Origin of the sequence: Rhodococcus sp. 05-2254-2 (assembly GCF_002259095.1) — a bacterium.
Classification (GTDB): domain Bacteria; phylum Actinomycetota; class Actinomycetes; order Mycobacteriales; family Mycobacteriaceae; genus Rhodococcoides.
In genome coordinates this window covers 57,028-286,977 of sequence record NZ_NOZJ01000019.1, presented here as the reverse complement: position 1 = coordinate 286,977, position 229,950 = coordinate 57,028, and the positions used below count along the sequence as shown (strand labels likewise).

General features: G+C 65.4%; 221 protein-coding genes and 1 pseudogene (2 of these 222 cut by a window edge). 138 read left to right on the top strand and 84 right to left on the bottom strand.

Annotated elements, in window-relative coordinates; genetic code table 11:
* The 5 genes from CH283_RS21045 to CH283_RS21025 all read left to right on the top strand — a co-directional run.
* Window positions 1-344, top strand: the final stretch of a protein-coding gene (locus CH283_RS21045) for a YifB family Mg chelatase-like AAA ATPase (RefSeq protein ID WP_068049610.1). The gene continues 1,162 nt to the left of window position 1, outside the view; 344 of the gene's 1,506 nt are visible here — the last part of the coding sequence; the start codon falls outside the window, past its left edge; it ends in the stop codon at window positions 342-344.
* On the top strand, window positions 341-1,462 hold the full coding sequence (gene dprA, locus CH283_RS21040) for a DNA-processing protein DprA (RefSeq protein WP_068282569.1): 1,122 nt from the start codon (window positions 341-343) through the stop codon (window positions 1,460-1,462). Before CH283_RS21045 ends, dprA begins: the two co-directional genes overlap by 4 nt.
* A 95-nt stretch (window positions 1,463-1,557) precedes the next feature.
* Window positions 1,558-2,340 carry a siderophore-interacting protein gene (locus CH283_RS21035; protein ID WP_094642203.1) on the top strand — a complete coding sequence of 261 codons (783 nt, stop codon included), beginning with the start codon at window positions 1,558-1,560 and terminating at the stop codon, window positions 2,338-2,340.
* Window positions 2,341-2,409: 69 nt separating this feature from the next.
* Entirely contained in the window at window positions 2,410-3,336 is a 927-nt protein-coding gene (locus CH283_RS21030) for a tyrosine recombinase XerC (RefSeq protein WP_094642201.1), read from the top strand.
* 208 nt (window positions 3,337-3,544) lie between these two features.
* Window positions 3,545-4,723 (top strand): MinD/ParA family ATP-binding protein, encoded by a 1,179-nt coding sequence (locus CH283_RS21025; protein WP_306437467.1) that lies wholly within the window; start codon window positions 3,545-3,547, stop codon window positions 4,721-4,723.
* Window positions 4,724-4,736: 13 nt separating this feature from the next.
* Here CH283_RS21025 and CH283_RS21020 read toward each other — a convergent pair whose 3' ends face one another.
* Complete coding sequence (locus tag CH283_RS21020; protein WP_068050292.1) at window positions 4,737-5,234, bottom strand: M23 family metallopeptidase; 498 nt, start codon at window positions 5,232-5,234, stop codon at window positions 4,737-4,739.
* 346 nt (window positions 5,235-5,580) lie between these two features.
* Between CH283_RS21020 and rpsB the strand changes: the two genes are divergently transcribed.
* The 6 genes from rpsB to CH283_RS20990 all read left to right on the top strand — a co-directional run bounded on the left by rpsB (window position 5,581) and on the right by CH283_RS20990 (window position 10,659).
* Complete coding sequence (rpsB, locus tag CH283_RS21015) at window positions 5,581-6,468, top strand: 30S ribosomal protein S2 (protein ID WP_068050290.1); 888 nt, start codon at window positions 5,581-5,583, stop codon at window positions 6,466-6,468.
* A 160-nt stretch (window positions 6,469-6,628) separates the two neighbouring features.
* Window positions 6,629-7,453, top strand: a complete 825-nt coding sequence (gene tsf / locus CH283_RS21010) for a translation elongation factor Ts (protein ID WP_068050288.1) — start codon at window positions 6,629-6,631, stop codon at window positions 7,451-7,453.
* A gap of 176 nt (window positions 7,454-7,629) precedes the next feature.
* Window positions 7,630-8,358, top strand: a complete 729-nt coding sequence (gene pyrH, locus CH283_RS21005) for a UMP kinase (protein ID WP_032397808.1) — start codon at window positions 7,630-7,632, stop codon at window positions 8,356-8,358.
* 55 nt (window positions 8,359-8,413) lie between these two features.
* A complete protein-coding gene (gene frr, locus CH283_RS21000; RefSeq protein WP_094642199.1) occupies window positions 8,414-8,971 on the top strand; it encodes a ribosome recycling factor in 558 nt (185 codons plus the stop codon).
* Window positions 8,972-9,007: 36 nt separating this feature from the next.
* Window positions 9,008-9,922: a phosphatidate cytidylyltransferase gene (locus tag CH283_RS20995; RefSeq protein ID WP_068050284.1), complete on the top strand. Its 915-nt coding sequence runs from the start codon at window positions 9,008-9,010 to the stop codon at window positions 9,920-9,922.
* 38 nt (window positions 9,923-9,960) lie between these two features.
* Window positions 9,961-10,659: a class I SAM-dependent methyltransferase gene (locus tag CH283_RS20990; RefSeq protein ID WP_255183297.1), complete on the top strand. Its 699-nt coding sequence runs from the start codon at window positions 9,961-9,963 to the stop codon at window positions 10,657-10,659.
* Between the two features lie 46 nt (window positions 10,660-10,705).
* On the opposite strand, the gene CH283_RS20985 is transcribed toward CH283_RS20990, so the two are convergent.
* The gene (locus tag CH283_RS20985; RefSeq protein ID WP_094642195.1) at window positions 10,706-11,548 is read right to left on the bottom strand and encodes an HpcH/HpaI aldolase/citrate lyase family protein; all 843 of its coding nucleotides are present in this window, start codon (window positions 11,546-11,548) and stop codon (window positions 10,706-10,708) included.
* A gap of 102 nt (window positions 11,549-11,650) precedes the next feature.
* Window positions 11,651-12,070 (bottom strand): LapA family protein, encoded by a 420-nt coding sequence (locus CH283_RS20980; protein ID WP_094642422.1) that lies wholly within the window; start codon window positions 12,068-12,070, stop codon window positions 11,651-11,653.
* Between the two features lie 159 nt (window positions 12,071-12,229).
* Here CH283_RS20980 and rlmN point away from each other — a divergent pair, with 159 nt between their 5' ends.
* Complete coding sequence (gene rlmN, locus CH283_RS20975; RefSeq protein WP_094642194.1) at window positions 12,230-13,381, top strand: 23S rRNA (adenine(2503)-C(2))-methyltransferase RlmN; 1,152 nt, start codon at window positions 12,230-12,232, stop codon at window positions 13,379-13,381.
* Between the two features lie 8 nt (window positions 13,382-13,389).
* On the opposite strand, the gene CH283_RS20970 is transcribed toward rlmN, so the two are convergent.
* Window positions 13,390-13,659, bottom strand: coding sequence for a DUF2631 domain-containing protein (locus tag CH283_RS20970; protein ID WP_068050271.1), 270 nt, complete (start codon window positions 13,657-13,659; stop codon window positions 13,390-13,392).
* A gap of 216 nt (window positions 13,660-13,875) precedes the next feature.
* Here CH283_RS20970 and puuE point away from each other — a divergent pair, with 216 nt between their 5' ends.
* Window positions 13,876-14,775, top strand: a complete 900-nt coding sequence (gene puuE / locus CH283_RS20965) for an allantoinase PuuE (protein WP_176460507.1) — start codon at window positions 13,876-13,878, stop codon at window positions 14,773-14,775.
* 1 nt (window position 14,776) lies between these two features.
* Here the strand turns inward: puuE and CH283_RS20960 are convergent, their stop codons facing one another.
* The gene (locus tag CH283_RS20960) at window positions 14,777-15,298 is read right to left on the bottom strand and encodes a DUF1990 family protein (protein ID WP_068050280.1); all 522 of its coding nucleotides are present in this window, start codon (window positions 15,296-15,298) and stop codon (window positions 14,777-14,779) included.
* Between CH283_RS20960 and dxr the strand changes: the two genes are divergently transcribed.
* The 5 genes from dxr (at window position 15,297) to CH283_RS20935 (ending at window position 21,832) form a co-directional block, all read left to right on the top strand.
* Window positions 15,297-16,559, top strand: coding sequence for a 1-deoxy-D-xylulose-5-phosphate reductoisomerase (dxr, locus tag CH283_RS20955; protein ID WP_306437466.1), 1,263 nt, complete (start codon window positions 15,297-15,299; stop codon window positions 16,557-16,559). The two genes, CH283_RS20960 and dxr, sit on opposite strands and share 2 nt — an antisense overlap.
* Window positions 16,560-16,564: 5 nt before the next feature.
* Entirely contained in the window at window positions 16,565-17,776 is a 1,212-nt protein-coding gene (locus tag CH283_RS20950; protein WP_068050266.1) for a M50 family metallopeptidase, read from the top strand.
* Between the two features lie 61 nt (window positions 17,777-17,837).
* Entirely contained in the window at window positions 17,838-18,977 is a 1,140-nt protein-coding gene (gene ispG / locus CH283_RS20945) for a flavodoxin-dependent (E)-4-hydroxy-3-methylbut-2-enyl-diphosphate synthase (protein ID WP_068050276.1), read from the top strand.
* A 121-nt stretch (window positions 18,978-19,098) separates the two neighbouring features.
* On the top strand, window positions 19,099-19,935 hold the full coding sequence (locus CH283_RS20940) for a GNAT family N-acetyltransferase (protein ID WP_068050264.1): 837 nt from the start codon (window positions 19,099-19,101) through the stop codon (window positions 19,933-19,935).
* Between the two features lie 82 nt (window positions 19,936-20,017).
* Window positions 20,018-21,832 (top strand): penicillin-binding transpeptidase domain-containing protein, encoded by a 1,815-nt coding sequence (locus tag CH283_RS20935; RefSeq protein ID WP_176460477.1) that lies wholly within the window; start codon window positions 20,018-20,020, stop codon window positions 21,830-21,832.
* A gap of 36 nt (window positions 21,833-21,868) precedes the next feature.
* Here the strand turns inward: CH283_RS20935 and CH283_RS20930 are convergent, their stop codons facing one another.
* A complete protein-coding gene (locus CH283_RS20930) occupies window positions 21,869-22,741 on the bottom strand; it encodes a helix-turn-helix transcriptional regulator (RefSeq protein ID WP_255183280.1) in 873 nt (290 codons plus the stop codon).
* 139 nt (window positions 22,742-22,880) lie between these two features.
* Here CH283_RS20930 and map point away from each other — a divergent pair, with 139 nt between their 5' ends.
* Together map and CH283_RS20920 are read left to right on the top strand one after the other, a co-directional pair.
* A complete protein-coding gene (map, locus tag CH283_RS20925) occupies window positions 22,881-23,756 on the top strand; it encodes a type I methionyl aminopeptidase (RefSeq protein ID WP_094642190.1) in 876 nt (291 codons plus the stop codon).
* A 34-nt stretch (window positions 23,757-23,790) separates the two neighbouring features.
* Window positions 23,791-25,326, top strand: a complete 1,536-nt coding sequence (locus tag CH283_RS20920; protein ID WP_094642188.1) for a cobyric acid synthase — start codon at window positions 23,791-23,793, stop codon at window positions 25,324-25,326.
* Here the strand turns inward: CH283_RS20920 and CH283_RS20915 are convergent.
* From CH283_RS20915 to CH283_RS20905, 3 genes are read right to left on the bottom strand one after another with little or no spacing between them, the layout of a single operon-like run.
* Window positions 25,310-26,005 carry an ABC transporter permease gene (locus CH283_RS20915; RefSeq protein ID WP_094642186.1) on the bottom strand — a complete coding sequence of 232 codons (696 nt, stop codon included), beginning with the start codon at window positions 26,003-26,005 and terminating at the stop codon, window positions 25,310-25,312. The two genes, CH283_RS20920 and CH283_RS20915, sit on opposite strands and share 17 nt — an antisense overlap.
* On the bottom strand, window positions 26,002-26,919 hold the full coding sequence (locus CH283_RS20910; RefSeq protein ID WP_094642184.1) for an ABC transporter ATP-binding protein: 918 nt from the start codon (window positions 26,917-26,919) through the stop codon (window positions 26,002-26,004). Before CH283_RS20910 ends, CH283_RS20915 begins: the two co-directional genes overlap by 4 nt.
* The gene (locus CH283_RS20905) at window positions 26,916-27,278 is read right to left on the bottom strand and encodes a GntR family transcriptional regulator (protein WP_176460506.1); all 363 of its coding nucleotides are present in this window, start codon (window positions 27,276-27,278) and stop codon (window positions 26,916-26,918) included. Before CH283_RS20905 ends, CH283_RS20910 begins: the two co-directional genes overlap by 4 nt.
* A 106-nt stretch (window positions 27,279-27,384) precedes the next feature.
* Between CH283_RS20905 and CH283_RS20900 the strand changes: the two genes are divergently transcribed.
* The gene (locus CH283_RS20900; RefSeq protein ID WP_094642180.1) at window positions 27,385-27,951 is read left to right on the top strand and encodes an alpha/beta fold hydrolase; all 567 of its coding nucleotides are present in this window, start codon (window positions 27,385-27,387) and stop codon (window positions 27,949-27,951) included.
* A gap of 6 nt (window positions 27,952-27,957) precedes the next feature.
* On the opposite strand, the gene mtr is transcribed toward CH283_RS20900, so the two are convergent.
* Window positions 27,958-29,343: a mycothione reductase gene (mtr, locus tag CH283_RS20895; RefSeq protein WP_094642178.1), complete on the bottom strand. Its 1,386-nt coding sequence runs from the start codon at window positions 29,341-29,343 to the stop codon at window positions 27,958-27,960.
* Window positions 29,340-30,380 carry an alpha/beta hydrolase gene (locus tag CH283_RS20890; protein WP_068050242.1) on the bottom strand — a complete coding sequence of 347 codons (1,041 nt, stop codon included), beginning with the start codon at window positions 30,378-30,380 and terminating at the stop codon, window positions 29,340-29,342. Before CH283_RS20890 ends, mtr begins: the two co-directional genes overlap by 4 nt.
* Before the next feature lie 192 nt (window positions 30,381-30,572).
* On the opposite strand from CH283_RS20890, the gene mqo reads away from it, so the two are divergent.
* From mqo to CH283_RS20835, 11 genes are all read left to right on the top strand, one after another.
* A complete protein-coding gene (mqo, locus tag CH283_RS20885) occupies window positions 30,573-32,093 on the top strand; it encodes a malate dehydrogenase (quinone) (RefSeq protein WP_094642176.1) in 1,521 nt (506 codons plus the stop codon).
* 11 nt (window positions 32,094-32,104) lie between these two features.
* Window positions 32,105-32,581: a GNAT family N-acetyltransferase gene (locus CH283_RS20880; protein ID WP_068050238.1), complete on the top strand. Its 477-nt coding sequence runs from the start codon at window positions 32,105-32,107 to the stop codon at window positions 32,579-32,581.
* Between the two features lie 243 nt (window positions 32,582-32,824).
* Entirely contained in the window at window positions 32,825-34,765 is a 1,941-nt protein-coding gene (locus tag CH283_RS20875; protein ID WP_176460476.1) for a magnesium chelatase subunit D family protein, read from the top strand.
* Window positions 34,766-34,777: 12 nt separating this feature from the next.
* On the top strand, window positions 34,778-35,398 hold the full coding sequence (gene cobO, locus CH283_RS20870) for a cob(I)yrinic acid a,c-diamide adenosyltransferase (RefSeq protein ID WP_094642174.1): 621 nt from the start codon (window positions 34,778-34,780) through the stop codon (window positions 35,396-35,398).
* Window positions 35,392-36,786 carry a cobyrinate a,c-diamide synthase gene (locus tag CH283_RS20865; protein ID WP_176460475.1) on the top strand — a complete coding sequence of 465 codons (1,395 nt, stop codon included), beginning with the start codon at window positions 35,392-35,394 and terminating at the stop codon, window positions 36,784-36,786. Before cobO ends, CH283_RS20865 begins: the two co-directional genes overlap by 7 nt.
* A 13-nt stretch (window positions 36,787-36,799) precedes the next feature.
* Window positions 36,800-37,186: a cobalamin biosynthesis protein gene (locus CH283_RS20860; protein WP_094642170.1), complete on the top strand. Its 387-nt coding sequence runs from the start codon at window positions 36,800-36,802 to the stop codon at window positions 37,184-37,186.
* A 2-nt stretch (window positions 37,187-37,188) separates the two neighbouring features.
* A complete protein-coding gene (locus tag CH283_RS20855) occupies window positions 37,189-38,205 on the top strand; it encodes a zinc-binding alcohol dehydrogenase family protein (RefSeq protein ID WP_094642168.1) in 1,017 nt (338 codons plus the stop codon).
* A gap of 57 nt (window positions 38,206-38,262) precedes the next feature.
* Window positions 38,263-39,930 (top strand): DUF7800 domain-containing protein, encoded by a 1,668-nt coding sequence (locus tag CH283_RS20850; protein WP_176460474.1) that lies wholly within the window; start codon window positions 38,263-38,265, stop codon window positions 39,928-39,930.
* Window positions 39,931-39,982: 52 nt separating this feature from the next.
* A complete protein-coding gene (locus CH283_RS20845) occupies window positions 39,983-41,665 on the top strand; it encodes an ATP-binding cassette domain-containing protein (RefSeq protein WP_094642165.1) in 1,683 nt (560 codons plus the stop codon).
* 11 nt (window positions 41,666-41,676) lie between these two features.
* Window positions 41,677-42,912 carry a uroporphyrinogen-III C-methyltransferase gene (gene cobA / locus CH283_RS20840; RefSeq protein WP_373455155.1) on the top strand — a complete coding sequence of 412 codons (1,236 nt, stop codon included), beginning with the start codon at window positions 41,677-41,679 and terminating at the stop codon, window positions 42,910-42,912.
* 7 nt (window positions 42,913-42,919) lie between these two features.
* On the top strand, window positions 42,920-44,407 hold the full coding sequence (locus CH283_RS20835) for an MFS transporter (RefSeq protein WP_094642161.1): 1,488 nt from the start codon (window positions 42,920-42,922) through the stop codon (window positions 44,405-44,407).
* A gap of 13 nt (window positions 44,408-44,420) precedes the next feature.
* Here CH283_RS20835 and mgtE read toward each other — a convergent pair whose 3' ends face one another.
* The 3 genes from mgtE to yaaA are packed head-to-tail and all read right to left on the bottom strand — an operon-like array spanning window position 44,421 to window position 47,761.
* Window positions 44,421-45,767, bottom strand: a complete 1,347-nt coding sequence (mgtE, locus tag CH283_RS20830) for a magnesium transporter (protein ID WP_094642159.1) — start codon at window positions 45,765-45,767, stop codon at window positions 44,421-44,423.
* Between the two features lie 42 nt (window positions 45,768-45,809).
* Window positions 45,810-47,021: a DUF2786 domain-containing protein gene (locus CH283_RS20825; protein WP_094642157.1), complete on the bottom strand. Its 1,212-nt coding sequence runs from the start codon at window positions 47,019-47,021 to the stop codon at window positions 45,810-45,812.
* The gene (gene yaaA / locus CH283_RS20820) at window positions 47,018-47,761 is read right to left on the bottom strand and encodes a peroxide stress protein YaaA (protein ID WP_094642155.1); all 744 of its coding nucleotides are present in this window, start codon (window positions 47,759-47,761) and stop codon (window positions 47,018-47,020) included. The genes CH283_RS20825 and yaaA overlap by 4 nt, the downstream gene beginning before the upstream one ends.
* A gap of 69 nt (window positions 47,762-47,830) precedes the next feature.
* Here yaaA and CH283_RS20815 point away from each other — a divergent pair, with 69 nt between their 5' ends.
* Together CH283_RS20815 and CH283_RS20810 are read left to right on the top strand one after the other, a co-directional pair.
* The gene (locus tag CH283_RS20815; protein ID WP_094642153.1) at window positions 47,831-49,582 is read left to right on the top strand and encodes a proline--tRNA ligase; all 1,752 of its coding nucleotides are present in this window, start codon (window positions 47,831-47,833) and stop codon (window positions 49,580-49,582) included.
* A gap of 75 nt (window positions 49,583-49,657) precedes the next feature.
* Entirely contained in the window at window positions 49,658-51,382 is a 1,725-nt protein-coding gene (locus CH283_RS20810; RefSeq protein WP_094642151.1) for an acyl-CoA dehydrogenase family protein, read from the top strand.
* Between the two features lie 9 nt (window positions 51,383-51,391).
* On the opposite strand, the gene CH283_RS20805 is transcribed toward CH283_RS20810, so the two are convergent.
* Window positions 51,392-52,000, bottom strand: coding sequence for a TetR/AcrR family transcriptional regulator (locus CH283_RS20805; protein WP_255183279.1), 609 nt, complete (start codon window positions 51,998-52,000; stop codon window positions 51,392-51,394).
* A gap of 82 nt (window positions 52,001-52,082) precedes the next feature.
* Here CH283_RS20805 and CH283_RS20800 point away from each other — a divergent pair, with 82 nt between their 5' ends.
* Window positions 52,083-53,537 (top strand): MFS transporter, encoded by a 1,455-nt coding sequence (locus tag CH283_RS20800; protein ID WP_094642147.1) that lies wholly within the window; start codon window positions 52,083-52,085, stop codon window positions 53,535-53,537.
* On the opposite strand, the gene CH283_RS20795 is transcribed toward CH283_RS20800, so the two are convergent.
* The gene (locus CH283_RS20795; protein WP_094642145.1) at window positions 53,500-53,940 is read right to left on the bottom strand and encodes a ferritin-like domain-containing protein; all 441 of its coding nucleotides are present in this window, start codon (window positions 53,938-53,940) and stop codon (window positions 53,500-53,502) included. The genes CH283_RS20800 and CH283_RS20795 overlap by 38 nt on opposite strands.
* Window positions 53,937-54,440: a hypothetical protein gene (locus tag CH283_RS20790; protein WP_094642143.1), complete on the bottom strand. Its 504-nt coding sequence runs from the start codon at window positions 54,438-54,440 to the stop codon at window positions 53,937-53,939. The genes CH283_RS20795 and CH283_RS20790 overlap by 4 nt, the downstream gene beginning before the upstream one ends.
* 168 nt (window positions 54,441-54,608) lie before the next feature.
* Between CH283_RS20790 and rimP the strand changes: the two genes are divergently transcribed.
* The 8 genes from rimP (at window position 54,609) to CH283_RS20750 (ending at window position 62,992) form a co-directional block, all read left to right on the top strand.
* Complete coding sequence (gene rimP, locus CH283_RS20785; RefSeq protein ID WP_094642141.1) at window positions 54,609-55,184, top strand: ribosome maturation factor RimP; 576 nt, start codon at window positions 54,609-54,611, stop codon at window positions 55,182-55,184.
* Window positions 55,181-56,188, top strand: coding sequence for a transcription termination factor NusA (nusA, locus tag CH283_RS20780; RefSeq protein ID WP_068050201.1), 1,008 nt, complete (start codon window positions 55,181-55,183; stop codon window positions 56,186-56,188). The genes rimP and nusA overlap by 4 nt, the downstream gene beginning before the upstream one ends.
* Before the next feature lie 96 nt (window positions 56,189-56,284).
* The gene (locus CH283_RS20775; RefSeq protein WP_068050199.1) at window positions 56,285-56,617 is read left to right on the top strand and encodes a YlxR family protein; all 333 of its coding nucleotides are present in this window, start codon (window positions 56,285-56,287) and stop codon (window positions 56,615-56,617) included.
* 97 nt (window positions 56,618-56,714) lie between these two features.
* Window positions 56,715-59,618: a translation initiation factor IF-2 gene (gene infB, locus CH283_RS20770; RefSeq protein WP_082898773.1), complete on the top strand. Its 2,904-nt coding sequence runs from the start codon at window positions 56,715-56,717 to the stop codon at window positions 59,616-59,618.
* Between the two features lie 154 nt (window positions 59,619-59,772).
* Entirely contained in the window at window positions 59,773-60,063 is a 291-nt protein-coding gene (locus CH283_RS20765) for a DUF503 domain-containing protein (protein ID WP_068050194.1), read from the top strand.
* Window positions 60,064-60,166: 103 nt separating this feature from the next.
* Window positions 60,167-60,667, top strand: a complete 501-nt coding sequence (gene rbfA, locus CH283_RS20760; RefSeq protein ID WP_094642414.1) for a 30S ribosome-binding factor RbfA — start codon at window positions 60,167-60,169, stop codon at window positions 60,665-60,667.
* A 1-nt stretch (window position 60,668) separates the two neighbouring features.
* Window positions 60,669-61,667, top strand: coding sequence for a DHH family phosphoesterase (locus CH283_RS20755; protein WP_068050192.1), 999 nt, complete (start codon window positions 60,669-60,671; stop codon window positions 61,665-61,667).
* Window positions 61,664-62,992: an MATE family efflux transporter gene (locus CH283_RS20750; RefSeq protein WP_094642139.1), complete on the top strand. Its 1,329-nt coding sequence runs from the start codon at window positions 61,664-61,666 to the stop codon at window positions 62,990-62,992. The genes CH283_RS20755 and CH283_RS20750 overlap by 4 nt, the downstream gene beginning before the upstream one ends.
* Window positions 62,993-62,995: 3 nt before the next feature.
* Here the strand turns inward: CH283_RS20750 and CH283_RS20745 are convergent, their stop codons facing one another.
* From CH283_RS20745 to CH283_RS20730, 4 genes are read right to left on the bottom strand one after another with little or no spacing between them, the layout of a single operon-like run.
* Window positions 62,996-64,090 carry a sulfate/molybdate ABC transporter ATP-binding protein gene (locus tag CH283_RS20745; protein WP_094642137.1) on the bottom strand — a complete coding sequence of 365 codons (1,095 nt, stop codon included), beginning with the start codon at window positions 64,088-64,090 and terminating at the stop codon, window positions 62,996-62,998.
* Complete coding sequence (locus CH283_RS20740) at window positions 64,087-64,899, bottom strand: ABC transporter permease (RefSeq protein WP_094642135.1); 813 nt, start codon at window positions 64,897-64,899, stop codon at window positions 64,087-64,089. Before CH283_RS20740 ends, CH283_RS20745 begins: the two co-directional genes overlap by 4 nt.
* Window positions 64,896-65,678: a molybdate ABC transporter substrate-binding protein gene (gene modA, locus CH283_RS20735; RefSeq protein ID WP_373557669.1), complete on the bottom strand. Its 783-nt coding sequence runs from the start codon at window positions 65,676-65,678 to the stop codon at window positions 64,896-64,898. The genes CH283_RS20740 and modA overlap by 4 nt, the downstream gene beginning before the upstream one ends.
* Before the next feature lie 25 nt (window positions 65,679-65,703).
* Entirely contained in the window at window positions 65,704-66,102 is a 399-nt protein-coding gene (locus tag CH283_RS20730; protein WP_094642131.1) for a TOBE domain-containing protein, read from the bottom strand.
* 241 nt (window positions 66,103-66,343) lie between these two features.
* On the opposite strand from CH283_RS20730, the gene CH283_RS20725 reads away from it, so the two are divergent.
* Genes CH283_RS20725 through truB form a run of 3 tightly spaced genes read left to right on the top strand, consistent with a single transcriptional unit; the run spans window position 66,344 to window position 68,897 of the window.
* The gene (locus CH283_RS20725; protein ID WP_032397841.1) at window positions 66,344-67,267 is read left to right on the top strand and encodes a metallophosphoesterase family protein; all 924 of its coding nucleotides are present in this window, start codon (window positions 66,344-66,346) and stop codon (window positions 67,265-67,267) included.
* Window positions 67,264-67,929, top strand: a complete 666-nt coding sequence (locus tag CH283_RS20720; protein ID WP_094642129.1) for a 4'-phosphopantetheinyl transferase family protein — start codon at window positions 67,264-67,266, stop codon at window positions 67,927-67,929. The genes CH283_RS20725 and CH283_RS20720 overlap by 4 nt, the downstream gene beginning before the upstream one ends.
* A 35-nt stretch (window positions 67,930-67,964) precedes the next feature.
* On the top strand, window positions 67,965-68,897 hold the full coding sequence (gene truB / locus CH283_RS20715; protein ID WP_094642127.1) for a tRNA pseudouridine(55) synthase TruB: 933 nt from the start codon (window positions 67,965-67,967) through the stop codon (window positions 68,895-68,897).
* A 34-nt stretch (window positions 68,898-68,931) separates the two neighbouring features.
* Here the strand turns inward: truB and CH283_RS20710 are convergent, their stop codons facing one another.
* Genes CH283_RS20710 through CH283_RS20695 form a run of 4 tightly spaced genes read right to left on the bottom strand, consistent with a single transcriptional unit; the run spans window position 68,932 to window position 72,348 of the window.
* Complete coding sequence (locus CH283_RS20710) at window positions 68,932-69,684, bottom strand: metal-dependent transcriptional regulator (protein ID WP_373455154.1); 753 nt, start codon at window positions 69,682-69,684, stop codon at window positions 68,932-68,934.
* Window position 69,685: 1 nt separating this feature from the next.
* Window positions 69,686-70,558 (bottom strand): metal ABC transporter permease, encoded by an 873-nt coding sequence (locus tag CH283_RS20705; protein ID WP_068050757.1) that lies wholly within the window; start codon window positions 70,556-70,558, stop codon window positions 69,686-69,688.
* Window positions 70,559-70,561: 3 nt separating this feature from the next.
* Window positions 70,562-71,389 carry a metal ABC transporter ATP-binding protein gene (locus CH283_RS20700; RefSeq protein ID WP_068050756.1) on the bottom strand — a complete coding sequence of 276 codons (828 nt, stop codon included), beginning with the start codon at window positions 71,387-71,389 and terminating at the stop codon, window positions 70,562-70,564.
* Window positions 71,386-72,348, bottom strand: coding sequence for a metal ABC transporter substrate-binding protein (locus CH283_RS20695; protein ID WP_373454829.1), 963 nt, complete (start codon window positions 72,346-72,348; stop codon window positions 71,386-71,388). Before CH283_RS20695 ends, CH283_RS20700 begins: the two co-directional genes overlap by 4 nt.
* Before the next feature lie 103 nt (window positions 72,349-72,451).
* On the opposite strand from CH283_RS20695, the gene CH283_RS20690 reads away from it, so the two are divergent.
* The 5 genes from CH283_RS20690 (at window position 72,452) to CH283_RS20670 (ending at window position 78,740) form a co-directional block, all read left to right on the top strand.
* Entirely contained in the window at window positions 72,452-73,420 is a 969-nt protein-coding gene (locus tag CH283_RS20690) for a bifunctional riboflavin kinase/FAD synthetase (protein ID WP_094669994.1), read from the top strand.
* Between the two features lie 121 nt (window positions 73,421-73,541).
* On the top strand, window positions 73,542-73,811 hold the full coding sequence (gene rpsO, locus CH283_RS20685) for a 30S ribosomal protein S15 (protein ID WP_032397847.1): 270 nt from the start codon (window positions 73,542-73,544) through the stop codon (window positions 73,809-73,811).
* 392 nt (window positions 73,812-74,203) lie between these two features.
* Window positions 74,204-76,465 (top strand): polyribonucleotide nucleotidyltransferase, encoded by a 2,262-nt coding sequence (locus CH283_RS20680; RefSeq protein WP_094642123.1) that lies wholly within the window; start codon window positions 74,204-74,206, stop codon window positions 76,463-76,465.
* A gap of 67 nt (window positions 76,466-76,532) precedes the next feature.
* Window positions 76,533-77,819: a M16 family metallopeptidase gene (locus CH283_RS20675; protein WP_094642121.1), complete on the top strand. Its 1,287-nt coding sequence runs from the start codon at window positions 76,533-76,535 to the stop codon at window positions 77,817-77,819.
* Window positions 77,820-77,954: 135 nt separating this feature from the next.
* Window positions 77,955-78,740, top strand: a complete 786-nt coding sequence (locus tag CH283_RS20670; RefSeq protein WP_094642119.1) for an SDR family oxidoreductase — start codon at window positions 77,955-77,957, stop codon at window positions 78,738-78,740.
* 8 nt (window positions 78,741-78,748) lie between these two features.
* On the opposite strand, the gene CH283_RS20665 is transcribed toward CH283_RS20670, so the two are convergent.
* Together CH283_RS20665 and CH283_RS20660 are read right to left on the bottom strand one after the other, a co-directional pair.
* The gene (locus CH283_RS20665; protein WP_068050753.1) at window positions 78,749-79,492 is read right to left on the bottom strand and encodes a polyprenol monophosphomannose synthase; all 744 of its coding nucleotides are present in this window, start codon (window positions 79,490-79,492) and stop codon (window positions 78,749-78,751) included.
* A gap of 97 nt (window positions 79,493-79,589) precedes the next feature.
* Complete coding sequence (locus CH283_RS20660) at window positions 79,590-80,354, bottom strand: 2-phosphosulfolactate phosphatase (RefSeq protein WP_094642117.1); 765 nt, start codon at window positions 80,352-80,354, stop codon at window positions 79,590-79,592.
* 66 nt (window positions 80,355-80,420) lie between these two features.
* Here CH283_RS20660 and CH283_RS20655 point away from each other — a divergent pair, with 66 nt between their 5' ends.
* Window positions 80,421-80,852, top strand: coding sequence for a hypothetical protein (locus CH283_RS20655; RefSeq protein ID WP_068050748.1), 432 nt, complete (start codon window positions 80,421-80,423; stop codon window positions 80,850-80,852).
* Window positions 80,853-80,861: 9 nt separating this feature from the next.
* Here CH283_RS20655 and CH283_RS20650 read toward each other — a convergent pair whose 3' ends face one another.
* The gene (locus CH283_RS20650) at window positions 80,862-81,137 is read right to left on the bottom strand and encodes a hypothetical protein (protein WP_068050747.1); all 276 of its coding nucleotides are present in this window, start codon (window positions 81,135-81,137) and stop codon (window positions 80,862-80,864) included.
* A 100-nt stretch (window positions 81,138-81,237) separates the two neighbouring features.
* On the opposite strand from CH283_RS20650, the gene CH283_RS20645 reads away from it, so the two are divergent.
* Together CH283_RS20645 and CH283_RS20640 are read left to right on the top strand one after the other, a co-directional pair.
* The gene (locus CH283_RS20645; protein WP_094642115.1) at window positions 81,238-81,879 is read left to right on the top strand and encodes an AMIN-like domain-containing (lipo)protein; all 642 of its coding nucleotides are present in this window, start codon (window positions 81,238-81,240) and stop codon (window positions 81,877-81,879) included.
* Window positions 81,880-81,958: 79 nt separating this feature from the next.
* Window positions 81,959-82,408 carry a hypothetical protein gene (locus tag CH283_RS20640; RefSeq protein ID WP_094642113.1) on the top strand — a complete coding sequence of 150 codons (450 nt, stop codon included), beginning with the start codon at window positions 81,959-81,961 and terminating at the stop codon, window positions 82,406-82,408.
* A 1-nt stretch (window position 82,409) separates the two neighbouring features.
* Here the strand turns inward: CH283_RS20640 and CH283_RS20635 are convergent, their stop codons facing one another.
* Window positions 82,410-83,123 (bottom strand): aquaporin, encoded by a 714-nt coding sequence (locus CH283_RS20635; protein ID WP_094642111.1) that lies wholly within the window; start codon window positions 83,121-83,123, stop codon window positions 82,410-82,412.
* Window positions 83,124-83,412: 289 nt separating this feature from the next.
* Between CH283_RS20635 and CH283_RS20630 the strand changes: the two genes are divergently transcribed.
* The 14 genes from CH283_RS20630 (at window position 83,413) to nuoN (ending at window position 98,958) form a co-directional block, all read left to right on the top strand.
* A complete protein-coding gene (locus tag CH283_RS20630; RefSeq protein WP_032397854.1) occupies window positions 83,413-83,772 on the top strand; it encodes an NADH-quinone oxidoreductase subunit A in 360 nt (119 codons plus the stop codon).
* A gap of 72 nt (window positions 83,773-83,844) precedes the next feature.
* Window positions 83,845-84,399, top strand: coding sequence for a NuoB/complex I 20 kDa subunit family protein (locus CH283_RS20625; protein WP_068050739.1), 555 nt, complete (start codon window positions 83,845-83,847; stop codon window positions 84,397-84,399).
* On the top strand, window positions 84,396-85,058 hold the full coding sequence (locus CH283_RS20620) for an NADH-quinone oxidoreductase subunit C (RefSeq protein WP_094642109.1): 663 nt from the start codon (window positions 84,396-84,398) through the stop codon (window positions 85,056-85,058). The genes CH283_RS20625 and CH283_RS20620 overlap by 4 nt, the downstream gene beginning before the upstream one ends.
* Window positions 85,058-86,356 (top strand): NADH dehydrogenase (quinone) subunit D, encoded by a 1,299-nt coding sequence (nuoD, locus tag CH283_RS20615; RefSeq protein WP_094642107.1) that lies wholly within the window; start codon window positions 85,058-85,060, stop codon window positions 86,354-86,356. The genes CH283_RS20620 and nuoD overlap by 1 nt, the downstream gene beginning before the upstream one ends.
* On the top strand, window positions 86,353-87,246 hold the full coding sequence (gene nuoE / locus CH283_RS20610; protein ID WP_094642105.1) for an NADH-quinone oxidoreductase subunit NuoE: 894 nt from the start codon (window positions 86,353-86,355) through the stop codon (window positions 87,244-87,246). The genes nuoD and nuoE overlap by 4 nt, the downstream gene beginning before the upstream one ends.
* A gap of 1 nt (window position 87,247) precedes the next feature.
* The gene (gene nuoF, locus CH283_RS20605) at window positions 87,248-88,549 is read left to right on the top strand and encodes an NADH-quinone oxidoreductase subunit NuoF (protein WP_094642103.1); all 1,302 of its coding nucleotides are present in this window, start codon (window positions 87,248-87,250) and stop codon (window positions 88,547-88,549) included.
* On the top strand, window positions 88,546-91,047 hold the full coding sequence (locus CH283_RS20600) for an NADH-quinone oxidoreductase subunit G (protein WP_094642101.1): 2,502 nt from the start codon (window positions 88,546-88,548) through the stop codon (window positions 91,045-91,047). Before nuoF ends, CH283_RS20600 begins: the two co-directional genes overlap by 4 nt.
* Complete coding sequence (gene nuoH / locus CH283_RS20595; RefSeq protein ID WP_094642099.1) at window positions 91,044-92,354, top strand: NADH-quinone oxidoreductase subunit NuoH; 1,311 nt, start codon at window positions 91,044-91,046, stop codon at window positions 92,352-92,354. The genes CH283_RS20600 and nuoH overlap by 4 nt, the downstream gene beginning before the upstream one ends.
* On the top strand, window positions 92,347-92,928 hold the full coding sequence (nuoI, locus tag CH283_RS20590) for an NADH-quinone oxidoreductase subunit NuoI (protein WP_094642097.1): 582 nt from the start codon (window positions 92,347-92,349) through the stop codon (window positions 92,926-92,928). Before nuoH ends, nuoI begins: the two co-directional genes overlap by 8 nt.
* Entirely contained in the window at window positions 92,925-93,686 is a 762-nt protein-coding gene (locus CH283_RS20585) for an NADH-quinone oxidoreductase subunit J (RefSeq protein ID WP_094642095.1), read from the top strand. Before nuoI ends, CH283_RS20585 begins: the two co-directional genes overlap by 4 nt.
* Complete coding sequence (gene nuoK / locus CH283_RS20580) at window positions 93,683-93,982, top strand: NADH-quinone oxidoreductase subunit NuoK (RefSeq protein WP_008717020.1); 300 nt, start codon at window positions 93,683-93,685, stop codon at window positions 93,980-93,982. Before CH283_RS20585 ends, nuoK begins: the two co-directional genes overlap by 4 nt.
* A gap of 13 nt (window positions 93,983-93,995) precedes the next feature.
* Window positions 93,996-95,864: an NADH-quinone oxidoreductase subunit L gene (nuoL, locus tag CH283_RS20575; protein ID WP_094642093.1), complete on the top strand. Its 1,869-nt coding sequence runs from the start codon at window positions 93,996-93,998 to the stop codon at window positions 95,862-95,864.
* A 35-nt stretch (window positions 95,865-95,899) separates the two neighbouring features.
* Window positions 95,900-97,399: an NADH-quinone oxidoreductase subunit M gene (locus CH283_RS20570; protein WP_373557668.1), complete on the top strand. Its 1,500-nt coding sequence runs from the start codon at window positions 95,900-95,902 to the stop codon at window positions 97,397-97,399.
* Window positions 97,396-98,958 (top strand): NADH-quinone oxidoreductase subunit NuoN, encoded by a 1,563-nt coding sequence (gene nuoN / locus CH283_RS20565; RefSeq protein WP_094642089.1) that lies wholly within the window; start codon window positions 97,396-97,398, stop codon window positions 98,956-98,958. Before CH283_RS20570 ends, nuoN begins: the two co-directional genes overlap by 4 nt.
* A gap of 11 nt (window positions 98,959-98,969) precedes the next feature.
* Here nuoN and CH283_RS20560 read toward each other — a convergent pair whose 3' ends face one another.
* A complete protein-coding gene (locus CH283_RS20560; RefSeq protein WP_094642087.1) occupies window positions 98,970-99,449 on the bottom strand; it encodes a DUF4188 domain-containing protein in 480 nt (159 codons plus the stop codon).
* A 76-nt stretch (window positions 99,450-99,525) separates the two neighbouring features.
* Here CH283_RS20560 and CH283_RS20555 point away from each other — a divergent pair, with 76 nt between their 5' ends.
* Window positions 99,526-100,119 (top strand): TetR/AcrR family transcriptional regulator, encoded by a 594-nt coding sequence (locus CH283_RS20555; RefSeq protein WP_068050726.1) that lies wholly within the window; start codon window positions 99,526-99,528, stop codon window positions 100,117-100,119.
* Here CH283_RS20555 and CH283_RS20550 read toward each other — a convergent pair.
* Window positions 100,113-101,033, bottom strand: a complete 921-nt coding sequence (locus tag CH283_RS20550; RefSeq protein ID WP_094642085.1) for a YdcF family protein — start codon at window positions 101,031-101,033, stop codon at window positions 100,113-100,115. The two genes, CH283_RS20555 and CH283_RS20550, sit on opposite strands and share 7 nt — an antisense overlap.
* A 126-nt stretch (window positions 101,034-101,159) precedes the next feature.
* Entirely contained in the window at window positions 101,160-101,414 is a 255-nt protein-coding gene (locus CH283_RS20545) for a hypothetical protein (protein WP_068050740.1), read from the bottom strand.
* A gap of 279 nt (window positions 101,415-101,693) precedes the next feature.
* On the opposite strand from CH283_RS20545, the gene CH283_RS20540 reads away from it, so the two are divergent.
* The 6 genes from CH283_RS20540 (at window position 101,694) to CH283_RS20515 (ending at window position 112,086) form a co-directional block, all read left to right on the top strand.
* On the top strand, window positions 101,694-103,184 hold the full coding sequence (locus tag CH283_RS20540; RefSeq protein ID WP_373454832.1) for an aldehyde dehydrogenase family protein: 1,491 nt from the start codon (window positions 101,694-101,696) through the stop codon (window positions 103,182-103,184).
* A 25-nt stretch (window positions 103,185-103,209) separates the two neighbouring features.
* Window positions 103,210-104,721 carry an APC family permease gene (locus CH283_RS20535; RefSeq protein WP_068050724.1) on the top strand — a complete coding sequence of 504 codons (1,512 nt, stop codon included), beginning with the start codon at window positions 103,210-103,212 and terminating at the stop codon, window positions 104,719-104,721.
* Between the two features lie 12 nt (window positions 104,722-104,733).
* Window positions 104,734-106,281, top strand: coding sequence for a GMC family oxidoreductase (locus CH283_RS20530; RefSeq protein WP_094642082.1), 1,548 nt, complete (start codon window positions 104,734-104,736; stop codon window positions 106,279-106,281).
* Window positions 106,271-108,193 carry a putative nucleotidyltransferase substrate binding domain-containing protein gene (locus tag CH283_RS20525; protein ID WP_094642080.1) on the top strand — a complete coding sequence of 641 codons (1,923 nt, stop codon included), beginning with the start codon at window positions 106,271-106,273 and terminating at the stop codon, window positions 108,191-108,193. The genes CH283_RS20530 and CH283_RS20525 overlap by 11 nt, the downstream gene beginning before the upstream one ends.
* Before the next feature lie 24 nt (window positions 108,194-108,217).
* Window positions 108,218-110,896: an MGH1-like glycoside hydrolase domain-containing protein gene (locus CH283_RS20520; RefSeq protein WP_255183278.1), complete on the top strand. Its 2,679-nt coding sequence runs from the start codon at window positions 108,218-108,220 to the stop codon at window positions 110,894-110,896.
* A gap of 83 nt (window positions 110,897-110,979) precedes the next feature.
* Window positions 110,980-112,086 carry an alcohol dehydrogenase catalytic domain-containing protein gene (locus CH283_RS20515; protein WP_094642078.1) on the top strand — a complete coding sequence of 369 codons (1,107 nt, stop codon included), beginning with the start codon at window positions 110,980-110,982 and terminating at the stop codon, window positions 112,084-112,086.
* A gap of 3 nt (window positions 112,087-112,089) precedes the next feature.
* Here CH283_RS20515 and CH283_RS20510 read toward each other — a convergent pair whose 3' ends face one another.
* A complete protein-coding gene (locus CH283_RS20510; RefSeq protein WP_068050717.1) occupies window positions 112,090-112,878 on the bottom strand; it encodes an ABC transporter ATP-binding protein in 789 nt (262 codons plus the stop codon).
* A 91-nt stretch (window positions 112,879-112,969) separates the two neighbouring features.
* Between CH283_RS20510 and dapB the strand changes: the two genes are divergently transcribed.
* The 3 genes from dapB to CH283_RS20495 are packed head-to-tail and all read left to right on the top strand — an operon-like array spanning window position 112,970 to window position 114,657.
* On the top strand, window positions 112,970-113,728 hold the full coding sequence (gene dapB / locus CH283_RS20505; protein ID WP_094642410.1) for a 4-hydroxy-tetrahydrodipicolinate reductase: 759 nt from the start codon (window positions 112,970-112,972) through the stop codon (window positions 113,726-113,728).
* A gap of 50 nt (window positions 113,729-113,778) precedes the next feature.
* Window positions 113,779-114,198 (top strand): hypothetical protein, encoded by a 420-nt coding sequence (locus CH283_RS20500; protein WP_176460505.1) that lies wholly within the window; start codon window positions 113,779-113,781, stop codon window positions 114,196-114,198.
* A 6-nt stretch (window positions 114,199-114,204) separates the two neighbouring features.
* Complete coding sequence (locus CH283_RS20495; RefSeq protein ID WP_094642074.1) at window positions 114,205-114,657, top strand: flavodoxin family protein; 453 nt, start codon at window positions 114,205-114,207, stop codon at window positions 114,655-114,657.
* A gap of 95 nt (window positions 114,658-114,752) precedes the next feature.
* Here the strand turns inward: CH283_RS20495 and CH283_RS20490 are convergent, their stop codons facing one another.
* Window positions 114,753-115,196 carry a hypothetical protein gene (locus CH283_RS20490; protein WP_255183277.1) on the bottom strand — a complete coding sequence of 148 codons (444 nt, stop codon included), beginning with the start codon at window positions 115,194-115,196 and terminating at the stop codon, window positions 114,753-114,755.
* Window positions 115,197-115,332: 136 nt separating this feature from the next.
* On the opposite strand from CH283_RS20490, the gene CH283_RS20485 reads away from it, so the two are divergent.
* The 4 genes from CH283_RS20485 to zwf all read left to right on the top strand — a co-directional run bounded on the left by CH283_RS20485 (window position 115,333) and on the right by zwf (window position 119,570).
* Window positions 115,333-116,694 (top strand): OFA family MFS transporter, encoded by a 1,362-nt coding sequence (locus CH283_RS20485; RefSeq protein WP_094642072.1) that lies wholly within the window; start codon window positions 115,333-115,335, stop codon window positions 116,692-116,694.
* The gene (locus CH283_RS29140) at window positions 116,691-116,807 is read left to right on the top strand and encodes an MFS transporter small subunit (protein WP_441344172.1); all 117 of its coding nucleotides are present in this window, start codon (window positions 116,691-116,693) and stop codon (window positions 116,805-116,807) included. The genes CH283_RS20485 and CH283_RS29140 overlap by 4 nt, the downstream gene beginning before the upstream one ends.
* Window positions 116,808-116,842: 35 nt before the next feature.
* Window positions 116,843-118,051 carry a winged helix-turn-helix domain-containing protein gene (locus CH283_RS20480; RefSeq protein ID WP_094642070.1) on the top strand — a complete coding sequence of 403 codons (1,209 nt, stop codon included), beginning with the start codon at window positions 116,843-116,845 and terminating at the stop codon, window positions 118,049-118,051.
* A 64-nt stretch (window positions 118,052-118,115) separates the two neighbouring features.
* A complete protein-coding gene (zwf, locus tag CH283_RS20475) occupies window positions 118,116-119,570 on the top strand; it encodes a glucose-6-phosphate dehydrogenase (RefSeq protein ID WP_094642407.1) in 1,455 nt (484 codons plus the stop codon).
* A 5-nt stretch (window positions 119,571-119,575) separates the two neighbouring features.
* Here the strand turns inward: zwf and CH283_RS20470 are convergent, their stop codons facing one another.
* Window positions 119,576-120,055 carry a hypothetical protein gene (locus CH283_RS20470; RefSeq protein WP_094642068.1) on the bottom strand — a complete coding sequence of 160 codons (480 nt, stop codon included), beginning with the start codon at window positions 120,053-120,055 and terminating at the stop codon, window positions 119,576-119,578.
* 140 nt (window positions 120,056-120,195) lie between these two features.
* Between CH283_RS20470 and thyX the strand changes: the two genes are divergently transcribed.
* The 3 genes from thyX to CH283_RS20455 all read left to right on the top strand — a co-directional run bounded on the left by thyX (window position 120,196) and on the right by CH283_RS20455 (window position 123,819).
* Window positions 120,196-120,948, top strand: coding sequence for an FAD-dependent thymidylate synthase (thyX, locus tag CH283_RS20465; protein WP_094642066.1), 753 nt, complete (start codon window positions 120,196-120,198; stop codon window positions 120,946-120,948).
* A 100-nt stretch (window positions 120,949-121,048) separates the two neighbouring features.
* Window positions 121,049-121,957 carry a 4-hydroxy-tetrahydrodipicolinate synthase gene (gene dapA, locus CH283_RS20460; RefSeq protein WP_032377140.1) on the top strand — a complete coding sequence of 303 codons (909 nt, stop codon included), beginning with the start codon at window positions 121,049-121,051 and terminating at the stop codon, window positions 121,955-121,957.
* Between the two features lie 107 nt (window positions 121,958-122,064).
* Entirely contained in the window at window positions 122,065-123,819 is a 1,755-nt protein-coding gene (locus tag CH283_RS20455; RefSeq protein WP_037189531.1) for a ribonuclease J, read from the top strand.
* Window positions 123,820-123,850: 31 nt separating this feature from the next.
* Here the strand turns inward: CH283_RS20455 and CH283_RS20450 are convergent, their stop codons facing one another.
* Entirely contained in the window at window positions 123,851-124,630 is a 780-nt protein-coding gene (locus tag CH283_RS20450) for a sulfite exporter TauE/SafE family protein (RefSeq protein ID WP_094614466.1), read from the bottom strand.
* A 95-nt stretch (window positions 124,631-124,725) separates the two neighbouring features.
* Here CH283_RS20450 and CH283_RS20445 point away from each other — a divergent pair, with 95 nt between their 5' ends.
* Window positions 124,726-125,355 carry a TIGR03085 family metal-binding protein gene (locus CH283_RS20445; protein WP_176460473.1) on the top strand — a complete coding sequence of 210 codons (630 nt, stop codon included), beginning with the start codon at window positions 124,726-124,728 and terminating at the stop codon, window positions 125,353-125,355.
* Between the two features lie 69 nt (window positions 125,356-125,424).
* Window positions 125,425-128,112 carry a DNA translocase FtsK gene (locus CH283_RS20440; protein WP_176460472.1) on the top strand — a complete coding sequence of 896 codons (2,688 nt, stop codon included), beginning with the start codon at window positions 125,425-125,427 and terminating at the stop codon, window positions 128,110-128,112.
* A gap of 88 nt (window positions 128,113-128,200) precedes the next feature.
* On the opposite strand, the gene CH283_RS20435 is transcribed toward CH283_RS20440, so the two are convergent.
* Together CH283_RS20435 and CH283_RS20430 are read right to left on the bottom strand one after the other, a co-directional pair.
* On the bottom strand, window positions 128,201-128,485 hold the full coding sequence (locus CH283_RS20435; protein ID WP_068050703.1) for a YciI family protein: 285 nt from the start codon (window positions 128,483-128,485) through the stop codon (window positions 128,201-128,203).
* A 41-nt stretch (window positions 128,486-128,526) separates the two neighbouring features.
* Entirely contained in the window at window positions 128,527-129,114 is a 588-nt protein-coding gene (locus CH283_RS20430) for an amino-acid N-acetyltransferase (RefSeq protein WP_082899029.1), read from the bottom strand.
* Between the two features lie 140 nt (window positions 129,115-129,254).
* On the opposite strand from CH283_RS20430, the gene pgsA reads away from it, so the two are divergent.
* From pgsA to CH283_RS28410, 5 genes are all read left to right on the top strand, one after another.
* Window positions 129,255-129,959 (top strand): CDP-diacylglycerol--glycerol-3-phosphate 3-phosphatidyltransferase, encoded by a 705-nt coding sequence (gene pgsA, locus CH283_RS20425; RefSeq protein WP_231893994.1) that lies wholly within the window; start codon window positions 129,255-129,257, stop codon window positions 129,957-129,959.
* Between the two features lie 198 nt (window positions 129,960-130,157).
* Entirely contained in the window at window positions 130,158-130,499 is a 342-nt protein-coding gene (locus CH283_RS20420) for a helix-turn-helix domain-containing protein (RefSeq protein WP_032397883.1), read from the top strand.
* Window positions 130,500-130,643: 144 nt separating this feature from the next.
* Entirely contained in the window at window positions 130,644-131,453 is an 810-nt protein-coding gene (locus CH283_RS20415; protein WP_094642063.1) for a PspA/IM30 family protein, read from the top strand.
* A 43-nt stretch (window positions 131,454-131,496) separates the two neighbouring features.
* The gene (gene pspM / locus CH283_RS20410; RefSeq protein WP_255183276.1) at window positions 131,497-132,366 is read left to right on the top strand and encodes a phage shock envelope stress response protein PspM; all 870 of its coding nucleotides are present in this window, start codon (window positions 131,497-131,499) and stop codon (window positions 132,364-132,366) included.
* Window positions 132,367-132,464: 98 nt separating this feature from the next.
* Window positions 132,465-132,638: a hypothetical protein gene (locus tag CH283_RS28410; protein WP_176460471.1), complete on the top strand. Its 174-nt coding sequence runs from the start codon at window positions 132,465-132,467 to the stop codon at window positions 132,636-132,638.
* Window positions 132,639-132,651: 13 nt separating this feature from the next.
* On the opposite strand, the gene CH283_RS20400 is transcribed toward CH283_RS28410, so the two are convergent.
* On the bottom strand, window positions 132,652-133,548 hold the full coding sequence (locus tag CH283_RS20400; protein ID WP_094642059.1) for a diacylglycerol kinase: 897 nt from the start codon (window positions 133,546-133,548) through the stop codon (window positions 132,652-132,654).
* Window positions 133,549-133,771: 223 nt separating this feature from the next.
* Between CH283_RS20400 and CH283_RS20395 the strand changes: the two genes are divergently transcribed.
* The 5 genes from CH283_RS20395 to CH283_RS20375 all read left to right on the top strand — a co-directional run bounded on the left by CH283_RS20395 (window position 133,772) and on the right by CH283_RS20375 (window position 137,673).
* Window positions 133,772-134,410, top strand: coding sequence for a TetR/AcrR family transcriptional regulator (locus CH283_RS20395; protein WP_231893992.1), 639 nt, complete (start codon window positions 133,772-133,774; stop codon window positions 134,408-134,410).
* A 90-nt stretch (window positions 134,411-134,500) separates the two neighbouring features.
* Complete coding sequence (locus tag CH283_RS20390; RefSeq protein WP_141215333.1) at window positions 134,501-135,673, top strand: glycosyltransferase; 1,173 nt, start codon at window positions 134,501-134,503, stop codon at window positions 135,671-135,673.
* 10 nt (window positions 135,674-135,683) lie between these two features.
* On the top strand, window positions 135,684-135,875 hold the full coding sequence (locus CH283_RS20385) for a DUF3046 domain-containing protein (protein ID WP_027496833.1): 192 nt from the start codon (window positions 135,684-135,686) through the stop codon (window positions 135,873-135,875).
* 196 nt (window positions 135,876-136,071) lie between these two features.
* Window positions 136,072-137,109 carry a recombinase RecA gene (gene recA / locus CH283_RS20380; protein WP_008716921.1) on the top strand — a complete coding sequence of 346 codons (1,038 nt, stop codon included), beginning with the start codon at window positions 136,072-136,074 and terminating at the stop codon, window positions 137,107-137,109.
* Between the two features lie 12 nt (window positions 137,110-137,121).
* Window positions 137,122-137,673, top strand: coding sequence for a regulatory protein RecX (locus CH283_RS20375; RefSeq protein ID WP_094642057.1), 552 nt, complete (start codon window positions 137,122-137,124; stop codon window positions 137,671-137,673).
* Between the two features lie 107 nt (window positions 137,674-137,780).
* Here CH283_RS20375 and CH283_RS20370 read toward each other — a convergent pair whose 3' ends face one another.
* From CH283_RS20370 to CH283_RS20355, 4 genes are all read right to left on the bottom strand, one after another.
* The gene (locus CH283_RS20370) at window positions 137,781-138,653 is read right to left on the bottom strand and encodes an amino acid ABC transporter permease (RefSeq protein ID WP_068050696.1); all 873 of its coding nucleotides are present in this window, start codon (window positions 138,651-138,653) and stop codon (window positions 137,781-137,783) included.
* On the bottom strand, window positions 138,653-139,330 hold the full coding sequence (locus tag CH283_RS20365; protein ID WP_068284151.1) for an amino acid ABC transporter permease: 678 nt from the start codon (window positions 139,328-139,330) through the stop codon (window positions 138,653-138,655). Before CH283_RS20365 ends, CH283_RS20370 begins: the two co-directional genes overlap by 1 nt.
* Before the next feature lie 89 nt (window positions 139,331-139,419).
* Window positions 139,420-140,250 (bottom strand): glutamate ABC transporter substrate-binding protein, encoded by an 831-nt coding sequence (locus CH283_RS20360; protein WP_068050691.1) that lies wholly within the window; start codon window positions 140,248-140,250, stop codon window positions 139,420-139,422.
* A 53-nt stretch (window positions 140,251-140,303) separates the two neighbouring features.
* A complete protein-coding gene (locus CH283_RS20355) occupies window positions 140,304-141,032 on the bottom strand; it encodes an amino acid ABC transporter ATP-binding protein (RefSeq protein WP_170944851.1) in 729 nt (242 codons plus the stop codon).
* A 249-nt stretch (window positions 141,033-141,281) separates the two neighbouring features.
* Here CH283_RS20355 and miaB point away from each other — a divergent pair, with 249 nt between their 5' ends.
* The gene (gene miaB / locus CH283_RS20350; protein WP_094642401.1) at window positions 141,282-142,832 is read left to right on the top strand and encodes a tRNA (N6-isopentenyl adenosine(37)-C2)-methylthiotransferase MiaB; all 1,551 of its coding nucleotides are present in this window, start codon (window positions 141,282-141,284) and stop codon (window positions 142,830-142,832) included.
* Window positions 142,829-143,416, top strand: coding sequence for an Rv2732c family membrane protein (locus CH283_RS20345; RefSeq protein WP_068050689.1), 588 nt, complete (start codon window positions 142,829-142,831; stop codon window positions 143,414-143,416). The genes miaB and CH283_RS20345 overlap by 4 nt, the downstream gene beginning before the upstream one ends.
* Before the next feature lie 43 nt (window positions 143,417-143,459).
* Here the strand turns inward: CH283_RS20345 and CH283_RS20340 are convergent, their stop codons facing one another.
* Window positions 143,460-144,947 (bottom strand): DUF349 domain-containing protein, encoded by a 1,488-nt coding sequence (locus CH283_RS20340; protein ID WP_094642053.1) that lies wholly within the window; start codon window positions 144,945-144,947, stop codon window positions 143,460-143,462.
* Window positions 144,948-145,098: 151 nt separating this feature from the next.
* On the opposite strand from CH283_RS20340, the gene CH283_RS20335 reads away from it, so the two are divergent.
* The 5 genes from CH283_RS20335 to CH283_RS20315 all read left to right on the top strand — a co-directional run bounded on the left by CH283_RS20335 (window position 145,099) and on the right by CH283_RS20315 (window position 150,376).
* Window positions 145,099-145,821 carry a class III extradiol dioxygenase subunit B-like domain-containing protein gene (locus CH283_RS20335; RefSeq protein WP_094642400.1) on the top strand — a complete coding sequence of 241 codons (723 nt, stop codon included), beginning with the start codon at window positions 145,099-145,101 and terminating at the stop codon, window positions 145,819-145,821.
* Entirely contained in the window at window positions 145,814-146,743 is a 930-nt protein-coding gene (miaA, locus tag CH283_RS20330) for a tRNA (adenosine(37)-N6)-dimethylallyltransferase MiaA (RefSeq protein WP_094642051.1), read from the top strand. Before CH283_RS20335 ends, miaA begins: the two co-directional genes overlap by 8 nt.
* Window positions 146,744-146,767: 24 nt before the next feature.
* The gene (gene dapF, locus CH283_RS20325) at window positions 146,768-147,637 is read left to right on the top strand and encodes a diaminopimelate epimerase (protein ID WP_094642049.1); all 870 of its coding nucleotides are present in this window, start codon (window positions 146,768-146,770) and stop codon (window positions 147,635-147,637) included.
* A 79-nt stretch (window positions 147,638-147,716) separates the two neighbouring features.
* Entirely contained in the window at window positions 147,717-149,267 is a 1,551-nt protein-coding gene (hflX, locus tag CH283_RS20320) for a GTPase HflX (RefSeq protein WP_094642047.1), read from the top strand.
* Between the two features lie 5 nt (window positions 149,268-149,272).
* A complete protein-coding gene (locus CH283_RS20315) occupies window positions 149,273-150,376 on the top strand; it encodes a hypothetical protein (RefSeq protein WP_094642045.1) in 1,104 nt (367 codons plus the stop codon).
* A 98-nt stretch (window positions 150,377-150,474) separates the two neighbouring features.
* Here the strand turns inward: CH283_RS20315 and CH283_RS20310 are convergent, their stop codons facing one another.
* Genes CH283_RS20310 through CH283_RS20295 form a run of 4 tightly spaced genes read right to left on the bottom strand, consistent with a single transcriptional unit; the run spans window position 150,475 to window position 154,603 of the window.
* Entirely contained in the window at window positions 150,475-150,732 is a 258-nt protein-coding gene (locus tag CH283_RS20310; RefSeq protein WP_068050678.1) for an HPr family phosphocarrier protein, read from the bottom strand.
* Between the two features lie 41 nt (window positions 150,733-150,773).
* Window positions 150,774-152,819: a PTS fructose transporter subunit IIABC gene (locus CH283_RS20305; protein WP_094642043.1), complete on the bottom strand. Its 2,046-nt coding sequence runs from the start codon at window positions 152,817-152,819 to the stop codon at window positions 150,774-150,776.
* A gap of 9 nt (window positions 152,820-152,828) precedes the next feature.
* Entirely contained in the window at window positions 152,829-153,839 is a 1,011-nt protein-coding gene (locus CH283_RS20300) for a 1-phosphofructokinase family hexose kinase (protein WP_094642041.1), read from the bottom strand.
* Window positions 153,836-154,603 (bottom strand): DeoR/GlpR family DNA-binding transcription regulator, encoded by a 768-nt coding sequence (locus tag CH283_RS20295; RefSeq protein ID WP_094642039.1) that lies wholly within the window; start codon window positions 154,601-154,603, stop codon window positions 153,836-153,838. Before CH283_RS20295 ends, CH283_RS20300 begins: the two co-directional genes overlap by 4 nt.
* 171 nt (window positions 154,604-154,774) lie before the next feature.
* On the opposite strand from CH283_RS20295, the gene ptsP reads away from it, so the two are divergent.
* The 3 genes from ptsP to CH283_RS20280 all read left to right on the top strand — a co-directional run bounded on the left by ptsP (window position 154,775) and on the right by CH283_RS20280 (window position 159,091).
* Window positions 154,775-156,505 (top strand): phosphoenolpyruvate--protein phosphotransferase, encoded by a 1,731-nt coding sequence (gene ptsP / locus CH283_RS20290; protein ID WP_255183275.1) that lies wholly within the window; start codon window positions 154,775-154,777, stop codon window positions 156,503-156,505.
* 22 nt (window positions 156,506-156,527) lie between these two features.
* The gene (locus CH283_RS20285; protein WP_176460470.1) at window positions 156,528-157,799 is read left to right on the top strand and encodes a uracil-xanthine permease family protein; all 1,272 of its coding nucleotides are present in this window, start codon (window positions 156,528-156,530) and stop codon (window positions 157,797-157,799) included.
* A gap of 149 nt (window positions 157,800-157,948) precedes the next feature.
* Window positions 157,949-159,091 carry an acyl-CoA dehydrogenase family protein gene (locus tag CH283_RS20280; RefSeq protein ID WP_068050674.1) on the top strand — a complete coding sequence of 381 codons (1,143 nt, stop codon included), beginning with the start codon at window positions 157,949-157,951 and terminating at the stop codon, window positions 159,089-159,091.
* Window positions 159,092-159,166: 75 nt separating this feature from the next.
* Here the strand turns inward: CH283_RS20280 and lexA are convergent, their stop codons facing one another.
* Entirely contained in the window at window positions 159,167-159,850 is a 684-nt protein-coding gene (gene lexA, locus CH283_RS20275) for a transcriptional repressor LexA (protein WP_037189497.1), read from the bottom strand.
* A gap of 385 nt (window positions 159,851-160,235) precedes the next feature.
* On the opposite strand from lexA, the gene CH283_RS20270 reads away from it, so the two are divergent.
* Together CH283_RS20270 and nrdR are read left to right on the top strand one after the other, a co-directional pair.
* Window positions 160,236-160,649: a hypothetical protein gene (locus CH283_RS20270; protein ID WP_068050673.1), complete on the top strand. Its 414-nt coding sequence runs from the start codon at window positions 160,236-160,238 to the stop codon at window positions 160,647-160,649.
* Between the two features lie 100 nt (window positions 160,650-160,749).
* A complete protein-coding gene (nrdR, locus tag CH283_RS20265) occupies window positions 160,750-161,214 on the top strand; it encodes a transcriptional regulator NrdR (protein WP_008716872.1) in 465 nt (154 codons plus the stop codon).
* A gap of 12 nt (window positions 161,215-161,226) precedes the next feature.
* On the opposite strand, the gene hrpA is transcribed toward nrdR, so the two are convergent.
* The gene (gene hrpA, locus CH283_RS20260; RefSeq protein WP_094642037.1) at window positions 161,227-165,123 is read right to left on the bottom strand and encodes an ATP-dependent RNA helicase HrpA; all 3,897 of its coding nucleotides are present in this window, start codon (window positions 165,121-165,123) and stop codon (window positions 161,227-161,229) included.
* Between the two features lie 135 nt (window positions 165,124-165,258).
* On the opposite strand from hrpA, the pseudogene CH283_RS20255 reads away from it, so the two are divergent.
* Window positions 165,259-165,693: pseudogene (locus tag CH283_RS20255) on the top strand (Pr6Pr family membrane protein); the annotation flags it as partial.
* Window positions 165,694-165,696: 3 nt separating this feature from the next.
* Entirely contained in the window at window positions 165,697-166,956 is a 1,260-nt protein-coding gene (locus tag CH283_RS20250; protein ID WP_068050671.1) for an aminotransferase family protein, read from the top strand.
* Here CH283_RS20250 and CH283_RS20245 read toward each other — a convergent pair.
* Window positions 166,940-167,170: a hypothetical protein gene (locus CH283_RS20245; protein WP_068050670.1), complete on the bottom strand. Its 231-nt coding sequence runs from the start codon at window positions 167,168-167,170 to the stop codon at window positions 166,940-166,942. The genes CH283_RS20250 and CH283_RS20245 overlap by 17 nt on opposite strands.
* Window positions 167,171-167,208: 38 nt before the next feature.
* Here CH283_RS20245 and CH283_RS20240 point away from each other — a divergent pair, with 38 nt between their 5' ends.
* Window positions 167,209-167,883, top strand: coding sequence for a hypothetical protein (locus tag CH283_RS20240; protein ID WP_068050669.1), 675 nt, complete (start codon window positions 167,209-167,211; stop codon window positions 167,881-167,883).
* Here CH283_RS20240 and CH283_RS20235 read toward each other — a convergent pair.
* The 3 genes from CH283_RS20235 to CH283_RS20225 form a co-directional block, all read right to left on the bottom strand.
* Window positions 167,873-168,544, bottom strand: coding sequence for a PhzF family phenazine biosynthesis protein (locus CH283_RS20235; protein WP_068050668.1), 672 nt, complete (start codon window positions 168,542-168,544; stop codon window positions 167,873-167,875). The genes CH283_RS20240 and CH283_RS20235 overlap by 11 nt on opposite strands.
* A 77-nt stretch (window positions 168,545-168,621) precedes the next feature.
* Window positions 168,622-169,161 (bottom strand): carboxymuconolactone decarboxylase family protein, encoded by a 540-nt coding sequence (locus CH283_RS20230; RefSeq protein ID WP_094642035.1) that lies wholly within the window; start codon window positions 169,159-169,161, stop codon window positions 168,622-168,624.
* Window position 169,162: 1 nt separating this feature from the next.
* Window positions 169,163-169,750, bottom strand: a complete 588-nt coding sequence (locus CH283_RS20225; protein WP_032397906.1) for a peroxiredoxin — start codon at window positions 169,748-169,750, stop codon at window positions 169,163-169,165.
* Window positions 169,751-169,904: 154 nt separating this feature from the next.
* Here CH283_RS20225 and CH283_RS20220 point away from each other — a divergent pair, with 154 nt between their 5' ends.
* Window positions 169,905-170,843, top strand: a complete 939-nt coding sequence (locus CH283_RS20220; protein WP_068050665.1) for a hydrogen peroxide-inducible genes activator — start codon at window positions 169,905-169,907, stop codon at window positions 170,841-170,843.
* Here CH283_RS20220 and CH283_RS20215 read toward each other — a convergent pair.
* From CH283_RS20215 to sthA, 4 genes are all read right to left on the bottom strand, one after another.
* On the bottom strand, window positions 170,830-173,346 hold the full coding sequence (locus CH283_RS20215; RefSeq protein ID WP_068050664.1) for a DEAD/DEAH box helicase: 2,517 nt from the start codon (window positions 173,344-173,346) through the stop codon (window positions 170,830-170,832). The genes CH283_RS20220 and CH283_RS20215 overlap by 14 nt on opposite strands.
* A 64-nt stretch (window positions 173,347-173,410) precedes the next feature.
* Window positions 173,411-174,451 carry an alpha/beta fold hydrolase gene (locus CH283_RS20210; protein ID WP_094642397.1) on the bottom strand — a complete coding sequence of 347 codons (1,041 nt, stop codon included), beginning with the start codon at window positions 174,449-174,451 and terminating at the stop codon, window positions 173,411-173,413.
* Between the two features lie 228 nt (window positions 174,452-174,679).
* Entirely contained in the window at window positions 174,680-175,624 is a 945-nt protein-coding gene (locus CH283_RS20205; RefSeq protein WP_094642033.1) for a proteasome assembly chaperone family protein, read from the bottom strand.
* A 198-nt stretch (window positions 175,625-175,822) separates the two neighbouring features.
* Window positions 175,823-177,238, bottom strand: a complete 1,416-nt coding sequence (gene sthA / locus CH283_RS20200; RefSeq protein WP_068050662.1) for a Si-specific NAD(P)(+) transhydrogenase — start codon at window positions 177,236-177,238, stop codon at window positions 175,823-175,825.
* A gap of 164 nt (window positions 177,239-177,402) precedes the next feature.
* Between sthA and CH283_RS20195 the strand changes: the two genes are divergently transcribed.
* The 4 genes from CH283_RS20195 to CH283_RS20180 all read left to right on the top strand — a co-directional run bounded on the left by CH283_RS20195 (window position 177,403) and on the right by CH283_RS20180 (window position 181,206).
* A complete protein-coding gene (locus CH283_RS20195; RefSeq protein ID WP_068050661.1) occupies window positions 177,403-178,488 on the top strand; it encodes an S-(hydroxymethyl)mycothiol dehydrogenase in 1,086 nt (361 codons plus the stop codon).
* Window positions 178,485-179,117, top strand: coding sequence for an MBL fold metallo-hydrolase (locus CH283_RS20190; protein WP_068050660.1), 633 nt, complete (start codon window positions 178,485-178,487; stop codon window positions 179,115-179,117). The genes CH283_RS20195 and CH283_RS20190 overlap by 4 nt, the downstream gene beginning before the upstream one ends.
* 111 nt (window positions 179,118-179,228) lie before the next feature.
* Window positions 179,229-179,939: a DUF5642 family protein gene (locus CH283_RS20185; protein ID WP_094642031.1), complete on the top strand. Its 711-nt coding sequence runs from the start codon at window positions 179,229-179,231 to the stop codon at window positions 179,937-179,939.
* A gap of 151 nt (window positions 179,940-180,090) precedes the next feature.
* On the top strand, window positions 180,091-181,206 hold the full coding sequence (locus CH283_RS20180; RefSeq protein ID WP_068050659.1) for a DUF4192 domain-containing protein: 1,116 nt from the start codon (window positions 180,091-180,093) through the stop codon (window positions 181,204-181,206).
* Between the two features lie 38 nt (window positions 181,207-181,244).
* On the opposite strand, the gene galE is transcribed toward CH283_RS20180, so the two are convergent.
* Window positions 181,245-182,225, bottom strand: coding sequence for a UDP-glucose 4-epimerase GalE (gene galE, locus CH283_RS20175; protein WP_094642029.1), 981 nt, complete (start codon window positions 182,223-182,225; stop codon window positions 181,245-181,247).
* Window positions 182,226-182,271: 46 nt separating this feature from the next.
* A complete protein-coding gene (locus CH283_RS20170) occupies window positions 182,272-182,958 on the bottom strand; it encodes a metal-dependent transcriptional regulator (RefSeq protein ID WP_068050657.1) in 687 nt (228 codons plus the stop codon).
* Window positions 182,959-183,143: 185 nt separating this feature from the next.
* Between CH283_RS20170 and CH283_RS20165 the strand changes: the two genes are divergently transcribed.
* Both CH283_RS20165 and CH283_RS20160 read left to right on the top strand, forming a co-directional pair.
* Entirely contained in the window at window positions 183,144-184,412 is a 1,269-nt protein-coding gene (locus tag CH283_RS20165) for an acetoin utilization protein AcuC (protein WP_068050656.1), read from the top strand.
* A gap of 109 nt (window positions 184,413-184,521) precedes the next feature.
* Window positions 184,522-187,179, top strand: coding sequence for a bifunctional acetate--CoA ligase family protein/GNAT family N-acetyltransferase (locus CH283_RS20160; protein WP_094642396.1), 2,658 nt, complete (start codon window positions 184,522-184,524; stop codon window positions 187,177-187,179).
* A gap of 127 nt (window positions 187,180-187,306) precedes the next feature.
* On the opposite strand, the gene CH283_RS20155 is transcribed toward CH283_RS20160, so the two are convergent.
* From CH283_RS20155 to CH283_RS20145, 3 genes are all read right to left on the bottom strand, one after another.
* On the bottom strand, window positions 187,307-188,278 hold the full coding sequence (locus CH283_RS20155; RefSeq protein WP_032377730.1) for a sigma-70 family RNA polymerase sigma factor: 972 nt from the start codon (window positions 188,276-188,278) through the stop codon (window positions 187,307-187,309).
* 178 nt (window positions 188,279-188,456) lie between these two features.
* A complete protein-coding gene (locus tag CH283_RS20150; RefSeq protein ID WP_094642027.1) occupies window positions 188,457-189,950 on the bottom strand; it encodes a DUF7782 domain-containing protein in 1,494 nt (497 codons plus the stop codon).
* Window positions 189,951-189,983: 33 nt separating this feature from the next.
* On the bottom strand, window positions 189,984-190,352 hold the full coding sequence (locus tag CH283_RS20145; protein ID WP_068050653.1) for a DUF3099 domain-containing protein: 369 nt from the start codon (window positions 190,350-190,352) through the stop codon (window positions 189,984-189,986).
* Window positions 190,353-190,446: 94 nt separating this feature from the next.
* Here CH283_RS20145 and CH283_RS20140 point away from each other — a divergent pair, with 94 nt between their 5' ends.
* Complete coding sequence (locus tag CH283_RS20140) at window positions 190,447-190,683, top strand: DUF3039 domain-containing protein (RefSeq protein WP_068050652.1); 237 nt, start codon at window positions 190,447-190,449, stop codon at window positions 190,681-190,683.
* Here the strand turns inward: CH283_RS20140 and CH283_RS20135 are convergent.
* A complete protein-coding gene (locus CH283_RS20135; RefSeq protein ID WP_255183274.1) occupies window positions 190,656-191,768 on the bottom strand; it encodes a YihY/virulence factor BrkB family protein in 1,113 nt (370 codons plus the stop codon). The two genes, CH283_RS20140 and CH283_RS20135, sit on opposite strands and share 28 nt — an antisense overlap.
* Window positions 191,769-191,958: 190 nt before the next feature.
* On the opposite strand from CH283_RS20135, the gene CH283_RS20130 reads away from it, so the two are divergent.
* Window positions 191,959-193,698, top strand: a complete 1,740-nt coding sequence (locus tag CH283_RS20130; RefSeq protein WP_094642023.1) for a DEAD/DEAH box helicase — start codon at window positions 191,959-191,961, stop codon at window positions 193,696-193,698.
* Window positions 193,699-193,806: 108 nt separating this feature from the next.
* Here CH283_RS20130 and CH283_RS28845 read toward each other — a convergent pair whose 3' ends face one another.
* Window positions 193,807-194,001 carry a DUF7455 domain-containing protein gene (locus CH283_RS28845; RefSeq protein ID WP_027496884.1) on the bottom strand — a complete coding sequence of 65 codons (195 nt, stop codon included), beginning with the start codon at window positions 193,999-194,001 and terminating at the stop codon, window positions 193,807-193,809.
* Between the two features lie 233 nt (window positions 194,002-194,234).
* Here CH283_RS28845 and CH283_RS20120 point away from each other — a divergent pair, with 233 nt between their 5' ends.
* Window positions 194,235-195,164, top strand: a complete 930-nt coding sequence (locus CH283_RS20120; protein WP_094642021.1) for an EamA family transporter — start codon at window positions 194,235-194,237, stop codon at window positions 195,162-195,164.
* Between the two features lie 28 nt (window positions 195,165-195,192).
* Window positions 195,193-195,552 carry a DUF952 domain-containing protein gene (locus tag CH283_RS20115; protein ID WP_068050648.1) on the top strand — a complete coding sequence of 120 codons (360 nt, stop codon included), beginning with the start codon at window positions 195,193-195,195 and terminating at the stop codon, window positions 195,550-195,552.
* Window positions 195,553-195,629: 77 nt separating this feature from the next.
* Here CH283_RS20115 and CH283_RS20110 read toward each other — a convergent pair whose 3' ends face one another.
* Together CH283_RS20110 and ppgK are read right to left on the bottom strand one after the other, a co-directional pair.
* Entirely contained in the window at window positions 195,630-196,958 is a 1,329-nt protein-coding gene (locus tag CH283_RS20110; protein WP_068050647.1) for an RNA polymerase sigma factor, read from the bottom strand.
* 159 nt (window positions 196,959-197,117) lie between these two features.
* On the bottom strand, window positions 197,118-197,939 hold the full coding sequence (gene ppgK, locus CH283_RS20105; protein ID WP_068050646.1) for a polyphosphate--glucose phosphotransferase: 822 nt from the start codon (window positions 197,937-197,939) through the stop codon (window positions 197,118-197,120).
* A 187-nt stretch (window positions 197,940-198,126) separates the two neighbouring features.
* Between ppgK and CH283_RS20100 the strand changes: the two genes are divergently transcribed.
* Window positions 198,127-199,014 (top strand): inositol monophosphatase family protein, encoded by an 888-nt coding sequence (locus CH283_RS20100; protein WP_373454780.1) that lies wholly within the window; start codon window positions 198,127-198,129, stop codon window positions 199,012-199,014.
* 15 nt (window positions 199,015-199,029) lie between these two features.
* Here CH283_RS20100 and cei read toward each other — a convergent pair whose 3' ends face one another.
* Window positions 199,030-199,710 (bottom strand): envelope integrity protein Cei, encoded by a 681-nt coding sequence (gene cei, locus CH283_RS20095; protein WP_068050645.1) that lies wholly within the window; start codon window positions 199,708-199,710, stop codon window positions 199,030-199,032.
* A gap of 544 nt (window positions 199,711-200,254) precedes the next feature.
* Between cei and CH283_RS20085 the strand changes: the two genes are divergently transcribed.
* On the top strand, window positions 200,255-200,557 hold the full coding sequence (locus tag CH283_RS20085) for a DUF4193 domain-containing protein (protein ID WP_027496891.1): 303 nt from the start codon (window positions 200,255-200,257) through the stop codon (window positions 200,555-200,557).
* Between the two features lie 72 nt (window positions 200,558-200,629).
* Here CH283_RS20085 and CH283_RS20080 read toward each other — a convergent pair whose 3' ends face one another.
* On the bottom strand, window positions 200,630-201,094 hold the full coding sequence (locus tag CH283_RS20080; protein WP_068050644.1) for a DUF3093 domain-containing protein: 465 nt from the start codon (window positions 201,092-201,094) through the stop codon (window positions 200,630-200,632).
* A 220-nt stretch (window positions 201,095-201,314) separates the two neighbouring features.
* Here CH283_RS20080 and dut point away from each other — a divergent pair, with 220 nt between their 5' ends.
* Window positions 201,315-201,767 (top strand): dUTP diphosphatase, encoded by a 453-nt coding sequence (gene dut / locus CH283_RS20075; RefSeq protein WP_094642394.1) that lies wholly within the window; start codon window positions 201,315-201,317, stop codon window positions 201,765-201,767.
* Between the two features lie 64 nt (window positions 201,768-201,831).
* The gene (locus CH283_RS20070) at window positions 201,832-202,674 is read left to right on the top strand and encodes a DUF3710 domain-containing protein (RefSeq protein ID WP_068050638.1); all 843 of its coding nucleotides are present in this window, start codon (window positions 201,832-201,834) and stop codon (window positions 202,672-202,674) included.
* Here CH283_RS20070 and CH283_RS20065 read toward each other — a convergent pair.
* On the bottom strand, window positions 202,656-203,378 hold the full coding sequence (locus CH283_RS20065) for an alpha/beta fold hydrolase (RefSeq protein WP_255183273.1): 723 nt from the start codon (window positions 203,376-203,378) through the stop codon (window positions 202,656-202,658). The two genes, CH283_RS20070 and CH283_RS20065, sit on opposite strands and share 19 nt — an antisense overlap.
* Window positions 203,379-203,500: 122 nt before the next feature.
* Here CH283_RS20065 and CH283_RS20060 point away from each other — a divergent pair, with 122 nt between their 5' ends.
* Both CH283_RS20060 and CH283_RS20055 read left to right on the top strand, forming a co-directional pair.
* Window positions 203,501-203,878, top strand: a complete 378-nt coding sequence (locus CH283_RS20060) for an OB-fold nucleic acid binding domain-containing protein (RefSeq protein ID WP_068050637.1) — start codon at window positions 203,501-203,503, stop codon at window positions 203,876-203,878.
* Between the two features lie 121 nt (window positions 203,879-203,999).
* Complete coding sequence (locus CH283_RS20055) at window positions 204,000-204,653, top strand: DUF3159 domain-containing protein (RefSeq protein ID WP_068050641.1); 654 nt, start codon at window positions 204,000-204,002, stop codon at window positions 204,651-204,653.
* Here CH283_RS20055 and CH283_RS20050 read toward each other — a convergent pair.
* Entirely contained in the window at window positions 204,627-205,286 is a 660-nt protein-coding gene (locus CH283_RS20050) for a potassium channel family protein (protein ID WP_068050636.1), read from the bottom strand. The two genes, CH283_RS20055 and CH283_RS20050, sit on opposite strands and share 27 nt — an antisense overlap.
* A gap of 49 nt (window positions 205,287-205,335) precedes the next feature.
* Window positions 205,336-206,001, bottom strand: coding sequence for a potassium channel family protein (locus tag CH283_RS20045; RefSeq protein WP_037190085.1), 666 nt, complete (start codon window positions 205,999-206,001; stop codon window positions 205,336-205,338).
* 176 nt (window positions 206,002-206,177) lie between these two features.
* Between CH283_RS20045 and CH283_RS20040 the strand changes: the two genes are divergently transcribed.
* Together CH283_RS20040 and CH283_RS20035 are read left to right on the top strand one after the other, a co-directional pair.
* Window positions 206,178-208,175, top strand: a complete 1,998-nt coding sequence (locus tag CH283_RS20040; RefSeq protein ID WP_094642019.1) for an APC family permease — start codon at window positions 206,178-206,180, stop codon at window positions 208,173-208,175.
* Window positions 208,172-209,443, top strand: a complete 1,272-nt coding sequence (locus tag CH283_RS20035) for a class I SAM-dependent RNA methyltransferase (RefSeq protein ID WP_094642017.1) — start codon at window positions 208,172-208,174, stop codon at window positions 209,441-209,443. Before CH283_RS20040 ends, CH283_RS20035 begins: the two co-directional genes overlap by 4 nt.
* Window positions 209,444-209,456: 13 nt before the next feature.
* On the opposite strand, the gene CH283_RS28405 is transcribed toward CH283_RS20035, so the two are convergent.
* A complete protein-coding gene (locus tag CH283_RS28405) occupies window positions 209,457-209,618 on the bottom strand; it encodes a hypothetical protein (RefSeq protein WP_176460468.1) in 162 nt (53 codons plus the stop codon).
* A gap of 25 nt (window positions 209,619-209,643) precedes the next feature.
* On the opposite strand from CH283_RS28405, the gene CH283_RS20030 reads away from it, so the two are divergent.
* On the top strand, window positions 209,644-210,165 hold the full coding sequence (locus tag CH283_RS20030) for a CGNR zinc finger domain-containing protein (protein WP_176460467.1): 522 nt from the start codon (window positions 209,644-209,646) through the stop codon (window positions 210,163-210,165).
* 24 nt (window positions 210,166-210,189) lie between these two features.
* On the opposite strand, the gene CH283_RS20025 is transcribed toward CH283_RS20030, so the two are convergent.
* On the bottom strand, window positions 210,190-211,029 hold the full coding sequence (locus CH283_RS20025) for an ABC transporter permease (RefSeq protein WP_068050632.1): 840 nt from the start codon (window positions 211,027-211,029) through the stop codon (window positions 210,190-210,192).
* Window positions 211,026-212,060: an ATP-binding cassette domain-containing protein gene (locus tag CH283_RS20020; protein ID WP_094642015.1), complete on the bottom strand. Its 1,035-nt coding sequence runs from the start codon at window positions 212,058-212,060 to the stop codon at window positions 211,026-211,028. Before CH283_RS20020 ends, CH283_RS20025 begins: the two co-directional genes overlap by 4 nt.
* Window positions 212,061-212,241: 181 nt before the next feature.
* On the opposite strand from CH283_RS20020, the gene CH283_RS20015 reads away from it, so the two are divergent.
* On the top strand, window positions 212,242-212,997 hold the full coding sequence (locus CH283_RS20015; RefSeq protein WP_094642013.1) for a sigma-70 family RNA polymerase sigma factor: 756 nt from the start codon (window positions 212,242-212,244) through the stop codon (window positions 212,995-212,997).
* On the top strand, window positions 212,994-213,752 hold the full coding sequence (locus CH283_RS20010) for an anti-sigma factor (protein WP_094642011.1): 759 nt from the start codon (window positions 212,994-212,996) through the stop codon (window positions 213,750-213,752). The genes CH283_RS20015 and CH283_RS20010 overlap by 4 nt, the downstream gene beginning before the upstream one ends.
* A gap of 42 nt (window positions 213,753-213,794) precedes the next feature.
* On the opposite strand, the gene glsA is transcribed toward CH283_RS20010, so the two are convergent.
* The gene (gene glsA, locus CH283_RS20005) at window positions 213,795-215,621 is read right to left on the bottom strand and encodes a glutaminase A (RefSeq protein ID WP_094642009.1); all 1,827 of its coding nucleotides are present in this window, start codon (window positions 215,619-215,621) and stop codon (window positions 213,795-213,797) included.
* A gap of 179 nt (window positions 215,622-215,800) precedes the next feature.
* Here glsA and dxs point away from each other — a divergent pair, with 179 nt between their 5' ends.
* Complete coding sequence (gene dxs / locus CH283_RS20000; RefSeq protein ID WP_094642007.1) at window positions 215,801-217,681, top strand: 1-deoxy-D-xylulose-5-phosphate synthase; 1,881 nt, start codon at window positions 215,801-215,803, stop codon at window positions 217,679-217,681.
* A gap of 214 nt (window positions 217,682-217,895) precedes the next feature.
* Complete coding sequence (locus CH283_RS19995) at window positions 217,896-219,263, top strand: glycosyltransferase 87 family protein (RefSeq protein WP_094642005.1); 1,368 nt, start codon at window positions 217,896-217,898, stop codon at window positions 219,261-219,263.
* On the opposite strand, the gene CH283_RS19990 is transcribed toward CH283_RS19995, so the two are convergent.
* From CH283_RS19990 to CH283_RS19955, 8 genes are all read right to left on the bottom strand, one after another.
* Window positions 219,233-219,502, bottom strand: coding sequence for a YciI family protein (locus CH283_RS19990; protein ID WP_094642003.1), 270 nt, complete (start codon window positions 219,500-219,502; stop codon window positions 219,233-219,235). The genes CH283_RS19995 and CH283_RS19990 overlap by 31 nt on opposite strands.
* A gap of 1 nt (window position 219,503) precedes the next feature.
* Window positions 219,504-220,901: a sugar porter family MFS transporter gene (locus CH283_RS19985; protein ID WP_094642001.1), complete on the bottom strand. Its 1,398-nt coding sequence runs from the start codon at window positions 220,899-220,901 to the stop codon at window positions 219,504-219,506.
* Window positions 220,902-221,123: 222 nt separating this feature from the next.
* Window positions 221,124-221,870 carry an SDR family oxidoreductase gene (locus tag CH283_RS19980; RefSeq protein ID WP_094641999.1) on the bottom strand — a complete coding sequence of 249 codons (747 nt, stop codon included), beginning with the start codon at window positions 221,868-221,870 and terminating at the stop codon, window positions 221,124-221,126.
* A gap of 93 nt (window positions 221,871-221,963) precedes the next feature.
* Window positions 221,964-222,824, bottom strand: coding sequence for an RNA polymerase sigma factor SigJ (gene sigJ / locus CH283_RS19975; protein WP_068050624.1), 861 nt, complete (start codon window positions 222,822-222,824; stop codon window positions 221,964-221,966).
* 97 nt (window positions 222,825-222,921) lie between these two features.
* Entirely contained in the window at window positions 222,922-225,027 is a 2,106-nt protein-coding gene (locus CH283_RS19970) for a 3-hydroxyacyl-CoA dehydrogenase NAD-binding domain-containing protein (protein WP_094641997.1), read from the bottom strand.
* Window positions 225,024-226,250 carry a thiolase family protein gene (locus CH283_RS19965; protein WP_068050622.1) on the bottom strand — a complete coding sequence of 409 codons (1,227 nt, stop codon included), beginning with the start codon at window positions 226,248-226,250 and terminating at the stop codon, window positions 225,024-225,026. Before CH283_RS19965 ends, CH283_RS19970 begins: the two co-directional genes overlap by 4 nt.
* 72 nt (window positions 226,251-226,322) lie before the next feature.
* On the bottom strand, window positions 226,323-227,603 hold the full coding sequence (locus tag CH283_RS19960; RefSeq protein WP_094641995.1) for an HRDC domain-containing protein: 1,281 nt from the start codon (window positions 227,601-227,603) through the stop codon (window positions 226,323-226,325).
* A gap of 40 nt (window positions 227,604-227,643) precedes the next feature.
* Window positions 227,644-228,243: a DUF3000 domain-containing protein gene (locus CH283_RS19955; protein ID WP_068050617.1), complete on the bottom strand. Its 600-nt coding sequence runs from the start codon at window positions 228,241-228,243 to the stop codon at window positions 227,644-227,646.
* Window positions 228,244-228,368: 125 nt separating this feature from the next.
* Between CH283_RS19955 and hemE the strand changes: the two genes are divergently transcribed.
* Window positions 228,369-229,442 carry a uroporphyrinogen decarboxylase gene (hemE, locus tag CH283_RS19950; RefSeq protein WP_176460500.1) on the top strand — a complete coding sequence of 358 codons (1,074 nt, stop codon included), beginning with the start codon at window positions 228,369-228,371 and terminating at the stop codon, window positions 229,440-229,442.
* On the top strand, window positions 229,439-229,950 hold the 5' portion of the coding sequence (locus tag CH283_RS19945; protein ID WP_094641993.1) for a protoporphyrinogen oxidase. The gene runs 844 nt beyond the window's last position; the window shows 512 of its 1,356 coding nt (coding positions 1-512); the start codon lies at window positions 229,439-229,441; its stop codon lies off the right edge, out of view. Before hemE ends, CH283_RS19945 begins: the two co-directional genes overlap by 4 nt.

Sequence of the window (229,950 nt, the reverse complement as noted above, 5' to 3'; positions counted from 1 at the left end):
TGGGTGTCGCGACAGGTGCACTGGTCGACGAGGTGGGGGAGGGTACGAGCGAAATTCGCGCACGCGTGACGGGGGCCAGGGACGCCGCCGCGCAGCGGTGGCGAGAGTTCGGCTGGAGGACCAATGCGGAGGTTCCCGGACCCGCTCTGCGCCAACGATTTCGATTGGCACGCTCGACGCTCGCTCCGGTCGAGCGTGCGTTGCGCAACGGATCGCTGACCGCGCGCGGCGCAGACCGAGCCATTCGGGTGGCGTGGACGCTGAACGATCTCGCCGGTGGTTCGGTCCCCGGTGCCGACGAGGTCGGAGCCGCGTTGGATTTCCGTGACAGGGGAGTGGCATGACGCACGACGCGCGTCGACTCGCCTGGGCGTATCTCTCTCGCGTGGCGCAGGGTCCGCATCGGCCGGTGGTCGATCATGCTGCAGCGCACGGTCCCGAAGCGACGGCAGAAGCCGTGCGGGCGGGCAGGTTGGGGGAGCGGCTCGCGGTCCGCGCCCACATCGACACCGCGGCAGCAGATCTCGATCACATCGCTGCGCTCGGTGGTCGGTTGATCACGCCGGACGACGACGAGTGGCCGGCGTGGCGATTTCTCGGATTCGACGGACCGGGTATGACCGCAGGGGTGGATACCTGCCCACCGATTGCGTTGTGGGCACTGGGAACTCGGCCGGTCGCAACGATCACCGAGCGTTCGGTGTCCATCGTCGGGACACGCGCCTCGAGTCCCTACGGTGATCATGTGACGGCGGAGATATCCGCCGATCTGGCGCTCGACGGGTGGACCGTCATTTCGGGAGCCGCTTTCGGTATCGACGCCGCGGCGCACCGGGCGGCTCTCGGAGTCGAGGGTACGACGATGGCGGTACTCGCCTGTGGCGTCGATCGTGCGTATCCAGCGGGCCATTCGCGGTTACTGCGGCAGATCGCTGCCAGTGGCCTGGTTCTCAGTGAATACGCGCCGGGTACGACACCGGCGAAGCATCGTTTCCTCGCTCGCAACAGGCTCGTCGCGGCACTCGGATCGGCTGTGGTGGTCGTCGAGGCCGGGTGGCGCAGCGGTGCTCGCAACACAGCGGCGTGGGCGGCGAAATTGGGTAGGCCCGTGCTCGCGGTCCCTGGGCCGGTCACCTCGCCGACGTCCACGGGCTGCCACCGCATGATCCGGGACGGCGAGGCCGTGCTGGTGTCGAGCTCGCACGATGTGGTCGCCGAGGCGGGTGCACTCGGGTCCCCGGAGGAGCCTCGACCCGACCTCTTTCGGGAGACCGATGCGCTGTCGGACACCGCCCTGCTGATCTACGACGCGTTGCCGGCAACCGGTTCGGTATCGAGTAGAGAGCTGTCCGAGCACTCCGGTGTTCCGCTGAACAAGGTGCGCGCATCCCTGCCGGTACTGGAGATGGACGGTTTCGTCGCCAGCGACGAGACCGGATGGTTCCGCGTCGTGCGTGGGTGAGCGCACCACGATTCGAGAGCCTAACGGTAGGGTGTTAGGTAATGCTTAGTCGACGCATCGGCTGTCGGCGTCGTTCACTCGAAGAGGGGTCAGAAGTGCCACGCAAGAAAACCACCCTGTCCGTCCTGCGCACCGAAGCGCTCACCCCGCACATGCACCGGGTCTACCTGGGTGGGGCCGGTTTCGACGACTTCGATGCGATCGACGAGACCGACGCCTACGTCAAGTTGTTCTTCGGGACCGATGACGAACCGATCATGCGCACGTACACCGTTCGCTCGGTGGATACTCGCGCTCGGGAGATCGCCATCGACTTCGTGGTGCACGGAGACGAGGGAGTCGCCGGGCCGTGGGCCACCCGGGCGAAGCCGGGGGACGAGATGTCGTTCTTCGGCCCGTCGGGTGGGTACGCCCCGCGCCCCGACGCGGACTGGCACCTCTTCGCCGGCGACGAATCGGCGATTCCGGCGATTTCGGCTGCTGTCGAAGCACTCCCGGAGGATGCCGTCGCCAAGGTCTTCATCGAAGTTGCCGACAGGCACGACGAGATCTACATGGAGACGCTCGCTGTCGTCGACGTGACCTGGATTCACCGGGGTGCGTCCTCGAACGAGGTCGGAGACGACCGAGCCGGAGACAACGCACCGCTGATCGCAGCGGTGAAGAAAACGGAATGGCTGCCGGGGCAGGCTCAGGTCTTCGTGCACGGCGAAGCCCAGGCCGTCATGCACAACATTCGGCCCTACATCCGTAAGGAGCGGGGTGTCGGTGCCGAGTGGGCCTCGATCTCGGGCTACTGGCGTCGCGGCCGAACCGAGGAGACGTTCCGAGTGTGGAAGCGCGAACTCGCGCAGGCCGAATCCGGTGTCGACGCCTGATCCCGCGACGACCCACCCCGAACGGCGTGTCCGGTTGTCGCGCGGCCTGCCAGAGCCCAAGCTGACCCGATGACCGATTCGCTGCCGCCTCACCTCGGCATTCACGTCGAGGAGTTCGCCGAGCATCTTCGACTCGGTCGAGAGCGATCCGAGCACACCATTCGGGCCTACGTCTCGGACGCTCGTTCGTTGCTCGCGCACTTCGCGGAGTGCTCGCCGGATGCGACCATCGCCGACCTCGACCTCCGCGCGGTGCGCTCGTGGTTGGCCACGCACTCGGCCGCCGGATCCGCCAGGACCTCGATGGCGAGACGCACCTCGTCGGCGAGGACGTTCGGGAAGTGGCTCGAACGGGTGGGAGCGGTGGCGGTGGCACCGGCGGAACGGTTGGCCGGACCGGCCGGCCACCGCACGCTGCCCGGTGTTCTTCGCCACAGCCAGGCGGAGCACGCGCTGGCCGCGGCCGAATCGGGTGCCGCCGAGCTCGACCCCATCGCGCTGCGGGACAGGCTCATCGTCGAGTTGCTGTACGCGACCGGGGTGCGCGTGGGGGAGCTGTGCGGACTCGACGTCGACGACGTGGACACCGAGCGTCGCTTGATCCGTGTGCTCGGCAAGGGCAACAAGGAACGCTCGGCACCGTACGGTGCGCCGGCAGCGCATGCGGTCGAGAACTGGCTGGTCAGCGGCAGGCCCGAACTGGCCTCCGATCGATCCGGTGCGGCATTGCTGCTGGGACGGCGAGGTGGACGGCTCGATCAACGGCAGGCCAGAACGGCGGTGCACGAGGTACTCGACACCGTCCCCGGTGGTCCCAGCCTCGGTCCGCACGGCCTGCGCCACACCGCAGCGACACATCTGCTCGAAGGTGGGGCCGATCTGAGAGTGGTGCAGGAGCTGCTCGGCCACGCCTCTTTGGCGACCACCCAGATCTACACACACGTGTCGGTGGAACGGCTGCGTGCCGTGCACGATCAGGCTCATCCCCGGGCATGAGCCGAGCGTCGGCGGCGCAACGTTTGGTAGCGTCGTGGACGACTTACGACACCGAATACGGGGGACCGTGGACCGCGACCGACCGCAAGGTACTTCGGAGACGTGGTCCATGCATGTCCGCGACGGCTCGGCCGCCGACCATCGGAATCCCCCTGGGCGATCGGACAACGCACGCGACAACGGCAGCGGGCCCGTATCGTCGGGCTCGATGTCCACTCCTCGTTCGACGCCTCGGCAACCTCCACCCTGGCAGACGCCCGACTCGGGCGACCGACAGCCGTTGCCGCCGAGGTACAGCCCGCCGGTGCCGCTCGAGCCAGGGCCGCCGGCAGCGCAGCCGGACCGGTACCTGCCGGTACCGCCACACACCGAGGATTCGCGAACGCAGCCGGATCGGTGGTCGCCGCAACCGTGGTCGGGGGCACCCAACGCCTACCGACCCAACAGTCAGGATCTGGGCGCGGATTCGTTGCTCAAGCGTCCCAAGCGAGCGTCGAACTCCGGTTGGCGGCGAGGAGTGCACCGACTCACCGGCGGAGTCATCAACCCCGGCGAATCGACGGCGGAAGAGCGGTACCGAAACCAGGTCGAACGTATTCGGCAGCCGGTGCTCGGCGACTACCGGATCGCGTTTCTGTCGCTCAAGGGTGGCGTCGGCAAGACGACGACCACGCTGGGTCTCGGTTCGACTTTCGCGTCGCTGCGCGGAGATTGCGTCATCGCCGTGGACGCGAACCCCGACTTCGGCACCCTGGGTGAGCGAGTTCCGCGGCAGACGTCGTCGACCGTGCGTGATCTGCTCGCCGCGGCACCACACATTCGTCGTTACTCCGACATCCGCGAGCACACCTCGCAAGCACCGAGTCGACTCGAAGTGTTGGCAGGCGAGCGCGATCCCGCAGCGTCGGAGATGTTCGGCGAGGAGGACTACCGCGCCGTCATCGACATGTTGCAGGTGTACTACAACCTGATCCTGACCGACTGCGGTACCGGGATCATGCACTCGGCGATGAACGGGGTGCTGCAACTGGCGAACGCACTGGTTCTGGTCAGCTCGCCTGCAGTCGACGGCGCGCGCAGTGCTGCGGCGACGCTGGACTGGTTGGAATTGCACGGCTACGGACATCTGGCGGAGCGGACCGTCGTGGTGATCAGTTCGGTTCGCCCGGGTTCGTCGGCGGTGGACATGAACCTGCTGCAACAGCACTTTCTCGAGCGCTGCCGTGCTGTGCTGGTGATTCCGTTCGACGAACACCTGGCCGAGGGTGCCGTGGTCGACCTCGACCTGTTGCGTCCCCAGACTCGAAGCGCGTTCGTCGAGCTCGCCGCGATGGTGGCCGACGATTTTCCTGCGGCGTCCGGCAGGCATTCCGGCCCCCAGCGCTGACGGTCATCTGCCGTCATTCGTCGAGGGGTTTCAACCTGATCGGGCTTGCGCGCACCGTCGCCGTGGGATCGAGGTAGTCCCGGCCACGTCTGATGCCCCAGTGAAGGCACGTCGACGAGCAGCCCTCGTGCCCCGATGTCACCGAACCCAGCACGGTCCCTCGCCGAACCCGCGTGCCGGCGGCAACCGACGCCGACACCGGTTCGTACGTCGATCTCAGTCCGCCCGGATGATCGACCGATACGACGGGCTTTCCCGCGACCGACCCGGCGTACACCACGATTCCGTCGGCGACGGCGAGAACCGACTGGCCCTCGCGGGCGGCGAGGTCGACACCACGGTGGCCGGGCAGCCAGTTCTGCTCGGGACGGTCGAACGGGGTGACGACCTGCGGTTTCGGCTGCAGCGGCCAGGCGAATGCGCCTGGCTGCGCCGAGGCGACCGGCGTCGAGATCGTTACCGCGGTGACGAGGCACACCGCGAGTGCGCGGAGCGCGAGAGAGATGTTCACCCGTCGACCATGTCGTGGATATGAGCAATCGAACGAACCCGGACGCGATTTGTGGACAAGAAGTTTCTTTGTCCACAGGCATCGGAATCCCTTGACAGTCGGGCCTGGTTATGACGGGGGACGTGGCAGGTCTACACTCGTCACTTGCGGCCTGTGCGTGCACGGGTCGACTTCGCGCGTCCGCGTCATCGCATCGTCTGCCTCGCGCAGAATCACCGATACGAGAACCGGTTGTCGGCGGTCCCGAGATCTTCGTGATGTCGGGTCCGGCAACTTCAGCGGGCGCCAGGGCAGAGGTCACCGACACTCTGCGTCAACCGCACCATCGAAAGAGAGTTCTTCAGCCATGGCTGTAGTAACAATGAAGCAGCTGCTCGACAGCGGCACACACTTCGGACACCAGACCCGTCGCTGGAACCCGAAGATGAAGCGATTCATCTTCACCGACCGCAACGGCATCTACATCATCGACTTGCAGCAGACTCTGACCTTCATCGACAAGGCCTACGAGTTCGTCAAGGAGACCGTCGCCCACAACGGCACGGTTCTGTTCGTCGGCACCAAGAAGCAGGCGCAGGAGTCCATCGCCGCTGAGGCAACCCGCGTGGGCATGCCCTACGTGAACCAGCGCTGGCTCGGTGGCATGCTCACCAACTTCCAGACGGTGCACAAGCGTCTGCTCCGCCTCAAGGAGCTCGAGGCCATGGAGCAGACCGGTGGCTTCGAGGGACGCACCAAGAAGGAAATCCTCATGCTCACGCGTGAGATGACCAAGCTCGACCGCACCCTCGGTGGCATCCGGGACATGTCCAAGGTTCCGTCGGCCATCTGGATCGTCGACACCAACAAGGAGCACCTCGCGGTTGCCGAGGCTCGCAAGCTGAACATCCCGGTCATCGCGATCCTCGACACCAACTGCGATCCCGACGTGGTCGATTACCCGATCCCGGGTAACGACGACGCGATCCGTTCCGCTGCGCTGCTGACCAAGGTCGTCGCATCCGCAGTCGCCGAGGGCGTGCAGGCGCGAGCAGGTCAGAACACTGCATCCGACGCCAAGCCCGAGGTCGGCGCAGGCGAGCCCCTCGCCGAGTGGGAGCTCGAGCAGCTCGCTCAGGCTTCACCGGCAGCAGAGGCTCCCGCAGCGGACGCCCCGGCAGCGGACGCTCCCGCAGCCGATGCCCCGGCAGCAGAAGCACCGGCAGCAGAAGAAGCACCGGCCGCTCAGGCTTGATCGAATTCGGTCCCGGTTCACCCTCAGGGGTGGGCCGGGGCCGCTTCGGTATGTCAGGGTCGAGGTCGGCACGGCTCCGCAACGAGTCCGTCGATCACGCCCTGAGAACAGCATTTTTCGTCAACGCCCGTACCCAGACATTTGAGGAGGCTCGCCCACGATGGCGAACTACACTGCCGCCGACGTCAAGCGGCTCCGTGAGCTCACCGGCTCCGGAATGATGGACTGCAAGAACGCGCTCGCCGAGAACGACGGCGACTACGACAAGGCCGTCGAGTACCTGCGTATCAAGGGTGCCAAGGACGTCGGCAAGCGCGCCGAGCGCAACACCGCCGAAGGCCTCGTCGTCGCCGAGGGTGGAGTGCTCGTCGAGATCAACTCCGAAACCGACTTCGTGGCCAAGAACGACGAGTTCCAGACGTTCGCCGCATCCGTTGCAGCGACGGCTGCAGCAGGCAAGCCTGCCGACGTCGATGCCCTCAAGGCGCTCGACCTCGACGGCAAGACTGTCGAAACGGCTCTGAACGAGCTGTCGGCCAAGATCGGCGAGAAGCTCGAGCTGCGTCGCGTCGTGTCCTACGACGGCAACACCGCGACGTACCTGCACAAGCGCAGCGCGGACCTGCCGCCTGCCGTGGGCGTGCTCGTCGAGTACACCGGTGACGGCGACGCCGCAGGCGATGCCGCGCGCGCAGCTGCGATGCAGATCGCCGCCCTCAAGGCCAAGTACGTCACGCGCGACGAGGTCCCCGAGGACCTGGTGGCCGCCGAGCGTCGCATCGCCGAGGAAACCGCTCGCGAAGAAGGCAAGCCGGAACAGGCACTGCCGAAGATCGTCGAAGGTCGGGTCAACGGATTCTTCAAGGACGTCGTTCTCACCGAACAGAAGTCGGTGCAGGACGGCAACAAGACCGTCAAGGCCATTCTCGACGAGGCCGGCGTCACCATCACCCGCTTCTCGCGCTTCGAGGTCGGTGCCAGCTAGTCTGCGCACCGGTTCGGTCGAGCGATGCCGTTCATTCGATTCCATCGAGTGGGCGGCATCGCTCGTGCGCGGGGCAGGTGGGTGTGCAGGCCGGAGCCCTGTCCACCACCCGGGCCTCGATAGGGCAGGATGATCCAAGAGGAAACCGTAGTGTTCGACGAGTACCGAGGAGAGCTATGACCGATCCGGCCCCTGACCGTCCCGGGTTCCGACGCGTGATGCTCAAACTGGGTGGGGAGATGTTCGGAGGCGGCCAGGTCGGTCTCGATCCGGATGTCGTGAACAACGTTGCCGAACAGATCGCCGAGGTGGTGGCCACCGGGGTCCAGGTCGCAGTGGTGATCGGCGGTGGCAATTTCTTCCGTGGTGCCGAACTGCAGCAGCGCGGCATGGACAGGTCCCGTTCGGACTACATGGGCATGCTCGGAACCGTCATGAATTGTCTTGCGCTGCAGGACTTCCTGGAGAAGCAAGGCGTTGCCACCAGGGTGCAGACCGCGATCACGATGGGTCAGGTCGCAGAGCCGTACCTCCCGCTCCGCGCACGACGTCATCTGGAGAAGGGGCGCGTGGTGATCTTCGGAGCCGGCATGGGTATGCCGTATTTCTCCACCGACACCACGGCTGCGCAGCGCGCGCTGGAAATCGGTGCCGAGGTGTTGTTGATGGCCAAGGCGGTCGACGGCGTGTATTCGGCCGATCCGCGACTGGACCCCGATGCGACCATGTTCGACACCATCACGCACCGCGAGGCCATCGAACAGGGACTCAAGGTTGCCGATGCGACGGCCTTCAGTCTGTGCATGGACAATCAGATGCCGATGCTGGTGTTCAATTTGCTGATTCAGGGAAATATCGCTCGCGCCGTTTCCGGTGAGAAGATCGGCACGCTGGTCACGTCGTGATCGTTGCCGACAGTGACGTGAGCGAATCGAAGACGAAGACGATGGAGGACAGATCGTGATTGACGAAGCTCTCTTCGATGCCGAAGAGAAGATGGAAAAGGCCGTATCGGTTGCACGTGACGATCTGTCCTCGATTCGCACCGGACGTGCCAACCCCGGGATGTTCTCCCGCATCGTCATCGAGTACTACGGTGCTCCGACACCGATCACCCAGCTGGCAAGTATCAGCGTCCCCGAAGCGCGCCTCGTGGTCATCAAGCCGTACGAGTCCAATCAGCTGGGACCGATCGAAACCGCCATTCGCAACTCCGATCTCGGTGTCAATCCCACCAACGACGGCAACCTCATTCGAATCGGAGTTCCGCAGCTCACCGAGGAACGTCGCCGCGAATTCGTCAAGCAGGCCAAGGGCAAGGGCGAGGACGCGAAGGTATCGATTCGCAACGTTCGCCGGAAGACGATGGAAGAGCTCAAGCGCATTCAGAAGGACGGCGAAGCAGGCGAGGACGAGGTCGTCCGCGCCGAGAACGATCTGGACAAGACCACTGCCAAGTACACCGCTTCCGTGGACGAACTCGTCAAGCGTAAAGAGGGCGAGCTGATGGAGGTCTGACCCGACCTCGACAGCTGCTTTTCGCGACGGACGACGATGAATTTCGAGGAGATGACGACAGTGGTGGGACCGGATCGGCAGGAGGGCAGCGGTACGCCCGCTGCCTCGTCCGGGGTCGCCGCAGCGAAGTCGACGGGCAAGGCAGGTCGTAATCTTCCTGCCGCGATCGGAGTCGGCGGGTCGTTGGGAATCGGCCTGATTCTCGTCCTGGTCTTCGTGCCGCTGGTGTGGATCGGCGTGGTGGCCGTCGCGTTGGCCGTCGCTACCTACGAGGTGTCCAAGCGCCTGCGCGAGGGTGGGGTCCTCGTGCCCCGCATCCCCCTGATCCTCGGCGGTCAGGCGATGATCTGGCTCGGCTGGCCGTTCGGGGCAGTCGGTGTGCTCAGCGCGGCGGTGGGCACCGTCCTGGTGTGCATGGTGTGGCTGCTGCTGCGGCAGGGATTCGGCACCGCTCCGAAGAACTACCTCGAAGAACTCTCCGTCACCGTCCTCGTGGCATGTTGGTTGCCGCTGCTGGCCTCGTTCACCGTTTTGATGGTGCTGCAGGACAACGGCGCAGGCCGCATCCTGGTGTTCGTCATCGGCGTCGTGTGCTCGGACATCGGCGGATACATCGCGGGTGTGTTGTTCGGAAAGCATCCGATGGCACCCGCCATCAGCCCGAAGAAGTCCTGGGAAGGGCTCGCCGGTTCGCTCATCTTCTGCATCATCGGATGTCTGCTGACGGTGACGCTCATCCTCGAGGCCAACTCGATGATCGGCATCCTTCTCGGCGTGGTTCTGGTGGTGACCGGCACGTTGGGTGATCTGATCGAGTCGCAGGTCAAGCGTGACCTCCGCATCAAGGACATGGGCACCCTGCTGCCCGGCCACGGCGGCATCATGGACAGGCTCGATTCGCTGCTGCCCTCGGCGTTCGTGGCATGGCTCGTCTTCACCGTTCTCCTCTGAGCAGACTGTTCTCGGGCGTGCGCAGCGAAGTCACCGGGGTGATTCCCAGCCCGAACATCTGGAACTGGCCTCACCTGTACGAGGCGGAGAACCGTGCTCAGGACGTCGACGGTGCTCTGTTCGACGCGATCCGTTCGGTGGCTGACTGGACGGCCAAGACGGTCGTCGACGTCGGTTGCGGAAGCGGCTTTCATCTTCCGGTGTTCGCGGCCGACGCCGACCGGGTGATAGGCGTCGAGCCGCACGAACCACTCGCTGCTGCGGCGAGACTGCGAGTCGCGAACCTACCGAATGTCGAGGTGAAGACCGCGCAGGCGGATTCCCTCCCGATCGACGACGGCACCGTGGACATCGTCCATGCGCGCACCGCGTACTTCTTCGGACCGGGCTGCGGGCCGGGAATCGTCGACGCCATGCGCGTGCTCGGGCCGGGAGGGGCGCTGGTCGTCGTGGATCTGGACGCGACCGCGTCGCCGTACGGGGATTGGATGCGGGCCGATCTACCGCATTACGACCCGGCAACAGTCGAGGCGTTCTTCGAGGCGCAGGGTTTCGCACTCACCCGTGTCGACACGAGATGGTCGTTTCCGAATCGACGCATGCTGCGCGATGTGCTGGGAATCGAGTTCGGTCCACGCGTCGCACGTGAGGCCGCGAAGTCGGTGGACGGTGTCTCGTTCGACGTGCGGTATCGAGTGCACGTCCGGTACAAACCGACCGGAATCGAGCTGCATTAGCGAGCCGATGGGCTTTTCGCCGAACGCACCTCGACCCCAGGTGATTTCAGGAGGCGGCGGAAATCCCGAAGATCTCGGCCAGCTCGTTGATCTTGAGCGCCTTCGCCAGGCGGGGCAGGTCGCTTCCGTCCTTGACGTGCGCGCCGTCGGCACCGAGGGCATCGATGACGTCACGGGCCCACGACACATCCGTCGGTGACGGCGCGAGCTCGCGGTTGACGATGGCAGCCTGCTCCGAGTGCATGCACAGCTTGCCCGTCATGCCCATCGACAGGGTCAGAGCTGCGTCGCGTCCGAGGATGCTGTCGTTGGCCGTCAGCGTCGGTCCGTCGATCGGTCCCGGAATGCGCGCTGCGCGTGAGGAGACGACGAGGCGCGAACGGGGGTACGCCATAGCCAGCGGGTCGTCGCTCATACCCGTGTCGCGGCGGAAGTCGCCACTGCCGAAAGCGAGACGGAAGGTCGACTCTGCACGGGCGATCTCCGTCGCGGCTTCGAGGCCCATCGCGGACTCGACCAGTGCCAGGATCGGAGTGCCGGGTGCCAGGCGAGCAGCTGTGGCCTCGACCTGACCGCCACTCTCGGTCTTCGCGAGCATGACGCCGACCAGTCCGGGCAGACCGGACAACGCGGCGAGGTCATCGGCCCAATACGGCGTCGTTGCATCGTTGATGCGTACCCACGCAGAGTTTCCTTCGCCGAGCCACTGCACGACGGCCTCGCGCGCGGCCGGCTTCTTGGCCGGGGCGACTGCGTCCTCGATGTCGAGGATGACGGCATCGACTCCCGACGCGACGGCGTCGCCGAAGGTCTCGGGCTTGGTGGCCGGCACCAGCAGCCAGGACCGGGCTCGGTCCGGGGCAACGCCGGATGCCACAGGTGTCTCCATGAAAGTTGTCACGTCATGCTCCTCGAGTGAAGTGGGGCACCCCAAGCCTGATCGATTCAGTGAGTCAGCGCCAGCTTCTGTACATAGTGTTCACGAGTGGCGCTACTTCTTCTTGGCCGAACGTCGCACCTGAAGGATTCGAGCGCCGCCCACCATTGCCATCACCAGCGCGCCGGCGATCGCGGCCAGCAACATACTGATGCCGAGGGGCAGATCGAGCTGCCACGCGAAGATCTGGACCGTGACGGAGTCGAGATTCTGCACGATGAACACCAGCAGGATCACCAGGACCACAGCTCCGACCACCAGGCCGGTCCACAGGGCGGCGGTGCGAGTGTGGGCGATATCGGTCGGAGCGGCAGCCTGTCGCTCGGGAACGAACTCGGGATCGGGAGCGGAATGGCCGTCCGAATCCGGAGTCGTGATCGGAGCGAGGTCGCCCGAGGCGCTGTGCTCGCCGGGGTGCGCTGCGCCCGATTTGTCCAGCGATGTCTCGTGATTGTCGTCAGCTCTGGTGGCCATGTCGATGATCCTTCCGCACGTGAAGGCCGAATGCACGTGCATCCGGCCACGACCTCGATACCCATCGGATAACGGACGGAAACAGTCGCGAATAGGACTGCGAGGCGATGGGGTGGACAATGGAGGAATGCAGTGTCACCGAAAGATGTGGGGTGGAGTATGAGCGACTCCGTCGAGGCAACGAACACGTCGACCGAGCAGAAGAGGCCCAATCTCCCCTTGGTCTTCACTGCGCCGCGTCGCGGTATGCCGTCGCGCCACCTCGCCGACCTGGACAAAGAGGGTCTGCGGGATGCGGTGAAGGCGCTCGGTCTACCTGCGTTTCGCGCCGATCAGCTGGCCCGGCACTACTACGGGCGTCTCGAGGCCGACACCACGAAGATGACCGATCTTCCGGCCGAGGCCCGCGAAAAGGTCGGTGCCGATCTCTTCCCCACGCTGCTGACGCCGATCAAGCACCTGGCATGTGATGACGGTGACACTCGCAAGACCCTGTGGAAGGCCAACGACGGAACCTTGCTCGAGAGCGTTCTGATGCGGTACCCGGATCGGGCCACTCTGTGCATCTCCAGTCAGGCCGGCTGCGGAATGGCCTGTCCCTTCTGCGCGACCGGCCAAGCGGGTCTGACGAGGAACCTGTCGACGGCCGAGATCGTCGACCAGGTCCGTTCGGCTGCAGCCGACCTGCGCGACGGCGTGGTCCACGGGGGTGAAGGTCGACTGTCGAACGTGGTCTTCATGGGGATGGGCGAGCCCCTGGCGAACTACAAGAGGGTCGTCTCCGCGGTGCGCAAGATCGTCTCGCCCGCACCCGACGGACTCGGTCTCTCGCAGCGCTCGGTGACGGTGTCGACGGTCGGTCTGGCACCGGCAATCCGCAAGCTGGCCGACGAGGGACTGTCGGTGACGCTTGCGGTGTCGTTGCACACGCCCGACGACGAACTCCGCGACACGCTGGTGCCCGTGAACAACCGTTGGTCGGTGGCAGAGGTGTTGTCGGCGGCAAGGTACTACGCAGACCAGACCGGTCGTCGTGTCTCGATCGAGTACGCAATGATCCGAGACGTCAACGACCAGCCGTGGCGAGCAGACATGCTGGGCAAGAAGCTGCACAAGGCACTCGGCTCACGAGTTCACGTGAACCTGATCCCACTCAATCCGACTCCGGGTAGCGAATGGGACGCCAGCCCGAAGCCGGTGGAGCGAGAGTTCGTCCGACGGGTGATTGCGCAGGGCGTCTCGTGCACCGTCCGAGACACCCGCGGTCAGGAGATCGCCGCAGCGTGCGGTCAGCTGGCAGCCGAGAACTGACTCGGTTGCTAGCGGGGCTTGCGGCGGACGACGATGTCTCGCACCACGAGGCCGACCAGCATCGCTGCGAATCCGATCAACCACAGATCCTCGACCTTGCCGGTGTGGTTGCCGATCATCATGAACAGCAGGAACACGGCTACGACGATGGCGGCCACCCGCATCGCGCGATTCGATTCACCACTCCACCCCCACTCGGCGGACGGCACGTCCGGCACCTCGTTGCGGGTATCGACGACCGGGTCGTACGAAGCGGATTCCAGTTCGGTATTTGCCACCGGTCGGTCCTCTCGGGTGATGAATTCTCGAAGTCGTACTTCACGAGGCGTCGAGCCTGCGCGTTCGGACAATATTGGCATACGACCGCCCGTCGTAGCCATCAGGGTTGTGTGCTCACCCGGCGCGACTGCCGACTTCGGTGAGAGACTGCGGCGGTGACGTCCGAGCGCCTTCCGCATCCACTGACCCAGTTTCCGCTGAGCTACCCCCGAGACATGGTGGGGTACGGCCGCACGCCGCCGCACGCCCAGTGGCCGGGTCAGGCCAACATCGCCGTCCAGTTCGTCCTCAACTACGAGGAGGGTGCGGAGAACAACGTCCTCGACGGTGACACCAAATCCGAGACGTTCCTCTCGGAAATGATCGGGGCACAAGCCTTTCCGAATCGGCACATGAGCATGGAGTCGCTGTACGAGTACGGCTCGAGGGCAGGCGTGTGGCGGGTGCTGCGGGCGTTCGAGAAGCGCGACCTACCCCTGACGGTGTTCGCTGTCGCGAAGGCCATGGAACGAAACCCGGAAGTGGTTGCCGCACTGTCGGAATTGGGTCACGAGATCGCCTGCCACGGTCTGCGGTGGCTGTCCTACCAGCAGATCGACGAGAACGTCGAGCGCGAGCACATGGCCGAGGCCGTGGCCATCCTTCAGGGCCTCACCGGCTCGGCCCCGCTCGGGTGGTACACCGGACGTGACTCTCCGAACACCCGGTCGCTCGTCGTCGAGCACGGCGGCTTCGTGTACGACTCGGATTCCTACGCCGACGATCTTCCCTACTGGGAGAAGGTCTCTCGTGGCTCCGAGATCGTCGATCACCTGGTGGTGCCGTACACCCTCGATACCAACGACATGCGTTTCGCGTCGCCCGGAGGGTTCTCGACCGGAGACGAGTTCTACGCGCATCTACGGGACGCGTTCGACGTGCTGTACGCCGAGGGGGAGAACGGCAGCCCCAAGATGCTCTCGGTCGGACTGCACTGCAGGCTGGTGGGCAGACCGGCTCGTATCGCCGCCCTCGAGCGTTTTCTCGATCACGTTCAGTCTCACGACAAGGTGTGGGTGGCCAAGCGAATCGACATCGCCGAGCACTGGCGCGCAGTGCACCCACCCTCCTCCTGACTCAGCGCGGCGACCGGCACGCCGACGCCAGCGCCGTCAGATAGCGGTCGGTGAACAGGGCCTGCACCCGCTTGCCCACCGGACCGCCGAGCCTGGTGTACCAGCGGCCGGGGTTCGAGAACGCGGTGATGTGCGCGGAGACCGTCCCGTCCTCGGGGGAGTAGTCGACGTAGAAGAGTTCCTCGCCGGACTCGGGATGGCCGTCCAGGGTGCCGTAGGCGAAGCCCTGTCGGTTGGCTTCGTCGATGACGTAGACGACACGGCAGGGGATGCGGACGGGCCCGAGCGTGAGAACGACCACGGCGTCGGGGACGGCGTTGTCGGCGTCGGAATGGACCTTCAGTCCGGTGCCGCGGTGCATGTCCCAGCGCATCAGCGTGTCGGCTGCGGCCACGAAGTCCTCGAGTCCGGATCCGATCACCCGCGATTTCTCGACGTGGTGGTAGCCGGACGGGAGCCTGCCGCTCGTTGCTCCTACGTCGACGTAGTTGAACGATGCCGCGCGATACTTCGAGACGTCCATGCCCTCCAGCGTGCCAGCTACGGCGGCACATAGGGGTTTCTCAGCCTCGGTAGGCAACAATGGACCGGTGCCAGACCATCGTGAGCGAACGACCTCCTCGGATCGTCCCGAGCCGATTCGAGTGTTGCTGTTGGGCAGCACCGGCTCGATCGGAACCCAAGCGCTCGACGTCATCGCCACCGACCCCGACCGTTTCGTCGTCGTCGGTCTTGCTGCGGGCGGTGGAAACATCGAGCTACTTCGCCGTCAGATCGCCGAGACCGGTGCTCGACGCGTGGCCGTGGCCGACCCCGCCGCTGCCGCCGAGCTCGACTTTCCCGGGGTTCTGAGCGGGCCGCGCGCGGTCACCGAGCTCGTCGAGTCCACGCAGGCGGACGTGGTGCTCAACGCACTGGTGGGCTCGCTCGGTCTCGAGCCGACGTTGGCGGCGTTGAAGACCGGAGCCCGGCTGGCGTTGGCGAACAAGGAATCTCTGGTCGCCGGCGGGGAACTGGTGCTCGCTGCCGCCGCACCGGGACAGATAGTTCCGGTGGACTCGGAGCACTCGGCGCTGGCGCAGTGCCTGCGCAGTGGCCACCGAAGCGAGGTGGATCGACTGATCCTGACCGCTTCGGGCGGACCGTTCCGTGGGTGGAGCGAAGCGGAACTGAAGTCGGTGACGCCTGCCCAGGCCGCGGCTCATCCGACCTGGTCGATGGGTCCGATGAACACGTTGAACTCGGCAACCTTGGTCAACAAGGGCCTCGAGTTGATCGAAGCGCATCTGCTGTTCGGGGTGCCGTACGACAAGATCGACGTCACCGTGCATCGGCAATCCATCGTCCATTCGATGGTGACGTTCGTGGACGGATCCACCATTGCCCAGGCCAGCCCGCCGGACATGAAGCTTCCGATCGGGTTGGCGCTCGGGTGGCCCGATCGAGTTCCCGATGTTGCGCGTGCACTCGATTTCACTTCAGCGTTCTCCTGGGACTTCGAGCCACTCGACGATCGAGTGTTCCCCGCCGTGCAGCTGGCCCGCGAGGCCGGAATCATGGGCGGGTGCACGACGGCGGTGTACAACGCGTCCAACGAGATCGCGGCCGAGGCGTTCCTCGCCGGGCGCATCGAGTTCCCGCAGATAGTGCAGACGGTGCGCGCCGTCGTCGATGACGGCAGTGGACAATGGTCGACGGTGCCGACCGACGTGGACGACGTCCTCGCGGCGGATTCCTGGGCTCGCGCACATGCGAGTGAGCTCCTGAAACAGAAGGGCCTCTGAGTTACATGCTGTTCGCTCTGGGTGTGGTGCTGTTCGCCGTCGGCATCGGTGTGTCGATCGCGCTGCACGAGGCAGGACACATGTGGACCGCGAAAGCGCTCGGCATGAAAGTCCGCCGGTACTACATCGGGTTCGGCCCCAAGATCTTCTCCTTCCGACGCGGCGAGACCGAATACGGCCTCAAGGCAATTCCGGCCGGCGGATTCTGCGACATCGCCGGAATGACGGCGATCGACGAGCTCGCACCCGACGAGGTCGAGCGCGCGATGTATCGCCAGAAGACGTGGAAGCGGATCGTCGTCATGGTCGGCGGCATCGCGATGAACTTCGTACTGGGAATCGTGCTGATCTATGCGCTCGTTCTCGGGTGGGGCACGCCCGATCGGGTCACTCCGACCACGACTGTCCAGGGTGTCGGCTGCGTCGGAACGACGCAGACACCGGACGGTGAGATCGCCGATTGCTCGGGTGACGGTCCGGCCGCCGCGGCAGGGCTGCGTGAGGGCGACATCATCACAGCGGTGGACGGCACCCCCACGGAGGTCTGGTCGGATGCGGTTCTGGCCATTCAGGCCTCCACCGGCTCGGTCGAGCTGACAGTGGATCGCAACGGTGCTTCGCAGACCATCACCGTCCCGGTCACACAGGTTCAGCGATACGTCGTCGATCCCGACACCGGAGCGAGGGAATCGACGACGGTCGGGGCGGTGGGTGTCACCGGGGGTCCGCCACCGAACATCACGTACAACCCGATCGAGGCGGTGCCGGAGACGTTCGCTTTCACCGGCGACATCTTCGTACAGACCGGCAAGGCACTCGTGCAACTGCCGACCAAGGTGCAGGCGCTGTGGGAGTCGATCTTCGGCGGTGAGCGTGGCCTCGACACCCCGATGAGCGTCGTCGGTGCCAGTGTCATCGGTGGTCAGGCAGCGGAGACGGAGAACTGGGCGACGTTCATCGGGTTGCTCGCGTCGTTGAATTTCTTCCTCGGGGCGTTCAACCTCGTGCCGCTGTTGCCGCTCGACGGTGGCCACATCGCCGTGACCATCTACGAGCGCATTCGCAACATCTTCCGAAACCGCCGTGGCCTACCGGACGGCGCGCCGGTGGACTACATGAAGCTGATGCCGGTCACTTACGTGGTCATCGTCGTTTTCATCGGGTTCTCCTTGTTGACACTCACGGCGGACATCGTCAACCCGATTCAATTGTTCTAAGTAGACTCGTCAGTCGTAGCTAGGAAAGAAGGCCACTGTGTCCGTGTCAGTCGGATTGGGAATGCCGGCACCGCCGGTACCGGTACTCGCGCCGCGTCGAAAGACCAGGCAGCTCCAGGTCGGGTCGGTGGGAGTGGGCAGCGACAGCCCCATCTCGGTGCAGTCCATGTGCACCACCAAGACCCACGACATCAACGCCACTCTGCAGCAGATCGCCGAACTGACGGCGTCGGGCTGCGACATCGTGCGTGTGGCATGCCCCACACAGGACGACGCGGATGCGCTGTCGATCATCGCCAAGAAGAGTCAGATTCCGGTGATCGCCGACATCCACTTCCAGCCCAAGTACATCTTCGCCGCGATCGATGCAGGATGCGCCGCTGTGCGCGTCAACCCGGGGAACATCAAGGAATTCGACGGCCGGGTCAAGGAAGTCGCCAAGGCAGCCGGTGACGCGAACATTCCGATCCGCATCGGCGTCAATGCCGGTTCGCTCGATCCTCGCCTGATGAAGAAGTACGGCAAGGCGACACCGGAGGCCCTCGTGGAGTCCGCGCTGTGGGAGGCGGGTCTGTTCGAGGAACACGGATTCGGTGACATCAAGATCTCCGTCAAGCACAACGACCCCGTCATCATGGTCGCCGCGTACGAGCAGCTGGCCGCGCAGTGCGACTACCCGCTGCACCTCGGTGTCACCGAGGCCGGCCCCGCTTTCCAGGGCACCATCAAATCCTCGGTGGCCTTCGGCGCACTGCTGTCTCGTGGAATCGGCGACACCATCCGCGTGTCCCTGTCGGCTCCGCCGGCCGAGGAGATCAAGGTCGGTAACCAGATTCTGCAGTCGCTCAACCTGCGTCCCCGCAAGCTCGAAATCGTCTCCTGCCCGTCGTGCGGACGCGCGCAGGTCGACGTGTACACCCTCGCCGACGAGGTCACCGCAGGCCTGGAGGGCATGGAAATTCCGCTGCGCGTTGCCGTCATGGGATGCGTCGTCAACGGTCCGGGCGAGGCGCGCGACGCCGACCTCGGCGTGGCGTCGGGCAACGGCAAGGGCCAGATCTTCGTCAAGGGCAAGGTCATCAAGACCGTGCCCGAGGCGCAGATCGTGGAGACCTTGATCGAGGAAGCAATGCGCATCGCCGAGGAATTCGAGAAGGATGAGACCGCAGACGGCGGCGCTCCGGTGGTGACGGTCAGCTGAGCAGGATCGATCCGGTCGGTGTCCGGTTTGCCGCTCTGCCACCGAGGGAACAGGTTCTCTGGAATGATTCGCTACACGCTCGGTCGGTGTGTATGCGGTAGGTGGGTCAGGAGGTCGGCAGGTGCTCAAGCTCCTCGGTGCGAAGCCTCTCGGTAATCGGGACGTTGCGCATGTCTTACGGGTGCTCGATGCCGACCCGGTTGCCACCTGCATGGTCGCCGCGAGGGTGCAGGAATCCGGACTGGATCCGAGGTCGTTTCACGGTGAGATGTGGAGCCGGGGCGGACCGGACGAGTCATTGTGCTTCTACGGAGCCAACCTCGTCCCTCTGCTCGGATCGAGTGACGATCTGCGGTCGTTCGCCGACCGCGCGTGCCGCGGTCCACGGCTGTGTTCCTCACTGGTCGGACGAGCCGAACTGACACTGCCGCTGTGGGAGATGCTCGAAACCGACTGGGGCCCGGCCCGGGAAGTTCGTGGTGAGCAACCGCTGCTGGCCACGTCGGTCCGATCGTCGGTCACCCCCGATCCACACGTACGTCTCGTTCGCCCAGAGGAACTGGACGTGTATCTGACTGCGGCCGTGGCCATGTTCATCGAGGAAGTCGGAGTCGACCCGAGGCAGAACGACGGCGGCCGCGGATACCGGCGACGGATCTCGAGTCTGATTGCCGCGCAGCGTGCGTGGGCTCGATTCGAGGACGGTCGGGTGGTGTTCAAGGCCGAGATCGGGTCGCAGTCGGCGACGGTGGGGCAGATCCAGGGGGTATGGGTTCACCCCGATCGGCGTGGGCACGGTCTCGGTGCGTCCGGTACCGCAGCGGTGGTGAATTCGGTGGTCCGCCAGGGCCGCACCGCAAGCCTCTACGTCAACAGTTTCAACTACGTCGCCAGACGGGCGTACGCGAAGATCGGTCTGACCCAGGTGGCGACCTTCACGACCGTGCTCCTCGACTAGATCGGCCGTCGCTCGAACGGGTTGTGCCGAACCGCGATTCGTTGCCGCAGCCGGAGGCAGCGCCCTATTACTATGGGGCGCAATGAGATCACGTGGTGCAACCGAAGTGCGGTATCGGATCGGCGCGGTATCGGTGGTCGCAGCCGTCGTTGCTGCCGCCCTCGCCGGATGTACCCCCAAGCCCGACGGCCCGGAGCCGGCTGCCCAGGCATTTCTCGCCGCGTTCGAGTCCAACGACATCGCCGCCGCGGCCGCGGACACCGACAAGCCCGACGCGGCGGCCACGGCACTGACCGAGGCGTGGACCAATCTTCAGGCCGAGGCTCTGGAAGCGGAGACGACGTCGGTGCAGGTCGACGGTGACACCGCCACAGTCGGCTACACCTACACGTGGCAGCTGCCGAAGGATCGGGTGTGGACGTACGACGGTCAGCTGAACATGGGTCGCAGCGAGGGCGAGTGGGTGGTGCGCTGGACGGCGTCGGACATCCATCCCAAGCTCGGTGACACTCAAACGATGTCGTTGCGATCCACGGCGGCTCCGCGCGCACGAGTCAACGAGCGCTCCGGGACCGACGTGTTGGTGCCCGGGGTGGTGCACCGAATCAAATTCGACGCGGCCGATGCGAACAATGTGGTTGCCTCGGCGACGGCGCTGTCGACATTGCTGACACCGTTCGATGCGTCCATCACCGCGCAGTCCATCGTCGAATCCGCCACCTCTGTCGACGGCGACTATCCGGTGGCGTTGCTTCGAGACAGTGACTACCAGCCGATCTCGGCCGCGCTGACCGAGATCCCGGGAGTGACCGCATCGGACGAATCGGATCTGGTGTCCACCGACCCCACGTTCGCGCCGGACCTGGTCGGCCAGGTCAAGAAGGCCGTCATCGACGAGGTCGACGGCAAGGCGGGGTGGAGTGTGGTCACCACGAATCGCAACGGCGTCGACATCGATGTCCTCACCGACACTCCGCCGGAGCCCTCTCCGTCGTTCTCCATCAGTCTCGATCGCAACATTCAGGTCGCGGCGCAGCGTGCGGTGAACGCACGCACCGAGCAGGCGATGACGGTGGTCATCCAGCCGTCCACCGGGGCGATTCTGGCGGTGGCACAGAACCCGGCTGCCGATCGGGACGGACCGGTCGCGTCGGCCGGCCTCTACCCACCCGGATCGACCTTCAAGATCATCACCGCCGGTGCCGCCATCTCGAGCGGACTCGCGTCTCCGGGCAGCACCGTCCCGTGTCCGGGTCGAATCGTGATCGGTGAGCGCAGTGTGCCCAACTACAACGAGTTCGCATTGGGTGACGTGACGATGAGTACTGCGTTCACCCGCTCGTGCAACACCTCGTTCGCCAAGCTGGCCAGCGAGATGGCACCGGATGCATTGACCGTGGCGGCATCTCAGTTCGGCGTCGGGCCGGACTACGACGTCGTCGGGCTGCCTACCGATTCCGGTTCGGTGCCCCCGGCCGAGGAGCTCGTCCAGCGCACCGAGGACGGATTCGGTCAGGGCCGAGTGGTCGTGTCGACGTTCGGTATGGCCCTGGCCGCCGCGACGGTGGCCCATGGCTCGACGCCGGTGCCGAACCTCCTGGTCGGACGCGACACCGTCATCACGGGAGAGCATCCGCAAATCGAGCCTGCGATGGTCGACGGGCTGCGCGGGATGATGCGTTCGGTGGTCACCAGCGGTACGGCCGAGCGCATCGCAGACCAGGGCGAGGTGTACGGCAAGACAGGCGAAGCAGAGGTCGACGGCGGCTCGCACTCGTGGTTCGTCGGCTACCGCGGAGACATCGCCTTCGCCACCCTCGTGGTGCGGGGCGGCAGCTCGGACAATGCGGTCGCTGTGACCCGAGAGATGTTCGAGCAACTGCCCCCCGGGTACTGACCGCTCGGGTACTGACCGCTCGGCGGTGTGCCCGGTTCAGGAGGGCAGCACTCCGAGTCGACGGCAGGCCACCACGGCTTCGTATCGAGTGTGCGATTCGGTTTTGCGCATCACGCTGCGCAGGTACGACTTGACGGTCTCGGCACCGATCGACAAACGCGCGGCGACCTCGATGTTGGTGCAGCCCAGAGCAACTTGCGAGATCACGTCGATCTCTCGTGGTGTCAGCGACTGCGACACGTCCTGGGTCCGCGGGTCGTGGGGCATCTCCTGGCCGAACGACGCGGCCACGCGGGCTGCGACCGCGTCGAGTCTGCGCCGGATGGCCACGTCACCGACAGATCGGGCGAGATCGGACAGTTCCTCGTGGACGCTGCGCAGTTCGGCCGTGCGGGAGAGATCCGAGTCGAGCATCGAGCGGGTGGTCGCCAGCAGACGGATCCGGCGGTCGACCTCGTCACGCACGGAGATCTCCTGGCCGAGACGCCTGGCGGCGGTCGTCATGATGTCGCCGACGCGATCTCCGAGGGGGCCGCGTTCGCGTAGGGCCGCGTACATCACTATTCGCGCCACACCGGCAACGACCACCGGCACGGCCAGTATCGATTTGAGGCCCTCGCCGAGTACCGGTCGGTCGAAGTGATGGGTGATCGACATCGACGCGCCGTAATCGCTCACGGCCGCGGGCCTGCGCTGTTCCATGACTCGCCCGCCGAGGCCGGATCTGGGTGGGATGGCGAGTCCGTCCAGGCCGCGGGTTCTGGTTCCGTGGAATTCACTCAGGTACAGGGTCTCCGAGGAGACCTCGCCGCCGAACACGACGGGCACGTCGGACGCCGCTGCCACCTGGCGCAGTTCGGCGCGTAGGGCATCGCCGTCACGGGGCCGCAACAGATTCGAATGGACCACGGAGCTTCCTTTCCCGTGTCGGATGCACGAGCGACGAACGTGATCCAGATCATATCCACAACGGCAAGCGCTGTTTCGACTGGCACGGGCCACTGCGCTGCGGTTCGGGGCCGAATACGAGCCGACTACTCTGGACGCCATGTCTGTGACCGCCGAGAGCAAGCCCCGTCAGCCACTCGTACCAGGCGTCGTATCGCCCGTCCTCCCGGTGCCCAAGTCCATCGAGCGCCCCGAATACGCCTGGAAGTCGACCGTGGCCGAAGGCAGTGAGCCCTGGGTCCAGACCCCCGAGGTCATCGAGAAGATGCGAGTGGCGTCGAAGATCGCGGCCAGGGCACTACAGGAAGCGGGCCGGGCGGTGGCACCGGGAATCACCACCGACGAGCTGGACCGGATTGCCCACGAGTACATGATCGATCACGGTGCGTACCCGTCCACGTTGGGCTACCGAGGGTTCCCGAAGTCCTGCTGCACGTCCCTGAACGAGGTCATCTGCCACGGCATCCCGGATTCCACCGTGATCGAGGACGGTGACATCGTCAACATCGACGTCACCGCGTACGTCGACGGCGTCCACGGCGACACCAACGCGACCTTCCTGGCCGGCAACGTCTCCGAGGAAGCGCGCCTGCTGGTCGAACGTACGCACGAGGCCACCATGCGTGCCATCAAGGCGGTCAAGCCGGGGCGCGCGCTCAACGTGATCGGCCGCGTCATCGAGTCGTACGCGCACCGGTTCGGCTACGGCGTGGTGGAGGACTTCACCGGCCACGGCATCGGTACCACCTTCCACAACGGTCTCGTCGTTCTGCATTACGACCAGCCGTCGGTGGACACCGTCATCGAGCCGGGTATGACGTTCACGATCGAACCGATGATCAACCTGGGCACGATCAACGCCGAGATGTGGGACGACGGCTGGACGGTGGTCACGCACGACAAGAAGTGGACCGCGCAGTTCGAGCACACGCTTGTGGTCACCGAGACGGGCAGCGAGATTCTGACCCTCCCGTGAGCGGAGCCTGCGGAGTGAATAGAAATACGATGCCGTGAATCCGAAAGGTGCCCTGCTGGTTGCGGGGACGACATCCGACGCAGGCAAGAGTGTGTTGGTTGCCGGGCTGTGTCGGATGTTGGCGAGACGGGGCGTGCGGGTTGCTCCGTTCAAGGCGCAGAACATGTCCAACAATTCGGTGGTCACGCTCGATGGCGGTGAGATCGGTCGAGCGCAGGCGATGCAGGCGTCGGCCTGCGGTCTCGAGCCGAGTGTCCGCTTCAATCCGGTGTTGCTGAAACCGGGGAGTGACCGGACCTCGCAGTTGGTGGTGCGCGGGCGGGCCGTTGCGCAGGTGAGTGCGAGCAACTACATCGAGCATCGGCAGTCGTTGCGCGCTGTGGTGGCAGACGAATTGTCCTCTCTGCGCGAGGAATTCGATGTGGTGATCTGCGAGGGGGCGGGCTCGCCCGCCGAGATCAATCTGCGCGCCACGGACCTGGCCAACATGGGGTTGGCGACGGCGGCGTCTCTTCCGGTGATCGTGGTGGGGGATATCGATCGAGGGGGAGTGCTGGCTCATCTGTTCGGCACCGTTGCGGTGCTGTCTCCGGGGGATCAGGCGCTCGTCGCCGGGTTCGTGATCAACAAGTTCCGCGGTGATCCTGCTCTGCTGGCACCCGGTCTCGATCAGTTACGCGCGTTGACGGGACGTCCGACGTACGGTGTCGTTCCCTTCGCGGACGGATTGTGGATGGACGCCGAGGATTCACTCGGAACCGTTCCCGATGCTCCGGTGGGGCGGCCGCGTGCACCGCACGGCTCGCAGTGGTTGCGCGTCGCTGCGGTGCGTTTGCCGAGAATCTCCAACACCACCGATGTCGAGGCGTTGGCCTGCGAGCCCGGGGTGTCGGTCCACTGGGTCACCGAGCCGTCCCGGCTCGAGGATGTGGATCTGGTGGTCGTTCCGGGCAGCAAGTCCACCGTGTCGGACCTGGAGTGGTTGCGGCGCAGCGGTCTTGCCGATGCGATCGCGGCCCGCGGGGCTGCTGGCCTTCCGGTTCTGGGGATCTGCGGTGGTTATCAGATGTTGGGCCGAACGATCGACGACACCGTCGAATCCGGAGCGGGGGCAGTCCGGGGTCTCGGTCTGCTCGATCTCGACATCGAGTTCGCAGCCGACAAGGTACTCGCGCAGGTGGCGGGGCAGTCGATGCAGTTCGGCCCGAATCCCGTGTCGGGCTACGAGATTCACCACGGCAGGGTCGCACGAAACGGCGACGACGCCTTGTCGACCACCGCGTCGGGTATCGCCGAAGGCAGCCTACGCGGCAGCGTTCTGGGTACCCACTGGCACGGATTGCTCGAGTCCGACGATTTCCGTCGTTCCCTGCTCACCTGGGTGGCAGAGAAGTCGGGTCGTACGGGATTCGAGGTGGCACCCGACACGTCGGTCGCGGCACTGCGGGAGCAGCAGTTGGATCTGTTGGCCGATCTGGTGGAAGACAACCTCGACGTCGACGCCGTACTCGACCTCATCGAGCACGGCGTCGATCCGGGCCTCGACACCATTGTCACGCAGTTGCTTTGAGCAGACCGAACCAGCTGGCCGCAGACAGTATCGCCGTGATGGTCAACGGAATGACGACCAGTAGCAGAATTCGCGGTGTGTCGGTGAAGAAATCGCCGACGTTGGGCCACCAGTTCTGCCAGGTCACGAGTACAGATCCGCCGCCGAAGACTACGAGCGCTCCGAGTCCGAGGGTGAACAATCCGTTGGTGCGGAACCGTCGATACACGACGCCGATGAATGCACCGATGCCGCCGAGGAGCAGCATGACGGTAACGAGTGCGGCCCACTGCACGAACGGATTGTCTGTCGCGTACCGAGCGATGCCGAACATTCGCAGTTTCAGGCCGAATCCATCCGTGGCTGCTTCGATCAAGGACAGCACGTAGATGATCGTGCCGAATGCAATCGACTGGCATACACCTACCAACGCTGTGGCGGTGAGGAATTCGCGGCGAGTGATGCTCAGACCCAAGGCATAGGGAAAGCACTGAGTGATCGCGGTGATGTAGAACGCCATGGCGAATCCATAGATCGAGAAGACGCTACCGGTGAAGTTGTATTCGGAGTCTGTGGTCGGGATGACCAGAAATATGCCGAAGGTGATCACGAAGGCAATCGCGAGAACCGCCATCGGCCACACGAATGTCGTTGCCCACGAAGTGTTGTGGATGCGAGCTACGTTCAGTATCCGTTTCATGACAACGCCTCCTCGGCGGTGGTGCGTTCGATGATCAACTGCTGCAGTGGAACAGCTTCGATGGTGAGCCCTGCGGCTCGGCCGTCGGATCTCTGCTGAGCAGTCAGTCGGGCGTCGATCGTCGTTCGTACGCTCGGTCCAAGAGCGGAGCGGTGCAGGGTCCGGTGAGCAGCGGTGAACGCGTCGACAGCCGGCGCAGGACCGGTGATCTCGAACGCACTCTCGCGCAGGGTATCCGACTCGTCGTCGAGCACGATCCTGCCCTTGTCGATGAGGATCACGTGTTCGATGAGATCGCTGACCTCATCGATGAGGTGAGTGGACAGAACCACGGTCCTGGGGTGCTCGGCGTAGTCGGCCAGCAATCTGTCGTAGAACAGGTGTCGCGAGACCGCGTCCAGTCCCAAGTAGGGCTCGTCGAAAAAGGTCAGTGGTGCACGCGACGCGAGTCCGATGACGATTCCGAGAGCCGACGTCATTCCTCGCGAGAGCTTCTTGATCTTGCGGCCGAGGGGCAGGTCGAAGTCGCGCAGCAACTCGGCGGCGAAGTCGCCGTCCCAGTGTGGAAGGACATGTGACGCGTGCGAGACGGCGTGCTTGACCTTAAGATCGTCGGGATACTTCTGGCTTTCCTTGACGAAGCACACGTGACCGAGCGCGTGAGGGTTTTCCCACGGACGTTGTCCGAACACCGAGATGTCCCCGGCGCTCTGGCGCATTTGAGCCGTCATCATCTGCATGACGGTGGTCTTACCCGCGCCGTTGCGGCCGAGGAAGCCGTAGATCTTGTTGCGTTCGATCTCGAAACTCACATCGTCCACCGCGGTGAACGAGCCGAAATTCTTGGCCAGGTGCGTGGCCGACGCAACGATGCTGCTGGGTTCGTCGAACGAGTCGAGGGTGTGGACGCTCATCGTGCTGCCTCCCAGTTGTCGAGCATGGTCTTGAGTTCGTCGACGGTCATGCCGAGCTTGCGAGCCTCGGTGACGAGCGGATCGATGTACTGGCGAGCGAAGAGGTCTCGGCGACGGAATCGAAGAGCGTCCCGAGCGCCTGTGGTCACGAACATTCCGATACCTCGTTTCTTGTAGACGACACCGTCGGCGACGAGCTTGGCGAGTCCCTTTCCTGCGGTGGCCGGGTTGATTCGATGGAATGCGGCCAGTTCGTTGGTCGAGGGGACCTGCTCTTCCTCTGCCAGGGAGCCGTCGATGATCGAGTTCTCGATCATCTCGGCAATCTGCAGGAAGATAGGCCTGCCCTCGTCCATCAGAACCGCCGCCGGTGCGTCGAGGTTGCTTGCCTCAGTGGTTCATTACTCATGTAACTAACCATAGAACCGACGCGTGGTCGGCGCAAGAGGCAGTACCGTCGTCCCCATGGAGTTCACGCATGTGAGTGCTGCGGGTGGGCAATGTTCGGTGCGAGTGGCAGGCCCGGACAGCAGGCACGCCGTTCTCTTGCTTCCCGATGCAGGCGATCCGGTGGATGTGTACGACGCCGTCAGTGAACGGCTGCACAATTCGGATCTGAAAACCGTTGCGCTGGAAAGCATCGACGGCGTCAGCGACGAGGCAATCCTGACGGTTCTCGACGAGCTGAAACTGTCGTGGGTGCACCTCGTCGGCAGCGGAGCGGGTGCGGAAACGGCATGGACGTTGGCCGCCAAGACCTTCGGGCGCTTCGCCAGTCTGATCGCGGTGAACCGGTGCCACCCCGCGATCGCGGACGAGCAGGGCACCGTACGCGGCGCGGATTGCCCCCCGGTCGAGCTGCCGACGACATTGGTCGTCGGGTCCTCGCTGGGCCGCGCATCCGCCGACGCGAGCGGAAGGTTCGTCTACTCGGACTTCCGCGTGGTCCAACTCGACGGCAGCGCGAATGTCGTCGCCGACGAGCCGGCTGCGCTGGCCACCGAAATCGTGCTCCGCACCAGCCCCTGGTAGTCGGAACTACAGTTCGAGCCCCAGCAGGGCGTTCTCGACCACCTCGGGCAAGCCGGGGTGAATCCAGTACTGGCCACGTGCCATGTCCTGGGCCGACAACCCGAAGCTCATCGCCTGGATGAGGGGCTGAATCAGGGTCGGGGCCTGCGCACCGATGATGTGCGCGCCGAGAATCTTTCCGGTGCCCTTCTCGGCGATGATCTTGCACAGACCTTCGCTGTCCTCCATGGCCCAGCCGTAGGCGACATCTCCGTAGTTCTGGACCTTGACGGTGATGTCCAGGCCGGCGTCGCGGGCGTGCTCTTCGGTCATGCCCACCTCGGCGATCTGGGGATCGGTGAACACCGCAGCGGGAACGAACCGATGGTCGTTCTTCCGTAGCGTCGAGGTGTCGCCGTGCCACGCGTCCTGCAGCAGGTTGTACTGAACGACGCGAGCTTCCTGGTTGGCCACATGCTTGAGTTGGTAGGGAGACGATACGTCGCCGAGTGCGAACACTCCCTCGGCCGTGGTGCGGCCGAATTCGTCCACCACGATGCGGCCTTCGTCGTCGAGCTCGATGCCTGCCGCAGCCGGATCGAGACGGTCACCGTTGGGCTCGCGGCCCACGGCGACGAGGAATGCATCGCCGAGGACCTTGGTGCCGTCGGCGAGTTGGACCCCGTGCAACCCGCCCTCGGACAGGGGAGTGGTCTCGCCGGAGTCGAGGTGTACGTCCCACTTGGCGCGGGCGAGCTCGGTGAATCGCTTCGAGATGTCGGCGTCGAGTGCGCGGAGCAAGGTGTCCTTGCGGGCGACGATCGACACCTTGGAGCCGAGAGCCGAGAAGACGTGCGCGAATTCTGCTGCGATGTAACCGGATCCGAGAATCACCAGGTGCTCGGGTAGCTCGCGGAGACGCATCACATCACTGTTGGTGTGGTATGCGACACCCGAATCGGCGATGGCCTGCGGCACCGTCGGACGAGATCCGGCGGCGACGACGATCTGGTCGGCGGTGATCACGGCGCCGGTGCCGGTGTCGATGGTGCGCGGGCCGACGAAGCGCGCGTGACCCTCGAACAGGGTGAGATTGGGGCTGCCTTCGGCGCGGTAACGCTTGCCGCCCTCCGAGATCGGGTCGATGCGGCCGAAGACGCGATCGACGATGTCCGGCCAGCGCACTGCGTCCACGTGGGCATCGACACCGTATTTCGAGGAATCGCGTACCGTCCGCGCAACCTCGGCGGCGTAGACGAACATCTTGGTGGGGATGCAGCCGACGTTGAGGCAGGTGCCGCCGAAGGTCGAGTTCTCCTCGATCAGAGCGATCTTCTTGTCTTCGAAGCGCGAATCGGCGATCGAGTTGCCGGATCCGGAGCCGATGATCGCGACGTCGAAATGCTCGGTCATGAAATGTGCCCGCTCTCGGTGTGGTCCTTGCCCGACGCGTGGTCGGTGCTCTCGCTTCGGTGCAACCACTCGATCCACTCGTCCATTTCCTCGAAGGCCCGAGCGCGTGGAGTCTCGGTGGACAGGAAGACGTCGTGGCGGGCTCCCTCGATGGGCACGATCGTGGTGCGGTCGCCCAGGCAGCCCGCCCAGCGCGCGATCTGGCGAACGTCGAGTACGGCGTCTGCGGCGTCGACTGCGGAGCTGTATCGGCGCGAGAAGTGCGTCACCTTGGAGCGCAGAATCAGTGCGGGGATACCGATGTCGAGGCCGCGATGAAGTTCGGCGTGTCCGTGGCGGACGGCGCGAATCCACCCGAAGGTGATGGGGAAGCCGGCCAGGGGCTTCCAGTCGAGGTCGTAGTCCCACTCGCCGTTTTCCGATGCCGCGAGCGACAACCCGTACGTATCGAGCCCGCCGCCGGGAACCTGTGCCTTCGACCGGAACCTGCCGATGACGTCGATCGCGGCGGTACCGACGCTGCGGATGGCAGGTGGGCCCTGCAGATCGAACCACGGGCTGTTGAGGACCACACCCGACAGGCCCAGCCCGGCCGATCCGCCCTCCTGACGGTTGAGACGGTTCAGCCACAGCGGCAGTACGAGGCCGCCGGTCGAGTGCGCCATGAGCAGGACCGGGGCACCCGGGCGTTCCGTGCGGACCAGGGCGAGAGCCTCGTTCAGCTCGGCGTCGTACATCGCCAGATCGGTCACGAAGTGTGCGGTCTGGCCCTCGCGGCGCGAGCGTCCGCATTTACGCAGGTCCAGGGCGTAGAAGGCGTATCCCTGCGCTGCGAAGTGCTCGGCGATGTGGCGCTGGAAGAAGTAGTCGGTGAACCCGTGGACGTAGATCACCGAACGCTCGAAGTTGGCGGCACCGGGCGGTTGGTACCGCACGAGAGTGGCCTCGACCTGCCCTTCGCCGTCCGGATCGTTGCCGAGTGGAATGGTCGTCTGTTCGTAGCCGTCGCCGAGGACGTCGGGCACCCAGGTAGTCACAGATCACAACTGTAGTGGGCACCGCGGGCGGCGTCCGAGGAGCACAATCGGAACCGGGTTGACGTGGTGTCCGACGGGGTAGGCCCAGCTAGTAACCTGACCGCATCGGGTGAAGTAGCCCTCTACAGCAGAGTTCTCCGGTCGATACCGCCACCGGCCGAGACCTCCACAGACAAGGAAGTCGATTCTCCAGTGTCCAAAGATGAGCAGGGTAAGCGGATCAAGACCGACGTCGTTCTGGTCGGTGCCGGAATCATGAGCGCCACCCTCGGTGCGCTGCTCCGTCAGCTCGAGCCGAACTGGTCGATCGACGTCTACGAGCGGCTCGACGCGGCCGCAGCCGAGAGCAGCGACGCGTGGAACAACGCGGGCACCGGCCACTCGGCACTGTGCGAACTGAACTACACGCCGCAGAACAAGGACGGCAGCGTCGATATCGCCAAGGCGCTCAACGTCAACGAGCAGTTCCAGGTGTCGCGTCAGTTCTGGGCACACGGCATCGAGACCGGTGTGCTCTCCGACGCCAAGAACTTCATCAACCCCATTCCGCACGTGAGCTTCGTGCACGGGGCCGAGAACGTGAAGTACCTCCGTGCGCGGTACGAGGCGCTCGTGGGCAACCCACTGTTCGCAGGCATGGAGTACATCGACTCCGAGGACGAGTTCTCGGCGCGACTGCCGTTGATGGCCAAGGGCCGTGACTTCTCCGATCCCGTGGCCCTGAACTGGAGTCAGGAAGGCACCGACGTCGACTTCGGTGCGCTCACCAAGCAACTGCTGAACTACCTGTCGTCCGCGGGCGGCACAGTGCACTTCGGACACGATGTGCGCAACATCACCAAGCAGTCCGACGGCAGCTGGGACGTCAAGGTCGCCAACCAGCGCACCGGCGTCAAGAAGACCGTCAACGCCAAGTTCGTGTTCGTCGGCGCAGGCGGCGGCGCACTGCACCTGCTGCAGAAGTCCGGAATCGCGGAGATCAAGGGATTCGGCGGCTTCCCGGTCAGCGGCGAGTGGTTGCGGTGCACCGATCCGGCTCTGATCGAGCAGCACTCGGCCAAGGTGTACGGCAAGGCTTCGGTCGGTGCTCCGCCGATGTCGGTCCCGCACCTCGACACCCGCGTGATCAACGGCCAGCAGGGTCTGCTGTTCGGCCCGTACGCCGGCTGGTCGCCCAAGTTCCTCAAGCAGGGCAAGATCACCGACCTGCCCACCTCGGTGAAGCCCGGAAACCTGATGTCGATGCTCGGGGTCGGTGTGACCGAACTCGGACTCGTCAAGTATCTGGTCAGTGAACTGGCTCAGTCGCAGGCAGATCGTGTCGAGACGCTGCGCGAGTTCGCGCCCTCGGTGCTCGGCGAGAACTGGGAGCTGGTCGCCGCGGGTCAGCGCGTCCAGGTGATCCGCAAGAAGGGTCGCGGCGGTGTGCTCGAGTTCGGCACCGCTGTGGTCAACGCAGCGGACGGCACCATCGCCGGACTGCTCGGTGCCTCTCCCGGCGCATCCACCGCCGTTCCGGCCATGCTGGACGTGCTGCAGCGGTGCTTCGGTGACAAGTACGACGCGTGGCAGCCCAAGCTCAAGGAAATGGTCCCGTCGCTGGGGGTCAAGCTGGCGCAGAACAGCTCGTTGTTCGACGAGGTCTGGGGCTGGACGTCCAAGACACTGCAACTGGAAAATGCTCGTGAGCTCGCACAGCCCACGGGTGTGTGATAGCAAAAGGTATGAATACGCAAGCAGCAGCTCTCAAACGATCATGGGCACTAGATCTGTCCAACAGCACGTTGTACGACCTGTTGAAGCTGCGTGTCGAGGTGTTCGTGGTCGAGCAGGCGTGTGCGTACCCGGAGTTGGACGGGCGTGACCTGCTGACCGAGACACGGCACTTCTGGCTCGAACGGGACGGCGAAGTGGTGTGCACACTTCGCCTGCTCGAGGAGCACGACGACGGCGAGAAGGCGTTCCGTATCGGCCGGCTCTGCACGCAGCGCTCGGCCAGGGGACAGGGCCACACCACGCGAATTCTGCGAGCCGCGCTTGCCGAGGTCGGTTCGGCCCCGTGCCGGATCAACGCTCAGAGCTACCTCGTCGACATGTACGCCAAGCACGGCTTCCTGCCGGACGGCGAGGAAGTTCTCGAGGACGGCATCCCGCACACGCCGATGCGTCGGGGTGGCGGCACCGCCTGGAGCGAGAGCTGACCTCCCTGTAGTACGACAAAAACGAATGCCACACACGGCCCTACCGTGTGTGGCATTCGTTCGTTCGGCGGTAGTGTTCCGTTCGAAGTCGGTCGCGGAGAAGTCCTGTGTCAATCAGGCGCGGTCCCGCCACTGTGTTCAGGAGAATCTTCGCTCGAGGAGATTCCCCTGTCAGCCAGATCGCCGCTCGGCTTCGCGTATCTCGACCGAACGTCCGGCGCGGAACTCCGGGCACGAAGGGAATTGGCTGTGCAGCGAAGTGGGAGTGTTCCCGAACCGGGATATCCGTTCAGTGCGATCGTCGGTCAGGATCAGCTGAGGTTGTCGCTGATTCTGTGTGCCGTGCACCCCGGTATCGGCGGTGTACTGGTGCGAGGAGAGAAGGGCACAGCGAAATCGACGGTGGTGCGCGCACTCGCGGCACTGCTGCCCGCCGTGGAAGACGAGGACGGCTCGCGTCCGGCGAAGCTCGTCGAACTTCCGGTGGGGGCAACGGAGGACCGAGTGGTGGGGTCCATCGACCTCGAGAAGGTTCTGCGCGACGGCGAACGTGCGTTTCAACCCGGTCTGCTCGCGGCTGCGCACCGTGGTGTTCTCTACGTCGACGAAGTGAATCTGCTGCACGATCACCTGGTCGACGTGTTGCTCGACGCGGCCGCGATGGGTCGGGTGCATGTCGAGCGTGACGGAGTCTCTCATTCTCACCCAGCGCAATTCGTTCTCGTGGGCACGATGAATCCCGAGGAGGGCGAGCTTCGCCCGCAGCTGCTCGACCGGTTCGGTCTGGCAGTGGAGGTGACGGCGTCGCGGGACGTGGACGTTCGCATGAACGTCGTCCGCCGCCGGATGAACTACGAGCGTGACCCGCACGCATTCGCCGCCGAGTACCGCAACGAGGACATCGCCGTGGCCGAGCAGATTCTGGCCGCCCGAAAGATTCTCGACGATGTGGTGTTGAGCGACAAGGAACTTCGGCGTATCGCCGCGCTCTGCGCATCATTCGACGTCGACGGTATGCGCGCCGATCTTGTGCTCGCTCGCACCGCATCCGCCCACGCCGCCTGGCGAGGCGCAAGCGACGTGGCCGAGGAAGACGTGCGGATTGCCGCCGAACTGGCTCTGCCGCACCGGCGTCGGCGCGATCCCTTCGACGAGCCGGGCATCGACGACAAGCAACTGGACGACGCCATGCGGGACGCGGTCGAACAGGCCGAGCAGCAGCCGGATCCGGATCCAGACCCCGACGGTGGTGGGGGAGCTCCCGATCCCGAGGCTCCCGACGACGCCTCCCAGTCCCCGTCCTCCGACACACAGTCCTCCAATTCGAACGAGGATTCGGCGCAACCACCGCCGCCCTCGGGTACCGGCAGCGAGAAGCAGGCAGGCACTCCGGGAGCACAGTTCAGAGCCCGGTTGCTCGAGGTTCCCGGAGTGGGCGAGGGTGCGCCTGGTCGACGCTCGCGGTCACGGTCCGCGCACGGACGATCGGTACGTCCCACCGTCGAGTCGGGCAAGGGCCTGCACCTGGTTGGCACCCTGTTCGCCGCGGCCGAGCAGCAGGTCGTCCGCGGCCGCACCTCCGGCCGGCTGAAGCTCGAGCCCGCGGATCTGCGGGGCGCGATCAAGGAGGGCCGCGAGGGCAACCTGATCGTCTTCGTCGTCGATGCCTCGGGTTCGATGGCTGCGCGAGATCGACTGTCCGCGGTGACCGGTGCGGTGCTCTCGCTGCTGCGCGATGCGTATCAGCGCCGCGACAAGGTTGCGGTGATCACCGTGCGCGGCACGGAAGCCGAGACGGTGTTGCCGCCGACGTCGTCGGTGGACGTGGCGGTGACGCGGTTGCGGAAGATGAAGACCGGTGGCAGATCGCCACTGGCGCAGGGTTTTCTGCAGGCACGGGAACTCGTTCTGCGAGAGCGTGTTCGGGACCCGCTGCGCCGCGCTCTGGTCGTCGCGTTGACCGACGGCCGTGCCACCGGAGGCACCGACCCCGTCGGCCGGGCCCGGATCGCCGCGGGGCGTATCGCGTCGGACAAGATCGCCTCCGTCGTCGTCGACTGCGAATCGGGAATGGTGCGCCTCGGGCTCGCTGCCGATTTCGCGGCGTGCCTCGGCGGCGGTTACGTGGCGCTGGCGGATCTGTCGGCGGAGCAGGTCGCCGCAGTCGTTCGCGCAGCGGCGTAGGGGGGGTTCGCGATGCCTCAGGGTGTACCGGCCCCCGGAACCGTTCCGCAGGACGGTCTCACGACGCGTCAGCGTCGCAATCTGCCCGTCCTTGCCGTGCACACCGGCCCGGGCAAGGGGAAATCGACCGCCGCATTCGGCATGGCGTTGCGGGCCTGGAATCAGGGTTTCGACGTCGGAGTGTTCCAGTTCGTCAAGAGTGCCAAGTGGAAGGTCGGCGAGGAAGCGGCGTTTCGCACACTCGGCGAACTGCACGAGAGCACCGGGGTCGGCGGAGCCGTCGAATGGCACAAGATGGGCGAGGGCTGGTCGTGGACTCGGAAGAAGGGCAGCGACGTCGATCATGCCGAGGCCGCGGCCGAGGGCTGGCACGAGATCGCCCGGCGAATCGAGCAGGAGTCGCACCGCTTCTACGTGCTGGACGAGTTCACCTACCCGCTCAAGTGGGGGTGGGTCGACGTCGCCGAGGTGGTCGATGTCCTGACCCGCCGACCGGGCAATCAGCACGTCGTCATCACCGGACGCGACGCGCCCCGTGAACTGATCGAGGCAGCGGACCTGGTCACCGAGATGGCCAAGGTCAAGCATCCGATGGACGCCGGACGCAAGGGTCAGCGAGGCATCGAATGGTGAACCAGTCCTGTCCCGCAGTGGTGATCGCGGCTCCCGCGTCGGGCAGCGGAAAGACGACGGTGGCCACCGGACTGATGGGCGCGCTGCGCAACGCCGGCCGCACCGTCGCACCGTTCAAGGTGGGTCCGGACTACATCGACCCCGGATATCACTCGCTCGCGGCCGGACTCCCGGGCCGCAACCTCGACGCCGTGATGGTCGGTGCCGACCGCATCGGGCCCCTGTTCCGACACGGCAGTCGGGGCTGCGACATCGCGGTCGTCGAGGGCGTCATGGGACTGTTCGACGGCAAGATCGACATGACCGGACCGGGTGAGGCCTCCGCCGAGGGATCGACCGCACGGGTGGCCGCGATGCTCGGTGCCCCGGTGATCCTCGTGGTCGACTCCCGTGGACACAGTCAGTCGCTTGCCGCTGTGCTGCACGGGTTCTCGACGTTCGACGCCAGCGTCCGCATCGGCGGTGTGATTCTCAATCGCGTCGGCAGTCAGCGGCACGAGGACGTGTTGCGTCAAGCGTGCGAACGGGTAGGTGTTCCGGTACTCGGCGCGTTGCCGCGCATGAGCGAACTGGTGGTCCCGTCACGGCATCTGGGGCTGATCACCGCAGTCGAACACGGCGGTGCCGCAACCGATGCCGTCGACGCGATGAGCGCCCTCGTCTCGAGGTTCGTCGATATCGAGGCAGTGAGCGCCCTGGCTCGATCGTCGGTGACAGCGCCGCAGTGGTCCCCGGAGGACGAGGTAGGCACCTGCGAGGGATCGCCCGTCGTCGCGGTGGCCGGTGGCCCGGCATTCACCTTCGGATACACCGAGCACGTCGAACTGCTCCGCGCAGCCGGGGCCGACGTCGCCGTGTTCGATCCACTGCGTGACGGATTACCCACCGGCACAGCGGCAGTCGTTCTCCCCGGCGGATTCCCCGAGGAGCATGCGGCCGCGTTGGCGGCGAACGAACTGCTGCTGGCCGATATCAGGACGGCCGCGGCCAAGGGTTTGCCCATTCATGCCGAATGCGCCGGATTGCTGTATCTGGCAAGCCGATTGGACGGTCATGCCATGGCCGGGGTCGTCGACGTGGACGCGGAATTCGGGAACACCCTCACGCTGGGATACCGCGATGCGGTTGCCCTCGAATCGTCCACACTGTTCGACGCGGGTACCCGCGTCACCGGCCACGAGTTCCACCGAACGAAACTCGTGGACGTGCGCGAGAGCGCCTCGGCCGCGTGGGGCTGGCACAAGCAGAGCCCCGACGGCAGAACTGCGGCGCGGGAGGGATTCGTGCAGGGCGGTGTTCACGCGTCGTACCTGCACACCCATGCGGCGGGCAATCCCGGATCCATCACCCGGTTCGTTGCCGCCGCAGTCGACTACGCGCGAGTGTAGAGGGATCGCGAGAATGCGGGTCGTCGTCGGAATAGGTGCCCGAGCCGGCGTCGATGCCGCCGACGTCGAGGCGGCGATCTCGACGGTGCTGCAACCGGACTGGAGCGTCGAGGCGATCGCCTCCATCGACCGGAAAGCCGACCTGGTTGCCGCGGTGGCGTCGAGCATGGGGGTTCGGGGCGTGACGTACTCCGCGCTCGAACTGTCGACCGTCGTGACACCCACCGTGTCGGTGCGTGTGCTCGATGCCGTCGGATGCGCCAGCGTCGCCGAAGCAGCGGCACTGCTGGCCGGTCGTTCGACGGAGTTGACGGTACCCAGGTTCGGTCTGGACGGTGTCACCGTTGCCGTGGTCGAGCTCTGCCTTGACGGTGGACAGGGGGTTCGGGCCATCCTGTAGGTATGACCGAGACGATGAAAGCCGTTGCCTACACCCGCTCGCTTCCGATCGACGATCCTGCCGGCCTGACGGATGTGGTCCTCGACCTGCCCACCGTGCGCCCGCGCGATCTTCTGGTCGACGTGCGTGCCGTGTCGGTGAATCCGGTGGACGTCAAGGTCCGCACCGGCAACGATCCGCAGGGCACCCCGAAGGTCCTCGGGTTCGACGCCGCCGGTGTGGTGCGCGCTGTCGGTGCCGACGTCACCATGTTCGCGCCCGGCGACGAGGTCTACTACGCGGGCGACATCGGCAGACCCGGAACGAACTCGCAGTTCCATGCGGTGGACGAACGCATCGTGGCGAAGAAGCCGACCACCCTCGATTTCGCACAGGCTGCGGCATTGCCGCTGACTGCGATCACTGCCTGGGAAGGTCTGTTCGACAAGCTCCGCATCACTGCCGAGACCACCGGAACTTTGCTGATGGTGGGCGCCACCGGGGGTGTGGGATCCGTTGTGCTGCAGCTGGTTCGGGGCCTCGTTCCTGGCGTCCGCGTGATCGCGACGGCAGCGGACGAGGACGCCGAGGAGTGGGTCCGTTCTCTCGGTGCAGCCGAGGTGGTGAATCACCGACGCGATCTTCGGGAGGAAGTACGCCGAGTAGCGCCCGACGGCGTCGATTACGTGTTCACTGCTCATTCCTCCGGGCAGGTCGAGATCTACGCGGACCTGTTGACGCCGTTCGGTCAGATCGTGGCGATCGACGATCCGGAGACCCTCGACGTTCTGCCGCTCAAGACGAAGGCGATCTCGTGGCACTGGGAGTTCATGTTCGCGCGTCCGATGCACGACACGCCGGATCTGATTCGCCAGCACGAGCTACTGACCAGGGTGGCCGAGCTCGTCGATGCGGGTTCGGTGCGCACCACCGTCACGACGGTTCTGTCTCCGATCGATGCCGAGCAGCTGCGCGAAGCGCATCGGTTGGTCGAAACCGGGCACGTACGGGGAAAGGTTGTGATCGCAGCCCGCTCGTGAGGACCGATCCGCGCCACTGACTGGCGAAAGCGGGCCGACGCAGGCAATGTGGATCCAATGACTTCCGACAGCCTCGTCCTACTCGGCCCGATCGTCCGGTACGTCGGCACCGAGACTGCGACCCTGTGGTTCGAGATGGCCGAATCGTCGACCGTAACGGTCGTGACCGACGTCGGCGTCCGCGCAGAAGAACGAACGTGGGGCGTGCACGGACACCACTATGCGCTGGTGCCACTGGAAGGTCTGCCCGCCAACTCTTCGGTGCACTACGAGGTGTTCGTCGACGAGCGTCGAGTGTGGCCGCCGGAAGGCCGAAGGGCCGCCATTCACACGGTCGACGCCGAAGGGCCTGTCACGCTGGCATTCGGATCCTGTCGGCGAGGGGACAACTACAGCGACGAATCCTTGAAGGAGATCGGAGCCGACGCGTTGGCCGGGCTCGGGAACGCGCTGATCGAGGAGGACCCGAGCCGGTGGCCGCAGGCCTTGCTGCTCCTGGGCGATCAGGTCTACGCCGACGATCCGTCGCCGGAAATCGTCGAACGGCTGCAGGCGCGGCGTCGGTCCGGCGAGGGTCCACGCAGTGCCGTCGGTACCGACGCGGAGAACGAGATCTGCGATTTCGAGGAGTACTCGTGGCTGTACCGAGAGTCCTGGGGACTCGAGCCGGTGCGGACACTGTTGGCGAGCATCCCGTCGTGCATGATCCTCGACGACCACGACCTGCGCGACGACTGGAATTCATCCGCTTCCTGGCGTCGAGACATCGTGACGCGGCCCTGGTGGAACGACCGAGTGGTCGGCGCGTATTCGTCGTACTGGGTGTATCAGCACTTGGGCAACCTCTCGCCCAAGGAGCTTGCGCAGGATGAGATGTATGCCGCGGTGCGATCGGCCGCCAGTGACGCAGAGCGCGAGAAGTTGTTGTCCGACTTCGCTTTACGAGTCGATCGGCGGCCCGAGACCGGACGCTGGAGCTTCTACCGCGACTTCGGCGACACGCGGCTGATCATGATCGATTCGCGCTGCTCTCGAAACCTGGATCCGGACAACAGAGAAATGGTCGACGAGAAGGAGTGGGCGTGGGTACGTGAACGCGCGCTCGAGACCAGTCCGCGGCATCTGCTGTTCGGATCGTCGTTGCCCTACCTCATGCTGCCCGCGCTGCACTACCTGGAACAGTGGAACGAGGCTGTGGCGCAGGGCAGTTGGGGCTCGATGTCGGCAAAGGTGGCCGAGAAGATGCGGATCGGTCTCGATCTCGAACACTGGGCCGCTTTCACCAACTCGTTCAACGACATGGCCGCTCTGACGCGTGAGCTCTCCCGCGGCGAGAACAAACCCGCCTCGATCATGTGGCTGTCCGGAGACGTGCACTGCTCCTACGTGGCGAACGCGGACTTCGGTGTCGGCGGGCGCGAGGTACCGGCCACGTATCAGCTCACTATGTCGCCGTTCCGCAATCCACTCGATCTGCCGATTCGCGCGGTCAACAAGCTGGCCATCAAGCGTCCCGCCGCCCGAATTCTGTCGAAGCTGGCGCGCGCTGCCCACGTGGGCCCCTCCGGTGTCGAATGGGAGGCCGAGGCCGGGCCATGGTTCGCCAACGGCGTCATGCTGCTGACTCTGCACGGCGACTCCGCCCGGTTGCGGGTGCACCATGCTCATGTCGACGACGCGGGCAAGCAGGTGCTCACCGAGACGTCGACCCTGGCCCTCGCCTAGCGAACGGTAAACGATTGGCCATAGCCGGGCCGATGAGGTTGGCTGGTTCGTTGTGGCCCACCTCGAACTCAACGACATCGTCTACTTCCTGCCCGACGGGCGGCAGTTGCTCAACGGTGTCGGGTTTCGTGTCGGCGACGGTGCCAAGACCGCCCTCATCGGGCCCAACGGAACCGGTAAGACCACGCTGACGCGCATCATCGCGGGTGACGAGACCCCCGACGAGGGATCGGTGTCGAGTTCGGGCTCGCTCGGAGTGATGCGGCAGTTCGTCGGCCAGCTACGAGACGACTCGACAGTGCGTGATCTGCTGCTGTCGGTTGCGTCCCCGGCCGTGCGGACGGCCGCCGCTGCCCTCGACACTGCCGAGAACACGATGATCGAGGTCGACGACGAGAAGACCCAGATGAAATACGCGCAGGCCCTGTCGGATTGGGGCGATGTCGGCGGTTACGACCTCGAACCGTTCTGGGACAAGGTCACCACGGCGGCCCTCGGAATGCCGTTCGACCGCGCGAAGTGGCGCGCTGCATCGACTCTCAGTGGCGGTGAGCAGAAGCGCCTGGTGCTCGAAGCGTTGTTCGCGGGCTCGGACAATCTGTTGCTTCTCGACGAACCGGACAACTACCTCGATGTGCCGGGCAAGCGCTGGCTCGAATCGACCATTCGTGATTCCGACAAGTCCGTCCTGTTCATCAGTCACGACCGGGAGCTCATCGCCAACGCCGCGAATCGGATCGTGACCCTGGAACCGGGCGTCAGCGGTGCCACTTCCTGGGTGCACGGCGGCGGGTTCGCGACGTATCACGCTGCGCGTGAGGACCGGAATGCTCGGCTCGACGAACTGCGACGGCGGTGGGACGAGGAACTCGTCAAACTCCGTGCACTGGTGCTGCGCCTGCGGGAGAAGGCAAAGTTCAACGACGGGGTCGCTGCGCGCTACCACGCGTCCCAGACTCGATTGGCGAAGTTCGAGGAGGCCGGACCGCCGGAAGCGGTGCCGTTGAAGCAGCACGTCACCGTTCGTCTGCGCGGCGGCCGCACAGCCAAGCGCGCGTTGGTGTGTACGGCACTGGAACTGACCGGACTGATGAAGCCCTTCGACACCGAGATCTGGTACGGAGACCGCGTCGCCGTGCTGGGCTCCAACGGTTCCGGCAAATCTCACTTCCTGCGTTTGCTCGCCAACGGTGGAACCGATCCGGAGAAGGAGCACGAGCCGGTTCAGGAACTGGCACTCGATCCCGTTCCGCACACCGGCACCGCGGTGCTCGGCGCTCGCGTTCGGCCCGGCCTGTTCGCGCAGACCCACACTCGGCCCGATCTCGCGGGCAACACACTCCTCGACATCCTGCACATGGGCAACGAACACCGCGACGGCATGGGCCGGGAGGCCGCAGGCCGGGCACTGGACCGCTACGGTCTGGCCCGAGCCGCCGAACAGTCCTACGACAATCTTTCCGGTGGCCAGCAGGCGCGCGTACAGATTCTGCTGCTCGAACTCTCCGGGGCCACCCTGCTGCTGCTGGACGAGCCGACCGACAACCTCGACCTGATGTCCGCCGACGCACTCGAAGACGCCATCGCCGCGTTCGACGGCACCGTCATCGCCGTGACCCACGACCGCTGGTTCGCGCGCAGCTTCGACCGATTCCTCGTGTTCGGCAGCACCGGTCAGGCCTACGAATCGAACGAGCCCGTATGGGACGAGAAGCGGGTGCAGCGCGCGCGGTAGCGTTTCCTCTCGTGAACGCGACTGACTCTCCCTATCTGGTCGGCCTCAATCTGGAAGGTCGACGCGTCGTCGTGGTCGGTGGCGGCACCGTCGCGCAGCGCCGATTGCCGCTGCTCATCTCCTGCGGTGCCGTGGTTCACGTCATCACACGGGAGGCCACACCCGCTGTGGAGGCGATGGCAACTGCCGGTCAGGTGACCATGGAGTTGCGTGACTATCGCGAGGGCGATCTCGCCGACGCCTGGTACGCCGTCGCGTGCACCGACGAGGCCGCGACCAACATCGCCATCGTCGCCGAGGCCACCGCGTCCAAGATCTTCTGTGTGCGAGCCGACATCGCCAAGGACGGCACCGCGGTCACCCCGGCGTCCGCCGAATGGGACGGGCTGACCCTCGGAGTGCTCGCCGGCGGTGAGCACCGTCGATCGGCCGCGGTACGCAACGCCGTCATGGAAGCCCTGCAGTCCGGTGTGGTCGCCGACTCGGACCGTGCGCCGTTGACGGGTGTCGCGTTGGTCGGTGGCGGACCCGGCGATCCGGACCTCATCACCGTCCGCGGGCGCAGGCTGCTCGCCTATGCCGATGTCGTGGTGGCCGATCGGCTCGCGCCGCCCGAGCTGCTGGCCGAACTGGGCCCGCACGTGGAGGTCATCGATGCCTCGAAGATTCCGTACGGCCGCGCGATGGCGCAGGAGGCGATCAACCAGGCGCTGATCGACGGGGCGAAGGCAGGCAAGTTCGTCGTCCGACTCAAGGGCGGCGACCCCTACGTGTTCGGCAGGGGATACGAGGAACTCGAAGCGCTCGCTGCCGAGGGAATTCCGGTCACCGTGGTGCCCGGCATCACCAGCGCCATTTCGGTGCCCTCGTCCGCCGGGATCCCGGTGACGCATCGCGCCGTCACCCACGAGTTCGTCGTTGTCAGCGGCCATGTGGCACCCGACCATCCCGATTCGCTCGTCGACTGGGACGCGTTGGCCAAACTCAAGGGCACCATCGTGTTGCTGATGGCCGTCGAACGCATCGGGCTGTTCGCCGACGTTCTCATCGCCGGTGGTCGGCCGTCCGACACCCCGGTGATCGTCGTCCAGGAGGGCACCATGCGCACCCAGCGTGAAGTTCGCGCGTCTCTGAGCACCGTCGCCGATGCGGTTCGCGACGCGGAGATCAGGCCTCCGGCGATCGTGGTCATCGGAACCGTTGCCGGTTTCTCTGTACACGCCGGTAACGTGAACGCCCGTGCCTGAATCATCGATGTCCGATACCTCCAGTACCGAGGTCAAGTACCCGGTGACGACCCGAGCGTTCGGGTTGGCGATCATCGTCCTGAGCGGCCTGCAATTGATGGTGGTGCTCGACGGCACCGTGGCCAATCTGGCACTTGCTCCGTTGCAGGCGGATCTGGGCCTGTCCGATGCCGGACGCAACTGGGTGCTCACGTCGTATGCCCTCGCCTTCGGCGGGCTGATGCTCCTCGGCGGCAGACTCGGTGATGCCTTCGGTCGCAAGAAGATGTTCCTGGCCGGCGTCGTGCTGTTCACCATCGCGTCCCTGCTGTGCGGGCTCGCGGTCAACGAGGCGACGCTGGTAGCGGCGCGCGCGCTCCAGGGCGTCGGAGCCGCGGTGGCGTCGCCCACGGCGTTCGCGCTGGTGGCGACCACCTTCGCGCCGGGCCCGGTACGAAACCAGGCCATCGCGATCTACGCGGCCATGACCGGTGTCGGCTCCATCGCAGGCCTGATCATCGGCGGTGCGCTGACCGAGGTGTCGTGGCGGTGGATCTTCCTGATCAACGTGCCGATCGGTGTCGTCATCGTGGTGCTCGCAGTCGTGTCGCTGCAGGAGACGGTGGGGGCGAAGCTACCGCTCGACGTGCCGGGAGCGATTCTGGCGACGCTGGGCTGCACCGGAGTGGTGCTCGCTCTGAGCGAGGGCACCGAACTCGGCTGGACCAATCCGATCGTCATCGTCTCGCTGATCGCCGGTCTGCTCTTCCTCGGGCTGTTCCTGCTGGTCGAGCGTCGTGCCGACAACCCATTGCTGCCGTTCTCGCTGTTCGGCAGCCGAGACCGGGTGGCGACGTTCGTGGCCATCTTCTTCGCCGGTGGCGTGATGTTCTGCCTCGCCGCCTACGTGGCACTGTTCGTCCAGGACATCCTGGGATACAGCCCGTTGCATGCGGGCCTGGCGTTCGTGCCGTTCGCCTTCGGACTCGGTGCCGCCGCATTCCTCGCCTCGCAGCTGGTGACGCGCATCGCCCCACGGTGGCTGATACTGAGCGGTGCCGTCATCATGGTCGGGTGGCTGATGGTGTCGGTCGCGACGATGAACGCCGACTCGTCGTACTTCCCCGGACTGTTCTTCCCCGTCATCGGCATCGGATTCGGCGTCGGCCTGACGGTCGTGCCACTCCCGCTGTGCGCCATCGCTGGAGTCAGCCCCACCGAGATCGGCCCGTTGACCGCCATCGCCCTGGTTGCCCAGACCCTCGGCGGGCCGCTGGCGCTGGCCGTGATCGGTGCGCTGGTGACCTCTCGAACCTTGTCTCTCGGTGGCATCTCCGGACCGGCAACGTTGATGAACGACAGCCAACTCGACGCGTTGAGCTCGGGCTACATGTTCGCGCTCTTCTGCTGCGCAGTCTGCGCCGTGGTCGCGGGAATCGCTGCGGTGTTCATTCGCTTCACCCCGGAGCAGGTCGCGCAGGCACAGGCCGCTCAGGAAGACGCCCAGAAGGGCTGACGAGCAGGGCCGATCACACGCCCAGTACGGCCTTGGCGATGAGGAAGTAGACGATCAACCCCGTCGCGTCGCAGAAGGTGGAGATGAAGGGCGTCGAGAAGACCGCCGGGTCCACCCCGATCTTCTTGGCGATCAGCGGCATCGCACCGCCGACCGTGGCTGCGAGAGTGCAGATCGACAACAGCGTCGTACCGATGACGACCCCGAGGTGCCAGTCGTAGACGAGTCCGGCGATGACGAAGCCCAGGGTGCCGAGCATCGCACCCATCGTCGCGCCGACGCGAACCTCGCGAAACAGCACGGCGGCGATGTCGCGCGGTCGCACGTCGCCCAGTGCGAGTGCCCGCGTGACAGTGGTCGCGGCCTGCGAGCCGGTGTTGCCGCCGGTCCCGGTCAGCAGCGGAATGAACAGCGCGAGAGTGACGACTGCGGCGAGCGCGTGCTCGAAGATCTCCAGAACCTGCACCGTGAGGATGGCCGACAGCGCCAACACCAGCAACCACACCACGCGCGAGCGAACGATGGACAGCACCGGCGTGGACAGATACGGCCGACGCAGCGGCTCCGAGCCACCCGCGCGAGCGGCGTCCTCGTCCTCGGCTTCCTCCAGGATTCGAGAGGACTGTTCGAGTGTGAGAATGCCGATCAGCCGTTGCTCGGAATCGACCACCACCACCGCAGGACTGCGGTGCTCGAAGCACAGCCGTGCAGCCTCCTCCGCCGACGAATCGGCCTCGACCACAGGATGATCCGAGTACAGATCCCCGACCGGAGTGCTCGGTGCCGCCGTCGCCAGATCGGCGAGGGTCACCACCCCCAGCAGAGTTCGGTGATCGTCGGTGATCGGCAACAGATACACCGACTCGGCGTCCGAGCCGGTCCGCCGCACGGCGACGAGTGCGTCGCCGGCGGTCGCGGCGGTCCGTAGCCGAACGAACTCCGGGCTCATCCGGCGGCCGACCGACCCGCGGTCGTACCCCAGCATGGGCGCGGTGAGTGCGCGCTCGTCGGGGGACAGGCCCACCAACAGTCGATGCGCGACATTGGAGGGGAGTTCGTCGAGCAATTCGACACGGTCGTCCGGGTCGAGATCCTCGAACAGCGCGATCACATCGTCGCTGCGCAGACTCTCGAACAACTCACCGCGAACGGTGGCGTCGAAGCGTTCGAAGACCGCCACGGCCTCGTCCTTGGGCAGAAGGCGAAACAACACCGCGCGTCGAGACGAGTCGACACGCTCGAGCATGCGCACCGCATCGGTCGTCGACAGCTCGCCCATCAGAGTGGACAGGGCGGCCATGTCACGGGCGGTCAGGAGTTCGGACGTTCGCGTCATGATGTCGTCGAGAGTTTCGGGCACAGAACCATTTTGCCTTGCGAACGGGCGGTCGACTCACATACCTCAGCGCGAGAGATCGGCCCGATCCGCCGCAGCCTGGCCCGAATCCCATCCCTCGGCGTCCAGGCGTGGGCCGCGCATCGGCTTCGCCGTCGGGAACAGTCGATCGAATTCGGCTTCGACGGCGACGGTCTGTGCGGCGAGTATCGGTAGTAGATCACCGGATTCGTGACTCGCCTCCTCGAGGGCGTTCGCATCGGCGTCGGTCAGACGGTCTCCGATACGGACGGCGTACGCGTACAGGAATGCCTTGCCGAACGCCGCCGATCCGGCCTTCTTGCGCTTCTTCGCCTGCGGTGAATGCCCGAGGGCGCGTGTGGCCTGAACGAGCAGAGAGGTGAACAGCAACTCGGTTTGCTCCACGTCCACCGGCGCTCCGACCAGAGTTGCGACGGCGAACTCCGGGTCCCAGATCGCCTTGACGCGGTTGGCGGTTCCGACGACGTGCAACAGCTGCGCCTTGGCCGGGGCATGCGGGCCGTCGACATGAACGCGTCGGCCGTGAATATCGATGTGGCCCTGCGAGAGCAACATGGTGTCGATGGAGTAGCGCGTCATCAACTCCTGCGCCTTGGCCGTCAGCGTCTCGGCCTCCTCCTCGAAGTCCGTGGCGTCGGCCTTGGCCAGTAAGCCGCGAATCTTGCTCAGCATCTTGGTGTTCGGGGAGTCGGAACCGGAAACACCCGTCACCGTGGGACGAGTGCGCGGCCACTGGGACGGTTTCGGGCCGAGCTGAGGCCAACGGGGGAGTGTCTGCCATCGACCGAGCAGGGTGAGTACGTCGAGCCACTGATCACTGGCCGCGATGTAATCGGTCTTACCGGAAGAGGTCAGGTACGCGGTCAGGAAATCGGGCGTGGCCTCGACCCGGGCCGCAACCTTCGGGAACTGCTCGCAGATCGTGGACATCTGATCCACCCAGTCCTGTGGAGCCCGCGAGTCCGCGTCGGCGAGATCGGCCTGATGCAGCAGTACCGCGGCAGCGAGATCGGCCACGGCCACCGTGTGCTGACGCCGCACGACGTGCACCAGATCCATGGGCTGCCAACCGTTTTCGTACATCGTCTCGATCATGTTCGTCAGCGCGCGAGAGCCGAGTTCGGTCGCGTCCATCGAGACCAGTCGATCCGCGACGTCGTCGGCGACGCGTTGGCTCTTGGTCTTGCCGACCGAGGCGTCGGCGCCGCGGCGGAGCAGTCCAGGAATCTCGCTCATTCGGTGAGCACGATCAATTCGGTGCTCGATGCCACTTCGACTCGCAGTCCGGCCTTGGACGCCACGCGCGCAACGGCTTTCACGTCCTTCGGCTCGGCGGTGGTCAGAGTCAACGCGCGTGCCAGCAGGCCCTTGTGATGCTTGTTGAAGTGGCTCACCACCGAACGGGTGCCGTCGGGCTTCTCGGTGAGCACCGTGGCGGTGATCGCACCGGGGACGGGACCGAGCTGCTGGTAGGTGCCGGATCGGAGGTCGACGACGATCCCCTCGTCCTCGGCGTCGATGGCGTCGGAGAGTTCGGGCTTCCAGTGTGAGCGCAGGGTGCCGAAATTCGGAACGGTCGATCCACCGGAGAGTCGGTAGTACGGAATCGGGTCGCAGGCACGGACGGCTCCGAACAGGGCCGAGCCGATCCACAGCCGCGCGTCCGCTCGGGCGCGACCGGCCCGGGTGAACGACGCCGCGTCGAGGGCGTCGTAGAGCACGCCGGTGTACCGCTGCAGCGCAGGTGTGGTGGGTGAGGTCCACAACCGGGCGTTGCGTTCGATCTCGTCCACCTGGGTGGGGCCCAGGCCGAGCGCCGCGATCGACGCGTCGACGTCGGCGGACAATTCCACCAGCGCGTCGGCGAGCTTTCGACGAAGCGGAGTCAGCGAGGCCAACGACAGTCGGTCCAGATCGAGAGGTGCTCCGGAACCGCCGTCGGACTTCGTCTCGGAGGGAGGCAGCAGAATCAGCACGGGCTCGAGGCTACTCACTGTACGGCCGCCTGCTCACAGGCACTGCAGGAGCGACTAGTCTGACAACCCGTGATCACCCGTCTTTCGCAGTTGTTCCTTCGTACCCTTCGCGACGACCCGGCCGACGCCGAGGTCGACAGCCACAAGCTGTTGGTCCGCGCCGGCTACGTCCGTCGTATCGCGCCGGGCGTCTACTCCTGGCTGCCGCTGGGTCTGCGGGTGCTGCGCCAGGTAGAGCGTGTCGTGCGCGAGGAGATGAACGCCATCGGTGCACAGGAGATATCCCTGCCCGCACTGCTGCCGCGCGAGCCGTACGAGACCACCAATCGGTGGACCGAATACGGCGACGCCCTGTTCCGGTTGCAGGATCGCAAGGGCAACGACATGCTGCTCGGTCCCACCCACGAGGAACTGTTCGCGCTGACGGTCAAGGCCGAGTACAACTCGTACAAGGACCTGCCGGTCACTCTGTACCAGATTCAGACCAAGTACCGCGACGAAGAGCGTCCCCGCGCAGGCATTCTTCGCGGCCGCGAGTTCGTGATGAAGGACTCGTACTCCTTCGACATGGACGAGGACGGACTGAAGAAGTCCTACGCCGCCCACCGCGAGGCGTACCAGCGCATCTTCGCCCGCCTCGGTGTCAGCTACGTCATCGTCGCCGCCACGTCCGGTGCCATGGGCGGCAGCGCCTCCGAGGAATTCCTCGCCGAGAGCGACATCGGTGAGGACACCTACGTGCGCTGCATCGAGTCGGGATACGCGGCCAACGTCGAGGCCGTCACCACTCCGGCACCTGCGCCGCTGCCCATCGAGGGGCAGCCCGCTGCCGTCGATCACGAGACCGGCGACACCCCCACCATCGCGACCCTGGTGGAGTGGGCCAACTCCGCCGATCTCGGACGCACCGTCACCGGCGCGGACACGCTGAAGAACATCTTGCTCAAGGTGCGGGGTGCCGAAGGTGAGTGGGAACTGCTCGCCGTCGGCCTACCCGGTGACCGCGAGGTCGACGAGAAGCGCCTCGAGGCGTCGCTGGAGCCGGCCGAGTTCGCTCTTCTGACCGACGCGGACTTCGCAGCCAATCCGTTCCTCGTCAAGGGATACATCGGGCCTCGCGCGTTGCAGGCCAACGGAGTTCGCTACCTCGTCGATCCCCGGGTGGTCGACGGCACGTCGTGGATCACCGGCGCGGATGTCAAGGGCAAGCACGTGGTGAACCTCGTCGCCGGTCGCGATTTCGTCCCCGACGGCACCATCGAAGCAGCCGAGGTGCGTGACGGCGACATGTCTCCCGACGGTCGTGGACCGCTCGTCAGTGCTCGCGGAATCGAGATCGGGCACATCTTCCAGCTCGGCTACAAGTACACCGACGCGTTCTCCGTCGACGTGCTCGGCGAGACCGGCAAGCCGGTTCGCCTGACTCAGGGTTCCTACGGCGTCGGCGTCTCGCGTCTGGTCGCCGTGATCGCCGAGCAGATGCACGACGACAAGGGCCTGCGGTGGCCGTCGGAGGTCGCACCTGCCGATGTCCACCTGGTGATCGCGAACAAGGACGACGCTGCTCGCGCGGGCGCGGAATCGATTGCGACACAACTCGATACACAGGGCATCGAGGTGTTGTTCGACGATCGCAAGGCCTCGCCAGGAGTGAAGTTCAAGGACTCGGAACTGATCGGTGTTCCGCTCGTGGTCGTTCTCGGCCGCGGTTGGGCCGACGGCAAGGTCGAGATCCGTGATCGCTTCAGCGGTGAGAGTCGCGAACTCGACATCGACTCGGCGGTCGAGGAGATCGTCAAGGCCGTGCGAAACACCCCGTAGAACAGTCTCGCGATCTTTCTGCGCGGTCGTTTACCCGCTGGTAGCTTCGGGGCAACGACTAGGAGAGGTCACACCGTGGCTCAGTATGCGCTGTTCGATCCGACAACCTTCGATCCGGCCGAGCTCGACGAGGATTCTCGCCGACAATTGCGTGCATTGATCGAGTGGTTCGAGAGTCGCGGCAAAGGCAGGCTTCTGGCGGACGATCTGGACAGCGTCTGGCCGGCCGACTTTCTCGAATTCGTCGCCGAGCAGAAGCTGTTCGCAACCTTCTCCACGCCAGCCGCTTATGCGGAGGGACTGCCGAACACGCGATGGGACGCTGCTCGCAACGCCGCGCTGAGCGAGGTTCTCGGGTTCTACGGTCTGGCCTACTGGTACACCTGGCAGGTCACCGTGCTGGGTCTCGGGCCCATCTGGATGAGTGCCAACGACGACGCCAAACGCCGCGCCGCACGCGAGCTGGACCGCGGCGGTGTGATGGCGTTCGGACTGTCCGAGCGCGCACACGGAGCCGACGTCTACTCCACCGACATGCTGTTGACGCCCACGCCCGAGGACTCCGAACTCGAGTTCACCGCGTCGGGGGAGAAGTACTACATCGGGAACGGCAACGTCGCGGGCATGGTCTCGGTGTTCGGCCGACGCACCGACCTGGACGGACCCGATTCGTACGTGTTCTTCGTGGCCGACAGCGCGCACCCGGCCTATCGGCTTCGCGAGAGCGTCGTCCACGGGCAGATGTTCGTCAGCACGTTCGCGCTCGAGAACTACCCCGTCCGGCAGCAGGACATCCTGCACACCGGTGCCGACGCTTTCTCGGCCGCGCTGAACACGGTCAACGTCGGAAAGTTCAACCTCTGCACCGGATCCATCGGCATCTGTGAGCACGCGTTCTACGAGGCGATCACGCACGCGAACAACCGAATTCTGTACGGCAATCGCGTCACCGACTTCCCGCACGTTCGCAGCGCATTCGTCGACGCATACTCCCGGCTGATCGCCATGAAGCTGTTCAGCGCGCGGGCGCTCGACTACTTCCGTGCCGCGGGACCCGAGGACCGGCGCTACCTGCTGTTCAATCCGATGACCAAGGCGAAGGTGACCTCCGAGGGTGAAACGGTCGTCCGTCTGTTGCACGACGTCATCGCGGCCAAGGGATACGAGAGGCACACCTACTTCCGTGAAGCCGCCCAGTTGATCGGAACACTGCCGAAGCTGGAGGGCACGGTGCACGTCAACGTGGCGCTGATGCTCAAATTCATGCCGGCGTACATGTTCTCGCCGACCGACTACCCGGACGTCGGCAGTCGAACAGAGCCGGTCGACGACAGCTTCTTCTTCGCTCAGGGGCCGGCCCGTGGCGCGAGCTCGGTCCGGTTCCACGATTGGAACCCGCTGTACAGCAAGCACTCCGGGATACCCAACGTAGGACGGTTCTACGAGCAGGCACTGGCGTTCAGGTCGTTTCTCCAGGACTGTGCGCCCGACGAAGCACAGCAGAAGGATCTCGATTTCCTGCTCGTGGTGGGGCACCTGTTCTCGCTCGTCGTCTACGGCCATCTCGTGCTCGAACAAGCCGACGAGATCTCGCCCGAGATGCTGGACCAGATCTTCGACTTCCAGATCAGAGATTTCTCCGGTTACGCCGTCGCGCTGTACGGGAAGCCCTCGTCGTCTGCGGCGCAACAGCAGTGGGCCCTGGACGCCATACGCAAGCCGGTGGTCGATGCGGGTCGTTTCGAGGCGGTGTGGAACGAGGTCGCCTCCTACGACGGCCGGTACGAGATGCGTCCCTAGCGCCGACGGTCAGCCGGGATCGGCCGGAATCAGATTGGTTCCGAACGCGCACACCGTCATCTCGTGCAGTCCGGCGCTGTCGTTCGGATGCTCGAGCGCCCGCATCGACATCAGGACGTTGAGCAGCATCCCGTGCGCGATGAACTGCCGTGCCTGATCCTCGGAACAACCTGTGCCCTCACGTATCCGGCTGTAGATGGCACCCATTCCCTCCCGCGCTGCCCGGCCGATCTCGGGTACCGAGCCTGCGCCGAATCCGTGCATCATGACCATCAACAGGTCGCGATCGGCCACCAGATCGGCGTAGGCGGAACCGAGATCTGCCCAGGTGCCGTCGTCGTCGGGGTCGAGCGGGCCCGTTGCCAGCACGGCATCGAACGCGGCCATGATGCCGTCGACGGAGCGTTGGAACACCAGTCGAAACAACTCGACCTTGGTGCCGAACATACGGACCACGTACGGCTGAGAGACGCCCGCTTCCTTCGCGACGGCGTCGGTACTTGTGCCGGCGTAACCCCCGCGCGCGAACGCGCGCATCGCCGCGTCGAGGACGAGCTCTCGGCGTTCGGCCGCATCCATGCGGGTGGCTCTGGGCTTGGGCGCTGACGGGTCGGACATGTTGACAGGTTATCAGTCGATAACTTACGGTCTCCAACAAGTAATCATTCGATGCTTACAAGCGCGAGACGGGACGACCGCAATGACCGCCACAGCCTCTCCACCAGCAGTGCAGCCTGCCGCTCGGAACGTTCCCGTGTGGCTCGGCATCCTTGCAGCTTCCCTGCCGATGTTCATGGCAACCCTCGACAATCTGGTGATGACCAGTGCACTCCCGGTCATCCAGCAGGACCTGAACGCCTCCGTCGGACAGCTGCAGTGGTTCCTCAACGCGTACACCCTCAGCTTCGCCACCTTCATGCTGACGGCGGCGACGCTCGGCGACAGATGGGGCAGACGCACGGTGTTCCTCGGTGGGATCACCGTTTTCACCGCCGCCTCGGTGGCCAGCGCGCTCGCTGCGAGTCCAGCGATGCTCATCGCGGCGCGCGCCGTGCAGGGAATCGGTGCAGCCGCGATCATGCCGTTGTCCCTGGCGTTGCTCGCCGCGGTGGTGCCGGTGGGCAAGCGTGCGATGGCGATCGGGATATGGGGTGGAGTCTCCGGACTCGGTGTCGCGCTGGGACCGGTGGTCGGCGGAGCCGTCGTCGACGGGATTTCCTGGCAGGCGATCTTCTGGATCAACGTTCCGGTGGCCCTCGTTGCAGTTCCGCTGGCGTACGTAGCGCTGAAGGAAACAGCAGGGCGCATCCAACCGCTCGATCTGCCCGGCGTTGTCCTCGCAGGTGGCGGTGTCTTCCTTCTGGTGTGGGCGGTGGTCCACGGCAACGACGACGGGTGGGCGTCGGCCACGGTGCTCGCTGGCTTCATCGGCTCGGCGGTGCTGCTCGTCGCGTTCGTCCTGCGCGCCTCGCGCACCCGGCACTCGGTACTGCCGCTCGTACTCTTTCGTTCGCGCAGCTTCACCCTCGCCAACATCATCGGAATCACGTTCTCGCTCGGCATGTTCGGGGCGGTGTTCCTCCTCGCGCAATACCTGCAGATCGTGATGAACTACACGCCGTTCCAGGCAGGCCTACGCACGCTGCCGTGGACTGCAGCACCGATGGTGGTCGCACCGATCGCAGGTCTGCTCGCCGAGCGCGTCGGACTGCGCGGGTTGTTGGTCGGCGGCCTGTCGCTGCAGTCGGTCTCGCTCGTGTGGATGGCGCTGATTCTGGGACCCGACACCGAGTATTCGTCGATGGTCCCGGCCCTGCTGATGGCGGGCGTGGGCATGGGGCTGACGTTCGCTCCGTCCGCCACCGCGGTGCTGCGGGATATGAAGGACGACGATCACGCCACCGCGAGCAGTGCGAACTCCACTGTGCGAGAGGTGGGTATCGCGCTCGGCATCGCCGTACTGACAGCGGTGTTCATCGGAGCCGGTGGATCACTGACACCCACCGGTTACACCGACGCCTTGGCACCCGCTCTGCTCGTCGGCGCTGGGGCAGTGGCGATCGGACTGGTGGCGGCGCTGTTCATGCCGGGGCGTTCCGTCGGACCGGAACAAGGGCTCACGGTTGGCCGGGAAATGCCGTCGACGACGGACTGACGCCCAGAATCTGCTGCCACGTCGCGAGGCGCACCGCGGCGTCGGTCAACGCTTGCACCCCCATGTCGCGGGTCGCTCCCGAGCGGCTGCGTTCGATCAGCGAACGCCACGCGATGCTCGTGTCGATCTCGGCCTGCGCGGCCAACTGTGCAGCCGAGATCGCGTCGGTCACCGGAAACGGCGACGCGTACGCCGGATCGGGCAGTGGCACAGTGACGCTCGCTGCCTGGAGCGCATCGATGGTCGCGTCTCGGCGTGCACGGTGAGCGGCAGTGTTCGACGCCACCACCTCGGCGCGGGTGGGGTTGGAGAATGCCGCGACGACGCCGTAGGCGAACACCGCCGCATACTCGGCGGCCAGTGCATCGACGAGGCCTTGCTGTTCCGGGCCGAGATCGCTCATGCCAGCACCACCAGGGCCGAGACCGTGCACGAGGCGCTGATGGAACCGAGAAGGCCTGCTCGGTAACCGCTTTCGTTGCGAGCCGCATCTGCCGCGCTGCGAGCGGAGGCCGTCAACATCTCTCGCACGGCGGCGAGATCGGGCGGCGGCGTCGTGGGAACGGGTGTCGTGGTGGCCGTGACCGACGACGTCTCGGTCGAGGCACCGGTGGCGCGGGCGATCTCGGTGTCGAGCGCATCGGCGTGCTCGGTCCGCTGCGCCGCAACGATCCCCAGGGCGGCGGCGTAGTCGGCGATCACCGTCGCGGCCGCGGTGGCATCCGCGGCGTCGGCGCGGGCAGCGCGCAACTGCGCAGTCAGGGTGTCGAGGGCAGGACCCGAGATCGTCTCCTGACCGCAGGCCGCAACAGTCGACACGGTGGCCGCGGACAGAGCAGCGACGCCGGCGAGTCGGAACAACCCGCGGCGACTGAGCGCGAAGGGGACGGTCGGCGTTGGCACTCCGATATCGTGCCAGACCGCGGCGCTCGCACGTGCCGTGCCCGTGTGTCGCGTCGGCCGATCGTGGTCACGAGCACTGCCTGCGGGGCGGTAGGCTGTTGGTTCACCAAACGCAGTCCTGCTGCCGTACGCCGGATCGCCCACAACTACACACGAGGAGTTCGCGACATGCCTGTTCCGTCCAAGGAAAGGGTTGTCGAACTGCTCGCCGACCTCGTTCGAGAACGGGGTTACGACCTCGAAGACGTGAACGTCGTCGCCGCAGGAAAGCACAGTGCAGTGCGGATCATGGTCGATCGCGAAGAGGGAATCGACCTCGACGCTCTCCCGGAACTGAGCCGCGAGATCTCGGATGCCTTCGATGCCGTGACGGATTTCGGGGAAGCTCCGTACACGTTGGAAGTCACCACCCCCGGAATCGACCGCCCACTGACCGAGGCACGGCATTGGCGTCGGGCTCGCGGACGCAAAGTGCGTATCGAACTGGCCGACGGCAAGTTCGACGGTCGCGTCGGGGTACTCGACGGTGATTCGGTCACCGTGGTGATCAAGGAGAAGGGTGTGCTGTCGACTCGCCCCGTTGCCTTGTCCGATGTTGTGAAAGCTGTTGTACAGGTGGAGTTCTCCCGGCCGAGCGCCGAAGAGATGGACCTGGCGGGTGGCGTGGTCGGCAGTAGGCCGTCACCCGCGAACACCGATGAGATCGTGGACGTGGAAGCACCGGAAGAAGGGTCGGACAAGTGAATATCGACATAGCCGCATTGCGTGCCATCGAGGCGGACAAGGGAATTCCGATCGAGATGGTGATCTCGACGATCCAGACTGCGCTGCTGACGGCCTACCGGCACACCGAGGGTCACCAGTCCAACGCTTGGATCGACGTCGATCGCAAGACCGGCTCCGTTCGGGTGATGGCCAAGGAACTCGACGCCGACGGCAATCTGATCTCCGAATGGGACGACACCCCGGAAGGCTTCGGACGCATTGCGGCAACCACGGCGCGTCAGGTCATCCTGCAGCGCCTGCGCGACGCCGAGCACGAGCGGTCGTTCGGTGAGTACTCCACGCACGAGGGTGAGATCGTCAACGGTGTCATCCAGCGTGACACGCGTGCCAATGCGAAGGGCACCGTGATCGTCCGTATCGGAAGTGACGCCAACGGAGCCGACGGCCTGCTGCCGCCCGCAGAGCAGGTGCCGGGCGAGAGCTACGAGCACGGCGAGCGCATCAAGTGCTACGTCGTCGGAGTCGCCCGGGGTAACCGGGGTCCGCAGATCACGCTCTCGCGCACGCACCCGAATCTGGTGCGCAAGCTGTTCGCCCTCGAGGTTCCCGAGATCGCCGACGGCTCGGTCGACATCGTGGCAGTGGCTCGCGAGTCGGGGCACCGCTCGAAGATCGCCGTCGCGTCCACCGTGTCCGGGCTCAACGCCAAGGGTGCCTGCATCGGACCGATGGGTCAGCGCGTGCGCAACGTGATGAGCGAACTGGCAGGCGAAAAGATCGACATCATCGACTTCGACGAGGACCCGGCCACGTTCGTCGGGAATGCACTGTCCCCGTCGAAAGTTGTTTCGGTGACCGTCGTCGACGCGGTTGCCCGTGCGGCCCGTGTCGTGGTTCCCGAGTACCAGCTCTCCCTGGCCATCGGCAAGGAAGGGCAGAACGCCCGACTGGCTGCTCGGTTGACCGGTTGGCGCATCGACATCCGCAGCGATGCGGCGGCACCCGAGACGACCAGCGCGTAGGGCCGGAATGCGGAGTTCGGGGCAATACAGCGGTAGAGTGGTCGATGGTTCGGGAACGACCTCTCCGCCCAGGGGCATGAACGCGAGTATCCGGCAGTGACAAGCCGGCCGATTCGTACATGCATCGGGTGCAGGGAGCGAGTGCCGGCCGCCGATCTGTTGAGGATCGTGGTTCGAGAAGCTGGTTCGCACGAATTCGCTCTCGTCCCCGATGTCCGGCATTCGATGTCCGGCCGTGGTGCGTGGTTGCACTACAACCGAGAGTGCCTGCACAATGCGGAACGACGCCGAGTCTTCGGTCGTGCGTTTCGGATATCGGGAAATGTGGAATCGTCCGCAGTGACAGCCGTGCTCGACGAGCACGAACAACTGCAGGTCGAGGACACGACAAGAGCAACACCCGTCGACAAGAACAGGCAACAGCACTGATGAGCACACCGTGAAGCACCAACGATGAACGTCCATCGGAGATAACCCGAGGTCGTGCGGGCACCAAGCCTCGCTCGGCCTCTCAGTGAGGAGAGCAGTGGCAGGCAAGGCCCGCGTGCACGAGTTGGCAAAAGAACTCGGTGTCACCAGTAAGGAACTACTCGCACGGCTCAAAGAGCAAGGCGAGTTCGTCAAGTCCGCATCATCCACAGTCGAAGCCCCCGTGGCGCGTCGACTGCGTGAATCCTTCCCGTCCGAGAACACGGACGCGTCGGCACCGGCCGCAGCTGCACCGAACGGTCGCGCAGCGGCCGATCGGGCAGCGAGCAGCACCGCGAAGCCGGGTGCCGCCAAACCGGGCGGACCCCGTCCCGGCCCCAAGCCGGCACCGCGTCCGGCAGAGCCGGAAGCACCCGCAGCGCAAGCTCCCGTGGAGGCAGCACCCGCTGCACCCGCGACTCCGGCTGCCGCGCCGGCTCCGGCCCCCGCAGCGCCTACCCCCGAGCCCGCAGCTCCGGCCGCTCCGGTCGAGCAGGCTCCCGCCGCGTCGGCTGCCACCAGCGACGCTGCCTCGGCCCCGGCCGCTCCGAAGCCCGCAGGTCCCGGCCCCAAGCCCGGCCCCAAGGCCCCGCGTGTCGGTAACAACCCGTACTCCTCGGCTCCCGTGGAGCGTCCAGCTCCTCGACCCGCTCCCGGTGCTCCGCGCCCCGGTGGCGGACGCCCCGCTCCCGGACAAGGTGGGCCTCGTCCCGCAACACCGTCCGGTGGCAGTCGTCCGGCTCCAGGGCAGGGTGGGCCCCGTCCCGCACCGGGCCAGGCCGGACCTCGTCCGAGCCCCGGCTCGATGCCTCCTCGTCCCAACCCCGGTGCCATGCCGACCCGTTCGGCACGTCCCGGCCCCGCAGCAGGTCGCCCCGGTCGTCCCGGTGGTGCTCCGGGCGGACGCCCGGGCGGCGGCGGTGGCGGTGGCTACCGCGGTGGCGGCGCTCCCGGCGCTCCCGGTGGTGCCCCCGCAGGCGGCGCTCCCGCAGGTGGTTTCCGTGGTCGTCCCGGTGGCGGTGGACGCCCCGGTCAGCGCGGCGCAGCAGCAGGTGCATTCGGTCGTCCCGGCGGAGCAGTTCGTCGTGGCCGCAAGTCGAAGCGGGCGAAGCGCGCCGAGTACGAGAGCATGCAGGCTCCCGCAGTCGGCGGCGTCAGGCTGCCCCGCGGCAACGGTGAGACCATTCGTCTCGCCCGCGGCGCATCGCTGTCGGACTTCGCGGACAAGATCGACGCGAACCCGGCTGCACTGGTGCAAGCCCTGTTCAACCTCGGTGAGATGGTCACTGCGACGCAGTCCGTCAACGACGAGACGCTGGAGCTTCTCGGCGGCGAGATGAACTACGTCGTTCAGGTCGTCAGTCCCGAGGACGAAGATCGTGAGCTGCTGGACTCGTTCGACCTCACCTACGGCGAGGATGCCGGCGGCGAGGACGATCTGGAGCAGCGTCCCCCGGTGGTCACCGTCATGGGCCACGTCGATCACGGTAAGACGCGACTGTTGGACTCGATTCGCAACACCACGGTGCGCGAAGGCGAGGCCGGCGGAATCACGCAGCACATCGGTGCGTACCAGGTGCTGACCGAGCTCGAAGGCAACGAGCGTCTCGTGACGTTCATCGACACCCCCGGTCACGAGGCCTTCACGGCCATGCGTGCCCGTGGTGCCAAGGCCACCGACCTCGCGATCCTGGTGGTCGCAGCCGACGACGGCGTCATGCCGCAGACGGTGGAGGCCATCAACCACGCACAGGCAGCCGACGTGCCGATCGTGGTCGCGGTGAACAAGATCGACAAGGAGGGCGCGAACCCGGACAAGATCCGGCAGCAGCTCACCGAATACGGTCTGGTCGCCGAGGAATACGGCGGCGAGACGATGTTCGTCGACATCTCCGCCAAGCAGGGCACCAACATCGATGCCCTCCTCGAAGCAGTGCTGCTGACGGCCGACGCGTCGCTCGATCTGCGCGCCAACCCGGACATGGACGCTCAGGGTGTCGCCATCGAGGCACACCTCGACCGTGGTCGCGGCCCGGTCGCGACCGTGCTCATCGCCCGCGGAACCTTGCGTGTCGGTGACTCGATCGTCGCCGGTGACGCATACGGACGCGTTCGTCGCATGGTCGACGAGCACGGCGAGGACGTCACCGAAGCGATGCCGTCTCGTCCCGTGCAGGTCATCGGCTTCACGTCGGTGCCCGGTGCAGGCGACAACCTTCTGGTGGTCGACGAGGACCGAATCGCTCGACAGATCGCCGACCGTCGAAATGCGCGCAAGCGCAACGCTCTGGCAGCCAAGAGCCGCAAGCGCATCAGCCTCGACGATCTCGATGCAGCTCTGAAGGAGACTTCGCAGCTGAACTTGATCCTCAAGGGTGACAACTCGGGAACCGTGGAAGCGCTCGAAGAGGCGCTGCTCGGAATCGAGATCGACGACGAGGTCGAACTGCGCGTCATCGACCGCGGTGTCGGTGGCGTCACGGAGACCAACGTCAACCTGGCGTCGGCATCCAACGCGATCATCATCGGCTTCAACGTTCGAGCGGAGGGCAAAGCCACCGAGCTGGCCAACCGTGAAGGCGTCGACATCCGGTACTACTCGGTGATCTACCAGGCCATCGACGAGATCGAGAAGGCCCTCAAGGGCATGCTCAAGCCGGTGTACGAAGAGGTTGCCCTCGGGCAGGCCGAGATCCGCGCGCTGTTCCGTTCCTCCAAGGTCGGAAACATCGCCGGTTGCCTCGTCACCTCCGGTACGATCCGTCGCAACGCCAAGGCGCGACTCATCCGAGACAGCGCCGTTGTCGCGGAAACCGTCACGATCTCCTCGCTCCGTCGCGAGAAGGACGACGCGACGGAGGTCCGCGAGGGCTACGAATGTGGTTTGACGGTGACGTACTCCGACATCAAGGTGGGCGATGTCATCGAGGCGTACGAGCTCCGTGAAAAGCCGCGCGACTAGAACGGATGCGGAGCCTTTCGGCTCCGCACCCGGTCGCGTCGGCTCGGTGGTGAAGCCAGGGGAGTGACACTGCGCTCCGACTTTCGAGCCGGTGGTGGTACGACAGATGTACCGCCACCGGCTTTGTCGTCGAAGCTGATCGAAGGACGTCAGCGTGTATCTGGGTGCTCTGGAGTTGGACGTGTTGTTGGGGGATGTGCGTTCGCTCGCCGAGAAACGGTCGATGGTGGAACCGGTGCTCGGTGATCTGCAACGGCTGGGAGTCTCGGCTGCCGAAACCGGTGAGCGAGAACGTATTCGGCGGTCCCTGCTGGGGGTTGCCGCGGCCGGTACCGACGTCGACCTACTGCACGACAAACTGGACGAGTGCGAACGGCATGTCGCCGAACGCCACGATCTGGAACTGTTGGCAGTACGCCGGAGAATCTTCGGACCCGAGGATTGATCCGGGAAGTCCGCCGAGCGCTGCTCGGCGGACGAGAAGTGCACAACCGCCGCTTCGTCGGAACAGAATCGACGTTCGGCCATGAAAGAGGAGTGTGATTGTCGTGGTGGATCAGGCCAGGGCTCGAAAGTTGTCCAAGCGAATCGCCGCCATCGTTGCAACGGCGATCGATCACGAGATCAAGGATCCACGGCTGGCATTCGTGACCATCACCGACACCAAGGTGACCGCCGACCTGCACGACGCCACGGTGTACTACACCGTGATGGGTGAAGACCTCGATACTCCGCCCGATCTGCAGGCCGCCGCGGCAGGGCTGGAGAAGGCCAAGGGCGTGCTGCGCTCGAAGGTCGGAGCCGGAACGGGTGTGCGGTACACGCCGACGTTGACGTTCGTGACCGACACGGTGCCCGACACCGCACGCCACATGGAAGACCTGCTCGAACGCGCCCGCGTGGCCGACGAAGAACTGGCCCGCGCGCGTGCGAACGCCAAGCCCGCCGGGGACCCGGATCCGTACAAAGCTCCACGCGAAGTCGCAGACACAGATGGTCATTCCGCAGGCTCCACTCCTGCAGGCGTCGAGCCCGCCGAAGCCGACTGACATGTCCTACGGTTCGGGGGCAGTGTCGGAGGCCGACGAGGATCTGGCGCGGGCGATCGAGATGCTCGAACGTGCATCCTCGGTGACCGTGCTGTGTCATGTTCAACCCGATGCCGACACGATCGGTAGTGGGCTTGCGCTCGGTTCGGTGCTCGAACGTCGCGGCGCGACCGTTCAGGTGGCATTCGCAGCACCGGCGTCCCTGCCCGAGTCGATGGACGAATTACCGGGTAGACACCTTCTCGTCGGCGCAGACGAGGTCAGCGAGTCCGTCGATCTGGTGGTCACGGTCGACGCCGGAAGCAGGGGGCGGCTGGGTTCGCTGGGCGACCGACTCGATACGGCGTCGGCCAGCCTCGTCATCGATCATCACCGCAGCAACACACGATTCGGAACGCTGAATGTGGTGCACGCGTCTGCTGAGTCCACCACCGCCGTCATCGCGCGGTTGTTCGATCGGTGGGGCGTCGAGATCGATGCCGATCTGGCCCACTTGCTGTTCGCGGGTCTGGTCACCGACACCGGGTCGTTCCGCTGGGTTCGCCCGGGTTCTCATCTGCTGGCCGAGAGACTGTTGGCCACGGGGATCGACGGGGCTCACATCGCCCGCAAGCTGCTCGACACTCACCCGTTCGACTGGTTGCCGATGCTCGGGTCGGTGCTCGGTTCGGCATCGTTGCTTCCCGACGCAGCCGACGGACGAGGGCTGGTGTACGCCGTCATCAGGAGCGAGGATTCGGCCGGACTGCGGTCCGAGGAGATCGAGAGCGTGATCGACATCGTGCGCACCACCTCCGAGGCCGAGGTCGCCGCGGTACTCAAGCAACAGGATTTCGGGTCGGTCTGGGTGGTCTCTCTGCGGTCGAAGACCGAGGTCGACGTGTCGGCGGTGGCGTGCGCGCTCGGCGGTGGCGGGCACCGCAATGCAGCCGGCTACACCGCGACCGGCGACCTGCCCGACGTGATCGATGCGCTGCGTGAGGCCCTGTCGGCGTCGTGAGTTCCACCCCGGTCACGGCTCGAAAGATCCTCGGTCTGTCGTTGCCCTCTCTCGGCGTCCTCGCTGCCGAGCCCCTGTACCTGTTGTTCGACGCCGCCGTGGTCGGCCGGCTCGGCGCGCTCGCTCTCGCCGGCCTGGCCATCGGTGGGCTCGTGTTGGCCCAGGTCAGCACGCAGCTGACGTTCCTGTCCTACGGCACGACCGCGCGAGCGGCCCGCATGCACGGTGCAGGCCGCGAACGCGACGCCGTCGGTGAGGGTGTGCAGGCAACCTGGTTGGCCTTCGCGATCGGTATCGCCATCGTCGCGGTGATGCAGCTCGCCGCCGAGCCCGTGGTCTCGGTGCTGACCGGCGGAGGGGACATCGCTGCCGAGGCCGTCGCGTGGCTGCGCGTGGCACTGCTGGGTGTGCCGTTCATCCTGGTGTCGCTGGCCGGAAACGGATGGATGCGTGGAGTTCAGAACACGGTGACGCCACTACGTTTCGTCGTGTTCGGCTTCGGTGTATCAGCGGTGTTGTGCCCCCTCCTGGTCCACGGGTTGCTGGGATTCCCACGGCTCGGGCTGGTGGGATCGGCCGTGGCGAACGTGATCGGCCAGGGCGTCGCCGGTGCGCTGTTCGTCGGCGCAGTCGTGCGGGCGAGCACCGAATTGCGCCCGCATTGGTCGGTGATGCGCGCACAACTGGTGCTGGGCCGCGACCTGATCGTGCGCAGTCTGGCGTTCCAGGCCTGTTTTCTGTCCGCCGCAGCGGTCGCGTCGAGGTTCGGCGCCGCCTCGGTCGCCGCCAACCAGGTGGTTCTGCACATGTGGAACCTGGTGTCGTTGATGCTCGATTCACTGGCAATCGCCGCACAGACCCTGGTCGGAGCCGCCCTGGGTGCGAGCAGGATCGACGATGCGCGCGCCCTGGCGTGGCGATTGACGGCATGGTCGACGGTGTTCGCGGTCGTTCTCGCCGGTGTGTTCGCCGTCGGGCGGTCGTTCGTCCCGGATCTGTTCACCACCGACGCATCGGTCATCGACGAGATGCATGCGATCTGGTGGATATTCGTCGCGATCATCCCCATTGCCGGCGTGGTGTTCGCGTTGGACGGTGTGCTGCTCGGCAGCGGCGACGCTGCATTTCTGAGAAACGCGACCATGGCCTGCGCCGTTGTGGGCTTTCTGCCGTTCATCTGGTCGGCTCTGGTGTTCGACTGGGGACTGGTAGGGATCTGGACAGGGCTCGGCGTCTTCGTCGCACTGCGGATGCTTGCAGTCGCGGGCCGGGTACTGTCCGGAAAGTGGCTGGTGATCGGCAGCGATCGCCAACTCCGCCGATAGCCGTCAGGGTTGCGACGGCAACGCGGGGTGCAATGCCACCTCACGGCTCTTGACGACGAAGAAGACGGTGCCGCCGGGCTCGAGCCCGAGATCGGACACCGCGGCAGGGGTGATGTCTGCAGCCATGCCGGGAGACCCGTCGGGTTGCGGACGTGATCGAACACGAATGCCGGAGCCCTGCACCTCCATCTCCTCGATCACCACCTCGAACACGTTTCTCGGGCTGGCGTGCGGGGCCGTCGGGTGTACCGAGACGGCGGCGGGGGAGAACACCGCCACCAGTGCGGTTCCGGTGGTGTACCGCCCGGAGCCGTGGACCGTCAGTCCCCAGTTCGTGGTCAGGGACGTCGAGTCGTCGGCGTCGACAGCCCGTCCCGAGAGCAGGTTCACCCCCGCGATGCGGGCACCGAATTCGCTGCGAGGTGCGGTCAGGACCTCGGTGACCGAGCCTCGCTCGACGACGCGTCCGCCGTCGACGACCGCGACGGAATCGGCGAGCGCGACGACGTCGAGCAGATCGTGGGTGACGATCAAAGCCGTGCGACCGCTCTCGCGCAGCACCGTGCGCAGTACTCGTCGAATGCTCGGTGCCGTGTCCACATCCAGCGCCGCGAGGGGTTCGTCGAGCAGCAGCAGGCGTGGGTCGGCCGCAAGAGCGCGCGCGATGGCGATTCGTTGAGCCTGCCCGCCGGACAGCTGGCCGGGGCGGCGATCGGCCAGGTAGGAGGCTCCGACCGTGTCGAGCCAGGTATCGGCGACGGCACGCGCGGCGACGCGGTTCGCGCCTGCGCTACGCGGCGCGAAGGCCACGTTCGTACGAGCGTCCATGTGAGGAAACAGCAGAGCTTCCTGAGAGAGGGTCGCGACGCCTCGGGCGTGAATCGGGACGACGGTGTTCGAGACGGTATCGGTCAGCACGTCCTCGCCGAGTCGGACGATTCCTTCGTCGGGTGCCACCACACCGGAGACGAGCTGCAGCAGTGTCGATTTGCCTGCCCCGTTCGGTCCGAGGATGGCCACCGTCTCACCCTCGGGGACGTCCAGTTCGAGATCGATGCCGCGGACGCGGAGTGTGGCCCGCAGGTGCAGTGAGTTCACAGCGTTCCCGACGACCGAGTGCCGCGTGCGGTCACGACGACGAGTGCCGCTACGAGAATCAGTACCAGCGACAGCGCCACCGCGGCATCGGGGTCGCTCTCGCGCTGCAGATAGATTTCCAGCGGCAGTGTCCTGGTCACGCCTTCGAGGGATCCGGCGAAGGTCAAGGTCGCTCCGAATTCTCCGAGTGCGCGCGCGAAGGCGAGGACGGTTCCCGATATCAGTCCGGGAAGTATCAGCGGAACGGTGACGCGCCGTAGGACGGTCGTGGGGGTGGCCCCCAGCGTCGCGGCCACCACGTCGTACCGGTCGCCGGCCGTGCGCAGTGCGCCCTCGACGCTGACGACCAGGAAAGGAAGCGACACGAACACCTGTGCCAGCACCACGGCCGAGGTGGTGAACGCTATTCGAATCCCGAAGGCGTCGAGGTGCTCGCCCAACAGGCCTTGTCGCCCGAAGGTGTAGAGCAGCGCGATGCCCCCGACCACCGGGGGCAGAACCAAGGGCAGTACGACGAGAGAGCGAAGGATCGAGAGCCCGCGAATCGAGCTGCGCGAGAGCACGATTGCCATCGGCACGCCCATAGCCACGCACACTGCGGTGCTGGCCGTCGCCGTCTTCAGGCTCAGGATCAACGCCGCGACAGCGGATTCGGAGGTGATGAGTCCGAGAAAATTGGACCAGTCGATTCGGGTGAACATCGCGGCCAGCGGTGCCACCACGAGGAGTGCACCGATGGCTGCCGGAACGAAAATCCACACCGGCACACCGACGGTCGACCGCCCGTCGTGTGCGACTCGTACGGTCACGGAGCTGCGAAGCCGGCTCGACCGAGTACGTCCTGCCCGACGGGTCCGGCGACGAACTCGGTGAATGCGCGAGCGGTGCCCTCGTTGTCGGACCCGCTCAGTGTCGCGATCGGGTAGGTGTTGACGGCCTCGCTCGACTCCGCGAAGGGCACGGCGGTCACGGCCTCTCCTGCCCCGGCAGCGTCGGTCACGTAGACCAGTCCGGCATCGGCCTGCCCCGAGGTCACCTTGCCCAACACGTCGGTGACCGAGGATTCTTCGCTCACGGCCGGGATCTGCGTGCCGGTAGCGGCCTCGACCGAGGCCGTCGCCGCGCCGCACGGCACCTGGGGCGCGCAGATCACCGTGAGAACGTCGGGATTCGCCAGATCGGCGAACGATGCGATGCCGTCCGGGTTTCCGGGGGCGGTCACGATGGTCAGCGTGTTGGACGCGAAGTCGACGGGGTCATCCGCAACCAGGCCCTCGTCGACCGTCTCGGTCATGTTCTTCGTATCCGCGGAGGCGAAGACGTCGGCAGGGGCGCCGGAGATCAGCTGCGCGGCCAGATCGGATGAGCCCGCGAAGCTGAACTCCACCGAGGTGCCGAGGTGTTCGGCCTCGAATCGATCACCGAGCTCGGTGAACGTCGCGCGAAGCGATGCTGCGGCGAAGACCGTGATCCCGCCTCGGACCGCGCTGCCGTCCGAGGGTCCATCGGGCGCGGTCGAATCGGACTGCGAGCTGCACCCGACGAGCACGAGGGTGGCTGCAATGAGGAGCGCGAATACCGGGCGCAGTGTCTTCACGAACATCTCCTGTGTCCTACGGTGTCTCGACGATGACGGTCGTGGCCTTGACCACAGCGACGGTGACCTTGCCGGGCTCGAGCCCCAGTTCGCGAACCGAGCGGGTGCTCATCAGGGACACGATCGTGAACGGCCCGCACTGCATGCTCACCTCGCTCATCACCGCATCCGAGACGACCTCGGTGACCAACCCCACGAGTCGGTTGCGTGCAGAGCTTCCGCCCGACGCGATCTCCGGCGGGGGGACAGCATGTTCGCGCGCGTAGTCGGCCAGGTCCCGGCCGCCGATGACCTTGCGTCCGGTCTCGTCCTCGAGCGCCGGGAGCGCTCCGGTGTCGATCCATCTACGGACGGTGTCGTCACTGACACCGAGGAGTGCTGCGGCGTCTCGAACGCGGACCGGGGGCACCGTCATCGAGACGCCACCCGAGCAGACATCCGCAAACAAGTCATGAACGGCACCATATACCCGAATCTGCGGGTGTTTCGACCAGATCCTGTTTTCGGTGAGCCGTACCGTCCCACCGTCGACCGGGTTGCCGCATCACCCCGCCGGATACGTCGCGGAATCTGCAGGGAGTATTGGACGTTGGTACGTTCTCGGACGGTTCTGGCGATTCGACGCCGGCGGCCGAGCGCATCGGAAGGAATTTTCAGTGGCAGCGAAGCTGTGGGCAGTGAGCGACATTCACGTCGGACATCGGGGCAACCGGCCCGTGACCGAGGACATCTTTCCCGAATCGCCCGACGACTGGCTGATCGTCGCCGGCGACGTGTCGGAGAAGACCGACGACATCAAGTGGGCGCTCGAACTGCTCCGTAGCCGTTTCGCGAAAGTCATCTGGGTTCCCGGAAACCACGAGCTCTGGACGACGGTGAAAGATCCCGTCCAGATCCACGGGGCGGCTCGGTACGAGTACCTGGTCAACCTGTGCCGCGAGATCGACGTCGTCACCCCGGAGGACCCTTATCTGCGGTGGGAGGGTGAGGGTGGCCCGGCGACGATCGTGCCGATGTTCCTGCTCTACGACTACACGTTCCTGCCGCAGGGAGCGAGAGACAAGGAACACGGCCTGGCGATCGCACGTGAGAAGAACGTGGTCGCCACCGACGAATTCCTGCTGTCCTCGCAGCCGTACGCGACGCGCGATGCCTGGTGCCATGCGCGGATCGACGCCACCCGGGAGCGTCTCGATGCGCTCGACACCTCCGTTCCGACGGTGTTGATCAACCATTTCCCGATGGTTCGGCAGCCGACCGAGGTGCTGTTCTACCCGGAGTTCGCACTGTGGTGTGGTTCCACTCTGACGGCGGATTGGCACACGCGGTACAACGCGATCTGCTCGGTGTACGGGCACCTTCATATCCCGCGGACCACCTACTACGACGGCGTTCGCTTCGAGGAGGTGTCGGTGGGCTACCCGCGTGAATGGCAGCGCCGCGGCCTACCGAAGAACGTTCTGCGCCAGATTCTTCCGGTCCCCGAGTATCCGCCGGGCGCGTTGAACAAGTGGGGCGGGCACTTCACGGTGACGCCCGAGATGGAGGCAGAGGTAGAGAAGATGAGGGCAGGCAAGTGATCGAATCGATACTTCCCAACGGCGTCGTCTCGGCCGAATTGTTTGCGGACCCACCGGGTTTGACGCCACATCCGCTCGAGGCCCCGCTGGTGGCCAAGGCGGTGGACAAGCGCAAGCGTGAGTTCACCTCGGCCCGACACTGTGCGCGGGTGGCGATGGAGAAGCTGGGTGTGGAGCCTGCGCCGATCATGCGTGGCAAGTCCGGTGCCCCGCAGTGGCCGAAGGGTGTGGTCGGATCGTTGACGCACTGCGACGGGTATCGCGGTGCGGTGTTGGCCTATTCGATGCAGGTGCGTTCGGTGGGAATCGACGCCGAGCCGCACGGGCCCTTGCCCGATGGAGTGCTCGAGGCAGTGAGTCTCGAGGCAGAACGGGAGTGGCTCGCGACCGCGGGCCGCGAGGACGTGCACTGGGATCGAGTGTTGTTCTGCGCCAAGGAAGCGACGTACAAGGCCTGGGAGCCGTTGACCGGACGCTGGCTCGGCTTCGAGGACGCACACATCACCTTCGAGCGCACCGGCTCCGGTGACGACATTTCGGGAACGTTCCGTTCCGAGCTGCTGGTGCCGGGAGACACGGTGTCCGGGCCGCCACTGCGGGCCTTCGACGGTCGATGGATGGTGGCGGGCGGTCTGGTGATGACCGCGATCTCGGTGATGTGACGACCTGCTCCGCGAGCCTGGCACAATGCTCTCTCGTGAGTGCTCGCGAAAAGATTTCGTCCGGTCTCGTCGGTGCCGGCCTGCTGGTGGTCGACAAGGGGCCGGGAGTGACGAGCCACGATGTGGTGGCGTCGTGCCGAAAACTGTTGCGCACCAGAAAGGTCGGCCATGCGGGGACCTTGGACCCCATGGCGACCGGCGTGCTCGTGCTCGGCGTGGAGCGTGCGACCAAGATGCTGGGACTGCTCTCGCTGACCACCAAGTCGTACACCGCCACCATCCGGCTCGGCCGGAGCACGACGACCGACGACGCCGAGGGCGACGTCCTGGCCGATGTTTCGGCCGCGCATGTCTCCGACACCGAGATCTCGACCGCGATTGCCGCCCTGACCGGTGACATCGAGCAGGTTCCCGCCAGTGTCAGCGCCATCAAGGTCGACGGGCAACGCGCCCACAAACTGTCTCGCGCAGGTGAGGAATTCACACTCGCCCCGCGCAAGGTCAGCGTCACCCGATTCGACGTGACGGCCAGGCGCGACGTGGCGGAGGGCGAATCGGCGTTCGTCGACCTCGATGTCGAGGTCGACTGCACGTCGGGGACGTACGTTCGGGCCCTGGCGCGCGACCTCGGCGCGGCGCTCGGCGTCGGCGGCCACCTGACCGTGCTGCGCCGCACCCGCGTCGGACCTTTCACCCTCGACCACGCACGGACACTCGAAGAACTGGCAGAGGACCCGGCCGTGAGCCTGGACATCGATCAGGCGGCCCGAACGGCGTTCCCGCACCGGCAGATCGACGCGAGTGAGGCGGAATCGTTGAGCCAGGGACGGTGGCTGGATCCGATAGGAATCGACGGGGTGTACGCGGCGGTCGATCCCACCGGGCACACCATCGCTCTGCTCCAGGAGAAGGGCAAGCGCGCCAGTTCGGTCATGGTCGTGCGGCCTGCGACCTTGCGCGGGCACTGAAACATTCGGCACGGATGCGGCACCGGCCCGGCGATCAGGTCGCCGGAACCATCCAGATCGCCTCTGCGGCGCGGTGGCCGAGATCGATGGAATCGGTGGCGTCGGTGCGGGCCAGCTCGATGGCGACGGTGCCGGCGTAGTCGCGTCGTTCGACCACCGTGATCGGCAGGTCCAGCGTGATGCCGACGGAGTCGAAGTAGCGGAGCATCGCCGGGTCGGAGTCGGAAATTCTGGCGACTCGGCCGGACTGTCCGTCGAGGTAGTCGCTCAGGCGGGTCGCGGACGGGGCCTCGATCGCACCGTCGACGGACGGAATCGGGTCGCCGTGCGGATCGCGTTCGGGGTGGCCCAGTTTGGCGTCGATTCGATCCATCATCAGATCCGAGACGGCATGCTCGAGGATCTCTGCCTCGTCGTGCACTTCGTCCCAGCCGTAACCCAGCTCTCGCACCAGGTAGGTCTCGATCAGTCGATGTCGACGCACCATACCGATGGCAGCGAGACGACCCTTCTCGGTCAGTGAGATGGCTCCGTAGCGGGCGTGGTCGACCATGCCCTGGTCGGCGAGCTTGCGAATGGCCTCGGACACCGTCGAGGCGGAAACACCGATGCGCTCGGAGAGCATCTTGGTGCTGACCGAGTCCTCGCTCCACTCACTGGCCGTCCAGATGACCTTGAGATAGTCCTGCGCAACCGCGGACAGCTGGACGCCCTCGTCGGCCGGTGCGGGATCGTCTTTTCGTAGCGCCACGTCGCCGAGCTTAGGCAATCCAATGGAAAAAGACATCTCACCCGGCCGGAGCCACCGGCACCTGTCCGCGTTGTCGCAGAGCGCGGACGACGATGCCCTGTGAGGGGCTGAAGAGGTAGGCAAGGACGAAGACCAGTCCCTGGGTGAGCACGACGCTGCCGCCGGAGGACACGTCGAGGTAGAAGCTGGCGTAGATCCCCACCAGCGCGCAACCCACCGAAATGACCGGTGCCAGCACGAGCATGCGGCCGAAGCTGTGCGTGAGCAGATAGGCGGATGCACCGGGAGTGATCAGCATCGCCACCACGAGGATGACGCCGACGGCCTGGAGCGCGACCACGGTCGTCAGGGCGAGCAGGGTCAGCATGACGGCCGAGATCACCGACGGGTTGATGCCTACGGCGCGGGCCTGGGTGCGGTCGAAGGCGAAGAGAGTGAAGTCGCGACGCTTGACGATCATGACGACCAGCGCGATACCGCCGAGGACGAACACCTGAACCATGTCTGCCTGCGAGACTCCCAGCAGATTGCCGAACAGGATGTGGTTGAGGTCGATCTGACTCGGAAACTTGGAGATCAGGACGACGCCGAGTGCGAACAAGGTGGTGAAGACGACGCCGATAGCGGCGTCCTCCTTGACGACGGTGGTGTTGCGGACCACTCCGATGGCACCGACCGCGATGAGCGCGAACAGCAACGCTCCGATCGCGAACGGTGCCCCGAACAGGTATGACAGCGCGACGCCGGGAAGAACTGCGTGCGAGACGGCGTCGCCCATCAGCGACCACCCGATGAGGACGAGCCAGCAGCTCAGCACCGCGCACACGATGGAGGCGGTGACAGTGACCAGGAGGGCTCGCTGCATGAAGGTGTATTCGAGTGGGTCCACGAGAAAATCGATCAGATACACGGTTCAGCTCGCTTCCGTGGTTCGGGTGGCCGGATTTCGAGTGCCCGCACCCAACTCGCCGACCTTCGACGGGTCGATGCCGAAGGCCAGCGCCAGGTTCTCCGGGCGCAGTACGTCGGTCGGACTGCCGTGCATCAGCACGCGCTGCTGCAGCAGGATCGCTTCGTCGCACAGTTCCGGTAGGGCATGTAGATCGTGTGTGGACACCAGAACCGACGCACCCTGTGCTGCGAGTTCGCGGAGCAGCCGGGTGATGGTTGCCTCGGTTTTCTTGTCCACACCGGCGAAGGGCTCGTCGAGCAACAGCAGCGATGCCTCCTGGGCGATGGCGCGGGCGACGAACGCACGCTTGCGCTGACCGCCGGAGAGCTGGCCGATCTGTCGGTTCGCCAGTTCGGCGAGGTCGACGCGCTGCAGAGCCTCGTCGACGGCCAGTCGATCGGCGGCTCGGGGAGTGCGGAGAAAATTCTGCTTCCCGTATCGGCCCATCATCACCACGTCGCGCACGCTGATCGGGAATGTCCAATCGACGGATTCCGCCTGGGGCACGTAGCTGACCGTGCCGGCCTTGCGCGCCTGCGCCGGGTCTCCGCCGAACACGGTGATCGAGCCGGAGTTGGGCTTGACCACTCCCATGACGGCTTTGAACAGCGTCGACTTGCCCGACCCGTTCATTCCGACCAACCCGCACACCCGGCCGGGTGCGAGGGTCAGGCTGGCATCGGTGAGGGCTACGACGTCGCGGTATCGAACGTTGACGGCGTCCACCGACAGCGCTGCCCCGGTCTCGTGCGGGGTCCTTTGACGCGGGTCTCCAGTGTGCTGGGTCATCGTTCTCCTACCAGTGCGTCGGCGATCAACCGCGCGTCGTAGCGCAGTAGATCCAGGTACGTGGGGACCGGTCCGGTGGCGTCGCTCAGAGAATCGACGTAGAGCTGTCCGCCGAACCGCGCGCCGGTGTCCTCGGCGACCTGCAGCTGCGCCTTGTCCGAGACCGTCGACTCGCAGAACACGGCAGGTACGTCGTTGTCGCGAACGAAGTCGATGGTGCGGACCACCTGCTTCGGCGTTCCTTCCTGCTCGGCGTTGACCGGCCACAGGTAGGCCTCCTGCAGATCGAAGTCGCGGGCCAGATAGCCGAATGCGCCCTCGCAGGTGACGAGCGCGCGCTGACGAGCCGGTAGCCCGGAGAGATCCGCGGCCAGTTCGGCACCGACCTCGCGTAGTTGTCCCACGTATGCGGCTGCGTTCGCGCGGTAGTCGTCGGTGTTGGCGGGATCGAGCGCGACGAAGGCGTCGGCGATGTTCTCGACGTACGTCTCGGCCACGACGGGCGACATCCATGCGTGGGGGTTCGCTTTGCCGGCGTAGGCGTCGTCGCGAATGTAGATCGGGTCCACGTTCGCACTCACCACGGCGTGGGGTGCGGGGATGCGCTCGACGAATTTCTCGAACCAGGCCTCCAGCCCGAGACCGTTGTCCAGGATCAGCTCGGCCTGCTCTGCGGTGCGTAGGTCTCCTGGGGTCGGCTCGTAGCCGTGGATCTCGGCTCCGGCTTTTGTGATCGATTCCACTCGGAGGTGATCGCCGGCGACATTGGCGGCCATGTCGGCGAGGACGGTGAAGGTCGTCAGAACCAGGGGTCTGCCGTCGTCGAGCACCGCCGGATCGTCCTCCCCGACGGCACGGGCGCAGCCGCTCGAGGCTGCCACCAGTAGTCCCACCACGGCCCAGCTCGCGAGAATCCGCCCACTGCGCGATCCACACCGGCGAAGAAAAAAGTTAGGCACACCGAAACATTTACCGTGGGGATACCTTTTTGTCCATACGTGCCGCGCGCGACACGCCTGTCCGAGAGTGACCGAGCGGCCGTCGGGCCGTAGGCTTCGCGGTGTGCAGAGATGGCGAGGTCTCGACGATGTACCTGCCGACTGGGGTCGGTGCGTGCTCACGATCGGCGTCTTCGACGGCGTTCATCGCGGACACGCACAACTGATCGGGCGAGCGGTGGCCGCTGCGAAGAAGCGCGGCGTTCCCAGCGTGCTCATGACGTTCGATCCCCATCCGATGGAGGTCGTGCGACCGGGAAGCCATCCTGCTCAGTTGACGACCCTGACGAGGCGGGCCGAACTCGCCGAGGAGCTGGGTATCGACGTCTTCTGCGTCATGCCGTTCACGCCCGAGTTGATGAAGCTCACTCCCGAGCGTTACGTGCACGAGATCCTGATCGAACGCCTGCACGTTGCCGAGGTCGTCGTCGGTGAGAACTTCACCTACGGGAAGAAGGCGCTCGGCACCGTGCCCATGCTGCGCAAGATCGGCGAACGGTCCGGATTCGCAGTCGACGGAGTCAACCTGCTCGCCGAGCACGCCGTGACGTTCTCCTCGACGTACATCAGATCGTGTGTGGACGCCGGTGACGTCGCTGCAGCCACCGCCGCGCTCGGGCGACCGCATCGCGTCGAAGGAGTCGTCGTGCACGGAGACGGCCGAGGTCGCCAAATGGGTTATCCCACAGCCAATGTCGCGCCGCCCATGTACTCGGCCATTCCCGCCGACGGCGTGTACGCGGCATGGTTCACCGTGCTCGGGCCGGGTCCGATCATGGGGACGGTCACTCCGGGGGAGCGGCATCCGGCTGCCGTATCGGTGGGCACCAATCCCACGTTCTCGGGTCGTACCAGGACCGTCGAGGCATTCGTCCTCGACGGTGAGGCCGACCTGTACGGGCAGCACGTGGCAGTCGACTTCGTCGACCGACTGCGCGGCATGGAGAAGTTCGACTCGATGGAAGCCCTCGTGGAGGAGATGGGCCGCGACGCCGAGCGGGCCCGGACGATCCTGGCGGCCAGCACGGCCTGATAGGCTGTCCCCTCGGTGCTCGCTGCGGTCCGCGGCGGCTGTACCGGCTTCGATCCCGTGGTCTCGACACCGGGCGCGTAGCTTCCTTTCACGCGGACGTCATTGATCAGGAGTAGTACCAGTGGCATTGACCACCGAACAGAAGAAGGCCGTTCTCGGCGAGTACGGCTTGCACCCCACCGACACGGGTTCGCCCGAGGCGCAGGTTGCAATGCTCACCAAGCGCATCGTCGACTTGACCGAGCACCTCAAGACGCACAAGCACGACCACCACTCCCGCCGCGGCCTGCTGCTGCTGGTCGGACGTCGTCGTCGTCTGCTCAAGTACATCGCGAAGGTCGACGTCACCCGCTACCGCTCGCTCATCGAGCGTCTGGGTCTGCGTCGATAATTCGCATCGACGCGAGGATGTCACCGATGCACGGTTCGACGCGCCGGTGCGCACCCGACTCGCAGCAATAGTGCAGTAGCCAACGAGGCAGTGCTTAGACTGTTCCTCGTTGGCTATCTGTGTTTGTACCGCAAGAACAGTTTCGCCAGCACGAGAAAGCGAATGCACAGCATTCGCACACCGCCGTGTATGCCTGTCATGCCGTGGTGACGGTCTTCGGTAGTGGCCTTTCGGATACGAGATCCGGTGGGCTTCGATCGATGGCCGCCTCCGCGCAGCCGCGTCCCGAGAGAAGCTCGGAGATGGACGGCACAGGTATGCCGCCACAGCCAGGAGGGCTGGTGGTGTGTCCACGCGGGCACGGCAAAGACGAGAGGACGAGAACAGAACACATGTCGGAAACCACAACCTTGGACGTCGAAGAAGGCGTCTACGAAGCAACTGCGATCATCGACAACGGCACGTTCGGCAAGCGGACCATCCGCTTCGAGACCGGCCGCCTCGCGCAGCAGGCCGCAGGCGCAGTCGCCGCGTACCTCGACGAGGACACCATGCTGCTGTCGGCAACGACCGCCGGCAAGCACCCTCGTGAGGGCTTCGATTTCTTCCCGCTGACGGTCGACGTCGAAGAGCGCATGTACGCCGCGGGCCGTATCCCCGGATCGTTCTTCCGCCGCGAGGGCCGTCCGTCCACCGACGCCATCCTCACCTGCCGCCTGATCGACCGGCCGCTGCGTCCGACGTTCGTCGACGGACTGCGCAACGAGATCCAGGTCGTCATCACGGTCATGAGCCTCAATCCAGCCGATCTGTACGACGTCGTCGCGATCAACGCGGCATCGGCCTCGACGCAGATCGCCGGACTGCCGTTCTCCGGGCCGATCGGCGGCGTTCGCGTCGCACTGATCGACAAGCAGTGGGTCGCGTTCCCGACCAACGAGCAGCTCGAGAAGGCCGTGTTCAACATGGTCGTAGCCGGCCGCATCGTCTCCGGCTCCGGTGCCGACGCAGACGTCGCGATCATGATGGTCGAAGCCGAGGCCACCGAGAACGTCATCGAGCTCATCGAGGGTGGCGCTACCGCCCCCAACGAAGCGGTCGTCGCCGAGGGCCTCGAGGCATCGAAGCCGTTCATCGCAGCCCTGTGCACCGCACAGCAGGAGCTCGCGTCCAAGGCAGCAAAGCCCACCGGCGACTATCCGGTTTTCCCGGCGTACCAGTCGGACGTCTTCGAGGCCGTCGAGAACGCCGCGAAGATCCCGCTCAACGAGGCGCTGACCATCGCAGGCAAGGCCGAGCGTGAGAGCAAGCTCGACGAGGTCAAGGCTCAGGTGCTCACGTCGGTCGGAGACAGCTTCGCCGGCCGCGAGAAGGAGATCGGTGCCGCATTCCGCGCACTGACCAAGAAGTCGGTTCGCCAGCGCATCCTCACCGATCACTTCCGCATCGACGGCCGCGGCATCACAGACATCCGGTCGCTGTCCGCCGAGGTCGCGATCATCCCGCGTACCCACGGATCCGCCCTGTTCGAGCGCGGCGAGACCCAGATCCTGGGCGTCACCACCCTTGACATGGTCAAGATGGCGCAGCAGGTCGACTCGCTCGGGCCCGAGACGTCCAAGCGCTACATGCACCATTACAACTTCCCGCCCTACTCCACCGGAGAGACCGGCCGCGTCGGTTCGCCGAAGCGTCGCGAGATCGGCCACGGCGCACTCGCCGAGCGCGCTCTGCTGCCGGTTCTGCCCAGCCAGGCAGAGTTCCCGTACGCCATCCGCCAGGTCTCCGAGGCACTGAGCTCCAACGGCTCGACCTCGATGGGCTCGGTCTGTGCATCGACGCTGTCGCTGCTCAATGCCGGTGTGCCACTGCGTGCCCCGGTCGCCGGAATCGCAATGGGCCTCGTGTCCGACGAGGTCGACGGTGAGACCCGCTACGTCGCCCTCACCGACATCCTCGGTGCTGAGGACGCATTCGGTGACATGGACTTCAAGGTCGCCGGAACGAAGGACTTCGTCACCGCACTGCAGCTCGACACCAAGCTCGACGGCATCCCCTCCAAGGTGCTCGCCGGCGCGCTGTCGCAGGCCAAGGATGCGCGCACGACGATCCTCGAGGTCATGGCCGAGGCCATCGACACCCCGGACGAGATGAGCCCGTACGCACCTCGCGTCACCGCGATCAAGGTGCCGGTCGACAAGATCGGCGAGGTCATCGGGCCCAAGGGCAAGATGATCAACTCCATCACCGAGCAGACCGGTGCCAACATCTCGATCGAAGATGACGGCACTGTCTACGTCGGTGCAGCGGACGGCCCGTCCGCACAGGCCGCGATCGACATGATCAACGCCATCGCCAACCCGCAGCTGCCGAAGGTCGGCGAGCGATTCCTCGGAACCGTCGTCAAGACAACGGCTTTTGGTGCATTCGTCTCGCTGCTCCCGGGCCGCGACGGACTGGTGCACATCTCCAAGCTCGGTAACGGCAAGCGCATCAACAAGGTCGAGGACGTCGTGAGCGTCGGATCGAAGTTGCGCGTCGAGATCGCCGATATCGACAACCGCGGCAAGATCAGCCTCGTTCCCGTCGAAGACGACAACGCTGCTGCTCCCGCCGACGCTCCCGAGGCACCCGCCGAGGTCAGCGCTGAGTAAGAAGCAACCGAGTCGAACGGTACGTCCCCTCGGGACGTACCGTTCGGCCGTTCCAGAGAGCACCGGCATCGACACGGGCGTGCAACGCACCACTCTGCCCGGCGGTCTTCGGGTCGTCACCGAGTTCGTGCCGGGCGTTCGCTCGGCGTCGGTCGGTGTGTGGGTCGGAGTCGGCTCGCGCGACGAGCAACCCAGTGTTGCCGGTGCGGCACACTTCCTCGAACATCTGCTGTTCAAATCGACGCCCACGCGCAGTGCGCTCGAGATCGCCCAGGTGATGGACGGTGTCGGGGGAGAGCTGAACGCGTTCACCTCGAAGGAGAGCACGTGCTTCTACGCGCACGTGCTCGACGAGGACGTGGCGCTCGCCATCGATCTCGTCAGCGATGTGGTGCTTCGCGGACGCTGCCGATCGGCAGATGTCGACGTCGAGCGCCAGGTGGTCCTCGAAGAGATCTCCATGCGCGACGACGATCCCGAGGATCTGCTGGGAGATGCCTTCCTGGAAGCCATGTTCGGTGATCATCCGATCGGGCGTCCGATCATCGGCTCCGTCGAATCCATCGAGTCGATGACCCGTGCGCAATTGCACTCGTTCCACGTTCGCCGCTACACGCCGCAGCGCATGGTCGTTGCTGTCGCTGGCAACGTCGATCACAAGCAGATTGTGTCGTTGGTGCGTCGCGCTTTCGCGGGCCATCTGGAAAAGGGACTGCGACCGGCCGAAAGGCGAAGCGGCACAGCGCGATTGCGTAACGTCCCCACATTGAGCCTGACCACTCGTGACAGCGAACAGGCACACCTGTGCCTCGGCGTACGTGCGTTCGGTCGACACGAAGGGCATCGCTGGGCGTTGTCCGTGCTGAACTCGGCAGTGGGCGGCGGGCTCAGTTCTCGTCTGTTCCAGGAGATCAGGGAAGAGCGCGGACTGGCGTACTCGGTGTACTCCTCGGTGGACACGTTTGCCGACAGCGGTGCGTTCTCCGTCTACGCGGGTTGTCAGCCGGAGAACCTGGGCGAAGTGACCACGGTGATCAGGGAAGTGCTCGCCAAGGTCGCCTCCGAGGGCATCACCGACGCGGAGTGTGCGCGGGCCAAGGGTTCGTTGCGCGGCGGATTGGTTCTGGGACTCGAAGATTCAGGCTCTCGGATGAACCGGATCGGTCGTAGCGAACTGAACTACGGCAACCACCGCGACATCACCGATACGTTGGCGCGGATCGACAGTGTCGGCAACGACGAAGTACGTGAGGTCGCGGCCGTGTTGCTCGACCGTCCTCTCGGTGCCGCGGTGGTCGGCCCCTACAAAAACGTTCGCCAGCTACCGGCGTCGGTCAAGTCTCTGGTTCGGTAGCGTCGGCGATCGCGGCGCTATTTCCGTCAACGGAGGTCTACAGTCGCAGGGCGGTGAACTGTGGATTCTCCGGTACGAGGGCAGCGACCGCGCGCTCGACGATGACGTGTATGCCGCTACGGTCAAGGATTCAGCATGAACAGCGATGGGCGTACCGTCCTTGTCACCGGTGTGGGTCGACGCCTCGGTATCGGCTACGCCATCACTCGTAGGTTGCTGCAGGATGAGCGCGGCCGCGTCTTCGTTCAATCCTGCGATTCCTACGACGTGAGCGAGCCGTGGGGAGCGGGGACGCCGGGAGCAGTACAGGTTCTGGCCGAGTTGTCCACCGCGCCAAGCAGGCTCGGGCATCTGGACATCGATCTGTCCGATCCCGAAGCACCTGCCGCCCTGTTCGATGCTGCCGAATCCAGGTTCGGAGCCGTCGACTCGTTGGTCATCAACCATGCGCGATCACAGCTGGGCGACGTGGGGTCTCTGACGGCAGAGAGCCTCGACCTGACGTGGGCGGTGAACGTGCGCGCGTCCTTGCTTCTGGTGCAGGAATTTGCGGAACGGTACGTCGATCACCGCGACGGCGGACGCATCGTGCTGTTCACGTCCGGGCAGGGTGAGGGGCCGATGCCGACCGAGATTCCCTACGCGGTGACCAAGGGCGCGATCGCCGCGATCACACCGACCTTGGCCGATTCGCTGATCGAACGGGGTATCACCGTCAACACGATCAATCCTGGTCCGACCGATACCGGTTGGGCGAGTGCCGATCTGGACACGTTCGTCTTGCGCCACATGCCGCGGGGTCGGTGGAACTCTCCGGACGAGGCCGCGGCGGTCGTGGCGATGCTGCTCTCGCCCGATTCGGGCTCGATCACCGGCCAGGTCATCGGTGCCGAAGGTGGATTCCGACGCTTCACGCCGTGACGCCTCGGTCAGAGCTTCTTCTTGCGCAGCAACAGCTTCCAGGGCACCAATGCCGACTCGAGCTGAACCGACAGGCTCATCTTGGATTCGCCCTCGCTGCGCTCCTCGAAGGTGATCGGCACTTCGGCGAGAGTGAGGCCGTGCTTGACGGTTCGGTAGTTCATCTCGACCTGGAATGCGTACCCGTTGCTCTCGACCGAGGCAACATCGATGGTGCGCAGGGTGCGCGCGTGCCACGCCTTGAATCCCGCCGTCGCATCCTTGACGCCGAGGCGCAGGATCGTGTTGACGTAGAAGTTCGCCCATGCGGACAGGGCCTTGCGGTGCCAGGGCCAATCGGCGGCGACCGCTCCGCCCGGTACGTATCGCGATCCGAGCACCACGGCCGCGTCGGTGGTGTTCAGTTTGTCGATCATCGCCGGGATCACCTCGGTGGGGTGCGAGAGATCGGCGTCCATCTGAATGACGATGTCCGCACCCTCGTCGAGGGCCCTGGTCATGCCTGCGACGTACGCGCGTCCGAGCCCGTTCTTCTCCGTGCGGTGCAGAACGCTGACCTCGATGGGGCCGTCGATGGCCAACTTGTCGGCGACGTCGCCGGTGCCGTCGGGCGAATTGTCGTCGACGACCAACACACCGAGCCCCTCCACCTGCAACCCTGCCAGCAGCTCGACGAGCTTGGGGAGGTTCTCACGTTCGTTGTACGTCGGTACAACGACGGTGGTCTTCGGGGCGACTCGTTCCGTACTCACCACCGTATGATCCGTGATTCGGGGTTCCGATCCAAATATCGGACACGACCGGCCGTGTCGGGTCGGCATCGTGGGTCGTTTTCGAGCGCCGGTCGACTCATGCGCGAGTCGCGTCGACGAATACGCCGCCGCGCAGAATCGGAACGCTCGAACTCGAATCGACCTCGGCTGCGATGTCCACGTCTTCCAGGTGCCCCATCCCGGCCAATTCACGACTGGAGCCGCATTGCCGCAGCTCCGAGCCCACGTCTCGCTCCACGGCTCGCCACGCGGACGCAGCTGCGCGCGCCTCCGGGGAGACATCGGCAACTCCGGCGTCGACGAGGGCAGCGATGACTGCACCGGCACCCCACAGGTCCTCGACGGCGGGCCGGAGGGATCCGTCCGGCCACTTTTCACCGCCCGCCATGACCGCTGTCACTGCGTTTGGGTTCCTGGCACGTATCCACTGCGCTACGGCCGATGCGTTTCTGAGCGACGCGCCCACGCACAGCGGGGCCGTGCTCGCGAGCTCGTGGGCGATGGTGGATCCGTTCGGTGACGGCAGCACCAGTCGTGTCGGAGCAGGCGCGGCCCGGACGGTCGCCGGGCACAAGCTGATCAGGCCCGGTGAGGCGGCCGACCGCCCCACGGCGAGGACCGCGTCGAACTGCTCGGCCAACTGCGTGGCCCGGTCGTCGCGCCACCGACTGGGGATGACGTCGATGCCCGCGTCCACAGCAACCGTGAGAGTGGTGGTGAAGGACAGGACGTCCACGACGACGGCGACGTCTGCGCCGTCGACGATGGCGTCGGCACCGGACAGACCCCAGTCGAAGCGGAGCCCGAATGCGTTCTGGGACAGTACGGGGTCGGCCGGCATTGCGGAACGGTATCAAGTCCGGTGCCGGTGACACCTTCGGCGCGGGATCGAGTGGGGGAGGTAGACATGCAGCTGGACCTGGACACCAAGGTGATCGTCCTCGTGGCCGGTCTCCTGCTGCTGTGGGCATTGGGATTGGGGGTGATCAAGTATCACCAGATGTCGACGTCACCGGATGGCACTGCGCATCGTTATGTCGACATCGCCCATCGGGCAGCGTTGATGTACTCGTTCGCCGCCCTGGTGCTCGCAGTGCTGGCGCAGTTCAGCGCGTGGTCGGTCACGGTGGACCTGATCGCCGCGTCGGTGGTGCTGGTGTTCTTCGTCGCAGCCGTCGCGAGTTACACCGTCCACGGATTTCGGCGAGACACCGAGAACCAGTTCGTCGATCCCGTCCCGGGGACGCACCTGTTCATGGTGTCGTTGATCGTTGCCGAAATCGGCGGTACAGCGGTGCTCGTGGCCGGGTTCGCGTGGGAGCAGTTCGGTCCGAGCTGAGACCTGGAGCTACCGAGGGTCCAGGTAGAGCTCGGCGGTCTCGGTGGCTACCGCGGACACTGCAGCAGCAAGACCGGGCTCGAGGTCCAGCGCAGTGGCGAGTCGTTCTCCGCGCAGCCCTTGCGTTCGGAGTAGGTCCCAGGCCTGTTCCACCAGCCGCACCGAGGTGGGGTGGTCCAACTCGGGACGGTTCGATCGCAGTGCGGTCGCAGCCCAATCCGCGTCGAAAGTTCCGTTGGGCGGACCGAACACACGCTCACCGGACGAATAGCTCTTCGGGTCCATACCCTCTGACGCTAGCAGGATCGGAGGTCGGTGCAATCGTGACCGAATCGCGTCGACGCAGCACTACCGAACCGATCGGTTTCTTCAGTACGGTGAGGCGATGTACGACGGCCACCGCAGGGCTCCGGTCGCGCTCTCGGTCGTCGGATCACTGATACTCGGTTTTGTCGCGGGCTGTGCCGGCGCAGGGGGCAGTGGCCCGGTCGACGAGGTCTCGGCCGACACGAACTACACCACGGTCACGGGATCACTGGTCGTCGGTGATCCTATGTCCAATCCCAGGCCGACCGTCGAAGCGCTGCCGCCCGCGGTGACAGAGCTTCCTCTGAGCCTCGATGGCGCGCGATTCCCAGGTGCGTCGCCGGTCGGTGTCACCGACGTGCTGGTGGAGGAGTTTTCGGTCGAGTTCGGGTTGGCAGGCAACGGGCCCGTGTCCTACACGGTGCGGTACGTCGACGAGGCCATTCGCTACGGCACCAGTGAACCGCTGGCAGTGCCGGGGAGATCGGTGTTGCAGGTGGACCTGTCGGGTACGTCGACGGACTCCGACGACACCTTCTCTCCGTATGCCGGGCCGGAACGGGTGCGAGGTGATGCGGAATCTTCGATCGTCTCGGTCGATTTCCTGGCTGACCCCGGCGGAATCTCGCAGGCTTTCGTCGGAGTTGCGGCCGATCGACCCGCGTTCACGGTGACCACCACCGAAGAACCGGCCGCGGTCGTCGTCACCGTCGAGAACTGACCGGCGCAGCAGCGTCGAATACATGTCGGCCGTGGCTGTTTCGATCCGTGTGCCGGGGACCGCGCGGTAGCATCGCGATGTGTCCGACGCCACAGCGGGAACGAGTCCATCCGGTCGTGTCCGCGTGCTCGTGTACAGCAGCAATGCCGCGACCCGCGCCCAGGTGCGGTCCGCCGTCGGAACTCGACCGGATCCTGCACTCGGTGACATCGAGTACGTCGACATCGCCACGGCAGCCGTTGTCATCGAGCACATGGATGCAGGCGATGTCGCGTTGGCGATTCTCGACGGCGAGTCCTCACCTGTGGGCGGTCTGGGTCTGGCGAAGCAGTTGAAGGACGAGATCCTCGACTGCCCACCGGTGTTGGTACTCATCGGACGTCCGGACGATGCGTGGTTGGCCGAGTGGTCGCGCGCCGAGGCTGCCGTTCCGCACCCGCTGGATCCGATCCGGCTGGGTCGAGCGGTGGTCGATCTGCTGAAGCAGCGCTCGGTACGCGTCGGTGCCCGGGTCTCTCGATCGCGCTAGATCAGACCGTTTTCTCCGATGCAGGCACAGTCAGCACGAACCGATGGATCACGCCGGCGACGACTGCTCCGAGTACGGGGAACACCACGAACACCCATAGCTGGGACAGGGCAGGTCCGCCGGCGAGGAGGGCCGGGCCGAGGGACCGAGCAGGGTTGACCGACGTCGAGTCGATTCCGATGCCCAGCAGGTGAACCACGGTCAGGGTCAGGCCGATCGGTATGCCGGCTGCAACGACGGGGTGAACGGTGGGAGCCGTGGTGGCCAGTACGACGAGGACGAGCAGGCCGGTCGCGATCGTCTCGAACACCGCGACCGACGCCAGCCCGTATCCTCCGGGCGAGGCGCTGCCGAATCCATTGGTGCCCAGACCGTCCGACGCCATGTCGTATCCGGGACGGCCGGACGCGACGAACAGTATGATCAGCGCGCCGATCAGTGCACCGACGGCCTGAGCGACGATGTAGAACACAGCCTTGATCGGGGTGATGGCGCGAGCGATCAGGGCTCCGATCGTCACAGCCGGGTTGATGTGGCATCCCGAGATCGGTCCGATCGCATAGACCAGCGCGAGCAGCGTGAGGCCGAATGCCAGGGCGATGCCCGGGGTTCCGACGGTGTCGCCCGCGATCACCGCGGTGCCGACGCCGAAGATCACGAGCAGGGCAGTTCCCAGTCCCTCGGCGGCGAGCGCCGAGACGGAAATCGATTTCATCATCTCTCCTGTTCCATGTCGGCAGCCTTGTTCGGCCGGCCGAGATCGTCGGGAGGTTTGTCGTTTTCGTCGGTGCGGATCGCATGGGGCCGACAGGTGATCTGAGTCACAGTTCCTTGGCGTACGAATTCGGGTGATCCATGCGCGTCAACGCTTTACGAAAACTGGACTCCTCGAAATCCCGCGAGATCGACACCGAACCCATACTGTGTGGTTCAGGTCACATTGGTACGGCCGTCGCATTTACTACGCGCCGGCGCGGTAGTCGATCGAGGGAGCAGATGCCGGGATGAACGCCTACGTTCCGATCCTCGTTCTCGGTGCCATTGCGGTCGTGTTCGCGGTGTTCTCGGTGATGGTCGGCACCATGGTGGGACCCGCGCGGTACAACCGAGCGAAGTTCGACGCGTACGAGTGCGGAATCGAGCCCACGATGCATGCGCCGACGGGCCAACGATTTCCGGTGAAGTTCTACCTGACCGCGATGCTGTTCATCATCTTCGACATCGAGATCGTCTTCCTCTATCCGTGGGCAGTCCATCTCGATGTTCTGGGCGCGTTCGGACTGGTTGCCATGGCACTGTTCGTCGTCAACGTGTCGGTGGCCTACGTCTACGAGTGGCGGCGAGGCGGACTCGGATGGGACTGACGTCCAACCACTGATCGGCGACGGCACGATGCACGGTTCTCACCTCGAGTGGATGCGGAAAGAGTGTGATCGATGGGACTCGAAGAGAAGCTACCCAGCGGATTTCTGCTGACCACCGTAGAGGGGTTGGCCGGATACGCTCGTAAGGGCTCGTTGTGGCCCGCGACCTTCGGTCTCGCGTGCTGCGCGATCGAGATGATGGCCACCACCTCCGGTCGGTTCGATCTCGCGCGATTCGGCATGGAAGCGTTCCGTGCGTCTCCGCGACAGGCGGACCTGATGATCGTGGCAGGCCGTGTCAGCCAGAAGATGGCACCCGTGCTGCGGCAGGTGTACGACCAGATGGCGGAACCGAAATGGGTCCTGGCCATGGGCGTTTGCGCGTCCTCGGGCGGAATGTTCAACAACTATGCGGTGGTGCAGGGCGTCGACCACATCGTTCCCGTCGACATCTATCTACCCGGTTGTCCGCCCCGACCCGAGATGCTGCTCAACGCAATCTTGGAGCTCCACAAAAAGATTCAGCAGATGCCGCTGGGTGTCAATCGCGAGCAGGTGCGCGCGGCCGCCGAGGCTGCGGCGTTGGCGTCCACCCCGACCATCGATCTGAAGGGGCTGCTGCGATGACGGCGGACGGGCCCCGCGGGATGTTCGGCGTCCGGGGGAGCGGTGACACCTCCGGCTACGGCCGGTTGCAGCCGCCGGTGGCATCGGTGGACACGGCTGTCCGGCCCTACGGCAGCTACTTCGACGCCGTGGTCGATCGATTGGCCGCGGTGCTCGACACCGGTGACGCGGCCGTGCCGTTCGAGGACGCCGTCGAGCGTGCCGTGATCTTTCGCGACGAATTGACGCTGCATCTCTCGCGAGAACACGTGCCCGCCGTGGCCCGCGCTCTCCGTGACGACGAGGAACTGAGATTCGAATTGTGCACGGGGGCATCGGGTGTGCATTACCCGGATCAGGTCGGCCGGGAACTGCGCGCGGTCTACCATCTGGTGTCCATCACCCACGGACGCCGCCTGCGACTCGAAGTCGCTGTACCCGATGCGGATCCGCACACACCGTCGCTCTGCGCGGTCTATCCGACCAACGACTGGCACGAACGCGAGGTCTACGACTTCTTCGGCATCGTATTCGACGGTCATCCCGCACTGACGCGGATCGAGATGCCGGACGACTGGGTCGGGCACCCGCAACGCAAGGACTATCCCCTGGGCGGAATTCCCATCGAGTACAGGGGCGCTCGGGTCGCGCCTCCCAATGAGCGCAGGTCGTACAACTGATGAGCGCAACGGACGAAACCATCTATGCAGTGTCGGGCCAGGACTGGGACGACGTGGTCGAACTTGCGCGCGGGTCGACCACGGAACGCATCGTGGTCAACATGGGTCCGCAGCACCCGTCCACCCATGGTGTGCTGCGGTTGATTCTCGAGATCGAAGGCGAGACCGTCACCGAGGCCCGGTGTGGAATCGGCTACCTGCACACTGGTATCGAGAAGAATCTCGAGTATCGCAACTGGACTCAGGGCGTCACGTTCGTCACTCGGATGGACTATCTCTCGCCCTTCTTCAACGAGACCGCGTACTGCCTCGGGGTGGAGAAGCTGCTCGACATCACCGACGACATTCCCGAGCGCGCGACGGTGATTCGGGTGATGCTGATGGAGCTCAATCGGATCTCGTCGCACCTCGTGGCATTGGCCACGGGTGGAATGGAATTGGGTGCCGTGACGGCGATGCTGTTCGGCTTCCGGGAGCGCGAGCTGATTCTCGACGTCTTCGAGGCCATCACCGGACTTCGAATGAACCACGCCTACATCCGTCCCGGCGGCTTGTCTCAGGACCTGCCCGCCGATGCGATCGACAAGGTCCGCGAGTTGCTGCGGGTTCTTCCCGGACGGCTACGCGATCTCGAACTCATGCTCAACGACAACCCGATCTGGAAGGCCAGAACCGAGAACGTCGGCTACCTGGACCTCACCGGATGCATGGCCCTCGGCGTCACCGGGCCGGTGCTCCGATCGACCGGACTTCCCTACGATCTGCGCCGGTCCGACCCCTACTGCGGGTACGAGAACTACGAGTTCGATGTCGTCACCGACACCGGAAGCGACTGCTACGGGCGCTATCTGATTCGCGTCGAAGAGATGAAGGAATCGCTCAAGATCGTCGAGCAGACTCTCGATCGTCTTCGGCCCGGACCGGTGGTCATCGACGACAAGAAGATCGCCTGGCCGGCCGAACTCGTCTCCGGACCCGATGGTCTCGGCAATTCTCAGGACCACGTGCGCACCATCATGGACACCTCGATGGAGTCGTTGATCCACCATTTCAAATTGGTGACCGAGGGCATGCGTGTGCCGGCGGGCCAAGTGCTGTCCACGGTGGAATCGCCGCGAGGCGAACTGGGTGTGCACATCGTCAGTGACGGTGGAACTCGGCCGTACCGAGTGCATTTCAGAGACCCCTCGTTCACCAACCTGCAGGCGGTTGCCGCGATGTGCGAGGGCGGCATGATCTCCGATGTCATCGCTGCCGTCGCCAGTATCGATCCGGTGATGGGCGGGGTGGACCGATGACCACGCCACGCTCGGAGCCGGTGCTCGTCCAACTCGGAGCTCGCCCCGAGGAAGCAGTCCAGCTGGTCGGCCCCGACGCCCGTGCGTCCTATCCCGCCGACGTGCGTGCTCGCCTGCGCGCCGACGCCGAGATCATCCTGAGTCGTTATCCCCAGGCCCGATCGGCGTTGCTACCGCTGCTGCACCTGGTGCAATCCGAGGACGGATATCTCACGCCGGCCGGAATCGAATTCTGTTCGGACGTAATCGATCTCACCGGAGCAGAGGTCACCGCGGTCGCGACCTTCTACTCGATGTACCGCCGCGAGCCCACCGGAAACTATCGCGTCGGAGTGTGCACCAACACCCTGTGCGCCGTCATGGGCGGCGACGCCATCATGGACGCGCTGCGGGATCACCTCGATATCGACCACGGCGAGACCACCGCCGACGGTGCGATCACCCTCGAGCACATCGAGTGCAACGCCGCGTGCGACTTCGCACCGGTGATGATGGTCAACTGGGAGTTCTTCGACAACAGAACTCCGGCGTCGGCACGGGAACTGGTCGATGCGCTTCGATCCGGTGCGCAGGTGACCCCGACCCGCGGCGCTCCGCTGTGCACGTTCCGCGAGACCGAGCGAATTCTTGCCGGGTTCGCCGACGATCGGCTGGGTGCACTCGAATCCTCCGGCAGCGCAGGCGAAGCCAGTCTCGCGGGTCTGCGGTACGCCCGTGAGCACTCGATGACGGCTCCCCGGGCCGTCACCGGCTCTTCGGACGATCATCCCGATCTCGGTGCCGAAGCAGTGGCGGAAACGGTGCGCGAGAAACCGGCTCCGGCTCCTTCGGCGACCGTTCCACCGCAGCCGAACACCACCGAAACCGATCCACCGACGAAGGGGAAATGACATGGCCCTGACGCCGGTGCTGAGCGAGTTCTGGGGCGAGAAGGACTCGTGGACACTCGACACCTACCGCAGTCACGACGGCTATCGGGGGCTCGAGAAGGCCCTCGCCATGGACCCCGACGATCTCATCGCGTTCGTCAAGGACTCCGGCCTGCGCGGCCGTGGCGGGGCGGGATTCCCCACCGGAACGAAGTGGAGCTTCATTCCACAGGGTGACGGGAAAGCTCACTATCTGGTGGTCAACGCCGACGAGTCGGAGCCGGGCACCTGCAAGGACATGCCCTTGATGATGGCGAGCCCGCACACGTTGATCGAAGGAATCATCATCGCGGCCTACGCAATACGTGCATCGCACGCATTCGTCTACGTTCGCGGCGAAGTGGTACCGGTGCTGCGCAGACTGCAGGCCGCAGTTGCCGAGGCCTACGCCGCCGGCTACCTGGGCAAGAACCTCCTCGGATCGGGGTTCGACCTCGAGCTGGTGATCCATGCCGGGGCCGGGGCCTACATCTGCGGCGAGGAGACGGCGCTGCTCGACTCGCTGGAGGGGCGACGAGGTCAACCCCGACTGCGTCCACCGTTCCCCGCGGTGGCAGGCCTGTACGCGCGGCCGACGGTGGTCAACAACGTCGAATCCATCGCCAGCGTCCCGGTGATCCTGCGCAAGGGCATCGAATGGTTCCGGTCGATGGGAAGCGAGAAATCACCCGGGTTCACCCTCTACTCGATCTCCGGCCACGTGTGTCGGCCCGGCCAGTACGAGGCCCCGCTGGGCATCACCCTGCGGGAACTGCTGGACTACGCGGGCGGTATCCGGACCGGTCACGAGCTCAAGTTCTGGACACCGGGAGGATCGTCGACACCGATGTTCACCGGCGAACACCTGGACGTGCCGCTCGACTACGAGGGCGTCGGTGCCGCCGGATCGATGTTGGGTACCAAGGCCTTGCAGATCTTCGACGACACGACCTGCGTCGTGCGAGCAGTGTTGCGATGGACGGAGTTCTACGCTCACGAATCCTGCGGCAAATGCACGCCGTGCCGAGAAGGAACCTACTGGTTGGTGCAGATACTGCGCCGCCTCGACGGCGGAACCGGTACCGAAGCCGACCTCACGACACTGCTCGACATCGCGGACGGCATCGCCGGAAAATCGTTCTGCGCGTTGGGAGACGGAGCCGCAAGCCCGATCGTGTCCTCGCTGAAGTACTTCCGCGACGAATACATCCGACACGTCACCGAACAAGCATGCCCATTCGATCCGCATCGATCGACCCTGATGGCAGAGGAGCTGACGTCATGACGGCACAGACGGAGCAATCGGTCACTCCGGTCGACATGGTGACACTGACCATCGACGACCACGAGATCAGTGTTCCCAAGGGCACGTTGGTGATTCGCGCCGCCGAGCTGATGGGCGTGCAGATTCCGCGCTTCTGCGATCACCCGCTGCTCGATCCGGTGGGGGCGTGCCGGCAATGCCTGGTCGACGTCGAAGGGCAGCGCAAGCCGTTGGCGTCCTGCACCACGACAGTGGCCGAGGGCATGATCGTGCGCACCCAAGTGACATCGGAGTCGGCGGAGAAGGCGCAACGCGGCGTCATGGAGCTGCTGCTGATCAACCATCCGCTCGATTGCCCGGTGTGTGACAAGGGCGGTGAGTGTCCACTGCAGAACCAGGCGATGGCTGCGGGCAGGGCCGAGTCCAGGTTCGTCGAGACCAAACGCACGTACCCCAAGCCGATTCCGCTGTCGGCCGAGGTGTTGCTGGACCGCGAACGGTGCGTCCTGTGTGCGCGATGCACTCGTTTCGCAGCTCAAGTGGCCGGCGATCCGTCCATCGAGCTACTCGAACGTGGTGCGATTCAACAGGTGGGGATCTTCGGCGACGAGCCGTTCGACTCCTACTTCTCGGGTAACACCGTGCAGATCTGTCCGGTGGGTGCGCTGACCAACACCGAGTATCGGTTCCGGGCGCGCCCGTACGACCTCACCTCGTCGCCGAGCGTGTGCGAGCACTGCGCTGGGGGCTGTGCTCAACGCACGGACCATCGACGCGGCAAGGTCCTGCGACGGCTGGCCGGTGACGATCCCCAGGTCAACGAGGAATGGAACTGCGACAAGGGCCGGTGGGCATTCAAGTACGCCACCGAACCCGATCGCATCACCGCGCCGATGATCCGCGACGAATCCGGGGAGTTGATCGAAACGTCGTGGTCGGCTGCATTGGCGGCTGCGGCAACGGGATTGGCCGCATCGGTCGGACGTGCCGCAGTACTCGTGGGCGGACGATCGACTCTCGAAGACTCCTACGCCTATGCCAAGTTCGCCCGAACAGTGCTGCACACCAACGACATCGACTTCCGCAATCGGGATCACAGCGCCGAGGAAGCGAGTTTCCTGGCCGGTCGTATCGCGGCGGCCGGGTTGGGGGTCACCTACTCCGATCTCGAGAACGCCCCCGTGGTGCTGCTGGTCGGCTTCGAGCCCGAGGAAGAGTCACCCCTGGTTTTCCTGAGGCTGCGTAAGGCGCACCGCGCGAGCGCAGTGGTGGTGGCATCGATCGCGCCGTTCTCCTCCCGGGGCCTACGGAAGCTGGACGGCGTCCTGCTGCAATCGATTCCCGGCGACGAGCCGGGCTGGCTCGATGCGTTGCATGTCGGGGATCGCGGCACCGAATCGATTGCACATCTTCTCCGGGAGCCCGGTGCGATCGTTCTCGTGGGCGAGCGGCTCGGCTGCGTTCCCGGTGGTCTGGCGGCGGCATCGAAACTGGCGGATGACACCGGCGCGAGCCTGGCCTGGATTCCTCGACGCGCCGGCGAACGCGGTGCGCTCGACGCAGGGGCGGTGCCGAACGTCCTGCCCGGCGGGCGTCCTGTTGCCGATGCGGCTGCGCGCGCCGAGGTGGCCGCGGTGTGGGGAGTGCCCGAGTTGCCGGCGGAGGTGGGCCGTGACACGGCGGCGATCCTGGCCGACGCAGGAACGAATCGCGCTCTGGTCGCGGCGGGAATCGATCTCGACGATCTGCCGGACCCCCGGGAGGCACTCGACGCATTGGACCGATCGGCGTTCGTGGTGAGCCTCGAACTGCGCCACAGCGCGGTCACCGAGCGGGCCGACGTGGTGTTCCCGGTAGCACCGGTGGTCGACAAGTCGGGAACTTTCGTCGACTGGGAAGGACGGCCCCGTACGTTCGACACTGCACTCGGTGCAGGCGCGGTGATGCCGGATCAACGCATCCTCGACACCATCGCCGCGCAGATGGGCGTCGAACTGGCCGTGCCCGACGCGGCAGCGGCACGCGCCGAGATGGCTCGCCTCGGTGTGTGGCACGGCCCGCGCACCGCGGTGGCCCGGGTGGCACCCCGCGCGGACGTTCCGACCCTCGGTCCGGGGCAGGCGATTCTGGCCACATGGCGGATGCTCATCGATGCGGGACGAATGCAGGACGGGGAGGACAATCTCGCCGCGACCGGTCGCACACCCACCGTTCGGTTGTCGGCCGCAACGGCCTCGGCCATCGGAGCGGCGACCGGCGACCTGGTGAGTGTTGCGACGGACCGCGGCTCGATCACGTTGCCGCTGACGATCACCGATCTGCCCGACACCGTGGTGTGGATACCGATGAACTCGCCCGGTTCGACGGTGTATCGCTCGCTGGGGGTGCAGTCGGGCGCTGCGGTGAGTATTCGGCGTGGTTCTGCGGAACGACCCGGGGGTGCAGGAGTGGAGCCTGCGGAACGACCCGGGGGTGGGGGAGTGGAGTCTGCGGAACGACCCAAAGGTGGGCAGTCATGAACGTGGCCGCGCCGACCGATCTGTCGATGTTCGGCAACGATCCGTGGTGGCTGGTTGTCGGCAAGGCCCTGGCGGTCTTCGTGTTCCTGGTGTTGACGCCGCTGGTTGCGATCTACGCCGAACGCAAGATCATGGCGTGGATGCAGATGCGGGTGGGGCCGAACCGGGTGGGCCCGTGGGGGCTGTTGCAGTCTCTGATGGACGGGATCAAGCTGGCGTTGAAGGAGGGGATCACTCCGACCGGCGTCGACAAGCCGATTTACGTTCTGGCTCCGATCATTTCGGTGGTTCCTGCGTTCATGGCCTTCGCGGTGATTCCGTTCGGTCCCGAAGTGTCGGTGTTCGGTACGACGACGCCGCTGCAGATGACCGACCTGCCGGTGGGGGTTCTGTACATTCTCGCGGTCACGTCGGTGGGTGTGTACGGGATCGTGTTGGCGGGGTGGGCGTCGGGCTCGACGTACCCGCTGCTCGGTGCGCTGCGTTCGACGGCGCAGGTGATTTCCTACGAGGTCGCGATGGGCCTGTCGTTCGCGGCGGTCTTCCTGTACGCGGGCACTATGTCGACTTCCGGAATCGTTGCTGCGCAACAGAACACCTGGTACGTGTTTCTGCTGCTGCCGTCGTTCCTGGTGTACGTGACGGCGATGGTCGGCGAAACCAACCGCGCTCCGTTCGATCTGCCCGAGGCGGAGGGTGAGCTGGTGGGCGGATTCCACACGGAGTACTCGTCTCTCCGTTTCGCCATGTTCATGCTCGCCGAGTACATCAACATGGTCACCGTGTCGGCACTCGCGACCACGCTGTTCCTCGGTGGCTGGCAGGCTCCGATTCCGTTGAGTCTGTGGAGCGGTGCCAATTCGGGGTGGTGGCCGGTGCTGTGGTTCACCCTCAAGGTCTGGGTGTTCCTGTTCGTGTTCATCTGGCTGCGTTCGACGCTGCCGAGGCTGCGCTACGACCAGTTCATGAACTTCGGCTGGAAGATTCTCATTCCGGTTGCCCTGATCTGGGTCATGGTGATCGCGACGGTGCGGGTACTCGGGGCCGATCGGTACGACGTACCAGTGGTCACGTTCGGCGTGTCGATGATCTTCGCGGTGGCCGTGCTGGGTGCGTTGCTGCTGATGGTGCGCAGGCGTGCACGAGAACGGAACGTGCAGCCTGGTGTGCCTGTCGCCGAGTTCAATGCTGTGGCAGGCGGATTCCCGATACCTCCCATTCCCACGCAGGGCTCGACTTTTCCGAGCCGGCACGCCGGTGTGCGCTCACCCGCCGCCAGGTCACCGAAGGAGAACGCCGATGCCTGAATTTCTCGGTCCCATAGCCGGTTTCGGGGTCACCTTCGCGACGATGTTCAAGAAGGCCGAGACGGAGTTGTATCCGGAAGAGAAGAAGCCGACAGAGGTTCGCTACCACGGTCGTCATCAGCTCAATCGGTACGCCGACGGTCTCGAGAAGTGCATCGGCTGCGAGCTCTGCGCGTGGGCCTGCCCGGCCGACGCCATCTACGTCGAAGGGGCCGACAACACCGAGACCGAGAGGTTCTCTCCGGGTGAGCGCTACGGCGGGGTCTATCAGATCAATTACCTGCGGTGCATCGGGTGTGGATTGTGTGTGGAGGCCTGCCCGACCAGGGCTCTCACGATGACCAACGAGTACGAACTCGCCGGTGACAACCGAGCCGATCTGATCTACGAGAAGGACTCCCTGCTGGCTCCGCTCGAGCCGGACATGGTGGCCCCGCCGCACGCGATGGCTCCGGGCCGTTCGGCGGAGGACTACTACCGCGGCATCGTCACCGGCCAGGAGCCACCGGCCGTACCCGAGTCCGCAGCCGAACCCGAGTCACCAGCCGAACTCGAGGGTGGTTCGGTGCGATGAGTGCACAGGACGCTGCTGTGCAGCTCGCCCTCGAGGCCACGTCCACCGGTGAGGCCGTGCAGTTCTGGACCCTCGGCGTCGTAGCCGTCATCGGTGCGCTCGGCGTGGTGATGAGCACCAAAGCCGTCTACTCGGCATTGTTCCTCGCCGCCACGATGGTGGTGCTGGCGACCTTCTACATGGCGCAGGGGGCGTTGTTCCTCGGTGTCGTGCAGATCGTCGTCTACACCGGTGCGGTCATGATGCTGTTCCTGTTCGTGCTGATGCTCGTCGGAGTCGACACCTCGGAGTCGCTGACCGAAACCCTGCGCGGGCACCGCATCGCGGCCGTCGTCATCGGAATCGGTTTCGGGCTGTTGATCATCGGGGTGCTGCTGCGCGATTCGGTCCGGAACGGTCGGCTCGACTTCGCCGGTCTCGACGCCGTCAACTCCACCGGAAACGTCGAGGGCCTGGCCGAGCTGATCTTCGTCGAGTACGTGTGGGCGTTCGAGTTGACCGGGGCACTGCTGATCACTGCCACCATCGGGGCGATGATTCTGGCGCACCGGGAAGCTCTGGGGCCGGTCAAGGGACAGCGAGAAATGGCCCGGGATCGATTCCGCGATGGTTCGAGAGTGACACCGCTGCCGAGTCCAGGGGTGTACGCCCGCCACAACGGGGTGGATCGCCGCGCTCTGTTGCCCGACGGAACCGAATCCGAGTCCTCCGTCAATGCCATGTTCGCGGATCCTCGGATCGAGCGTGACGAGCGATGAATCCGGAGAACTATCTCTACCTGTCCGTTCTGCTGTTCACGATCGGCGCGGCAGGCGTGATAGTCAGGCGCAACGCCATCATCGTGTTCATGTGCATCGAATTGATGCTCAACGCAGTCAATCTCGCGTTCGTGACGTTCTCCCGAATGCACGGCAATCTCGACGGGCAGTTGTTCGCGTTCTTCACCATGGTGGTCGCCGCTGCCGAGGTGGTGGTGGGCCTGGCCATCATCATGGCCATCTTCCGTTCTCGTCGTTCTATCTCCATGGACGAGAATTCACTGATGAAGAACTGACGGGGGAACAACGATGTCGATCCTGTGGCTTCTTCCGGCTCTGCCGGCGTTCGGTGCGGCGTTCCTGTTGCTCGGTGGCCGGCGCTGCAACTCCTGGGGGCATCTGGTCGCGACGGCGGCAGCCGTGTCGTCTTTCGTGGTGGCCGCGGTGGTGTTCGCCTCGATGCTCGGGCGTGACGAGTCGAACAGGACGCTCACCCAGACCCTGTTCCGGTGGGTTCCGGTCGACGAACTGCAGGTCGACTTCGGTTTGCGCGCAGATCAACTGTCGATCTGTTTCGTCCTGCTGATCACCGGAGTCGGGTCGCTCATACACGTCTACTCCATCGGCTACATGAGCCACGACGCCGAGCGGCGGCGCTTCTTCGCGTACCTCAACCTGTTTCTCGCCGCCATGCTGCTGCTGGTTCTGGCCGACAACTTCCTGGGCCTCTACCTGGGGTGGGAGGGAGTCGGTTTGGCGTCGTACCTGCTGATCGGCTTCTGGCAGCACAAGCCGTCGGCTGCATCGGCTGCCCGAAAAGCGTTCGTGGTCAACCGAGTCGGTGACATCGGCCTGGCCGTTGCGCTGATGATCATGTTCGTGAACTTCGGCTCCGTCCAGTACGACGACGTGTTCGCCGGAATCGGCGAGGCGAGCGAATCGGTGGCCACCGCCATGGCGCTGATGTTGCTGTTGGCGGCGTGTGGAAAGTCGGCGCAGGTGCCGTTGCAATCGTGGCTCGGGGACGCCATGGAGGGCCCGACACCGGTGTCGGCACTGATTCACGCGGCCACGATGGTCACGGCCGGGGTGTATCTCATCGTTCGCTCCGGACCGGTGTTCGAGGCGTCGCCCACCGCCCGCGCGGCCACCGTCACCGTCGGTGCGGTCACCTTGCTGTTCGGTGCCGTCATCGGTTGTGCGAAGGACGACATCAAGAAGGCGCTCGCGGCATCGACGATGAGTCAGATCGGGTACATGGTGCTCGCAGCCGGGCTCGGCCCCTCCGGTTACGCCTACGCCATCGTGCTGTTGATCTCGCACGGCTTCTTCAAAGCGGGCTTGTTCCTGGGCGCGGGCTCGGTGATGCACGCGATGAACGACGAGACCGACATGCGACAGTTCGGTGGACTCCGCGCCGCGATGCCGATCACGTTCGTCACGTTCGGCCTCGGCTATCTCGCGATCATCGGACTGCCGCCGTTCTCCGGCTTCTTCGCCAAGGATCCGATCATCGAGGTCGCATTCGCCGCGGAGGGAGTGGCAGGTCCGATTCTCGGCTGCGTGACATTGCTCGGTGCAGGGCTGACGGCCTTCTACATGACTCGGGTGATGCTGTTGACGTTCTTCGGTCCGAAACGCTGGTCCGCGCAGGCACATCCGCACGAGGCGACGGCGACGATGACCGTCCCGATGATCGTGTTGGCCGTCGGCTCGGTGGCGTCGGGAGCCTTCCTCGCGGTGGGTGGGCGCCTCGAGGCATGGTTGGAACCGGTGGTGGGATCGGAACACGAGGAGCACGCGATTCCGGCCTGGGTGGTCACCGTCGCGGTCCTGGTGGTCGTGCTGGTGGGTGCGAGCATCGCGTACCGCAAGTACATCGCGAACGAGGTTCCGCCGACACCACCCGAGGATGTCTCGCCCCTGACCCGAGCTGCACGTGCCGATCTCTACGGAGATGCCGTCAACGAGGCGGCATTCATGCGGCCAGGGCAGACACTCACGCGCGCACTGGTGCACGCAGACAACGGTATCGACGCCGTCGTGGACGGGGTGGGGAGCTCGATCGGTGGCGCATCGACGCGGTCCGGGCGGCTGCAGACGGGCTATGTGCGGTCGTACGCGCTGGCGATGTTCGCGGGAGCCGTTCTCGTGGTACTGATGGTGGTGGCTCTGTGACGACTCCCTGGTTGACCGTCCTGTGGGTACTCCCGATGCTCGGTGCGATCGTCGTCGCCCTGGTGCCCGCCGCTCGCCCGACCGTCGCGCGCAGTGTCGCAGTGGGTTTCGCTGCCGGAACACTGGCCGTGTCGGTCGCCCTGGCAGTGTCGTTCGACTCCGGTGGTGATCGGTACCAATTCGTCGAAGACCATTCGTGGATAGCGGCTTTCGGTGCGCGGTACACCCTCGGACTCGATGGAATCGGCCTGGTCCTGGTGTTGCTCACCACCGTTCTCACGCCCTTGCTGCTCGTCGCGGGCTGGTACGACGGCAGTCGCGTCGCGAATTACGGCTCCCGTCGGGTGTCGCACACGTACATGGCGTTGATCCTGGTGGTCGAGTCGATGGTGCTCGTGTCGTTCCTCGCGTTGGACGTGTTGTTGTTCTACATCTTCTTCGAGGCGATGCTGATTCCGATGTACTTCCTCATCGGTGGTTTCGGGGGAGTGCATCGAACGCGCGCCGCGGTGAAGTTCCTGTTGTACAACCTGTTCGGCGGTCTGGTCATGTTGGCGGCCGTCATCGGCCTGTACGTGGTGACCGCGCGACCCGACGGGCCTTTCGACGGCGGGACATTCGATCTGCGCGCGATCGCCGACGCGGCGGCATCGGGCGGACTCGGTGTGGATCCGACGGTTCTGAACGCACTGTTCCTCGGCTTCATGTTCGCGTTCGCTATCAAGGCACCTTTGTGGCCGTTCCACTCGTGGCTACCCGACGCCGCAGTGCAGTCCACACCCGCCACCGCGGTGCTGATGATGTCGGTGGTGGACAAGGTGGGCACGTTCGCGATGCTGCGGTTCTGTCTCGAACTGTTCCCCGGCTCGTCGCAGACGTTCGCGCCGTGGATCATCACACTCGCAGTCATCGGCATCGTCTACGGCGCGATACTGGCGATCGGCCAGACCGACATGATGAGACTGATTGCCTACACGTCGATTTCACACTTCGGATTCATCATCCTCGGGATCTTCGCCATGACCGGTCAGAGTCAGGCCGGTGCCACGCTGTACATGGTCAACCACGGAATCTCCACGGCCGCACTGTTCTTGATCGCAGGCTTCCTCGTGTCGCGTCGAGGATCACGAGCGATCGCCGACTACGGCGGTGTGCAGAAGGTGGCACCGGTGCTCGCCGGAACGTTCCTGATCTCGGGACTCGCCACGCTCTCGCTACCCGGCCTCGCCCCGTTCGTGAGCGAATTCCTCGTGCTGATCGGCACGTTCGGTCGATACGGAGTCGCCGCGACAGTGGCCGCCGGAGCCCTCGTGCTGTCGGCGATCTACATACTGTGGCTCTACCAACGCGTCATGACCGGGCCGGTCCGGGAGGGCAACGTGACGGTGCCCGATCTCGTTCGCCGCGAACTGGCCGTGGTGGTGCCGTTGATCGCGTTGCTGATCGTGCTCGGTGTGTATCCGAAACCTGCGCTCGATGTCATCACCCCGGCAGTGCAATCCTCGATCGTCGACAGTTCAGGAGGTCAGCGATGACCACACCCGAGGTGCAGTACGGTCTGCTGGCACCGATGCTGATCGTGTTCTCGGTCGCAGTTCTCGGTGTTCTCGTCGAGGCGTTCGTGCCGCTGCGGGCCCGTCGGATCACGCATGTGGGTCTCGCTCTCGCGGGACTGGTGGCGGCGCTGGCGGCCATCCTGGGTCTGGCAGGCACCGAGGCGTCGGCGATGTCCGGCGCGGTCGCGATCGACGGTCCGACGCTGTTTCTGCAGGGAACCATTGTGCTGGTGTCGATTCCGGCGATCGCGCTGTTGGCGGAGCGCACCGTTGCAGTCACCGGGGCCGGTGCCGAGCGTCGCATCGATTCGTTCACGCCGCAGGCATCGACCACTCCGGGCAGCGTGGCGGAGAAGGAGGCGATAGACGCTGGCGTCGCCCAGACCGAGGTGTTTCCTCTGGCGATGTTCGCGATCGGCGGCATGTTGCTGTTTCCGGCGTCCACGGATCTGTTGACGATGTTCGTGGCGCTGGAGGTGTTGTCGTTGCCGCTGTATCTGCTCTGCGGACTGGCCCGACGACGTCGGTTGCTCTCGCAGGAAGCTGCCCTCAAATACTTTCTGCTGGGCGCGTTCTCGTCCGCGTTCTTCCTGTTCGGGGTTGCCTTCCTGTACGGGTACGCCGGAACCGTTCGGTTGGACGGCATCGCCGACGCCATCGCGGTGGACGGTCAGGGCAGATCGCTCGCGCTGATCGGAACCGCCCTGCTCGCGGTGGGTCTGTTGTTCAAGGTCGGTGCTGTGCCGTTTCATTCGTGGATTCCCGACGTCTACCAGGGTGCCCCCACTCCGGTGACAGCTCTGATGGCCACGGTGACCAAGGTCGCGGCGTTCGGTGCGATTCTTCGCATCTTCGGGGTTGCGCTTCCCGGTCTCGAATCGAGTTGGCGGCCGATGCTGTGGGTCGTGGCGATCGCAACCATGGTGCTGGGTTCCGTTGTCGCGGTGACGCAGACCGATGTCAAACGGATGCTGGCGTACTCGTCCGTCGCGCACACCGGATTCATTCTTACCGGAGTGACGGCACTGGGTGATTCGGGTGATGTGGGTGATGCCGGTGTGTCGGCCACGATGTTCTATCTGCTGGCCTACGCCTTCAGCACTCTCGGAGGGTTCGCGATCATCGGGTTGGCGCGCGACGAGCGCGGTGAAGTGAGTGATCTGGATCGGTGGGCCGGAATCGGTCGTCGGTCACCGCTGGTGGCGGCCGTGTTCGGGTTGTTCCTGCTCTCGTTCGCCGGCATTCCGCTCACCAGTGGATTCATCGGCAAGTTCGCGGTGTTCAGCGCTGCCTCGGGCGCTGGGGGAGCGGCACTGGTCGTGGTCGGAGTGGTGTGCAGCGCGATTGCAGCGTTCTTCTACGTGCGGGTGATCGTGCTGATGTTCTTCACCGATCCAGGAGAGCGGACCGCCACGATCGTGCGGCCGACGGCGTCGGTGTCGTGCGCGATCGGGGTCTCGGTGGTGGTCACCGTGGCCCTCGGAGTCTTCCCGCAGCCCGTTCTCGACCTGGCTGCGCGTGCCGGGAACTTCCTGTAACCGTCGAGCTGTTACTGCGCAGACTTCATTCGCTGCTTCCATGTGTGCGAGCCGGTACCGACCGGGAGTCCACCGATGGCTCCCGCGAGTCCGAACGCAGGCATGTTGACGTAGATCGCCTCACTGTTCTGTGCTGTCGCGGTATAGGTTTCGTGCCACACTCCGACGTGGCGGGTTGCGGCTACCGATCGATTGAAGGCGCGCCAGGCGGGTGCATGTGGTGCGTCGGGGTCGGAGGCGAACCTGGTGAGATCCTCGGCGTTGCGCCAATAACTGACCAGCATGGTGGTGCGTCCCAACCACGAGTGGTAGCCGAGCAGCCCGGATGCGGGATCCCGCTCGAGATGGCCGAGCATCCGCGGCATCGCCCGCACCGCAGGTAACCAGGAGCGAACGGCAAGGGGATTGTTCATGCGCATTCCGATGAGGAAGACCGTGACGGTGTCTCGTTCGGATTCGACCGTGGTGCGGCCGTCGATGATGGTTGGCATGACTTGTTCCCGTCCGTTCGAGGATCGAAGCGTTGTGTGACACTGTTATAAAACACCGTTGTGGTAGGTTTCGCAAGTGGCGAGACCAAGAATTCACGACGCCGAGTTGCGGACCCGGCTACTCGAGGCCGCGGCGGAAACCGTTGCGCAGCAGGGCGTCGACTCGTTGTCACTACGTAAACTCGCGGCTGCGCAGAGCACCTCGACCACCGCCATCTACTCACTGTTCGGTGGTCGCGCCGAGCTGCTCGTGGCACTGTTCGCCACGTCGTTCTCGAGCTTCGGGGACGCTCAGCGCGAGGTTCCGGTCACCGGCGATCCCGAGGTCGATCTGCGTGCACTGGCTATCGCGTACCGAGACTGGGCGCTACGCAATCCGCATCTGTACGCGGTGATGTTCGGCGGAGTGCTCGGTTCGATCGATGTATCCGACGAGGCGCAACTCGCATCCGCGGCGATGGACCCGCTTCGGGCGGCGGTGGCACGCGCCGTTGCGGACGGCATCATGGCCGGGGCGCCGGTCGAGTTGATCAGCCACTCGTTCTGGGCGATCGTGCACGGTCTGGTGTCGTTGGAACTGGCGATGCCGACGAACTCCGACGACGAGACCCGTCGTGCGATGTTCGAAGCCGGAACGGAGTCGGTGCTGCGAGGGTGGACGCGTCAGTAGGTGCGCGGGATCCCGAGGATCTTGGTGGCATCGACGGTCATGCCCAACCGTGCCGTCGGAGCGAGTGCAGGCAGATCCGGAAGATCGTCGGGAGTTGCTGTCGCAGCGCCGATCACGTCACCGCCCGCGATCTCGAAGTCGGAGATTGCTCGTCGAAGATGACTGGGGGTCGTCGCCAGCACGAGATCGTCGACGCCGATCTCGGCGGCCAGTGCGGTAGCGCGCTGTGCGTTCTGCACAGTCGAATTCGCGGTCGATTCGATGTGAATGCGGTCGGCCGCGATGCCTTCCTCGACGAGCCATCGCTGCATCGCCTCGGCCTCGGTGACGCCGCTATGCGGATTTCCGCCGGTGACGATGATGGGGGAATCGGGGGAGCGCTCCGCCGCGGCGACGGCCGAGCGCAGACGCTCCACCAACTCCGGGGTCGTGCTGCCGTCGCCGTTCAGGCCCACACCGAGTACCACGATCGCGGTGCGGGGTCCGTCGGTGATCGGGTCGAAGTCGATTGTCTCCGTAGCGGCTTCGTCGATGACGGCGATGGCCCGGTCGACTGCATCGGCGAGGGTGGGAGACAGCGTGTGCAGACGAGCCGAGTGTTGCGCACGCGCATCGGTGTCGGCGGTCGCGTTGGCATAGAACGTCTGCAGCGCTGCCACGTTGGCGTCGTCCGGGGCGGCGAGTGCGAGTGCGTCGAGGGCAGCGAAACCGTCGTCGTAGCGACCCTTCACCAAGGCGTCCTGCGCGCTGTTGTACTGATCTGCGTCGGCCGAGCGGACCGTCTCGGCGGCGGTTGCCGGGGCCGACGCCTCGGGATCGGCCACTGCCGTGAACGAGCCGAAACCGACGGCGAGGGCAGCGGCACAGGACACGACGGCAACGCGAACGGTCGGGTGTCCTCGGCCTTGTCGCACTGCTGACGTCCTTCCGAACGGTGACGGGTTTCCGCCACCCTAGCTCAGTTCGGTGCCTGTGTGACTGGAGTGAGCAGAGTTGTTCGAGTTACATGAATGTACTTCTGAGCAGGGATTGTCCTGCCCTCACATCGTGACAGGGGCGCGTCCGCGATCGGCGGGTTCGATGGTCACCTCGGCATCGGGAAGGAACACCCGTTCGGTCGTCGTGGTTCCGTCGACGCCGTCGGTCACCGTCACCGCCACGCTCTCGGCAACCTGGCCCGCGCTCTCGATGAACCCGGTCGCGACACCCTCCTCTATGAGCAGGTGATCACCCACCAGGAGAAGAAGCTCGTCCGCCGTCACCGTTCGTCTGCCGCCCACATCTTCGATAGTCATGAATCCCAGCGTAATGCGCTGCGCTGCACTGTGCTGTTGCATGTCCGACACAGTGCCGTCGGATGTTCGACAATCGCAGCAGGAAAAGGGCGGAGGCCAATGCCTCTCGGCGGGGAGGACGGTATGTTCGCGCATCGGTCCGCGGGAAGACGAGGTTCACGAACGGATCGACGGGACCGCCGGGCGCTGAGGGCATAGCGTAGACACACGACCCGACCCCCCCATACGGAAGAAGGTGTTTCGGTGACCGACTCCGATGCAGGATTCGACCCGACCGCGCTGCGGCCCTCGTTGTTCGTCGATGGGCAGTGGCAGGGATCCGGTGACGGCGGAACCCGAGACATCGTGAACCCCGCGGACGGCAGCACGGTCGCCGTCGTGGACGAGGCAACTCCGGACGACGCTCTGCGCGCGGTGGCCTCGGCGCGGGCGGCGTTCGACGACGGGCCGTGGCGGTCGGTGACGGTGGGTGAGCGCAGCAATCTGTTGAATCGCATCGCAGATCTGCTCCAGAGAGACAAGGCCGAGCTCGCGCGTATCGAGACTCTCGATACCGGAAAGACGTTCGGCGAGAGTGAAATCGACATAGACGACGTGACGTCGGTCTTCCGCTTCTACGCCGATCTCGCAGTGGTCGAGGCCGATCGTCTGATCGACGTGGACCGACCCGAAATCATCAGCCGAGTGGTGCACGAACCGATCGGCGTCTGCGTCATGATCGCGCCGTGGAACTATCCGCTGCTGCAGATCTCGTGGAAGATCGCCCCGGCGTTGGCGGCCGGCTGCACGATGGTGCTCAAGCCGAGCGAGGTGACTCCGCTCAGCACCATCGCGTTCACCAAGTTGGTGGAAGAAGCCGGAGTGCCGGCCGGTGTGGTCAACCTGCTGCAGGGTAGCGGCGCGGTTCTCGGGGACGCGCTCACCAGGAACCGCGACGTCGACTTCATTTCCTTCACCGGTGGGCTGGCGACAGGTAGGCACATCTTGGCCGCGGCGGCCGAGAACGTCACCAAGGTGGCCGTCGAGCTCGGTGGCAAGAATCCACATATCGTGTTCGCCGACGCGGTGGCCGACGATCAGGCATTCGCCGACTCGGTCGACAACGTCCTGACCGGAGTCTTTCTGCATTCGGGTCAGGTGTGTTCGGCAGGCACCCGACTCATCATCGAAGAATCGGTCGCCGACCGTTTCGTTGCTGCCGTTGCCGAACGTGCGAAGACCATCGTGATCGGCCCGGGTATGGACCCGGCCAGCGAGACCGGACCGCTGGTGTCGCAGGCTCAGCGAGAGAAGATCGCAGCCTTCGTCGCGGGCGGAATCGAAGAGGGTGCGACGTTGGTCATCGGTGGCACCGAACCGGACAATCCGGAACTCGATGCCGGTAGCTACTTTCTGCCCACGATTTTCGACCATTGCGATCGGTCGATGAATATCGTGCAGGAGGAGACATTCGGGCCCATACTCACTGTGGAACGCTTCGACACCGAGGCCGAAGCACTCCTGCTGGGTAACGATACGAATTACGGTCTCGCCGCGGGAGTTCGGACATCCGACGCCGCGCGAGGCGAAAGAATGGTGCGTGGGCTTCGCCATGGAACGGTGTGGCTCAACGACTTCGGTGTCTACACCGCGGCCGCAGAATGGGGCGGTTTCAAGCAATCCGGTAACGGCCGTGAACTCGGTCCGTCCGGAATGTCCGAATATCAAGAGGCGAAGCATATTTGGCACAACACCTCGCCCACGGCGGCGGGGTGGTTCGGCACCCGATAACGAAAAGATCGGAAAGGCCAGGCGCATGGCACTACTGAACGACAGTTCGAGCGGAATGGACGACTTCGGCTACAAGGAGTCACTCGATCGAAGCCTCGGCAAATTCGCCAGCTTCGCTGCGGGCGTCAGCTACATCTCCATTCTCACCGGTACGTTCCAGCTGTTCTATTTCGGATTCGGTGCGGCCGGACCGGCGTATCTGTGGTCGTGGCCTGCAGTGTTCGTCGGTCAGCTATGCGTGGCACTGTGCTTCATGGAACTGGCCGCGAAGTATCCGGTAGCGGGTTCGGTGTACAACTGGGCGAAGTTGTTGGGCCGCAGAATCGTCGGATGGTCTGCGGGCTGGTTGATGCTGACGGCCTCGATCGTGACGCTGTCCGCCGTGGCGCTGGCATTGCAGCTGAATCTGCCCCGTATCTGGAGCGGATTCCAGATCATCGGTGACGGTTCCGGAGCCAGTGATTTCGCGGCCAACGCGGTGCTGCTCGGTGCGATCCTCATCGCCATCACCACGACGATCAATGCGCTCGGGGTCCGGCTGATGGCGATGATCAACAGCGCAGGAGTGTTCATCGAGCTCATCGCGGCCGTGTTGATCGCGATTCTGCTCGCGGCCAACATCAACCGCGGCCCCGAGGTGTTCTTCTCCACCAACGGCTACGGTGCCGGTGAGAGCGGCGGGTACCTCGGAGCCTTCCTGGTGGCGTCGTTGGCGTCGGGCTACGTGATGTACGGCTTCGACACTGCGAGCTCGCTCGGAGAGGAGACCGTCGAACCCCGGCGTACCGCGCCGAAGGCGATCCTGCGCGCCATCCTCGCGTCGTTCGTCATCGGTGGAGCCATCCTGGTGTTCGCCGTCATGGCCGCGCCCGATCTGGACGATCCGTCGCTCGGCAGCCCGGACGGTAGCTTGCAGTCCATCGTCGAAGCCGTGATGTGGGGCCCACTGGGCACCGTCTTCCTCATCTGCATCGTCATCGCGGTCTTCGTCTGCTCGCTGGCGGTGCACACCGCGGCGATCCGGCTCACGTTCGCCATGGCGCGAGACAACGCGTTGCCCTTCGGCGAGAGTCTGGCCAAGGTGAACCCGAAGACCCAGACCCCGGTGGTGCCCGCAGTGACCATCGGCGTGCTGGCCATCGTCATTCTCGTCGTCAACATCGGTCAGCCGCAGATCTTCACCGTCCTCACGTCGATCGCGATCATCATGATCTACCTCGCGTATCTGATGGTCACCGGGCCGCTGTTGGTCAAGCGAATCAAGGGTGAGTGGCCGCCGGAGGACCTGAAGCCCGGCGGGTACTTCACGATGGGCAGGTGGGGCCTGCCGGTGAACATCGCGGCAGTGGTGTGGGGCGCCGGGATGGCGATCAACCTCGCCTGGCCGCGCGAGGCCGTGTACGGAACCCCCTGGTACAACACGTTCGGTGCGTTCGTCTACATCGGCGGCATTCTGGGCGTCGGCCTGCTGTGGTACGCAGTCAAGGGACGCAAGCACATCGGCACTCTGAAATCACATGCCTCCACGGGCGACTAGAAGGAGCGTGCAGTGACAGACACCCAGTTCGATTACGTCGTCGCAGGTGGCGGGACGGCGGGGTGTGTCCTCGCTGCTCGGCTGAGCGAGGACCCCTCCGTCAGTGTCTGCCTCGTCGAAGCAGGGCCGACCGACGTCGGCGACAAGGCGATTCTCGAACTGGCCGAGTGGATGCACTTACTCGACTCCGGCTACGACTGGGACTATCCCGTCGAACCGCAGGAGCGCGGCAACAGCTTCATGCGGCACGCGCGGGCGAGAGTGCTCGGTGGCTGCTCCTCGCACAACTCCTGCATCGCCTTTCACCCGCCGGCGGAAACCCTCGACGATTGGGCGGCTGCGGGCGCGACGGGATGGGGCGCGTCGGACGTCCTTCCGCTCGTCGCGCGAGTTGAGAGCAACGACACCGGTCGCGGCCAGGACGGGCCGGTGCGGATTCGCGACGTGCCACCGAACGATCCGTGCGGTGCGGCAGTGCTCGAATCGGCCGCCGGGATAGGTCTTCCGACGGTCGCATTCAACCGCGGAATGCCGGTACTCAACGGTGCCGGCTGGTTCCAGATCAATGCGGGCGAAGACGGCTTGCGTATGTCGACCTCACACGCCTACCTGCATCCGATCATCGGCACGCGCCCCAACCTGGAGGTGCGAACGGACTGCTGGATCAGCGAGATTCTGATCGACGAATCGCTGACCGCGACCGGAGTGCGGTACCAACGCCCCGATCTCACCGGCTACGACACCGTCTCGGCGCGTCGCGAGGTGATCGTCACCGCCGGTGCCATCGACACGCCGAAGTTGTTGATGCTCTCCGGAATCGGACCGGCGGCACAGTTGCAGGAGATGGGGATCACAGTTCGGGTCGATTCACCCGGAGTGGGCGAGAACCTCGACGACCACGTCGAGGGGCTGGTGTTCTGGGAGGCGAGCAAGCCGATGGTCACCACGTCCTCGCAGTGGTGGGAGATCGGCGTGTTCGCGCAGACCGACGACTCGCTGAACTACCCGGACATCATGATGCATTACGGCAGCGTGCCGTTCGACATGAACACCCTTCGCTGGGGCTACCCGACCACCGACAACGGTTTCTGTCTCACGCCCAACGTCACCCAGGGGCGCTCGCGGGGCACTGTTCGGTTGCGCAGCAGGGATTTTCGCGATCGGGCAAAGGTGGACCCGCGTTACTTCACCGACTCCGACGGCCACGACGACGCGGTGATGCTCGCCGGTCTGAAGCTGGCTCGTCGGATTGCCGCGGACGGTCCGCTCGCAGGCTGGATCGAACGAGAGCTTGCTCCTGGACCCGATGCTGTCACCGACGACGACCTGCTGGACTACGTGCACAAGACCCACAACACGGTCTATCACCCGGCAGGCACGGCGCGAATGGGATCGGTGGACGACACCATGGCCGTGCTGGATCCCGAGTTGCGCGTCAAGGGCATCGCGCACCTGCGCGTGGTCGACGCGTCGGCGATGCCGAAGCTGCCGTACGTCAATCCCAACATCACGGTGATGACCATGGCGGAGAAATGCGCCGACCTGATCCGTGGCGGATAGATCGGAGCTGGCCGATTTTCTCGGCGCGCATCCACCGTTTCAGGGCGCGTCACCGGCAGTCCTGGCCGAGCTGGCTGCCTCGGCCGTCGAACGCGAGTACGGCGGTGGGGCATGGGTTGTGGACCCTCCGCGGACCGACGTCTCGGCAGCTGCCGACACCGTATGGGTGGTGCGCACCGGGCGTGTGGTGGTCACGCACCCGGATGCCACCTCTCCCACCGAGGTGCCGATCGACACCATCGGGCCCGGAGGTGTCTTCGGCTTCTCGGCTCTGCTCTCCGGCGGAACCGTCGAATTCCGTGCGCGAGCAACGGAACCGAGCATCGTGATTCGATTGCCAGGCGAGCTGATTCGGCCGTTGTTCGCGACGCCGACCGGCCTGGCGTTCCTGGCCGACGCCGTCACCTCGGCCACCGCGCACCGCGGCGGGCCGGTCGAGGGGAGTGCGGGCCGCACCGTCGGTGAATTACTCTCGGCCCCAGCGGTGTTCACGCCCGTCGGCACCACCGTTCGAGATGCCGTCCGGCACATGACCGAGCAGGGCAGCTCCTACGTTCTGGTTCCGCTGCGCGGTTCTCGCCACGGCATCTTCACCGACCGCGACCTCCGAATTCGGGTGGTGGCCGCCGGGATCGGCGTCGATACTCCGATCGAGAAGGTCATGACCTCGCCTGCCGAGACCGTGACGGCGGACCGGTTGGCCGGCACGGTGCTGATGGACATGCTCGAGCGAGGCCTGCGGCACATGCCGGTGGTGTCGACCCGCGGTGAGGTACTCGGCGTCGTCGAGGATTCGGATCTGCATGCCGCGTCCACCCGACGCAGTTTCGTGGTCCGCCGAGCTGTGGCTTCGGCCTCGACCGCCGCCGAGCTCGCCGACGCAGGCAGGCTCGTTCCCCGCCTGGTGGTGGATCTGTTCGAGGGCGGAACCGATGCGATGGCGGTCAGCGCGATCCTCTCCGTCGTGGTCGACAGCCTCGTCCGCCGGGCCGTCGAGATCGAATGGACCGCACGTCCGGACGTGCCGCGTGACCACTTCGCCTGGATCACTCTCGGCAGCGTGGCGCGTCGAGAAGCGATGCCCTCCTCGGACGTCGACAGTGCATTGACCTGGGCGGATTCCACCGCAGATCCCGAAGTGCGAGGGACATCGAACGCGGTGTCGTGGACCCGCGACGAGGCGTTGATGGACTTGGCCACCCGTGTGCACGTGAGCCTCGACGGTGCCGGATTGCCGTCGGACACCAATGGAGCGGTCGCGAGTTCGCCCCGATTCGCACGCTCGGCCGGTCAATGGGAAAGGGCCGCTGCTCACTGGCTCAGCAACCCGTTCGGCGAACGTGGCAATCCGGCGGAAGACTCCGGCCTCATCATGTCCTCGTTGATGATCGACGGCAGAGTGGTGTGGGGCCCGAAAGAACTGCACACGGTGCCCGAGGCCTACCGGCGACTCCTGGTCGATCACCCCGACGCCCTGCGGTTGCAACTGCGGGACGCCCTCGCCGGACGGGCTCGGCTGCGATCGCTGCGAGACGTGTTGGCTCGGCGCGGCGGCACGTTCGACCTCAAGGCCCATGCCCTGACGCCCATCGTCAACCTCGCTCGGTGGGGTGGGCTGTCGGTCGGCATGGCATCGGCCTCGACGCCCGCGCGGCTCGCGGCGGCATCGGGCAACGGCATGCTCTCCGAACGTGATGTCGCTGCACTGTCCGAGGTGTTCGAGCTGCTGCAGCGGCTTCGACTGTCGCATCAGATCGACCAGATCACGGCCGGCCACCGACCCGGTGACGTGCTGATCATGGCTGATCTGTCACCTCTGGAGCGGAGTCTGCTCACCGACGGCATCCGCGAGATCGCCGCGGTGCAACGACGCGTCGGGTATCTGGCGGCCAACGTCGGCGTGCATCGATGACCGGCAACGACCAGACTGTGTGCCGTGACCACCAATCCCGTGAGCGTTCCCATCCCGTCCACCGTCGAACACCATCGGTTGGCGGAATCGCCCGGGGTCAGTGGACCGTGGCGTCAGTGGGGCCCGTACCTGGCGGGGCGCCAGTGGGGCACGGTGCGCGAGGACTACTCGGAGGACGGTAATGCCTGGGCGTCGTTTCCGTTCGATCAGGCGCACAAGCGCGCCTACCGCTGGGGCGAGGACGGAATCGGCGGAATCTGCGACCGCTTCGGGTTCCTGAACTTCTCGTTCGCACTGTGGAATCGAAAGGACCCGATCCTCAAGGAACGGTTGTTCGGCCTCGCCAACGAGGAGGGCAATCACGGCGAGGACGTCAAGGAATACTTCTGGGCCGTCGACGGAACACCGACGCACAGCTGGATGCAGTGGCTCTACCGCTATCCGCACGCGGAGTATCCGTACGCTCACCTGCGGGAAGAGAATGCTCGACGCGGACGTGACGACCGCGAATACGAGCTGGCCGACACCGGCATCCTCGACGAGAACAGATTCTTCGACGTCCAGGTCACGTACGCCAAGGCCTCACCCGACGACATCTGCATCACCATCTCGATCACCAACCACGGCCCCGAGGCGGCGTCGGTCGATCTACTGCCGCACCTGTGGCTGCGCAACACCTGGTCGTGGGGACGCGACGAGCGTGGCGGCACGCTGGCGCAGCTGAGCCCGCCGGATCTCTTGGCAGGTGGACTCGAAGCCATCGCCGTCGACCACGGATTCCTCGGTCGCTACTACCTCAGTGCCGAGGGAACACCGGCAGTTCTGTTCTGCGACAACGAAACCAATGCCGAGGCTCTGTGGGCGCAGGAGAACATCTCGGCGTACCCCAAGGACGGCATCGGCCGCCGAGTCGTCGACGGGGAGCTCGATGCGGTCAACCCCGAGCAGACCGGTACGAAGGCTGCGTTCTGGTACCGCTTCGACGACATCGCCCCCGGTGCAACGGAATCGGTTCGATTGCGGTTGTCGCCCAACCGGCCGGACGAGCAGACGTTCGGGGCCGGATTCGATGCCGTCCACGCCGACCGGCAGGCCGAGGCCGACGAGTTCTACGGTGCCGTGATCGGAGCCGACCTCACCGATGTCGACCGGCATGTCGCGCGGCGCGCCTACGCCGGTTTGCTGTGGACCAAACAGCTCTACCGATACGACGTGGAGGAGTGGATCGAGGGCGACAAGGTCGGCGCTCCGGCTCCGGACTCGAGGCAGGACCCGGGTGGGCGCAATGCGCACTGGCGTCACCTGGCGTTGGCCGATGTGATCTCGATGCCCGACGAGTGGGAGTACCCGTGGTTCGCGGCCTGGGACCTGGCTTTCCACGCGATTCCGTTGGCGCACGTGGACGCCGATTTCGCCAAGGAACAGTTGCTGCTCATGTGCCGGGAATGGGCCATGCACCCCAACGGCCAACTGCCCGCGTACGAGTGGGAGTTCGGTGACGTCAACCCACCCGTGCACGCGTGGGCGGCATGGCACGTCTATCGCATCGACGGCTACCGCGATCGCGAATTCCTGGTGCGGGTGTTCACCAAGCTGCTGCTCAACTTCGCCTGGTGGGTCAACCGCAAGGACTCCGAGGGCTCGAACATCTTCGAGGGTGGATTCCTCGGCATGGACAACATCGGACTGTTCAATCGATCTGCCCCACTGCCACCCGGATTTCGGCTCGAACAGTCGGACGCGACGAGTTGGATGGCGTTCTACTGCCAGCAGATGTTCAAGATCGCGCTGGAACTCGCGCGACACGACAGCGCCTGGGACGACGTCGCGACCAAGTTCTTCTCACACTTCCTCTCGATCGCCAAGGCAGTGAACTCCTTCGGATCGCAGCACATTTCGCTATGGCACGAGGAGGACGGGTTCTTCTACGACGTCCTGGTTCAGCCCGAGGGCGATGCGGTACCGATGCGCGTGCGGTCCATGGTTGGACTGCTGCCCATCCTCGGTGCCACCGAGATCCCGCCGTGGGTCGAGGAGGAATGTCCCGATCTCACCGCTCGCCTGCGCTGGATCCAACGCAGGCGACCGGAGATGGTCAGCCCTCTGCTGGCTCGGCGCGAGGGCGGCGAGGTGCGCATGCTGCTGACACTCGTCCAACCCGAACGACTCAAGCGCATCCTGGCTCGCATGTTCGACTCCGAAGAGTTTCTGTCGCACTTCGGGATTCGATCGCTCTCGGCCTCCTACCGCGAACCGGTCACGTTCGACGTGGACGGCCGGAGCCTGTCCATCGAATACGAGCCGGGGGAGTCGCGCACCGGAATGTTCGGTGGGAACTCCAACTGGCGCGGTCCGGTGTGGTTCCCGGTGAACGTATTGCTGGCCGACAAGCTGCGCGCCTACGGCCGGTACTACGGCGACTCGTTCACCATCGAGATCCCCACCGGCTCGGGCAACCATCGCACCCTCACCGATGCCGCCGATCTGATCGACAACGGTCTCGCCGGGCTGTTCCGACCGGTGGACGGCAAGAGGCCCGCCGACGGGAATCGCATCGAATCGAGCCTCGACCCGCTGTGGAGCGTGCACCCCAGCTTCAACGAGTACTTCGACGGAGACACCGGCGAGGGACTCGGGGCCACACACCAAACCGGATGGACGGCATTGGTTGCGCACCTGCTCAGGCCCCGTCTGCCGCTCTGAGGGCCTGCGGCCCATGTGTGTGGAAACTCGTAGCCCACTACGAAGTTCCACGCACATGCGGCGGAGCCGCATAGTCTGGCGGGATGAAGATTCGCGGCGCAGTACTCGAAGAAATCGGCCGATCTCGTCCCTTCGCGGACTCGCATCCCATCACCGTCTCCGACCTCGAGCTCGGCTCGCCGGGCGAGGGGGAGCTGTTGATCAGAATCGAAGCCGCGGGACTGTGCCATTCGGATTTGTCGGTCGTCGACGGCAACCGGGTTCGTCCCGTCCCGATGTTGCTCGGCCACGAGGCCGCAGGCCGCGTCGAGGAGGTCGGCGCGGGTGTCGACGACATCGCGGTCGGCACCCGCGTCGTCATGACATTCCTGCCACGCTGCGGCGAATGCGCCGGGTGCGCCACCGACGGCCAGATGCCGTGCGTCACCGGCAGCGCGTCGAACAATGCCGGGACACTGCTCGGCGGAGGCATCAAGTTGCACCGTGACGGGGAAGAGGTCAAGCATCACCTCGGAGTTTCCGGATTCGCCACACACGCTGTGGTGAGCCGAAAGTCGGTGGTTCCGGTCGAGGACGACATCCCCGCCGATATCGCAGCAGTCCTCGGTTGTGCGGTACTGACCGGTGGCGGCGCGGTGCTCAACGCCGGCACTCCGAAGCCCGGACAGTCGGTGATGGTGGTGGGCCTCGGCGGAGTCGGTATGGCAGCGGTTCTGACGGCCGTATCGGTGGGTGCCGGTGAGGTGATCGGAGTCGACGGGGTGCCGGACAAGCTGTCCACCGCAACCGATCTGGGCGCAACGCAGGTGTATTCGCCGGCCGAGCTCGCCGAGAAGGGAATCAAGGCCGATATCGTCATCGAGGCGGCAGGCAACGCGCGAGCATTCGAAACTGCAGTCGCTGCAACGGCTCCCGGCGGCAAGACCATCACCGTCGGTCTCCCCGCACCCGACGCCCGCTCGTCCATCTCACCGCTGGGCCTGGTGGCCGAAGCCCGCACGATCATCGGCAGCTACCTGGGCTCCGCCGTACCGGCTCGCGATATCCCGACCTACGCACAGATGTGGCGTGAGGGACGGCTTCCCGTCGAGAAGCTGATCTCGTCGAGAATCACGTTGGACGAGATCAACCGCGGCATGGACGAATTGGCCGACGGCAACGCGATCCGTCAGGTCATCGTCTTCGACTGAGCATCAGCGGTGGGCCGCCGTGGCGACCCACCGCCCGCGTTGCTTCGAGATCTCGATGGGATGGTCGAAGCACTCACTGATGTTGTCGGTGGTCAGTACTACGTCGACGGCTCCTTGTGTCTGTACTCTTCCGTCGCGGATGAGGAGGGCATGGGTGGTCGAGGTCGGGATTTCCTCGAGGTGATGAGTCACCAGAATGCTGGCCAGGGTCGGGTGTTCGGCCCGCAACGAGTCGAGTGCACTCAGAAGTTGTTCGCGGGCAGCGAGATCGAGCCCGGTGGCAGGCTCGTCGAGCAACAGCAGCGCCGGGTCGGGAAGTAGGGCGCGCGCGATGAGCGCTCGGCCTCGCTCGCCCTGCGAGAGCGTGTGCCACGACGCGTCGGTGCGATGGGCGACGCCGAGGGATTCGATCAGACGGTGAGCGCGGGCGATCTGGTGGTTGTCGGCCGACCATCTCGGGACCAGATCCGGAGTATTGGTCAGCCCGGTCAGCACCACCTGGAACAGCGTCAGCGGAGCCTCGATCTTCAACCGCGGGTCGACGTGGCCGATGTGCGTCCGCAATTCGCGCATGTCCACTCGCCCGAGGCGATGGCCCAGAACGTGCACTGCACCGTGCGTGGGATGGACGAGCGCGCCGAGCAAGCTGAGCAGGGTGGATTTGCCCGCGCCGTTGGCACCGAGCAACACCCAGTGCTGACCCTCCTCGACCCGCAGCGAGGCATCGCTGAGCAGGTATCGCCCGCCACGGACGAGATCGACTCGGTCGGCGAACAGGACGCTGGATGGCACCGGACGACCGTAGCTGCTGGGACGGATCGTGGAGAAGTAGGCTCTGAGGTCGGTAGAACCGACAAGACGACGAAACGAGTGTGGGTACGACGTGAGTGCAACGGCACCTGTTCGAGTAGGGGTACTGGGGTCACGCGGCAAGGTAGGGCAGGCCATCTGTGCCGCCGTCGATGCAGCCGAGGATCTCGAGCTCGTGGCGACCGTCGACCAGGGCGATCCGCTGGCGAACTTCGTCGATGCGAACGCCCAGGTGGTCGTCGATTTCACGCACCCCGACGTGGTGATGGACAACCTGCAGTTCCTGATCGAGCAGGGTATCCATGCAGTGGTCGGCACCACCGGATTCGACGAACGGCGGCTCGAGCAGGTTCGCGAATGGCTGGCGGGATCGCCGCAGACGGGTGTACTGATCGCACCGAACTTCGCCATCGGCGCGGTGTTGTCGATGCGATTCGCGCAGCAGGCCGCCCGGTTCTTCGACTCGGTCGAGGTGATCGAACTGCACCACCCCAACAAGGCCGATGCGCCGTCGGGCACGGCGTACCGAACCGCCGCGCTGATTGCCGAGGCACGAGCGGCCGCAGGCACTCCGGCGAGCCCCGATGCGACGACGACCGAACTCGACGGCGCACGTGGTGCCGATGTGGACGGAGTGCGTGTGCACTCGATCCGGCTCGCGGGACTGGTTGCGCATCAAGAGGTTCTGCTCGGCACGCAGGGTGAGACACTGAGCATTCGGCACGATTCGCTCGATCGAACGTCGTTCGCGCCCGGTGTGCTGCTCGGAGTCCGCGAGATCGCGGGACGACCGGGGTTGACCGTCGGCCTCGATCCGCTGTTGGATCTGTGAGCTGATCGACGGTGAACAAAACGACGAAGGTGCTCGCCATCCTCGCGGTGATGGTGCTGATTCTCGGCTTCTACTTCTTTCTGCTCGGCCAGCGCGGTGTGACTCTGATCCAGAACGGTGGCGTGGCGAGCATCTCCTTGGGGATCGGGGTCCTGCTGCTGCCGATACTCGGGTTGTGGATCGTCTGGGCCACCCTCAAAGCCGGCTTCGACCACCAGCGGCTGGCCTCGCGCGTTCACGAGGAGGGCCTCGAACTCGACGTCGCGGATCTTCCGCGCAGGCCGTCGGGTCGAATCGAACGTGATGCGGCGGATGAGTTGTTCCAACAGGTCAAGGCCGAGTGGGAGAAGGATCCGGACAACTGGCGCAACTCCTACCGGCTGGCTCGCGCCTACGATTATGCCGGTGACCGTGGACGGGCCCGCGAGACGATGAAGCGGGCTGTGGCACTCGAACGGGACGAGAACTGACCTTCGATGCCGCGCACCCTGCTGGTCGTTCATCACACCCCGAGCCCGCTCACGCACGAGCTGCTCGAGGCAGTTCTCGACGGCGCTCACGACCCCGAGATCACCGGCGTGGACGTGCGCAGTGTGCCCGCTCTCGGCGCGACCGTTCCCGACGTACTCGGTGCCGACGGCTTTCTGTTCGGAACACCGGCGAATTTCGGATACATGAGCGGGGCTCTGAAACACTTCTTCGACACCGTGTACTACCCATGCCTCGGTGCCGTTGCCGGAAAGCCCTACGCTGCTTGGGTTCACGGCAACGACGACACCGCGGGTGCCGGACGGGCGATCGAGAAGATTGCGTCGGGCTGGGGTCTGGAGAAAGTGTTCGGCACCCTGCACGTCGCCGAGAGCGGCAAACCTGCACGTGAACGCTGCTACGAACTCGGCGGAACCGTTGCGGCGGGGTTGTCGATCTGAGGACTTGCTCGCGCGCTCCTTCGGTTGCTCGCACACCCGACCCGAGAACTACGACGTAGCCGACGCCCTGAGGTCCGTAGTAGGGCGTTACTGATTCAGTCGGAGTCGGCGGGGGAGTCCGGGCGCAGAATGTCGTCGGCCGGGATCGGCAGCGGAATCTCGAGCAGGCGCTCCGGCCAACTCGGATACGCGGGCCTGATCCACACTCGGTTGTCGTCGAGTTGCGTCATCAGCACCCGCCGCCACGGCCAGTCCTCCTGCGGTGCACTCAGATCGGTCTCGGATTCGAGTGGCAGGGGTGCCTTGGTCCAGTGCGGAGCCGACAGCGATGCCAGACCGCGATCCTCGAGCTGGGCGATCGCAGTCTCGATCGGCACGCCGTGCGCAACGGTGATGCCGGCGGGATTGACGGCATCGACGGTGTAATCGTCGTCGTATTCGTCCTGTGCACTCGTGTCGTGGGCGACGGTCCACCCGATCACCTCACCGTCGGAGGCTCGTCTCACCGGCAATCTGCTGCGCCACCGCTCGATATCCACTGCCGCGAGGATACGCGGTAAGAAAAGTGAGTTCGGTGAAGAAACTATTGACAGTTGTGAGCGAGCAGGGCGGTACACGTGTTTGACTGCAGGAGATACTGCACGCTTGTACCGCTTTCTATCTCAAGGGATTTCGATGACCCTCCGCATTCTCGATCGCTCCGCCATCGTCGCGACACCCGAGTGGAGCCGCTGGTTGATACCTCCGGCCGCGCTGTCCATTCACCTCGCGATCGGATCCGCCTACGCCTGGAGCGTGTTCAAGAACGCCATCTCGCAGCCCGACGCACTCGGGCTCAGCGGCACCGTCACTGCCATTCCGTTCCAGCTCGCCATCGTGATGCTCGGCCTGTCCGCGGCGATCTTCGGAACCCGCGTCGAGAAGAACGGTCCGCGGTGGGCTATGGCCGTCTCCCTGGTCTTCTTCGTCTCGGGACTGTTGCTGTCCGCGCTCGGCATGGCCCTCGGACAGTTCTGGCTGGTGATCTTCGGCTACGGGTTCGTCGGCGGTATCGGCCTCGGAATCGGCTACATCTCACCGGTCTCGACGTTGATGAAGTGGTTCCCGGACCGGCCGGGCATGGCCACCGGTATCGCCATCATGGGCTTCGGCGGCGGCGCACTCATCGCGTCGCCCCTCACCAGCCAGCTGATGGTGAACTTCGGCGGGTTCACCGACGGGTCCATCGCCAAGACGTTCCTCACGCTCGGCGTCGGATACGCGGTGTTCATGGCACTGGGAGTCGTGCTGATCAGAGTGCCGGCCGAGGGATGGACCCCGGCCGGATGGACCCCGCCCGCGTCCTCGGCAATGATCTCGACGCACAACGTCTCGGCCGCGAACGCAGTGAAGACTCCCCAGTTCTGGCTGCTGTGGGTCGTCCTGTGCTTCAACGTCACTGCCGGAATCGGCATTCTCGAGCGCGGATCGGGCATCTATCAGGACTTCTTTCCCGACGCGACCTCGCCCGAATCTCTCGCCGCTGCGGCTGCCGGTTTCGTCGCGTTCCTCTCCCTGACCAACATGATCGGACGGTTCGTCTGGTCTTCGGTGTCCGACGTGGTGGGGCGTAAGAACATCTACCGGATGTACCTCGGTGTCGGCGCACTGCTGTACCTGTACATCGCGTTGTTCACCAACACCAACAAGATCCTGTTCATGGTCTCGGCCTTGCTCATTCTCTCGTTCTACGGCGCGGGATTCGCCACGGTTCCGGCCTATCTCAAGGACCTCTTCGGTACGTATCAGGTGGGCGCGATCCACGGACGACTCCTCACCGCGTGGTCGGTGGCCGGTGTCCTCGGTCCGCTGATCGTCAACGCCATCGCCGACGCCGGAGAAGCCGGAACCACCGGCCGATACCTACCGGCGTTCTACGTGATGATCGGTCTGCTCGTGGTCGGCTTCCTTGCCAACGAGGCGATCAAGCCGGTCGCATCGAAGTATCACGAAGCCGATCCGGCGAAGGCCGCGACGACCACAGGAGCGAAGGCATGAGCGGCGGACGCAAGCAGGTCACGATGGCGGTCGCATGGGCGTGGGTTGCCGTGCCGTTCGCCTACGGACTGTACGAACTGATCCTCAAGGCGGCGAACCTGTTCAGCACGTGAGTCGACGTGTCGGTGGGCCGTGACAGGCTGGTCCGATGCAGGAGATGAGTGCCGCCGCCGCGCGTCGTACCGCCCTGGCCGCCCAGGGGCTGGCGTCGAGGCGGTCGCGTACTCGGCCGGCGAGCAAGGCCGCGGTTCACGCAGCCATCGACACCACCGGACTGTTGCAGATCGACTCCGTGTCGGTGGTGGTGCGGGCGCACTACGCACCGGTGTTCAGCCGCGTCGGTGCCTACGATCGCACTGTCGTCGACGACGCCGCATGGACCGACACTGCGCGTCGACCTCGTCGACTGGTGGAGTACTGGGCCCACGAGGCCGCATTGCTGCCCGTGGAGGACTGGCCGCTGATGCGATGGCGAATGGAGCTGTATCGACACGGGCGGTGGGGCGGAGCTGCGCACATCCTCGATCGCGAACCGACTCTCGTCGACGACGTCCTCGCGGTGATCGGCGACATCGGTGCGGCCAGCGCGGGTGAGATCGAGAAGCACCTCGAGCTGGACACCCCCGGTCGCAAAGGTCCCTGGTGGGATCGCAGTGATGTCAAGGTCGTCTGCGAACAGCTGTTCGCGGCCGGCGTGGTGACCGTGCCGACACGGACGGGATTCGTGCGCCGGTACGAGCTCAGCGAACGGGTGATCCCGGAGAACGTTCTGCACAGGCACGTCGACGAACCGGACGCGGTACGGCAACTGATCGAAAAGTCCTCTCGGGCACTGGGAATCGGTACCGAGCCGGATCTGAGGGACTACTACCGGCTCTCGCAGAAGCAGGCCAAGGCGGCGATCGGCGATCTCGTCGAGGACGGCGTACTCGAACCGGTGACCGTCCGAGGCTGGAACGCACCGGCATACCTGCACCGCGACGCCAGGACACCGCGAACGGCCACCGCCGCCGCACTGCTGTGCCCGTTCGATCCGATGATCTTCTTTCGGCCCCGGGTGCAGCGAATGTTCGACTTCCACTACCGAATCGAGATATACACCCCACAGCACAAGCGAGTCCACGGCTACTACGTGTTTCCCTTTCTGCTCGACGGGCATCTGGTGGCTCGCGTCGATCTCAAGGCAGTGCGAGCGCAGTCCGAACTGCACGTGATCGCGGCCTACGTCGAAGGCGACCGCAACGCCGGTGACATTGCGCCTCGACTACGAGACGTACTGCGGGAGATGGCGGATTGGCTCGAACTCGAACGCGTGGTGGTGGGGGACCGGGGAGACCTCGTCGCCGCACTGCGATGACGTCGGTCGGGGGTTCGATTCTGCCGAAGTGCAGGTCGGAAGAATCGGTGTCACTATTTCCAGTGTGACTTCGCGCCGGACAGACACCGCCCCCGAACTCCCACCCCAGGTCGTCGTCCTGTTCGGGGCGACAGGAGACCTGGCCAAGCGAAAACTACTGTCCGGGATGATGCATCTGGCGCTGTCCGATCTCGCGCCGAACATCCGGGTCGTCGGCACATCTCTCGAAGAGATGTCGACCGACGAATTCCGCGCTCTCGCTCGCGAATCGATCAACACCCACTCGAGTCGCAAAGTCGGCGACGAGCAATGGAATCGTTTCGCCTCGCGACTGACCTACGTGTCGCAGCAGGCAGGACCGGCGGCGTTGGGGGAGGCCGTGGCCGAGGCCGAGATCGACCTCGGAGGAAGCGCCGAACGGCTGCACTACCTGTCTGTTCCGCCGAGAGCTGCTCTGGCAGTAGTGGATACGCTCGCATCGGCAGATCTGGTGAAGCGCTCCCGAATCATCATGGAGAAGCCGTTCGGCACCGACCTCGAGAGCGCGATCGCGCTGAACGCTCGGGTTCACCGAACGTTCGACGAGGATCAGGTCTTCCGGATCGATCACTTCCTCGGCAAGGAACCCGCTCAGAACATCCTGGCCTTCCGGTTCGCCAACGGGTTGTTCGAGCCGATCTGGAACCGCAACTTCATCGATCACGTCCAGATCGACATCCCGGAGAAGCTCGCACTGGACGGCCGAGCCGGATTCTACGAATCCACCGGCGCGTACAAGGACATGGTGGTCACGCACCTGTTCCAGGTGCTGGCATTCATGGCCATGGAACCGCCGACGGCGCTCGAACCCCGCGCCATCAGCGAGGAGAAGAACAAGGTCTTCCGATCCATGCTGCCCCTGGACCCGAAAAACGTTGTGCGAGGGCAATACTCGGGGTACCGATCAGAAGAGGGCGTAGCCCCCGACTCCGATACCGACACCTTCGTGGCTCTCAAGTGTGAAATCGACAATTGGCGCTTGGCCGGTGTGCCCTTCTATCTGCGCAGCGGTAAGCGACTCGCCGAAGGGCAGCGCATCATCTCGATCGCCTTCAGGGAACCACCGAAGAGCATGTTCCCGGCCGGCTCGGGCGTGGGAGCGCAAGGTCCCGACCATCTGACCTTCGACCTCGCGGACGCCTCGAAGGTTTCGCTGTCGTTCTACGGCAAGCGGCCCGGTCCCGGTATGCACCTCGACAAACTCAGCATGCAGTTCGCGATTCACGAAACCGAACGAGTCGGAGACGTACTCGAAGCCTACGAACGGCTGATCCTCGACGCCATGTACGGCGACCACACCCTGTTCACCACGGCCGAGGGCATCGAGCGGCTGTGGCAGGTCTCCGAACCGCTGCTCGCCGATCCACCCCCGGTCCGGTCGTACGCACCGGGGTCGTGGGGGCCCAACGCGATCCATCAACTCATCGCCCCACACGCGTGGCGGTTGCCCTTCGAGCGGGAGTGGCGCGAGAAGAAGTAGGCCGATCAGTTGTTCCAGCCACGGTCCTTGCGCATCTGATCACGCAGTGCGCCCTGAACTGCCTGCGACAACCACGAATTGAGCGACACTCCGCTGTTGTTCGCGGCGTCCTCGGCCCGTTCCTTGATCTGCTCGACCAATCGCAGCGTCACCCGTCGGACCTCACCGGACACGTCGTCCATGGTCGGGTAGTCCTCGGTGACGGGCTCTGCCGGATCGCCGTCGTGCAGACCGGGCAGCGGGCCGTCGCGTCGAACATCGGCGTGCGCCTGCGTACCGTCGAGGCAAACGGTGACCGTATGACCATTCAGGTCGTTCGATACCTCTGCCGCGAAGTCCGACAGTGCCGTGAGCAGCATCAATCTGGCCGACGCCTCCGCCGTCTTGCCGAGAGCTTCGGCCGTCTGGCGGGTGTGCTCGTCGCCCAGAGCGGCTGCCGCGAGTAGATCCGTGCGTAGCGACGCGGTGTACTTGTCCAGTTCCATGACGCCAGTGTGGCGTCATAGTTGACGTCGGTCAAGCGTGCCTGGTGACGTCATGTAGCGGCGCCGTGACGCCATCGTTCGCCGGGCATCGGTGCCGCGTTTAGGGTTGTGCGGTGTCAGCAGAAAACGAAGGTAGAGCTGTGCCGCGGACGGTTGCGCTGAAAGTGCAACTGGTCGCCCGAACCGAGTTCGTTCCGCCCGTCGACATTCCCTGGGAAACCGACGCGGACGGCGGGCAGGCATTGGTCGAGTTCGCCGGTCGTGCCTGCTACCAAAGCTGGTCCAAGCCCAATCCTCGGACCGCGACCAATGCGTCGTATCTGCGTCATTTGCTCGACGTCGGACACCTGTCGGTTCTCGAGCACGCGAGCGTGAGTTTCTACATCACCGGAATCTCGCGATCGTGCACACACGAACTGATCCGGCACCGGCACTTCTCCTACTCGCAACTCTCGCAGCGATTCGTTCCCGAACACGACGCCAACGTGGTTCTTCCACCGGCTGTCGAAGGCGATCCCGAGCTCGAGGCGCTGTTCGCGTCTGCGACCGAGGCGAGTCGGGCGGCCTACACCGAACTGCTCGGTGCGCTGGAGGGGAAACTGGAATCGGTCACCAACGCTGCTCTACGGGGCAAACAGGCGCGGCAGGCGGCTCGGTCGGTGTTGCCGAACGCGACCGAGACACGCGTGGTGGTGAGCGGAAACTACCGTGCGTGGCGGCATTTCGTGTCGATGCGTGCCTCCGAGCATGCGGACGTGGAGATTCGACGCGTTGCCGTCGAATGTCTGCGTAAGCTCGTGGCAGTGGCTCCCGACGTGTTCGGCGACTTCGAGATCTCGACGCTGCCGGACGGCACGGAAGTCGCCCGCAGCCCGTTCGTGACCGAGGTCTGACTACGAGGTTCGGTTGCGCCGTAGACCGGGTATGGCTGGACGGTGTCGGCGGGGAGTCCCGCTGCGCGAGAGTGGGCAAAGCACCGGGTAATCTGCTGCCATGACCTACGGTGACGCCGCTCCTTCCGTTGCGCCTGTGTTCGGTACGGTGCTCACCGCGATGGTGACCCCGTTCACGGCGGACGGCAAGTTGGATATCGATGCGGGCGTTCGGCTGGCACATCATCTCGTCGAGCAGGGCAACGACGGACTGGTTCTGGCCGGCACGACGGGCGAGTCGCCGACCACCACCGAGAACGAGAAGCTCGAACTGCTTCGCGCAGTGATCGCCGCGGTCGGTCATCGGGCGCGCATCATCGCCGGAGCCGGCAGCAACGACACCGCACACAGCGTCGAGCTGGCCCGTGACGCCGCCCGTGCAGGCGCACACGGTCTTCTGGTCGTCACCCCGTATTACTCCCGCCCGCCGCAGGCCGGTCTGTACGCGCACTTCACCGCGGTCGCGAACGCCACCGACCTGCCCGTGATGCTCTACGACATTCCGCCGCGGTCGGTCGTTCCCATCGAGACCGAGACGTTGCGTCGACTCGCCGAGCATCCACGGATCCTCGCGGTCAAGGACGCCAAGGGTGATCTGAACGCCGGTGCCGAACTGATCGCGTCGACCGGGTTGCAGTTCTACTCGGGCGACGACCCGCTGAACCTGCCCTGGCTCTCGGTCGGAGCAACAGGCTTCGTCAGCGTCATCGGCCACCTCGTTCCGGCTCGCCTCCGCGAGCTGCACACCGCCTTCATGATGGGCGACATCGCGCGTGCTCAGGCGATCAACGTCAGCCTCATCCCGGTCATTCGTTCGGTCGCGCGCCTCGGCGGCGTCAGCGCATCGAAGGCCGGCCTTCGCCTCATCGGAATCGATGTCGGCGAACCACGACTTCCCCAGGTGCCACCGAGCATCGACCACATCGAATTGCTCGCAGCAGAGCTGCGGGCGGCAGGAGTTCTTGTATGACACGACCGAACAGATCGCGCGGACGCGCAACCCGAAACGCCGGACCCCCCTCCGAGCGTCCGGCCCCGAAGCAGGGCCAACCGGCAGGGGCTCGGCAGGGGAAGCCGATGGTGCAGAACTCGGCGCGCACTCAGCGTCCCGACAAGCGTCGTGAATTCGACCCGACGGAGCGTCTCGGCACACCGCCGAAGGCCCCGTTCAAGGGCCTGCGAGTGGTCGCGCTCGGTGGCATCGGCGAAATCGGTCGCAACATGACGGTGTTCGAGCACCAGGGCAAAATGCTGATCATCGACTGCGGCGTGCTCTTTCCCGAGGATCAGCAGCCGGGTGTCGACCTGATCCTGCCCGACTTCCGGCACATCGAGAATCGCATGGCCGACGTCGAGGCCGTGGTCCTGACGCACGGTCACGAGGACCACATCGGTGCTGTCCCGTTCCTGCTGCGCCTGCGTCCCGACCTACCCGTCGTCGGATCCAAGTTCACCCTCGCGCTCGTCGCGGCCAAGTGCCGTGAGCACCGATTGCGGCCGAACCTCGTCGAGGTCATCGAGGGCCAGCACACGCAGCACGGCCCGTTCGATTGCGAATACTTCGCGGTGAACCACTCCATTCCCGATGCGCTCGCCATCGCCATCAGGACCGATGCCGGGCTGGTGCTGCACACCGGTGACATCAAGCTCGATCAGCTACCGCTCGACGGTCGCCTGACCGACCTGGCCGGCTTCTCCCGGCTCGGCGACGAGGGTGTCGACCTCTTTCTGGTCGACTCCACCAATGCCGAGGTGCCCGGATTCGTCACGCCGGAACGCGAGATCGGCGGAGTACTCGACACCGTCATCGGCAAGGCGAAGCAGCGCGTCATCGTCGCGTCGTTCGCCAGTCACGTGCACCGCATTCAGCAGGTCATCGACGTCGCCGAGCGGTACAACCGCCGCGTGGCATTCGTCGGCCGGTCGATGGTCCGCAACATGCAGATCGCTCAGGATCTCGGCTACCTGCGTGTGCCCGACGGTCTCGAGGTCAATGTCGACACTGCCGCAACGCTTCCCGACGACCGGTTGGTGCTGATCTCCACCGGTTCGCAGGGCGAGCCGTTGTCGGCGCTGTCCCGGATGGCTCGCGGCGAGCATCGACAGATCAACGTCAAGGCGAACGATCTCGTGGTGCTGGCGTCCTCACTCATTCCCGGCAACGAGAACTCGGTGTTCGCGGTGGTCAACGGCCTCGCCAAGCGGGGTGCGACCGTCGTGACGCAGCAGAACGCGAAGGTTCACGTCTCGGGCCATGCGTCGGCGGGAGAGCTGCTCTACCTCTACAACGCCGTTCGGCCCACCAATGCCATGCCGGTACACGGCGAGTGGCGTCACCTGCGCGCCAACGCGGCGCTGGCCAAGGCGACGGGCGTACCCGAGGAGCGAGTGGTGCTGGCCGAGGACGGCGTGGTGGTCGACATGGTCGACGGTCTCGCCGAGATCGTCGGACAGGTGCCCGTGGGGCACGTCTACGTCGACGGCCTCTCGGTCGGTGACGTCGGCGATTCGACGCTGTCCGACCGACTGGTGCTGGGCGAGGGCGGTTTCATCGCGATCAGCGTCGCCGTCGATTCGGCCACCGGTCGTGCAGTGACCGCACCCGAGGTGTCCGGTCGCGGATTCTCCGACGATCCGGCTGCACTCAAGGAAGCCGGTCAACTCGTCGAGTCGGAGTTGCAGCGTCTGGCGTCCGACGGCGTGTCCGATACGCACCGCATCGCGCAGGCAGTGCGTCGTGTCGTCGGTCGGTGGGTGGCGGACAAGTATCGCCGCAAGCCGATGATCGTTCCGACGATCATCGCGGTCAAGCCGCAACCGCAGTCGAACTAGGCGCTCCCACAGTCGAACTGGACGCGATCGTCTAGACGAGCAGTCTCCAGAGTCCGATCAGACCCAGGACGACGATGGCACCGCGCAGGGCCGCCGGCGAGAGCCGGCGGCCGTAGCGCGCTCCGACGGCTCCACCGATCAGCGAGCCGACCGCGATCAGTCCCGCTGCCTGCCAGCTGATGTCGTCGAAGCGAAAGATCGTGTACGTCACCGCTGCAACGACATTGACGACCAATGACAGAAGATTCTTGGCTGCGTTCATCCGCTGCATGGTCTCGGGGAGCAGCGCTCCCATCACCCCGATGAGCAGGATGCCTTGTGCGGCAGTGAAATAGCCGCCGTAAATACCGACCAGCAGAGTGCCGCCGGTGACCAAGGCCATCCGGGTACGGCTGATGTGGTTCGCGGCCTTGCCTGCGGCTTCCGATCGCCGTTTGGCCCAGGCCTGGATTCTCGGTTGTGCGACAACGAGAATCAGCGCGCCGATGAGCAATACCGGAACCACTGCGGCGAACACGGTTTCGGGTAGATGGAGCAGCAGCCAGGCACCGCCGAGCGCGCCCAAGAACGAGGCAGGCAACTGCCACCGCAGTCGATGCCACTGCCCGCGCAGTTCGCGCCGATAACCCCACGTACCCGAGACGCTTCCCGCCACCAGGCCCACCGCATTGGACATGGTGGCGACCACCGGGGGATAGCCGAATGCGACCAACGTCGGAAACGTGATCAGCGTCCCGGAACCGACGACGGCGTTGATGGCTCCGGCTCCGAGTCCGGCGAGCAGGATGACGAGAATTTCCGATACCGGCACTGTTGGGAGGCTACCGACGCCGCAGGTGCATCGAACATCGGGGAGTGTGGGGCGGCGGGATGCCGTCGGATCGCTCGGGACGTACCGTGGACCGCGTGAGCCTCGCCCAGGATGAACGTTCCCAACTGGTCCAGACCCTTCTCGACGTGGGTCCCGATGCGCCGACGCTGTGCGGTGAGTGGACCGCAGCCGATCTGGCGGCGCATCTCGTCGTCCGGGAACGACGCCTGGACGCCTCGCCCGGCATATTTCTCTCTCCGCTCGCGGGGTACACGGAGCGCGTCCAGCGATCCGTTGCGAACAAACCGTTCACGACGGTGGTGGAGGACATACGGACGGGGCCGCCCATGTGGTCGCCGTTCGCACTGCTGGACCCCCTGATCAATCTCGGTGAGATGTTCGTTCATCACGAGGATCTGCGCCGGGCAGGCGAGAGCTGGACTCGACGAGTGTTGCCGGCCGCGGTGGAAACGCGCCTGTGGCCGCAGGTTCGTTTGATAGGCCGGGCCGGACACCGTTCTGCGCCGATTCCGGTGCACGTCCGCACCCCGGACGGCCGCACAGCCACGTTCAAGGGTGGATCGGGCCCGGGCCCGGGCGTGACCGTGGTGGGGGAGCCGTCGGAACTGCTGCTCTACGCGTTCGGGCGCGATCGGATCGAGGTGCTGTACGAGGGTTCGGCGGACGACGTGGCTGCCGTGAAGGCACTCGATCTGAGCTTCTGACACATTCACCCCCGCTGTTACTGGTGTTGCGGATGGTTTCGACGGGGCTGTTGCGACTAGCCTGGGGGCATGGCAGGAAAGACCAGCACCTCCACCGCCAGAGCCGGATCCAGCGGATCCGGCTCCTCGCGCGCGTCCGGCACCGCCCGTAAATCCGGTGGCGGGCGTACTGCGCGCACCGTGACGACGCCGAAGAAGCCCACCGCGCCGCGCAACCCCGCGACGTCGCGTGCGAACGCGTCCTCCCGTGGCAAGGCCCCAGCCAGGGGTGCGTCGACGGCTCGGCGCCCGGCGGCGAAGAAGAAGTCACGCGGTGCCCTCGACGCGATCGGGCGAGGCATCGCGTCCACCTGGTCGATGGCGGCACGCGGAGTCGGTGCCACGACGCGGACGGTGAGCAAAGCCGCCGACATCGAGCACGGCCACCGCCGGGACGGGATCGCCCTCGGACTGATCGCCGTCAGTGTCGTCGTCGCCGCGAGTGTGTGGCTGAGCGCCGGGGGACCGGTCGGCGAATGGATCGAGGTGGGTATCCGCGCCGTCATCGGTGAAGCCGGCTACGTCGCGCCCGTGCTCGGTGTCGCCATCGCCGTCGTTCTGATGCGCTCCGAACCGCATCCCGAGGTACGGCCGCGACTTGTTCTGGGATCGATCCTGCTCGGCCTGCCGATCCTCGGCCTGTGGCACATGGCCGCAGGCTCACCGACCGACGCCGCCGGCCGATCCGAGGGCGCAGGCTTCATCGGATACGTGGCAGGTGGACCCATAGCCGACGGCCTCACCGTGTGGCTGGCCGTACCGTTGTTGCTGCTCGCAGGCCTGTTCGGAGTACTGCTTCTCACCGGCACCACCGTGCGCGACGTACCCGATCGGATGCGTGCACTGTTCGGCACCGACAGCCGCGGCGACGAATACGACGAGTACGACCCGGCCGACTTCGGCTCCGAATTCGGTGACGAGGGCTACGGCGACTACGACAGCAACTTCGACGCCGACGGCTACCCGGTCCACGGCGGCGCAGACCCCTACGACAACTACCCGACCGAGGAATACATCCCGGTCGTCAAGCCGCCACGCGCGCGCAAGACCCCGCCGCCCGAGGCTGCCACCGAGGTCATCGCACCCGCCGCCGCTGTTCCCGCACCTGCTCCCGAGCCGGTCGCGCCCCCGCGGCCGAAGCCCAAGCCGATCGTGAAGGCGGCCGAACCGAAACAGCCGGCCGAGGACGACAAGATCGTCGTCGATCGCGTCGTCGACGGGGATTACACGCTGCCGTCGCTGTCGTTGCTGATCGACGGAGATCCGCCCAAGACCCGCAGCCAGGCCAACGACGCCATGATCGAGGCGATCTCCGAGGTACTCGAACAGTTCAAGATCGATGCCGCGGTCACCGGTTTCACCCGCGGCCCCACGGTCACCCGCTACGAGGTGGAGCTTGGCCCCGGCGTCAAGGTCGAGAAGATCACGGCACTCGCACGTAACATCGCCTACGCCGTCGCCACCGACAACGTTCGCCTGCTCGCACCTATCCCGGGCAAGTCCGCGGTCGGTATCGAGGTGCCCAACTCGGACCGTGAGATGGTCCGTCTGGCGGACGTGCTGACCGCGCCGTCGACGCGCAAGGACCACCATCCGTTGGTGATCGGACTCGGTAAGGACATCGAGGGCGACTTCGTCAGCGCCAACCTCGCGAAGATGCCGCACTTGCTGGTGGCCGGATCCACCGGTTCCGGTAAGTCCAGCTTCGTGAACTCGATGCTCGTCTCGCTGCTCGCACGGGCGACGCCGGACGAGGTTCGGATGATCCTGATCGACCCGAAGATGGTGGAGCTGACGCCCTACGAGGGAATTCCGCACCTCATCACCCCGATCATCACGCAGCCCAAGAAGGCTGCCGCGGCGCTGGCCTGGCTCGTCGAGGAGATGGAGCAGCGTTACCAGGACATGCAGATCAACAAGGTTCGTCACATCGACGACTTCAACAAGAAGGTGCGGTCCGGCGAGATCACCGCACCACTGGGCAGCGAACGCGTCTACCGGCCGTATCCCTACATCCTGGCCATCGTGGACGAGCTGGCCGACCTGATGATGACTGCCCCGCGTGACGTCGAAGAGGCGATCGTGCGGATCACCCAGAAGGCGCGCGCCGCCGGCATTCACCTGGTGCTCGCCACCCAGCGTCCTTCGGTCGACGTCGTGACGGGCTTGATCAAGACGAACGTGCCGTCGCGACTGGCCTTCGCCACGTCGTCTCTGACCGACTCACGCGTCATTTTGGACCAGCCGGGTGCGGAGAAGCTCATCGGTATGGGAGACGCGCTCTTCCTACCGATGGGTGCGGGCAAGCCGACGCGTCTGCAGGGTGCGTTCATCACCGACGAGGAAATCGCCGCCGTCGTCGACTTCGCCAAGAACCAGGCCGAGCCGGAGTACAACGAGACCGTCACCGCTGCGAAGGTCTCGGACAAGAAGGACGTCGACCCGGACATCGGCGACGACCTCGACGTGCTGTTGCAGGCGGTCGAACTGGTCGTGACGAGTCAGTTCGGTTCGACGTCGATGCTGCAACGCAAGCTTCGAGTCGGCTTCGCCAAGGCCGGGCGATTGATGGACCTGATGGAGAACCGCGGAGTCGTCGGCCCGAGCGAAGGCTCGAAGGCCCGCGAGGTACTCGTCAAGCCCGACGAACTCGACGGTCTGCTGTGGTCGATCAAGGGCGGCGACCCGGACGAGCAGCCCGCGTCGGAGGAGTTCTGACCGCTTCCCGGCGTGGGTGAATGGACCACTGCAGCCGTCTCGGCGGTGCAGTGGTCCATTCATTCGAACGGGGGGGGAGCGGGGAAGATCAGGACGTGAAGGTGCCCATGACGGGCGTCCATTCGTGGAACGTCGCCGACTCGATCAGGTTCTCCACCGCGAACGGGTCTTGCGCGAACAGCGTCTCGACGGTGGCAGCATCCGCGCCCTCCACCAGCAGCAGAGCACCGCTGCCATCGGCGTACGGTCCACTCGACACCAGGGTTTTCCGGTCGAGTAGGTCGGCCAACCAGGCGCGATGTGCTGCGCGGTGGGTGTCGCGCCCGTCTGTGGTGGCGGGTGAATAGGTGTAGCTGACGGCGATCAGGGGCATGGAGCTCTCTTCCGGATTCGAGGGGTGATCCCGGAATTCTGTCAGAGCGACAGCAACATCCGCGTGTTGCCCAGAGTGTTCGGTTTGACGTAACTCAGGTCCAGGAACTCCGCCACGCCGGTGTCGTAGGAACGGCACATTTCCGCATAGACCTCGGCCGTCACGGGGGTTCCGTCGATCTCGGCGAACCCGTGTCGAGAGAAGAAGTCCACCTCGAAAGTCAGCACGAACACTTTCTGCAACGCCAGATCACGAGCGACCTCGATCAGTTTGGCGACGATCAGATGGCCTGCGCCGTGCCCCTTGGCGGCGGGATCGACGGCGACCGTGCGAACCTCGCCAAGATCGGCCCACAGCACGTGCAGTGCACCGCAGCCGATGATCTCGCCGTCACGCTCGGCGATCCAGAACTCCTGCACCGCCTCGTACAGGGTGACGAGGTTCTTCTCGAGCAGAATGCGTCCGGCGTAGATGTCGATCAAACGCTTGATCTCGGGGATGTCGGAGGTTCTGGCTCGACGCACGACGAGAGTGCCGTCGTCAGCGGAGCCGAGGTCCGCAATGTCGGATTGCACGTCGGATTCGGGGTCTGCGATGTCGCGACTCGCCCGATTCGGCCCAGAAGTCATGGGGTGAACAGTAGTCAGTACCGCAACCGATAAACTTTTCGTGTGTCGTTCAGTGAGCTGTGTCCCCGTCTCGGCGGATCGGTGCTGCGCCGAAGCCGACACACCGACCGGTACGTCGTCGACGGCGCGCGGTTCTGCCGATGAGCGGGCCGGTGACGCCCGATCACGGCGTTCCATCCAGCGGCGAGATTCCGGGCAACCGTCCCTCCGGTGCTTCGGCCCCGCGTGATTCGGGACTGCGTGATTCGGGACTGCCTCACGGCAACGCTGTCACCGGTGGTCCGGACGAAGTGCCGTTGCTCAATATCGCGAACGTCCTGACGGTGCTCCGAATCGCACTGGTTCCGGTCTTTCTCGCAGCACTGTTCGTCGGTGACGGCCACGACACATCCTGGCGGCTGGCGGCAACCGCGATCTTCGCTGCTGCTGCCATCACCGACCGGATCGACGGTCAGTTGGCCCGCAAGTACGGTCTCGTCACCGATTTCGGGAAGATGGCCGACCCCATCGCGGACAAGGCTCTGATCGGGGCCGCGCTCGTCGGACTGTCGATGTTGGGCGACCTGTCGTGGTGGGTGACGGTGATAATCGGTGTGCGGGAGATCGGCATCACCGCGGTGCGGTTCGCCGTCATCCGCCACGGAGTGATCCCCGCAGGGCGCGGCGGCAAGGTGAAGACTCTGGTGCAGACGTTCGCGATCGGGGTGTACCTGTGCCCTCTGCCGAGCGTGTTCGACCCGGTCGCGGTCGCCTTGATGGCGCTGGCGGTTCTGCTCACCGTCTACACCGGTGTGGACTACGTGGTGCAGGCCGTTCGTCTGCGCCGAGGCGTGTCCTCCGCGTGAACTCGTCGGCGGGCTACAGTCGTGGTGGCCGTGTCGCAGCTGTTTCGGCGCGTGTCGCAGTGAACGGGCATATAGGGTCGGGAACCAATCGGACCGACTGGGACGTTGAACATCGTGACGGCTCCGGACGAACGAGATGTGAACGTTGTCGTCTCGACGGCACAGCCGTCGGCACGAACACCAACGAGGAGGAGCGAGATGGCGCTGCTATTGCGTGAAGCACTCGGCGACAGTTTGCGGCGTACTCGCGTCGCACAGAGCCGAACCCTGCGTGAAGTCTCGAACACCGCACGCGTCAGCCTCGGATACCTTTCCGAGGTCGAACGTGGTCGCAAGGAAGCGTCGAGCGAGCTCCTCGCTGCGATCTGCGACGCCCTCGCCGTCCCGCTCTCGGACGTCATGAGCGATGTCAGTGTGACACTGTCCGACGCCTCGACCGCCGCCGCGCGGCTCGACGAGGCGGCGGTCGCCACCCGCATCGACGGCGATACTCGCGTCGTGATTCCGGCACCTGCTGCCAGAGCACTCGCCGCCGCCTAAGATCGGAAAAGTACCCAGTTTCCACTCCTGACCCAGACCACGCACCCGACTTTCACAGCACGGACAGGTTCATTTCGGTCACTGCGAGAGCAGCCGACCCGTACGCGGCCACCGCGGCGCAACAGATGGAGGCAGGACCACCCCATGGCTAATCCTTTCGTCAAGGCCTGGAAATACATGATGGCGCTCTTCAATTCCAAGATCGACGAGAAGGCCGACCCCAAAGTTCAGATTCAGCAGGCGATCGAGGACGCACAGCGACAGCATCAGGCTCTGTCCCAGCAGGCCGCGTCGGTCATCGGTAATCAGCGCCAGCTCGAGATGAAGCTCAGCCGTCAGCTGGACGAGGTCGAGAAGCTCAACGCGAACGCGCGGCAGGCGGTGACGCTGGCCGATCAGGCCGCCACTGCAGGCGACATCGAGAAGGCCACGCAGTACACGAACGCAGCCGAGGCGTTCGCAGCACAGCTGGTGACCGCCGAGCAGAGTGTCGAGGACCTCAAGGTCCTGCACGACCAGTCTTTGCAGGCAGCCACTCAGGCGAAGAAGGCCGTCGAGCAGAACGCCATGGCTCTGCAGTCGAAGGTCGCAGAACGCACCAAGCTACTGAGCCAGCTCGAGCAGGCGAAGATGCAGGAGAAGGTCAGCGAATCCCTGCGGTCGATGGACAGCACGCTGTCCGCGCCCGGCAACACCCCGAGCCTCGACGCGGTGCGCGACAAGATCGAACGTCGCTACGCTGATGCCCTCGGATCGGCAGAGCTGGCCCAGAACACCGTGTCGGGTCGCATGATGGAGGTTCAGCAGGCTTCGGTGCAGATGGCGGGTCACAGCCGCCTCGAACAGATTCGTGCATCGATGGCAGGCGACTCGTTGCCGTCGGGCAATGCCGCGGCGAAGCCCTCGATCTCGAAGGCTCCGGACGCGACGCCCGAGCCACCGGCTCAGGCATAGATCGAGCCGGCGAACAGCTCGGACGTCCGACAGCAACGTCGACATGAACAGTAGAGAACACGAATCCGGCCGGTCGCGTAAGCGGCCGGCCGTTTCGCTCGATCGTGAGGCCGTGACCGCAGCCGTCACCGAGTCCGGTGCCGTGGTCAAGTCTTTGGCGGAGTCCGCTCGGAGTGTCGGGACCTCGATTCTCGGTGCCGCAGGGCGCCGAAGGGATCCCCGCGTCAAGCACCTGAAGAAGATTCGCCGCGCCAGACGACGCGGAATCAGGTTCGGTGCTGCGTCCACGACGACGGCCGTGGGAACTGCGGGGATGGCCGTGCTGTCGGCACCGGAGTGGACTCTGTTCGTGGGCGGCGGTAGTGCTGCACTGATGGCGGTCCCGGCCGCATTCGCGGTGACGCGGTTGCGGCGTCTTCGAGCCCAGCCGGTGCCGGTGGGACTACCGACCAAGCGCGTATTGCCGCAGCGCGGATCTGCCGCGTACGAGTCGATGACCCGACTGGCCGGTGCCGAGCAGAGTCTGTTCGAGCTACTGGGAATCCTGGCGAGGTCCGAGACGATCGGTGCCGAGGACGTCGAGGAGATGATCGGGGTGACCTCCGACGCAGCCCGCGGGCTCGAAGGAGTCGCCGTCGACATCGCCGCTCTGGAACGTGCGGGGGCGGCAAGCGCTGTGACCCGCGAGCACTTGCGCGGCGGAATAGCCTCGGCTGCAGCCGAACTCGCCACCGGTGTCGATCAGTACGAGCAGCTCGTGGCCGCTGCCGCGCGGATGACCGGACCGGCCGGATCGGCGTCGACGACGGTCGTGGAATCGCATCGACGCGAGCTGCTGTCGGCTACGGATCGACTGCAGGGGTGGGCCGAGGCGCTCACCGAACTCGACCGGATTCGGTCGCGGCATCGCTGAGACAATTCAGGGTTCACCCCGATGTGCTCGTCGCGCGCGAGTGCCAGTATCGAAGTACGCGAAACGACACGGTGCGCGGCGACACGGTAGGAGCACTCATGTTCTGGAAAGTACTGGGATTCATCGTTCTGATCTGGATTGCGCTCGCGCTTCTGGGCAGCATCATCAAGGGTGTCTTCTGGCTCGTGGTGGTCGGCGCGATCGTGTTGAGCCTGGTGTGGCTGTACAAGGCGATCTCCTCCGACAACGATCGCTCGTCGCTGAAGTTCTGACGCGGCGGCTCGGTCACCCGCGAGCCACGGAATCCTGATTCACGAACACCCGAAGTGCACGCGGCACGCAACGCGCGGTGACAGGTAGTTCGGCGACTCGCTCACCGTCCGCATAGGCGACGATTCCGTCGCATCGCAGCGTGACCTGCGTCGAGGTGTAGGTGTCCACCTCGGGCCGGTCGATGTGCGTTCCCCGGTAGAGCGTGGGGGACAGTCCGAGCAGTCGAGTCCGGCTCACCCCTCGGATGACGGTGACGTCGAGAAGGCCGTCGTCCACGAGCGCGGCGGGGCACACGACCATCCCGCCACCGTAACTTCTGCCGTTTCCGACAGCGACCAAGGTGGCGTCGAGACGAAGCTCGGCATCGTCAAGTTCGATGACGTACGGCAGCTTTCGAAGTGACGCCAGCTGAAGCATCATCGCTGCGTTGTACCGCAGCGGTCCGCGTGGCCAGCGCAGTCGCTTGGCCCTCTCGGTGACCAGCGAGTCGAAGCCACTGGACAGGACGGTGGCGAACCAGCGCTCGCCGATCCGTCCGAGATCGATTGCGCGAGTGACGTTGTCGGCGACGATGTCGGCGGCGTGAACAGCATCGCCACGAGGCAGTCCCAGAGACCGTGCCAGATCGTTGCCGGTACCGGCCGGGATCAGGCCCATCGGGACGTCGGTGCCGGCCAGTACTTGGACGACGAGATTGACGAGCCCGTCGCCGCCGACGGCGACCACCGCGTCCGTACCGCTGCCGACTGCCTTCTCGAGCAAAGTCAACGCATCCCCGGGTGTGCGGCCTTCGATGGCCGTGACGTGAAGTTCACGCTCCCGCAGTCGAGCCACGGCGCACCGTCCGGCGTGCCCCGCGTGCCCACCGCCGGCCATCGGGTTGGTCAACACCGTCACCGATCGGGTCATGCTCGCAACGATTTTTCGATCACATCGATCAGCTTGCCAGGGTCGACGATTGTCGTGGTGGTGACCGACGCGATTCCTGGTCGAATGCCCCCGATGCAGATTGCGCATGCGTGTTACTAGCGATCTTCCGGCCCGATGTGCGTGTAACCGTGAGGTACTGTAACGAAATAGACTGTTACTACGCGTAATACGGTCTTTTTGTCCGAATCGAGAAAGGTGGCACGTGATCGAGCAGCCGGTGTCGAGTCCTGTCTCGTCGGAGCCCCCGCAGTCGTCGTCCGGGACCGCCGCTCCCGAGAAGTCGGTCGAGAACACCGTTCTCGACGCGGCCCGATCCTGCATCCTCGAACACGGAGTCAAGCGCACGACCTTGGCCGAGATCGCGCGTCGCGCCAAGGTCAGCAGGCCCACCGTGTACCGAAGATGGGCCGATACACGAGCTGTGGTCTCGAGCCTGCTCACGCGAGAGATCGGTGCCCTGATTCCGAGCTTCGACGCTTCGGCACCGGCTCGTGATCAGCTCGTGACTGCCGTGGGTGACGTTGCCGACCGCATTCGACTCCATCCGCTTTTCGTGAAGATTCTGCGTTCCGATTCCGACGTGCTCGCCACGTACATTCTGCATCGGCTCGGAACCAGTCAGGCGTTGATCATCGACGCACTGGCTTCTCTGGTCGTTGCCGGACAACGTGATTCCTCGATTCGTGCGGGGGATCCCACCACTCTGGCCACGTTGGTGTTGCTGATGGTGCAGTCTGCTGTCCAGTCCGCGGAGATGGTGTCCGAGCGGGTGTCCGGTGCCGAGGTGACACGCCAGATGGCGTTCGCCGTCGACCGTTATCTGCGACCCGAGGGTGCGTGAACGAGGCCGCGTCCTGACCTGACCGCCCCTCTCGCGACCTGATCTCGGCGCACGTCGAGCGGTACGGCTCGAGTGTGGCACGCTGGGTTGGTGCGAGTAGCAGTGGTGGCCGGGCCCGATCCGGGGCATGCCTTTCCGGCGATCGCCCTGTCTCTGCTCTTCCGCGCGGCCGGCGACGAACCGATCCTCTTCACCGGTAGCCGCTGGGTACCCGCCGCGCACGCCGCGGGCCTGCGAGCGCTTCCGCTGGGTGGACTCGCACCGCGGCCGGAAGACGACGATCTCGATGCCGGACAACGGATCCACTCTCGGGCGGCGTTCGTCTCGACCGAGTTGCTACCCGACCTCGAGCGGGAGAACGTCGATCTCGTCGTGTCCGACATCCTCACCGCAGGGGGTGGCATGGCCGCCGAGCGTCTCGGTATCCCCTGGGTCGAACTCTCGCCCCATCCTCTGTATTCGCCCTCGAAAGGGTTGCCGCCCATCGGAAGTGGCTTGGCTCCGGGTATCGGAATTCGGGGCAGGCTGCGCGATGTCGTTATGCGCGCGTTGACGGCACGCTCGATCGCTCAGGGGCGCACACAGCGTTCCAGCGCACGGACGAGCATCGGGTTGCCTGCCGAGGACCCGGGTCCCGCTGCTCGGCTGGTCGCCACCATTCCCGCGCTCGAGGTGCACCGTCCCGACTGGCCGGAGGAGGCACACGTGGTCGGCCCGCTGCTGTGGGAGCCGACGGACGAGCTGCTCGATGCCCCCGACGGCTCGGCACCGCTGGTGATGGTCGCGCCGTCGACCGCCTTCACCGGTGCGGAAGGAATGCTCGAGATGGCGCTGAAAGGGTTGGACGGCAGGGGAGTGCGGGTCGTGGCCTCTGTTCTCGACGGAGGTCCCGTCGCGCTCCCGAGCTGGGCGAACGCAGGCCTCGGCCGCCAGGACGAACTGCTGCGCCGTGCCGATGTGGTGGTGTGCGGCGGTGGCCACGGCATGCTTGCCAAGTCTCTCGTCCACGGCGTTCCGGTGGTGGCCGTCCCCGGCGGTGGTGATCAGTGGGAGCTGGCGAATCGGGCCGCCCGGCAGGGGAGTGCGGTCATCGTACGACCCCCGACACCGACCTCGATCGCCGACGCGGTGGCCACGGTGTTGTCCGATCCGCGTTTCGCCCGGGCAGCGGGGGCGGCGGCGGACGGGTCGCAGTCCGTCGAGGATCCGGTGTCGGTGTGTCGTCACGTGCTCGCCCGCAGCGGTCCACGGAGCGGGCGCTAGGGTTGTCGTTGTGCGTCTGACCGAATTTCGTGAACTCCTCACCGAGGAGTTCGGCTCCGTTCGAGGAAACTCCCTGCTGGCCGATCATGTGTTGTCCGGCATCGGTCGCACCGGAGCGCAGGCCATCGAGGACGGCGTCGACCCGCGAGAAGTGTGGCGCTCGATCTGTTACGAGTTCGACGTTCCGAAAGAGCGCTGGTAGTCCGCACCGGTCCTGCCGATCTTTTCCGGCGTGTCGAAAGCCGAGGTAGTTGACTCGAACACGTGTTCCCCTATGCTGATGTCAACGGTTGCTGAGCGGTCTCGAGAAACTTCTTGTCGGTACCCCGTTCTAGCGTTACCGACGACAAAGCTGATCGATACGACACAGCTGAACGACACGACACAGGGAGCTCACGATGGCTGCATACGATCGCGACAAAGCGCTCGATCTCGCACTTGCGCAGATCGACAAGAACTTCGGCAAGGGCTCGGTGATGCGCCTCGGTGACGAGGTCCGACAGCCCATCGCCGTCATCCCCACGGGATCGATCGCGCTCGATGTGGCACTCGGCATCGGAGGGTTGCCGCGTGGACGTGTCATCGAGGTCTACGGTCCGGAATCCTCGGGTAAGACCACCGTCGCCCTCCATGCAGTGGCCAGTGCTCAGCGGGCCGGCGGCATCGCTGCCTTCATCGACGCCGAGCACGCTCTGGATCCGGACTACGCGAAGAAGCTCGGCGTCGACACCGATGCCTTGCTGGTGTCGCAGCCCGATACCGGTGAGCAGGCTCTCGAGATCGCCGACATGCTGATCCGATCGGGTGCTCTCGACATCCTCGTGATCGACTCGGTGGCGGCATTGGTGCCGCGCGCCGAGATCGAGGGTGAGATGGGCGACAGCCACGTGGGTCTGCAGGCCCGCCTGATGAGCCAGGCGCTGCGCAAGATCACCGGTGCCATGAGCAACTCGGGCACCACGGTCATCTTCATCAACCAGCTGCGCGAGAAGATCGGCGTCATGTTCGGCTCTCCCGAAACCACCACCGGTGGTAAGGCATTGAAGTTCTACGCCTCGGTTCGCCTCGACATCCGCCGTATCGAGACCCTGAAGGACGGAACCGACGCTATCGGTAACCGCACCCGGGTCAAGGTGGTCAAGAACAAGGTGGCACCGCCGTTCAAGCAGGCCGAGTTCGACATCATCTACGGCAAGGGCATCAGCCGCGAAGGCTCGTTGATCGATATGGGCGTCGAGCACGGCTTCATCCGTAAGTCGGGTTCGTGGTTCACCTACGAAGGTGACCAGCTCGGCCAGGGCAAGGAGAACGCCCGCAAGTTCATGCTCGAGAACCCGGACGTGCGGGACGAAATCGAGAAGAAGATCATGGAGAAGCTGCAGATCGGCGCGGACGTCACCGCAGAGGAGCCCGCAGCTGCTCCGGTCGACTTCTAACCTGTTGTCGCTGTGCAGCAGCGAGACGAAGGCGGCGGCACCGAGGCGCAGGCGAAAGATGTCTGCCTTCGGTTGCTGACCGACCGAGCGCGCAGCAGGCACGAACTCGAAGCGAGCCTGGCCAAGAAGGGCTTCACCGCAGAAATCGCGAACGCTGTTCTCGACCGGCTCGAGAAGGCCAAGCTGGTCGACGACGAATCCTTCGCTCAGCAGTGGGTCCAGTCCCGGCACAAGTACTCCGGCAAGGGCAAACGTGCATTGAGCATGGAGCTCCGCAACAAGGGAGTCAGCAACGAACTCGCTGTGCATGCACTCGATCTGATCGATGCCGACGACGAGCGTCAGCGCGCAGCCGAGTTGATACGCAAGCGATTCCGCACGCTGCAGTTGCCCGATCCCAGCGGACCCGATGCTCGAACCGAGCGAGACAAGGTTGTGCGCAAGCTGGTCGGCATGCTCGCCCGCCGCGGCTACTCGCAGTCGATGGCATTCGCAGTGGTCAAAGAGGAGCTCGACTGCGCAGGTGCCGATACCGAAGACTTCGACGGCCCCGACTCGATGTGATCGTCCACCTCGAGCCGGTGCCGTCGAGAAACAGTAAGGCCCGCAACACCATCGGTGTTGCGGGCCTTACTTGTCGACGGCCTCGACCAGTTGCAGTGTCGTGTGGGTCAGGCTGCCTGACCACCGTCGAGAGCCGGAACCACTTCAGTCGCGCCGGCCTTGCGCTTGCGAGAACGCAGACGACGTTCGACCACGGTGGCCAGCTTCGTCAAAGCGGAGTTGATGATGATCATGATGACGGCGACAATCACCAACGACGGCAGGTAGTTGCTGTAGAACGCGCCCACCTGCTGCCCGGAACGGACGACTTCGACGTAACCGATGACGTAACCCAGCGCCGAGTCCTTCAGTGCCACCACCATCTGCGAGATGATCGCCGGAAGCATGGCGGTGACGGCCTGGGGGAGCAGAACCAGGAGCATGACCTGGCTCTTGCGCATGCCCAACGCCGACGCGGCTTCGCGCTGGCCCTTGGGCAGGGAATTGACGCCGGCACGCACGATCTCGGCAATGACCGAACCGTTGTACAGGGTCAGGCCCGTGACCACCGCAGCCAAGGCCAGGTACTTGACCTTGAAGACCTCGTAGTCGGCATAGACGGCGTACAGGAAGATCATCAGGATCAGCACCGGAACGGCGCGGAACACCTCGACGAATGCGCCACTGATCACTCGCACGACTCGATGATCGGACAACCTGCCGATACCGAGTACGGCACCGAGGATCAGGGCGAACACGATCGACAGGGCCGCTGCCACCAGCGTGCCCTGAATACCGGGCAGCAGATAGGTGGTCCACGTGGTCGATTCGAGGAACGGATCCCACTTCTCAGCGGTCAACTGCCCCTTCGAGTCGAGCGCCCGGTAGATCAGAAACGCGATCCCCAGCGAGACGACTGCAACGACCACGGTCAGAATGCGGTATCGCAGTACCGCTTTCGGGCCCGGGACGTCGTACAGAACTGCTACTGCATCACTCATCATGACACCGCCAATCGCTTGCTGATGTAGCCGAACAGCAACCCGGTCGGGAGCGTCAGGATCATGAACCCGAGTGCGAAGATGCCACCGACGACGAAGATCGCGGCCTCGTTCTCGATCATTTCTTTCATCAGGAACGATGCCTCGACCACACCGATGACGGACGCGATCGTGGTGTTCTTCGTCAAGGCGATCAGAACGCTACCGAGCGGGCCCACCACTGCCCGGAACGCCTGTGGGAGAACGACGATGCTGACGTTCTGGGTGAAGGTCATGCCCAGAGAGCGACCCGCTTCGGCTTGACCGACGGGGACGGTGTTGATGCCCGATCGCAGTGACTCGGCCACGAACGACGCCGTGTACACGCTCAAGCCGAGTACGGCGAGTCGGAAGTTGTTGTCCACCAAGCCTGTCGGCGACGACTGCGAAGCCAACGAGACACCCAGGGTCTGGAAAAGGCCGAAGGAGGTGAACAGAATGATCAACGTCAGTGGAGTGTTTCGGAAGATCGTGACGTACACGGTGGCGATCGCTCGCGCAATCGGGATCGGTGACACGCGCATGGCTGCGACCACCGTGCCGATTATCAGCGCACCGACCGCCGACAGCAGTGTCAACTGGATCGTCGTGATGAATACCTCGACGAGTTGACTGCCGTATTTGCTCAAAAGGTTCAAGGTGCCTCAGGTCCTTACGGCTCAGAGAGAATTCAGGCCGCCGAGTACTTCTGCTCGGATTGCGCAGCGGTACTCGGCGGCATCAGAGATCAGTAACGATCGACGGTGGGTGCCTCGGGCAACGGGTAACCCGATGCACCCACGGTGTCGTTGAACGCCTGCTCCCAGGCACCGCTGGAGATCATTTCCTCGATGGCGTCGTTGATCTGGTTACGTCCTTCGGTGTCGTCCTTGTTCAGGCCGATGCCGTAGTTCTCCGTGGTGAACGGCTCACCGACCACCTTGAGCTGGCCCGGGAACTGAGCGGCGTAACCGGCGAGGATGATGTCGTCCGTCGTCACCGCATCGATGGAGTTGTTGTTGAGGGCTTCGACGCAGGCGGAGTAGGTGTCGTAGTTCTGTAGCTGCACGCCGGGGTACTCGTCGGCGATGTTCTGCGCCGGAGTCGAACCGGAGACCGAGCAGAGCCTCTTCCCTTCGAGAGAAGCAGGTCCGGTGATGTCGGTGTTGTCGTTGCGAACGAGCAGCGACTGTCCCGCCACGAAGTACGGTCCGGCGAAACCGACCTTCTCCTTACGCGTATCGGTGATCGAGTAGGTGGCGACGATGTAGTCGACCTCACCGTTCTCGATCAGCGTCTCGCGCTGGGCCGAGGGGGATTCCTTGAACTCGATGTTGGCCTCGTCGACACCCAGCTGACCGGCAACGTACTTGGCCACCTCGACGTCGAATCCGCTGAACGTGCCGTCGGGGTTGCGCAGCCCGAGGCCGGGCTGATCGAACTTGATACCGACGATGAGGTTGCCGGCCTCTGCGCTGCTGGAGATGGTGCGTGCTTCCTCGCCGCCACCGCAGGCGGTGGCGACGATGGACAGAGCGGCGATGGCGACACCGAGGCGGATCGGGCGGGTGATTCTCACTGTGAATGTCCTTAAGGATCGGGTGGTGTGAACGGAATGAACGGTGCAGCGGGTCAGTGGCCGAGAATCTTGCCGAGGAAGTCCTTGGCTCGTTCGGACTTGGGGGATTTGAAGAACGTCTCCGGATCGGTGTCCTCGACGACGGCTCCGTCGGCCATGAAGATGACGCGGTCGCCTGCCTTGCGAGCGAAGCCCATCTCGTGGGTGACGACGAGCATCGTCATGCCCTCCTTGGCAAGCGAGGTCATGACGTCGAGTACCTCGTTGACCATTTCGGGGTCGAGGGCCGAGGTGGGCTCGTCGAACAGCATCACCTTGGGGTTCATGGCGAGAGATCGAGCGATGGCGACACGCTGCTGCTGACCACCGGACAACTGGGCGGGGTACTTGTCGGCCTGGTTGGCGATGCCCACGCGTTCGAGCAGAGCCAATGCGCTCTTCTCTGCCTCGTCCTTCTTCTGCTTGCGCACCTTCATGGGCGCGAGCATGACGTTCTGCAGAATCGTCTTGTGCGCGAACAGGTTGAACGACTGGAACACCATGCCCACGTCGGCACGCAGTGCGGCCAGGGCCTTGCCCTCGGCGGGGAGCAGGTCTCCGTCCACCTCGATGGCACCGGAATCGATCGGTTCCAACCGATTGATCGTCCGGCACAGGGTCGACTTGCCCGATCCGGAAGGACCAACGACGATGACGACCTGTCCGGCCGGCACTTCCAGGTTGATGTCCTTGAGGACGTGCAGATCACCGAAATGTTTGTCGACGGATTTGAGCGAGATCATCGAAGGTGCGCCCGGCGGGGGAGTCGATGCCGGCGCGTCGGTGGCGTGCGTCATAGATCGAAACCCTATGCGTAGTTTCCTCGCCGACCGGTGTTTTCGCCCGTCATCTTCGATTATGTAATGGAAACTTTACTGACGGTCTGCATCGGCCCTGGACAGTCTCCGGTGGAGCCCTCGACCCCGGCGTGTCGGTCGGTGCGGTGGACGTACCCTGGAGGGGTGCAAACGAGTGTTTTTCCGACCGTGGACGTGACCGAACGCGGGGTTACCGAGCCCGTACCGCTCACCGACGGGTCGGCGGCAGGTGCCCGCAGCTACGAAGTGCGTACGCACGGTTGTCAGATGAACGTCCACGATTCGGAGCGGCTGTCCGGACTGCTCGAGGAAGCGGGCTACGTGCCGGCGGACTCGGGCACCGATGCGGATCTGGTCGTGTTCAACACGTGCGCGGTGCGCGAGAACGCCGACAACAAGCTCTACGGCAACCTGGGCATGTTGCGGCCCGCGAAGACGCGCAATCCCAACATGCAGATCGCTGTCGGTGGCTGCCTGGCGCAGAAGGACCGCAACACCGTCGTGGAGAAGGCACCGTGGGTCGACGTCGTCTTCGGCACCCACAACATCGGGTCGCTGCCGGTTCTGCTCGAGCGCGCCCGGCACAACGAACAGGCGCAGGTCGAGATTCTCGAATCTCTCGAGGCCTTTCCCTCCACCCTTCCCGCGAAGCGAGAATCCGCCTACGCCGGCTGGGTGTCGATCTCGGTGGGCTGCAACAACACCTGCACGTTCTGTATCGTCCCCGCATTGCGCGGCAAGGAAATCGACCGCAGGCCGGGTGACATCCTCGCCGAGGTACAGGCTTTGGTGGATCAGGGCGTCCTCGAGGTGACTCTGCTCGGCCAGAACGTCAATGCGTACGGTGCCTCGTTCGCCGATCCGGACATGCCCCGTGATCGCGGCGCGTTCGCCTCGCTGCTGACCGCTTGCGGCTCGATCGAGGGGCTGGAGCGGGTGCGCTTCACGTCGCCGCACCCCGCCGAGTTCACCGACGACGTCATCGAGGCCATGGCGTCGACCCCGAACATCTGCCCCACCCTGCACATGCCGCTGCAGTCCGGATCGGACCGAATCCTCAAGGCCATGCGCAGGTCCTACCGGCAGACGAAGTTCATGGGCATCATCGACAAGGTGCGTGCGGCCATGCCGCACGCGGCTGTCACCACCGACATCATCGTCGGCTTCCCCGGCGAGACCGAAGAGGACTTCGAGCAGACCCTCGACGTGGTGCGACGGGCGAAGTTCGCCAACGCCTACACGTTCCAGTACTCGAAGCGCCCGGGCACCCCGGCGGCCGACATGCCCGACCAGGTTCCCAAAGAGGTTGTGCAAGAACGGTATCTGCGGCTGATCGCGTTGCAGGAGGAGATCGTTCTCGCGGCCAACCAGGCGCTGATCGGTACCGAGGTCGAACTGCTCGTCGCCACCGGTGAAGGTCGCAAGAACGCGGCAACCCATCGGATGAGCGGGCGAGCCAGGGACGGCCGACTCGTCCACTTCGCCGTGGACGCCGACAGGGCGAGCGAGATTCGTCCGGGTGACGTCGTCACGACCACACTCACTGCAGCCGCCCCGTACCACCTCATCGCCGATGCCGGCGTGCTCACCCACCGCCGTACGGCAGCAGGAGACGCCCACGAACGCGGAGTGATGCCGAAGACGGCACCGATCGGCGTCGGCCTCGGACTTCCCTCGATCGGCGCACCGGCGCCGCTGACGCCAGAGACAGGATGCACCGCATGACAGAGACAGACGGACCCGATCGCGTCGTACCCTCTCGATCCGCAGAGGAACTCGGGCGGACCGAGAGGGCGGTGATGACCGAACTGGATCCGGGCGCGCGGGCCATGGTGGTGGCCGGGCTGGTCATGGTCCTGCTGTTCACGTTCGCGTTGCCGCACACCGGATCGGCCAGCGGGTTCGACGTGCTCACGGGCAGCGATGCCGCAGTTGCCGAATCGATCGCACTGCCGTCGCGCGTCTTCGTCGTGCTCGTGCTCACGTTCGGTGTGGTGATGTCGGTGCTCGCACTCGTCACCCGTATCTGGGCGCTGGCCTGGGCTGCCCTGGCAGGGTGTGCGGTGTCGTCGGTGTACGGAATGTTCTCGATCTGGACGCGGCAGACCGTGCCGGACAACGTGCAGGGCGCCGGACCGGGAATCGGCCTGATCATCGCGTGGATCACCGTCATCGCTCTGACGTTCCACTGGCTCAAGGCCGTGTGGAAGAAGACGAACGCCCAACTCGCCGCCCAGGAGCAGCGACGCATCGCGGCCGCGTCGGGTGAACAGAAGCTCCGACTGTGGGACGGCCACTCGGCCCCGTAGGCCCGAACGGCCGTCCCCGGTCAGCGAATCACAGTTCGTCGACTCACAGTTCGTCGACGGCGCTTTCCGCCGCGTCGGCCCACTCGCGCCACTGCTGGGCCTGTGCCAGCGCACGCTCGGCATCCTTGGTCTTGCCTGCTGCGTTCGCCTTCGCGGCCTGATCCTCGAACTGAGCCACCCGTTCGCGGAACTGGGCCGCGCGGGCAACGGCCTCGGGGTCGGAGCGACGCCACTGCGACTCGACCGCGTCGTGCACCGACTTCTCGATCGCGCGCAGTTTGCCTTCGAGTTCCTGCATCTTCTCGCGCGGGACCTTGCCGATTGCATCCCACTTGTCCTGCAGATCGCGCAGCGCCGAGCGGGCAGCGTCGAGGTCCTTGCTCGGGTCGATGTGGGTCTTGGCCAGCAGGGCTTCCTTGGCCTCGGCGTTGGCCTCGAACTCGGCGTCCCGCTCGGAGGCCGCGGCGTTACGGGCGGCGAAGAACACGTCCTGTGCGGCCTTGAAGTTCTTCCACAGAGCGTCGTCGGCATCACGAGGAGCGCGGCCGGATGCTTTCCACTCCACCAGCAGATCGCGGAACGCAGCTGCGGTGGGACCCCAATCGGTGGACGACGACAGGGCTTTGGCCCGCTCGACGAGTTCTTCCTTGCGAGTCTTGGCCGCACCGCGCTCACGATCGAGATCGGCGAAGTGCGCGCCGCGGCGACGATTGAAGTTCTCCCGAGCCTTCGAGTACCGCTTCCACAGGGCATCGTCGATCTTGCGGTCGACCCCGCGAATCGTCTTCCACTCGTCGAGGATTTCGCGTAGCCGATCTCCCGCGTGCTTCCACTGGGTCGATTCGCTGCCGATCTGTTCGGCTTCGACTGCGAGAGCTTCCTTGCGTGCCGTGTGTTCGGCGCGTTCGAGCTCCTTCTCGTGCTTGGCCACCGCTGCTGCGGCGTCCGAATGCTCGACGACCGCGTCGAGTCGCCTCGCGAGCAGATCGAGGTCACCGATCACTGCCGCAGTCGGCAGGCTCTCCAGCAGCGCGGACGCTGCGGCCTTGGTCTTCTTGGCGTCGCCTGTACCGGAGGTCAATCGAGCTTCGAGCAGACCGACCTCGGTGGCAAGATCGTCGTAACGCCGACCGAAATGGGCGAGCCCTTCCGCTGCGTCTCCGGCTTGCCAGGACCCGATCTGCCGCTCGCCGTCGGAGGTGGTCACCCACGCCGTACCGTCGTCGTCGACTCTGCCGAACTTGCTGGGATCGCTCGCAGGCGTGACCGCCGGGATTGCCGTGGGGACGTGGGAGGGCGTGGGGTGAGGTTTGGCACCGGCCGAACCGCCGGGCCGAGGAGAACCGGTACCGGGACCCGCGGGCCTGGGTCCACCACCGGGCTTCGGTCCACCGCCCGGCTTGGGTCCACCTCCGGGCTTGGGTCCGCCGTGGTTCGCCGCATCGGGAGCGGTGGCACCGGGGGGCTGGGCGGGTGCATCCGAGGACGGAGCCTCGGGGGTGGTGGGGGTACCGGCGTTCGGGTCGGTCATTGTTCCTCATCTCTGCCGCGCGTCACGGCTGCCTCAATCGCGATCTGGACACCATTGAACTAGGTGACGACCGATCGGACCATTGAAACAGCTCAGACGACTCGAGGTGGACCCGTCCGGCCAAGTCGCACCAGCGACTAGCGTGGTGCTCGTGTTTCGTGCCGCGGCCCTGGTGCCCTCTCCGCCGTTGTTGGTCCCCGAACTGATGGGCGCGGGGGCGGCCGAGACAGCAGATCTTCGGGCCGCCGCCGTCAGCGCCACGACACACCTGGCGTCGACGGTCGACCGCTGGATCGCCGTCGGCGTCGATCGCACGTCCTCCACGTTCGGCGAGGCCACGGTCGGCACGTTGCGAGGATTCGGAGTCGACGTGGTGGTGAGCCTGTCCGGCGCCGCGGATCAGACTGCGGCAGACCCGGACCTGCCGCTGGCCGTTCTGATCGCGGGGTGGCTGCGAGGAGTGGCTGCGCCCGACGACGCGGTCGAGGTCCGCACGATCCCGGCCGATGCGAGCCCCGAGTGGTGCGCCGAGTTCGGCGAGAAGCTGCGCCGAGAGTTCGACGCCTCGGCGGAGAGCTGGGGCGTGCTGGTGCTGGCAGACGGGGCGAACACGCTGACTCCGAAGGCCCCCGGATCGTTCGACGAACGCGCCCAGGAGGTCCAGCACCGGATCGACGATGCCCTCGCGGCAGCGGACGTCGACGCGTTGGCCGGTCTGGAACCGGACCTGTGCGCATCGCTCGGTGTCGGCGGCCGAGCGGCGTGGCAGGTGCTGGCAGCACTCGCCGGAGCCGATGCGAAGACGACGACGGAGCTCTACCGAGGTGCCCCCTTCGGCGTCGGATACTTCGTGGGGACCTGGTCTCGTGACTGACGGGGCGAGCGATCCGGCCACGACTCCGGTCGCGATCATCGGCCCGACGGCCGCAGGTAAATCCGATCTGGCTCTCGATCTGGCCGAGAAATTCGGCGGCGAAATCGTCAACATCGACGCGATGCAGCAGTACCGGGGAATGGACATCGGGACCGCGAAACTGCCAGTCGCTCAGCGGCGGGGGATTCCGCACCATCAACTCGATGTGCTCGAGGTCACCGACATCGCCACGGTCGCGCGGTATCAAGCGGCTGCGGTCGCCGACGTCGAGGACATCAGATCGCGCGGATTGCGCCCGATCATCGTCGGGGGATCGATGATGTACGTGCAATCGTTGCTCGACGAGTGGGCCTTTCCGGCAACCGACCCCGTCGTGCGGGCGAAGTGGGAAGCAGTCCTCGAACGCAACGGTGTCGAGGAGATCCATCGCGCGTTGACGGCCGCCGATCCCGAGGCTGCCGCGTCGATACTGCCCACCGACGGCAGGCGCATGGTCCGGGCGCTCGAGGTGGTGGAGCTGACGGGGCAGCCGTTCGCGGCCTCGGCTCCGAAGATCGGCGCACCTCGCTGGGGCACGGTGGTGCTCGGAGTCGACCGCGACACGGCCGAACTGGACGAGCGGATCGCCGAGCGCACGCGACAGATGTTCGAGACCGGACTGCTCGACGAGGTGGAGGGGCTGCTCGGTCTGGGGCTGCGTGAGGGCGTCACTGCGTCGCGCGCGATCGGGTACGCGCAGGCTCTCGACGTGTTGGCGGGGGAGTACGACGTCGAGTTCGCGCGCGAACGGACGTTCATCGGAACCAGACGCTACGTGCGACGCCAACGCTCGTGGTTTCGCCGCGACGACCGTGTCCGTTGGCTCGACGGTGCGTCGCCCACGCTGATGTCCGACGCCCTGTCCGCGATCGATCCCTCGTAACCGAGCCCACGTAGACTCGCGGCCATGGAATTCGCCAAAGGCCACGGAACTCAGAACGACTTCGTCGTACTGCCGGATCCGGCAGCCGAGCTCGAACTCACCAGGTCGGCGGTCTCGGTGTTGTGCGATCGACGCCAGGGCCTCGGTGCCGACGGCATTCTGCGCGTCGCCCGGGCCGGTGTGCTCCGAGATGCAGGCGTACTCGATCGAATTCCGTCGGGTGTCGAGCCCGAGGACTGGTTCATGGACTACCGCAACGGTGACGGCACCATCGCCGAGATGTGCGGCAACGGCGTCCGCGTGTTCGCGCACTATCTGCGGGTGCACGATCTCGAACAACGTGACCAGTTCGTGGTGGGTTCGCGGGCCGGTGCACGCGCTGTGACCGTCCACTCGTTCGACGACACCGACGCCGATGTCACCGTGGCGATGGGTGACGTCACTCTGATGGGCTCGAGCTCGGTGACCCTCGCGGGCGGAACGTACGAGGGCGTCGGGATCGACGTCGGCAATCCGCACCTGGCCTGTGTCGACGGTTCGTTGACGCGCGCATCTCTCGGCGCTCTCGACCTGTCCGCACCGCCGACACTGGACTCCGAGTTCTTTCCCCGCGGCGCGAACGTCGAGATCCTGACCAGGCTCGACGACGGTGCCGTCGAGATGCGCGTGTTCGAGCGTGGCGTCGGGGAGACGCGATCGTGTGGCACCGGAACCGTGGCGGCGGCCGCGGCAGCGCTGTCCTACGAGGGTCTCGAGACCGGGGAGGTGAGCGTCGGTGTGCTCGGCGGTCGGGTGCGCGTGAACATCGATCACGTCGGTGCCACTCTGCGCGGACCGTCGGTGCTGCTGGCCCGCGGCGAGATCGACGACCGGTGGCTGAAGGCGCAGTCCTGACGATCGCACCGGCCTCGGCATCCGCCCGGACCGAAACCCGCGTGCATACGCTGGGCTTTTCGTGGATCATGGGTGACGTATGACGAACTCACATGAAACATCCCCTGCGGGCGAACCGGTCGACGACAGTCGCGACGAGGTCGACGGTGCTCCCGAAACCGAATCCGCCTGGACTCGCGAAGAGTCCGACGCATGGTCGAGGCGACTGGCTCGGTCTCCGCTGAACGACGAGAACTCCCCGTCGTCGGGCGACATGCAGCTCGAAGACCGCACCGCGCTACGTCGAGTGGCCGGACTGTCCACCGAACTCACCGACGTCACCGAGGTCGAGTATCGGCAGCTGCGCCTCGAACGCGTCGTGTTGGTCGGAGTCTGGACCACCGGCACGGCCGCGCAGGCCGAGTCCAGCATGACCGAACTGGCTGCGCTGGCCGAGACCGCCGGCTCGGAGGTACTCGAAGCGCTGATGCAGCGACGCGACAAGCCCGACGCCGCGACGTACATCGGTTCCGGCAAGGCCAAGGAAGTGCGCGACATCGTCCTCGCGACCGGTGCCGACACGGTGATCTGCGACGGTGAACTGACGCCTGCTCAGCTCAATGCGCTGGAGAAGGTCGTCAAGGTCAAGGTCATCGACCGCACCGCGCTGATCCTCGACATCTTCGCCCAGCATGCGACCTCGCGAGAAGGCAAGGCGCAGGTCGCCTTCGCCCAGATGGAGTACATGTTGCCCAGGCTCCGCGGCTGGGGTGAATCCATGTCGCGGCAGGCCGGTGGACGTGCGGGCAGCAACGGTGGTGTGGGTCTGCGCGGACCGGGTGAGACGAAGATCGAGACCGACCGTCGACGCATCCGCGAGCGAATGGCCAAGCTGCGCCGCGAGATCAAGGGCATGAAGCAGGCCCGCGACACCAAACGCGAACAGCGCCTGAGCGGTACGGTGCCGTCCATCGCGATCGTGGGATACACGAACGCGGGCAAGTCGAGTCTGCTGAATGCCCTGACCGGATCCGGTGTGTTGGTCCAGAACGCGTTGTTCGCCACCCTCGATCCCACCACGCGCAAGTCGACCCTCGAAGACGGCCGCGAGATCGTGCTGACCGACACCGTCGGCTTCGTTCGGCACCTTCCGACTCAGTTGGTCGAAGCGTTCCGCTCGACGCTCGAGGAAGTCACCGATGCAACCCTGCTGCTGCACGTGGTCGACGGATCGGATCCTCTTCCGATCGATCAGATCAAGGCCGTGCGCGAGGTGATCACCGAGGTTGTTCGCGAGCAGGATGCGAAGATGCCGCCGGAGTTGTTGGTGGTCAACAAGATCGACGCTGCCGATCCGGTACAGCTGACCCAGCTGCGCGGATTGCTCGACGGTGCCCGGTTCGTCTCGGCCAAGACCGGCGAGGGAATCGACGCCCTGCGAGATCACCTGGCCGAGATCCTCTCCGAGCCGGACGTGTTGGTCGACGTACTCGTGCCGTACACCCGTGGCGATCTGGTCGCGCGCATCCACACCGACGGCCGGATCGTGAAATCCACCCACGAGGAAGAGGGCACGCGCGTGGAAGCGCGTGTGCCGCAATCGCTCGCGGCAGCGCTGGTCGAGTTCACGGCAACCGTTCCCACCGCCTGATCTCGGTGGGGCCACGGCTGGTGGTGTGCGGAGCGGCCGCGGCTGCGGTCGCCACGACGGTCGCGTTCTCGGGGCCTGCCTTCGCAGCTCCGATCGAGACCGAAACGTATTGTCGACCAACCGATCCTGGTCTCGCCGAGTTGTCCGGCCTGACCTCGATCGACGGGGTCCTCTACGCAATCGGCGACAGCGGAGCCGATGATCGGGTCGCGGCGCTCGGTGCCGACTGCACGGTCGAGCGATGGATCGACGTTCCCGTTGACCCGTACGACGTCGAGGACCTGACGTCGTACGACGGCTCGCTGTGGTTGGCGGACATCGGCGACAATCAGATGCGACGCGACACAGTGGCATTGACGCGCATGGACCCGGCATCGGGTGCGGGCGAACTGTACCGACTGACCTACCCGGACGGCGCACACGACGCCGAGGCGATCCTGATCGAGCCCGGTGGTAGACCGGTGATCGTCACCAAGGAACTCTCGGGCGTGAGCGGGGTGTATGTACCTGCAGGCGACGAATCCGTCACCGATCTGAGCAGTCCAGGGCCGACGCCGATGCGCAAGGTCGGAGATCTGGCGTTCACCGCAACGGACACGGTCGGTGGGCCGGCGTTCGTGGTCGGATCGATATTGGCGACCGGGGGAGCGGTGAGCGCCGACGGCAGCGTCGCCGCGGTGCGCACGTACACCGACGCGTACCTGTTCGATTCGTCCGATGGCAATATCGCGTCGGCGTTGGTCGATCCTGCCACGCCGCGGGCAGTGATGGCATTGCCCGATCAACCGCAGGGTGAGGCACTGGCGTTCCTCGACGACGGAAGTCTGCTCCTGGCGTCGGAAGCGGGTTTCGCTCCGACGGACGGAAGCCTTCCGCCGATTCTTCGATTCACGGATGCGCGGTCTCTCGAACTCGCTGTTCCGGAGCCCACCGCCGCCGAATCCAGTGCGCTGGAGTCGGTGTCGCCGACCTCGAGCGCAGATCGGTCGCCGCAAACGCCGACAGCGACGGACTCGGAATGGGAGTTCCGAGCGGCCGTCGCTGCCGGTGTGGTGCTGATCGCCGGAGCGGTGGGATTCACCGTCCGGCGATCGATGCGTTCTCGTTAGGCGTCGCAGGAGTGGAGCCTGCGGAACGACCTATGCGTCGCAGGAGTGGAGCCTGCGGAACGACTTATGCGTCGCAGGAGTGGAGCCTGCGGAACGACTTATGCGTCCAAGTCTGCTTCGACGAGGGCGACGACCTTGTCGAGTGCGGCCTGGTCGTCGCTGCTGACGGTGACTTCGGTGCCCTTGGTGGCGCCGAGCGTCATGATCATCAGGGCCGAACCTGCATCCACCGGCTCCGAGTCGGCCACTGCGAGGGTGACGTCTACGCCGGCTTCGGCGACGGCGTCGGCGATCAGTGCTGCGGGGCGGGCGTGCAGCCCGATCGAGGATCCGACGGCGACTGTGGTGCTGGGCATGGTGCTCCTTCGTAGTGGGGTTGTTGCGATCGTAGCGAGTGTCAGACGGTGGCGAGTGCGGGATCGAGTTCGGCGTCGGACGGGGCGTTCTTGCCCTTGACGAACTGCTTGGCCGAGACGACCAGGAACGCCGAGACGATGGTGCCCGCTGCCAGCGAAAGGATGAACCACAGGATGTTTCCGATCGCGAAGAACACGAAGATGCCGCCGTGGGGTGCGCTGAGGGTGACGTCGAACGCCATGATCATCGCACCGGTCACTGCGCCGCCGGCCATCATCGAGGGGATGACGCGGAACGGGTCGGCCGCGGCGAACGGGATTGCGCCCTCGGAGATGAATGCAGCTCCCAGGAACCACGCGGCCTTGCCGTTCTCGCGTTCGGCTTCGGTGAACAGGCGTGCGCGGACGGTCGAGGCGAGTGCCATGGCCAGTGGCGGCACCATTCCGGCGGCCATGACCGCTGCCATGATGCGCAGCGACGCGGTGTCGGTGACCGACAGGCCTGCGGTGGCGAATGCGTAGGCTGCCTTGTTGACCGGTCCGCCGAGGTCGAAGCACATCATCAGGCCGAGAATGATGCCGAGGATGATGACCGAGGAACCGCTGAGGCCGTTGAGCCAGTCGGTGAGTCCACTGGTGATCGCGGCGAGCGGCTTGCCGAGCAGCAGGAACATGATCGCGCCGACGATGAGTGTGGCGAACAGCGGAATGATGACGACCGGCATGAGTCCGCGCAGAACTGCGGGGATCTTCCACTTGCTGATCCAGAGTGCGACGAAGCCGGCGATCAGACCACCGACGAGACCGCCGATGAAGCCTGCACCCACCAGAACGGCCACCGCACCTGCGGTGAATCCCGGTGCCAGACCTGGTCTGTCGGCAATGGCGTAGGAAATGTAGCCGGCCAGCGCGGGCACCAGGAAGCTGAAGGACAGCGCGCCGATCTGGAAGAGCACGGCACCGAGGTAGGCGGCGATTCCGCCTTCGGGCAGCGAGGTGATGGAGTTGTTGACGACGATGTCCTCGGCAACTCCGGAGATCTCGTATCCGCCGAGCAGGAAGCCGAGAGCGATCAGCAGACCACCGGCCGCGACGAACGGGATCATGTAGCTGACGCCGGTGAGCAGGATCTGGCGGATGCGGGTGCCCCAGCCGAGTTCACCTGCGGAGTCGTTCGAGCCGGCAGCCACTGCGGTACCGCCGACGCGAGCTGCGTCCGGGTTCAGTGCAGCGCGTAGGGCTTCGGTGAGCATGACGTCGGGCTCGTTGATGGCGCGCTTGACGCCCGAGGAGATGACGGGCTTGCCGGCGAAACGCTCGCGGCCCTTGACGCCCACGTCGGTGGCGAAGATGACTGCTTCGGCTCCGGCGATGATCTTCGGGTCCAGCGGCGTGCTGCCGCTCGAGCCCTGGGTCTCGACGTGCACCGTGACTCCGGCGCGCTCACCGGCGGCGACGAGGGAATCGGCAGCCATGTAGGTGTGCGCGATTCCGGTTGGGCAGGCGGTGACTGCGACGATGTGCTTGGGGGCAGTGGCCTCGGCCGGGGTGGCGGCCGCGCTGTGCTTGGCGGTCGACACGGGAGCTGCCGCAGTGGTCGTCGCGGCCGGCTTGGCAGCAGGGTTGATGACGCCGTCGACGAGCGTGACGATCTCGGTTGCCGAGGACGCGTTGCGCAGCGAGGTGACGAACTCCGGCTTGACCAGGGCGCGCGCCAGGCTGGAGAGCAACTTCATGTGTGCCGATCCGGCACCGGCCGGCGCGGCGATGAGGAACACGAGGTCGGCGGGGCCGTCGGGGGCACCGAAATCGACCTTGGGGTTCAGTCGGGCGAATCCGAGCGAGGCCGAGGTGACCGCTTCGGAGCGGCAGTGCGGGATGGCGATGCCGCCGGGCAGGCCTGTTGCAGACTGCGCTTCGCGGGCCAGAGCGGCGTCGCGCAGAGCATCGGTCTCGGTTGCGCGACCCGCGGAAGCCAGAACGCCTGCGAGGCGTTCGATGACGGCTTCCTTGGATTCGCCGAGATCGGCGTCGAGGAGGATCAGATCCTCGGCGATGATCTGCTGATCTTCGGTGGGGGTGGACATTGCAGGCTCCTAGAGACGATTCGAAGAAGGGGAGAGCGCGGACGGGGTGACGGAGGTGGGGATGTCGAGCGCACGGACCGTCACCGAATTCGGGTGGGTCTGCTCGGGCAGTGGAAGCGTGGTGCCTGGAAGCGCGGTTGCCGCCGTTCCGTAGGCGACGGCGCGGCGAAGTTTGTCTGCGTCGGAACAGTTCTCGGCATCGGCGAGGATGTAGCCGGCGAGCGAGGAATCGCCTGCGCCGACCGTGCTGACCGCGGTGATCGGGGGCGGGCTGGCGTACCAGGAACCGTCCTCGGTGACCAGTACGGCTCCGGCACTGCCCAGAGTGGCCAGTACCGCGCCGACGCCTCGGCCGAGAAGGATCGTGCTGGCTGCGATCGCTGCCGTCGGATCACCCTGCGCCGCTGCACTTTCCAGTTCTTCGGAATCGTACCCGGTGAGTTGGGCGAGTTCCTCGGAATTGGGTTTGATCAGATCGGGTGCCGACGCCGGGAAGGCTGCCGCGAGAGCGAGCAGTGGCTCGTCGGAGGTGTCGACCGCAACTTTCGCCGAGGTGGCGCGCAGCGCCGCGACGAGCTCGGCGTACCAGTCGACGGGCAGACCGGGCGGAAGCGAACCGGAGAGCACCACCCATTCGGCATCGACTGCGAGAGAGAGGATTCGCTCCCGCAGCTCGGTGCGGGTCTGCTCCGACACCGTCGCACCGGGCTCGTTGATCTTGGTGGTGGTGCCACCGACCTCGCTCACCGTGATGTTGGTACGGGCCGGCCCCGACGTCGGAACGGCGGAGTACCGCACGCCCTTGTCGGACATCGCGTCGAGCAGGGGGTCTCCGGCATTGGCCGGGAGTACGGCCATCGCGTCGATTCCGGATCCGCCGAGGACGCGAGCGACGTTGACGCCCTTGCCGCCCGGGTCGGTGGCCGACGTCGATGCCCGGTGTACGCCGCCGCGGACGAGCGGTGCGTCGAGTGTGACCGTCCGGTCCATGCTCGGGTTGGCCGTGAGTGTGACCATCATGCGATCACCACCTCGATTCCTTTGTCGCTGAGATTCTTACGGTCGTTGGTCGAGATGTCGCTGTCGGTGACGATGACGTCGATGGATCCCACTCGGGCGAAGCTCACCAGATGCTCGCGGCCGATCTTCGACGAATCGGCCAGCACCACAACGTGGTTGGCCGCCTCGACCATGGCACGCTTGACTGCTGCCTCGTCACTGTCGGGCGTGGACAATCCGTGCCCGACGCTGATGGCGTTGGTGCCGATGAACGCCACGTCCACGCGAAGCCATTCGAGGGCGCGCAGTGCTTCGTCGCCGACGGCAGCCTGGGTGGTTCCGCGCACCCGCCCGCCGAGCAGTCGAAGACTCACGCTCGGCATGGTTGCGGCCCGGGCGGCGATCGGCACCGAGTTGGTCACCAGAGTCAGCTCGCGGTCGTGGGGAAGCAGGCCCGCCAACCGGCCCGTCGTGGTGCCCGCGTCGAACACCGCACTGCCGCCCACCGGTGGCAGGAAGGACAACGCCGCGGCCGCGATGGCGTCCTTCTGGTCGGCGCGGGTGAACTCTCGCTCGGAGACGCCGGGCTCGAGTGTGGTCAGTGCGGACGCGGGTACTGCTCCACCGTGGACGCGGCGGACGACTCCCATTCGGTCGAGGGTGGCGAGATCGCGTCGCACGGTTTCGGTGGTGACGCCGTACGTGGCCGACAGATCGTTGACGGAGACGCGGCCGTGCGTGCTGATCAGTTCGGCGATGGCGTGTTGGCGTTCTTCGGCGTACACCTGCGTCTCCTTCCCGGTTGATGTTGCTTTATGTTGTTTTACGCCCGTGTGTGTTGACATGTCAAGGGTTTGGAGTAATCTCGGTCACAACACAGGCAAGTGAGTGAGTACGCCACAGCTCGCCGAACAGATGCGATGACCTTTGTTCACGCAGGATCCGAGGAGGACCACATGACGGGATCGGTTAGCACCGCTTCGACCGCACACACCGACACCACAGTCGATGCAGCCGGGGCCGGAGCAGCGCAGACGACACTGCGCGGCACACCCGTCGTGCCCGGCGTCGGATACGGCCCCGTCATTCGTCCCGGTGCCCGACCGTCCATCCCGGCCGACACCGGCGAGGTCGCCGAGGCGGATCGGGAGGCCGAGAAGGCTGTCTTCGACGCCGCAGCGAATGCTGTCGCCTCCCGACTACGCGGTCGTGCGGAACTCGCGACCGGCGCTGCTTCGGAGGTTCTGTCTGCCAACGCCGCGATGGCCACCGACCGCGGATGGCTCGGTGCCGCTCGGTCCTCGATCGCCAAGGGCAGTTCTGCCGTCACGGCAACGGCGGCGGCAACGGAGAAGTTCGCCGCGATGTTCACCCAGCTCGGCGGACTGATGGCCGAGCGCGTGACCGATCTGCGCGACATTCGCGATCGCGTCATTGCCGAGATACTCGGCGTTCCTGAGCCCGGTGTTCCGGTACCCGAGCAACCGTCGGTGCTGTTCGCCGACGATCTTGCGCCCGCCGACACCGCAGGTCTGGACCCCACCCTGATCGTCGGACTCGCCACCTCGCTGGGCGGTCCGACCAGTCACACCGCGATCATTGCGCGCCAGCTGGGCATTCCGTGCATCGTCGCCGTGGCTGGGCTCGACGACATCGCCGCGGGTACGAACGCATCCGTCGACGGAACCAGCGGCCGCATCGATCTCGAACCCGACGCCGACTCGGCCCGCGCTGCCGTCGTGTCTGCCCGTGACGAGCTCGACCGGGTATCCCAGTGGGTCGGTCCCGGAACCACCGCCGACGGCCACGCAGTCGACATTCTCGCCAACGTCCAGGACGGTGCCGGTGCTCGCGCGGCGCGGTCGAGCGCAGCGGACGGCGTCGGTCTGTTTCGCACCGAACTGTGCTTTCTGGACCGCGACTCCGAACCCACCGTCGACGAGCAGGCCGAGATCTACGCACAGGTACTCGACGCGTTCGCAGGCAAGAAGGTCGTCGTTCGGACTCTCGATGCCGGCTCGGACAAGCCACTTCGGTTCGCCACTCATCCCGACGAGGCCAACCCGGCACTGGGCATTCGCGGCATCCGCATCGCCGAGGCCGACCGAGGGATTCTGTATCGTCAGCTCGACGGCATCGCAGCAGCCGCGAAGGCGACCGATTCCTCCCCGTGGGTGATGGCTCCGATGATCGCGACCGCGCTGGAGGCAAAGGATTTCGCTGCCGACGTCCGCGAGCGCGGACTCACTCCGGGTGTCATGATCGAGATCCCCGCCGCCGCTCTGCTCGCCGAACACATCCTCGAGCACGTCGACTTCCTGTCCATCGGCACCAACGATCTGGCGCAGTACACGATGGCCGCCGACCGCATGTCCGCTCAGCTCGCCGGCCTGACCGATCCGTGGCAGCCGGCCGTGTTGGCACTGGTGGCGCACACCGCGGCCGCGGGAGCCAAGGCGGGCAAGCCCGTCGGAGTCTGCGGTGAGGCCGCTGCCGATCCGCTGCTGGCCTGCGTGCTGGTAGGGCTCGGCATCACCTCGCTCTCGGCTGCGTCGGCTGCCGTCGCGCATGTCGGGTCGAAACTGGCAACGGTCACGCTCGCTCAGTGCAAGGAAGCGGCCGCGGCCGCCCTGAAAACGGACAGTACCGCCGCTGCCCGCGAGGCAGTGAGCGCGATTCTCGGCTGATCCAATAGTGTTGCCTTCCATCATGAGAACTCTCGGTTGGACGCTGCACGGAAACGGAAAGACCGTCGACGCCGGGGCGGTGGTCTCGCCCGACGAGCGATTGACGTGGCCCCGCACCATCGGTATCGGAATGCAGCATGTGGTCGCGATGTTCGGCGCGACCCTGTTGGTTCCGACGATCACCGGATTTCCGGTGTCGACGACGCTGCTGTTCTCGGGCATAGGGACGGCGCTGTTCCTGCTCATCACCCGAGGCCGGGTGCCCAGCTACCTGGGTTCCTCCTTCGCGTTCCTGGCCCCGCTCGGTGCCACCCAAGCGAACGGACCTGCCGCCCAGCTCGGAGCCGTGCTGTGTGTGGGCGTCGTACTGGCAGCAGTGGGCTTCGTGGTGAAGTTCGCAGGGCAGCGGGTACTCGACGCGGCGATGCCGCCCGTCGTGACCGGAGCCGTCGTGGTGCTCATCGGGCTGAACCTGGCACCGGCCGCCACCACGTCGTTCGAGGCACAGCCGCTGATCGCAGCCATCACCCTGGTCGCGATTCTGCTGGCGACAGCGGTGGGGCCCGGCCTGATCGGGCGACTGGGAATTCTGCTCGGCGTCGTCGTGGGTTGGGTGTTCGCCGCAGTCACCGGAGGGATCGCGCAACCGCGACTCGACGCACTCAGCGCTGCGAGCTGGATCGGTCTGCCCGAGTTTCGTGGACCGTCGTTCGAGCTGTCGGTGATCCTCGTGGCGCTGCCGGTGGTGATCGTCCTGGTCGCCGAGAACGTGGGGCACGTCAAAGCCGTCGCCGCGATGACCGGCAAGAACCTCGACGATGTGGCCGGCGACGCCTTGATCGCCGACGGGCTGGCGACCACGCTGGCCGGAGCAGGCGGCGGTTCGGGAACCACCACCTACGCGGAGAACATCGGCGTCATGGCGGCCACTCGTGTCTACTCGACCGCCGCGTACTGGGTCGCATCGATCACCGCGACGGTGCTCGCGTTCTCGCCCAAGTTCGGTGCACTGATCTTCACCGTGCCCGACGGGGTCATCGGCGGCGCAACCCTGGTTCTGTACGGCCTCATCGGGCTGTTGGGCGTACGCATCTGGACCGACGCGAAGGTCGACTTCACCGATCCGGTCAATCTCATGGTCGTCGCTGCCGCGCTCGTCGCCGGAATCGGTGACCTGACGCTGTCCGTCGGATCGGTCGAGCTCGGCGGTATCGCGTGGGGTTCGGTCGGCATCCTTCTCGGGTACCCGATCGTCTCGGCGCTCGCGAGAAGCGCGGGCAAACGCGCACGGTAGCGGGGTCGGTCACGAATCGCGCGCGTTTTGGTCATCGACCTCCGTGACGTCCCGAACGTACTGTTGGAGCGTGACGTCAGTCGTACCGACGACCGCGAATGACACCGTTCACAGGTCGATGTCGGTATGCACCGAACAAGGAGATCTGCGTGGAACGCACACTTTTCGAGCCCGAGCACGAGCTGTTCCGGGAGTCGTACCGGAAGTTTCTCGATCAGCACGTAGCGCCGAACCATGCGAAGTGGGAAGAGCAGAACATCGTCGACCGCGACGTCTGGGTCGAGGCCGGTAAGCAGGGCTTCCTCGGAACGGCAGCGCCCGAGGAATTCGGTGGCGGCGGAGTCAAGGACTTCCGCTACAACGCCATCGTCACCGAGGAAACCACCCGCGGCGGATACAGCGGTATCGGCTTCACCCTGCACAACGACGTCGTCGCGCCGTATTTCATCGACCTTGCCAACGACGAGCAGAAGCAGCGCTGGCTCCCCGGATTCTGCTCCGGCGAACTGATCACCGCGATCGCGATGACCGAGCCCGGCACCGGAAGCGACCTGCAGGGCATCAAGACCAAGGCTGTCCGTGACGGCGACGACTGGGTGCTCAACGGCTCGAAGACGTTCATCACCAACGGAATCAACGCCGACCTGATCATCGTCGTGGCCTGCACCGACCCCGAGAAGGGCGCACAGGGCTTCAGTCTGCTGGTCGTCGAACGCGACATGCCCGGATTCGAGCGCGGCCGCAACCTCGACAAGATCGGCATGAAGGCTCAGGACACCGCCGAACTCAGCTTCACCGACGTGCGCGTGCCCGCCGCCAACCTGCTGGGCGAGGAAGGCATGGGCTTCATCTACCTCATGCAGAATCTGCCCCAGGAACGCCTGTCGATCGCCGTCGTCGCGGCCGCCGCGATGGAATCCGCGCTCGAGATGACGATCCAGTACTGCCGCGACCGCAAGGCCTTCGGGAAGTCGATCGGCAAGTTCCAGAACACCCGATTCGTGTTGGCGGAGTTGGCCACCGAGACCACCGCCACCCGCATCATGGTGGACAAGTTCATCGAACTGCTCAACGAAGACAAGCTGACCGTGCAAGAAGCTGCCATGGCGAAATGGTGGACCACCGAGAATCAGGTCAAACTGATCGACCGGTGCCTGCAGTTGCACGGTGGCTACGGCTACATGAAGGAATACCCGATCGCCAAGGCGTACATGGACTCCCGTGTGCAGACCATCTACGGCGGCACCACCGAGATCATGAAGGAGATCATCGGCCGCGGATTGAATCTGTGATCCGCTGATCCGAAGCACGCTAAGGGCCGCAGCACATGTGCTGCGGCCCTTCGCATGTCACTGCCGTGACGATCTCTACAGCTTGCGCATCACGGTCACGACCTTGCCGAGGATCGCGGCGTTGTTGCCCGGAATGGGCTCGAACAGCGGATTGTGCGGCAGCAGCCACACCTCGCCCTTGGACCGCTTGAACGTCTTGACGGTGGCCTCCCCGTCGATCATCGCAGCGACGATGTCACCGTTGTCGGCCACGGACTGCTGACGAACCACCACCCAGTCGCCGTCGCAGATGGCCGCGTCGATCATCGACTCGCCGACCACCTTGAGCAGAAACAGCGAGCCCTGACCGACCAGCTCGCGGGGGAGCGGGAACACGTCCTCGACGGCCTCTTCGGCCAGGATCGGACCGCCGGCTGCGATCCGGCCAAGCACCGGCACGAACGTCGGGGTCGGCAACCGATCCTGTTCCTCGGACGCCGAGGAACCGTCGACCGCGGCGGCAGCCTGGTCGGCCTGCACCTCGTCGAGACCCCGGACGTCGACGGCACGGGGACGGTTGGCGTCGCGCCGGAGGAAGCCCTTGCGCTCGAGGGTGCGCAGCTGGTGAGCAACGGAAGAGGTCGATGTCAGACCGACCGCATCGCCGATCTCGCGGATGCTGGGCGGGTAGCCGCGCTCGGTGACCGACGCGCGAATGACCTCGAGTACCTTCCGCTGCCGCTCGGTCAGACCCGCACTGATGTCGGTGCCGACCTCCATTGCCTTGGACGTGGGTTCCGCGGCCGGCTTTCCTGCTGCGGCCTTGGTGGCGGTGGCCTTGGCTCCGGTCGTCCTGGAACCCGTCGTCGTGGAACGCGTGGTCGACCTCGTCGAGGTCTCGTCCTTCATGCTGTCGGCCTCCTGCTGGTGTCCTGGGATCCGGTCTGCGGGGTAGGTCTGCGCGGACTGGAGTTGATGGTGTCGACTCGTGTGGCGTGTGGTTTCTGACACGAATCTAGCGTGTATCAGCTGTTGAATCAAACATCTGTTCGACTCGTGTCGCGTTTTCTGCAGACTTTGTCGGAGGCTCGTGATAGAACTTCGAACAAGCGTCCATCGAACGCCTGATCGAACAATCGATCCAACGAGCGAAGTCGAGGTTCCGATGACCATCATCACCGATCGCCCCACCGCCGCCGGTGTCCGTGCCCGGTCCACCGTCGTCGAGCGTCGTCGCCGGGCCCGTCCCGTTCTGCGGAGTCCCCTCGGGATGCACGGCGTCACCACGGTGCCTCGCACACAGAGCGCACCGTGCCTTCCGGTCCTCGACCCGTCGTGGACCGACGTCACCGACCGCGAGGATGCCGATCGCGAGTTCGACGCGACCTCCGCGCACTTCGCGAGCCAGCCGGTTCGACTGCGATCGCTGGTGTTGTGGATGCTCGCAGTGGTCGTCGTGGCCGGTGGTCTGATCGGCATCGCGAACCTGCGAGCAGTTGCACCCGATGCAGGTGTGCAGCCGGCCGGTGTGGTCGAAGTGCACGACGGGGCTCTCGTCGAGTACACGACCGGCAGATGACCACCGCCCCCGTCGGGTTCGAGAAGGCTGAGTATCCTCGGTGGACTGCCCCGATGTGCGTGCTCGTCGTCGGAGCATCGGCTACGACGGAGGGTCCCTCATGCATTGCCCGTTCTGCAGGCATCCCGACTCACGCGTGGTCGATTCGCGTGAGATGGACGAGGGACAGGCAATCCGGCGGCGTCGCTCCTGCCCGGAGTGCGGTCGTCGTTTCACGACCGTCGAGGCAGCAGTGCTTGCAGTCGTGAAGCGCAGCGGCGTGACCGAGCCGTTCAGCCGCGAGAAGGTCGTCAAGGGAGTTCGACGCGCGTGCCAGGGCAGAGATGTCGACAACGATGCGCTGAACCTGCTGGCACAGCAGGTCGAGGACGCAATCCGTGCAGCGGGATCAGCGGAGATCCCCAGCAACGAAGTGGGATTGGCCATTCTCGGTCCGCTCCGTGATCTGGACGAAGTGGCGTACCTGCGCTTCGCCTCCGTGTACCGCTCGTTCAGTTCGGCCGAGGACTTCGAGAAGGAAATCCACGAACTGCGTAAGCACCGCGAGTCCGCCGACATCGACTGACAGTTCCGCCCGTCAGCGGCTCTGGTCCGAGATCGCCTTCTCGATGCGCTTCTCGGAGACCGGATACGCCGTACGAATCCCTTGGGCGAACAGTCCCACGCGCAGCTCCTCGATCATCCAGAACAACTCCTGCACCCCGGAACTGTTCTTTCTGCTCTCCGGAAGCGAATCCAGCAGTCGTCCGTACGACGCGTACACCCGATCGAGTACATCCATCGCCGCCGCGTCACGGCCTGCGCTGCTCGGCAGAGTGGCCAACCGCTTCGTCGCCGCCGCGAGATAGCGCGGCAGGTCCGCCAATCTGCGAGAACCGAACTCGGTGACGAATCCGCGAAAGATCAAGCCGTCGAGCTGCTCCCGAACATCGTCTGCCGGCTCACCCGAGGCTGATTGCAGTTGCGCCGACAAAGCCAGGGCAGCGGTCAGCACAGGACGAACCAGGGCGAGGACCGCGGCGGTACGCTGCGGAACCTCCGCGTGCACGAGCGCCCTGAGCTTGTCGAAAGCCTCGGGATCTCGTACCGGTCCACCGTGCGCGTCCATTGCTTCCTCGACCGCGAGAACCCGGCATTCCTCGAGCAGTGCATCGACTCCGCCGTACGGATTCTGGCCGAGGGCAAGCCGTTCCGCCGTCGGTAATCCGGCCAACAGTGCTTTGGTGCCCTTCGGCGCAGTCGACAGCAGCAGAGCCCTGGTTCCGGAACGCATCGCTGCCCGCTGCTGAGCAGGGGTGCTCAGGACTCGAACCGCCACGCCCGGTCCTTCCGGCACCAAAGCCGGATAGCCGGTGACCTTCTGGCCTCCCACATCTCGGGTGACGGTCGACTCCAACCGTCCCAGCGTGCTCGAGGTCCACGCCAGCGAGGGCGCACGCTCGGCGTCACCCACCGCGCTGGCCACCTGACGGCCGACCTCACCGGACAAACCGGTACGCAGAGCGGTCAGATCCTTGTTGCTGCCCAACACCTTTCCGGACGGATCGACGGCCGCGAACGTCATTCTCAGGTGCTCGGGGAGTGCCGCAACATCGAAGTCCTTCGCCGTGATGTGGCACTGGGCCGCCCGCGAGAGCTCACGGGCCAATGCCGTGACCAACGTTTCGGCGCGGGGCCGCATGACCGCCAACGCCGCGGCTGCGAAGTCGGGGGCCGGTACGACATTGCGGCGCAACGCTTTCGGAAGCGTCTTGATCAGTGCGGTCACCAACTCGCCGCGCATCCCAGGGACCAGCCAGTCGAAGCCCACCGGCTGTACCTGAGCGAGCAGAGCGATCGGAATTCGTGCGGTGACGCCGTCGGCCGCCGTGCCCGGCTCGAACTGGTAGGTCAGGGGAAACTGGATCTCGCCCTGTCGCCATGCGTCGGGATACGCGCCGGTCAGTACCGAGGCCGCGTCGGAGTTGACGACGGTGTCGGTGGTGAAGTCGAGCAGCGCCGGGTCCTGTCTGCGGGCCTTCTTCCACCAGGTGTCGAAGTGCCGTGCCGACACCGCCTCTGGGGCGATGCGGGCGTCGTAGAAGTCGAACAGAGCGTCGTCGTCGACGACGATGTCTCGCCGTCGGGCGCGATGTTCGAGTTCACCCACGTCGTCGAGCAGTGCCCTGTTCTTGTGGAAGAAGGCATGCTGGGTCTTCCACTCGCCCTCCACCAGCGCATGTCTGATGAACAGCTCTCGGGACGCCTCGGGGTCGATACGGTGATAGTTCACCGGACGTTGCGTCACCAACGGAATGCCGTACAGCGTCACCCGCTCGTAGGCCATCGCCGATTCACGCTTGATCGACCAATGTGGTTCCGAGTACGTCCGCTTGACCAGATGCGGTGCCAACCGCTCGGCCCACTCCGGTTCGATGCGAGCAGCCATACGGCCCCACAGGCGCCCGGTCTCGACCAGCTCGGCGGCCATGACCCAGCGCGGGGGCTTCTTGAACAGACCCGAACCGGGGAATATCGCGAAGTGAGCTCCGCGCGCGCCGAGGAACTCGCGTTTGTCCCCCTCCCTGAGTCCGACGTGCGAGAGCAGCCCGGACAGCAGCGACTGATGCAGGGCGGTCTCGGTGGAATCGGCGTCGGGCACCGTCCACCCGAGCCCGCGGGTGATCTGACGCAGTTGGCCGTGCAGATCCTGCCACTCGCGAATACGTAGGTAGTGCAGGAACTCTGTTCGGCACATGCGTCGGAACTGGTTGGAGGACAATTCGTTTCGCTGCTCGCGCAGATACGTCCACAGTTTCACGTACGCCAGGAAGTCGGAGTTCTCCACTGCGAAGCGTGCATGCTTCTCGTCCGCTGCCTGCTGATGCTCGGCGGGCCGCTCCCGAACGTCCTGAATCGACAGGGCCGCCACAACCACCAACGCGTCGCGAAGAGAGCCGTTGCCGTTGGCCTCGACGAGCATCCGAGCCATCCGAGGATCGACCGGCAGTGCCGAGAGTTCCCGGCCGATCGGGGTCAGCTCTGCAGTGCCGTCCTTGGTGGCCGGCTTCAGCGCACCGAGTTCCTCGAGCAGTCCGATTCCGTCCCTGATACTGCGCGGATCGGGCGGTTCGACGAACGGGAACGCGTCGATCTTGCCCAGCCCGAGTGCGGTCATCTGCAGGATGACCGACGCCAGGTTGGTGCGCAGTATCTCCGGCTCGGTGAACTGTGGACGTGACTCGAAATCCTCTTCGGAATACAGCCGGATGCAGATGCCGTCGGCGACGCGGCCACAGCGGCCGGCCCGCTGCCGCGCCGACGCCTGGGAGATCGGCTCGATGGGGAGTCGTTGCACCTTGGTGCGCAACGAATATCGCGAGATGCGGGCGGTACCGGGGTCGACCACGTAGCGGATGCCAGGGACCGTCAGCGATGTTTCCGCGACGTTCGTCGAGAGCACCACGCGTCGGCCCGAATGCGGGGAGAACACTCGGTGTTGTTCGGCCGCAGAGAGTCTCGCATAGAGAGGAACGATCTCGGTGTTGCGGAGATTGCGATCGTTCAGGGCGTCGGCGGTGTCGCGAATCTCGCGTTCACCGGACAGGAACACCAGAATGTCGCCGTCGCCCTCGGCCATCAGCTCGTCGACGGCCTGGCAGGTCGCGTCGACGGGGTCGAGATCGATCGTGGTGTCCCCGGCGTCGACGGTCAGTGGCCGATAGCGCATCTCGACCGGGAACGTGCGACCGGAGACCTCGATGATCGGCGCGGGCACGCCGTCCCGCGCGAAGTGCTGGGCGAACCTTTCGGGGTCGATCGTCGCTGAGGTGATGACGATCTTGAGGTCGGGACGCCGGGGGAGAAGCTGCGCCAGGTAACCCAGGATGAAGTCGATGTTGAGGCTGCGCTCGTGCGCTTCGTCGATGATCAGGGTGTCGTACTGTCGCAGCAGTCTGTCTCGCTGGATCTCCGCCAGCAGGATGCCGTCGGTCATCAGCTTGACGAGGGTCGAATCCGAGGACTGGTCGGTGAATCTCACCTTGTAGCCGATGGATTCACCCAGGGGCTCGCCCACCTCCTCGGCGATGCGTTCGGCCACCGTGCGGGCAGCGAGGCGTCGAGGCTGAGTGTGGCCGATCGAACCGCGAATTCCGCGGCCCAGTGCGAGAGCGATCTTGGGAATCTGAGTGGTCTTACCCGAACCGGTCTCACCGGCGACGATGACGACCTGGTGTTCGGCGATGGCGGCAGCGATGTCGTCCTTGCGCAGACTGACCGGAAGCGACTCGGGGAACTCGAGGGTCGGCACCGCCGCCCGGCGATTGGCCACTACCGTCTCGGCGCGGGCGACATCGCGTTCGAGAGCGGCCAACGCGTCGTCGGTACGAGCCTTGTCCAGTCGCCGCCGCAGCCGGTTCTCGTCCCGGATCGTGACGTCTGCCAGACGTGTGGCGAGAGATTTTCGCTGACCGGACAAATTCGAGGTAGACATACTCGCTCCAGGATATCCGCATCGACGCAACCGTCGTGAATGGCGGCCGAGACTGTGCCAGGATCGCCGTATGAGCATCGTGCACGATGTCACTGCCGAACCGCGTACGCCGGTACCGATCAGGATGCTGCGGGTGCTGTTCGCGGATCGGTGACGCTCTACATGGTGATCACCGGGATCATCTACGCGGTGTTGCCCGCGAACATCGATGTCGGTGTCGCGGATCCGTGGACCGACAACGTGGTGCATCGAATCATGCCCGTGGTCCTTCTGCTCGACTGGATTCTCGCTCCACCGCGTCGGCAGATCTCCGAGTAACGCAGCCTGACGTGGTTGCTCTTCCCGCTGGTCTATGGGATCTACACCCTGATCCGTGGACCCGTCGTCGACTGGTACCCGTATCCCTTCCTCGACCCGAGGGAACGGGGATACCCCGCGCTTGCCGTCGGGCTGGTGGTGTTGACCGTCGCTTTCGCGCTCATGGCGCTGGCAGTGAATGCTCTCGGACGGCTCGCGGGACGGTGGAGGCACGGATCGGTCTCGAGCGAATCGGACTCCACTACTGTGTAGCGCATGTCTTCCGACCTCGATCCAGCGGCCACCACACACTCCTCCGCGCTGTGGCACGGCTTCGCCGACATGGGCAACGTCACCGCCAGCGGGCCGTTCGTCGTCTCGCGAGGCGAGGGTGCGTACATCTTCGACAACAAGGGAACGAAGTATCTCGACGCGACCGCCGGTCTGTGGTTCACCAACGTCGGTCACGGCCGACGCGAGATCGCCGATGCCGTTGCCACACAGCTGAGCTCGATCGCTCACTACTCGAACTTCGGCGACTTCGTACCCGAGACCACGCTGGCCTTGGCCGATCGTCTCGCTGCCATCGCACCGGTTCCGGGTAGCAAGATCTTCTTCACCTCCGGTGGCTCGGACTCCATCGATACCGCCGCGAAGCTCGCGCGCCGCTACTGGGTCGAAATGGGACAACCGGCCAAGAAGATCATCGTCGGACGACAGAAGGCCTATCACGGCATGCACGTCGCCGGCACCGCGCTGGCCGGTATCCCGGTCAACAAGGAGAACTACGGTGAGCTGATGCCCGACGCCAAGACAGTGGCGTGGGACGACGCGAAGTCGCTGCTGGCGCTGATCGAGGAGGTCGGTGCCGAGAACGTGGCCGCCTTCTTCTGCGAGCCGGTCATCGGTGCCGGCGGAATCTACCTGCCGCCGGAGGGCTACCTGCGCGAGGTGCGGCAGATCTGTCGCGACAACGACGTGCTGTTCGTCGCGGACGAGGTCGTCACCGGATTCGGTCGGATCGGCGGCAGCTGGTTCGCCTCCACCCGGTTCGAGCTCGAACCCGACCTGATGACGACCGCCAAGGGGTTGACGTCCGGGTACGTACCGATGGGTGCTGTCTTCATCGCCCCGAAGATCGCCGAGCCGTTCTTCGCGGGCGGCGTGTGGTGGCGACACGGGTACACCTACGGCGGCCACGCCGGAGCGGCCGCGGCAGCGATGGCCAACCTCGACATCATCGAGCGCGAAGAGCTGCTCTCGCACTCCAAGCGCATCGAGGCGGCCCTGCACACCCACCTCGCGCCACTGGCCGCACACGACCGAGTATCGGAGATCCGCAGCGGAATCGGTGCTGTTGCCGCCGTGCAGCTCGCCGACCCGGCCGAAGCATTGCCTTTCGTCAAAACGCTTCGGGCACACGGGGTCTCCGGCCGCGCCGCCGGCCAGGGTGCGATGCAGATCTCGCCTGCATTCGTCATGACCGACGCCGAGATCGAAGAGTTGGCCGCGCGGATCCTCAGCGCGCTCGGCTGAACCGAAGTCTGCCGAGCAGCTGCTTCCCTCGCGACAGCGGGGGAGCGGGTGCCGGTGTCGGCTCGTCGGAGACAGCCGCGAAACGACGGTGCAGCTGCTCGCGCACTTCCTCGGGCGCGTAGGCACGACGCTTGCGCTCGGATCGAACCACCAACGCCCCGGTGGCCGCGACACCGACCATCCCGGCGAGACCGACAGCCTTCCACACGTTCATCCGGCCACCGTACCGTCACGAGATCTAGGGTGTGGACCATGAATCCGTCGCGAATCAGCCTCGATACCGCAGTCGAGGCCACCAGAACGGGCGACATCTGGATCTTCCGCGGACAGTCGAACGCCGATCGCGCAATCCAGGCACTGACCAACAGTCCGGTCAATCACGTCGGCATGTCCGTCGTGATCGACGACCTGCCTCCGCTGATGTGGCACGCCGAACTGGGGAAGTCGTTGCAGGACATGTGGAGCGGCAACTTCCAGCGCGGAGTGCAGCTGCACGATCTGCGAGCGGCCGTGACCCAGTGGGCCACGAAGTACGAACAGCGGTGCTGGCTGCGACAATTGGACGGATACGCGGGTCGTTCCGCAGGCTCCACCCCGTCCGTGACGAAAGAGCAGGAGGACGCCCTGCTTCGCACCATCGCCCGCTTGGACGGCACAGCCTTTCCGACCACCGCCTCGCTCGCCGGTCGTTGGTTCCGGGGCCGAGTCCCCACACTGCGTCGCAGCCAACGTGAGGGAGCAACCCTCGAAACCGCCTACTGCGCAGAGGTGGTGGCCATGACCTACGACGCGATGGGTCTGCTCACGGGCAACAAGAAAGCCAACTGGTTCGACCCAGGAAAGTTCTGGAGCGGCGATCGACTCCCACTCGCCGACGGTGTTCGTCTGGGCGAGGAAATCGAAGTGGACGTACCCGTCACACGCTGATCGACGCGTCCGCCGCGGTACGTCCGCCCAGCTCCACCCATCCGGCTTCGAAGGTAGTGTGCAATCGAGATCCGGCTCCCTGCAGGATGTTCAGGCTCCGGCCGAGTTCACCGGTCAGCCGGACGGCGGCAGCGCCGGTCGCTTCGTCCTCGGCGATACCCATCATCGGTGCGAACATGCGTGACCGCAGCGCGCCGTGCTCCTCGTCGGTCCAGGCCCAGACGTAGTGGTGCCCGCTGTCGTACGCACTCGGGTCCGCTGCCGTCACCTCGGCCGCGTCCTGGACCTGATGGAAGGTGAAGTGCGGAGTCCAGTCGGCTCGGGCCCGAACCCAGGTGTGCTCGCCCTCGTAGCGGATGTTCAGCGGCGCGGCAGGAACTGTGAGTACTTCGATCGGGTGTCCCTGCTCGCGCAGCCACCACGAGAGTCCGACCGTGGGATGCCCGGCGAAGGGCAATTCCACGGCGGGCGTGTAGATGGTGGCCGAGGCCGTACCGGAATCGGTGCGATCGACGAACACCGTCTCGCTGAAGCCGAGCTCGGTGGCGAACTGCTGTCGGTCCGCCTCGGCGACGTCATCCGCGGCGACGATGCCGAGGGGGTTACCGAACCTGCCGTCGGCATCGGTGAAAACTCGGACGACGGACACGTCGGTAGCCATGCCCGGACGGTACCAAACGCCGAACGAGGGACCCGCGGTCGCGGATCCCTCGTTCGGTGATCAGGTCGGGTCGACGCTCAGACGGCGGCACCGTCGAGGATTCGCCCTGCTTCGATCGCTTGCGCGACACCCGCGACGATCGACGCGGCGCGGATGGCCTCGAAGATCTTCTCGCGGTCGACGCCCTCGGCGCGCAGCGTCTTCTCGTGTGCTTCCAGGCAGTGGTTGCACCCGTTGACGGCCGAGACCGCGAGCGACCACAGCTCGAAGTCGGCCTTCTCCACACCGGGGTTGCCGATGATGTTCATGCGCAGACCGGCGCGCAGATCGTCGTACTTGCCGTCCAGGTATCCCTTGGTTCGGTAGAAGACGTTGTTCATGCCCATGATCGACGCGGCACCGAGGGCGGCGTTGTACGCCTCGGCCGACAGTGAATCGGCTGCGTCCTCGGCGATCTCCTTCAACGTCGTCGCGGACTTCGACGCTGCGGCCACCGACAGCAGGGTGCCCCATAGCTGCTGCTCGCTGAGCACCGTGGAGCGGGCGATGGAACCGAGATTGAGCTTGAGGTCCTTGGCGTACTCGGGGACGGCGTTCTTGAGGTTGTCGATCGTCATGTCAGACGCTCGCCGTCAGCAGTTCGCCTGCGTCGATGGTGGGATCACCCTTCTTCCAGTTGCAGGCGCACAGCTCGTCGGACTGCAAGGCGTCGAGAACTCGCAGGACCTCGTCCACGTTGCGCCCCACCGAGCCTGCCGTGACCGACACGAACTGGATCTCGTTGTTGGGGTCGACGATGAAGGTGGCGCGGTCGGCCACACCGTCGGCATTGAGAACGCCGGTGGCAGCAGCCAATTCGCGCTTGAGGTCCGACAGCATGGGGAAGGGAAGCGTCTTGAGCTCGTCGTGCTGTGCGCGCCACTGGAAGTGAACGAACTCGTTGTCGACCGACGCGCCGAGGACCTGTGCGTCGCGGTCCTCGAACTCCTCGTTCAGCTTGCCGAACGCGGCGATCTCGGTGGGGCACACGAACGTGAAGTCCTTGGGCCAGAAGAAGACGATGCGCCACTTGCCCGCGTGGTCGTCACTGGTGACGGTGGTGAAGTAGTCGTCGGGCTGCTGGGCGTTCACCTTGGAGAGGTCTCCGCCGATGACGGCGGTGAGGTTGTATGAAGGGAACTGGTCGCCAATTGTCAACAGTGCCATGTGGTCTCCTCGTGTCGGATGATCGCGTCGGTTCCGTATGTGGGCGGTTCGGATCGGTGGCGTGAATGCAGCCGTACGAGCCCGGCCGACCGGTACGAGTGTGCCAAAAATGTGGTGAAAGGTAAACGTGATGAGTGGCACTACACTGATAGGCGTGACCGATCGAAGCTATCAGCCGACCCTGTCGCATCTGCGTGCCTTCGTCGCAATTGCCCGTCATCGCCATTTCGGCAGTGCAGCAACGCAACTGAACATCACTCAGCCGTCTCTGTCGCAAGCTCTCGCCACGTTGGAGCAGGGGCTGGGGGTGCAGTTGATCGAGCGCAGCACCCGCAGGGTCTTGCTGACGTCGGCCGGCGGTCAGTTACTCGGTCGGGCGACTGCGGCACTCGACGCCGTGGACGGATTGGTCGCTACCGCAGCAGGATTGGGCGGTCGGCTGACCGGTGGTATGCGGCTCGGGATCATTCCCACCGTGGCACCCTACGTGCTGCCCGCAGTGCTCCCGGCCGTGCGCGTCGAGTACCCCGACCTCGTACCGAGAATAGTGGAGGATCACACCGCTCGACTGCTCGACGGACTCCGGTCCGGTGCACTCGACGTCGCCGTTCTCGCGCTGCCCCTCGCCGATCCGGGTTTGATCGAAACAGCCATGTACACCGAGGATTTCGTGCTCGCGCTCCCTGCCGAGCACCCTCTCGCGGGGCGTCGGGATCTGACGGTCGCCGACCTCCGCGGTCTCCCTCTGCTCCTCCTCGACGAGGGGCACTGCCTGCGCGAGCAGACCCTGGATCTGTGTCGCTCGGTCGACACCGCACCCGATGCGAGCGATACCCGGGCGACGTCGCTGACCACGGTGGTGCAGTGCGTTGCAGGAGGGCTCGGCCTGACGCTGCTGCCGCGCAGCGCCGTCGAGGTCGAGGTCGCTCGTGCGGGCTTGTCCACCGCAGAGTTCGCCCACCCTGCTCCCGGCCGCACCATCGGTCTCGTTCACCGAGCTTCGAGTGCGCGCGCCGCCGAATACAGTGCGCTCGCAAGTCTTCTCGCCGCAGAGGTCCTCGCCGACAACGCACGTGGACTCAGCCGGGCGTGATCACGATCTCGTCGAACACGATCTCGCCCGCCGCATCGGACTCCGGCACATCGACGACGGCGTCGAGCGACCAGCCGTGGTCACCGTCGGGATCCTCCAACACCTGACGCACCGTGGTGGACTCCGCACCGACGTTCAGCGTGAACAGCGCGGGGCCGCGGGCCGATGGTCCGGTTCCGATCGAGCCGTACTCGGCGAAGAACGGTTCCAGTTCCGTCTCCCAGTCCGGGCCGTCGTCGAGGTCGTCGAGGGCGTTCCACTGTCGGCGCGCCGCCAGATCGACTCGGCGGAAGATCGCATTGCGCGCGAGAATTCGGAAGGCCCGCGGGTTGGCCGAGATCGGACGCGGCACATCGGATCCGTACGCCTCGACGAGCGCCTCCGGCTCGGCACCCGGGTCCGTCAGGTTCTCCCATTCGTCGAGCAAGCTCGAATCCACCTGCCGCACGAGTTCACCCAGCCACTCGGTGATGTCCTGTACCTCTTCGGTTCGAGACTCCGGCGGAACCGTCTGGCGCAGTGTGCGATAGGCGTCGGCGAGATAGCGGAGGACGAGTCCCTCGGACCGCATCAGACCGTAATGGCTGATCAATTCTGCGAACGTCATCGCGCGCTCGACCATGTCGCGTACCACGGACTTGGGGGACAGGCCGACCTCGGAGAGCCACGGATGCGTGCCGCGATAGATCTCGAATGCCGGAACGAGCAGCTCTGCAAGAGGTTTCGGCCACGTGACCTCCTCGAGCAGTTCCATTCGCTCGTCGTACTCGATGCCGTCGGCCTTCATCTGCGAGACCGCTTCGCCGCGCGCGGCGTGCTGTTGCGCCATCAGGATCTGACGCGGATCGTCGAGGGTCGATTCGATGATCGAAACAACGTCGAGGGCATGGGTCGGTGATTCGGCGTCGAGCAGCTCGAAGGACGCGACCGCGAACGTCGACAGCGGCTGATTGAGCGCGAAGTCCGGCTGCAGGTCCACGGTCAGTCGAGCGTGTCGACCGTCGGCATCCGGCTCGTCGAGTTGTTCGACGATGCCCGCATCGACCAGACCGCGGTAGAGCGAGAGTGCCCGCAGAATGTGCTTGCGCTGAGCGGGCCGGGTCTCGTGATTGTCCTCGAGCAGGTGACGCATGGCATGGAAGCAATTGCCCGGCCGGGCAATGACATTGAGCAGCATGGCGTTGCTCACCGAGAACCGTGAGGTGAGCGGCTCAGGACTTGCGGTGATGATCCGCTCGAACGTCGGCTCGCCCCACGAGACGAAACCGTCGGGTGCCTTCTTGCGCTGTACGCGTTTGAGCTTCTTCGGATCGTCGCCGGCCTTGGCCACCAGACGGGCGTTCTCGATGTCGTGCTCGGGGGCCTCGACCACGACGGTGCCGAGGGTGTCGTATCCGGCTCGCCCCGCGCGGCCCGCGATCTGATGGAACTCGCGGGCCCGGAGTTTGCGGGTGCGGACGCCGTCGTACTTGGTCAGTCCGGTGAACAGCACGGTGCGAATGGGGACGTTGATGCCCACACCGAGGGTGTCCGTTCCGCAGATCACCTTGAGCAGCCCGTCCTGCGCCAACTTCTCGACCAACCGTCGGTACTTGGGCAGCATGCCTGCGTGATGCACCCCGATACCGTGCCGAACCAACCTCGACAGCGTCTTGCCGAATCCGGTGGTGAAGCGGAAGGCACCGATGGCCTCGGCTATCTCGGCCTTCTCCTGCTTGGACGCAACGTTCACACTCGTCAATGCCTGAGCGCGTTCGAGTGCCGAAGCCTGGGTGAAGTGCACGACGTAGACCGGCGCGAGGTGCGTCTGCACCAACTCTTCGATGGTTTCGCTGATCGGAGTGGTGACGTAGGAGAACATCAGGGGAACCGGACGCTCGGTGCCCGAGACCACGGTGGTCGTGCGTCCGGTGCGTCGGGTCAGATCGTCCCGGAAGAACGAGACGTCGCCGAGAGTCGCCGACATCAACAGGAATTGAGCGTTCGGTAGTTCGATCAAGGGAACCTGCCAGGCCCACCCCCGATCGGGCTCGGAGTAGTAGTGGAACTCGTCCATGATCACCTGGCCGATGTCGGAGTCGGCACCTTGGCGCAGAGCGAGGTTCGCGACGATCTCGGCGGTGGCGCAGATGATCGGAGCACCGGAATTGACCGACGCGTCGCCGGTCATCATGCCGACGTTCTGAGCGCCGAAGATCTCGCACAGGGCGAAGAACTTCTCGCTGACGAGTGCCTTGATCGGCGCGGTGTAGAAACTCCGAACGCCTGCGGCCATCGCGGCGTAGTGGGCTCCGATGGCCACCATCGACTTGCCCGATCCGGTCGGCGTGGCCAGGATGACGTTGGAGCCGGAGACCAGCTCGATGAGAGCTTCCTCCTGCGCGGGATACAGGGTCAGACCGCGATCTGCAGTCCAGGTGGTGAACGTGTCGAACAGGACATCCGGGTCGACGCCGTCGGACCGAGCGGCGGCGGCATCGGGAATCAGTTCGGTGAGAAGCACCTCTACAGGCTATGTGGGATCGACGGCCGAACCCGCATCGACACCGAGCGTCCGTCGCGACGCCTCAGGTCGCGCTGCGCTCGTCGGAACCCATCGCGCCGAGAACGGCCATCCGGGTGCTGGCGCTTCCGGTGATCATGTCCTCACCGACACCGGTGATGAGCAGGTTGCGCCACCGCACCTCGTCGAAGGTCAGTGACGGTGTGGAATCGATGAAGTCCTCGACGACCTGCAGAAAGCGCATCGGATCGTCCCGGAACGGGAAGTGTCCGGAATTCTCGAACACCTCCAACGTGGAACCGGGCATGGCCGAGTGGGCGAGGCGCGCATGACTGACCGGAATCACCGAGTCCTGGTCACCCCACACGAGCAGAACGGGGAGATTCTCGGTGAGATAACAGCGGTCCAGCATCGTGACCACCTGGCCGCGCCAGTCCACGACGGCGCGCAAGGTCCGCAGATACGCCTCGTACGTCGTCGGGGCCGGGAGCTCGCTCAGCACGCGGATCAGATCCGGAGTGTCGTGCAGGAGCGATCCGGGTCGCAGGGGAGAGCTGTGCAGTTTGCTCAGCAGGCCACCCGCCAGCTTCACCGCCGGGATCGCGCCGGGTAGGCGGAGCAGTTTGACGGCCTCGCTCAGAAACGGCATGGACGCGAGTCGAAGAATGGGATGTACGTCCTTGGTGACGCCACCGGAGGACACCAGAGCCAATCTGTCGACCATGCCCGGGAACTGGTACGCGAACTGCATGGCGACGCCGCCGCCCAGTGAGTGACCGACGACGGTGACGTGCTCGATGCCCAGCACCGAGAGCAGATCGCGCATGCCGTTGGCGTACGCGGCGACGGAGTAATCCGCACGCGGCTTGTCCGAGCGACCGTGACCCAGCAGATCCGGAGCGATGACGGTGTAGTTCTTCGCGAGGTGCGGGATGACTTCGTTCCACGTCTCGGAGTTGTCACCGATACCGTGGATCAACAGCAGAACCGGACCTTCGCCGGCCATGCGGAATGCCCGCCGGTATCCGTGAATGGTCCGGAAGATCAGCCGTGGTTCTTCGTCGGGAACCGGGCGGAGCTTGCGATTGCGCGGATTGGTGCTCATCTGCGCCTCCTGAAATTCCCTGGTGCACCGCGCGATGCGGCACAGAACGGCGACGCCGTGCACGAGTGTGTGGACTTTCGTACCGGAGTACGTGTTGCTACGACTCTCGCACGAGATGACGCTCGGGGCAGAACATCGAGCGTATTTGCGGTTACAGGTATGTTTCGATCGGTCCGGACTGTCCTATATGCCCGACGAATCGATCATGTTCTGTGACCACTCACACTGTCACTGCTCGGTGTTGTCCTCTTCCTCGTCGAGATTTGCCTGCTCGGCCAGGAAGCGCTCGAACTCGGCCCCGAGTTCGTCGCCGCTCGGCAGTGGCTCGTCACTGGCCAACAACGTCGACTGCTGCTCCTGCGCGGCGACATACGTGTCGTACTGACGCTCCAGCGCCTGCACCACCGACTGGACTTCTTCGTTCCCGGTGATGTGCTCGTTCACCTGTTCCCGAACTCGCGCCGCGGCCTCACCCAGGGCGGCAAGCGGCAGATCCAGGTCGGCGGCCTCACCGACGTTCTCGAGCAACGTCTCGGCCGCACCGGGGTAGTCCGTCTGTGCGAGGTAGTGCGGAACGTGCACCGAGAAACCCATGGACTCGTGACCGTGCTGCGCCATCCGAAGCTCGAGCAGGGACGAGGCGCTGCCCGGTACCTGCAGATCACCTGCCCAGCTGTTGCCCTCCTTGACCAGCTCCTTGTCGCTGGCGTGGGCTGTCACACCGAGTGGCCGGGTGTGCGGGATGGCCATCGGGATCGAGCCGAGACCGATGGTGCGGCGCACACCGAGCTGTTCGGCGAGGAGCCTGACAGCGGTGGTGAACTTCTCCCACCGCAGGTCCGGTTCCATACCGGCGAGCAGCAGGAACGGAGTGCCCGACTTGTCCTTGACGGCATAGAGGTTCAGTTCGGGAGCGTCGTAGTCCGAGAAATGATCGGACTTGAACGTCATCGTCGGCCGGCGGGACCGGTAATCGATCAACTCGTCGACGTCGAACGACGCGACCAGCTCCGATTCCAGGCTCTCGCGCAGGTGGGTGGTGGCCAACTTCACCGCGTGACCTGCGTCGGAGAAACCCTCCAGGCCGTGCACCAGGACGGGTCCGACGCCGTCGTTGGAGAAGATTTGCGGTGCCGGAAACTCCAGCTCGTACATCTTCGACTGTTCGGTCATGGCCTGGCCCCTTTCGGATCGACTCGTCGGTACCTCGACGCGAGATTCGAGCCAGAATACGCCGACCCTCGGCTCGCGCCGTGTACGCGCCGACGTCGAACGTGGCGAATCACTACCGACAAGAACAACCGATTGCCTGCCGTTCATTCCCGGACGGTCGCCCATCCTGCGCCGAGGGCTCTCGGTGACTCGAGGCGATCAGCGGTCGAAGTTGGCCAGCGCGCGAATCTTGTTGGTGACGTCGAGGGCGGCGACCTTGTACGCCTCGGACAGCGTCGGGTAATTGAACACGGCATCGACGAGATAGTCGACGGTGCCGCCGCACCCCATCACCGCCTGCCCGATGTGCACCAGATCCGTCGCACCCGACCCGAAGATGTGCACGCCCAGAATCGACCGATCCTCGGTGGAGACGAGCAACTTCAACATCCCGTACGAGTCGCCGGCGATCTGCCCCCGGGCGAGTTCGCGGTACCTCGATACCCCGACCTCGTAGGGGATCGATCCCTTCGTCAGGTCGACCTCGGTGGCTCCGACGTACGAGACCTCGGGGATGGAGTAGATACCGATGGGCTGAACGTCGGTCAACTTCGCGTCGGACTCGCCGAACGCGTGATACGCGGCCAACCTGCCCTGATCCATCGACGTCGCGGCCAATGCCGGGAACCCGATGACATCGCCGACGGCATAGATGTGATCGACCTTGGTCTGGAAGTGCTCGTCGACGAAGATCCGACCCCGGGCGTCCGCCTCCAGACCTGCGTTCTCGAGATCCAGCGCCGTGGTCAGGCCCTGCCGACCGGCCGAGTACATCACCGTTTCGGCCGGGATGCGCTTGCCGCTCGCCAGCGTGGTCACGGTCCCGTTCGGCCCGACGTCGACCGCGGTCACCGCCTCGCCGAATCGGAACGTCACCGCGAGATCGCGGAGGTGGAACTGCAACGACTCGATGATCTCTCGATCGCAGAAGTCGAGCATCGAATCCCGCTTCTCGACGACGGTGACCTTCGTTCCGAGGGCAGCGAACATCGACGCGTACTCGATTCCGATGACGCCGGCCCCGACGACGACCATCGACGCCGGAATGAATTCGAGATTGAGGATTCCGTCCGAGTCGAGCACTCGATAGTCGTCGAACGCGACGTCGGCCGGACGGGCAGGAGCGGTGCCGGTGGCGATCACCACGTTGGCGGCTGCGACGGTGATGCGCTCACCCCGCGTCTCGTCCTCCACGACGATGGTGTGCGCGTCGAGAAACTTGCCGACGCCGGTGATCAGCTCGATGCGGTTCCGGAGCAGTTGCGAACGCACCACCTCGATCTCCTTGCCGATCACGTGCTGGGTTCGGGCCAACAGATCGGCAGGAGTGATATCGGCCTTCACCCGGTAACTCGCCCCGTACAGCTCCCGTTGATTCATGCCCGTGAGATACAGAACGGCCTCGCGCAGCGTCTTGGACGGAATGGTCCCGGTGTTGACGCAGACCCCGCCGAGCATGTGGCCCTTCTCCACGATCGCCACCCGCTTGCCGAGCTTCGCAGCCGCAATGGCCGCCTTCTGGCCACCGGGGCCGGAGCCGATGACCACCAGGTCGTACTCCATGGGTTCAGACATTCGTCATAGTTACCGCTCGCACGCAAAGACTGCGTGCCCACCCGGTCACAACCTTGTGAACTCCATGATTCGGTGCGTCGAACCCATGCAGATGTCGCCACGTGCTGATGCGTTGTGCGAGGCTGAACAGAGCACGAAACACCCGATTTTCAGTGGAGGAACACATGCCGCAGCAGGTCCGCGCCGTCGTCGCCAAGAGCAAGGGCGAGCCCGTCTCCATCGAGACGATCACCATCCCCGATCCCGGGCCCAACGAGGTCGTCGTGAAGATCCAGGCCTGCGGGGTGTGTCACACCGACCTGCACTACCGCGAAGGCGGCATCAACGACGAATTCCCATTCCTGCTCGGACACGAGGCGGCCGGAATCGTCGAGACCATCGGCGACCGCGTCGAGCACGTCGAGGTCGGAGACTTCGTCGTACTGAACTGGCGCGCCGTGTGCGGCGAATGTCGAGCCTGCAAGCGCGGCACTCCGTGGTACTGCTTCGACACCCACAACGCAGCACAGAAGATGACCCTCGAAGACGGTACCGAATTGACCCCGGCGCTGGGCATCGGCGCATTCGCCGAGAAGACCCTGGTCCACGAGGGCCAGTGCACCAAGGTCGCCGCAGACGCCGATCCCGCCGTGGTCGGACTGCTCGGCTGTGGCGTGATGGCAGGTCTGGGAGCGGCGATGAACACCGGCAACGTCTCGCGTGGGGATTCGGTGGCCGTGATCGGCTGCGGCGGAGTGGGCGATGCCGCGATCGCCGGAGCACGCCTGGCCGGCGCGTCGACGATCATCGCGGTCGATCGTGACCCGGGCAAGCTCGAATGGGCACTGGGCCTCGGAGCCACCCACACCGTCGACTCCTCGGTGGTCGACGCCGTCGAAGCAGTCCAGGAGCTCACCGGAGGCTTCGGTGCCGACGTCGTCATCGACGCCGTCGGTCGCCCGGAGACCTGGAAGCAGGCGTTCTACGCACGCGACCTCGCCGGAACCGTGGTGCTTGTCGGCGTGCCGACACCCGAGATGACCCTCGAGATGCCGCTGATCGACTTCTTCTCCCGCGGCGGATCGCTCAAGTCCTCCTGGTACGGAGACTGCCTGCCCGAGCGCGACTTCCCGCAGTTGGTCGATCTGTATCAGCAGGGCCGTCTGCCGCTCGAGAAGTTCGTCACCGAACGCATCACCATCGACGACGTCGAAGCCGCCTTCGAGAAGATGCATCAGGGCACCGTCCTGCGTTCGGTGGTGGTCCTGTGAGCGGGAAGTTCCGAGTCCAGAACGTCGTCACCTCGGGCACGTTCAGCCTCGACGGTGGCACCTGGGACGTCGACAACAACATCTGGCTGGTCGGCGACGACGACGAGGTGGTGATCGTCGACGCAGCGCACACCGCGGCCCCGATCGTCGACGCGGTTGCCGGCCGGACGGTCAAGGCCGTCATCTGCACCCATGGCCACAACGACCACGTGACCGTGGCACCGGAACTGGCCGATACGTTGGACGCGCCGATTCTGCTGCACCCCGCCGACGACATGCTGTGGGAACAGACGCACCCGGGCGTCGGGCACTCGACCCTCGAGGACGGTCAGCGCATCACGGTGGCCGGAACCGACATCCTGGCGCTGCACACGCCCGGGCACTCACCTGGATCGACGTGCCTGTACCTGCCGGAAGCGGGGGAGTTGTTCAGCGGCGACACCCTCTTCTCCGGCGGCCCGGGTGCCACCGGACGGTCGTACTCGGACTTCCCGACCATCATCGGGTCCATCCGTGATCGGCTCTTCGCGCTTCCCGTCGAGACCCGAGTCAACACCGGCCACGGTGACGGGACGCGCATCGGCGACGAAGCACCGCACCTCGAGGAATGGATCGCCCGCGGCAGCTGAATTGCGACACCGCGGTGGGTCGCCTGCCGCGTTCGAGGTGGTCGGAATGAGACAGTGGTGGGACGCCGGAGCGTGTGCTGCGGCGTTCCACCGACCCGAAGAGGACGTCTTGTGAGCCCCGCCGCACGCAGAACCCGCCTGTCCATCGCCGCGACCTCGGCAGCGATCGCAGCTCTCGTGCTGGTCGGCTGCAGTTCCACGGTCACCGGCACTCCCGAGCCCAGCGCGGGTGCCCCCACTTCGACGCCGGAGTCCGGCGTGGATCTGAACACGCTGCTGATCGATCCGTCCAGCTTCCCGGCACCGTACGACGCCCTGGTGCTGCCCCAGCAGGCGATCTCGCAAGCCGCACCCGATCTCAGCGGAATTCCTGCCGGTGCCGAGGTCAGCCCGGCGGGATGCAAGCCTGCCGACCAGGATTTCGGCCCGACGGGCACGGCCATGATCGTCGGCACCGACAACGACAGCCGGTCCACCATCTCGATCGAGTTGACCGCGGTGGACGAACCGCTCTCGGCGCGCAAGGAGCAACTGGAACAGTGCGCCGAGGTGACCGCAACCAAGTCCGGCGCGACCTCGACGGTGACCTCCACTCTGACGCCTGCACCGCCCATCGATGCGGACGACACGTTGGCCGTCCGGCAGACCGTCGCATCGGGAGCAGGCGGCGACGCCGTAACCCAATCGATGCTGACACTGATGGCCCAGATCGACGAAGTGCGAGTGTCGGCCACGTTCATGTCGTTCGGCTCGGGCACGCCCGATGCGATGACCCTCGACGAGCTGTTCACCGCGGCAGTCCAGAAGGTCGGCCAGAGCTGACGCAGCACTAGCAGACGACACCGACACGAATCGGTCGGACACAGCGCCGGCGACGCGATTCATCCACAGCACGGCAGTTCTCCACAGGGCAGTACGAAAGCCCAGGTCGAGACTCTTTCGATCGTCGGGACCCCGGCCAGGATTCTCCGGTATGTACACACCGACGAACTCTCACGGCAACTTCGACTCCCGCCATCGCGTGCGGCTCGGCCACCCGAGCGACCTGATCACCGCGGTACCGGCCATGCTCGGGTTCCACCCGCACCGATCTATGGTGCTCATCGCGGTCAAGGACGGCGGTGCGAGCGTCGGACCCACGATGCGTCACGACCTCGTCCTGGCCGGCGATCACATCGATCGGCGCGCGGGCGGTCACACCCGCGCGACCCCGGAGATGCTCGACGTCATCGCCTACCTGGCCGGCTACTGCGCGATGGAGAACATTCCCGCGGTCATGGCGGTGTTCGTCGACGACAGGCTCGATCGAACCGTCCGGACATCGCATCTACTCGACGTGGAAGCACTGGTGACCGAACTCGACGCCACACTCGCCTCGTTCGGAGTGCAGCTCGGTGAGGCCCTTGCGGCGTCGGAGATCGCCGAATCCGCCGACTGGTGGACGTTGCGCGGACCACAGCGGCACGGCCTGATGTCCGATCCGTCGGCGTCGCCGATGACCGTGGCCCGCGTGCTCGACGGCTACTCCGTCAGACGATCCAGGTCCGAGCTGGCCGAGACCATCGCGCCGGGCCCCGACGCGACCGTGCGGGCCGTTGCCGCCGAGATCTCGCGACAACGACGGGACGGGATTCGATCTCGTACCGACGAGCTGACGTCGGTGCTGTCGTACGTCGCGCGAGCGCCGTACGACACCGAATTGGATCCGACCGACATCGCTCGGATCGCACTCGCGATCGGTCATGTCCAGGTGCGTGACGCACTGCTGGCCCTGACTCTCGGTGACGACGCGGGATTCGTCGAAGAGTTCTGGGCGAGGATGTCCCGCGTCCTGCCGAAGGCCGAACGAGCCATCGCCGCAACACTTCTGGCCTTCAGCGCGTACGTCCGCGGAGACGGACCGATGGCCCGCATCGCGATCGATGCGGCACTGGAAGCCGACGAGAACTACTCGCTGGCGCGACTGCTGGACCGGTCGCTCAGCGCCGGCGCAGGTCCCGATCTCGTTCGGGAAGTGGCCGAGAGCGGCTTCGCGTGTGCTCGCGCCTGCGGAGTTCGGCTCCCCGGCGACCCCTTCGGTCGACGGTGACGGCAGTCGAGTACATCGACGATCGGCAGGCGAGTGGGTCAGCGCGCCGCGTGCGACCGATCGCCGAGCTGTTGCAGGAATGTCCACGCATCGGCCACGATCCGATCGAGATCGGTCAGCTCCGGCGTCCATTTCAACTCCTCGACTGCGCGCGAGCTCGAGGCGATCAACACGGCAGGGTCACCGGCACGACGGGGAGCATGTTCGACGGCGATGGGCAGACCGGTGACGCGCTCGCAGGACGAGATGACCTCGTGCACGGAGAATCCGGTGCCGCTGCCGAGGTTGTAGATGGTGTGCTCGCCCGGTTGTGCGGCATCGACAGCGAGTATGTGCGCCTCGGCGAGGTCGGCGACGTGGATGTAGTCGCGAACAGCCGTACCGTCCGGAGTGGGCCAGTCGGTGCCGAACACCGAGATCTTCTCGCGCTGCCCGAGTGCGACCTGGAGCACGAGCGGAATCAGGTGGGTCTCGACGACGCGATTCTCTCCGAAACCGTTGTAGGCACCGGCGACGTTGAAGTACCGAAGGCTCGTGGCGGCGAGGCCGTAGGCCGCGGCGTACGACGTGATCGCGTGATCTATCGCGAGTTTGGTGGCACCGTAAGGATTGGTGGGGCGGGTGGGTGCGTCCTCGGTGATGGGGGTCTTCTCGGGCTCGCCGTACGTGGCGGCGGTCGAGGAGAACACCAGCTTCGCGGTGCCGGATGCACGAATGGCATCGAGCAACGCCAGCGAGGTGACGACGTTTCCGCTCCAGTACTTGTCGGGCGAGACCACCGACTCGCCGACGAGAGATTGCGCGGCGAAGTGCAGGACGGCGTCGAACCCGCCGCCGATCAGTACGTCCGCGGCGACGTCCTTGATGTCGCCTTCGACGAATGTGGCACCACCGGGCACGGCGTCCCGGTTACCGGTGGACAGGTTGTCCACGACCACGACCTCGTGACCGCGCTCGACGAGCACAGCCGCGCAGACGCTGCCGACGTAGCCAGCACCACCGGTAACCAGAAGCTTCACTGTTCGTTCTCCCTCACACGCGTCCGACGCCGTCGTCGGTGTGAGGTCAGACCTTCTTCACCTGGACGGCGTGCGCCATTTCCTCGGATATGTCGACACCACTGTGTCCTGGCACCGTGATCGTGACCGACCCGGGCTTGGCTTCGACTGTAACCCGAGCATCGGGGACCACGCCTGCTTCGCGAAGCTGAGCGATGACCTCCGGGTCGGACTGAACGTGCTCGGCGAGGCGTCGCACGACGACAGCGGTCGGCTGGCCGACGGGCACATCCGTGAGGCGGATGAGAGCTTCCGGTGCGAGAGTCGACTGGCCGAGACCGAGTTCCTCCAGACCGGGGATCGGGTTGCCGTACGGCGAGGTGGTCGGGTTGTTCAGGACGGTGACCAGACGTCGCTCGACCTCCTCGCTCATCACGTGTTCCCAACGGCACGCCTCGGCGTGCACGTCTTCCCAGCGCAGACCGATGATGTCCACGAGCAGACGTTCGGCCAGACGGTGTTTGCGCATGACCGCGACCGCCAGGCTTCGGCCCTTCTCGGTCAGCTCGAGGTGTCGATCGCCTGCGACGGACAACAGCCCGTCTCGCTCCATCCGAGCAACGGTTTGGCTGACGGTGGGACCACTCTGTTCGAGCCGTTCGGCGATTCTCGCGCGGAGCGGAATCACGCCCTCTTCTTCCAAATCGTAGATCGTCCGGAGGTACATCTCCGTGGTGTCGACCAGATCCTTCACACTCAACCCCTTCGTCGGGCTCGATCCTACCGTCAGCGCCCCGAAATGAGCGCTGCACCCAGCCGCAGCGGGCGCGGCGCACCACAACGGCGTACGCCGTTTCCCATGGCTTCTCACAACGGGACTGTGGGGACAACACCGGAACCCGGCAACACCATCCCGTCCGACAACGTAGTTTTGTCCGTATGTCTGATCAGGCGACACGCGCCGCCGCGCCCATCCCGAACCGCCCCGAGGACATCGTCGTGTGGAGCGCGGATTACCTCGGCTACCGGTGGAGCGACGACCACCCGATGAATCCGACTCGACTCGATCTGACAATGGCACTCGCCACCGACATCGGCCTGCTCGCGGGCGTCGAACTCGTCGAGCCCACTGCCGCGCCCGATTCCGAGCTCCTCCGATTTCACACCAGCGCCTACATCGAGGCCGTCAAACAGGCACCGTCGCAGGGCCCGGCTCTGCGAGATCCCGACGACGTCGTCCACGGACTGGGTTCCGACGACAACCCGGTGTTTCCGCAGATGCACGAGGCGAGCGCCATGCTCGCCGGTGGTTCTCTGGCCGCCGCCCGCGAAATCGCGTCGGGACGTGCTCGACGCGCGGTGAGCATCGGCGGCGGCATGCACCACGCGATGGCCGACTGGGCCTCCGGCTTCTGCGTCTACAACGACGCCGCGATCGCCATCTCGTGGTTGCTGGACAACGGGTTCGACCGGATCGCCTACATCGACGTCGACGCTCATCACGGGGACGGCGTTCAGGCGGCATTCCTCGGTGACCCGAGAGTGCTCACCGTCTCGTTGCACCAACATCCGGCGACGCTGTGGCCGAACACCGGATGGTCGACCGAGGTGGGAGCCGAACGCGGTGAGGGAACCTCGATCAACGTTCCATTGTTGCCCGGCACCGCGGATCGGTTGTGGCTGCGCGCGTTCCACGCGATCGTGCCGGGTGCGATCGCGGCGTTCGCGCCTCAGATCATCGTCAGCCAGTGCGGTGTCGACAGCCACCGCGAGGATCCCCTCGCGGACCTGGCCCTGACCGTCGACGGCCAGAATGCGGCATTCCTGGCCATGCGTGATCTGGCGGACAAACATTCCGAGGGTCGGTGGTTGGCCGTCGGCGGCGGAGGGTACGGCTTGGTGCGCGTCGTTCCACGGGCCTGGACCTACCTCATCGCTGCCGCGCTCGGTCGCGACATCGACCCGATGTCGGCGTTGCCGGACACGTGGCGGGAGCGAGTACGGACCATGGCACCGAGTGTCGACCTCCCGCAGACGATGGGTGACGGGGGAGACGTCGACTATCCCGCCTGGGACGGACCCGGGGGATCCCTCGCCGGGACCGACGGCACCGACAGGGCGCTCGAGCGCGTCGACTCGGCCATCATCGCCACCCGTCGAGCAGTATTTCCACTGCTCGGACTCGATCCGGAGGACCCGCGTGACTGATCCGACCGACAGCCCCTCGGACGAGGAGCCGGCCGTTGCGGCGTCGGACCCGAGTGACAAGGAACCGCGCGACCAGGAACCGAGCAACCAGGAACCGAGCGACAAGGACCTGGCCAGAGAGCGAGCGGAAACATCCTTTCCGCGGCACTGGGTTGCCGACGTCCTGACCTCCGACGGCGGTGTGGTGCACCTGCGTCCCATCGTCCCGTCGGACTCCGAACGGATCGTCGCATTCCACGGCCGGTTGTCCGAGCGGACGAGATACCTGCGGTATTTCGGCCCGTACCCCACGATGCCGCAGCGTGACGTGCTCAACTTCACCACGGTCGATCACCACGACCGGGTGGCGTTCGTCGCAGTGCTCGGTGACGACATCATCGCGGTCGGCCGCTACGAGCGACTGCCCGAGGGAGACGGCAACTCCGCCGAGGTGGCCTTCGTCGTCGCCGACGCACACCAGGGTCGCGGGCTGGGTCCGATCCTGCTCGAACACCTCGCCGGAGCGGCCGCCGAGAACGGTGTGAACATGTTCGTCGCCGAGGTGCTCGCCGAGAACCGGAACATGGTCACCGTCTTCCGCGAAGCGGGATACCAGGTCAGCCGGTCCTTCGAGGGTGGTGTGCTGCGACTGGAGTTCGCCATCGACCCCAGCGAAGCTCTGCTGTCGGTGCGCAATTCCCGTGAGCGTGCCGCCGAGGCCCGCAGTGTGCGCAATGTACTGAGCCCACGATCGGTGGCCGTGATCGGAGCGTCGACGGACAGCTCGAAGGTGGGCAACGCCGTTCTGGCGAATCTGCTGGCGGGCAACTTCACCGGGCCCGTCTATCCCGTCAACGCCGACCATCGTTCGGTTCGCGGGGTCCGCGCCTACGCCACGGTGCACGACATCCCGGATCCGGTCGATCTTGCGATCGCAGCGGTACCGGCCGATGCGATCGACGCGGTACTCGACGACTGCCTCGACAAGGGCGTCAAAGCGTTGCTGGTGGTGTCGGGTGGATTCGGCGAGACCGGACCCGCGGGGCAGGAGAGCGAGCGCAGGCTGGTGCTCGCGGCGAGGGCGCACGGAATGCGGTTGATCGGGCCCAACGCGCTCGGTGTGGCGAACACCGATCCCGAGTTCGGTCTGAACGCCACTCTGGCTCCGCATCTGCCCACTCCGGGCAACGTCGGGTTCTTCTGTCAGTCCGGTGCCCTCGGCATCGCGATTCTGGACGAGGCCGCCAACCGCAGGCTCGGACTGTCGACCTTCGTCTCGGCCGGAAACCGCGCCGATGTGTCCGGTAACGATCTACTGCAGTACTGGGATTCGGACCCGGCCACCGAGGTGATCCTGCTGTACCTCGAGAGCTTCGGTAATCCCAGGAAGTTCACCAGGATCGCCCGACGGGTGGCGCGCAGCAAGCCCATCATCGCGGTCAAGAGCGGCCGCGGGGCCGTGCCGCCCGCACATGCGATCGGTGCCGACATCGACGACTCCATCGTGCGCGCACTGTTCGCTCAGGCCGGAGTCATCCAGGTCGACACCATCTCGGAACTCTTCGATTGCGCGGTGCTCTTCGGAAATCAGCCGCTGCCCGTCGGACCGAGGGTTGCCGTGGTGGGAAACTCGACCGCGCTCGGGGTGTTGGCGGTCGACGCTGCGCGGGCCAAGGGCTTGCATGCGAGCAGCCCGATCGACGTCGGTCCGCAGGCCGGTCCCGAGGATTTCGCCGCGGCCGTGTCGTCGGCACTGGCCGCGTCGGACATCGACGCTGTCATCGTCGTGTTCGTACCCCCGGTGGCGGTGGAGGTGGAGCCGTTCGCGACCGCGCTCGGCAACGCCGTCCGTGGATCCGACAAGCCCGTACTCTCGACGTTCCTCGCTACCGAGGGCATTCCGGACGTCCTGGCGGTCCGGGGGCCGGGTGGATACCCCATCCGCGGTTCGGTGCCCTCGTACTCGAGCCCGGAGCGAGCGGTTGCCGCCCTCGCCGCCGCGTGGCGCTACTCCGCGTGGCGGTCGCGACCGGTGTCGAACCTGGTCCGGCCCAAGAGCATCGATTCCGAACGCGCCAAGCAGCTGGTCGAGGGCTGGCGTTCGGCAGGCAGTCACGGACGGTGGCTCTCCGACTTCGAAACCGCCGAGTTGCTGGGCTGCTACGGACTCGACGTCGTCGCTTTCCGGACGGTGACCGACGAGGACGAGGCCGTCGCAGCGGCAGACGAACTCGGCTACCCGGTGGCGGTCAAGGCGACCGGTGAACGGTGGCGGCACCGGCCGGATCTCGGTGGAGTGCGCCTCGACATGGCGGACGCGTCCGCGGTGCGGGTGGCGTATCGCAATCTGGCGGCAGACTCGGGCGAGCCGTTGTTGCACGTCCAGCGCATGGCGGTCAAGGGAATCGGCTGCGTCGTACGCGTACAGGACGACCCGTCGTTCGGATCGCTCATCTCGTTCGGTCTGGCCGGCGTCATCTCGGACCTGCTGGGCGACCGTGCCTATCGGGTACTTCCGCTGACCGAGGACGAGGCCGCGCAGCTGATCGACGCGCCCAAGGCGGCTCCGCTGCTGTCCGGATATCGCAATGCGGTGCCCGTCAACAAGAATGCCCTGATCGACCTCGTGCAGCGGATCTCGGCACTGGCAGAAGATATCGCCGACATTCGCGAGATCTCGTGCGAGCCGGTTCTGGCGTCCGCCGACGGCGCACAGATCACCGATGCGCGCGTTCGCATCGGTCCGGAACCGACCAAGGCCGATCTGGGCCCGCGTCGATTGCGCTGACCGAGACCGGCTTCGAAAAGGCAGAAGCCGAGGCGACGTCCCAGGGGGAGAGGACGTCGACTCGGCTACCGCACGAGGTGGCGCGAGCGGGGATGATCACCGCTGCGCCACCGGTCGGTGGTGACGTTCAGCTGGCGTAGGACCGCAGCTTCTCGGCGCGGTCGCCCTGCCGAAGCTTCACCATCACCTCGCGCTCGATCTGACGGACACGCTCACGGGAGAGCCCGAAGAGCTTGCCGATCTGATCGAGGGTGCGGGGCTGTCCGTCGTCCAGGCCGTATCGGAGACGGATGACCTGCTGCTCCCGCTCGTCGAGAGTGCCGAGAACGACGCGAACGTCGCTGTGCAACAGTCCGGCGATGACGGCATTCTCCGCGGACGTCGCCTCGGAGTCCTCGATGAAGTCGCCGAGGGGTGCTTCCTCGTCGCTGCCCACCGGCATGTCCAGGCTCACCGGGTCGCGGCTGTGGTCGAGCAGGTCGGCGATCTTCTCCACCGCGATACCCGATTCGCTCGACAGCTCCTCGTCCGTTGCCTCGCGGCCGAGCTGCTGATGCAGTTCACGCTTGATCCTGGCCAGCTTGTTGACCTGTTCGACCAGGTGGACAGGGAGCCGGATCGTGCGGCTCTGATCTGCCATCCCGCGGGTGATGGCCTGACGAATCCACCAGGTCGCGTAGGTCGAGAATTTGAAGCCCTTGGCGTAGTCGAACTTCTCCATCGCGCGGATGAGTCCGAGGTTGCCCTCCTGGATCAGGTCCAGCAAGGGCATCCCGCGCCCGGTGTAGCGCTTGGCAAGAGACACGACCAGGCGAAGGTTCGCTTCGAGGAGATGGCTGCGGGCGGCACTGCCGTCGCGAACGATGATGGCGAGGTTGCGCTTCTTGACCGCGCTCAACCTCTTCGTGTTCTCGAGAACCTGCTTCGCGTACAGACCAGCCTCGATCCTCTTGGCCAGATCTACTTCCTCGGCAGCCGTCAGCAACGCGGTGCGGCCGATTCCGTTGAGGTACACGCGAACGAGATCGGCTGCTGGGCTCTGGGCGTCCAGATCGGCGTCGGTCGGCCGTGGACGAATCGTGGTGCTGGGGCTGGTCATGACTTGCCTCCTGGTCGGTGGTGTCTCACAGGGTTCAACGCTCGGGAGACTCCGATAAGTTCCCACGCCGATCCGGTGGATACCCGCGTGACCAGGGATTACGTCATGTTCGTCCTGAGAAGTTGCTGAGAAGTGAAACCGCCGGGAACGGTCGCTCTCGTGGGGTGACGTCCGGGACTCATCGGGCCGGCAGAACCAGGCCGTGCCGGACGAGCCCCTGCATCATCGTCACCGCATGCTGTGCCAGTTCCTCTGCGTCCTCGTCGTGCGCAGCAGCGAGCAACTCCACCAGTTCACCGACCGGTAGGCCATCGGGTCGCAGCCCGGCGAGCAGAGCCGCACCGAGTTCGTCGACGTCGTGCTGCCACTGCGGGCCGTTTCCGCGATGGACTCGCAGCGCTACCGGAGCCCAGCCCTCGTCGCCGGGGAGATATACCCGTTCGAGTGCGGTGTTCGGTTCCAGAGTCAGCACCGAGTCGAGGATGTCGTGCTCTCGCAGCCAGTCCAGCCGCGCGAAGTACTCGATCGCTTCGTTGCCCAGCGGGTCGGAGAAGCCGTGCGTGAGCTCCTCGGCCAGAAGGTCGGTCGGCGCATCGGTACTGCGGAGATAGACGAACCCGAAACCGATTCCTTCCACGTCGGCGGCAGCGAAGTGATCGAGCCAGGACTGTGCCACCGCGGCCGCGTCGGGATCGCGGGGATCGAGTCCGCCGTCGCGCATCCACGTGCCCACGTACAGCGCGGGATCGGCGACGTCGCGCTCGACGACCCAGGCGTCGATCCCGTGCGCGGGAAGCCACGACGCCACGCGAGCACGCCAGTCCTCGCCGCGGACGTGCACCCACGAGGCCAGGATGGCAGCGGTACCACCGAGCGTCAGGTGGTCCGGGGCCCGGCCGATCATCAGAGCGCTCGCGCCGTCGAGATCGAGGCCGGAATCGCGGTACGAATGCAGCACTTCGGCGCGGCCGACGACGAACGGCGGGTTGGCGACGATGCGATCGAATCGACGCCCGGTAACCGGCTCGAACCACGAACCGTGCAGAAACTCGACGTCGAGGCCGTTGAGCGCCATTGTCGCCGCCGCGAGGTCCATCGACCGCGGACTGATGTCCGTTGCGGTCACCTGCGCCGCGTAGTCGCAGGCGTGGACGGCCTGGACGCCGCAGCCGGTGCCGACGTCGAGAACGCTGGTCACCGGGGACGTGGGGGTTCCCCGCAGCAGCGACAACGAGGCCTGGCCGACGCCGAGCACGTGGTCGCGAGCAGTCTCGGCGACGCGCATGCTGCCGTCCGGATCCGAGACGATCCATCGGGTTCCGTGTCCGGCGTCGAGCGGTCGAATGTCGAGCAGCGTCCGCACCGTCGACCCGGAACGGGTCAGGATCCCGGCCGAGACGGCGTCGTCGACCGTCAACGGTGCGATGGCGTCGGCGACGTCGGACTCGGCGCAGTCGTCGACGAGCAGGAACAGGCGCACCAGAACACCCAGCGCGCCGCCGTCCCGACTGGCGTTGCGGACCGGCACCGGCTCGCTGCGACCGAGGGCAGCATGGGCGTCGTCCCCGAGCAGCGTCAGCACGCCGTCGGCGTCGTACCCCGCCCGCTCGAAGGCATCACGAAGACCGGCGCAGGCGAGGACGAGCGGGGACGTGGAGTTCGGTGCAGTCACGACGCAAGTGTCGCATCGGCGAGGGCCGGTGCGTCAGTCGTCGCCCGCTTCGATCACCCGGTGGTTGCTCGATTCCAGTTGCGGCCTGTCGACGGTCCGGTAGTCGTACCGGCTCATCTCGTCCTTGGTGCGGGGCGGCCGATCGTTGGCGATCAGCACAGCCATCCACGGCAGAGGAATGGACGCTCCGACTATTGCCATGGAGATCCACGGGTTCATCCACATCCCGTACGCGATGGCAGCCAACACCAACGCCGGAATGCGGAACGACATGATGAACATGTATTTGCGGACGCGAGCTTTGTGCTGCTCCTCGACCGACTGCTGCGCCTCGGTGATAAGGACGGGCCCATCCGGCGAGTCGCTGTACGCGCTTCCGTCGAACCCTGGGGTTCTCGTCATACCTCCACTGTGGCACTACTGCTCACAGAATGCTTGCAACGAGCTTGTGCAACCGGTTACCCCTCGATGGGGATTCACGGATTAATCTGTGTCCATGAGCACTCAGACGAAGGACCGTCCCGATATCGCACCGGACGAAACCACGGAAGACGACCGGCCGAAGTTCTTCCACTACGTGAAGAAGAACAAGATCGCCGAGAGCGCAGTGATGGGTACGCACGTCGTCGCGCTGTGCGGTGAGGTGTTTCCCGTCACCAAGTCGGCGAAGCCCGGATCACCGGTGTGCCCGGACTGCAAGAAGGTCTACGAGGGCCTGAAGAAAGGCGACTGAGCACCGTCTCCCGGGTGTCGGTCGGGGGTCGGCTCGGGACGCCCCGAGCGGGCGCGGTCGCCGGACAGTTTGATCGGCCCCGTGGCGAGCCGTCGGGCGACAGCGGTCACCGGCCCCGACGGCTTGTCGTCGGTTGCGGTCTGCGCTGCGATCCACTCGCGCATCTGGTCCATTCGTGTTGCCCGTGCAGGTGAGAACTCCTGGATCGTCGCGTTGAACTCGGCCCCGAGCACGACGGCGAAGCCGAGGAAGAACGTGAACAGCAGAAACGCGATGGGTGTCGCCAGGGCGCCGTAGGTGTACCCGGTGTTCGTCACCCAGCCGAGGTATCGACGCAGGACCGCGCTCGCGATCATGAAGAACACCCCGGCCAGCAGAGCGCCGCCGAGGAGACGATGCCACGGCAGCGAGGTGTGCAGAGCAACCTTGTACAGCGTCGTCAAACCCATGATCAGCAGTAGACCGACGGCCGGGTAGTAGAAGAAGTCGACGAGCTCGCTGCCCACCGTGATCCACGAATCCGGCAGGATCTGCTGCACGTACACCGGTCCGAGGGCGACGAGCGGAAGCACGAAGACCGCGATCACCAGGAAACCCACGTAGAGAAGCAGCGCGAAGAACCGCTGCCAGACGGGGTTTCGCGCGTCGGCCTGGCCGTGCGCTTCCACGATGGAATCGACGAACGTCGAGATCGCCGACGACCCGGCCCACAACGAGAGCAGAAAGCCCACGGACACGATCTCTCCGCTGCCCTGAGCGAGGACGTCCTTGACCGTCGGCGCGATGATCTGGTCCACGACGCTGCCGCTGAACAGGGTGTTGCTGAACGTGATGATCTTGGACTCGATGATCTCGACGGTGTTGGGTCCGAACCATCCGCCGACGAGTCCCAGACTGCCCAGCACACCGAGCAGCAGCGGCGGCAGTGACAGCGTCTGCCAGAACGCGGCCGTTGCAGCCTTGCTGAAGATCGAATCGTCCCACGCTTTGCTCAGAGTGCGCACAGTCACTTTCCACACCGCGTGTAGCGGTTTTCTCGCCGACAATCGTTCCGGTGGTGGAGTTCCGCCTGCAGACTCGCTCATGGTTCCTCCAGCATTCCTGACGAAAGGCGTCTTCGCCTAACAGCCGACTAGCCGTGTCGCATCCGACTCGCCCCAGCGATGCGGGATCGGTCGGTGCGGAGCGATAGGCTCCTCGGCGGACACTGCAGGGCTACCGAGAGCGCGAGGAATTTACATCGATGCCAGGAACCGGCGGCCAGTGAGCGCTGACATGTTCGATCCGACACCACCATCGACCGAGCAGCCTGCCGCTCCCACGAGCGGGGGAGCACCGCTGCGCGCGTGGCAGCGACGGGCGCTGACGAAGTATCTCGTCGCCTCGCCCAAGGACTTTCTCGCGGTCGCAACGCCCGGCGCAGGCAAGACGACGTTCGCCCTTCGGGTGGCTGCCGAACTGCTGGCCCATCGCACCGTCGATCAGGTCACCGTCGTCGCGCCCACCGAGCACCTCAAGCACCAGTGGGCGGAGTCGGCGGCCAGGGTCGGCATCGCATTGGACTCGCGCTTCTCGAACTCGACCGGGCAGACCTCGAGCGACTATCACGGCGTGGTCGTGACGTACGCGCAGATCGCATCGCACCCGTTCAAGCATCGGGTGCGCACCGAATCGCGTAAGACTCTCGTGATTCTCGACGAGATTCACCACGGCGGCGACGCGAAGAGCTGGGGTGAAGGCATTCGCGAAGCGTTCGGAGACGCCACGCGACGGCTCGCACTGACCGGTACGCCGTTCCGCAGCGACGACAGTCCCATTCCGTTCGTCAACTACGAACCGGATCAGGACGGCCTGATGCGGTCCAAGGCCGATCACGCGTACGGCTACTCCGATGCTCTTGCGGACGGCGTCGTCCGCCCGGTCGTGTTTCTCGCGTACTCCGGAGAGGCGCGCTGGCGGGACAGTGCCGGTGAGGAGTACACCGCCCGGCTCGGTGAGCCGCTCAATGCCGAACAGACCGCGAGGGCATGGCGCACCGCACTGGATCCGCAGGGCGACTGGATGCCGGCCGTGCTGTTGGCGGCGAACACGCGTCTCGCGCAACTGCGGGCAGGAGGCATGCCCGATGCAGGCGGTCTGGTGATCGCGACCGATCAGACGGTGGCGCGGGCCTACGCGAAGCTGATCGAGGTGATCACGGGGGAGACACCGGCGATCGTGCTGTCCGACGACCCCACGTCCTCGGCTCGCATCGCCGAGTTCGGCAAGAGCGATCAGCGTTGGATGGTCGCGGTTCGCATGGTGTCCGAGGGCGTCGACGTTCCGCGACTGGCCGTCGGTGTCTACGCGACGAGCGCGTCGACCCCGCTGTATTTCGCGCAGGCCATCGGCCGCTTCGTGCGGTCTCGGCGCAAGGGGGAGACCGCGAGCGTCTTTCTGCCGTCGGTACCGGTGCTGTTGGATCTCGCGTCGCAGCTCGAGGCGCAGCGCGATCACATTCTCGGAAAACCGCACCGGGAGAAAGACGGTTTCGACGACGAGCTGTTGGCCGACGCCAACAAGCAGAAGGACGAACTGGGCGAGGAAGAGAAGGCGTACACCTCGCTGGGTGCGGATGCGGAACTGGATCAGGTGATCTACGACGGCTCCTCGTTCGGTACCGCGACGTTCTCGGGCAGCGACGAGGAAGCCGACTATCTCGGTCTGCCCGGCTTGCTCGACGCGAAGCAGATGCGCGACCTGTTGCGTCAGCGTCAGCAAGAGCAGATCGACAAGCCCGCTGCGGGCCCTGCGGTGCCGGCTCCTGCCGTCGTCAACGACAGGGCCACCAGTGCGGGCCAGTTGGCCGGCCTGCGGCGTGAATTGAACAGTTTGGTCGCGGTGTACCACCACCGCACCGGGAAGCCGCACGGGGTGATTCACGGCGATCTGCGTCGTATCTGCGGCGGCCCGCCGACGGCGATGGCGTCGGCCGATCAGTTGGGCGAGCGAATCGCGCAGTTGCGGAAGATGTAGGGCCACGGGCGGAACCGGGCACGAAAAAGACGGACGGTCTGATGACCGTCCGTCTTCTTCGTGTTCGTCGATCGTGGCGAACCTGTTTCCCCCGACACAAAAGGTGGGTTACACCGTGGAGTCCGATTCGGTCATCACCGTTGCGTTCACTTCACGCAAACGGGCTTCGTGCTCGGTGGCGTGGTGACCGCAGAAGAGAAGTTCTCCACCGGTCGAGAGCACGACACGCGCGCGAGCCCCTGCACCGCACCGGTCGCACCGGTCCGCTGCTGTCAATTGTGGGCTGGTCAATGTTCCGGGCATGACTCCTCCGTACTGGCTTGCGGGTTGTCCCGTTCGCCTGGGGCCGGTCCGCCGCGTCGGTATGGCGCGGTTCGTTCACTCTGTCAGACGTATGGCGGTCACGCGTTGTTCCCGAGCGCGTTTCTTTGTGTTGTCACTAACACGAAACATGTCCCACGAGCAGGAACATCTCCCAGAGTGTTCGCTGAGAGCTGATACCGGTTCACGCGAGCCACGGCAGTAGGGTCGCCGATGTGTCTTCGACTTCCACTTCGCTCTCCGGCGCATCGAAGCTCGGTATTCCATCCCTGTTCGTCATCGGCGCGGTGTGTATGTACGTCGGCGCGGCGATCGGGGTGTTCCTGTTCGACGTCGTCGATCCGGCAGCGGTGGCGTGGCTGCGCGGCTTCGGTGCGGCGCTGGTTCTGGTGCTCTGGCGACGGCCGTCGCGGCGCAGGGCGGGCACCGGCGGTGCGTGGACCGTGCGTCGGGCGATCACGGCCGCCGCGTTCGGCGGTGCGACGATCGGCATGAACGCAATGTTCTACGAGGCGATCGCCCGGCTTCCCCTCGGCGCGGCGGTGGCCATCGAGTTTCTCGGGCCGATCGCGGTCGCTGCTGCCGGGTCGAGACGGCCTGCCGATGTGTGCGCGTTGCTCCTGGTGGTGGCCGGTGTCGGGGCCATCGCTTCCGCGCAGTTCGAGGGCGGTGAGGTGGGGCTGGTCGGGATCGCGTTCGCGCTGGGCTCGGCGGCCCTGTGGGCTGCCTACATCGTGCTGGGCAAATCTGTTGCCGACGCAGGCCAGGGACTCGACGACATGGCTGCCGGGTTCGGAATCGCGTCCGTACTCCTGGCCGTGCCGTTGTTCGGACCGTTCGCGGCCGCGCACTCGAATGCGTTGGGAGACTGGCGGATCTGGGTTCTCGGATTGGGCGTCGGGCTGCTGTCGAGTGTGGTTCCCTACGTTCTCGATCAGTACGTCCTGGTGCGAGTGGGCCGGGCGCGCTTCGCATTGTTGCTGGCGCTGCTTCCGGCGACGGCGACGGTGGTCGGTGCCGTGGTGCTGACCCAGATTCCGACGGCTCTCGAGGCTCTGGGAATCGTGGCTGTCATCGCTGCCGTCGTCGTCGGTGGCCTGCCGGCCCGCAGAGATCGTGGCGTTGCCGACATTCCACCGCCCTGAGCCGCACTCGACACTGCAGAATGGAACGGTGACCAGCAAGCAGGACGACCTCGTTCACATCTGCACGGCAGGGGAGTGGCTCGCGATGCGCGGTCGGGCCGAATACACCCCGGACTCGTACGATTCCGTCGGGTTCGTGCACCTGTCCACACCCGAACAAGTGCACCTGCCGGCGAATCGGCTCTTCTCCGGGCGCACGGATCTGGTTCTGCTGCGCATAGATACAGCTCGTCTGACGGCACCCGTTCGGTGGGAACCGGGGGTACCGACAGATCCGGAGTCGATGGTCTTCCCGCACCTGTACGGACCGCTACCGATCGCGGCCGTGACCGCGGTCGTCGACTATCGGCCGGGGCCGGACGGAACGTTCGGGGTGCCGCAGGTGTGACGGCATCCACGCCGCAAAAGAACAACGACCGCTGATCACTGTGATCGGCGGTCGTTGTTCGAGATGGAGCGAACGAATCAGTCCAGGTAGTCGCGCAGTACCTGAGAACGCGACGGATGACGCAGCTTGGACATGGTCTTGGACTCGATCTGACGAATCCGCTCGCGGGTCACTCCGTAGACCTGGCCGATCTCGTCGAGCGTGCGGGGCTGTCCGTCGGTGAGACCGAAGCGCAGGCGTACCACCCCTGCTTCGCGCTCGGACAGAGTCTCGAGAACCGACTGCAACTGATCCTGCAGCAGGGTGAACGACACGGCATCCACGGCCACGACGGCCTCGGAGTCCTCGATGAAGTCACCGAGCTGGCTGTCGCCCTCGTCGCCGATGGTCTGGTCGAGGGAGATGGGCTCACGCGCGTACTGCTGGATCTCCAGCACCTTCTCCGGCGTGATGTCCATTTCCTTGGCGAGCTCCTCCGGGGTGGGCTCGCGGCCCAGATCTTGGAGGAGCTCACGCTGGATGCGTCCGAGCTTGTTGATGACCTCGACCATGTGCACCGGGATGCGGATGGTGCGGGCCTGATCGGCCATGGCCCGGGTGATCGCCTGCCGGATCCACCACGTGGCGTAGGTGGAGAACTTGTAGCCCTTGGTGTAGTCGAACTTCTCGACCGCGCGGATCAGACCCAGGTTGCCTTCCTGGATGAGGTCCAGGAAGGCCATGCCGCGACCGGTGTAGCGCTTGGCCAGCGAGACGACGAGTCGAAGGTTCGCCTCGAGGAGGTGGTTCTTGGCGCGGTTGCCGTCACGGCAGATCCACGTCATGTCGCGACGCTGCGCAACGGGAAGCTTCTCGCCCTTCTCCGCGGACTCTCGCATCTTCTCGACCGCGAACAGGCCTGCCTCGATGCGCTTGGCCAGCTCGACTTCCTCTTCGGCGTTGAGGAGTGCGACCTTGCCGATCTGCTTGAGGTAGGCACGCACGGAGTCGGCGGACGCGGTGAGCTCGGCGTCCTTGCGGGCCTGACGCAGCGCCTCGGATTCCTCTTCGTCCCAGACGAAGTCGCCGGACGCCTTGTCCTCGGCAGTCGGCTCGGCGGTGGCGTCTTCCTCGGTGTCGTCACCGGCGGCGACCACCTCGACGACATCGTTGGCGGCAGCGGCGAGGTCGCCCTCGGAGATGTCGATGTCCTCGATCCCGGGAGTGCTCTCGTCGGCGTCGTCGGAAGCCGGAGCAGCTGCTGTCTTCTTCGCTGCGGCCTTCTTCGCCGGGGCCTTCTTGGCTGCGGCACGCTTGGCCGGTGCCTTCTTTGCCGGTGCCTTCGCAGCGGGTGCCTTGACAGCAGGTGCAGGTGTCGCAGACTCGGTTTCGGAATCTACGGTCTGACGGATATCGGTGGCTGCCACGTACGCCCTTTCGTGACGAAGTCGTGCGGCGTCACGCCAGAGTTGTTTCCGGCGGAGAGGTCTTCGGATTCGGCCGGCTGCGTACCGGCACACACCATTGTAACGACCTCTCAGGAGTTTGTTACCGACCCTCGCCCTACGCAGGTGGCAACCCGCGTGTCAGTCCAGCGATCCGGCGGACGTACCGGTCTCGGCGGACGGTACGGCGGAGTCCGCTGCGAGTGCGGCACCGACTATCCCGGCAGTGTTCAGCAGGGTTGCCGGAACCACGGGTGTGCGATTGGTCAGGTGCGGAATCCACTTCTCGCTCTTGCGGCTGATGCCGCCGCCGGCGATGAAAAGATCCGGCCACAGCAGCGCCTCGAACGTCTCGAGAACCTTCGAGACCTCCTTGGCCCACTCCTTGTAGGACAGGCCCTGGTTCTCCTTCACCGACGACGCCGCACGATGCTCGGCCTCCTTGCCGTCGATCTCCATGTGGCCGAATTCGGTGTTGGGAAGCAGAACGCCGTTGTGCAGCACGGCCGAACCGATCCCGGTGCCGAACGTCAACAGCACGACGACGCCGTCCCTGCCCTTGCCGCCGCCGTACTTGTCCTCGGCCACTCCGGCTGCATCCGCGTCGTTGAGCACGGTGACGTTCTCGGTGCCGATGGCTTTCGCGAACAGCGCGCGGGCGTCGGTGTCGATCCAGGACTTGTCGATGTTGGCGGCCGAGCGAGCGACACCGTTGGTCACCACTGCAGGCAGGGTGACGCCCACCGGGCCGGTCCACTCGAAGTGCGCGACGATCTCGGCCACGGTGCGCGCGACGGCATCGGGGGTCGACGGTTGCGGCGTCTCGATCTTGTAGCGGTCGCCGACGAGCTCACCGGTGCTCAAGTCCACGATTCCGCCTTTGATGCCGCTGCCGCCGACGTCGACGCCGAACCCGTGGCGCGCCGCCGCAGCGGTGGTGTTGTCCGAACCTGCCTGTGTCATGTGGATGCCGCTCCTGGCGTGATCGAATCCGTGTGATGCCGTCGGTTCCGAACAATAGTGTGTTTCGGCGTTCGTGGGACGGTGACGTCACCGGCGGTCGCTGCGGTGGTGCTCGAACGTCGGTGTGTGTTGCGATGTACGTGTGCCGAAACCAGACCGATCGCAGACCGACACCGCCAGTACACAATTGCCGGAAGAGCAGGTGGCAGCAGAGGGATCGAACACCCGCGAGGTGGACGTGCTGCGCGAGGTCGCCGTACGGGTCGCGACGCGAGCCGCCGAGCACGTCAGGCGACGCCGCCCGGAGGTCTTCGGCGGCGAACCGATCGAAGGTGACGGCGCGGTGCAGTCGAAGAGCACGCCGACCGATCCGGTGACGATCGTGGACACCGAAACCGAGAGCGTCCTCCGCGAGCTGCTGGCGCGGCTTCGGCCGCAGGATGCCGTTCTCGGCGAGGAGGAAGGCAGCGAGAACGACTCGCTCGACGGCGTGCGGTGGGTGCTCGACCCGATCGACGGAACCGTGAATTTCATGTACGGAATTCCGGCGTACGCGGTGTCGGTCGCGGTTCAGATCGACGGTGTCAGTGTTGCGGGGGCCGTGGTCGACGTCGCCCGCGAGCTCGTCTACTCGGCCGCTCTTGGGCGCGGGGCGACGGTGGAGCGAGCCGACGGTACCCAGGAGCAGCTGCACTGTTCGGGTGTCACCGATGTGTCGATGACGTTGTTGGCCACCGGATTCGGCTACGGATCCGGTCGTCGCGCGGTGCAGGGCGCGATCATTTCCGAACTGCTGCCTCAGGTGCGTGACATCCGCCGGATCGGTTCGGCTGCGCTCGATCTGTGCATGGTCGCGTCCGGAGTTGTCGACGCACACTTCGAGCACGGGCTCAGTCCGTGGGATTGGGCGGCGGGTGGGCTGATCGCAGCCGAGGCTGGCGCGACGGTCAGGCTGCCTGCTGCCGACAGCACCAGCGCTCAGGGTGCGGTGACGGTGGCCGCTGCCCCAGGGGTCTCGAACGCCTTCCTGGCGGTACTGCGCAGCGCGGGTGCACTCGATCCGATACCCGGCTGACGCGCCGCCGGTCGGTCAGCAGCGCGATTCGCGTGCTGCCGAGAGCAGATCGGCGTCGAGTGGCGCAGGGGCGGCACCGGGTGCGGTACCGGCGAGCGTGCGCAACACTTCCTCGGCGTCGTCGTTGGGCTGGATCTCGCTGAAGTAGGTACCGAGAGCCAGATCGACCGAGTCGTCGGCGCGGGCATCCTGAATCAGTTCGGCGCACGGCGCGACCAGTGACACGGCACTGGCCGCCGCCAGGCCGGCCGGGCCGAACCGAATCTGGCCCTGGCACTGCATGTTCTGATCGACGTAGACCGGATCGTTGCCGACCTGGACGTCCGGTGCGCTGGCGAAACCGTAATCGATGAGCTGGGCGGCGACGAGAGCTGCCTGTCCGCGCTCACCGTTCGCGTTGAAGACGCGCACTTTCGATGCGGACAGGGCCGCAGGCTCGACGTCGAGCAGTGTCGTCGGGTCCACTTCTTCGCCGAGAGGTGCCGGCTGCGTCCCGTCCGTCGCGGCGGTGGTGGTGGGCACGTTGCATTCGGCCGTTGCGGAGGCGGCTTCGGAGGTGGTGAACACCTTGACCCACACGAGCACTCCGAGCAGGGCCAGCACGGCGAAGACCGCGATCATCGGAAACGCGCGGCGTCGACGGAACGGACGACCTCGACCGTCGACCGAATGGCCTTCGGTGATCAGAGAAACCACGGTGATCTTCGCCTTTCCGTCGGCAGTTGCCGAGACCGGTCCACAGAGTCGGTTCACACCGACGCGGTGCCTACTGTAGATGCCCGCGGTCGGTGGGGGCGGCACACTCGGCCGGCACCTACTCCGATCCCGTGCGCGACGCCCGATTCGGAGCCCGAAACCGGGGGCGAGAAGTGTTCTGCGATGCAAGGAATGAAGCCGCCCATCCCGGTGTTGTTGCGGCGTGCAGCCAGGTGAAGGACCAGTCGGCGATTCGGTTTCTGCTTTGCGACCGGCTTCGGCTATTGTCTGGCGGCCGCGGTGCTTCAAGAATCGGACACCGGTGCACGATCGATCAGGTGAGCGAGGTCTCGATCGGGTTTCAACCGGCGAGTTCTGGGAACTACCCGGTGTAGTTTCGGGCACCGCGCGACGACGAACGGTTTGAACAGATACGAACATCGGTGGGAGCGAGCAAGCGCCCTCTTCACAGCCGACGGCCACAAGCCGACCACATCGGCAGCTTTCACCACACACACGCACGAAGATGAGGGGTACGAAGACAATGGCAACCGACTACGACGCACCGAGAAGAACAGAATCCGACGATGTGTCGGAGGACTCGCTGGAAGAACTGAAGGCCCGACGCAACGAGGCTCAGTCCGCCGTGGTGGACGTGGACGAATCCGACACCGCGGAGTCGTTCGAGCTTCCGGGTGCAGATCTGTCCGGCGAGGAGCTGTCGGTTCGGGTCGTTCCCAAGCAGGCCGACGAGTTCACCTGCTCGAGCTGCTTCCTGGTCCATCACCGCAGCCGGCTGGCTAGCGACGCCAACGGTGTACTGATGTGCCGCGACTGCGCGGCGTGACCTTTTCCACACAGACCTGATCCAGCGGGTCAGGTCTGTGTCGACGGTTCCGACCGTCGATCGACGGGTGAATCAGCGCGCTTCGACGCCGTGCGCGGTCAGGACTGCCAGCAGCTCTTCGGGGCGCTTGGTACTGACCAGCCAGTAGGGCGTCGGATCGTCCGGGTCGTCGAGGACCACGATCACCATCTGCTTCACCCAGGTGCGGTGCTGCACGAAGGCCAGTGGATCGAGTTGCCTTCCCAGCGCCGCACTTTTTGCTGTCGCGGGAACGATCGCGGCCTTCGATGCCACATCGAGTGGCAGATGAGCAGACCCGACGCGTAACTCGGTGCCGGTCGCTCCGGTGCCCACCTCGACGCGCAGCCTGCTGAAGGCGAACAACGCCCACGCGATCAGTGGGAGCAACACGACATAGGGCAGCCAGGCCCTGATGCCCGGCGCACCCATGTGGATCTCCGCAGCCAGCAAGACCGCCACGGCCGCACCCGCCGCCCACCACCAGATCGGCACCCAGAGTCGCTCCGAGTACAGCACGGAGTTCGCGGGTGCTGAGGAACCCGTGTGGGGAGTGGAGTCGCCGGACTCCGACGCGTGTTCGGCCTGTCGATCTGCAGTCACGAGTCCCAGGGTAGTCGCCACACCGAGACGGAAGCCGGCCAGCGTAGTCTCGTACGACGTGAGCGACGAAGTCACCGAGTCCGGCAGCGAACCATCCGTCGATCGACCCACCATCCCGTGCCTGCCTTCCGATCCGGTGTCCGAGGTCCTGGTACGCCGACTCGATCCCGAGCTTCCGGTGCCGACGCGTGCGCACGACGGTGATGCGGGCGTGGATCTGCGAATCACGGCTCCGGTGACCATCGCACCGGGCGAACGCGTCCTGGTGGGGACCGGAATCGCGATCGCTCTCCCGTTGGGAACCGTCGGGCTGGTGCATCCGCGATCGGGGTTGGCGGCGAAGTCGGGCCTGTCGGTGGTCAACACCCCGGGCACCATCGATGCCGGCTACCGCGGGGAGATCAAGGTCTGTCTGATCAACCACGACCTGCACACTCCGATCGAACTCGAGCGCGGCGACCGCGTCGCCCAACTGATCGTGCAGCGAGTCGAGTTGGTGACGTTCGTCGAGGTGGACGAGTTGGACGACACCGTTCGAGGGGCCGGTGGTCACGGTTCGACCGGCGGCCATGCGAGTCTGAAGCAGTGAGTTCCGCCACGACGTTCACCGGTGGCAGGCACAGTGGAAGCAACCGAGAAGAAGAGAGCTGAACATGTTCGGACGGCGTAAGAAGAACGACGCCGGCAGTGCCTCCGCGCCCGGTGCGGAGCCATTCGTCGACAGCGTCGAAGACGAAGACGACGGTGTCGAGGCCGCGGACACGACCGCAGACGGGCCCCACGATCTCGAGGACCTCGACGACGATCGCGAGACCGTCGCCAAGACGCGACTCGACCTCGGCTCGGTGCTGATTCCGCTGCCGGAGGGCGGTCAACTCCAGGTCGAGATGTCGCAGGCCGGTAGCCCGCAGGCAGTGCACATCGTGACGCAGTTCGGGCGCATCACCATCGCTGCCTACGCGGCACCCAAATCGCCCGGTCAGTGGCGCGAGGTGGCAGCCGATCTGGCGTCGTCTCTGCGCAACGACAAGGCCGAGACGACAGTCGAGACGGGTCCGTGGGGACGCGAACTCCTCGGTGTCACGGCCAACGCCGACCTGCGCTTCATCGGAGTCGACGGCTATCGCTGGATGGTCCGCTGCGTGCTGGCGGGTCCGTCGGGTGCGGTGGGCGAGGGCCAACCGCTCGTGCGGCTGGCGCACACGATCCTTCGGCAGACCGTGGTGGATCGGGGTACCGAGCCGCATCCCGTTCGGACCCCGTTGCCGGTGGTGTTGCCGCAGGTACTGGCCGAGCAACTTGCTGCAGCCGCGCAGCAGCAGGCGGCAGCTCAGCAGAACGCTGCGCAACAGGCCGCGCAGCCCCAGGCCGCGGTACCCACCGCAGAACCTGTTGTGCCGCAGCAGGATTCGACGCCGCAGCCGACCGCCGCCGAGCGTGACCGCGCGCCGCGTCGGGGCGCGTCGGGATCGGCGATTCAGCAGCTGGGCGGCTGAGCCTGCGGACCGTCGAGACCGTCGACCGCCGCTCGGCCGAGGCATCCCGGGTCGCGTCCGATGTCGTCCAGGGTCACGGTACGCAGCGCGCAGTTCGGTAGCGCCCGCGCCCACTGTCGAGCCACCTCGATCGGATGGACCGCGTCGTCCACTGCTCCCACGACGATGGCAGGCAGCTCCAGCCGAGCGAGCTCGTGGAGTTCGGGGCTGCGGTGCCGAGCCGCCTCGTCCAGCGCGTCCGGAAGCGCGGGCCACTGGGCAGCCCATGACCTCCGCAGCGTGCGCGCGAGCCACGGCGGGCTCGACGCGGCCATTGCCGCGGTGACGGTGTCGAGCCCCTGTTCACGCAGGGATCGAGCGGTGAACTCCGCGCTCAGGGCCGCGGGGGAGCCTGCCGGGTCTCCGGTCCACGCCGGGAGCGCGAGTGCAACAGCCGCAGTGTTCGATGCGTTGGCCGCGGCCCAGCGAACCGCTACCGCGGCCCCGAGGGATATCCCCGCGATCACGACGCGTCCGTGTCGGTGCGCGGCGTCGTCGAGGGCGGTCAGGTAGCTCTCGACCACCGCGGCCGGGTCGGGTTCGACCGCGATGGTGGTCAATCCCACACTCTCGAATGCGGCCGAGAACGCGTCGGCGGCGAACCGGGCATCGGACCCCGTTCCCGGTAGAACGATCGCAGTGCGGGTGTCGAATCGGCTGTGCACGACACGATTGTGCACGCCTTCCGACACCTCCGTAGCGGCGGTTGGTCAGCGTGACACTTGGGGTCTACAGTGGCGAAGTACCCACCCTGACGAGGGAACGACCCCCACCGCTGGAGCGCACAATGGCACCCGCTGCCGCAGGATACTTTCGCCGCCTGACGCGGAAGTTGACAGAGGACATCGATCAACTCGATGCCGAGGAGATGGCCGAAACCTCCGAAGCCTCCGGGGCTCGGCGAGCGTGCGACTGCTTGCGAGGCGAGGAAGTGACCATGCTCGGTCGGTTGCGCAGCGTCGAAGCCTGTTCGAAGGCGGCCAATGCGAACATCGAAGCCGAGTTCTTCGACGGCACCGACACGGTGACGCTGCTCTGGATCGGGCGCCGCAAGATCGCCGGTATCGAACCCGGCAAGACTCTGCTCGTGCGCGGACGTGTCGGCGAACGCGACGGACGCAAGATCGTCTACAACCCCTATTACGAACTGCGCGACGACAGCTGATCGTCGCCGGTATGGCACTCTCGTTGTCGTGACCAACAGTGACGATTCCGTGCCGCCCACGCCGACATCGAACACGCCGGAACTCACAACCGACGCGTCGAACACGGACCGCGTCGAGAAGGTGGCTCCCACCGTCCTCGAACAGCTCGGCGGCCTGAGCGGGCTCGTCTACTCCACCTTGCCCGTCGTCGTCTTCGTTCCTGTGAACAGCTACGTCAACCTGTCGGTCGCCCTCTGGTCCGCTCTGGGAGTTGCCGCCGCGGTGTTGGTGTGGCGGTTGGTTCGTCGCAGCCCCATTCAACCCGCCATCTCGGGATTCTTCGGAGTCGGGATCTGCGCGTTCATCGCATACCGGACGGGAGATGCCAAGGGCTACTTCCTGTTCGGCATCTACACTTCGCTCGCCTACGGTGCGGCTTTCGTGTTGTCGGTGCTCGCGCGCTGGCCGTTGGTCGGCATCATCTGGGGATACCTCAACGGCAAGGGAACGTCGTGGCGTGGCCACCGGTCGGCTGTGCGCTACTACGACGTGGCCACCATCGCCTGGGCATCGGTGTTCGGCGCTCGATACATCGTTCAGTCGCAGCTCTACGACTCCGACCAGACGGGCTGGCTCGCCGTTGCCCGCATCGGCATGGGCTGGCCGCTGACAGGGGTGGCGCTGTTGGTCACGCTCTGGGCCGTGCGTGCTGCCGATCGCGCGCTCGACGCTGCGTCGAGCGCGGACCGCAGTCGGGATCGGCTGTCGTCAGATCAGGCCGACAGCGGAGCGTAGTTCGTTCTCCACCTCTTTGGCCGCGACGAACAGCAGCTCGTCGCCGCCCTCGAGCGGATCGTCGTGCTGTGGAACGATCACTCGACCGCCGCGCAGAATCGTCACCAACGCTGCGTCCCTGGGCAATTGGAGCTTGCGGACCGGCTTGCCGGCCAGGGGGGTGTTCTCCGGCAGCGTGATCTCGACGAGGTTCGCCTGACCCTTGCGGAACGTCATCAGGTGGACGAGGTCGCCTACCGACACGGCTTCTTCGACCAGGGACGCGAGCATTCGCGGCGTCGAGACTGCGACGTCGACGCCCCAGGCGGCATCGAACAGCCATTCGTTGCGTGGATCGTTGACCCGGGCCACCACGCGATTGACGCCGAACTCGGTCTTGGCCAGCAGGCTGAGCACCAGGTTCGCCTTGTCGTCACCGGTGGCAGCGATCACCACGTCGTAATTCTCGAGGTGGGCGGCTTCGAGCAGACTCAACTCGCACGCGTCGGCCAGCACCCATTCCGCTTCCGGGATGGCGGCCTGATCGACGTGGTCGAGTTTGCGTTCGAGGAGCATCACATCGTGTTCGCTGCGGATCAACTCGCGTGCGATGGATCGGCCGACTGCGCCGGCTCCGGCGATAGCGACTTTCATGGCTTCCCGTTCGGGTCGATGGGGGAGGTGGGGAATGTGCGCGCGTGCATCAGTCGTCCGAGGGCGGCGGATTGCCCGCCAGTGCAATGGCTTCGGCGACGGTTCCCGAGACAGCGGCGACGTACACCTCGTCACCGGCTTGGATCACGGTTCGTTTGTCCGGTAGCAGTCCGCTGCCGAAACGGATGACGAACGCGGCCCGCGAGTTGGTGGCTTCCTCGAGTACCGAGAGCTTCTTGCCGATCCAGGCGTCGTGGAAGTCGAGCAGGACGACGGCGACGCTGCCCGACGGATCGCGCCACTTGGTGGTGGGGTCGTCGCGCAGCAGGTTGTGCAGAAAACGATCGGTGGCCCAGGGGACGGTGGCGACGGTCGGGATGCCGAGGCGTTCGTAGACGGCGGCGCGCTTGGCGTCGTAGATCCTCGCGACCACTTTGTCGACGCCGAACGTCTCTCGTGCGACGCGGGCGGAGATGATGTTGGAGTTGTCGCCGGACGACACGGCCGCGAAGGCCTCGGCCTTCTCGATTCCCGCGCTCACCAACACATCTCGGTCGAACCCCATGCCGACGACGCGATGGCCGGCGAAGTCGGGGTCCAGACGCAGAAAGGCTGTTTCGTCGCGGTCGATGATCGCTACCTCGTGTCCGATGCGTTCGAGCGCCCCGGCCAGCGATGCGCCGACGCGGCCACATCCCATCACAACTACGTACAACGCCCAGCTCCGTCCCGATCTCGATGGTCGACCACTGCCGACCGACACTGCCATGACCGGCAGGCGTGCACCAACGTATCGGGGGATCGGCCACCGTACGGATCGAGGGTGCGCTCCGACGCAGTTTCGGGCGCGTGGTTGAGACGACCGTAGGAGGACGGCCTACGCTTCTGTGCGTGTCCAAGGTCTCGACTGCCGCCAAGCGGCTAGTGCTCGGTAAGCCGTTCCGCAGCGACAAGCTCGGTCATACGTTGCTTCCCAAGCGGATCGCGTTGCCGGTGTTCGCCTCGGACGCCATGTCGTCGGTTGCGTATGCACCCGAGGAGATCTTTCTGGTGCTGTCTGTCGCGGGCATCTCGGCAGTCGCGTTCACCCCGTGGATCGGTCTCGCCGTCTGCGTGGTGATGGCCGTCGTCGTGGCCAGCTACCGACAGAACGTGCATGCCTATCCCTCCGGTGGTGGCGACTACGAGGTCGCGACCACCAACCTTGGCCCCGCAGCCGGATTGACGGTCGGCAGCGCACTGCTGGTCGACTACGTGTTGACCGTGGCCGTGTCCATCTCGGCGGCCGCGTCGAACATCGGGTCTGCGGTGCCGTTCGTGGCCCAGCACAAGGTGCTGTTCGCTGTCGTGGCCATCGTCCTGGTCACCTCCGTCAATCTTCGTGGCATCCGGGAGTCCGGAACTGCGTTCGCCATCCCGACGTACGCCTTCATGGGTGGCATGGTCCTGATGCTGGGGTGGGGCCTGTTCCGTGTCTACGTTCTCGGCGACGACATCCATGCCGAATCGGCAGCCTTCGATCTGCGGGCCGAGGATTCGCACCTGTACGGCATCGCGTTCGCATTCCTCATCGCGCGAGCGTTCTCGTCCGGTTGTGCGGCACTGACCGGGGTGGAGGCGATCAGCAACGGGGTACCGGCATTCGAGAAGCCGAAGTCGCGCAATGCCGCGACGACGCTGCTGCTGCTCGGAGTCATCGGGATCACACTGCTGATGGGCATCATCCTGCTCGCGCAGAAGATCGGCATCAAATACGCGATGGATCCCGAAGACCAACTCGTCGGAGCGCCGGAGGGCTACCAACAGAAGACGCTCATCGCTCAGTTGGCGGAGGCGGTCTTCAGCGGATTCCCCATCGGGTTCTTCTTCATCACCACCGTCACGGCCCTCATCCTCGTTCTTGCGGCCAACACTGCGTTCAACGGATTCCCGGTGCTCGGTTCGGTGCTGGCACAGGATCGGTATCTGCCGCGCCAGCTGCACACTCGCGGTGACCGCTTGGCCTTCAGCAACGGCATCCTCTTCCTGTCCGGTGCCGCGATCGCCTTCGTCGTCGTGTTCGGCGCCGAGGTCACCAAACTCATTCAGCTCTACATCGTCGGTGTGTTCGTCTCGTTCACCCTCAGTCAGACCGGCATGGTTCGGCACTGGACGCGGCTGTTGGCCACCGAGACCGATCCCGAGCAACGCCGGCGCATGCAGCGCTCGCGGGTGGTCAACGGGGTCGGTCTCGGCATGACCGGAACGGTGCTGGTCATCGTGTTGATCACCAAGTTCGCCGCCGGTGCGTGGATCGCGATCGTGGCGATGGTGGCGATCTTCGTCCTGATGCGCATGATCAGAAAGCACTACGACACCGTGGCCCGTGAACTCGAGAACGAGGAATGGGACGGAGTGCTGCCCAGCCGGACGCACTCGATCGTGTTGGTCTCGAAGCTGCACATGCCGACCCTGCGCGCGTTGGCGTACGCCAGGGCGACCAGGCCCGACACACTCGAGGCGGTGACCGTCAACGTCGACGAAGCCGACACGCGCGCGCTGGTCAGGGAGTGGGAGGCGAGTGACGTCACGGTGCCGCTCAAGGTCGTCGAGTCGCCGTACCGAGAGGTCACCAAACCGGTTCTCGATTACGTCAAGCGAGTTCGCCGCGATTCGCCTCGGGACGTCGTCACGGTCTTCATTCCCGAGTACGTGGTCGGTCACTGGTGGGAGCAGGTTCTGCACAATCAGAGCGCGCTGCGACTGAAATCCCGACTGCTGTTCCAGCCTGGCGTGATGGTCACCAGCGTGCCGTGGCAGCTTCGGTCGTCCGAGAAGGCCAAGCGTGAGGTGCTCGGCAATGCGCCCGGTGCGTCGCGTCGCGGCTACGAGCCTCCGGCCGGCAAGTGAGCGAGAGTTGGTTCGGGCTCCTGCTCGAGGTCGAATTGGGCGCGCCAGGGCACGGCGGGTTCTGTGTGGCCCGCCACGACGGCCGGGTGATGTTCGTGCGTCACGGATTGCCCGGTGAACGGGTCCTGGCCAAGGTGACCGAGGACCGGGGCGGATCGTTCTGTCGCGCCGATGCCGTGGAGATTCTGTCTGCCTCTCCGGACCGGGTGGACGCGCGCTGTCCCATCTCCGGACCCGGCGGCTCGGGCTGTTGCGATTACTCCCACGCGAGTGCCGATGCCGGACGGCGACTGAAGTCCTTCGTCGTCGCCGAACAACTTCGCCGCGTCGCCGGAATCGAGCGTGAGGTGCACGTCGAGGAACTACCGGGGTCCGGCGACGGCACCGGGTGGCGAACCCGTGTGCGACTCGCCGTCGATTCCGGCGGACGGCCCGGCTATCACCGCTATCGCAGTAGCTCGATCGTCACCGAACTGACGTGTCCGCAAATGGATTCCGCGGCCTTCGAGGGTCTGGCGGATCAGCAATGGCGGCCGGGTGCCGAGCTGCAGGTGGTGCTCGACGGGGAAGGTGAGCGGCACGTGGTGGAGATCGCGCCCGCGCAGCTCTCGCCCACCGGACGCCGATCGCCGGGGCGTCGTGGCGCGGCCGCGCGTCGGGCTGCGTCGTCGCGGTCCCGGCCGGAGAAGGCCGTGATCGGATCGGGTCGGGTCACCGAACAAGTCTCGAACAGGGCGTGGACCCTCGACGCCACCGGATTCTGGCAGGCCCACCGCGGCGCGCCGCAGGTGTACACCGATGTGGTGGGCGACTGGGCGGACGCCACAGCCGGTGACGGTGCGTGGGATCTGTACGGCGGTGTCGGTGTGTTCGCCGCCGCGCTGGCCGATCGGGTGGGTCCGAGCGGCCGAGTCACCAGCGTCGAATTCTCCCGTCGCGCCGCCGAGGACGGCCGTTCGGCGCTGCAGGATCTACCGCAGGTCTCGTTCGTGCCGGGTCGGGTCGAGCGGTCGTTCGAGACGTTGACCGAGCCGGTGGCGGTTGCGGTGCTCGATCCACCCCGGGCTGGTGCCGGACGGGACGTGATCGACGCCCTCGCCGTCAAATCTCCGCGTTCGGTGGTGCACATCGGATGTGATCCGGCCTCGTTCGCACGGGATGTGAGCTTGTATCGAGCTGCGGGATACGAACTGGTCGACATGCGCGCGTTCGACGCCTTTCCTTCGACCAGCCACGTCGAATGCATCGGCCGTTTCGTTCGTCGGTGAGGGCGGCGACCGATCAGGCCCGGTACGCAACTTCGGCGACCGAGGCGAAGGTGTGCGTGGGAACGATCACGATGCGCTGTGCGCCGCAGGTGCACCCCTGATATCCGACGAGTCCCTCGCTCGTGTCGTGGGTGGAGTGAGTGGTCCAGGTGTGTGTGGTGTGTTCGGTGTGCATGCGTCCATCGTGATGTAATGGTCTTGTGCACATCAACCCTTACGGCGAATATGCGGTGAAACTCGGCATCGACCTGCTCAATTCACCGCCCACGTCGGCGACCGAACTGGGCAACCGCTGCGTCGACGCCGGCCTAGTACCGGACTGGACAGCAACCGACGCCGATCTTCTCGACACCCTCGAGTTCCTGCGTGACTGGGCCCGTGTGGTGGACGCAACCACCGAGAACGACCGGGCCGACGAGCTCAATGCGCTGTTGGCACAGGCGTCGGCGTACCCGCGGCTGACCAACCATGCCGACGACGGCTGGCACATGCACTATCGCGATCCCAACATCGAACTCGGCGGCGTCATCAGGGCCTTGGTCAGCGTCGGCACAGCGTTGCATCTGACCGGACGCGGAATGTCTCGCCTCGATCGCTGCGCCGCCGCCGACTGCACGCTCGCGTTCGCCGACACCTCGAGGACAGGCAGGCAACGCTACTGCGGAACGGTGTGCTCCAATCGCGACGCGGTCCGCAGGCATCGAGCACGCGCAGCCTCGTGATCGAGGCGATGCGCACCGTGTGCGCTAGGACTTTCGGTTGTACAAGCGCATCGTGATGGGCCCGAACACCGCCAGCAACACCGCGCACAGCATCAGCGTCACTCCCAGCCGACCGGTGTCCACATCGCCCTGCATCAGTCCGCGCAGTGACGTGACGAGGAAGCTGACCGGGTTGACGTCGACGAACGCGCGCAGCCAACCGGGCATCGTGCTGGGGTCGACGAAGATGTTGCTCGCGAAGGTGAGCGGAAACAGGATGAACATCGACACGCCCATGACCGCGGCCTCGGTGCGCACGATCATCGCGATCATGGTCCAGATCCAGGACAGGCAGAACGAGAACACCAGCAGCAGAGCGATGGACGCCACGACGCCGAGGACACCACCTTGCGGCCTGAAGCCGAGGACCAACCCGAGGATCAGCACGATCACCGAGGCCAGTGTGTAGCGAACGACGTCACCGAGCAGCGCACCGACCAGGGGCGACGGACGCCAGATGGGCAGCGAACGGAATCGATCGAACACGCCCTTCTCGATGTCCTTGTTCATGGTCACGCCGGTGTACATCGTGATCATCACCACGGTCTGCACGAGGATGCCGGGGAGCAGGAACTGGATGTACGCCTCGGTCGACCCGGCCAGTGCGCCACCGAACAGGTAGGTGAAGAGCAACGTGAACATGATGGGAAAGGCCGTCACGTCGAACAATTGCTCGGGTACGTGCTTGATCTTGAGCAGCGCACGCCACCCGAAGCTCAACGACGTCGACAACGACGACGGACGCGGCGGACGAGGCCCGGCGGCACCGAGCACGTCGATGATGGTCGACGCCTGTGGCGTCGACTGCTGAGCTTCGGTCGTCATGACGCAACCTCCCGGTCGGATTCGACTGTGGTGCCGGCCTGATAGGTCGTTCCTGCAGGCTCCACTCCCGCCCCTCGGGTCGTTCCTGCAGGCTCCACTCCCGCCCCATGCCCGGTGAGGGCGAGAAACACCTCGTCCAAGCTCGGTTGCCCCAGCGTGAACGACGCGATGGGAATGCCTGCAGTGTCGAGTGCAGGCAGCACGGGCGCGGCCTGTGCCGGATTGTCCAACCGTGCGGTCACGGTGAACGGATCCGGGTCCTCGGTGACGTTGTCGCCGAGCAGATCTCGCAGGATCCGTGCAGCGGCCGTTCGCTGGGACGTTTCGAGAACTCGCAGGTGCAGTGAATTCGATCCCACCGATGCCTTCAGCTCGCCCGTCGTCCCTTCGGCGATGACCTTGCCTCGATCGATGACTGCGACACGCCCGGCCAGTTGATCGGCCTCGTCCAGATACTGTGTCGTCAGTAACACCGTCGTTCCGCCTGCGACCAACGCACGGACGATCTCCCACACGTGGTTTCGGCTGCGAGGGTCGAGTCCCGTGGTGGGCTCGTCGAGGAAGATCAGTTCGGGAGTGACGATGATGCTGGCGGCGATGTCGATGCGACGGCGCATGCCGCCGGAGTAGGTCTTGACCTGCCGCGGTCCGGCATCGGCGATGTCGAACGCCGTCAGCAACTGCTCGGCTCGTGATCGGGCGGCAGGCCGTGAGTAGCCGAGCAGTCGAGCGAGCAGCACCAGATTCTCCGTACCGGTGAGATCCTCGTCCAGGGAAGCGAATTGTCCTGTCAGAGCTACCTTCTGCCGTACGGCCTCCGGTTCGTTCGCGACGTCGTGGCCCAGGACCCGGGCGTTGCCTCCGTCGATCGGAAGCAGGGTGGCCAGCATCCGGATGGTCGTCGTCTTGCCTGCGCCGTTGGGCCCGAGCACGCCGTAGACACCACCGGACGGGATGGATAGGTCGACTCCGTCGACAGCGATGTTCGTGCCGAAACGTTTGACCAGACCGTGTGTCTCGATCGCCGCCATGTCTCTCGTTCCCTCCGGTGGGCCGGTCGCCCGATTCCCCGCGATTGTCCGATTCTCCACCAAGGATGAAACGCGGTCCACAACTCCGCAAACGAATTTCGGTTCCGAACCATCCTCCGGTCGGTTTGTTCCGAATATGTACTGCGGCGGGAAAACGCGGAGGTTTCGATATGAGAGCGATATGACCACTAGTGTCGTGATCGATGAACTCGATCATGAACCCGTCTGTTGGGACGACCTTCCGATGAGCGCGCCGTTGTCGGATGCGTCCGGATCGTCGGATGCCGGCCGTGACCGGCCGACGTCCGATGCCTCGGAGAACTACGCGGCAGAGGATGCGGTGTGCGCTGTTCCCAGTCCACAGCTCAAGAACCTGCGTGCCGACGAAACGGATCGTCTCCGTCGGTTGATGGCGTCGGTCGCACAGGGCGATCGGGCGGCGTTCGCCGAGTTGTACGACGCGACGTCGTCGCGGGTGTACGGCATGGTGCTGCGGGTGCTTCGCGACCCGGGGTACAGCGAGGAGACCGCACAGGAGGTCTTCCTTCAGATCTGGCGTGCGGCACCGAACTACGACCCGAACCAGGGCAGTCCACTGGCCTGGATCATGACGCTGGCGCACCGTCGTGCCGTCGATCGCGTTCGGAGCGAGCAGTCGGGTACCGACCGTGAGGCCGCGTACGGCGCAGTCAGTCACACACCGGAGCACGACGAGGTACTCGAGACGGTGACGCAGCGGCTCGAATCCGAGGCCGTGGTTGCCTGTCTCGATACTTTGACCGATACGCAGAGCGAGTCGGTCCGAATGGCTTATTACAGCGGTTACACCTATCGCGAAGTTGCGGAGCGGCTCGGGGTCGCGGTTCCTACCATCAAGTCGCGCATACGAGACGGATTGATCAAATTGAAGACATGCCTGGGGGTGATCCCGCAATGAACGAATCGTCACGACAACGACTGCTCGACGACGCGGTGGTCTATGCCCTGCACGCGACCACCGAAGCCGAACGACGCGACATCGAGACCGAACGGCTGCGCGTCGACGAGACCGCACGCGCCCAGTTCGACGTCCTCGTGGGCGAGATCCACGAGACGCTGGCCTTGGCAGCGGCGGCCGACGCCGCTCCTGCACCCGAGCGCCTCCGGCAACGGGTGCTCGATCAGGTCGCCGTCAGCGATCAGGAGCCCACGGTCCACAAGCTGCCACCGAACGTCACGCCACTGCACCGGCATCGGCGGGAACGCTCGAAGGCCTGGCGGTACTCGATGGTCTCGGCTGCGGCCGCGGTGGTCGTCGCCGTCGGCGGCGTAGTGGTGGTCAGCCAGACCATGGGCAACGATGCGCAGCCGACTCAGGCGGATCAGATCGTGGCCGCGCCCGATTCACGACAGGTGACGGCGGAGTTCCCCGGTGGCGGCTCGGCGACCGTGGCGTACTCGCTGTCCCAGAACGCGGTAGTCGTCGATCTCGACGGAGTCCCGCAGCCACCACCCGGCCGCGTCTACCAAATGTGGTTCGTGGACGGTTCACCTCGCTCTGCCGGCGTGGTGACCGAGGATCAGCTCACCTCCGAGGACGGCACGGTGGTCGACGGTCTCGGGTCGTCGACGAACTTCGCGTTCTCGCTCGAACCCGCGGGCGGGTCTGCGCAGCCCACCGAGGTGCTCACGATGCTGACGCTGGGTGCCTGAGAACAGCACACGCACAGTCGCCTCGGGCGGTTCGACGTTCGGTCAGAGGCCGATGTCGAACCGCCCGAGCGTTCTGATCACCGCTGCCATCTGGCCGTAGGCTCCGGTGGCGAGATTTTCCAGCAGCGCCAACTTGACCTCCGGTGCGTCGCGTGTAAGAGCCCGGAAGTGCGCCGCCGACACCACCACGAGATCGACCGGTGTGTCGGCGACCATGTCGAGCAGGAACGGTACCGACATCAGCAGAGGCATCTCACCGAAGCTCATCCCGGGGGAGAGTGTGGTGATGCGGTGCTTGCCACCGTCGGCGGCGACGGCCGTGGACGTCACCTCACCACGCAGCATCAGGAACAGGCCCGCAGCCGCATCTCCCTGGCGAACGATCACATCTCCGCGCGCGTAGTGCCGCTTCTCCAGATACGGAGTCACCGCGTCGAACTGCGCGGCGGACAGCCCGGCCAGCAACGGATGCTCGGCCGTGGTGACCACGGTCGGTTGTCGCACACCCGCGCAATGACGATCGAGCAATAGATTCTCGGCCCACTGGATGGCCGCACCCAGGCTCGAGTAGGTTCGGCCCGCGGGGTCCGCCGGGTCGAGACTCGACGTCGTGTGACCCATGATCGCCCTGGGATCCACCAGACCCACCACACAGCCGTGCTCCGCGAGATCCTGACGTAGATCCTCGAACATCGTCCGGGCGATGTCACTGACCTCGTCGACGCCGCGCACATCGATGACGAGGGCATCGAGTTCCCGATCGAGGTCGCCGATCTCACGGACGGCAGTCTCGGCACCGGAGAACAGTAGATCCCCGTGCAGTTCGTACACGCGGGCGCGATCGCCCACGGCAGCCAAGGTGGCCTGTTCCACGTCCGATCGCCGTTTGCGTGAGGGTGCCTCGGTGACCACGTATCGGCGCCGGATCGAGGATTTCGCCGCTCGGGTGACGTGCAGGAAGTGCAGTTCGAGTCGTGTCGAGAGTTCTCGGCAGGCGGCGACTCCACGCACGCTGTTCCCGTGCGAGTCGAGCCGCGGGGAGTAGACGGCGATGCCCATCTGCCCCGGAAGTACCGCCAGGATCCCGCCTCCCACCCCACTCTTGGCCGGCAGGCCGACCCTCGCGACCCAGTCGCCTGCGCCGTCGTACATCCCACACGTGGTCATGACCGACAGCACTCGTTCGACCAGTGCAGGTGCCAATGCGCGTTCACGCGTGCGTGGATTGACGCCGTTGTTGGCCATCGTTGCCGCCATCATGGCGAGGTCCGCGGCGGTGACGTCGATCGAGCACTGGCGGAAGTACAGATCGACAGCGGCGTCAGGATCGTGGTCGATGATGTCGAACGAACGGAGCATGTACCCGATTGCGCGGTTGCGATTACCGGTGCGGGCCTCCGACCGGTAGACGGCGTCGTTGAACGTCAGAGACCGTCCCGCATACCGCGAGTACGAGGCTCGAATGCGCTCGAATCGATCCTCGGCACTTCGCCCGACGATCAGCGACGCCGACGTGATGGCACCTGCGTTGATCATCGGGTTGCGTGGTCGCTCGGTGACGGGGTCGAGACTGATCTCGTTGAACGGTTCACCGGACGGCTCGACGTCGATCTTGCGCGCCACGGCGTCCAGGCCCCGGTCGGCCAACGCCAACGCGTAGGTGAACGGCTTGGAGATCGATTGGATCGTGAGGGGGAGTCGAGTGTCGCCGACCTCGTAGACGTAACCGTCCGTGGTCGTCAGCGCGATACCGAACCCGTCCGGCGCGACGGCAGCGAGCTCGGGAATGTAGTCCGCCACCTGCCCGGACGTATCGTCGCGGCACAGTTCGTGAACTCGGCGCAGGATGGCATCGACCACGTTGCTCATAGGCCACACTGTATGTGTGATGTCCGTTTCGTCACTGCCCAGGTTAGGGGCGGCTGACCCAGGGCATCTCCACGTTCGACGGTACTGTCGGCGTCACGATGCTGGGCGGAGCAGCAGTGCTCGATAACTCCGTAGACTGAAATTTCCATTGTGTTTTCCGGCCGGAGGGAGCGATCTCGTTGGGTGTCCTAGCTCGAATTCAGACGCCCGAGGACTTGCGCGACCTCGGCAGTGCGGAGCTGGCCGAACTGGCCCGCGAGATCCGTGCGTTCCTCGTCGAGAAGGTGTCCGCTACCGGCGGCCACCTCGGTCCCAATCTCGGCGTGGTAGAACTGACACTGGCGATTCATCGCATCTTCGACTCCCCGCGCGATCCCGTCATCTTCGACACCGGTCATCAGGCATACGTGCACAAGATGCTGACCGGGCGCACCGGTCTGTTCGACACGCTCCGTAAGCAGGGCGGCCTGTCGGGCTACCCGTCACGGGTCGAGAGCGAACACGACTGGGTCGAGTCCTCGCACGCGTCGGCCTCTCTCTCCTACGCCGACGGCCTGGCCAAAGCGTTTGCCCTGAAGGGCGAGACCGACCGCCACGTCGTCGCCGTGGTCGGCGACGGTGCCCTGACCGGCGGAATGTGTTGGGAGGCCCTCAACAACATCGCCGCAGGCCGCGACCGATCCCTGGTGATCGTCGTCAACGACAACGGTCGCTCCTATGCCCCGACCATCGGGGGCCTGGCCGATCATTTGGCGGCCCTGCGGCTCCAGCCCGGGTACGAGAAGGTGCTGGACAACGGTCGTCGTATCGTTCGTCGCATTCCGATCGTCGGGCCCACGGCCTACGCGATGTTGCACGGCATGAAGGCCGGGGTGAAGGACGCCATCAGCCCGCAGGTGATGTTCACCGATCTCGGTATCAAATACCTGGGGCCTGTCGACGGCCACGACCAGCACGCGATGGAATCGGCATTGCGCCGAGCCAAGGCATACGGCGGTCCGGTCATCGTCCACGCGGTGACGCGCAAAGGCATGGGCTACGTGCACGCCGAGAACGACGTCGCAGACCAGATGCACGCCACCGGGATCATCGATCCGTTGACCGGACTGGCGCGATCCAAGTCGGCACCGGACTGGACCTCGGTGTTCTCGGCGGCATTGATCGAGCAGGGTGAGCAGAACGAGGACGTCGTGGCGATCACCGCAGCGATGGCCGCGCCCACCGGTCTCGCCGCGTTCGGAGTGCGGTTCCCCGACCGATTGTTCGACGTCGGAATCGCCGAGCAGCACGCGATGACGTCGGCTGCCGGGCTGGCGCTGGGCGGCATGCATCCGGTGGTCGCGATCTACTCCACCTTCCTCAATCGAGCGTTCGACCAGCTGCTGATGGACGTGGCGCTGCTCGGACTGCCGGTCACCGTGGTGCTGGACCGCGCCGGTGTCACCGGGGCCGACGGTGCCAGCCACAACGGCATGTGGGACATGTCTCTGCTCGGCATCGTCCCCGGCATGAAGGTGGCGGCACCGCGCGATGCCGAGACTCTGCGAGAAGAGTTGGCCGAGGCGATCGCCACGTCCGACGGACCCACTGCCCTGCGCTTTCCGAAGGGCGCAGTGACCGAGACGGTACCGGCAGTACGCAGACTGGACGGAATCGTCGACGTACTGAGCGAGCCGTCGGGTGCCACGGGCGATGTGCTGATTGTGGCCGTCGGAGTGTTCGGTCCGCTGGCCGTGCACGCCGCGGAGAAACTCCGACAGGACGGCGTCTCGGCGGCCGTCGTCGACCCCAGATGGGTGCTGCCCATCCCGCAGGCGCTGCTGAAATTGGCGGAGGACTACCGGATGGTGGTCACCCTCGAAGACAGTGGCCTGCACGGTGGTATCGGTTCGACTCTGTCCGCGGCTCTTCGCGCGGCAGGTGTCGACACCCCGTGTCGCGATCTCGGTGTGCCACAACGATTCCTGGACCATGCATCGCGCGAGCAGCTTCACCACGAACTCGGTCTCACCTGCGAGGACGTCGTGCAGCGGGTTTCGCACTGGGTCAAGAGCCTCTGACGCCGGCTTCTCGCCGGACGTCGACGCCGTAGAACGCGCGGCGTCCGGTCACCGCGCCCGCGACTGCCATCGGTACCGTCATCACGAGTGAGAAGAGCACCGACGGTTCCCACCGTTGCGTTGCCGAGTGACGATAATTTTCTTTGCGAATATGTGACCTGTGTGACTGGTGTGTCGTTGCTGGACAAACCGGGACGACTGGCATGTTTTGTCCATGACCCTCGTCTTCGACGGCAGAACCGACGTCTCGGACAGCCGAATCGATCCGGCTCTCGGCGACGGTGACTCCGACTGGGCTGCCGTCGAACCCGTGGATTGCACTCCTGCTCTGGATTCCCGGAACGACGGGGTGGAGCGACGGCATTCGCGGTGGTTCGTGGCGATGTCGGCAGTGATCGGTGTGGTGGCATTCGCTGCTCACGATCGTTTGCTGTCGTTCGACTCGTTGTACGGATTGTTCGGCAACGGTGTCGACGCTCTCGTCTACCGGCACGGCGGCGCAACCGTGCTCAGTGGCGAAGGGCTGTACTCGTTCTCGTTGTTCGGCACGCTGCCGTTCACGTATCCGCCGTTCGCCGCGGTGCTGTTCGCGCCTCTGGGCTTGCTGTCCGATACCGCCACCGGATTGCTGGTGAACATATCCAACGTCGTGTTGCTCTACGGAGTGGTCTATCTCAGCTGGCGTCGACTCGGTTACGAGAACAGCACGCGGACCAAGGTGGTGAGTGTGGCTCTTGCAGTGGGCTGCTCGTGGCTCGAGCCGGTGCGCATGTCGCTGTGGTTGGGCCAGATCAATCTGCTGTTGCTCGCCTTGGTGCTGTGGGATCTCGGTCGGCCCGAGGGCAGTAGGTTCCGAGGGTTCGGTGTCGGAATTGCGGCCGGTCTGAAGCTGACCCCGGGCCTGTTCGTCGTCATGTCGATCGTGCAGAAGCAGTGGCGAACGGCATGGACCGCGGCCGTCACCGGTCTTGTCACGGTGCTGATCGGGTTCGTGGTCGTGTTTTCCGACGCGTGGCGCTATTGGACCTCCGCGATCCTCGCCTCGGACCGAGTGGGGTCGACCACGTCTCCCGCGAATCAGTCGGTTCGGGGGATGGTGGCGCGGGCGTGGGGAACCGAGCATCCGCCTGTGTTCGTGTGGTTGCCGGTGGCGGTGGTCGTCCTTGCCGCAGGCATGTGGGTGTCGTATCGAGCTCACCGGGCGGGTAGAACACTGCTGGCGATGACGCTGTGCGGTCTCACGGCCCCGATGGTCTCGCCGTTCTCCTGGGGCCATCACTGGGTGTGGTGCGTTCCGCTGCTGGTGATCGGACTCGACGCGTGTTCGCGGTCGAGCACACGACACCGCATCCTCCGTGTTCTCGGAGTGCTCGCCGCGACTGCGCCTTTCGTGGCCTGGTATCGCACTCAGGCCGATGTGGTGGTGATCGGCACGTTCATGCAGTCCGTATCGCCGATTCTCGACGGAGGACTGCGGAACGCGTATTGCGTTGTCTACGTGATCGTTCTGGCGGTAGCGGCGACAGGATTGCGCAAGGACTCGACGATCCGTTACGTCCCGGCGGCCAATTCTTCGATCTGAACGCGATCTATCAGATGGGCCAGGGCGAAGGGGTCGTGTGCGAACATCCGCTCCACACTTGCTTTGTCGGTGCCTTCGACGATCATCGTGGCACCACTGTGATCGGCGAGCGGGCTCGACGATCGGAGGATCTTGCGGCGCTCGAGTTCTCGCAACCAGGCGCGGTGATCGGTGCGGTGATCGTCACGGCCCGAGGAGGTCTCGGGGGTGTACGCGTATTCGACGACGAACATCGGCATGTCAGATCTCCATGTCCTCGAGCTCCATTCCTTTGGTTTCCTTGATCTTGTACTTGACGAAGAAGAAGGACACGATCGCGAAGAACGCAAAGAACGAATAGATGAATCCGAGTCCGATGGTGTCGGACAACGGCGGAAACGCGAGTGTGATGGCGAAGTTGGCAATCCAGTTCGCGGCAGTACTGATACCGAGTGCGACTGCTCGCATTCGGTTGGGGAACATCTCTCCGAGCATCACCCACATGATCGGGCCCCAGGTTGCGGCGAAGAACACGACGAAAAGGTTGGCACCGACGAGAGCCACAGGGCCCCAGGGCGATGGCAATTCGAGTTGGTCCCCGCTACCCACTGCCTGGCTGAACGAGACGGCCGCGAGTACGAGGCCGACGAACATTCCGATCGAGCCGATCATGAGCAGATTTCGTCGGCCGAATCGGTCGACGAACAAGATGGCGACGAATGTCATCGTGACATTGATGACCGAAGTGATGACCGAGGTGACGAACGATTGATTCTCGCTGAAGCCGACGGACTTCCACAGAGTCGTCGAATAGTAAAAGATCGCGTTGATTCCGACGAACTGCTGCAGGATCGCCATGGTGATACCGACCCAGACGATCGGGTGCAGCCCGAACTTCGGTCCACGGATATCGGCGAAGGATGATTTCGATTCCCGACGCAAGGTCAGTCGGATCTGTTTCACCCTCTCGTTCGGGTTCACCTCCCCGGTGATGTCTCCCAGAATGCGGGCCGCTTCCTCGTCGAGATGTTTTCCGACGAGGTATCGGGGCGACTCGGGAATCAGCGTGGCGAGAAAGCCGTAGACGAGTGCTGGTGCGACGCCGACGAGGAACATCCATCGCCAGGCCTCGAGTCCGAACCACAGGTCGTTCGACGGCCCACCTGCCGCGTTCTGCAGCACCGCGTCCGACAGCAGAGCAGCGAAGATTCCGATGGTGATGGCCAGCTGCTGCAGCGAGGCCAATCCACCTCGATAGCGGGCCGGGGCTATTTCCGAGATGTATGCGGGCGCAATCACCGATGCGATGCCGATGCCCAGGCCGCCGAGTACACGCCAGAGCATGAGATCCGGGACGCTGAACGCGAATCCGGATCCCACCGACGAGATGGTGAACAGTGCGGAACCGAGCAGCATCACCTTCTTTCGGCCCCAGCTGTCGGCGAGCCGGCCGGCGAACCAGGCACCGACCGCACAACCGAGAAGTGCGATGGCCACTGCGAAGCCGGTGACGAACGACGACAGTGCGAAGTTCTCCTGAATGGAGTCCACCGCGCCGTTGACGACGGACGAATCGAACCCGAACAGGAAGCCGCCGACAGCGGCGGCAATCGTGACTCCGATGACTTTGGCAGTGTGCCGATCGGTGGATTGCGTCATCACGTGACCCAGCTTTCGAGGTGAACCAGCATCCTTGGTGGTCGATCGCCATCATCGTCCTCGCACCGACGGAATGGGAGCGAAATCGACTCGATATTCGTGGCGTACAGGAATCGGCTCACCGAAAAAGGTGAATTGTCCGATATTTCGTCTGTCGAACTCGAAGTTGTGGACGGAAAACTGCCGAAAGTCGTCCACAGCTTCGAGTTCGGCGGCAGATGGCTAGCGCGCCTGGGCGGCCGACCATTGATCGAAGGTCTGGAGACCGTGATCCGACTCGGTCGTGGTGACCAGCGTTCCGTCTCGCATCGCGCGACCGTACGCGCCGGGAATCGGGACCTCGAGCACCAGGCCGCGAGCACCAATTGCCCGTGCGTAGCGCCGCACCATCTCGGCCATGCGTTCCTCACGTGGTCCACCGAGATCGGCGACCCGACCTGCCGGGGACCGCTCCGCGAGGTCGATCAGTCGTTCGGCGACCTCGCGGGCCGCGATCGGTTGCGAGACCATCTTCGGGATGATGCTCACCGGACCGAACGACGCCTGCGCGCGGATCTGGCCGGCGAACTCGTGGAACTGAGTGGCTCGAAGAATCGTCCAGGGCACTGCTCCAGCACGAACGACGCTCTCCTGCTCCACCTTTCCGGCGTAGTAGCCGTGCGGCGCCTTGTCTATCCCCACGATCGACAGCGCCAGGTGATGGCCGACACTGGCCGCACTCTCCGCCTCGAGCAGGTTTCGCGTGACGGCGGCGAAGAACGCCGTCGACTCTTTCGCCGAGACCGTCCGCGTCGACGCGACGTCCACGACCGCCTCGACTCCGGACAGGGCGTCGGACAGTCCTGCCCCGGTGACGAGATCCACACCCGCAGATCGCGACAGAACGACCACGTCGTGGCCGCGTTCACGCGCAACCTCGACCACGTGCACTCCGACTGTTCCGGTTCCCCCGGCTACGGCTAGCTTCATCGCGTATCCACCTGTTTCTCGAGAGTTGATCGGACCGCGTGTGGCGGGCCTCTACTCTCTGACGACACAGCCGCGACGAATGTATGGCGTGCATCAGACCCAACGCCGGAGTTTGTCCGGATTGAGCACGATCCAGACGCTCGAGACCACGCCGTCGGCGACGTCGAACCCGATGACGCCGAACACCGCGCTGCCGCGCCGCATCACGATGCCCGACAGGCCGTTGACGGGTTCGATGGACCACTCGAGGTCGGTCGACTTGGCGGTGATGCCGCGAACGAACCGAGCGACTCGATCGGATCCGAGGACGGCGTTGCGGGCCGCGGAGACGTGGCCGCCGCCGTCACTGACGAGGGCGACGTCGGGCGCGAGCACCGAGACGAGGGATGCGAGATCTCCGCCTGCCGAGGCCGACGCGAAAGCCCGCACGACGCGGTCGTGGTCGATGGGGTCGGCGACGGAGCGGTGACGGGAATGCACGTGAGCTCGTGCGGCAGAGGCGAGTTGGCGGCAGGCGGCCGGTGATCGATCCAGGACGGTGGCGATCTCGTCGAACGGAACGGCGAACGCGTCGTGTAGTACGAAGGCGACTCGCTGCGCCGGACCGAGTGACTCGAGCACGACGAGCAGCGCGAGGGTCACCGAATCCTGTTGCACTACTCGGTCGGCCGGGTCCATCGTGGTCGCGTCGCGGGAATCGACGCCGGGGACAGGTTCCGGCAACCACTGACCGACGTAGTTCTCGCGTCGAGCGCGAGCGGAACTCAGTACGTCGAGGCAGATGCGGCCTACCACTCGGGTGAGCCACGCCGCTGGGACGTCGATGGCGTCGCGTTCGGCGTCGGTGAGTCGGTACCAGCGAACGAGAGCCTCGGAGGCGGCGTCTTCGGCGTCGCTGTAGGAACCCAGCATGCGGTAGCCGATTCCGATCAACCGACTGCGTTCGCTGTTCATCGGATCAGACCTTATCTCGACACGAAAAAGCCGAGTTCGAGGTTGTGGACGAAAATGCGGAGAAATCCGTCCACAACCTCGAACTCGGCGGGCAGTGCTAGACGCTGGCGACGCCCGGTGCGAGGAAGCGCTGACCGGTGGCGGCCTCGGAAGCCCCACTACGGTCCAGGTACGGAGTGATGCCGCCGTTCCAGAAGCCGAATCCGCCGCCGAGGAGCAGGCAGAGGTCGATGTCCTCGGCTGCAGCCACGACGCCCTCGTCGAGCATGATCTTGATCTCGTCGGCGATCGCGTTGCGGGTGCGCTCGAGCACCTGCTCGGCGGTCGACGGCGAATCGCCCTGCGGCCACAGTGCGGCGACCTCGGGATCGACGACCTGGCCCTCGGGTCCGTAGGTCCACACACCCGGCTTCTTCGCCTCGACGAGAGCGCGGAACCCGGCGGAGTCCTTGAACCGCTCCGGGTATGCCTCGGCCAGGGTTTCGGCGGTGTGCAGAGCGACGGCCGGTCCGACGAGTGCCAGCAACGTCAGCGGACTCATCGGCATGCCGAGTTCGCCCACAGCGCCGTCGGCGACATCGAACGGGGTGCCCTCGTCGATGGCGCTGATGATCTCGTTCGACGCGCGAGTGACGAGACGGTTGAAGACGAATCCGGGGAGATCCGCCGACAGTACGGCCGACTTCTTGAGGGTCTTGGCCGTCGCGAATGCCGTTGCGAGAGTGGCATCGTCGGTCCTCTCACCCTTGACGACCTCGAGCAGTGGCAGGACTGCGACGGGGTTGAAGAAGTGGAAGCCCACCACGCGCTCGGGGTGCTTCAGGTCTGCCGCCATCTTGGTGATCGACAGCGAGGACGTGTTGGTCGCGAGGATCGTTTCGGCAGAGACGAATTCCTCGACCTCGGCGAACACCTTCTTCTTCACGTCCAGGTTCTCGAACACGGCCTCGATGACGAAATCCGTGTTCGCGAACGCGGACTTGTCGATCGAGCCGGACACCAACGCCTTCAACCGATTTGCGGCATCGGGGGACAGGCGCTTCTTGCCGAGCAGCTTGTCGATCTCGCCGTGGACGTAGCCGACGCCCTTGTCGATGCGCTCCTGATCGATGTCGGTGAGGATCACCGGCACCTTCAGCTGCCGAACGAACAGCAGTGCGAGCTGGCTGGCCATCAGGCCGGCACCGACGATTCCGACGCCGGAGATCTTGCGCGCCAGCGATTTGTCGGGTGCACCGGCGGGACGCTTGGCGCGCTTCTGCACCAAGTCGAAGGCATACAGCCCGGCCCGGAGCTCGTCCTTGACCAACAACGTGGACAGGGCCTCGTCCTCGGCCGCGAAGGCCTTGTCGAGTGAAGCAGAGTCGGTGATGTCGGTGCTCTTGGCGAGTTCGAGCAGCTCCACCGCGGCGACGGGGCCGGGGGCGAAGTTGTTGGTCTTGCCCGCGACGATGCCCTTGGCGCGGGCGATGGCGTCGTCCCAGGCCTGCCCGCGGTCGATCTCGGGACGGGCAGGGGTGATCTCGCCCTTGACGACCTGAGCAGCCCACGCGAGGGACTGCTCGAGGAAGTCGGCTCCGCCGAAGAGGGCGTCGGCGATGCCGAGGTCGAGTGCCTGCTGCGGCTTGAGGACGCGGTTCTGGTTCAGTGCGTTCTCGATGACGACGGTGACCGCGTTCGAGGCTCCGATGATGTTGGGCAGCAACTGAGTTCCACCCCATCCCGGTACCAGGCCGAGGAAGGCCTCGGGAAGACCGAGTGCGGCAGCGTTCTCCGCGACGGTCCGATAGTGCGAGTGCAGTCCCACTTCGAGGCCACCACCGAGTGCGGCACCGTTGATGAAGGCGAACGTCGGAACGGTCGACTCGCGCAGGCGTCGGAAGACCTTGTGACCGAGCTGTCCGATCTGCAGCGCCTCGTCCTTGGTCTTGATGTTCGGCACACCGTTGAGGTCGGCACCGACGGCGAAGATGAACGGCTTACCGGTGACGGCGATGGCCACCGGGTTCGCTGCGAATGCCTCGTCGAGGGCGGCGTCGAACTTGGCCAGTCCACCGGGACCGAAGGTCGACGGCTTGGTGTGATCGAAGCCGTTGTCCAAGGTCACCAGGGCGATGGAGCCGTCGAGCCCCGGTACGGAGACAAGCTTCGTGAACGCGTTCGTGACTACCTCGTCGCTGAACGCTGTGGTGATGTCGCTCATGCCTTCGCTCCTGAATAGTCAGCGTGGTTGGGGTTCTCCCAGATGACGGTGCCGCCCATGCCGAGACCGATGCACATGGTCGTCAAGCCGTAGCGGACGTCGGGCTGCTGAGCGAACTGGCGGCTCAGCTGCGTCATCAGGCGAACACCCGAGGATGCGAGGGGGTGGCCACACGCGATGGCACCGCCCCACTGGTTGACGCGCGGATCGTCGTCGGCGATGCCGTAGTGCTCGAGGAACGCGAGGACCTGGATGGCAAAGGCCTCGTTGATCTCGAACAGGCCGATGTCGTCGATGCTCAATCCGGTTCGGCCGAGCAACTTCTCGGTCGCGGGGACCGGTCCGATGCCCATGACGGCGGGATCGACGCCGGCGAAGCTGAAGCCGACCATGCGCATACCGATGTTCAGGCCGAGTTCGTGCGCGGTGTCCTCGCCGGCGAGGATCGCGGCGGTGGCACCGTCGTTCAGTCCTGCGGCGTTGCCTGCGGTGACGCGACCGGCGGGACGGAACGGCGTCTTGAGCTTGGCGAGGTCTTCGACGGTGGTTCCGGGGCGAGGCGGCTCGTCCTCGGTGGCCAGGCCCCATCCTGCGGCGGACTTGGTGGCGACGGGCACGAGAGTGTCGGCGATGAAGCCGGCCTTCTTGGCCGCGTCGTACTTGTTCTGGCTGGCGACGGCGTACGCGTCGGTGCGGTCCTTGGTGATGCTCGGGAACCGGTCGTGCAGATTCTCGGCGGTGTTGCCCATCACCAGCGCGCTGGGATCGACAAGCTTGTCGGCGAGGAAACGCGGGTTGGGGTCGACGCCCTCACCCATCGGGTGGCGGCCCATGTGCTCGACGCCACCTGCGATCACGACGTCGTACTGGCCGAAGCCGATGCCCGACCCGGTGGTGGTCACCGAGGTCATCGCGCCCGCGCACATGCGGTCGATCGCGAAGCCGGGGACGCTGCGGGGGAGTCCGGCGAGCAGCGCGGACGTACGGCCGATGGTCAGACCCTGGTCACCGGTCTGCGTGGTCGCGGCGATCGCGACCTCGTCGATGCGCTCGGGAGGGAGATTGGGGTTCTTGCGAAGGAGTTCGCGGATTGCCTTGACGACGAGGTCGTCTGCGCGAGTGTCGGCGTACATGCCCTTGGGGCCTGCTTTGCCGAACGGGGTACGGATGCCGTCGACGAAGACAACATTCCTCTGTGAGCTGGTGGACGCGGGTACAGACACGCTTTTCGATCCTCCCGACAGATGCGGACGACTCGCCCGGGTGCCCGGACGCGACCCCTACTGTAGCGGGTATTACCCGTCGGTAACTTGAGAAGGGTGCAGTGCCTTCGTCAGTACCGGCACCGCCAGCGTTCGCTGCCAGGGCCGGGCCCCGCCGTCGGCCAGTCGGGCCTCGATCAGCTCGGCAGGGTCGACATCGGGATCGACCGGACTCTGCCAATCCCACACCAGGCGGCGCAGCAGATCCGGCATCAACAGATTCTCGACCGGCACCGACACCGATTCGCTGAGCTCGGTCATCGCCGCTCGTACGTCGGCTAGTCGCGCTGCCGCATCGGGATCGCGGCGAGCCCACCGATTGACCGGGGGTGGACCGTCGAAAGACGCTGCCATCGAAGGCAATTCGGATGTCGGGAGCGCCCGCGCACGGGTCAGGGCCGAGGCCCACAATCGGGACGATCTGCGCTGACGGGGACCGCCGAATACCGGTAGCTGCTCGAGCTCGCGCGCGGATTTGGGGTCCGCCGTTGCGGCCGCCACGATGGCCGAGTCGGGCAACACCCGGCTCGGTGCCACGTCACGCTTGGCCGCCAGTTCGTCTCGGGTGCTCCACAATTCGCGAACGGCAGCAAGAGTGCGGGGAGATTTGATCGCATGGATCCCCGATGTCCGACGCCATCTGTCGGTCTTGGGTTTGGGTGGCCCGAGGGTGAGGATGTGGGCGAATTCCTGTGTGGCCCATTCGGTTTTGCCCTGCTGTTCGAGCTCTTCGGCCATTGCGTCGCGCAGCTCGAGCAGAACCTCGACGTCGAGTGCTGCGTAGTTGAGCCAGGTGTCGGGTAGCGGCCGGGTGGACCAATCGGCCGCTCCGTGGCCTTTCTGCAACGCCAGTCCGAGGGTGCGTTCGACGATGGCTCCGAGCCCCACTCGATCGAATCCGGCGAGGCGGCCTGCGAGTTCGGTGTCGTAGAGCGTGGCGGGTACCAGGCCGAGCTCGGCGAGTCCCGGCAAATCCTGATCTGCGGAGTGCAGTACCCACTCGAGCGGGTTGATCACCTCGGCGAGCGGAGCGAGGTCGCCGGTGACCGGGATCGGATCGAGCAGAACCGTGCCTGCGCCGCGGCGACGGAACTGCAGGAGGTAGGCGCGCTGGGAGTAGCGGAAGCCCGACGCACGTTCGGCGTCGACGGCGAGGGGGCCGTGACCCGATGCGAGAAGGGCGGCAGCCGCGCGCACGGCGTCCTGCGTGTCGACCACGTCGGGTATGCCGTCAGCCGGGGCCAGTAGCGGAACGGCGACAGGCTCGTTCGCCTCGTCGTCCGGCGTGGTCTCGGGAGAACTCTCGGCTGACATGAGATGTGACTCTAAGCCCTGCGGGTGGAAGGACCGCCCACTATGTCCGGCTGGAACTGCGCTGGCCGAGGGTGGTGATGCCCGCGGGCGGCAAACCGGCGGCGTAGGCGAGCACCTCGCAGAACGCCTCGACGTGCGTCGAGAGGTCCTCGGACGTGGCCGTCCACGAGGCGCGTAGTTCGAGCTGGTGGGCCTTGGGTGGCCCGGCGATGTCGCCGTAACGCACCGAGCTGGTCGAGGTGACCGTGCCGCCGAGTGCGTTGAGCGGCTCCGAGCGCGACTCCAGCGCGTCGACCAGCCAACTCCAGCCGACCTCGGGGAGCAGAGGATCGTCGGCGAGGGATTCGTCCACGTCCGCTTGGATGTACGCGACCAATCGGAGGGTGCCGTTCCAGGCCTCGGCACCGTCGGGGTCGTACAGCAGGATCAGGCGGCCGAAGGCGTCGCCGTCGCTCTGTTCGTCGATCCGGTCGGATTCCGGATGCTTAACCTCGGCCCCGATCGCGTAACTGTAGGGAGCGAGTCGCTGCGGCGGCCGGATCGGACCGATTTCGATCGCCGGGTGTACCTGAGCCCGATGCATCGCGTCGATGGCGGCGCGGAACGGCGCAGGTTCGGCGGTGGATTGGGGTTCGGTCACGTCACCGGACGTTAGACGCGTCACGTTGCCTGGACGCGGAGGCGCGCCGGGCCGTGATGCAACCGAAGTCGGTGTGTCGCCCTTGGTGGCAGGAGCTTTCCTCGCGCGTGGCAGCATGGAACATGATGAACGCCGAACCGCACGCCACAGCCCCCGCCCGTCGAGAACTCCCGGACGCGCCGTTCCTGGCCGCGATCGCAGGTCGAGCTCCCTCGCGTCGGCCGGTGTGGTTCATGCGCCAGGCCGGTAGATCGCTCCCGGAGTACCGCAAGATTCGCGCCGGCATCGGCATGTTGGACTCGTGCTTCCGACCCGATCTCGTGGCCGAGATCACTCTCCAGCCTGTTCGTCGGCACGACGTGGACGCGGCAATTCTGTTCTCGGACATCGTCGTTCCGCTCAAGGCCGCCGGTATCGATCTCGACATCGTCGCTGGCACCGGACCGGTCGTCGCGCAGCCGGTGCGGTCGGCTGCCGATGTGGCCGCACTGCCGATCCTGACTTCGGATCAGGTGGAGCCGGTGGCCGATGCGGTGCGTATCCTCACCCGTGAGCTCGCCGGTACACCGCTCATCGGTTTCGCAGGCGCACCGTTCACCCTCGCGTCGTATCTGGTCGAGGGCGGCCCGAGTCGTAATCACGAGAAGACCAAGGCGCTCATGCGGTCCGATCCGGCGACCTGGCACGCCCTGCTCGACGCACTGGCCACCACGACGATCACCTTCCTGCAGGCTCAGCTCGCCGCAGGCGTCGACGCAGTGCAGGTGTTCGACTCCTGGGCGGGTGCGCTGTCCCTCGCCGACTACCGCGAGTACGTGCTGCCGCATTCGACGCGCGTGTTCGACGCCGTGTCCTCGGCCGGTGTACCGAAGATCCACTTCGGAGTCGGAACCGGCGAGTTGCTCGGGGCGATGGGTGAAGCCGGTGCCGACGTCGTCGGTGTCGACTGGCGAATCCCACTCGACGACGCCGTGCATCGCGTAGGCGGCGGCAAGGTGCTGCAGGGAAATCTCGACCCGGCGGTGCTGTTCGCCGGCTGGGATGCGGTCGAGGCAGAGGTTCGACGCATCACCGCCGAGGCGGATCGCGCGCTGGCGGCCGGTGCTCGCGGACATGTGTTCAACCTGGGCCACGGAGTGCTCCCCGACACCGATCCGGAGGTTCTGACCCGGGTGGTCTCGCTGGTGCATTCGTTGTGACGGTTCGGCGGTACGCCGTGGTCGGCGGCGGAATCTCCGGCCTCGTCGCGGCGTATCGCCTTCGGCAGTCCTGCGGGCCGGGTGCCGAGATCACTGTCGTCGAGGCGTCGTCGCGTCTCGGCGGCACGCTGCGCACCACCGCGGTCGGCGCGGACTCGCTCGACGTCGGTGCGGAGGCTTTCATCGGTCGACGTCCCGAAGTGCCGGCACTGCTGGCCGAGCTCGGTCTGTCGGATCAGCTGGTCTACCCGGCGCCGGTCCGTCCGCTCGTCTATTCCGGCGGTCGAACTCACGCGCTCCCGGTCGGCACTCTGATGGGCATCCCGTCGTCCGCCGATTCGGTACGGGATCTGGTGGACCCCGAGGACCTGCACCTCATCGAGACCGAGACCTCTCGGCCCTTCGCCTGGACCGCGGGTTCGGACGTCGGTGTGGCCGATCTCGTGGGCACCAGGTTCGGCTCCCAGGTGGTCAGCCGTTCGGTCGATCCGCTGCTCGGCGGCGTGTA

What these genes read in the sequence shown, in the direction of transcription:
- dprA (WP_068282569.1), top strand. Translation starts at nt 341, where the DNA reads ATGACGCACGACGCGCGTCGACTCGCCTGGGCGTATCTCTCTCGCGTG.
- CH283_RS21030 (WP_094642201.1), top strand. Translation starts at nt 2,410, where the DNA reads ATGACCGATTCGCTGCCGCCTCACCTCGGCATTCACGTCGAGGAGTTC.
- CH283_RS21025 (WP_306437467.1), top strand. Translation starts at nt 3,545, where the DNA reads ATGTCCACTCCTCGTTCGACGCCTCGGCAACCTCCACCCTGGCAGACG.
- rpsB (WP_068050290.1), top strand. Translation starts at nt 5,581, where the DNA reads ATGGCTGTAGTAACAATGAAGCAGCTGCTCGACAGCGGCACACACTTC.
- tsf (WP_068050288.1), top strand. Translation starts at nt 6,629, where the DNA reads ATGGCGAACTACACTGCCGCCGACGTCAAGCGGCTCCGTGAGCTCACC.
- pyrH (WP_032397808.1), top strand. Translation starts at nt 7,630, where the DNA reads ATGACCGATCCGGCCCCTGACCGTCCCGGGTTCCGACGCGTGATGCTC.
- CH283_RS20995 (WP_068050284.1), top strand. Translation starts at nt 9,008, where the DNA reads ATGAATTTCGAGGAGATGACGACAGTGGTGGGACCGGATCGGCAGGAG.
- CH283_RS20985 (WP_094642195.1), bottom strand. Translation starts at nt 11,548, where the DNA reads ATGGAGACACCTGTGGCATCCGGCGTTGCCCCGGACCGAGCCCGGTCC.
- CH283_RS20980 (WP_094642422.1), bottom strand. Translation starts at nt 12,070, where the DNA reads ATGGCCACCAGAGCTGACGACAATCACGAGACATCGCTGGACAAATCG.
- rlmN (WP_094642194.1), top strand. Translation starts at nt 12,230, where the DNA reads ATGAGCGACTCCGTCGAGGCAACGAACACGTCGACCGAGCAGAAGAGG.
- puuE (WP_176460507.1), top strand. Translation starts at nt 13,876, where the DNA reads ATGGTGGGGTACGGCCGCACGCCGCCGCACGCCCAGTGGCCGGGTCAG.
- dxr (WP_306437466.1), top strand. Translation starts at nt 15,297, where the DNA reads ATGCCCTCCAGCGTGCCAGCTACGGCGGCACATAGGGGTTTCTCAGCC.
- CH283_RS20960 (WP_068050280.1), bottom strand. Translation starts at nt 15,298, where the DNA reads ATGGACGTCTCGAAGTATCGCGCGGCATCGTTCAACTACGTCGACGTA.
- CH283_RS20950 (WP_068050266.1), top strand. Translation starts at nt 16,565, where the DNA reads ATGCTGTTCGCTCTGGGTGTGGTGCTGTTCGCCGTCGGCATCGGTGTG.
- ispG (WP_068050276.1), top strand. Translation starts at nt 17,838, where the DNA reads ATGCCGGCACCGCCGGTACCGGTACTCGCGCCGCGTCGAAAGACCAGG.
- CH283_RS20935 (WP_176460477.1), top strand. Translation starts at nt 20,018, where the DNA reads ATGAGATCACGTGGTGCAACCGAAGTGCGGTATCGGATCGGCGCGGTA.
- map (WP_094642190.1), top strand. Translation starts at nt 22,881, where the DNA reads ATGTCTGTGACCGCCGAGAGCAAGCCCCGTCAGCCACTCGTACCAGGC.
- CH283_RS20915 (WP_094642186.1), bottom strand. Translation starts at nt 26,005, where the DNA reads ATGAAACGGATACTGAACGTAGCTCGCATCCACAACACTTCGTGGGCA.
- CH283_RS20910 (WP_094642184.1), bottom strand. Translation starts at nt 26,919, where the DNA reads ATGAGCGTCCACACCCTCGACTCGTTCGACGAACCCAGCAGCATCGTT.
- CH283_RS20900 (WP_094642180.1), top strand. Translation starts at nt 27,385, where the DNA reads ATGGAGTTCACGCATGTGAGTGCTGCGGGTGGGCAATGTTCGGTGCGA.
- mtr (WP_094642178.1), bottom strand. Translation starts at nt 29,343, where the DNA reads ATGACCGAGCATTTCGACGTCGCGATCATCGGCTCCGGATCCGGCAAC.
- CH283_RS20880 (WP_068050238.1), top strand. Translation starts at nt 32,105, where the DNA reads ATGAATACGCAAGCAGCAGCTCTCAAACGATCATGGGCACTAGATCTG.
- cobO (WP_094642174.1), top strand. Translation starts at nt 34,778, where the DNA reads ATGCCTCAGGGTGTACCGGCCCCCGGAACCGTTCCGCAGGACGGTCTC.
- CH283_RS20865 (WP_176460475.1), top strand. Translation starts at nt 35,392, where the DNA reads ATGGTGAACCAGTCCTGTCCCGCAGTGGTGATCGCGGCTCCCGCGTCG.
- CH283_RS20860 (WP_094642170.1), top strand. Translation starts at nt 36,800, where the DNA reads ATGCGGGTCGTCGTCGGAATAGGTGCCCGAGCCGGCGTCGATGCCGCC.
- CH283_RS20855 (WP_094642168.1), top strand. Translation starts at nt 37,189, where the DNA reads ATGACCGAGACGATGAAAGCCGTTGCCTACACCCGCTCGCTTCCGATC.
- CH283_RS20850 (WP_176460474.1), top strand. Translation starts at nt 38,263, where the DNA reads ATGACTTCCGACAGCCTCGTCCTACTCGGCCCGATCGTCCGGTACGTC.
- CH283_RS20835 (WP_094642161.1), top strand. Translation starts at nt 42,920, where the DNA reads ATGTCCGATACCTCCAGTACCGAGGTCAAGTACCCGGTGACGACCCGA.
- CH283_RS20825 (WP_094642157.1), bottom strand. Translation starts at nt 47,021, where the DNA reads ATGAGCGAGATTCCTGGACTGCTCCGCCGCGGCGCCGACGCCTCGGTC.
- CH283_RS20805 (WP_255183279.1), bottom strand. Translation starts at nt 52,000, where the DNA reads ATGTCCGACCCGTCAGCGCCCAAGCCCAGAGCCACCCGCATGGATGCG.
- CH283_RS20800 (WP_094642147.1), top strand. Translation starts at nt 52,083, where the DNA reads ATGACCGCCACAGCCTCTCCACCAGCAGTGCAGCCTGCCGCTCGGAAC.
- CH283_RS20795 (WP_094642145.1), bottom strand. Translation starts at nt 53,940, where the DNA reads ATGAGCGATCTCGGCCCGGAACAGCAAGGCCTCGTCGATGCACTGGCC.
- rimP (WP_094642141.1), top strand. Translation starts at nt 54,609, where the DNA reads ATGCCTGTTCCGTCCAAGGAAAGGGTTGTCGAACTGCTCGCCGACCTC.
- CH283_RS20755 (WP_068050192.1), top strand. Translation starts at nt 60,669, where the DNA reads ATGTCCTACGGTTCGGGGGCAGTGTCGGAGGCCGACGAGGATCTGGCG.
- CH283_RS20730 (WP_094642131.1), bottom strand. Translation starts at nt 66,102, where the DNA reads ATGACGGTGCCCCCGGTCCGCGTTCGAGACGCCGCAGCACTCCTCGGT.
- CH283_RS20710 (WP_373455154.1), bottom strand. Translation starts at nt 69,684, where the DNA reads ATGTCTTTTTCCATTGGATTGCCTAAGCTCGGCGACGTGGCGCTACGA.
- CH283_RS20700 (WP_068050756.1), bottom strand. Translation starts at nt 71,389, where the DNA reads ATGACCCAGCACACTGGAGACCCGCGTCAAAGGACCCCGCACGAGACC.
- CH283_RS20680 (WP_094642123.1), top strand. Translation starts at nt 74,204, where the DNA reads ATGTCGGAAACCACAACCTTGGACGTCGAAGAAGGCGTCTACGAAGCA.
- CH283_RS20670 (WP_094642119.1), top strand. Translation starts at nt 77,955, where the DNA reads ATGAACAGCGATGGGCGTACCGTCCTTGTCACCGGTGTGGGTCGACGC.
- CH283_RS20660 (WP_094642117.1), bottom strand. Translation starts at nt 80,354, where the DNA reads ATGCCGGCCGACCCCGTACTGTCCCAGAACGCATTCGGGCTCCGCTTC.
- CH283_RS20655 (WP_068050748.1), top strand. Translation starts at nt 80,421, where the DNA reads ATGCAGCTGGACCTGGACACCAAGGTGATCGTCCTCGTGGCCGGTCTC.
- CH283_RS20650 (WP_068050747.1), bottom strand. Translation starts at nt 81,137, where the DNA reads ATGGACCCGAAGAGCTATTCGTCCGGTGAGCGTGTGTTCGGTCCGCCC.
- CH283_RS20645 (WP_094642115.1), top strand. Translation starts at nt 81,238, where the DNA reads ATGTACGACGGCCACCGCAGGGCTCCGGTCGCGCTCTCGGTCGTCGGA.
- CH283_RS20635 (WP_094642111.1), bottom strand. Translation starts at nt 83,123, where the DNA reads ATGAAATCGATTTCCGTCTCGGCGCTCGCCGCCGAGGGACTGGGAACT.
- CH283_RS20630 (WP_032397854.1), top strand. Translation starts at nt 83,413, where the DNA reads ATGAACGCCTACGTTCCGATCCTCGTTCTCGGTGCCATTGCGGTCGTG.
- CH283_RS20625 (WP_068050739.1), top strand. Translation starts at nt 83,845, where the DNA reads ATGGGACTCGAAGAGAAGCTACCCAGCGGATTTCTGCTGACCACCGTA.
- CH283_RS20620 (WP_094642109.1), top strand. Translation starts at nt 84,396, where the DNA reads ATGACGGCGGACGGGCCCCGCGGGATGTTCGGCGTCCGGGGGAGCGGT.
- nuoD (WP_094642107.1), top strand. Translation starts at nt 85,058, where the DNA reads ATGAGCGCAACGGACGAAACCATCTATGCAGTGTCGGGCCAGGACTGG.
- nuoE (WP_094642105.1), top strand. Translation starts at nt 86,353, where the DNA reads ATGACCACGCCACGCTCGGAGCCGGTGCTCGTCCAACTCGGAGCTCGC.
- nuoF (WP_094642103.1), top strand. Translation starts at nt 87,248, where the DNA reads ATGGCCCTGACGCCGGTGCTGAGCGAGTTCTGGGGCGAGAAGGACTCG.
- CH283_RS20600 (WP_094642101.1), top strand. Translation starts at nt 88,546, where the DNA reads ATGACGGCACAGACGGAGCAATCGGTCACTCCGGTCGACATGGTGACA.
- nuoH (WP_094642099.1), top strand. Translation starts at nt 91,044, where the DNA reads ATGAACGTGGCCGCGCCGACCGATCTGTCGATGTTCGGCAACGATCCG.
- nuoI (WP_094642097.1), top strand. Translation starts at nt 92,347, where the DNA reads ATGCCTGAATTTCTCGGTCCCATAGCCGGTTTCGGGGTCACCTTCGCG.
- CH283_RS20585 (WP_094642095.1), top strand. Translation starts at nt 92,925, where the DNA reads ATGAGTGCACAGGACGCTGCTGTGCAGCTCGCCCTCGAGGCCACGTCC.
- nuoK (WP_008717020.1), top strand. Translation starts at nt 93,683, where the DNA reads ATGAATCCGGAGAACTATCTCTACCTGTCCGTTCTGCTGTTCACGATC.
- nuoL (WP_094642093.1), top strand. Translation starts at nt 93,996, where the DNA reads ATGTCGATCCTGTGGCTTCTTCCGGCTCTGCCGGCGTTCGGTGCGGCG.
- CH283_RS20570 (WP_373557668.1), top strand. Translation starts at nt 95,900, where the DNA reads ATGCTCGGTGCGATCGTCGTCGCCCTGGTGCCCGCCGCTCGCCCGACC.
- nuoN (WP_094642089.1), top strand. Translation starts at nt 97,396, where the DNA reads ATGACCACACCCGAGGTGCAGTACGGTCTGCTGGCACCGATGCTGATC.
- CH283_RS20560 (WP_094642087.1), bottom strand. Translation starts at nt 99,449, where the DNA reads ATGCCAACCATCATCGACGGCCGCACCACGGTCGAATCCGAACGAGAC.
- CH283_RS20545 (WP_068050740.1), bottom strand. Translation starts at nt 101,414, where the DNA reads ATGACTATCGAAGATGTGGGCGGCAGACGAACGGTGACGGCGGACGAG.
- CH283_RS20535 (WP_068050724.1), top strand. Translation starts at nt 103,210, where the DNA reads ATGGCACTACTGAACGACAGTTCGAGCGGAATGGACGACTTCGGCTAC.
- CH283_RS20515 (WP_094642078.1), top strand. Translation starts at nt 110,980, where the DNA reads ATGAAGATTCGCGGCGCAGTACTCGAAGAAATCGGCCGATCTCGTCCC.
- CH283_RS20500 (WP_176460505.1), top strand. Translation starts at nt 113,779, where the DNA reads ATGGTGCTGATTCTCGGCTTCTACTTCTTTCTGCTCGGCCAGCGCGGT.
- CH283_RS20495 (WP_094642074.1), top strand. Translation starts at nt 114,205, where the DNA reads ATGCCGCGCACCCTGCTGGTCGTTCATCACACCCCGAGCCCGCTCACG.
- CH283_RS20485 (WP_094642072.1), top strand. Translation starts at nt 115,333, where the DNA reads ATGACCCTCCGCATTCTCGATCGCTCCGCCATCGTCGCGACACCCGAG.
- CH283_RS29140 (WP_441344172.1), top strand. Translation starts at nt 116,691, where the DNA reads ATGAGCGGCGGACGCAAGCAGGTCACGATGGCGGTCGCATGGGCGTGG.
- CH283_RS20480 (WP_094642070.1), top strand. Translation starts at nt 116,843, where the DNA reads ATGCAGGAGATGAGTGCCGCCGCCGCGCGTCGTACCGCCCTGGCCGCC.
- CH283_RS20470 (WP_094642068.1), bottom strand. Translation starts at nt 120,055, where the DNA reads ATGGAACTGGACAAGTACACCGCGTCGCTACGCACGGATCTACTCGCG.
- dapA (WP_032377140.1), top strand. Translation starts at nt 121,049, where the DNA reads ATGACCTACGGTGACGCCGCTCCTTCCGTTGCGCCTGTGTTCGGTACG.
- CH283_RS20455 (WP_037189531.1), top strand. Translation starts at nt 122,065, where the DNA reads ATGGTGCAGAACTCGGCGCGCACTCAGCGTCCCGACAAGCGTCGTGAA.
- CH283_RS20440 (WP_176460472.1), top strand. Translation starts at nt 125,425, where the DNA reads ATGGCAGGAAAGACCAGCACCTCCACCGCCAGAGCCGGATCCAGCGGA.
- CH283_RS20435 (WP_068050703.1), bottom strand. Translation starts at nt 128,485, where the DNA reads ATGCCCCTGATCGCCGTCAGCTACACCTATTCACCCGCCACCACAGAC.
- CH283_RS20430 (WP_082899029.1), bottom strand. Translation starts at nt 129,114, where the DNA reads ATGACTTCTGGGCCGAATCGGGCGAGTCGCGACATCGCAGACCCCGAA.
- pgsA (WP_231893994.1), top strand. Translation starts at nt 129,255, where the DNA reads ATGAGCGGGCCGGTGACGCCCGATCACGGCGTTCCATCCAGCGGCGAG.
- CH283_RS20420 (WP_032397883.1), top strand. Translation starts at nt 130,158, where the DNA reads ATGGCGCTGCTATTGCGTGAAGCACTCGGCGACAGTTTGCGGCGTACT.
- CH283_RS20415 (WP_094642063.1), top strand. Translation starts at nt 130,644, where the DNA reads ATGGCTAATCCTTTCGTCAAGGCCTGGAAATACATGATGGCGCTCTTC.
- pspM (WP_255183276.1), top strand. Translation starts at nt 131,497, where the DNA reads ATGAACAGTAGAGAACACGAATCCGGCCGGTCGCGTAAGCGGCCGGCC.
- CH283_RS28410 (WP_176460471.1), top strand. Translation starts at nt 132,465, where the DNA reads ATGTTCTGGAAAGTACTGGGATTCATCGTTCTGATCTGGATTGCGCTC.
- CH283_RS20400 (WP_094642059.1), bottom strand. Translation starts at nt 133,548, where the DNA reads ATGACCCGATCGGTGACGGTGTTGACCAACCCGATGGCCGGCGGTGGG.
- recA (WP_008716921.1), top strand. Translation starts at nt 136,072, where the DNA reads ATGGCTGCATACGATCGCGACAAAGCGCTCGATCTCGCACTTGCGCAG.
- CH283_RS20370 (WP_068050696.1), bottom strand. Translation starts at nt 138,653, where the DNA reads ATGAGTGATGCAGTAGCAGTTCTGTACGACGTCCCGGGCCCGAAAGCG.
- CH283_RS20355 (WP_170944851.1), bottom strand. Translation starts at nt 141,032, where the DNA reads ATGATCTCGCTCAAATCCGTCGACAAACATTTCGGTGATCTGCACGTC.
- CH283_RS20345 (WP_068050689.1), top strand. Translation starts at nt 142,829, where the DNA reads ATGACAGAGACAGACGGACCCGATCGCGTCGTACCCTCTCGATCCGCA.
- CH283_RS20340 (WP_094642053.1), bottom strand. Translation starts at nt 144,947, where the DNA reads ATGACCGACCCGAACGCCGGTACCCCCACCACCCCCGAGGCTCCGTCC.
- dapF (WP_094642049.1), top strand. Translation starts at nt 146,768, where the DNA reads ATGGAATTCGCCAAAGGCCACGGAACTCAGAACGACTTCGTCGTACTG.
- hflX (WP_094642047.1), top strand. Translation starts at nt 147,717, where the DNA reads ATGACGAACTCACATGAAACATCCCCTGCGGGCGAACCGGTCGACGAC.
- CH283_RS20310 (WP_068050678.1), bottom strand. Translation starts at nt 150,732, where the DNA reads ATGCCCAGCACCACAGTCGCCGTCGGATCCTCGATCGGGCTGCACGCC.
- CH283_RS20305 (WP_094642043.1), bottom strand. Translation starts at nt 152,819, where the DNA reads ATGTCCACCCCCACCGAAGATCAGCAGATCATCGCCGAGGATCTGATC.
- CH283_RS20300 (WP_094642041.1), bottom strand. Translation starts at nt 153,839, where the DNA reads ATGATGGTCACACTCACGGCCAACCCGAGCATGGACCGGACGGTCACA.
- ptsP (WP_255183275.1), top strand. Translation starts at nt 154,775, where the DNA reads ATGACGGGATCGGTTAGCACCGCTTCGACCGCACACACCGACACCACA.
- CH283_RS20285 (WP_176460470.1), top strand. Translation starts at nt 156,528, where the DNA reads ATGAGAACTCTCGGTTGGACGCTGCACGGAAACGGAAAGACCGTCGAC.
- lexA (WP_037189497.1), bottom strand. Translation starts at nt 159,850, where the DNA reads ATGGAGGTCGGCACCGACATCAGTGCGGGTCTGACCGAGCGGCAGCGG.
- CH283_RS20270 (WP_068050673.1), top strand. Translation starts at nt 160,236, where the DNA reads ATGACCATCATCACCGATCGCCCCACCGCCGCCGGTGTCCGTGCCCGG.
- nrdR (WP_008716872.1), top strand. Translation starts at nt 160,750, where the DNA reads ATGCATTGCCCGTTCTGCAGGCATCCCGACTCACGCGTGGTCGATTCG.
- hrpA (WP_094642037.1), bottom strand. Translation starts at nt 165,123, where the DNA reads ATGTCTACCTCGAATTTGTCCGGTCAGCGAAAATCTCTCGCCACACGT.
- CH283_RS20250 (WP_068050671.1), top strand. Translation starts at nt 165,697, where the DNA reads ATGTCTTCCGACCTCGATCCAGCGGCCACCACACACTCCTCCGCGCTG.
- CH283_RS20245 (WP_068050670.1), bottom strand. Translation starts at nt 167,170, where the DNA reads ATGAACGTGTGGAAGGCTGTCGGTCTCGCCGGGATGGTCGGTGTCGCG.
- CH283_RS20240 (WP_068050669.1), top strand. Translation starts at nt 167,209, where the DNA reads ATGAATCCGTCGCGAATCAGCCTCGATACCGCAGTCGAGGCCACCAGA.
- CH283_RS20235 (WP_068050668.1), bottom strand. Translation starts at nt 168,544, where the DNA reads ATGGCTACCGACGTGTCCGTCGTCCGAGTTTTCACCGATGCCGACGGC.
- CH283_RS20230 (WP_094642035.1), bottom strand. Translation starts at nt 169,161, where the DNA reads ATGACGATCGACAACCTCAAGAACGCCGTCCCCGAGTACGCCAAGGAC.
- CH283_RS20225 (WP_032397906.1), bottom strand. Translation starts at nt 169,750, where the DNA reads ATGGCACTGTTGACAATTGGCGACCAGTTCCCTTCATACAACCTCACC.
- CH283_RS20210 (WP_094642397.1), bottom strand. Translation starts at nt 174,451, where the DNA reads ATGAGCACCAATCCGCGCAATCGCAAGCTCCGCCCGGTTCCCGACGAA.
- CH283_RS20205 (WP_094642033.1), bottom strand. Translation starts at nt 175,624, where the DNA reads ATGACCGAACAGTCGAAGATGTACGAGCTGGAGTTTCCGGCACCGCAA.
- sthA (WP_068050662.1), bottom strand. Translation starts at nt 177,238, where the DNA reads ATGTCTGAACCCATGGAGTACGACCTGGTGGTCATCGGCTCCGGCCCC.
- CH283_RS20195 (WP_068050661.1), top strand. Translation starts at nt 177,403, where the DNA reads ATGCCGCAGCAGGTCCGCGCCGTCGTCGCCAAGAGCAAGGGCGAGCCC.
- CH283_RS20180 (WP_068050659.1), top strand. Translation starts at nt 180,091, where the DNA reads ATGTACACACCGACGAACTCTCACGGCAACTTCGACTCCCGCCATCGC.
- CH283_RS20165 (WP_068050656.1), top strand. Translation starts at nt 183,144, where the DNA reads ATGTCTGATCAGGCGACACGCGCCGCCGCGCCCATCCCGAACCGCCCC.
- CH283_RS20155 (WP_032377730.1), bottom strand. Translation starts at nt 188,278, where the DNA reads ATGACCAGCCCCAGCACCACGATTCGTCCACGGCCGACCGACGCCGAT.
- CH283_RS20145 (WP_068050653.1), bottom strand. Translation starts at nt 190,352, where the DNA reads ATGACGAGAACCCCAGGGTTCGACGGAAGCGCGTACAGCGACTCGCCG.
- CH283_RS20140 (WP_068050652.1), top strand. Translation starts at nt 190,447, where the DNA reads ATGAGCACTCAGACGAAGGACCGTCCCGATATCGCACCGGACGAAACC.
- CH283_RS20135 (WP_255183274.1), bottom strand. Translation starts at nt 191,768, where the DNA reads ATGAGCGAGTCTGCAGGCGGAACTCCACCACCGGAACGATTGTCGGCG.
- CH283_RS20130 (WP_094642023.1), top strand. Translation starts at nt 191,959, where the DNA reads ATGTTCGATCCGACACCACCATCGACCGAGCAGCCTGCCGCTCCCACG.
- CH283_RS28845 (WP_027496884.1), bottom strand. Translation starts at nt 194,001, where the DNA reads ATGCCCGGAACATTGACCAGCCCACAATTGACAGCAGCGGACCGGTGC.
- ppgK (WP_068050646.1), bottom strand. Translation starts at nt 197,939, where the DNA reads ATGACACAGGCAGGTTCGGACAACACCACCGCTGCGGCGGCGCGCCAC.
- CH283_RS20085 (WP_027496891.1), top strand. Translation starts at nt 200,255, where the DNA reads ATGGCAACCGACTACGACGCACCGAGAAGAACAGAATCCGACGATGTG.
- CH283_RS20070 (WP_068050638.1), top strand. Translation starts at nt 201,832, where the DNA reads ATGTTCGGACGGCGTAAGAAGAACGACGCCGGCAGTGCCTCCGCGCCC.
- CH283_RS20060 (WP_068050637.1), top strand. Translation starts at nt 203,501, where the DNA reads ATGGCACCCGCTGCCGCAGGATACTTTCGCCGCCTGACGCGGAAGTTG.
- CH283_RS20050 (WP_068050636.1), bottom strand. Translation starts at nt 205,286, where the DNA reads ATGAAAGTCGCTATCGCCGGAGCCGGCGCAGTCGGCCGATCCATCGCA.
- CH283_RS28405 (WP_176460468.1), bottom strand. Translation starts at nt 209,618, where the DNA reads ATGCACACCGAACACACCACACACACCTGGACCACTCACTCCACCCAC.
- CH283_RS20025 (WP_068050632.1), bottom strand. Translation starts at nt 211,029, where the DNA reads ATGACGACCGAAGCTCAGCAGTCGACGCCACAGGCGTCGACCATCATC.
- CH283_RS20020 (WP_094642015.1), bottom strand. Translation starts at nt 212,060, where the DNA reads ATGGCGGCGATCGAGACACACGGTCTGGTCAAACGTTTCGGCACGAAC.
- CH283_RS20015 (WP_094642013.1), top strand. Translation starts at nt 212,242, where the DNA reads ATGACCACTAGTGTCGTGATCGATGAACTCGATCATGAACCCGTCTGT.
- CH283_RS20010 (WP_094642011.1), top strand. Translation starts at nt 212,994, where the DNA reads ATGAACGAATCGTCACGACAACGACTGCTCGACGACGCGGTGGTCTAT.
- glsA (WP_094642009.1), bottom strand. Translation starts at nt 215,621, where the DNA reads ATGAGCAACGTGGTCGATGCCATCCTGCGCCGAGTTCACGAACTGTGC.
- CH283_RS19995 (WP_094642005.1), top strand. Translation starts at nt 217,896, where the DNA reads ATGACCCTCGTCTTCGACGGCAGAACCGACGTCTCGGACAGCCGAATC.
- CH283_RS19990 (WP_094642003.1), bottom strand. Translation starts at nt 219,502, where the DNA reads ATGCCGATGTTCGTCGTCGAATACGCGTACACCCCCGAGACCTCCTCG.
- CH283_RS19985 (WP_094642001.1), bottom strand. Translation starts at nt 220,901, where the DNA reads ATGACGCAATCCACCGATCGGCACACTGCCAAAGTCATCGGAGTCACG.
- CH283_RS19980 (WP_094641999.1), bottom strand. Translation starts at nt 221,870, where the DNA reads ATGAAGCTAGCCGTAGCCGGGGGAACCGGAACAGTCGGAGTGCACGTG.
- sigJ (WP_068050624.1), bottom strand. Translation starts at nt 222,824, where the DNA reads ATGAACAGCGAACGCAGTCGGTTGATCGGAATCGGCTACCGCATGCTG.
- CH283_RS19970 (WP_094641997.1), bottom strand. Translation starts at nt 225,027, where the DNA reads ATGAGCGACATCACCACAGCGTTCAGCGACGAGGTAGTCACGAACGCG.
- CH283_RS19960 (WP_094641995.1), bottom strand. Translation starts at nt 227,603, where the DNA reads ATGTCAGCCGAGAGTTCTCCCGAGACCACGCCGGACGACGAGGCGAAC.
- hemE (WP_176460500.1), top strand. Translation starts at nt 228,369, where the DNA reads ATGAACGCCGAACCGCACGCCACAGCCCCCGCCCGTCGAGAACTCCCG.